205 protein-coding genes, 1 tRNA gene, 1 other RNA gene and 3 pseudogenes (1 of these 210 only partly in view) are annotated in these 229887 nt (G+C 53.8%); 93 read left to right on the forward strand and 117 right to left on the reverse strand.

The genetic code is table 11. The annotated features are described in order from the left end of the window. Positions 1 to 118: 118 nt before the first annotated feature. The 3 genes from pnuC to ACG1VR_RS17550 all read right to left on the reverse strand — a co-directional run bounded on the left by pnuC (position 119) and on the right by ACG1VR_RS17550 (position 2735). Positions 119 to 868 carry a nicotinamide riboside transporter PnuC gene (gene pnuC, locus ACG1VR_RS17540; protein WP_395489423.1) on the reverse strand — a complete coding sequence of 250 codons (750 nt, stop codon included), beginning with the start codon at positions 866 to 868 and terminating at the stop codon, positions 119 to 121. Positions 869 to 877: 9 nt separating this feature from the next. Further along, positions 878 to 1531, reverse strand: a complete 654-nt coding sequence (locus tag ACG1VR_RS17545) for a cysteine hydrolase family protein (RefSeq protein ID WP_016535256.1) — start codon at positions 1529 to 1531, stop codon at positions 878 to 880. Positions 1532 to 1802: 271 nt separating this feature from the next. Then, on the reverse strand, positions 1803 to 2735 hold the full coding sequence (locus tag ACG1VR_RS17550) for a LysR family transcriptional regulator (protein ID WP_395489424.1): 933 nt from the start codon (positions 2733 to 2735) through the stop codon (positions 1803 to 1805). Between the two features lie 103 nt (positions 2736 to 2838). Between ACG1VR_RS17550 and ACG1VR_RS17555 the strand changes: the two genes are divergently transcribed. Continuing rightward, entirely contained in the window at positions 2839 to 4017 is a 1179-nt protein-coding gene (locus tag ACG1VR_RS17555; RefSeq protein WP_395489425.1) for an MFS transporter, read from the forward strand. Positions 4018 to 4066: 49 nt separating this feature from the next. Here ACG1VR_RS17555 and ACG1VR_RS17560 read toward each other — a convergent pair whose 3' ends face one another. Together ACG1VR_RS17560 and ACG1VR_RS17565 are read right to left on the reverse strand one after the other, a co-directional pair. After that, positions 4067 to 5353 (reverse strand): DUF445 domain-containing protein, encoded by a 1287-nt coding sequence (locus tag ACG1VR_RS17560; protein WP_172570316.1) that lies wholly within the window; start codon positions 5351 to 5353, stop codon positions 4067 to 4069. After that, on the reverse strand, positions 5353 to 6261 hold the full coding sequence (locus ACG1VR_RS17565) for a LysR substrate-binding domain-containing protein (protein WP_395489426.1): 909 nt from the start codon (positions 6259 to 6261) through the stop codon (positions 5353 to 5355). Before ACG1VR_RS17565 ends, ACG1VR_RS17560 begins: the two co-directional genes overlap by 1 nt. Positions 6262 to 6425: 164 nt before the next feature. Between ACG1VR_RS17565 and ACG1VR_RS17570 the strand changes: the two genes are divergently transcribed. Beyond that, positions 6426 to 7199, forward strand: coding sequence for an SDR family NAD(P)-dependent oxidoreductase (locus ACG1VR_RS17570; RefSeq protein WP_395489427.1), 774 nt, complete (start codon positions 6426 to 6428; stop codon positions 7197 to 7199). 63 nt (positions 7200 to 7262) lie between these two features. Here ACG1VR_RS17570 and ACG1VR_RS17575 read toward each other — a convergent pair whose 3' ends face one another. Further along, complete coding sequence (locus ACG1VR_RS17575) at positions 7263 to 7613, reverse strand: hypothetical protein (protein WP_016535249.1); 351 nt, start codon at positions 7611 to 7613, stop codon at positions 7263 to 7265. A 212-nt stretch (positions 7614 to 7825) separates the two neighbouring features. Between ACG1VR_RS17575 and uspG the strand changes: the two genes are divergently transcribed. Beyond that, on the forward strand, positions 7826 to 8257 hold the full coding sequence (gene uspG, locus ACG1VR_RS17580) for a universal stress protein UspG (protein WP_016535247.1): 432 nt from the start codon (positions 7826 to 7828) through the stop codon (positions 8255 to 8257). 38 nt (positions 8258 to 8295) lie between these two features. On the opposite strand, the gene ACG1VR_RS17585 is transcribed toward uspG, so the two are convergent. Together ACG1VR_RS17585 and ACG1VR_RS17590 are read right to left on the reverse strand one after the other, a co-directional pair. Continuing rightward, positions 8296 to 9681, reverse strand: coding sequence for an amidohydrolase family protein (locus ACG1VR_RS17585; protein WP_395489428.1), 1386 nt, complete (start codon positions 9679 to 9681; stop codon positions 8296 to 8298). Between the two features lie 50 nt (positions 9682 to 9731). Further along, entirely contained in the window at positions 9732 to 10337 is a 606-nt protein-coding gene (locus tag ACG1VR_RS17590) for an ankyrin repeat domain-containing protein (RefSeq protein WP_395489429.1), read from the reverse strand. Between the two features lie 178 nt (positions 10338 to 10515). Here ACG1VR_RS17590 and ACG1VR_RS17595 point away from each other — a divergent pair, with 178 nt between their 5' ends. The 6 genes from ACG1VR_RS17595 (at position 10516) to fdnI (ending at position 17606) form a co-directional block, all read left to right on the forward strand. Continuing rightward, positions 10516 to 11445, forward strand: a complete 930-nt coding sequence (locus tag ACG1VR_RS17595; protein ID WP_395489430.1) for a LysR substrate-binding domain-containing protein — start codon at positions 10516 to 10518, stop codon at positions 11443 to 11445. A gap of 259 nt (positions 11446 to 11704) precedes the next feature. Continuing rightward, positions 11705 to 12424, forward strand: coding sequence for a dienelactone hydrolase family protein (locus ACG1VR_RS17600; RefSeq protein ID WP_395489431.1), 720 nt, complete (start codon positions 11705 to 11707; stop codon positions 12422 to 12424). Positions 12425 to 12545: 121 nt separating this feature from the next. Beyond that, entirely contained in the window at positions 12546 to 12797 is a 252-nt protein-coding gene (locus tag ACG1VR_RS17605) for a DUF1158 family protein (RefSeq protein ID WP_172568171.1), read from the forward strand. Positions 12798 to 13022: 225 nt separating this feature from the next. After that, positions 13023 to 16070 carry a formate dehydrogenase-N subunit alpha gene (fdnG, locus tag ACG1VR_RS17610; protein ID WP_395489432.1) on the forward strand — a complete coding sequence of 1016 codons (3048 nt, stop codon included), beginning with the start codon at positions 13023 to 13025 and terminating at the stop codon, positions 16068 to 16070. Positions 16071 to 16081: 11 nt separating this feature from the next. After that, entirely contained in the window at positions 16082 to 16966 is an 885-nt protein-coding gene (gene fdxH, locus ACG1VR_RS17615) for a formate dehydrogenase subunit beta (protein WP_172568173.1), read from the forward strand. Beyond that, the gene (fdnI, locus tag ACG1VR_RS17620) at positions 16953 to 17606 is read left to right on the forward strand and encodes a formate dehydrogenase-N subunit gamma (protein WP_039899124.1); all 654 of its coding nucleotides are present in this window, start codon (positions 16953 to 16955) and stop codon (positions 17604 to 17606) included. The genes fdxH and fdnI overlap by 14 nt, the downstream gene beginning before the upstream one ends. Before the next feature lie 79 nt (positions 17607 to 17685). Here the strand turns inward: fdnI and ACG1VR_RS17625 are convergent, their stop codons facing one another. Then, on the reverse strand, positions 17686 to 18828 hold the full coding sequence (locus ACG1VR_RS17625) for an IS481 family transposase (RefSeq protein WP_395488908.1): 1143 nt from the start codon (positions 18826 to 18828) through the stop codon (positions 17686 to 17688). Between the two features lie 275 nt (positions 18829 to 19103). Between ACG1VR_RS17625 and ACG1VR_RS17630 the strand changes: the two genes are divergently transcribed. From ACG1VR_RS17630 to lldD, 10 genes are all read left to right on the forward strand, one after another. Next, positions 19104 to 19367, forward strand: a complete 264-nt coding sequence (locus ACG1VR_RS17630) for a DUF1471 domain-containing protein (protein ID WP_016535236.1) — start codon at positions 19104 to 19106, stop codon at positions 19365 to 19367. 27 nt (positions 19368 to 19394) lie between these two features. Then, entirely contained in the window at positions 19395 to 20162 is a 768-nt protein-coding gene (locus ACG1VR_RS17635) for an alpha/beta fold hydrolase (protein ID WP_395489433.1), read from the forward strand. 97 nt (positions 20163 to 20259) lie between these two features. Next, positions 20260 to 20526: a DUF2282 domain-containing protein gene (locus tag ACG1VR_RS17640; RefSeq protein ID WP_216377241.1), complete on the forward strand. Its 267-nt coding sequence runs from the start codon at positions 20260 to 20262 to the stop codon at positions 20524 to 20526. An 18-nt stretch (positions 20527 to 20544) separates the two neighbouring features. Beyond that, complete coding sequence (locus ACG1VR_RS17645) at positions 20545 to 21381, forward strand: DUF692 domain-containing protein (RefSeq protein ID WP_395489434.1); 837 nt, start codon at positions 20545 to 20547, stop codon at positions 21379 to 21381. Then, the gene (locus ACG1VR_RS17650; protein WP_395489435.1) at positions 21378 to 22130 is read left to right on the forward strand and encodes a DNA-binding domain-containing protein; all 753 of its coding nucleotides are present in this window, start codon (positions 21378 to 21380) and stop codon (positions 22128 to 22130) included. Before ACG1VR_RS17645 ends, ACG1VR_RS17650 begins: the two co-directional genes overlap by 4 nt. Before the next feature lie 14 nt (positions 22131 to 22144). Next, the gene (locus tag ACG1VR_RS17655) at positions 22145 to 22612 is read left to right on the forward strand and encodes a DoxX family protein (protein WP_395489436.1); all 468 of its coding nucleotides are present in this window, start codon (positions 22145 to 22147) and stop codon (positions 22610 to 22612) included. Between the two features lie 138 nt (positions 22613 to 22750). After that, a complete protein-coding gene (locus ACG1VR_RS17660) occupies positions 22751 to 23146 on the forward strand; it encodes a cupin domain-containing protein (RefSeq protein ID WP_039897974.1) in 396 nt (131 codons plus the stop codon). A gap of 250 nt (positions 23147 to 23396) precedes the next feature. Continuing rightward, on the forward strand, positions 23397 to 25052 hold the full coding sequence (gene lldP, locus ACG1VR_RS17665; RefSeq protein WP_172568180.1) for an L-lactate permease: 1656 nt from the start codon (positions 23397 to 23399) through the stop codon (positions 25050 to 25052). Further along, positions 25049 to 25837 (forward strand): transcriptional regulator LldR, encoded by a 789-nt coding sequence (gene lldR, locus ACG1VR_RS17670; protein ID WP_016535228.1) that lies wholly within the window; start codon positions 25049 to 25051, stop codon positions 25835 to 25837. Before lldP ends, lldR begins: the two co-directional genes overlap by 4 nt. After that, positions 25834 to 26976 (forward strand): FMN-dependent L-lactate dehydrogenase LldD, encoded by a 1143-nt coding sequence (gene lldD / locus ACG1VR_RS17675; protein ID WP_395489438.1) that lies wholly within the window; start codon positions 25834 to 25836, stop codon positions 26974 to 26976. The genes lldR and lldD overlap by 4 nt, the downstream gene beginning before the upstream one ends. 88 nt (positions 26977 to 27064) lie before the next feature. Here the strand turns inward: lldD and ilvN are convergent, their stop codons facing one another. From ilvN to cstA, 5 genes are all read right to left on the reverse strand, one after another. Next, positions 27065 to 27346, reverse strand: a complete 282-nt coding sequence (gene ilvN / locus ACG1VR_RS17680; RefSeq protein WP_016535226.1) for an acetolactate synthase small subunit — start codon at positions 27344 to 27346, stop codon at positions 27065 to 27067. 3 nt (positions 27347 to 27349) lie between these two features. Further along, complete coding sequence (ilvB, locus tag ACG1VR_RS17685) at positions 27350 to 29038, reverse strand: acetolactate synthase large subunit (RefSeq protein ID WP_395489439.1); 1689 nt, start codon at positions 29036 to 29038, stop codon at positions 27350 to 27352. Between the two features lie 108 nt (positions 29039 to 29146). After that, entirely contained in the window at positions 29147 to 29245 is a 99-nt protein-coding gene (ivbL, locus tag ACG1VR_RS17690; RefSeq protein ID WP_071704074.1) for an ilvB operon leader peptide IvbL, read from the reverse strand. 163 nt (positions 29246 to 29408) lie between these two features. Then, positions 29409 to 29606 carry a YbdD/YjiX family protein gene (locus tag ACG1VR_RS17695; protein WP_172568183.1) on the reverse strand — a complete coding sequence of 66 codons (198 nt, stop codon included), beginning with the start codon at positions 29604 to 29606 and terminating at the stop codon, positions 29409 to 29411. Positions 29607 to 29693: 87 nt separating this feature from the next. Beyond that, positions 29694 to 31799: a pyruvate/proton symporter CstA gene (gene cstA / locus ACG1VR_RS17700; protein WP_395489440.1), complete on the reverse strand. Its 2106-nt coding sequence runs from the start codon at positions 31797 to 31799 to the stop codon at positions 29694 to 29696. 390 nt (positions 31800 to 32189) lie between these two features. Here cstA and ACG1VR_RS17705 point away from each other — a divergent pair, with 390 nt between their 5' ends. Together ACG1VR_RS17705 and gdhA are read left to right on the forward strand one after the other, a co-directional pair. Beyond that, a complete protein-coding gene (locus ACG1VR_RS17705) occupies positions 32190 to 34415 on the forward strand; it encodes a TonB-dependent siderophore receptor (protein ID WP_395489441.1) in 2226 nt (741 codons plus the stop codon). A 158-nt stretch (positions 34416 to 34573) separates the two neighbouring features. Beyond that, entirely contained in the window at positions 34574 to 35917 is a 1344-nt protein-coding gene (gene gdhA / locus ACG1VR_RS17710) for an NADP-specific glutamate dehydrogenase (protein WP_016535221.1), read from the forward strand. Positions 35918 to 35953: 36 nt separating this feature from the next. Here the strand turns inward: gdhA and ACG1VR_RS17715 are convergent, their stop codons facing one another. Continuing rightward, on the reverse strand, positions 35954 to 36772 hold the full coding sequence (locus tag ACG1VR_RS17715; protein WP_395489442.1) for a GNAT family N-acetyltransferase: 819 nt from the start codon (positions 36770 to 36772) through the stop codon (positions 35954 to 35956). 53 nt (positions 36773 to 36825) lie between these two features. Continuing rightward, positions 36826 to 37440, reverse strand: coding sequence for a YitT family protein (locus tag ACG1VR_RS17720; RefSeq protein ID WP_172570318.1), 615 nt, complete (start codon positions 37438 to 37440; stop codon positions 36826 to 36828). A 91-nt stretch (positions 37441 to 37531) separates the two neighbouring features. Here ACG1VR_RS17720 and ACG1VR_RS17725 point away from each other — a divergent pair, with 91 nt between their 5' ends. Continuing rightward, positions 37532 to 38959, forward strand: a complete 1428-nt coding sequence (locus tag ACG1VR_RS17725; protein WP_395489443.1) for a PLP-dependent aminotransferase family protein — start codon at positions 37532 to 37534, stop codon at positions 38957 to 38959. A 64-nt stretch (positions 38960 to 39023) separates the two neighbouring features. Here ACG1VR_RS17725 and ACG1VR_RS17730 read toward each other — a convergent pair whose 3' ends face one another. The 3 genes from ACG1VR_RS17730 to ACG1VR_RS17740 form a co-directional block, all read right to left on the reverse strand. Continuing rightward, the gene (locus ACG1VR_RS17730; RefSeq protein ID WP_016535217.1) at positions 39024 to 39248 is read right to left on the reverse strand and encodes a hypothetical protein; all 225 of its coding nucleotides are present in this window, start codon (positions 39246 to 39248) and stop codon (positions 39024 to 39026) included. Then, complete coding sequence (locus ACG1VR_RS17735; RefSeq protein ID WP_016535216.1) at positions 39245 to 39499, reverse strand: hypothetical protein; 255 nt, start codon at positions 39497 to 39499, stop codon at positions 39245 to 39247. Before ACG1VR_RS17735 ends, ACG1VR_RS17730 begins: the two co-directional genes overlap by 4 nt. Positions 39500 to 39629: 130 nt before the next feature. Next, positions 39630 to 40076 (reverse strand): Lrp/AsnC family transcriptional regulator, encoded by a 447-nt coding sequence (locus ACG1VR_RS17740; protein WP_016535214.1) that lies wholly within the window; start codon positions 40074 to 40076, stop codon positions 39630 to 39632. A 105-nt stretch (positions 40077 to 40181) separates the two neighbouring features. Here ACG1VR_RS17740 and ACG1VR_RS17745 point away from each other — a divergent pair, with 105 nt between their 5' ends. After that, the gene (locus tag ACG1VR_RS17745; RefSeq protein ID WP_395489444.1) at positions 40182 to 41069 is read left to right on the forward strand and encodes a DMT family transporter; all 888 of its coding nucleotides are present in this window, start codon (positions 40182 to 40184) and stop codon (positions 41067 to 41069) included. Positions 41070 to 41116: 47 nt separating this feature from the next. On the opposite strand, the gene ACG1VR_RS17750 is transcribed toward ACG1VR_RS17745, so the two are convergent. The 3 genes from ACG1VR_RS17750 to ffs all read right to left on the reverse strand — a co-directional run bounded on the left by ACG1VR_RS17750 (position 41117) and on the right by ffs (position 48303). Next, positions 41117 to 44548 (reverse strand): ADP-ribosyltransferase, encoded by a 3432-nt coding sequence (locus tag ACG1VR_RS17750; protein ID WP_395489445.1) that lies wholly within the window; start codon positions 44546 to 44548, stop codon positions 41117 to 41119. Positions 44549 to 44631: 83 nt separating this feature from the next. Beyond that, the gene (locus ACG1VR_RS17755) at positions 44632 to 47757 is read right to left on the reverse strand and encodes a hypothetical protein (RefSeq protein ID WP_395489446.1); all 3126 of its coding nucleotides are present in this window, start codon (positions 47755 to 47757) and stop codon (positions 44632 to 44634) included. Positions 47758 to 48206: 449 nt separating this feature from the next. Continuing rightward, positions 48207 to 48303: signal recognition particle sRNA small type (gene ffs, locus ACG1VR_RS17760), an RNA gene on the reverse strand. A 171-nt stretch (positions 48304 to 48474) separates the two neighbouring features. On the opposite strand from ffs, the gene ACG1VR_RS17765 reads away from it, so the two are divergent. Next, a complete protein-coding gene (locus tag ACG1VR_RS17765) occupies positions 48475 to 48789 on the forward strand; it encodes an MGMT family protein (RefSeq protein ID WP_016535210.1) in 315 nt (104 codons plus the stop codon). A 40-nt stretch (positions 48790 to 48829) separates the two neighbouring features. Here the strand turns inward: ACG1VR_RS17765 and ACG1VR_RS17770 are convergent, their stop codons facing one another. After that, the gene (locus ACG1VR_RS17770; RefSeq protein ID WP_395489447.1) at positions 48830 to 49396 is read right to left on the reverse strand and encodes a YbaY family lipoprotein; all 567 of its coding nucleotides are present in this window, start codon (positions 49394 to 49396) and stop codon (positions 48830 to 48832) included. A gap of 201 nt (positions 49397 to 49597) precedes the next feature. Here ACG1VR_RS17770 and tesB point away from each other — a divergent pair, with 201 nt between their 5' ends. Continuing rightward, a complete protein-coding gene (gene tesB, locus ACG1VR_RS17775) occupies positions 49598 to 50458 on the forward strand; it encodes an acyl-CoA thioesterase II (RefSeq protein WP_016535208.1) in 861 nt (286 codons plus the stop codon). A gap of 56 nt (positions 50459 to 50514) precedes the next feature. Here tesB and amtB read toward each other — a convergent pair whose 3' ends face one another. From amtB to ACG1VR_RS17800, 5 genes are all read right to left on the reverse strand, one after another. Then, positions 50515 to 51810 (reverse strand): ammonium transporter AmtB, encoded by a 1296-nt coding sequence (amtB, locus tag ACG1VR_RS17780; protein ID WP_039899120.1) that lies wholly within the window; start codon positions 51808 to 51810, stop codon positions 50515 to 50517. Positions 51811 to 51841: 31 nt separating this feature from the next. Further along, a complete protein-coding gene (gene glnK, locus ACG1VR_RS17785) occupies positions 51842 to 52180 on the reverse strand; it encodes a P-II family nitrogen regulator (RefSeq protein WP_002891893.1) in 339 nt (112 codons plus the stop codon). Positions 52181 to 52440: 260 nt separating this feature from the next. Then, on the reverse strand, positions 52441 to 54216 hold the full coding sequence (locus tag ACG1VR_RS17790; protein ID WP_016535205.1) for a SmdB family multidrug efflux ABC transporter permease/ATP-binding protein: 1776 nt from the start codon (positions 54214 to 54216) through the stop codon (positions 52441 to 52443). Further along, the gene (locus ACG1VR_RS17795) at positions 54206 to 55987 is read right to left on the reverse strand and encodes a SmdA family multidrug ABC transporter permease/ATP-binding protein (RefSeq protein WP_395489448.1); all 1782 of its coding nucleotides are present in this window, start codon (positions 55985 to 55987) and stop codon (positions 54206 to 54208) included. The genes ACG1VR_RS17790 and ACG1VR_RS17795 overlap by 11 nt, the downstream gene beginning before the upstream one ends. A gap of 78 nt (positions 55988 to 56065) precedes the next feature. After that, entirely contained in the window at positions 56066 to 56527 is a 462-nt protein-coding gene (locus ACG1VR_RS17800) for an Lrp/AsnC family transcriptional regulator (protein WP_016535203.1), read from the reverse strand. A 115-nt stretch (positions 56528 to 56642) separates the two neighbouring features. Between ACG1VR_RS17800 and ACG1VR_RS17805 the strand changes: the two genes are divergently transcribed. After that, positions 56643 to 57689, forward strand: coding sequence for a PLP-dependent cysteine synthase family protein (locus ACG1VR_RS17805; RefSeq protein WP_395489449.1), 1047 nt, complete (start codon positions 56643 to 56645; stop codon positions 57687 to 57689). A 163-nt stretch (positions 57690 to 57852) separates the two neighbouring features. Here the strand turns inward: ACG1VR_RS17805 and cof are convergent, their stop codons facing one another. Continuing rightward, complete coding sequence (cof, locus tag ACG1VR_RS17810) at positions 57853 to 58677, reverse strand: HMP-PP phosphatase (RefSeq protein WP_395489450.1); 825 nt, start codon at positions 58675 to 58677, stop codon at positions 57853 to 57855. Positions 58678 to 58771: 94 nt separating this feature from the next. Between cof and ACG1VR_RS17815 the strand changes: the two genes are divergently transcribed. Together ACG1VR_RS17815 and queC are read left to right on the forward strand one after the other, a co-directional pair. Next, positions 58772 to 60475 (forward strand): SgrR family transcriptional regulator, encoded by a 1704-nt coding sequence (locus ACG1VR_RS17815; RefSeq protein WP_395489451.1) that lies wholly within the window; start codon positions 58772 to 58774, stop codon positions 60473 to 60475. A 76-nt stretch (positions 60476 to 60551) separates the two neighbouring features. Next, the gene (gene queC, locus ACG1VR_RS17820; protein ID WP_016535199.1) at positions 60552 to 61247 is read left to right on the forward strand and encodes a 7-cyano-7-deazaguanine synthase QueC; all 696 of its coding nucleotides are present in this window, start codon (positions 60552 to 60554) and stop codon (positions 61245 to 61247) included. A gap of 36 nt (positions 61248 to 61283) precedes the next feature. Here the strand turns inward: queC and ACG1VR_RS17825 are convergent, their stop codons facing one another. The 9 genes from ACG1VR_RS17825 to bolA all read right to left on the reverse strand — a co-directional run bounded on the left by ACG1VR_RS17825 (position 61284) and on the right by bolA (position 71739). Then, complete coding sequence (locus tag ACG1VR_RS17825; protein WP_039897972.1) at positions 61284 to 61682, reverse strand: YbgC/FadM family acyl-CoA thioesterase; 399 nt, start codon at positions 61680 to 61682, stop codon at positions 61284 to 61286. A gap of 131 nt (positions 61683 to 61813) precedes the next feature. Further along, positions 61814 to 62173 (reverse strand): ComEA family DNA-binding protein, encoded by a 360-nt coding sequence (locus tag ACG1VR_RS17830; RefSeq protein WP_395489452.1) that lies wholly within the window; start codon positions 62171 to 62173, stop codon positions 61814 to 61816. A gap of 139 nt (positions 62174 to 62312) precedes the next feature. Beyond that, the gene (ppiD, locus tag ACG1VR_RS17835) at positions 62313 to 64187 is read right to left on the reverse strand and encodes a peptidylprolyl isomerase (protein WP_395489453.1); all 1875 of its coding nucleotides are present in this window, start codon (positions 64185 to 64187) and stop codon (positions 62313 to 62315) included. Positions 64188 to 64422: 235 nt separating this feature from the next. After that, positions 64423 to 64695 (reverse strand): nucleoid-associated protein HU-beta, encoded by a 273-nt coding sequence (gene hupB / locus ACG1VR_RS17840; protein WP_016535194.1) that lies wholly within the window; start codon positions 64693 to 64695, stop codon positions 64423 to 64425. 211 nt (positions 64696 to 64906) lie between these two features. Beyond that, complete coding sequence (gene lon / locus ACG1VR_RS17845; protein ID WP_039897971.1) at positions 64907 to 67261, reverse strand: endopeptidase La; 2355 nt, start codon at positions 67259 to 67261, stop codon at positions 64907 to 64909. Positions 67262 to 67437: 176 nt separating this feature from the next. Then, a complete protein-coding gene (gene clpX, locus ACG1VR_RS17850; protein WP_016535192.1) occupies positions 67438 to 68712 on the reverse strand; it encodes an ATP-dependent protease ATP-binding subunit ClpX in 1275 nt (424 codons plus the stop codon). Between the two features lie 138 nt (positions 68713 to 68850). Then, a complete protein-coding gene (clpP, locus tag ACG1VR_RS17855; protein ID WP_039897970.1) occupies positions 68851 to 69474 on the reverse strand; it encodes an ATP-dependent Clp endopeptidase proteolytic subunit ClpP in 624 nt (207 codons plus the stop codon). 297 nt (positions 69475 to 69771) lie between these two features. Next, positions 69772 to 71070, reverse strand: a complete 1299-nt coding sequence (gene tig, locus ACG1VR_RS17860; RefSeq protein WP_016535190.1) for a trigger factor — start codon at positions 71068 to 71070, stop codon at positions 69772 to 69774. A gap of 351 nt (positions 71071 to 71421) precedes the next feature. Then, on the reverse strand, positions 71422 to 71739 hold the full coding sequence (bolA, locus tag ACG1VR_RS17865; RefSeq protein ID WP_039897969.1) for a transcriptional regulator BolA: 318 nt from the start codon (positions 71737 to 71739) through the stop codon (positions 71422 to 71424). 304 nt (positions 71740 to 72043) lie between these two features. Here bolA and ACG1VR_RS17870 point away from each other — a divergent pair, with 304 nt between their 5' ends. Together ACG1VR_RS17870 and ampG are read left to right on the forward strand one after the other, a co-directional pair. Continuing rightward, positions 72044 to 72622 carry a lipoprotein gene (locus ACG1VR_RS17870; protein WP_016535187.1) on the forward strand — a complete coding sequence of 193 codons (579 nt, stop codon included), beginning with the start codon at positions 72044 to 72046 and terminating at the stop codon, positions 72620 to 72622. A 56-nt stretch (positions 72623 to 72678) separates the two neighbouring features. Continuing rightward, complete coding sequence (gene ampG / locus ACG1VR_RS17875) at positions 72679 to 74157, forward strand: muropeptide MFS transporter AmpG (protein WP_216377266.1); 1479 nt, start codon at positions 72679 to 72681, stop codon at positions 74155 to 74157. A 66-nt stretch (positions 74158 to 74223) separates the two neighbouring features. On the opposite strand, the gene ACG1VR_RS17880 is transcribed toward ampG, so the two are convergent. Further along, entirely contained in the window at positions 74224 to 77001 is a 2778-nt protein-coding gene (locus tag ACG1VR_RS17880) for a flavocytochrome c (RefSeq protein WP_395489454.1), read from the reverse strand. 649 nt (positions 77002 to 77650) lie between these two features. Here ACG1VR_RS17880 and ACG1VR_RS17885 point away from each other — a divergent pair. Beyond that, positions 77651 to 79162: an anion permease gene (locus ACG1VR_RS17885; RefSeq protein ID WP_039897968.1), complete on the forward strand. Its 1512-nt coding sequence runs from the start codon at positions 77651 to 77653 to the stop codon at positions 79160 to 79162. A 47-nt stretch (positions 79163 to 79209) separates the two neighbouring features. Here the strand turns inward: ACG1VR_RS17885 and ACG1VR_RS17890 are convergent, their stop codons facing one another. Together ACG1VR_RS17890 and ACG1VR_RS17895 are read right to left on the reverse strand one after the other, a co-directional pair. Then, positions 79210 to 80535: a molecular chaperone DnaJ gene (locus ACG1VR_RS17890; RefSeq protein WP_395489455.1), complete on the reverse strand. Its 1326-nt coding sequence runs from the start codon at positions 80533 to 80535 to the stop codon at positions 79210 to 79212. A 2-nt stretch (positions 80536 to 80537) separates the two neighbouring features. Then, complete coding sequence (locus ACG1VR_RS17895; RefSeq protein WP_395489456.1) at positions 80538 to 82238, reverse strand: Hsp70 family protein; 1701 nt, start codon at positions 82236 to 82238, stop codon at positions 80538 to 80540. Positions 82239 to 82777: 539 nt separating this feature from the next. Between ACG1VR_RS17895 and cyoA the strand changes: the two genes are divergently transcribed. From cyoA to ACG1VR_RS17925, 6 genes are all read left to right on the forward strand, one after another. Next, on the forward strand, positions 82778 to 83740 hold the full coding sequence (gene cyoA / locus ACG1VR_RS17900) for a cytochrome o ubiquinol oxidase subunit II (RefSeq protein ID WP_016535180.1): 963 nt from the start codon (positions 82778 to 82780) through the stop codon (positions 83738 to 83740). A gap of 19 nt (positions 83741 to 83759) precedes the next feature. After that, the gene (cyoB, locus tag ACG1VR_RS17905) at positions 83760 to 85751 is read left to right on the forward strand and encodes a cytochrome o ubiquinol oxidase subunit I (RefSeq protein ID WP_016535179.1); all 1992 of its coding nucleotides are present in this window, start codon (positions 83760 to 83762) and stop codon (positions 85749 to 85751) included. After that, positions 85741 to 86349, forward strand: coding sequence for a cytochrome o ubiquinol oxidase subunit III (locus ACG1VR_RS17910; protein WP_016535178.1), 609 nt, complete (start codon positions 85741 to 85743; stop codon positions 86347 to 86349). The genes cyoB and ACG1VR_RS17910 overlap by 11 nt, the downstream gene beginning before the upstream one ends. After that, positions 86349 to 86678: a cytochrome o ubiquinol oxidase subunit IV gene (locus ACG1VR_RS17915; RefSeq protein ID WP_016535177.1), complete on the forward strand. Its 330-nt coding sequence runs from the start codon at positions 86349 to 86351 to the stop codon at positions 86676 to 86678. Before ACG1VR_RS17910 ends, ACG1VR_RS17915 begins: the two co-directional genes overlap by 1 nt. Before the next feature lie 11 nt (positions 86679 to 86689). Continuing rightward, positions 86690 to 87577, forward strand: a complete 888-nt coding sequence (cyoE, locus tag ACG1VR_RS17920; protein ID WP_016535176.1) for a heme o synthase — start codon at positions 86690 to 86692, stop codon at positions 87575 to 87577. Between the two features lie 147 nt (positions 87578 to 87724). Further along, on the forward strand, positions 87725 to 89089 hold the full coding sequence (locus ACG1VR_RS17925; protein WP_172568203.1) for an MFS transporter: 1365 nt from the start codon (positions 87725 to 87727) through the stop codon (positions 89087 to 89089). Positions 89090 to 89105: 16 nt separating this feature from the next. Here the strand turns inward: ACG1VR_RS17925 and ACG1VR_RS17930 are convergent, their stop codons facing one another. Then, positions 89106 to 89597, reverse strand: coding sequence for a YajQ family cyclic di-GMP-binding protein (locus ACG1VR_RS17930; protein ID WP_016535174.1), 492 nt, complete (start codon positions 89595 to 89597; stop codon positions 89106 to 89108). Positions 89598 to 89737: 140 nt separating this feature from the next. On the opposite strand from ACG1VR_RS17930, the gene panE reads away from it, so the two are divergent. Continuing rightward, the gene (panE, locus tag ACG1VR_RS17935; protein WP_395489457.1) at positions 89738 to 90655 is read left to right on the forward strand and encodes a 2-dehydropantoate 2-reductase; all 918 of its coding nucleotides are present in this window, start codon (positions 89738 to 89740) and stop codon (positions 90653 to 90655) included. Beyond that, positions 90615 to 91211, forward strand: coding sequence for a protein deglycase YajL (gene yajL, locus ACG1VR_RS17940; RefSeq protein ID WP_016535172.1), 597 nt, complete (start codon positions 90615 to 90617; stop codon positions 91209 to 91211). The genes panE and yajL overlap by 41 nt, the downstream gene beginning before the upstream one ends. A 192-nt stretch (positions 91212 to 91403) precedes the next feature. On the opposite strand, the gene thiI is transcribed toward yajL, so the two are convergent. Next, on the reverse strand, positions 91404 to 92852 hold the full coding sequence (gene thiI, locus ACG1VR_RS17945) for a tRNA uracil 4-sulfurtransferase ThiI (protein ID WP_172568206.1): 1449 nt from the start codon (positions 92850 to 92852) through the stop codon (positions 91404 to 91406). A gap of 220 nt (positions 92853 to 93072) precedes the next feature. Here thiI and xseB point away from each other — a divergent pair, with 220 nt between their 5' ends. From xseB to ACG1VR_RS17965, 4 genes are read left to right on the forward strand one after another with little or no spacing between them, the layout of a single operon-like run. Continuing rightward, positions 93073 to 93315 (forward strand): exodeoxyribonuclease VII small subunit, encoded by a 243-nt coding sequence (gene xseB / locus ACG1VR_RS17950; protein WP_395489458.1) that lies wholly within the window; start codon positions 93073 to 93075, stop codon positions 93313 to 93315. A 1-nt stretch (position 93316) separates the two neighbouring features. Continuing rightward, on the forward strand, positions 93317 to 94216 hold the full coding sequence (gene ispA, locus ACG1VR_RS17955; RefSeq protein ID WP_172568208.1) for a (2E,6E)-farnesyl diphosphate synthase: 900 nt from the start codon (positions 93317 to 93319) through the stop codon (positions 94214 to 94216). 29 nt (positions 94217 to 94245) lie between these two features. After that, on the forward strand, positions 94246 to 96108 hold the full coding sequence (dxs, locus tag ACG1VR_RS17960; protein ID WP_395489459.1) for a 1-deoxy-D-xylulose-5-phosphate synthase: 1863 nt from the start codon (positions 94246 to 94248) through the stop codon (positions 96106 to 96108). Positions 96109 to 96162: 54 nt separating this feature from the next. Further along, positions 96163 to 97137: an aldo/keto reductase gene (locus ACG1VR_RS17965; RefSeq protein WP_172568210.1), complete on the forward strand. Its 975-nt coding sequence runs from the start codon at positions 96163 to 96165 to the stop codon at positions 97135 to 97137. A gap of 32 nt (positions 97138 to 97169) precedes the next feature. On the opposite strand, the gene thiL is transcribed toward ACG1VR_RS17965, so the two are convergent. From thiL to nrdR, 5 genes are all read right to left on the reverse strand, one after another. Then, positions 97170 to 98144, reverse strand: a complete 975-nt coding sequence (gene thiL / locus ACG1VR_RS17970) for a thiamine-phosphate kinase (RefSeq protein WP_395489460.1) — start codon at positions 98142 to 98144, stop codon at positions 97170 to 97172. A 63-nt stretch (positions 98145 to 98207) separates the two neighbouring features. Beyond that, positions 98208 to 98627 carry a transcription antitermination factor NusB gene (gene nusB, locus ACG1VR_RS17975; protein WP_016535165.1) on the reverse strand — a complete coding sequence of 140 codons (420 nt, stop codon included), beginning with the start codon at positions 98625 to 98627 and terminating at the stop codon, positions 98208 to 98210. 20 nt (positions 98628 to 98647) lie between these two features. Continuing rightward, positions 98648 to 99118, reverse strand: coding sequence for a 6,7-dimethyl-8-ribityllumazine synthase (gene ribE / locus ACG1VR_RS17980; RefSeq protein WP_016535164.1), 471 nt, complete (start codon positions 99116 to 99118; stop codon positions 98648 to 98650). A 76-nt stretch (positions 99119 to 99194) separates the two neighbouring features. Beyond that, a complete protein-coding gene (ribD, locus tag ACG1VR_RS17985) occupies positions 99195 to 100313 on the reverse strand; it encodes a bifunctional diaminohydroxyphosphoribosylaminopyrimidine deaminase/5-amino-6-(5-phosphoribosylamino)uracil reductase RibD (RefSeq protein WP_395489461.1) in 1119 nt (372 codons plus the stop codon). A 5-nt stretch (positions 100314 to 100318) separates the two neighbouring features. Beyond that, complete coding sequence (gene nrdR, locus ACG1VR_RS17990; RefSeq protein ID WP_016535162.1) at positions 100319 to 100768, reverse strand: transcriptional regulator NrdR; 450 nt, start codon at positions 100766 to 100768, stop codon at positions 100319 to 100321. 153 nt (positions 100769 to 100921) lie between these two features. On the opposite strand from nrdR, the gene ACG1VR_RS17995 reads away from it, so the two are divergent. Then, a complete protein-coding gene (locus ACG1VR_RS17995) occupies positions 100922 to 101482 on the forward strand; it encodes a DUF3251 domain-containing protein (protein WP_172568213.1) in 561 nt (186 codons plus the stop codon). Positions 101483 to 101844: 362 nt separating this feature from the next. Next, positions 101845 to 102723 carry a nucleoside-specific channel-forming protein Tsx gene (locus ACG1VR_RS18000; RefSeq protein ID WP_279048404.1) on the forward strand — a complete coding sequence of 293 codons (879 nt, stop codon included), beginning with the start codon at positions 101845 to 101847 and terminating at the stop codon, positions 102721 to 102723. A gap of 27 nt (positions 102724 to 102750) precedes the next feature. On the opposite strand, the gene ACG1VR_RS18005 is transcribed toward ACG1VR_RS18000, so the two are convergent. The 7 genes from ACG1VR_RS18005 to queA all read right to left on the reverse strand — a co-directional run bounded on the left by ACG1VR_RS18005 (position 102751) and on the right by queA (position 109621). Further along, on the reverse strand, positions 102751 to 103470 hold the full coding sequence (locus tag ACG1VR_RS18005) for a helix-turn-helix transcriptional regulator (RefSeq protein ID WP_395489462.1): 720 nt from the start codon (positions 103468 to 103470) through the stop codon (positions 102751 to 102753). Between the two features lie 60 nt (positions 103471 to 103530). Beyond that, complete coding sequence (locus ACG1VR_RS18010) at positions 103531 to 103896, reverse strand: VOC family protein (RefSeq protein ID WP_016535157.1); 366 nt, start codon at positions 103894 to 103896, stop codon at positions 103531 to 103533. Between the two features lie 132 nt (positions 103897 to 104028). After that, positions 104029 to 105000, reverse strand: a complete 972-nt coding sequence (gene secF, locus ACG1VR_RS18015; RefSeq protein ID WP_395489463.1) for a protein translocase subunit SecF — start codon at positions 104998 to 105000, stop codon at positions 104029 to 104031. A gap of 10 nt (positions 105001 to 105010) precedes the next feature. Beyond that, complete coding sequence (gene secD / locus ACG1VR_RS18020) at positions 105011 to 106858, reverse strand: protein translocase subunit SecD (protein ID WP_071704073.1); 1848 nt, start codon at positions 106856 to 106858, stop codon at positions 105011 to 105013. A 27-nt stretch (positions 106859 to 106885) separates the two neighbouring features. After that, complete coding sequence (yajC, locus tag ACG1VR_RS18025; RefSeq protein ID WP_008454538.1) at positions 106886 to 107218, reverse strand: preprotein translocase subunit YajC; 333 nt, start codon at positions 107216 to 107218, stop codon at positions 106886 to 106888. 21 nt (positions 107219 to 107239) lie between these two features. After that, positions 107240 to 108367, reverse strand: a complete 1128-nt coding sequence (gene tgt, locus ACG1VR_RS18030) for a tRNA guanosine(34) transglycosylase Tgt (RefSeq protein WP_016535154.1) — start codon at positions 108365 to 108367, stop codon at positions 107240 to 107242. A gap of 183 nt (positions 108368 to 108550) precedes the next feature. Beyond that, on the reverse strand, positions 108551 to 109621 hold the full coding sequence (gene queA / locus ACG1VR_RS18035) for a tRNA preQ1(34) S-adenosylmethionine ribosyltransferase-isomerase QueA (protein ID WP_039897966.1): 1071 nt from the start codon (positions 109619 to 109621) through the stop codon (positions 108551 to 108553). A 115-nt stretch (positions 109622 to 109736) separates the two neighbouring features. On the opposite strand from queA, the gene acpH reads away from it, so the two are divergent. Continuing rightward, positions 109737 to 110318, forward strand: coding sequence for an ACP phosphodiesterase (gene acpH, locus ACG1VR_RS18040; RefSeq protein WP_016535151.1), 582 nt, complete (start codon positions 109737 to 109739; stop codon positions 110316 to 110318). A 200-nt stretch (positions 110319 to 110518) separates the two neighbouring features. Continuing rightward, positions 110519 to 111121: a peroxiredoxin C gene (locus tag ACG1VR_RS18045; protein ID WP_016535150.1), complete on the forward strand. Its 603-nt coding sequence runs from the start codon at positions 110519 to 110521 to the stop codon at positions 111119 to 111121. A 57-nt stretch (positions 111122 to 111178) separates the two neighbouring features. Here ACG1VR_RS18045 and malZ read toward each other — a convergent pair whose 3' ends face one another. The 5 genes from malZ to phoB form a co-directional block, all read right to left on the reverse strand. Further along, positions 111179 to 112996, reverse strand: coding sequence for a maltodextrin glucosidase (gene malZ / locus ACG1VR_RS18050; protein ID WP_395489464.1), 1818 nt, complete (start codon positions 112994 to 112996; stop codon positions 111179 to 111181). A gap of 140 nt (positions 112997 to 113136) precedes the next feature. Further along, positions 113137 to 114510, reverse strand: a complete 1374-nt coding sequence (proY, locus tag ACG1VR_RS18055; RefSeq protein ID WP_216375531.1) for a proline-specific permease ProY — start codon at positions 114508 to 114510, stop codon at positions 113137 to 113139. 71 nt (positions 114511 to 114581) lie between these two features. Beyond that, positions 114582 to 115901, reverse strand: coding sequence for a branched-chain amino acid transporter carrier protein BrnQ (brnQ, locus tag ACG1VR_RS18060; RefSeq protein ID WP_395489465.1), 1320 nt, complete (start codon positions 115899 to 115901; stop codon positions 114582 to 114584). Between the two features lie 425 nt (positions 115902 to 116326). Beyond that, on the reverse strand, positions 116327 to 117634 hold the full coding sequence (gene phoR, locus ACG1VR_RS18065) for a phosphate regulon sensor histidine kinase PhoR (RefSeq protein ID WP_395489466.1): 1308 nt from the start codon (positions 117632 to 117634) through the stop codon (positions 116327 to 116329). Positions 117635 to 117656: 22 nt separating this feature from the next. Continuing rightward, complete coding sequence (gene phoB / locus ACG1VR_RS18070; RefSeq protein ID WP_008454506.1) at positions 117657 to 118346, reverse strand: phosphate response regulator transcription factor PhoB; 690 nt, start codon at positions 118344 to 118346, stop codon at positions 117657 to 117659. A 199-nt stretch (positions 118347 to 118545) separates the two neighbouring features. On the opposite strand from phoB, the gene sbcD reads away from it, so the two are divergent. Together sbcD and sbcC are read left to right on the forward strand one after the other, a co-directional pair. Further along, positions 118546 to 119763: an exonuclease subunit SbcD gene (gene sbcD, locus ACG1VR_RS18075; RefSeq protein ID WP_395489467.1), complete on the forward strand. Its 1218-nt coding sequence runs from the start codon at positions 118546 to 118548 to the stop codon at positions 119761 to 119763. Then, positions 119760 to 122915 carry an exonuclease subunit SbcC gene (sbcC, locus tag ACG1VR_RS18080; protein ID WP_395489468.1) on the forward strand — a complete coding sequence of 1052 codons (3156 nt, stop codon included), beginning with the start codon at positions 119760 to 119762 and terminating at the stop codon, positions 122913 to 122915. The genes sbcD and sbcC overlap by 4 nt, the downstream gene beginning before the upstream one ends. A gap of 62 nt (positions 122916 to 122977) precedes the next feature. Here sbcC and mak read toward each other — a convergent pair whose 3' ends face one another. Then, complete coding sequence (mak, locus tag ACG1VR_RS18085) at positions 122978 to 123889, reverse strand: fructokinase (RefSeq protein WP_016535142.1); 912 nt, start codon at positions 123887 to 123889, stop codon at positions 122978 to 122980. 125 nt (positions 123890 to 124014) lie between these two features. Between mak and rdgC the strand changes: the two genes are divergently transcribed. Further along, positions 124015 to 124926, forward strand: coding sequence for a recombination-associated protein RdgC (gene rdgC / locus ACG1VR_RS18090; protein ID WP_395489469.1), 912 nt, complete (start codon positions 124015 to 124017; stop codon positions 124924 to 124926). Between the two features lie 46 nt (positions 124927 to 124972). Here the strand turns inward: rdgC and ppnP are convergent, their stop codons facing one another. From ppnP to aroL, 3 genes are all read right to left on the reverse strand, one after another. Beyond that, the gene (gene ppnP / locus ACG1VR_RS18095) at positions 124973 to 125266 is read right to left on the reverse strand and encodes a pyrimidine/purine nucleoside phosphorylase (RefSeq protein ID WP_008454495.1); all 294 of its coding nucleotides are present in this window, start codon (positions 125264 to 125266) and stop codon (positions 124973 to 124975) included. A gap of 81 nt (positions 125267 to 125347) precedes the next feature. Beyond that, positions 125348 to 126025, reverse strand: a complete 678-nt coding sequence (locus tag ACG1VR_RS18100; protein WP_279048396.1) for an AroM family protein — start codon at positions 126023 to 126025, stop codon at positions 125348 to 125350. A gap of 291 nt (positions 126026 to 126316) precedes the next feature. Continuing rightward, the gene (gene aroL / locus ACG1VR_RS18105; RefSeq protein WP_395489470.1) at positions 126317 to 126841 is read right to left on the reverse strand and encodes a shikimate kinase AroL; all 525 of its coding nucleotides are present in this window, start codon (positions 126839 to 126841) and stop codon (positions 126317 to 126319) included. Positions 126842 to 127194: 353 nt separating this feature from the next. Between aroL and ACG1VR_RS18110 the strand changes: the two genes are divergently transcribed. Further along, positions 127195 to 127935, forward strand: coding sequence for a DUF2076 domain-containing protein (locus tag ACG1VR_RS18110; protein WP_016535138.1), 741 nt, complete (start codon positions 127195 to 127197; stop codon positions 127933 to 127935). Here ACG1VR_RS18110 and ACG1VR_RS18115 read toward each other — a convergent pair. Continuing rightward, positions 127932 to 128393, reverse strand: coding sequence for a YaiI/YqxD family protein (locus ACG1VR_RS18115; protein WP_395489471.1), 462 nt, complete (start codon positions 128391 to 128393; stop codon positions 127932 to 127934). The genes ACG1VR_RS18110 and ACG1VR_RS18115 overlap by 4 nt on opposite strands. Before the next feature lie 170 nt (positions 128394 to 128563). On the opposite strand from ACG1VR_RS18115, the gene proC reads away from it, so the two are divergent. Together proC and ACG1VR_RS18125 are read left to right on the forward strand one after the other, a co-directional pair. Continuing rightward, the gene (gene proC, locus ACG1VR_RS18120) at positions 128564 to 129373 is read left to right on the forward strand and encodes a pyrroline-5-carboxylate reductase (protein ID WP_016535136.1); all 810 of its coding nucleotides are present in this window, start codon (positions 128564 to 128566) and stop codon (positions 129371 to 129373) included. Between the two features lie 125 nt (positions 129374 to 129498). Beyond that, positions 129499 to 130641, forward strand: a complete 1143-nt coding sequence (locus ACG1VR_RS18125) for an IS481 family transposase (RefSeq protein ID WP_395488908.1) — start codon at positions 129499 to 129501, stop codon at positions 130639 to 130641. 242 nt (positions 130642 to 130883) lie between these two features. Here ACG1VR_RS18125 and ACG1VR_RS18130 read toward each other — a convergent pair whose 3' ends face one another. The 4 genes from ACG1VR_RS18130 to ACG1VR_RS18145 form a co-directional block, all read right to left on the reverse strand. After that, complete coding sequence (locus tag ACG1VR_RS18130; protein ID WP_279048392.1) at positions 130884 to 131195, reverse strand: PsiF family protein; 312 nt, start codon at positions 131193 to 131195, stop codon at positions 130884 to 130886. A 103-nt stretch (positions 131196 to 131298) separates the two neighbouring features. After that, the gene (phoA, locus tag ACG1VR_RS18135; protein WP_395489472.1) at positions 131299 to 132714 is read right to left on the reverse strand and encodes an alkaline phosphatase; all 1416 of its coding nucleotides are present in this window, start codon (positions 132712 to 132714) and stop codon (positions 131299 to 131301) included. Between the two features lie 94 nt (positions 132715 to 132808). Further along, positions 132809 to 133069 (reverse strand): anti-adapter protein IraP, encoded by a 261-nt coding sequence (gene iraP, locus ACG1VR_RS18140; protein WP_016535133.1) that lies wholly within the window; start codon positions 133067 to 133069, stop codon positions 132809 to 132811. A 273-nt stretch (positions 133070 to 133342) separates the two neighbouring features. After that, the gene (locus tag ACG1VR_RS18145) at positions 133343 to 134560 is read right to left on the reverse strand and encodes a multidrug efflux MFS transporter (RefSeq protein ID WP_016535131.1); all 1218 of its coding nucleotides are present in this window, start codon (positions 134558 to 134560) and stop codon (positions 133343 to 133345) included. A 220-nt stretch (positions 134561 to 134780) separates the two neighbouring features. Here ACG1VR_RS18145 and ddlA point away from each other — a divergent pair, with 220 nt between their 5' ends. Continuing rightward, the gene (gene ddlA, locus ACG1VR_RS18150) at positions 134781 to 135881 is read left to right on the forward strand and encodes a D-alanine--D-alanine ligase (RefSeq protein ID WP_395489473.1); all 1101 of its coding nucleotides are present in this window, start codon (positions 134781 to 134783) and stop codon (positions 135879 to 135881) included. Between the two features lie 3 nt (positions 135882 to 135884). Here the strand turns inward: ddlA and ACG1VR_RS18155 are convergent, their stop codons facing one another. Continuing rightward, on the reverse strand, positions 135885 to 136097 hold the full coding sequence (locus ACG1VR_RS18155; protein ID WP_016535129.1) for a DUF2754 family protein: 213 nt from the start codon (positions 136095 to 136097) through the stop codon (positions 135885 to 135887). A gap of 272 nt (positions 136098 to 136369) precedes the next feature. On the opposite strand from ACG1VR_RS18155, the gene ACG1VR_RS18160 reads away from it, so the two are divergent. After that, positions 136370 to 136708 carry a DUF2755 family protein gene (locus ACG1VR_RS18160; protein ID WP_172568228.1) on the forward strand — a complete coding sequence of 113 codons (339 nt, stop codon included), beginning with the start codon at positions 136370 to 136372 and terminating at the stop codon, positions 136706 to 136708. A 40-nt stretch (positions 136709 to 136748) separates the two neighbouring features. Here the strand turns inward: ACG1VR_RS18160 and ACG1VR_RS18165 are convergent, their stop codons facing one another. Both ACG1VR_RS18165 and ACG1VR_RS18170 read right to left on the reverse strand, forming a co-directional pair. Next, the gene (locus ACG1VR_RS18165; RefSeq protein WP_016535127.1) at positions 136749 to 137831 is read right to left on the reverse strand and encodes a DUF1615 domain-containing protein; all 1083 of its coding nucleotides are present in this window, start codon (positions 137829 to 137831) and stop codon (positions 136749 to 136751) included. Between the two features lie 40 nt (positions 137832 to 137871). Beyond that, complete coding sequence (locus ACG1VR_RS18170) at positions 137872 to 138756, reverse strand: LysR family transcriptional regulator (protein ID WP_395489474.1); 885 nt, start codon at positions 138754 to 138756, stop codon at positions 137872 to 137874. 103 nt (positions 138757 to 138859) lie between these two features. Here ACG1VR_RS18170 and ACG1VR_RS18175 point away from each other — a divergent pair, with 103 nt between their 5' ends. The 4 genes from ACG1VR_RS18175 (at position 138860) to ACG1VR_RS18190 (ending at position 142741) form a co-directional block, all read left to right on the forward strand. Further along, positions 138860 to 139444, forward strand: a complete 585-nt coding sequence (locus tag ACG1VR_RS18175) for a nuclear transport factor 2 family protein (RefSeq protein WP_395489475.1) — start codon at positions 138860 to 138862, stop codon at positions 139442 to 139444. Between the two features lie 86 nt (positions 139445 to 139530). Further along, entirely contained in the window at positions 139531 to 139986 is a 456-nt protein-coding gene (locus ACG1VR_RS18180; RefSeq protein ID WP_395489476.1) for a MarR family transcriptional regulator, read from the forward strand. 27 nt (positions 139987 to 140013) lie between these two features. Further along, positions 140014 to 141192: an efflux RND transporter periplasmic adaptor subunit gene (locus tag ACG1VR_RS18185; protein ID WP_395489477.1), complete on the forward strand. Its 1179-nt coding sequence runs from the start codon at positions 140014 to 140016 to the stop codon at positions 141190 to 141192. 10 nt (positions 141193 to 141202) lie between these two features. Continuing rightward, positions 141203 to 142741 (forward strand): DHA2 family efflux MFS transporter permease subunit, encoded by a 1539-nt coding sequence (locus ACG1VR_RS18190; protein ID WP_016535122.1) that lies wholly within the window; start codon positions 141203 to 141205, stop codon positions 142739 to 142741. A gap of 203 nt (positions 142742 to 142944) precedes the next feature. On the opposite strand, the gene sbmA is transcribed toward ACG1VR_RS18190, so the two are convergent. The 3 genes from sbmA to lpxP all read right to left on the reverse strand — a co-directional run bounded on the left by sbmA (position 142945) and on the right by lpxP (position 145776). Continuing rightward, the gene (sbmA, locus tag ACG1VR_RS18195; protein ID WP_395489478.1) at positions 142945 to 144162 is read right to left on the reverse strand and encodes a peptide antibiotic transporter SbmA; all 1218 of its coding nucleotides are present in this window, start codon (positions 144160 to 144162) and stop codon (positions 142945 to 142947) included. Positions 144163 to 144275: 113 nt separating this feature from the next. Next, the gene (locus ACG1VR_RS18200; RefSeq protein WP_395489479.1) at positions 144276 to 144797 is read right to left on the reverse strand and encodes an isochorismatase family protein; all 522 of its coding nucleotides are present in this window, start codon (positions 144795 to 144797) and stop codon (positions 144276 to 144278) included. A 52-nt stretch (positions 144798 to 144849) separates the two neighbouring features. Beyond that, positions 144850 to 145776 (reverse strand): kdo(2)-lipid IV(A) palmitoleoyltransferase, encoded by a 927-nt coding sequence (lpxP, locus tag ACG1VR_RS18205; protein WP_039899118.1) that lies wholly within the window; start codon positions 145774 to 145776, stop codon positions 144850 to 144852. Between the two features lie 427 nt (positions 145777 to 146203). On the opposite strand from lpxP, the gene ampH reads away from it, so the two are divergent. Continuing rightward, positions 146204 to 147334: a D-alanyl-D-alanine-carboxypeptidase/endopeptidase AmpH gene (gene ampH, locus ACG1VR_RS18210; protein ID WP_172570320.1), complete on the forward strand. Its 1131-nt coding sequence runs from the start codon at positions 146204 to 146206 to the stop codon at positions 147332 to 147334. 23 nt (positions 147335 to 147357) lie between these two features. On the opposite strand, the gene ACG1VR_RS18215 is transcribed toward ampH, so the two are convergent. The 4 genes from ACG1VR_RS18215 to pheP form a co-directional block, all read right to left on the reverse strand. Beyond that, the gene (locus tag ACG1VR_RS18215; RefSeq protein ID WP_395489480.1) at positions 147358 to 148380 is read right to left on the reverse strand and encodes a diguanylate cyclase domain-containing protein; all 1023 of its coding nucleotides are present in this window, start codon (positions 148378 to 148380) and stop codon (positions 147358 to 147360) included. Between the two features lie 131 nt (positions 148381 to 148511). After that, entirely contained in the window at positions 148512 to 149414 is a 903-nt protein-coding gene (locus ACG1VR_RS18220; protein WP_016535116.1) for an EamA family transporter, read from the reverse strand. Between the two features lie 103 nt (positions 149415 to 149517). Beyond that, positions 149518 to 151053: a methyl-accepting chemotaxis protein gene (locus ACG1VR_RS18225; RefSeq protein ID WP_395489481.1), complete on the reverse strand. Its 1536-nt coding sequence runs from the start codon at positions 151051 to 151053 to the stop codon at positions 149518 to 149520. Positions 151054 to 151375: 322 nt separating this feature from the next. Continuing rightward, complete coding sequence (pheP, locus tag ACG1VR_RS18230) at positions 151376 to 152770, reverse strand: phenylalanine transporter (RefSeq protein WP_016535114.1); 1395 nt, start codon at positions 152768 to 152770, stop codon at positions 151376 to 151378. Positions 152771 to 152982: 212 nt separating this feature from the next. Between pheP and ACG1VR_RS18235 the strand changes: the two genes are divergently transcribed. Genes ACG1VR_RS18235 through ACG1VR_RS18255 form a run of 5 tightly spaced genes read left to right on the forward strand, consistent with a single transcriptional unit; the run spans position 152983 to position 158590 of the window. Continuing rightward, positions 152983 to 154692 carry an ABC transporter substrate-binding protein gene (locus ACG1VR_RS18235; protein ID WP_395489482.1) on the forward strand — a complete coding sequence of 570 codons (1710 nt, stop codon included), beginning with the start codon at positions 152983 to 152985 and terminating at the stop codon, positions 154690 to 154692. 52 nt (positions 154693 to 154744) lie between these two features. Further along, entirely contained in the window at positions 154745 to 155704 is a 960-nt protein-coding gene (locus ACG1VR_RS18240) for an ABC transporter permease (protein ID WP_395489483.1), read from the forward strand. After that, positions 155704 to 156651: an oligopeptide ABC transporter permease gene (gene opp4C / locus ACG1VR_RS18245; protein WP_395489484.1), complete on the forward strand. Its 948-nt coding sequence runs from the start codon at positions 155704 to 155706 to the stop codon at positions 156649 to 156651. Before ACG1VR_RS18240 ends, opp4C begins: the two co-directional genes overlap by 1 nt. Then, positions 156648 to 157628, forward strand: a complete 981-nt coding sequence (locus ACG1VR_RS18250; protein ID WP_227319045.1) for an ABC transporter ATP-binding protein — start codon at positions 156648 to 156650, stop codon at positions 157626 to 157628. Before opp4C ends, ACG1VR_RS18250 begins: the two co-directional genes overlap by 4 nt. After that, positions 157625 to 158590 carry an ABC transporter ATP-binding protein gene (locus ACG1VR_RS18255; protein WP_395489485.1) on the forward strand — a complete coding sequence of 322 codons (966 nt, stop codon included), beginning with the start codon at positions 157625 to 157627 and terminating at the stop codon, positions 158588 to 158590. The genes ACG1VR_RS18250 and ACG1VR_RS18255 overlap by 4 nt, the downstream gene beginning before the upstream one ends. Before the next feature lie 42 nt (positions 158591 to 158632). On the opposite strand, the gene ACG1VR_RS18260 is transcribed toward ACG1VR_RS18255, so the two are convergent. The 7 genes from ACG1VR_RS18260 to ACG1VR_RS18290 form a co-directional block, all read right to left on the reverse strand. Further along, positions 158633 to 159076: a Shiga toxin A subunit gene (locus ACG1VR_RS18260; RefSeq protein WP_395489486.1), complete on the reverse strand. Its 444-nt coding sequence runs from the start codon at positions 159074 to 159076 to the stop codon at positions 158633 to 158635. Next, positions 159073 to 159441: a tlde1 domain-containing protein gene (locus ACG1VR_RS18265; protein WP_395489487.1), complete on the reverse strand. Its 369-nt coding sequence runs from the start codon at positions 159439 to 159441 to the stop codon at positions 159073 to 159075. Before ACG1VR_RS18265 ends, ACG1VR_RS18260 begins: the two co-directional genes overlap by 4 nt. Before the next feature lie 50 nt (positions 159442 to 159491). Beyond that, a complete protein-coding gene (locus ACG1VR_RS18270; RefSeq protein ID WP_395489488.1) occupies positions 159492 to 159971 on the reverse strand; it encodes an Hcp family type VI secretion system effector in 480 nt (159 codons plus the stop codon). A 146-nt stretch (positions 159972 to 160117) separates the two neighbouring features. Further along, positions 160118 to 161737 (reverse strand): cyclic peptide export ABC transporter, encoded by a 1620-nt coding sequence (locus tag ACG1VR_RS18275; protein WP_395489489.1) that lies wholly within the window; start codon positions 161735 to 161737, stop codon positions 160118 to 160120. Between the two features lie 33 nt (positions 161738 to 161770). Next, a complete protein-coding gene (gene fhuB / locus ACG1VR_RS18280; protein WP_395489490.1) occupies positions 161771 to 163768 on the reverse strand; it encodes a Fe(3+)-hydroxamate ABC transporter permease FhuB in 1998 nt (665 codons plus the stop codon). Continuing rightward, positions 163761 to 164621 carry an iron-siderophore ABC transporter substrate-binding protein gene (locus ACG1VR_RS18285; protein ID WP_395489491.1) on the reverse strand — a complete coding sequence of 287 codons (861 nt, stop codon included), beginning with the start codon at positions 164619 to 164621 and terminating at the stop codon, positions 163761 to 163763. The genes fhuB and ACG1VR_RS18285 overlap by 8 nt, the downstream gene beginning before the upstream one ends. Positions 164622 to 164625: 4 nt before the next feature. Further along, positions 164626 to 166728 carry a TonB-dependent siderophore receptor gene (locus ACG1VR_RS18290; RefSeq protein ID WP_395491122.1) on the reverse strand — a complete coding sequence of 701 codons (2103 nt, stop codon included), beginning with the start codon at positions 166726 to 166728 and terminating at the stop codon, positions 164626 to 164628. Between the two features lie 210 nt (positions 166729 to 166938). On the opposite strand from ACG1VR_RS18290, the gene ACG1VR_RS18295 reads away from it, so the two are divergent. The 3 genes from ACG1VR_RS18295 to dcuR all read left to right on the forward strand — a co-directional run bounded on the left by ACG1VR_RS18295 (position 166939) and on the right by dcuR (position 170106). Continuing rightward, positions 166939 to 167703, forward strand: coding sequence for an AraC family transcriptional regulator (locus ACG1VR_RS18295; RefSeq protein ID WP_395489492.1), 765 nt, complete (start codon positions 166939 to 166941; stop codon positions 167701 to 167703). Positions 167704 to 167767: 64 nt separating this feature from the next. Beyond that, positions 167768 to 169390, forward strand: coding sequence for a sensor histidine kinase (locus ACG1VR_RS18300; protein ID WP_016535103.1), 1623 nt, complete (start codon positions 167768 to 167770; stop codon positions 169388 to 169390). Next, positions 169387 to 170106 (forward strand): two-component system response regulator DcuR, encoded by a 720-nt coding sequence (gene dcuR, locus ACG1VR_RS18305; protein WP_016535102.1) that lies wholly within the window; start codon positions 169387 to 169389, stop codon positions 170104 to 170106. Before ACG1VR_RS18300 ends, dcuR begins: the two co-directional genes overlap by 4 nt. Here dcuR and ACG1VR_RS18310 read toward each other — a convergent pair. After that, positions 170087 to 171055 carry an FAD:protein FMN transferase gene (locus ACG1VR_RS18310; protein WP_395489493.1) on the reverse strand — a complete coding sequence of 323 codons (969 nt, stop codon included), beginning with the start codon at positions 171053 to 171055 and terminating at the stop codon, positions 170087 to 170089. The genes dcuR and ACG1VR_RS18310 overlap by 20 nt on opposite strands. 58 nt (positions 171056 to 171113) lie before the next feature. Next, positions 171114 to 173894: a flavocytochrome c gene (locus ACG1VR_RS18315; protein WP_016535100.1), complete on the reverse strand. Its 2781-nt coding sequence runs from the start codon at positions 173892 to 173894 to the stop codon at positions 171114 to 171116. A gap of 628 nt (positions 173895 to 174522) precedes the next feature. On the opposite strand from ACG1VR_RS18315, the gene ACG1VR_RS18320 reads away from it, so the two are divergent. The 6 genes from ACG1VR_RS18320 (at position 174523) to ACG1VR_RS18345 (ending at position 181065) form a co-directional block, all read left to right on the forward strand. Next, positions 174523 to 176034 carry a DASS family sodium-coupled anion symporter gene (locus tag ACG1VR_RS18320; protein ID WP_016535099.1) on the forward strand — a complete coding sequence of 504 codons (1512 nt, stop codon included), beginning with the start codon at positions 174523 to 174525 and terminating at the stop codon, positions 176032 to 176034. A gap of 55 nt (positions 176035 to 176089) precedes the next feature. After that, the gene (gene fumA, locus ACG1VR_RS18325; RefSeq protein ID WP_016535098.1) at positions 176090 to 177739 is read left to right on the forward strand and encodes a class I fumarate hydratase FumA; all 1650 of its coding nucleotides are present in this window, start codon (positions 176090 to 176092) and stop codon (positions 177737 to 177739) included. 110 nt (positions 177740 to 177849) lie between these two features. Beyond that, on the forward strand, positions 177850 to 179160 hold the full coding sequence (locus tag ACG1VR_RS18330) for a sensor histidine kinase (protein WP_395489494.1): 1311 nt from the start codon (positions 177850 to 177852) through the stop codon (positions 179158 to 179160). Continuing rightward, positions 179160 to 179777: a response regulator transcription factor gene (locus ACG1VR_RS18335; RefSeq protein WP_395489495.1), complete on the forward strand. Its 618-nt coding sequence runs from the start codon at positions 179160 to 179162 to the stop codon at positions 179775 to 179777. The genes ACG1VR_RS18330 and ACG1VR_RS18335 overlap by 1 nt, the downstream gene beginning before the upstream one ends. 92 nt (positions 179778 to 179869) lie before the next feature. Beyond that, on the forward strand, positions 179870 to 180361 hold the full coding sequence (locus ACG1VR_RS18340; protein WP_016535095.1) for a heme-binding protein: 492 nt from the start codon (positions 179870 to 179872) through the stop codon (positions 180359 to 180361). A gap of 20 nt (positions 180362 to 180381) precedes the next feature. Then, positions 180382 to 181065: an outer membrane protein gene (locus tag ACG1VR_RS18345; protein ID WP_172568254.1), complete on the forward strand. Its 684-nt coding sequence runs from the start codon at positions 180382 to 180384 to the stop codon at positions 181063 to 181065. Between the two features lie 43 nt (positions 181066 to 181108). Here ACG1VR_RS18345 and zinT read toward each other — a convergent pair whose 3' ends face one another. The 4 genes from zinT to ompC all read right to left on the reverse strand — a co-directional run bounded on the left by zinT (position 181109) and on the right by ompC (position 184334). Further along, a complete protein-coding gene (gene zinT / locus ACG1VR_RS18350; RefSeq protein ID WP_395489496.1) occupies positions 181109 to 181753 on the reverse strand; it encodes a metal-binding protein ZinT in 645 nt (214 codons plus the stop codon). 76 nt (positions 181754 to 181829) lie between these two features. Beyond that, complete coding sequence (locus ACG1VR_RS18355) at positions 181830 to 182354, reverse strand: phospholipase D family protein (RefSeq protein WP_395489497.1); 525 nt, start codon at positions 182352 to 182354, stop codon at positions 181830 to 181832. Between the two features lie 238 nt (positions 182355 to 182592). After that, entirely contained in the window at positions 182593 to 183105 is a 513-nt protein-coding gene (locus tag ACG1VR_RS18360) for a GNAT family N-acetyltransferase (protein WP_395489498.1), read from the reverse strand. Between the two features lie 134 nt (positions 183106 to 183239). After that, complete coding sequence (ompC, locus tag ACG1VR_RS18365; RefSeq protein ID WP_279048360.1) at positions 183240 to 184334, reverse strand: porin OmpC; 1095 nt, start codon at positions 184332 to 184334, stop codon at positions 183240 to 183242. Positions 184335 to 184983: 649 nt separating this feature from the next. On the opposite strand from ompC, the gene ACG1VR_RS18370 reads away from it, so the two are divergent. The 5 genes from ACG1VR_RS18370 to ACG1VR_RS18390 are packed head-to-tail and all read left to right on the forward strand — an operon-like array spanning position 184984 to position 189043. Beyond that, on the forward strand, positions 184984 to 186126 hold the full coding sequence (locus ACG1VR_RS18370; protein WP_395489499.1) for a D-alanyl-lipoteichoic acid biosynthesis protein DltD: 1143 nt from the start codon (positions 184984 to 184986) through the stop codon (positions 186124 to 186126). Then, a complete protein-coding gene (locus ACG1VR_RS18375) occupies positions 186123 to 186245 on the forward strand; it encodes a hypothetical protein (RefSeq protein WP_016535088.1) in 123 nt (40 codons plus the stop codon). The genes ACG1VR_RS18370 and ACG1VR_RS18375 overlap by 4 nt, the downstream gene beginning before the upstream one ends. A gap of 10 nt (positions 186246 to 186255) precedes the next feature. After that, positions 186256 to 187374, forward strand: coding sequence for an MBOAT family O-acyltransferase (locus tag ACG1VR_RS18380; protein ID WP_395491123.1), 1119 nt, complete (start codon positions 186256 to 186258; stop codon positions 187372 to 187374). Continuing rightward, the gene (locus tag ACG1VR_RS18385; protein WP_172568260.1) at positions 187371 to 188804 is read left to right on the forward strand and encodes an AMP-binding protein; all 1434 of its coding nucleotides are present in this window, start codon (positions 187371 to 187373) and stop codon (positions 188802 to 188804) included. Before ACG1VR_RS18380 ends, ACG1VR_RS18385 begins: the two co-directional genes overlap by 4 nt. A 17-nt stretch (positions 188805 to 188821) precedes the next feature. Beyond that, positions 188822 to 189043 (forward strand): acyl carrier protein, encoded by a 222-nt coding sequence (locus ACG1VR_RS18390; protein WP_039899116.1) that lies wholly within the window; start codon positions 188822 to 188824, stop codon positions 189041 to 189043. A gap of 94 nt (positions 189044 to 189137) precedes the next feature. Here ACG1VR_RS18390 and ACG1VR_RS18395 read toward each other — a convergent pair whose 3' ends face one another. From ACG1VR_RS18395 to ACG1VR_RS18405, 3 genes are all read right to left on the reverse strand, one after another. Next, positions 189138 to 191612, reverse strand: coding sequence for a fimbria/pilus outer membrane usher protein (locus ACG1VR_RS18395; RefSeq protein ID WP_395489500.1), 2475 nt, complete (start codon positions 191610 to 191612; stop codon positions 189138 to 189140). Positions 191613 to 191625: 13 nt separating this feature from the next. After that, positions 191626 to 192261: a fimbria/pilus periplasmic chaperone gene (locus ACG1VR_RS18400; protein WP_395489501.1), complete on the reverse strand. Its 636-nt coding sequence runs from the start codon at positions 192259 to 192261 to the stop codon at positions 191626 to 191628. Positions 192262 to 192496: 235 nt separating this feature from the next. Then, a complete protein-coding gene (locus ACG1VR_RS18405) occupies positions 192497 to 193018 on the reverse strand; it encodes a hypothetical protein (protein ID WP_395489503.1) in 522 nt (173 codons plus the stop codon). Positions 193019 to 193504: 486 nt separating this feature from the next. On the opposite strand from ACG1VR_RS18405, the gene ACG1VR_RS18410 reads away from it, so the two are divergent. Further along, positions 193505 to 193819, forward strand: a complete 315-nt coding sequence (locus ACG1VR_RS18410; protein ID WP_395489504.1) for a PTS sugar transporter subunit IIB — start codon at positions 193505 to 193507, stop codon at positions 193817 to 193819. A 1272-nt stretch (positions 193820 to 195091) separates the two neighbouring features. Here the strand turns inward: ACG1VR_RS18410 and ACG1VR_RS18415 are convergent. Further along, positions 195092 to 195604: a helix-turn-helix transcriptional regulator gene (locus ACG1VR_RS18415; protein ID WP_016535077.1), complete on the reverse strand. Its 513-nt coding sequence runs from the start codon at positions 195602 to 195604 to the stop codon at positions 195092 to 195094. Between the two features lie 247 nt (positions 195605 to 195851). Between ACG1VR_RS18415 and ACG1VR_RS18420 the strand changes: the two genes are divergently transcribed. From ACG1VR_RS18420 to ACG1VR_RS18440, 5 genes are all read left to right on the forward strand, one after another. After that, positions 195852 to 196592 (forward strand): fimbrial protein, encoded by a 741-nt coding sequence (locus ACG1VR_RS18420; protein ID WP_395489505.1) that lies wholly within the window; start codon positions 195852 to 195854, stop codon positions 196590 to 196592. A 39-nt stretch (positions 196593 to 196631) separates the two neighbouring features. After that, a complete protein-coding gene (locus tag ACG1VR_RS18425) occupies positions 196632 to 197153 on the forward strand; it encodes a CS1 type fimbrial major subunit (RefSeq protein ID WP_395489506.1) in 522 nt (173 codons plus the stop codon). 56 nt (positions 197154 to 197209) lie between these two features. After that, positions 197210 to 199915: a TcfC E-set like domain-containing protein gene (locus ACG1VR_RS18430; protein ID WP_395489507.1), complete on the forward strand. Its 2706-nt coding sequence runs from the start codon at positions 197210 to 197212 to the stop codon at positions 199913 to 199915. A 6-nt stretch (positions 199916 to 199921) separates the two neighbouring features. After that, entirely contained in the window at positions 199922 to 201187 is a 1266-nt protein-coding gene (locus ACG1VR_RS18435; RefSeq protein ID WP_395489508.1) for a CfaE/CblD family pilus tip adhesin, read from the forward strand. 105 nt (positions 201188 to 201292) lie between these two features. Next, the gene (locus tag ACG1VR_RS18440) at positions 201293 to 202711 is read left to right on the forward strand and encodes an NAD(P)/FAD-dependent oxidoreductase (RefSeq protein ID WP_395489509.1); all 1419 of its coding nucleotides are present in this window, start codon (positions 201293 to 201295) and stop codon (positions 202709 to 202711) included. 145 nt (positions 202712 to 202856) lie between these two features. Here ACG1VR_RS18440 and ACG1VR_RS18445 read toward each other — a convergent pair whose 3' ends face one another. The 3 genes from ACG1VR_RS18445 to ACG1VR_RS18455 form a co-directional block, all read right to left on the reverse strand. After that, entirely contained in the window at positions 202857 to 203348 is a 492-nt protein-coding gene (locus ACG1VR_RS18445) for a TIGR00645 family protein (RefSeq protein ID WP_038475281.1), read from the reverse strand. Between the two features lie 64 nt (positions 203349 to 203412). After that, entirely contained in the window at positions 203413 to 203838 is a 426-nt protein-coding gene (locus ACG1VR_RS18450; protein ID WP_016535070.1) for a phosphate-starvation-inducible protein PsiE, read from the reverse strand. Between the two features lie 669 nt (positions 203839 to 204507). Then, complete coding sequence (locus ACG1VR_RS18455) at positions 204508 to 204984, reverse strand: WbuC family cupin fold metalloprotein (RefSeq protein ID WP_395489510.1); 477 nt, start codon at positions 204982 to 204984, stop codon at positions 204508 to 204510. Positions 204985 to 205245: 261 nt separating this feature from the next. Here ACG1VR_RS18455 and ACG1VR_RS18460 point away from each other — a divergent pair, with 261 nt between their 5' ends. From ACG1VR_RS18460 to ACG1VR_RS18470, 3 genes and pseudogenes are all read left to right on the forward strand, one after another. Next, positions 205246 to 205668, forward strand: a complete 423-nt coding sequence (locus tag ACG1VR_RS18460) for a 3'-5' exonuclease (protein WP_395489511.1) — start codon at positions 205246 to 205248, stop codon at positions 205666 to 205668. Positions 205669 to 206073: 405 nt separating this feature from the next. Further along, positions 206074 to 206367, forward strand: a pseudogene (locus ACG1VR_RS18465) (transposase); the annotation flags it as partial. A gap of 235 nt (positions 206368 to 206602) precedes the next feature. Beyond that, the gene (locus ACG1VR_RS18470; protein WP_395491124.1) at positions 206603 to 206821 is read left to right on the forward strand and encodes a YgdI/YgdR family lipoprotein; all 219 of its coding nucleotides are present in this window, start codon (positions 206603 to 206605) and stop codon (positions 206819 to 206821) included. An 88-nt stretch (positions 206822 to 206909) separates the two neighbouring features. Here the strand turns inward: ACG1VR_RS18470 and ACG1VR_RS18475 are convergent, their stop codons facing one another. Both ACG1VR_RS18475 and ACG1VR_RS18480 read right to left on the reverse strand, forming a co-directional pair. Next, on the reverse strand, positions 206910 to 207170 hold the full coding sequence (locus tag ACG1VR_RS18475; protein WP_395489512.1) for a hypothetical protein: 261 nt from the start codon (positions 207168 to 207170) through the stop codon (positions 206910 to 206912). 191 nt (positions 207171 to 207361) lie between these two features. Continuing rightward, positions 207362 to 207730, reverse strand: coding sequence for a hypothetical protein (locus tag ACG1VR_RS18480; protein ID WP_395489513.1), 369 nt, complete (start codon positions 207728 to 207730; stop codon positions 207362 to 207364). A 149-nt stretch (positions 207731 to 207879) separates the two neighbouring features. On the opposite strand from ACG1VR_RS18480, the pseudogene ACG1VR_RS18485 reads away from it, so the two are divergent. Continuing rightward, a pseudogene (locus ACG1VR_RS18485) lies at positions 207880 to 208302 on the forward strand (lipid II flippase MurJ); the annotation flags it as partial. 207 nt (positions 208303 to 208509) lie between these two features. Here the strand turns inward: ACG1VR_RS18485 and ACG1VR_RS18490 are convergent. Both ACG1VR_RS18490 and ACG1VR_RS18495 read right to left on the reverse strand, forming a co-directional pair. After that, the gene (locus ACG1VR_RS18490; protein ID WP_395489514.1) at positions 208510 to 208749 is read right to left on the reverse strand and encodes a DUF333 domain-containing protein; all 240 of its coding nucleotides are present in this window, start codon (positions 208747 to 208749) and stop codon (positions 208510 to 208512) included. 253 nt (positions 208750 to 209002) lie between these two features. Further along, complete coding sequence (locus tag ACG1VR_RS18495) at positions 209003 to 216133, reverse strand: Ig-like domain-containing protein (RefSeq protein ID WP_395489515.1); 7131 nt, start codon at positions 216131 to 216133, stop codon at positions 209003 to 209005. Between the two features lie 1703 nt (positions 216134 to 217836). On the opposite strand from ACG1VR_RS18495, the gene ACG1VR_RS18500 reads away from it, so the two are divergent. Next, positions 217837 to 218622 (forward strand): transcriptional regulator, encoded by a 786-nt coding sequence (locus tag ACG1VR_RS18500; RefSeq protein WP_395489516.1) that lies wholly within the window; start codon positions 217837 to 217839, stop codon positions 218620 to 218622. A 9-nt stretch (positions 218623 to 218631) separates the two neighbouring features. Beyond that, complete coding sequence (locus ACG1VR_RS18505) at positions 218632 to 219108, forward strand: hypothetical protein (protein WP_395489517.1); 477 nt, start codon at positions 218632 to 218634, stop codon at positions 219106 to 219108. A 118-nt stretch (positions 219109 to 219226) separates the two neighbouring features. Here ACG1VR_RS18505 and ACG1VR_RS18510 read toward each other — a convergent pair whose 3' ends face one another. From ACG1VR_RS18510 to ACG1VR_RS18565, 12 genes are all read right to left on the reverse strand, one after another. Then, a complete protein-coding gene (locus ACG1VR_RS18510) occupies positions 219227 to 219490 on the reverse strand; it encodes a hypothetical protein (RefSeq protein ID WP_395489518.1) in 264 nt (87 codons plus the stop codon). A gap of 320 nt (positions 219491 to 219810) precedes the next feature. Then, entirely contained in the window at positions 219811 to 219939 is a 129-nt protein-coding gene (locus tag ACG1VR_RS18515) for an integrase core domain-containing protein (RefSeq protein ID WP_395489519.1), read from the reverse strand. Next, on the reverse strand, positions 219887 to 220279 hold the full coding sequence (locus tag ACG1VR_RS18520; RefSeq protein ID WP_395489520.1) for a DDE-type integrase/transposase/recombinase: 393 nt from the start codon (positions 220277 to 220279) through the stop codon (positions 219887 to 219889). The genes ACG1VR_RS18515 and ACG1VR_RS18520 overlap by 53 nt, the downstream gene beginning before the upstream one ends. A 391-nt stretch (positions 220280 to 220670) precedes the next feature. Then, positions 220671 to 221093 (reverse strand): hypothetical protein, encoded by a 423-nt coding sequence (locus ACG1VR_RS18525; RefSeq protein ID WP_395489521.1) that lies wholly within the window; start codon positions 221091 to 221093, stop codon positions 220671 to 220673. Positions 221094 to 221350: 257 nt separating this feature from the next. Beyond that, complete coding sequence (locus ACG1VR_RS18530) at positions 221351 to 222157, reverse strand: reverse transcriptase domain-containing protein (protein ID WP_395489522.1); 807 nt, start codon at positions 222155 to 222157, stop codon at positions 221351 to 221353. Positions 222158 to 222355: 198 nt separating this feature from the next. Next, the gene (locus ACG1VR_RS18535; RefSeq protein WP_395489523.1) at positions 222356 to 222901 is read right to left on the reverse strand and encodes a hypothetical protein; all 546 of its coding nucleotides are present in this window, start codon (positions 222899 to 222901) and stop codon (positions 222356 to 222358) included. A 39-nt stretch (positions 222902 to 222940) separates the two neighbouring features. Continuing rightward, on the reverse strand, positions 222941 to 223084 hold the full coding sequence (locus ACG1VR_RS18540) for a hypothetical protein (protein ID WP_395489524.1): 144 nt from the start codon (positions 223082 to 223084) through the stop codon (positions 222941 to 222943). Continuing rightward, entirely contained in the window at positions 223081 to 223458 is a 378-nt protein-coding gene (locus tag ACG1VR_RS18545) for a hypothetical protein (protein WP_395489525.1), read from the reverse strand. The genes ACG1VR_RS18540 and ACG1VR_RS18545 overlap by 4 nt, the downstream gene beginning before the upstream one ends. Positions 223459 to 223482: 24 nt before the next feature. Beyond that, positions 223483 to 225051: a fimbria/pilus outer membrane usher protein gene (locus tag ACG1VR_RS18550; RefSeq protein WP_395489526.1), complete on the reverse strand. Its 1569-nt coding sequence runs from the start codon at positions 225049 to 225051 to the stop codon at positions 223483 to 223485. Beyond that, entirely contained in the window at positions 225048 to 226190 is a 1143-nt protein-coding gene (locus ACG1VR_RS18555) for a fimbria/pilus outer membrane usher protein (protein WP_395489528.1), read from the reverse strand. Before ACG1VR_RS18555 ends, ACG1VR_RS18550 begins: the two co-directional genes overlap by 4 nt. A 37-nt stretch (positions 226191 to 226227) precedes the next feature. Beyond that, complete coding sequence (locus ACG1VR_RS18560) at positions 226228 to 226890, reverse strand: fimbria/pilus periplasmic chaperone (RefSeq protein WP_395489529.1); 663 nt, start codon at positions 226888 to 226890, stop codon at positions 226228 to 226230. Between the two features lie 102 nt (positions 226891 to 226992). Next, a complete protein-coding gene (locus ACG1VR_RS18565) occupies positions 226993 to 227556 on the reverse strand; it encodes a fimbrial protein (RefSeq protein ID WP_395489530.1) in 564 nt (187 codons plus the stop codon). A gap of 703 nt (positions 227557 to 228259) precedes the next feature. On the opposite strand from ACG1VR_RS18565, the gene ACG1VR_RS18570 reads away from it, so the two are divergent. Continuing rightward, a complete protein-coding gene (locus tag ACG1VR_RS18570; protein WP_395489531.1) occupies positions 228260 to 228853 on the forward strand; it encodes a LuxR C-terminal-related transcriptional regulator in 594 nt (197 codons plus the stop codon). A 182-nt stretch (positions 228854 to 229035) separates the two neighbouring features. Further along, positions 229036 to 229164, forward strand: a pseudogene (locus ACG1VR_RS18575) (hypothetical protein); the annotation flags it as partial. A gap of 33 nt (positions 229165 to 229197) precedes the next feature. On the opposite strand, the gene ACG1VR_RS18580 reads toward ACG1VR_RS18575, so the two are convergent. Continuing rightward, positions 229198 to 229272, reverse strand: a tRNA-Thr gene (locus tag ACG1VR_RS18580). 109 nt (positions 229273 to 229381) lie between these two features. Then, positions 229382 to 229887: the 3' portion of a glutamate-5-semialdehyde dehydrogenase gene (gene proA / locus ACG1VR_RS18585; protein ID WP_395489532.1), read on the reverse strand. Its footprint extends 748 nt past the window's final position; 506 of the gene's 1254 nt are visible here — the last part of the coding sequence; the start codon falls outside the window, past its right edge — the gene reads right to left on this strand; its stop codon occupies positions 229382 to 229384.

The raw sequence follows: 229887 nt of genomic DNA on the forward strand, positions 1-229887 counted from the left end.
CCTTAAGAGTAGTTGCCCTAACCTAAACCTCCCGTAAATTGCCGTCGATATGGTACCAACGCTTATCGTTTTAAAATCCGAACGCTGCAAGATGATGACGACTCTAAAGCGATCATCCTTACGGGGTTATGCTTATTTTCGCGCCCTGCTGCCCGCCCGCGTAGATTCGGTTTTCACGAGCAAGCTTGATCCAGTTCCACGTCCCGAAAGCGGCGATGAAGATAAGCAGCGTGTATTCCAGAGACATAAAGTAAACGCCCTGCTTCGCATACAGCCAGACCGAAAGTACGTCCAGCCCGCACCAGATTATCCAGTTCTCCACATACTTTTTGATCATCAACACCGTCGCCACAATCGACAAGATCATAATGGTGGAGTCCGCTATCGGGTAAGGATCGGGAATCGCTTCCGGGCGCTGTAACGTCACGCCGAAGAGCTGCAACACGCTAACCGCCACGTTGCTCAGCCAGATAAACACCGCATCAATATTCGCCGCCACCAGCGCGATGCACAGCACGCTGATGATCGAAACAACCAGGGTCTGTTTAACCGGCATCCACCTGACCACCATCGCAGGGCTGGCCGAATTGTCGCTTTGATACCACATGTACCAGCCGACAATATTGGCCACCAGGAAAAACACCTGTAGCAGCATGCTGGCATACAGCTGGATCTGGTAAAACACCAACGTGAACAGCAGCACGTTTAAAATGCCAAACAAATAATTGATGGTGATTTCGCGGCTGGCCAGCCAGATATTAATCAGCCCCAGAACGGTGCCGATAGCTTCAATCCACGAAAGATCGTAGCCGCCGGTGCCGAGGGGAATATGAACCATGATGTTGCGAATACTAAAAAGTTCGAGCATAGCGGCCTCTTATTTATTGTTATTTTGATTTAGCAGGGAAATAACCTGGCAGGTTGTGGCAACCCAGCCGTAGTTCTCTTCAATAACGCTCATGGACTCCACCATGCGTTTCTCGCTCATCGCCGCAATGGCATCGCTAACCGCGAGCGTGGCGTAGGCGTGGTTCCAGGCCTGGCGCACCGTATCTTCCACGCAGCACTCGGCCACCACGCCGGTAACGACCAGAGTATCGACTCCAAGCTGGGATAAATGCTCCCCTAGCGAAGTGCCATAAAAGCCGCCGTAGCCGTATTTAAAAATGGTGAATTCATTATTTTGGGGAGTTAGCTCATCAATAACCGCCGATCCATCGAGCTCGCCATCCACATCGCGGTAGCGGCGGGTAAAGCCGAGGCGGCAGGCCTGGGTGGTTTCATCAAGCAGGCTCATCCACGAGAATTTGCCTTCAAGGCGTCTTTTAGGATCGTTCTCCACCGCCAGCCACCTTAAAAAGACCACCGGCTGCCCTGTTTCGCGGAAATACTGCAATAGCGCTAAGTTGCGGCCAATAATATCCCTGCCGCCCGGCACCTCCAGCGGTGCTCCGTCCCGAATAAAGTCGTTCTGCATATCAACGATAATCAACGCTGGTTTTTTAATCGCGGGGAAATTATCTGTACTCATCTTCTTCTCCTGTTGCTTTAACAGGAGTTGAGCAAGCTTTGTGCCAGCTTCTGGCGGCTATTTTGGCGCATTAAGGCGGGGCTGTTTCTTTGCCTGGTTAAATTGGTCAGACGATATATTTCACTACTTAAGCGATCCTTTGCCTCTCGCCTGATTGCCCGCCAGGGGCCAGATTTGGCGTTTAGTGCCGGGGGAGGAAAACATCAGCTAAGGGCGTTAATGCACCAGAAAGCGCGGGTGCAAAGGCTGACTGCACCAGCGCGGCGCATAATTACTCTTCGCCGATGGAAAAGTTGCCTTTCAAATCACCGGCGTACTGGCGCAGAAATTCAATCAGCGCTTTCACCCGGGCCGGGAGGTAGTTTTGCCCGCTATACACAATCGAGAGCGCCAGCGGCGCGGCCTGATGCTCAAGCGCTACTTCGACCAGCTTTCCCTCCTGCAAATAGCGGGCGCAGGCCTGCTTCGCGAGGATGGCAAAACCCAGGCCAGCGACCGCTGCCTGAAAGGCCATTTCACCGCTGTTCACCCGGTAGTGCGCTTTAACGGCAACCTTCTTAAACCGCCCGCCGCTCATCATAAACTGCCACGCCTCGCCGTTGAGCGCGCTAACGGTAGTAATGCAGGGCAGCTGTTTTAGCTGCGCAATGCGCGTGGGGTGGCCAACTTTCTGCAACAGCTGCGGGGCGGCAACCACGCAGCAGGGGAACGTAAGCAAAGGAAGGGCAATGATGCTGCTGTCCGCCATCTTGCCGCGAGAGATAATCACTGCGAGGTCAATATCCTGCTTCAGCACTTCCTCACCGGCGAGGTTGGTGGTGCAGGAAATCTCCAGCAGCGGATGCAGAACGGCAAATTCGGCCATCGCTTTAGCAAATAGCGCCGGGCCAATCTCGTTGGGCACACACAGGCGAAGCTGCCCGGTGAGCTGATTTTGCTGGAGCGAAAGCGCCACTTCGGCGTCCGTCAGGGCATCCAGCATGGAGCCCATGCGGGTATAAAGCAGCTGCCCCGCCTCCGTCAATTTCAGGTGCCGGGTGGTGCGCTCGATCAATCTGAGGTTCAGCCGCTCCTCCAGTTGCTGCACCTGGCGGCTGACGTTCGAGGTCGGCATTCCCTGCGCTTTTGCGGCCCCGGAAAAGCTGCCGTGCTTTGCCACTTCAACAAAAACACGCAGGGCATTCAGGTCCATTTTCGGGCGCATTGATTATCCCATTATTGATAAAAATGATTGCTAATTTTAACGGCTAATCACCCTTTTCACCATATGACAAACTGTGTTCATCTCATTTTCACAGGCTCTGTATATGCTCCGCACTGACAATAAAAGACTCACGGTTATCGCCCTGACAATCGCTTTTCTGCAATTTACTAACGCGCTGGAATATATGGTTTTCAATCCCGTATTTACCTTTATGGCACCGGACTTTTCCGTGCCCGTCACCCGGTCCGGCTATATTACGGGGATCTACACCCTGGCGGCGGTCATTTCAGGGATTGGCGCTTTTTTATGGGTCGATAAGCTCAATAAAAAGCGCCTGCTTGTGAGCAATATGGCGCTGCTCGGGCTGCTGACGCTGGCTATCACCGCCACTTCCAGCTTTGGCATGCTGCTGGTGCTCCGCCTGCTGGCCGGTTTTATCGGGGGCACCACCATGGGCGTGGGCATTGGGCTAATGATTAACCTCACTCCACCGGCACAGCGCGCGAAGGTACTGGCGACGGTTCTCGCTTCTTTTTCAGCGGTGAGCATTGTCGGCATGCCCGCAGTGCTGTTTATTTGCAGCCATTTTCACTGGCATTTAGCGCTGGGCGTTATTGGCCTGCTGTGCTTTATTTCATCGGCGCTGATGATAGTTTTTGTGCCTAAGGAACCGCGCCTGGAAGGAACCGCAGGGCGTCTGAAAATCACCCCGGAGCTGCTGCTTTTTGCTTCCGCCACCGGGCTGGCGCAGTTCAGCCCAATGCTGATTATCCCGGTGCTGGTCCCACTATTAATCCAGAGAATGCAGGCCGCAGAGGGGAATTTAGCGTGGCTATTTTTGCTGGGCGGTATTGCCGGGCTTCTGGCAACAAAGCTTACCGGCAAGCTGGCCAATAAATATTCTGCTTTTTGCATCACGCTGCTTTCAGGCGCGTTTTACCTCGCGGCTTTTACTCTGCCGCTGTCCGGCTCTGCGGCGGGCTGGCTGTTTATGGTTATCTTTATCAGCACCTCTTATTGCCGCCTTGTAGCCAGTTCTGTTGTCTCTATCCGTTACCCTAAAGACGAGTGGCGAGCCGGGTTCAACTCGCTGCAAACCGCAATTATGCATTTGCTGACCGCTCTGGCATTTTTCATCCCGGCCATCATCTTTCCGGCTACGGAGATGACAACACGCTCGCTTAACCAGCTGCTGCTCCTGGCCGCAGCCAGCTCCGCCCTGCTGCCGCCGTTTATTTGGCTGCTGGAAAAAAGGCTGGCGAGAACTCAACTGGCGGATTAACAGCCCCAGGGCAAAGCTCAAAGCACGGAGCCGCAAACCGCTCCGTGCCTTAAAAATGAATGCCCCACCCCGCCATCAGGCCCGGCAGTTGAGAAAGCAGGTATAGCAGCAGCCCAACCGTGCCGCCCACCAGCGTGCCGTTGATGCGGATAAATTGCAGATCTTTGCCAATATTAAGCTCAATCTGGCGCGACATATCTTTTGCATCCCAGCTTTTTACCGTGTCGCTGATGTGGCGGGTAAGAAACGCGGAAAAGTCCGGCGCAACCTGCCTTGCAGCCTGCTCAAGGTGCTCGTTAAGCGAGGCGCGCAGGGAAGCATCCGCCATCAGCGTTTCACCCAGCCATTGCCCGGCTTCGGCAATACGTTTTTGCACTCTCGAGTCATCGCTGGCGATATCCGCCTTCAGCCAGCCGCGCAGGTCGTTCCACAGCTCGCCCAGGTAGAGATTAAATTTCTCGTCCCCTTTCAGATACTCTTTGATGCTTTCCGCTTTCGCCGCCATTTCAGGATCGTTTTTCAGATTTTCGATCAGGCGCTGAACGGCGCGGTCGAAAGCGCCGCGAATTTGATGCGCACGATCCTGGCTAACATCATCAAGCAAAGAATTTACCGCGTCCGTCACCAGCTCCGCGCTCTGCTCGCCCAGCCATTCGGTTGGCAGCACTTTAGCTTTGATCGGATGCTCGGTTTCCAGCCAGTGTACTATCTGGTGGGCGATAAACGCCCGGCTTGAAGGTTTGGCAAGCAGCGTCAGAAGTTGAGCAATAACCGAGTCCAGCAGCGCCTGGTGCCGATTATTTTTGGTCAGGCTCTCCAGCAGCAATGCGCTGGAGTAGCTCAGGTCGACTTTATCAATCGCCTTATGCACCGCCCTACGAATAAGCCCCTGAATGCGGGCATCATCGGTTAGCGACAGAAAGGCCTCCATCACCTTGAGCAAATGCTGCCCCACGCGCCGCGCGTTATCCGGCTGGCTGAACCAGGCGCCCATCATCTGGGCCGGTTCGTGACGGCGGATAAGGTTAATTAGCGACTGGGTATCAAGAAATTTCTCCTGAACAAAGACGCCGAGATTGTCGCCAATCCGGTCTTTATTACGCGGAATAATCGCCGTATGGCGGGAAATAAACGGGATCGGCACGCGGCGAAAAAGCGCCACCACGGCAAACCAGTCCGCCAGCGCGCCGACCATAGCGGCCTCAGAAATAGCCTTCAGGCCGCTAACCCAGAAACCGGGCGGCATAAACAGAGTTGCGATAAATACGGCGGCAGCAATCAGCAGTAATGAGAGAGCCAGCCGCTTCGCGCGCTTTAATTCAGTCAGTTTTTCCATCATTTAATCGTAGCGCCCACATCGGCCACCAGCCAGTCGTGGAACAGCGAGACCTCCTGGCGGCGGGTCGATCTTTCTGAACGGACTATAAAATAAGACCAGCGAAGCGGCCATTTATGCTGCGGGAACAGCTGGCGCAGCTGCCCATGCTCAATCAGCTGCTGCACCAGAGCTTTGCGTACAACCGCCACGCCGCGCCCGCTCAGCGCCGCCAGTATCACCGCAGACGTGGAGTTGATGTGTAGCCCATTTTGCTGCGATGCCGGTACGCCGATATTTGCCAGAATCCTCTCCCACGTGGGGAAATCCGCGCCGGGATGAGGCGTGTCATCAAAGATAAGCTTTTGCTTCGACAGACAGTCGGCCTCGGTAACGCCGCCCAGCAGCTGCGGGCTACATACGATAACCGCCTCCTCATCCATCAGCCATGTTGACTGCAATCCGGGCCAGTTTCCGGGGCCGCAGCGGATACCCACGTCGGCCTCACCGTGCAGCACGTCGGTCAGTTTTTCGGTGACGTTGAGGCGCAGATCGATGCTGTCGTGCTGCTCTGAAAAGCGGTTTAACCGCTCCATCAGCCAGTTCATCATCAGCACCTGCGAAGCCGTGATAACCACGACCGCTCTGGCCCTCGCGCCCCGCAGTTTGTTAAGGCCCTGCTCCAGGCTGTCCAGCCCGGCGGTGATGTCCTGCAACGCTTCTTTTGCTTCGGCTACCAGGCTAAGCCTTTCTTTGCCGCTGCGGGTGCGGTGCAGCAGCGGATGGCCTACCCATTCCTCCAGCGAACGAACCAGTTGCCCGACCGCCGCAGGCGTGACGCCCAGCTCCTCTGCCGCCCCGGTAAAGCTGCCGTGGCGCGCGGCTGCTTCAAACGCGTGCAGCCATTTAAGACAGTTTAGCGACCTCATCTTTTTTCTCTATTCGCTCACATTGCTTACAAGATAGTTTTTCTTTCTCGTTATACAAGTTCTTATGCTTCGCCACGCCGGGGGGAGGCTGGCATTCTGAGCCCATTCCGGAGCGCCAGAACGGGCTGCTCTCCTGTTATTCAGTAAAATAAAACGAGGTCACAATGTCCGCATCATTTGTTGGTAAAAAACTTTTAGTTGTTGGCGGCACCAGCGGCATGGGCCTGGAAAGCGCCCGTATGGTGCTGGAAAACGGCGGCAAAGTTGTGCTGGTAGGCAACCGGGCAGAGAAAGCCGAGCAGGCACGCCAGGCGCTCTCCGCTCTGGGCGAAGTGTCGGTCATCGTGGCCGACCTGATGAGCCGCGAAGGTATGCAGAGCGTGATAAGCGCGATTAACGCTGAGCATCGTGACATCAGCCTGCTGGTGAACGCCGCCGGGGTTTTCTTCCCAAAACCGTTTATCGAGCATGAAGAAGCCGACTACGACATGTATATGAACATTAACCGCGCAACATTCTTCATCACTCGCGAAGTGGTGAAAAACATGGTGGCCGCCGGGACTAAAGGTTCTATCGTGAATATCGGTTCCATGTGGGCGCAGCAGGCCATCGGCGCAACGCCTTCTTCCGCCTATTCAATGGCAAAAGCCGGTTTGCACGCTTTGACTAAGAATCTCGCCATTGAGCTTGGGCCGCAGGGCATCCGCGTCAATGCTGTTTCTCCGGCGGTGGTGCACACGCCGATTTATGAAGGTTTTATTCCTAAAGAAGATGTCACGGGCGTGATGGGCAGTTTTGACAGCTTCCACCCGATTGGCCGCGTAGGCACTCCGCGCGATGTGGCAGAAGTGGTGAGCTTCCTGCTGTCCGACAATACCAGCTGGGTTACCGGCGCGCTGTGGGACGTGGACGGCGGCGTAATGGCTGGGCGCAACTAAGCTGTCATGCCGATAAAACAGAAAAAGCGCCCCAGAGGCGCTTTTTTGCTATCAACCCGGCAATTACTGAGCGTAGGTTCGGCAATTATCCGCGTTGAGGATTAACCCCACGCGGCTGGCAGCAACCTGGTTTTCAGTGTGCGTACCGGCAAAGGCAAAGCCCTTTTTCACCAGATTAACGGTGTAATATTTGTTGTACATAAATGCCCAGACGATCATCGCGATCATCGAGCCAATCCCAAGAGTAATGAACCCCAGGATCAGCAACACAACAAATACGCCGATAAAGGTAATGAAGTCCTTACGGAACAGCGCAGGGAACGAGCCAAAAAACAGTGTAGTCCATGAAAAACCATAGAAGCCGGTTACCGTTTCACCGGTACGCGGGTTCTGCATCAGGATCTTTGTAGCCATCCAGAATCATCCTCGGTATTAATTTGATATTTTTATGTCCGGCCTTAAAAACAGCCGTAACCGGCGTATCATACAAACAATTGCCCCCATTTTGATAGCCGCTAATTTAAATAGGTTTATTAACACGCAGATCGCAAACCAGATGAAATCAAACTGATTTCTCAGGCCGTTAGTGCCAGGATTACTGAAACGTTACCAAAAGGAGATTAACGATGTATAAAACCATCTTAATGCCGGTGGATGTTTTTGAAATGGAACTCACCGATAAAGCCATTCGTCACGCTGAATACCTCGCGAAAGAGTCCTCCGGCACCATCCACCTGCTGTACGTTCTGCCCAAATCCCCGCTGTTTAATACCCACGGTTTTTCTTCTGATATCCGCAAGTTCGACGAATACCTGAAGAAAAATGCCGAAGAAAAAATGGAGGAATTGCGCGGGCATTTCTCGCTGCCCAAAGAACGCGTAATTGTCGATATTCGCTACGGCTCGGTGCGCGACGAAGTAAACGAACTGGCTCAGGAAATTCATGCCGACGTGATTATTGTTGGCTCAAGGAATCCTTCGGTTTCAACCCATCTGCTGGGGTCTAACGCCTCGAGTATTATTCGACACGCGCATTTCCCGGTCTTTGTTATCCGCTAACGGGAATAAATAGCCTGCTTGCGCAGGCTATTTTGTTTTTAGCTAACGTTTCCCCACACCAGGTTGCCCTGATGGAACGTCGCGGTACGCGGGGAGATACGCGCCACCGCCTCCGCCGAACAAGAAGCATCCACCAGCACAAAATTCGCCTCATCCTGCGGCTTCGGCCAAACCTGCTCGCCTTTATCGTTCAGCGGCAAAATATTGCCGGTGGCAATCGCAAGGGAACGCGACAGGCTAAGCTCGCTCGGGCGAACATAAAGCTGCGCATAGAGGTTGGCTTTTTCCAGCATGTCGCCCAGGCCATACGGCGACCAGTGATCGATAACGCTGTCGGTGCCGGTCATCACCATTACGCCTTTCTGCTGCAACTGCTTGAGCGGCATATGCAGAGTGCCCATCGGCACCGTTGAGGCGATGGAAATCTGCTGCGCCGCCATGCGCGTGGCAATCTCGTCCACCTGCTGCGGGGTGAGCGTTGCCAGCGCAAAGCCGTGGCTGATGGTCAGCCTGCCCTTAAGCTGAGGCGTTTTTTCAACCGTCTCAACCATATAATTCACCGCCGCCACGCCTGCCGGGCTGGTTTCGTGCAGGTGAATGTCCACCCCTTTGTTGTAGTCGAGCGCTATCTGGAACATGGTGTCGAGGGATTTTTCCATCGCCCCGTCCACGTTGGTCGGGTCCAGGCCGCCAACATAATGCGCCCCGGCCTGCATCGCTTCCCGCATCAGCGGCTCGGATTTAGACAGCAACAGGCCGTGCTGAGGAAAAGCCACGATTTCACAGCTCAGTCCGGCTTTCCTCTGCTCCAGCACCGCCATCAGGTTTTCGAGGTTTTTAAGGCCGGAAACCGGCTCAATATTGCAGTGGCTGCGCGCCACGGTAGAGCCTTTCGACTGGATCAGGTCGATAAGTTTCCCGGCACGTTCGCGGGTATACGGCTGGAGTTCGGGCAAAATTTTCCGCTCATAGGCAATCATGTCCATGATGGTGGTGCCTTCCGGGCGGTTATGTACCTGCCACGGGCCGCCGTAGAAGGTTTTATCGAGGTGGATATGCATATCGCGCATCGCCGGGAGCAGCAATTTACCGCCCGCGTCATAGGCGTGCAGCGCGCCGTCCGGGTGCGATTTGTTGGCGTGCAGGGCAGCAATTTTACCGTCTTTAATTTCTAGCGTAGTCAGCACCGTGCGGGTACTGACGGCCACGCCGTCCTGGTAGTTAAACCCGTTTTCAAGCAGCACGTTATCCAGATAATAGTGCTTTTCGCTAATGGCGCTCATGCGGTTGTCGTTCTCACAAAGGGTTGCAGGTGCTTTCGCGGCCCAGGCGGTGGTTCCCGTTGCGCCAAAAATGGCACAGGCTGCGGCAACTGTGCCCGTGCCGCTGAGGAAGTCGCGACGGCTTTTTTCAATTTCAGTCATTTTTATTTTTCTGCCTTGAAGAGTGAAGACCAGAGATAGAGGTAAAGCGATTAGGCCCCTGCGTTAATCAGCAGTTGTGCGATTTCGCGGAAGCCTTTTTCATTAGTCAACTCCAGCGGAGTTTTGCCGTATTTATCCGTCATATGCGGGTTAGCGCCGTGCTCCAGCAGAAGCTGCACAATCTCCTGCTGCTTCTCTGCGCCATCGTTTAAGACGATAGCTTCAAGCAGCGGCGTCCAGCCGAGGAAGTTGGTGTGGTTGACGTTAATTTCGGTGTGCGCCAGCAGTTCACGCACAATTTCAACGTGCCCTTTTTCGCTGGCAGGCGTGATGCCTACGCCGCCGAAACGAGTCAGACGCGTCAGGTCAGGCTTAGCGGGTAACACCAGGCGCAGCAACCTGAGATCGTTATTCAGGCAGCTCAGCAGGAACGGGTTAAAGCAGGTTTCATCCTGCATGTTGATGTCCGCTCCGGCGTCAATCAGCAGCGCCACGCAGTCATATTGTTGATTGAGGCTGGCTATTGTGACCGCCGTTCTGCCCTGGCGGTTGGTCACGTTTATCTCCACGCCCTGCCCGAGGCATTTTTTTAGCGTCGCGGTGTCGCCCCTTACGGCTGCCGTCAGAAACTCGGTAACCAGCTGTTTTTCAGACATTGTGTTCTCCTGTCGTGCGCTGTAATTCCTGATATTTGAGAATACCAACCGTCCCGGTTGAATAACATCCGCTTAAAAAAGATTCATCGCCGGAGGCGCTATTGTTGAATGAGTTTTAACAATCATCCTGTCGCTTGTGTCAAAATCCCGCTAACCACCGCCGTGAAGAGGGAACGACGTGAACTCAATCTTTACCGAAGAGAATTTGCAGGCATTTACCTGCGCCGCGCGCTACGGCAGCTTCAGCAGGGCGGCCGAAGAGCTGGGTCTCACCACTTCCGCTATCAGTTACACCATCAAGCGGATAGAAACCGCGCTCAACGTGACGCTGTTTATCCGCAACACCCGCAATATTGAGCTGACCGAATCCGGGCTTTATTTCTACCGTAAAGCCAGAGACCTGCTGAATGATTTTCAGGGTATTAAGCGGGGGATCGATACCATTTCGCAGGGGATTGAGGCTAAAGTCAGAATTTGTATTAACCATCTGCTGTACACCCCGCACCACACGGCGAGGCTGCTGCAAATCCTCAAACAGCGCTTCCCCGGCTGCCAGATTGCCATCACAACCGAGGTTTATAACGGCGTCTGGGATGCGATGATTAATAATCAGGTCAATATCGCCATCGGCGCACCGGATGCCCTGCTGGGCGGAGGCGGGATTGATTACACCGAAATCGGCGCCATCCGCTGGGAGTTCGCCGTTGCGCCCGCTCATCCGCTGGCAAACGCTCAGGAGCCCATCCCCGAAAGCCAGCTCAGGCTCTACCCCAATATCATGGTGGAAGACACCGCCTCGACGATTAATAAGAAAGTGGGCTGGCTGCTGCACGGCCAGGAAGTGATTGCCGTACCGGACTTCGCTACCAAATGCCAGTGCCAGATCCTCGGGGAAGGCATTGGCTTCCTGCCGGATTATATGGTGCGTGAGGCGCAAAACAGCGGGCTGCTGGTCACCCGGAAGGTACACAACCCTCGCCAGCACTCGCGTATGCTGCTTGCCACCCAGCACGCCGCAACGGGTCAGGTTACCCGCTGGATCAAACAGCAGTTCGCCGCAGGCGGAGTACTGGCCGAGCTTTACCGGGACCTGATACCCCAGGATTAACTTCGCCAGTACGTCCGGCAATTCACCTTTAAAAAGGCAGCCACGGCAATAAATAACGGGGTGATAAGCTCACCCCGCAAACCCTGCATTACAATTTCTGACAGAAAAAACCATCTGCTAACACATAAAGCTTTTTTAAATTTAATTAGATAGCAATTCATGCGCTTGAGTTTTTAATAAATTGCTAATTCCTTAGCGCTATGAAAATAATTAAGGTTCACCTGCAAGAGAACCATAATTTATTTAGGGGTTAATACCGATGTCGGAAATTATTTCAGCGCCATTTTTATATCAAGTCGATAATCAAACCTTTGAAGGATCTCTGGTGTATGCCGAAAAGGAGAGCGCGGAGCGCCCCGGCATTTTAATTGCGCCAAACTGGATGGGCGTGAGCGCCGCCGCCATCGAGCAGGCAAAATCCATTGCGGCTCAGGGATATGTGGTGCTGGTTGCCGACCTGTACGGCCAGGGCAAACGCCCGACCAACGCGGACGAAGCCGGTGCCCTGATGATGGAAGTGAAAGATACTCCGGCAGAAGTGGGCCGCATGCGCGCCGCGCTGGACTCTCTTGCCGCCCAGAAAACGGCACCTGTTGCCGCCGGTAAACTGGCGGTCGCGGGCTTCTGCTTTGGCGGCCATTGCGCGCTTGAGCTGGCAAGAAGCGGCGTAGATATCAAAGCTGCGGTCTCCTTCCACGGAACGCTGGATACCAAAAAAACCAGCGCTGCCGGAGATATCAAAGCCTCCGTACTGGTGCTGGACGGCGCGGAAGATCCGCTGGTACCGCGCGAGCAACTGAGCGCGTTCGCCACTGAAATGAACGCCGCCTCCGTAGACTGGCAGCTCGTCAGCTACGCCGGAGCGGTGCATTCCTTCACCGACCCGGGCGCGAATGTTGACGGCGTGGCCAAATATCACCCGGAAGTGACCAAACGCGCATTTACCCGTATGTACAGCCTGCTGAACGAAGTGTTTTAAGCGTTCTTTTCTCCGCTGGCCTTCCAACCGGGAGGCCGCTTTCTTCCTCCCCCTCACCCGGTTTGCACCCGCGCCCGCTTTCCCGGACAATAGCTTCTTTTAGCCTCAGGTTAACAACGTCATGAACCATCCACACCAAGCGCTGTTAAGCGCGGGCGGCATTCTGCTGCTGGCTTTCCTGTCCTGCCTGCTGCTTCCGGCCCCGGCGTTAACCCTGACGCTGGCGCAAAAGCTGATTGATACCTTCCATCTCGCCGACCTCAGCCAGCTGTACATAATCCTGTTCTGCGCATGGTTCCTTGCACTCGGCGTTATCGAGTATTACGTGCTGCGTTTTATCTGGCGGCGCTGGTTCTCTTTTACCCGCCTGTAATTTTCCGCGCTGGCCGATATCAAAAACGTGCCGCCTTATTTGCAGAGCGGCACTTTACCCCTCTCGCCAATAACCACACACCAAATGGCTATCTATTTAACACAATAGATAACACCTTGTGGGTAACCGCATACCCAATGTTTATCGAGTTGATTTCACGCAATATTTGAACGGCCATAGTTGTTATTTTCGCCGCACGAATAACGTCATACCGATGAGATTACGATGAACGTCAGCCGCAGAAAATTTTTTAAAATCTGCGCCGGCGGGATGGCTGGTACAACGGCGGCAGTTTTGGGCTTTGCGCCAAAAACCGCGCTGGCGGAGACGCGCAATTACAAATTGCTGCGTGCGAAAGAAACCCGTAATAGCTGTACTTACTGTTCCGTGGGCTGTGGATTATTGATGTATAGCCTCGGAGACGGCGCAAAAAACGCCAAATCCAGCATTTTCCATATTGAAGGCGACCCGGATCACCCGGTTAACCGCGGCGCGCTTTGCCCCAAAGGGGCTGGCCTGCTCGACTATATTCACAGCGACAGCCGCCTGCGCTACCCGGAGTACCGCGCGCCGGGTTCTGATAAATGGCAGCGCATCAGCTGGGATGAAGCGTTTTCACGCATCGCCCGCCTGATGAAAGATGACCGTGACGCTAACTTCGTCGAGAAAAATGAGCACGACGTCACCGTTAACCGCTGGCTTTCAACCGGCATGCTGTGCGCTTCGGCGGCCAGCAATGAAACCGGGATGCTCACGCAAAAATTTGCCCGCTCTTTGGGCATGCTGGCGGTAGATAACCAGGCGCGCGTCTGACACGGACCAACGGTAGCAAGTCTTGCTCCAACATTTGGTCGCGGTGCGATGACCAACCACTGGGTTGATATCAAAAACGCCAACGTGGTGATGGTGATGGGCGGCAACGCCGCTGAAGCCCACCCGGTCGGTTTCCGCTGGGCGATGGAAGCCAAAAACAACAACGACGCCACGCTGATTGTGGTCGATCCGCGCTTTACCCGCACCGCTTCGGTGGCGGATATCTATGCGCCGATCCGCTCCGGAACCGACATTACCTTCCTGTCGGGCGTTATCCTGTACCTGATTTCCAACGGTAAAATTAACGCCGAATACGTCAAACACTACACCAACGCGGCGCTGCTGGTACGCGACGACTTCAGCTTTGAAGACGGCCTGTTCAGCGGCTACGACGACGAAAAACGCCAGTACGATAAAACCAGCTGGAACTACCAGTTCGACGAAAATGGCTTCGCCAAACGCGACGACACGCTGAGCCACCCGCGCTGCGTGTGGAACTTGCTCAAACAGCACGTTGCCCGCTATACGCCGGACGTGGTTGAGAACATTTGCGGCACGCCTCAGGCGGATTTCCTCAAAGTTTGCGAAGTGCTGGCCTCAACCAGCGCGGCGGACCGCACCACCACGTTCCTCTACGCTCTGGGATGGACGCAGCATACCGTTGGCGCCCAGAACATCCGTACTATGGCGATGATCCAGCTGCTGCTCGGTAATATGGGCATGGCGGGCGGCGGCGTTAACGCCCTGCGCGGCCACTCCAACATTCAGGGTTTGACCGACCTCGGCCTGCTCTCCACCAGCCTGCCGGGCTACCTGACGCTGCCGTCTGAGAAGCACACCGACCTGCAAACGTACCTTGCGGCTAATACGCCAAAAGCCACGCTGCCGGGCCAGGTGAACTACTGGGGCAACTATCCGAAGTTCTTCGTCAGCCTGATGAAAGCGTTCTACGGCGATGATGCCCGCAAAGAGAATGGCTGGGGCTTCGACTGGCTGCCGAAGTGGGATCAGTCCTATGACGTGCTGAAATACTTCGACATGATGGACCGCAACCAGGTCACCGGCTATATCTGCCAGGGCTTTAACCCGGTGGCCTCGTTCCCGGACAAAAACAAAGTTGTTGCCAGCCTCAGCAAGCTGAAGTACCTGGTGATTATCGACCCGCTGGTCACGGAAACCTCCAATTTCTGGCAGAACCACGGCGAGATGAACGACGTTGACCCGGCCAGTATTCAGACCGAAGTGTTCCGCCTGCCGTCCACCTGCTTTGCGGAAGAAGATGGATCCATCGCCAACTCCGGCCGCTGGCTACAGTGGCACTGGAAGGGTGCGGACGCGCCGGGAGAAGCGCTGAACGACGGAGAGATCCTCGCCGGGCTTTACCACCAGCTGCGCCAGATGTACCGGGCCGAAGGCGGTAAAGGCATCGAGCCGCTGATGAAAATGGGCTGGAATTATCATCAGCCTGATAAGCCAGAATCGGAAGAGATTGCCAAAGAAAACAACGGCTACGCGCTGGAAGACCTGTTTGATGCCAGCGGGACTCTGTTGGCGAAAAAAGGCCAGCTGCTGGACTCCTTTGCGCTGCTGCGTGACGACGGCTCTACCGCTTCCGCTTGCTGGATTTACGCCGGGAGCTGGACCGCCAAAGGCAACCAGATGGCGAACCGCGATAATGCCGATCCTTCCGGGCTGGGGAACACCCTCGGCTGGGCGTGGGCGTGGCCAATGAACCGCCGCGTGCTGTACAACCGCGCCTCCGCCGACCCACAAGGCAAGCCGTGGGACGCGAAACGAATGCTGATCGAATGGAACGGTACGAAATGGGTCGGGAACGACATCCCGGACTTCAGCACTGCGGCACCGGGCAGCGGCGTTGGGCCGTTTATCATGCAGCAGGAAGGTCTGGGACGCCTGTTCGCCCTGGACAAACTCGCCGAAGGGCCGTTCCCGGAGCACTACGAGCCGTTTGAAACGCCGCTCGGCACCAACCCGCTGCACCCGAACGTAGTCTCTAACCCGGCGGCGCGTCTCTACGAAGCCGACGCCAAACGCATGGGCCGCAAGCAGCAGTTCCCTTACGTCGGCACCACTTATCGCCTGACCGAGCATTTCCACACCTGGACCAAGCACGCGCGGCTTAACGCCATCGCCCAGCCGGAACAATTTGTGGAAATCAGCGAGCGCCTGGCGAAGGCAAAAGGGATTGCTAACGGTGATTGGGTCAGGGTCAGCAGTAAACGCGGCTTTATTAAGGCCGTGGCGGTAGTGACCCCGCGCCTGCAAACCCTGCATGCAGGAGGCCAGGAGGTTGAAACCGTCGGCATCCCGCTGCACTGGGGCTTTGAGGGTGCGGCCCGCAAGGGTTATCTCGCGAACACCCTGACGCCGTCCATTGGCGACGCCAACTCGCAAACGCCGGAATACAAGGCGTTTCTGGTCAACATTGAGAAGGCGTAAGGGAGAGAACAATGTCCATGCAATCTCAGGATATTATTAAACGTTCGGCGACCAACGGTTTTACGCCGCCGCCGCGGGTACGTGACTTCAAGGAAGAAGTCACCAAACTCATCGATGTGTCGAGCTGCATTGGCTGTAAGGCGTGCCAGGTCGGCTGCTCGGAGTGGAACGACATCCGCGATGAGGTGGGGCACTGCGTTGGCGTGTACGACAACCCCGCAGATCTGAGCGCCAAATCCTGGACCGTGATGCGCTTTAGCGAAACCACGCAAAACGGCAAACTGGAATGGCTTATCCGCAAAGATGGCTGCATGCACTGTGAGGACCCGGGCTGCCTTAAGGCCTGCCCCTCCGCCGGGGCCATTATTCAGTACGCTAACGGCATTGTGGATTTTCAGTCGGAACACTGCATCGGCTGCGGCTACTGCATCGCCGGCTGCCCGTTCAACGTGCCTCGCCTGAATAAAGACGATAACCGCGTTTATAAATGCACCCTGTGCGTTGACCGGGTCAGCGTTGGCCAGGAGCCGGCCTGCGTGAAAACCTGCCCAACCGGGGCGATACATTTTGGCAGCCGCAAAGAGATGCTTGAAATGGCGGACCAGCGCGTCGAAAAGCTGAAAAAACGCGGCTTCGAACACGCGGGCGTTTATAACCCGCAGGGCGTGGGCGGCACGCACGTTATTTATGTGCTGCATCATGCCGACCAGCCGGAGCTGTACCACAACCTGCCGAAGGAGCCGAAAATCGACACCCCGGTCAACCTGTGGAAAGGCATACTCAAGCCGCTGTCGGCGATGGGATTCGTTGCCACATTTGCCGGGCTGATGTTCCACTATATCGGCGTTGGGCCGAACGAAGAGACGGACGAAGACGAGGAAGATAGCCATGAGTAAGATGATTGTCAGAACGAAATTCATCGACCGCGCCTGTCACTGGACGGTAGTGGTGTGCTTCTTTCTTGTGTCGCTTTCAGGCATTGCGCTGTTTTTCCCAACGCTGCAATGGCTGACGGAAACGTTCGGTACACCACAAATGGGGCGCATTCTGCACCCGTACTTTGGCGTGGCTATTTTCGTCGCGCTGATGTTTATGTTCGCCCGCTTTGTGCATCACAACATTCCCGACAAGCAGGACTTACCCTGGCTGAAAGGCATTGTTGAAGTGCTGAAAGGCAACGAGCATAAAGTGGCTGATGTCGGGAAATATAACGCCGGGCAAAAGATGATGTTCTGGACCATTATGAGCATGATTTTCGTGCTGTTGGTAACCGGAATTATTATCTGGCGGCCCTGGTTCGCCGATTATTTCCCTATCTGGATGATTCGCTACGGCCTGCTTATCCACGCCGCTTCCGCCATTATTTTGATCCACGCCATCCTTATCCATATGTACATGGCATTTTGGGTGAAAGGTTCGATTAAAGGCATGATTGCCGGGAAGGTTAGCCGCCGCTGGGCGCAGAAACACCACCCGCGCTGGTATCGCGCCATCCGCGCTGCAGAAGCCAAAAAAGAGAGCCAGGAAGGGCTTTAACCTTCTTAGGCCCGCCCTCTTCCCGCTGTACGTTCCGGGGACATAGTAGACAGATGTTCGGGGACATAGTGAACACCTTTTAACATCTTTTACCCATGATGATCGACCGGTTCTTCAGGTCGATCATTCCCACTTTCGTGCTGTACCACCACACCTCATAACAACCGTCCTCACCGCTTTCCTTCAGCCCCACTCGCTCTCCCCTGAACGCTTTGCCCGCTTTCAGGCTGATACCTCTGATGCTCAGGCTTCCACTGATATCCACTTTTCTTACCGCCACGCCGTCATCGTACTCCGGCCCGGGAGCATCGCTTCTGTACTGTCTGGCCGAAGGCTGATAGCGCGAACCCGGGACCGCCATATTCAGTCCCTCATGCGGGCGTTCAAAGTTATAGACCTCCCGCCAGTGGTCAAATACCCGCTGGAGCTGGTCGCTGTCCGTGAACCATTTCCCCTGCAGAACCTCCGCCTTCAGACTGCGGTGAAAACGCTCGAGCTTGCCCTGCGTCTGGGGATGATAAGGCCGCGAGTGCCCCACCCGGATACCCTGACGCATCAGCCACAGCTCCAGCGCGGTCCAGGTCCCGGTGGTGTCTCCCCAGGGCGCCCCGTTATCCATGGTCATCCTCTCCGGCAGGCCATAGCGCTCAAACACCTTTGTCAGATGTGACTGCACGGTCTCACGCCGCTCGTTGTCGCAGTGCGTCAGGCAGAGTGAAAACCGGGAGTGGTCGTCCAGCAGCGTGAGGGGATGGCTGCGCCCACCGGCGAAGGGAAAGTGTCCCTTAAAATCCATCTGCCAGAGGGCGTTCGGCCTGCCGTGTTCGAAGCGACCGGCAGAGGGGATACCCGGCGGTACACCGGGTAGCAGGCCGTGACGGTGCATCAGGTTGTGCACGGTACTGACGGCAGGAAGGTGGTGCCCCTGCGCTTCCAGCCAGGCCTTAATCTTGCGGGCTCCCCAGCGGGGATGGGCCAGGTGTGCCTGCTGTAACAGGTCAGCCACCTGAGCGGCGGTGGCGTTGGGAGAATGATGGGGAGCCCGTGAGCGGTCAGCGAGGCCGGGAAGTCCGGCCTCGAGAAAGCGGCAAAGCCACTTATATCCGGTGGCGGGCGCGATGCCGAAGTGGCGACAGAGCGCCCGGATGTTAGCCCCGTCCTGCGAGGCAAAGTGAACAAACTCGTGACGTAATGACATGGTATCTCTCGCATCCCAGGGCATAAGCGACTCCGGAAGAGGGTTCTTATGCCGTAGTTGTAAGTGTCTACCATGTCCCCGAACAAGTGTTCACCATGTCTCCGGTATGTACACCGCCCGGGGAGAGGGCATTCTCACCAACGAATTGTGTTGTTATATATCCACACCTCATTTAGCTAAACAACAAAACAAATCGCCCCGCGCCTGACACAGCCCGCATACAAAGAACGCGTTAAATAAGGCCATCCGCCAAACGTTACGGCGGCAACCCGTTTAACGAACTGATTCTTGCGAGGCTTATGATGAAACTTATCCGCAACCTGCTGCTCCCGCTGATTATCGCCGCTGCCGTTTCTCCGGCTTTTGCCGCCAAAGAAGTTAACCACGCTCAGGGGCTGGTCAAAATCGGCACCGTGTCTGAAAGCAGCGGCACCACCCTCTCCCTAAGCCAGCTTAACGCCAGCCTGGCCGCAAAAGCCGATAAAGCCGGTGCCAGCGCCTACCGCATCGTTTCCGCCGGGGGCAATAACAGCTATTTCGGCAGCGCGGATATTTACCGCTAACGCTTTCTTTTCTAAATGGAGAACAACATGAAACCATTGCGTAAGACGCTGCTGGCGCTGACAGCCGCTGGCCTGATGAGCGGGTTTGCCGCCCACGCTGAAACTCAGCACACCATTGTTTTGGTTCACGGGGCGTTCGCCGACGCCACCGGCAGCTGGGAGCAGGTGATCCCGGTGCTGCAAACGCGCCATTACGAAATTATCACCGCACAAATTCCTTTAACGTCTCTTGCGGATGACGTGGCGGCGACCAAACGAGCCATTGCCCGCGCCAAAGGCGACGTTATTCTGGTTGGCCATTCCTGGGGCGGAACGGTGATTACCCAGGCGGGCAACGATCCGAAAGTGAAAGGGCTGGTGTATATCAACGCCTTCGCACCCTCACCCGGCCAGTCTACCGCTGACTTAGCCAACAGCTTCCCTGCTCCGCCGGGTAGCGCAAAAATCATCAAAGGGGCAGATGGATTCCTGAGCCTCGATCCTAAGGCCGTCGCGACCGACTTCGCCCAGGACGCCACGCCTGAGGCGCAAAATATTATCGGCATCACCCAGATGCCCATTGCTGCCGCGAGCTTTACCGAGAAAGTGAGCAGCGCCGCCTGGCAGCAGAAGCCGAGCTGGTTCCTGGTCGGCAGCAATGACCGCATGATTAATCCGGACCTGGAACGCGCGATGGCGAAAAAGATTCACGCTCACATAACCGAATTGCCGGTTAGCCATGTGCCGATGCTGTATGACCCGAAAAACGTCGCGCGCACTATTTTCAAAGCCGTGAATATTACCTCAGGCAATTAACCCGGTTTTATTTAATAAGGAGGAAATAACGCCCTTAATTAATCCCTGATCATTTAATTACCCTCAGCTTATTCATTTTGATTATCTGGAGAAAGATATGAACCGTATCGCTATGTCTGCTATTGCCCTGTCTCTGGTTTCTTTCAGCGCCGCTTCTTTCGCCGCCGAATTAACCGGGCCTAATCTTGAGCGCTGTTTTGGTATTGCCAAAGCCGCAGATAACGACTGTAAAGCGGGCGCAGGAACCACCTGCGCGGGCACCTCAAAAGTCGATTACCAGAAAAACGCCTACAAGATGGTTCCGGCCGGGACCTGCACCTCCATTCAAACACCGGGCGGCCACGGCTCGCTGACCGAAGGCTAAATAACGGGGGCCACTCGCATGACAACAACGGAAAAACTCGGTGCCGGGCTGGGGTTAAAGCCCGGGCATTATGCGGAGGCTTACGCCAGCCCGCCGGACGTTTGGTATGAAGTCCATAGTGAAAATTACCTGATGCCGGGTGGCCCACGCAGAGAATGGCTGGAGGCGATTCGCCAGCAGCACGCGATTTCCCTGCACGGCGTTTCGCTCTCGCTGGCGGCAGACTCCGCGCCGGACGGCAAACTGCTAAAGCAGCTAAAGGCGCTTATTGACGATATAAAACCGGCTCTGGTTTCCGAGCACCTGACCTGGTCGCGGTGGGAAGGCGTTTATTACCCCGATCTATTACCGGTGCCGCGAACCACACAGGTAATGAACCGGCTTATCGACAACATTAACCGCACGCAGGATGCGCTGGGTCGCCAGATCTCGCTGGAAAATCCGACCCATTATTTGCAGATGCCCGGGCACGAGTGGGACGAAATTGAGTTTCTTAGCGAGGTCAGCAACCGGACGCAATGCGGCCTGCTGCTTGATCTCAATAACGTCTGGCTAAGCGCCCATAATCTGGGATTTGATGCCGAAGCCTGGCTGGCACGCTTCCCTGTTGAGCGGATTACCGAACTCCATCTGGCGGGGTTCAGCCGCGATGAAGGCGGCAGCGATTTGCTGATTGATAGCCATGACTCGCCGATATCTGCCGATGTCTGGCAGCTATATCAGCGCCTGATCCAGCGGGCTGGCGCAATACCTACGCTTATCGAGCGGGACGATAACCTGCCTGCATTTGCGGAGCTGATTGCAGAGCGGGAGCGAGCTCAGCAGATCCTCAATGCCGCCGGAGAGCAGCCATGAGTACAGCCCTGAATCGCTATCAGCGGGCCTTTATTGGCGCAATTTATGGCGAAGATTCGCCGGAACTGGCTCACCTGCTGAGCCAGCCGGGTTTTGCCGTCTACCGCAACGGCGTATTGAAAGCCTGCATTGATGCTCTGGAGGCTAATTTCCCCAGCGTTGCCAGCCTGACGGGCAGCGAGTTTTTTCGGGAAATGGCTCGCAGCTACGCGCTTGAACATCGCCCAACAGAAGGAGAATTGATTCGCTATGGCAAGACCTTTCCCGCCTTTGTCGAGACTTACCCGGCTACGGGCGAACTGCCCTATTTAAGAGCGGTGGCGCAGCTGGACTGGCTGTGGCTGGAGGTCTTTTGCGCCAAAGACTCGCCGCCGCTGGATACCAACGAGCTGGCACAGCTCTCGACCGATGCGCTGGCTATGCGGAAATTAAAACTGCGGGACGGCGTGCGCTGGCAATGGCACCCGACCTTACCGGCCTTCACCCTCTGGCAGTTCAATCGCTACGGGCTGGAAGCGCCAGAAAACATCGCCTGGTGCGCAGAGGGCGCTCTGCTGGTGCGGCAGCAACGGCAGATAGTTGCCGGACCTTTAAGCCGGGGCGGAGCCGTGTTTCTTTCCGCCTGCCACGGCGGCGCGAACCTTCAACAGGCAAGCGAGCGGGCATTGCTGGCAGAGCCCGAATTAGCTCTCGGCACTTTTTTCAGCCACCTGTTACACAGCGGCGTTTTTGCCGCCCCGGAACGTTAACCATTGAGGCCACTATGAAAACGACTGAATTTTCTTCCCCGGAGCACGGGTTACGCTCGCTGTGGAATAACGCCTGGCGCACTCTTGAGCGCTATGTGAGTGATAACCTGTTATTGCTGATTGCCCGCGTCGGCATCGCCGCCGTATTTTTCCTGTCTGGCCGTACCAAAGTGACCGGTTTTATGACTTTAAAACCGTCCACCTACGAGCTGTTTCGCACCGAATACGCGCTACCGCTGATTCCCTACGATATTGCCGCTCACCTGGCGACGCTGGCCGAACATGGCTTCCCCGTATTGCTGGTTCTTGGCCTGTTTTCACGCTTCGCCGCCGCAGGACTGCTGTTTATGACGCTGGTGATTGAAATCTTCGTCTACCCGGACGCATGGCCAACACACCTGATCTGGGGCGGGCTGCTGCTGCTCATCCTCTCCCGGGGCGCAGGCCGCTGGTCGCTCGACCGTTTATTTAAGCTGGTTTAAATCTCTCGCCGGGGCCTGGCTCTGACTGAGACTCATGAATCCCATTCATAGGTTCTTGCAGATTTCACCGGCTAGTGCCCTTTCTGGATCGGGTCTACTGTATTTCTACGCAAAGTGACGTTCCATCTGGAGAAGACGATGAAAATTACCCGCAGCGGCTCGCTGCCCTCGCAAAAAGGGCCTGAGAATTATTTTACCGGCACGGTTCGTATCGATGCTCCGTTCAGCGGCAGCGATAACGCCCGCGTGGGCGGCGCTACGGTAACTTTCGAACCCGGCGCACGTACCGCCTGGCATACCCATCCCCTCGGGCAGACGCTTATCATCACCCAGGGGCGGGGATGGTTACAGGAATGGGGCGGCGAAATTCAGGAGATGCATCAGGGCGATATTGTATGGATACCGGAAGGCGTTAAGCACTGGCACGGCGCTTCGCCGCAAACCGCGATGACCCATATCGCCATCGCCGAGTCGCTAAACGGCAGCCCGGTTGAGTGGCTGGAAAAGGTCAGCGACGAGCAGTACAAAAAATAACGACGGTTTTTCCCCTCCCCGCCAGCAACTTTAACATTCCGCCTCTTTTCCACCCGGAAAAGGGGCTTTTTTGGTCCTACCAATTCAGATAAAAACGTGCACTTTTCTACAAAACGCCGATAAACCCTCGCCAGACCGTTGCCAACGATTAACACAAAGTTAACCATTAGCCATCATTTGCTCTACATAACAAAATTGGTCCTACCAATCTAATAAGAAACGATACACGCATCACCCTGGAGAATCCTGCATGCAAGTCTGGCAACAACTCTACGATCCGCTCGGGAATATCTGGCTGTCCAGCCTGATTGCGGCTATCCCGATCCTGTTTTTCTTCTTCGCGCTGATTAAGCTGCGGATGAAGGGCTATAAAGCCGCCACGTTGACGGTCATTCTCGCCCTGTTGGTTGCCCTGTTTTTGTACCGCATGCCGGTGGACAGAGCGCTTGCCTCGGTTGTTTATGGTTTCTTTTATGGCCTGTGGCCAATAGCCTGGATAATTGTTGCCGCGGTCTTTGTGTATAAAATTTCGGTCAAAACCGGGCAGTTCGACATCATTCGCTCGTCTATCCTGTCGATTACGCCGGACCAGCGTCTGCAAATGTTGATTGTCGGTTTCTCGTTCGGCGCGTTTCTGGAAGGTGCCGCAGGGTTTGGGGCGCCGGTCGCCATTACCGCCGCGCTGCTGGTTGGCCTGGGATTCAAGCCGCTTTACGCCGCCGGGCTATGCCTGATAGTCAACACCGCGCCGGTCGCCTTCGGCGCAATGGGGATCCCGATTATTGTTGCCGGCCAGGTCACCGGGCTGGACAGCTTCGAAATCGGCCAGATGGTTGGACGCCAGCTGCCGTTCCTGACAATTATCGTGCTGTTCTGGATCATGGCGATTATGGATGGCTGGCGCGGCATCAAAGAGACGTGGCCTGCGGTGATGGTCGCCGGGGGTTCATTTGCTATCGCCCAGTATCTTAGCTCCAACTTCATCGGCCCTGAGCTACCGGATATTATCTCCTCTCTGGTGTCGCTGGTGTGCCTGACGGCCTTCCTGCGCGTATGGAAGCCGGTGCGTATTTTCCGCTTTGATAACATAGATGAAGCAGCTGGCGAGCAGGCTGTTGCGCCGCAGAAATACAGCGGGCGGCAGATTGTTCGGGCGTGGATGCCGTTCCTGTTTTTAACCGCCACCGTTACGCTGTGGAGCATACCGCCGTTTAAAGCGCTGTTTGCTAAAGGCGGAGCGCTGGCAGACTGGGTCTATAATTTCTCAGTGCCGTTCCTCGACAACCTGGTCGCCAAAATGCCACCGGTCGTTGCCGCAAGCGCGCCCTATGCGGCGGTCTACAAGTTCGACTGGTTCTCCGCGACCGGCACCGCCATCCTGGTGGCCGCGCTGATTTCGATTGTTTACCTGCGCATGAAGCCAAAAGCGGCGCTGGTAACCTTCGGAGAAACGCTGAAGGAGCTGGCGCTGCCGATTTACTCCATCGGCATGGTGCTGGCGTTTGCGTTTATTTCAAACTATTCCGGGCTGTCGGCGACGCTGGCTCTGGCGCTGGCCCATACCGGCCACGCCTTTACCTTCTTCTCGCCGTTCCTCGGTTGGCTGGGCGTGTTCCTGACCGGTTCAGACACATCCTCCAACGCGCTGTTTGCCGCATTACAGGCCACAACGGCGCAGCAGATTGGCGTTTCAGACCTGCTGCTGGTGGCGGCTAATACCACCGGCGGCGTGACCGGCAAAATGATTTCGCCGCAGTCTATCGCCATCGCCTGCGCCGCGGTGGGGCTGGTAGGTAAGGAGTCAGACCTGTTCCGCTTTACCGTGAAACACAGCCTGATATTCACCTGCATGGTGGGCGTAATTACCACGCTGCAGGCTTATGTTTTAACCTGGATGATCCCATGACCCAAGCTGTACCGCGCCTTGCCGACCAGATGGTTGAACGTGTTAAGGCGCTGATTAATGAACGTAAACTGGAGGCGGGCATGCGGTTGCCCGCCGAACGTCAGCTCGCCGCCGAGCTGGGCTGTTCGCGGTCTATTTTGCGCGAAGCCATTCAGAAGCTAATTGGTGAAGGCGTGCTGGCCAGCCGCCGGGGCGGCGGCACTTATCTTCGCTACCAAATAGAGCAGTGGTCGGAACAACGTATTGTTCAGCCGCTGAAAACGCTGGTTGAGGGCGATCCTAACTATCAGTTGGATATCCTCGAAGCGCGCCACACGATCGAGGGCAGCACGGCCTGGTATGCGGCAATGCGCGCCACGCCCGCCGATAAAGAAAAACTGATCGCCTGTTTTGACGCCACCCTCAAGTTTAAAGAAAGCGATGACCCGGATCTTGCGGCCCAGGCCGACGTGCGGTTTCACCTTGCGATTGCCGAAGCCTCGCACAATATCGTGCTGCTCCAGACCATGCGCGGATTCTTCGATCTGCTGCAATCCTCGGTGCTGCACAGCCGCCAGCGCATGTATACCGTTCCGGCTATTTTCGCCGGGCTTACCGAACAGCACGACGAGCTGTTGAAAGCCATACTCGCGGGCGATGCCGAGCGGGCAAGGCGTGCCGCCCAGTCGCACCTGGGGTTTGTCCACTCCACGATTAAAACCCTGCAAGAAGATGAAGCCCGTCAGGCACGTATTACCCGCCTCCCGGACGAAGCAAGTGATGAAAAAAGGGAACAGAAACGATGATTATTTCCGCAGCAACCGACTACCGTGCCGCCGCCGAGCGCATTCTACCGCCATTTTTATTCCACTATATCGACGGGGGAGCCTACGCGGAGCACACCCTGAAGCGTAACGTGGAAGATCTGGCGCAGGTGGCTCTCCGGCAGCGCGTGTTGAAAAATATGTCGGCGCTGAGTCTCGAAACCAAACTGTTTAACGAAACGCTGTCAATGCCGGTCGCCCTTGCGCCCGTTGGGCTGTGCGGTATGTATGCCCGTCGCGGTGAAGTGCAGGCGGCGAAGGCCGCAGCCGCCAAAGGCATTCCCTTCACGCTCTCGACGGTTTCGGTGTGCCCGATAGAAGAAGTGGCCCCGGCTATCAACCGCCCTATGTGGTTCCAGCTATATGTCCTGAAAGACAGAGGCTTTATGCGCAACGCGCTGGAGCGGGCAAAAGCCGCCGGTTGCTCAACGCTGGTGTTTACCGTGGATATGCCAACGCCTGGCGCCCGCTACCGAGATGCCCACTCGGGGATGAGCGGCCCGAACGCCGCGCTACGCCGCTATATGCAGGCGGTTACACATCCTCAGTGGTCGTGGGATGTAGGGCTGAACGGTCGCCCGCATGATTTGGGCAATATTTCCGCCTACCTGGGCAAACCGACCGGGCTGGAAGATTATATTGGCTGGCTGGCAAAAAACTTTGACCCGTCTATCTCCTGGAGCGACCTGGAGTGGATCCGTGAGTTCTGGGATGGCCCGATGGTAATTAAGGGGATCCTTGATGCCGAAGATGCGAAAGACGCGGTGCGTTTTGGCGCAGACGGGATAGTGGTGTCTAACCACGGTGGCCGTCAGCTGGATGGCGTGCTTTCTTCCGCTCGCGCCCTGCCCGCCATTGCCGATGCGGTGAAAGGCGACATCGCAATTCTGGCCGACAGCGGTATTCGCAACGGCCTCGACGTGGTACGCATGATTGCGCTGGGCGCGGATACCGTGCTGCTGGGCCGTGCCTTCCTCTACGCCCTGGCGACCCACGGCGAAGCCGGAGTCAGCAACCTGCTGGACCTGATAGAGAAAGAGATGCGGGTAGCGATGACGCTAACCGGTGCACGCTCCATCGCCGAAATCACCCCGGAACTGCTGGTTAGCCAGGGGCTATAGCGGAATGCCGTTCCTTCGGCATGGTTTCCACTCTGTACTGCAATCAATGAAGGGGCTTTCAAAAAATGGGTTGAAAGCCTCATTTCATTTACTGCACAAAGGCGGTTAGTCGGTTGAAAATGCCCGGATCGTCGGCGTGGCGGATGATTTGCACTACGTCTTCCAGCTTATCGACCTGGCTCACCATCTGCTCGAGGCGGCTGTCGTCCTCAACCTGTAGCCAGATGCGGCTCTGGTCGCCTTCCGGCAGCGGCAGGCAGAGGATGCCTTCTACGTTAAATGCGCGGCGGGCAAACAGGCCGCAGATATGAGACATCACGCCCGGATGGTTGCGTACCGTAAGTTCCAGAATAACGGTTGATTGCTGCATGGCTTACTCTCCAATCATCTGAGTGTTGGCGGCACCCGGCGGCACCATCGGGAATACTTTTTCGTCTGCGTCGATGCGCACATGAATCAGGCACGGACCAGGGCGAGAAATCGCTTCATGCAGCGCAGCCTGCGGATCTTCTGCCTGGTTTAAGTCGCAGGTGGCGAGACCAAAACCGCGCGCAATGGTCAGGAAGTCGGTCATGCCCGGGTAGGTCGCGGCAAAGATATTTTGCTGATAGAACAGGGTTTGCTGCTGATGAACCAGCCCCAGCGCCTGGTTGTTCATCAGGATGATTTTCACATCCAGATTGTTTTCCGCTGCGGTAGCCATTTCCTGAATATTCATCATCAGGCTGCCGTCGCCGGAGAAGCACAGCACTTTTCTCGTCGGCTCTGCCAGCGCCGCGCCAACCGCCGCCGGTAAGCCAAAGCCCATAGTGCCCAGCCCGCCGGAAGTCAGCCACTGGCGGGGGCGATTAAGCGGATAAGCCTGAGCCACCCACATCTGATGCTGACCCACGTCGGTCGTGATAATTGCTTCGTCATCCACGCAGGCCGCCGCTGCTTTAATAAGTCCGTAAGGCATCAGCGGGTTGTCCTCGCCCGGCATGGCAAACGGGAACTCGCGCTGCAAATTAGCGACCGTTTGCAGCCATTCGCCGCGCGGCAGCGCTTTGGTCTGCGGGGTCAGCTGGCGCAGCACTTCACCGACATCGCCGCGAATCGCTACGTGGGCCTGCTTAATTTTACCCAGCTCGGCGCGGTCGATATCCACATGGATGATTTTGGCGTTCGGACAGAATTCTTCAGTTTTGCCGATAGCGCGGTCATCAAAGCGTGCGCCGAGCACAATCAGCAGATCGGCTTCATGAAGAATGAAGTTGGTGCTGCGCGCGCCGTGCATGCCCAGCATGCCAAGAGAAAGAGGATGCCGCGCCGGAATAGTCCCCAGCGCCATCAGCGTCATGGTTGTTGGCAGCCCGGCACGTTCAGCCAGTTCGCGAGCCTGCTCCGCTGCGCCCGCGCTGATAATGCCGCCGCCAAGGTACAATACCGGGCGTTTAGCTTCGTTAATCATCGCCGCCGCGCGGGCAATATCCTGATGGTCGAAGGCCGGGGCGGCGGAAGGCGCGGCCACTTCCGGCAGTTCGGTGATATCAATTTCGGCAGTCTGAATATCTTTCGGAATGTCTATCCATACCGGGCCAGGGCGGCCGGACTGGGCGATGCGGAATGCGTCGGTAATCACCTGCGGCAGGTCGCTGATGCTGCGCACCAGGTAGTTATGCTTGGTGATGGGAATCGAAATGCCGTAGGTATCGACTTCCTGGAAGGCGTCCGCCCCGATCATCGAGGTAGGCACCTGCCCGGTAATACAAACCAGAGGGATGGAGTCGAGGCGGGCGTCGGCAATCGCGGTAACCAGGTTCGTCGCCCCCGGGCCGCTACAGGCGATGCAGACCGCAGGTTTACCGCTGGTACGCGCCATGCCCTGCGCCATAAACCCCGCGCCCTGCTCGTGGCGCGCCAGGACATGGCGAATGCGAGTGCTTTGGCTCAGCGCATTGTAGAGCGGCAATACCGTGCCGCCAGGAATACCGCTGACTGTGGTAATGCCATGATGTTCCAGCATTTTTACAATCAGCTCTGCGCCGGTGATGCGTTGTGAGGGTGTGTCCGAAATTGCCATGCTCCAGTCCTTCTTATTAGCCGGTTCGCTTCTGGGCAGGCACTTAAAACAAGAAACCCCGCCCGGTTTGCGCCGGCGGGGTTTGGAATCGATACGTTGATTCAGTCCCTACGGCGCATTGCCGACGACCACCACCACACGCACGACGACCACCGCGGCTGGTAGCGCGGTAATTAGTAGGGTCGAAGTTTGCAGGGAATGAGTCATGGGGTTCCTGAATTAGCGTTAAAAGTCGTCATTGATAAAATCACACTCGCCGGTTTCGCACAACAGGATTTTCGCCTGGTGTTAAAAAACACGCCGAATGTCACATTTGATTTACATGCTGACTGCAACATCCATAGAGTCAATCTAATGCATTTCACCTGTTTTAGCAGCAGCGAGCGCCGCCTTTACCGCCGTAGCGCGCGTCCTGGCGTTCGCGGAAAAACTCTTCATAAGTCATCGGCGTCTGTTCCGGGTGGGTCAAACGCATATGCTGCACGTAATTGTCGTAGTCCGGGACGCCGACCATCAGTTTTGCTGCCTGGCCGAGGTATTTTCCGGCTTTGGACAGAGTATCGAACATAATGCCTCCAGTGGGTTGCCCCTCACCCCGGCCCTCTCCCCAAAGGGGAGAGGGGGAAATGATGAGGTAAGAGGGTGAGGGTAAAAATCAGTGCACGCTTTTTGCCCTGGCCACAATCTCCTGATAATTCTCCGGCATTGGCTCATACGGCGTCTCGTTAGCCGTCGGCTTATCTGACTTCAGAGCTTTAAGCGCGGTTTTCAGCGAGAACCATGCCAGCACCACCACAACCACCATAAAGAAGATAGTCAGGCCTGCATCCAGCCGGTTGTTAAACACCAGTTGGCTAAGCTGCGACTGAGTGTACTGCGCCGGAATATTGCCGCTGTCGATCATCGCCTGGAACTTGTTGGCGATGGCGAGGAAGCCCACTTTTGCATCTGAGCTGAACGCTTTCTGCCAGCCTGCCGTCAGGGTGCAAATCAGCAGCCATGCGGTTGGCACCAGAGCCACCCACGCATAACGCTGCTTCTTCATCTTGAACAGCACCACGGCACACAGCATCAACGCCATGCCCGCCAGCATCTGGTTGGCGATGCCGAACAGCGGCCACAGCGTGTTAATGCCGCCCAATGGATCGACCACGCCCTGATGCAGGAAATAGCCCCAGGCCAGCACGCAAAGCGCGGTGGCGAGCAGGTTGGCCGGCAGCGAGTCGGTTTTCTTCAGCCCCGGAGATATTACGCCCAGCAAATCCTGCAACATGAAACGTGCGGCGCGCGTACCGGCATCCACCGCCGTCAGGATAAACAGCGCCTCAAACAGAATCGCAAAGTGATACCAGAACGAGACGTCCATCAGCCCGCCCAGCGCGCCGTGCAGAATATAGGCCATCCCGACGGCAAGCGTAGGTGCGCCACCGGCACGAGAGATGATGCTCTGCTCGCCCACTTCGTTGGCGATATTTGTTAGAGTGTCCGGCGTAATGTGGAAGCCCCAGCCGCTAACAACCTGCGCCGCAGAAGCCACTACGTCAGCCGTTCCCGCTGGAACAAGCACCGCCATCGGGCTGTTCATCGCAAAATAAACGCCGGGGTCAATCACGCAGGCAGCAACCAGCGCCATGATCGCCACAAAGGACTCCATCAGCATTCCGCCGTAGCCGATAAAGCAGGCCTGATTTTCGTTAGCCAGCATTTTCGGCGTAGTGCCGGAGGCAATCAGCGCGTGGAAGCCGGAAACCGCCCCGCAGGCGATGGTGATAAACAGGAACGGGAACAGGTCGCCGCTCCACACCGGGCCGGTGCCATCGATGAATTTTGTTAATGATGGCATTTGCAGCGTCGGGCGCATGATGAGGATGCCCACCGCCAGCCCGATAATGGTGCCAATTTTCAGGAAAGTGGACAGGTAATCACGCGGCGCAAGCAGCAGCCAGACCGGCAGCACGGCGGCCACAAAGCCGTAGCCCACCAGCATCCAGGTTAGCTGCACGCCGGTATAGTCGAAGTACGGTGCCCAAGTTTCGCTCTGCGCCACCCAGCCGCCGGAAATAATGGCAAAGACCAGCATCACCAGGCCGATAATCGACACTTCGCCGATGCGACCCGGCCGCAGGTAGCGGATATAAATGCCCATAAATATGGCCAGAGGAATGGTAAAGGCAACGGTGTAAGTCCCCCACGGGCTATGGGTTAGCGCCTTAACAACAATCATCGCCAGCACCGCAAGGATGATGACCATTATCATGAAGCAGGCGACCAGGGCGATAACCCCGGCGGTGTTGCCCATCTCTTCTTTTACCAGCTCACCCAGGGAGCGCCCGTCGCGACGGGTAGAGACGAACAGCACCATAAAGTCCTGTACCGCACCGGCCAGCACCACGCCCGCCAGCAGCCAGAGCATGCCGGGTAGATAGCCCATTTGCGCCGCAAGTACCGGCCCCACCAGCGGCCCCGCCCCGGCGATAGCCGCAAAGTGGTGCCCAAACAGCACTTTTTTATCCGTTGGAACGTAGTCGAGGCCGTCGTTATGGCGCACGGCCGGGGTCATGCGTGTGGCATCCACCGTTAATACGCGTTTAGCGATAAACAGGCCGTAATAGCGGTAGGCGATGAGATAAATACAAACAGAAGCAATCACTATCCACAGGGCGTTGATCTGCTCGCCGCGGTTGAGTGCGATGTAACCGAGGGCGAACGCGCCAATTAAGGCGAGCACGACCCAGACGAGGTGTTTCCCAAATCTATCCATAATTTTGTCCGTTTTCTAATTGGATATCGAGAGTTGTTACATTTTGTATCTAGCCTGGAATGTCTTTTCTCACAATCTGAACCCGCCAAAATGGCCGCCCTTTACGCGACTTTGTTAATAAGATCACTCTAATTTGTGTCATTCAGGTAATGGCCGAGGTCAATTCTGGAATATCAGGTTGATGAATAGTTAATGACCATTTTGATAACCCACGCTAATTAATAAGCCGCCTTAATTGATCCAAAGACGCGACTGAGAAATAAATTGATAATTATTTTCATTTGCAATAGCGTGTTGCCGCAGTTTCAACATCAGGCACTTCTGCCGCGTCCTTTCCTTATTTGGGAATGGAGCTAACCGGGACGCTGGCGGTGACACTCAGGACAGATAATGAATAATAAATTTTCTTACTCCCTCGCCACTCTGGTGAGTCTGGGCATTTATGGCATTGCCCTTCCCGCTTCGGCGCAGACCGCGCCGGTAGAGAATGAAGACACTCTGGTGGTGACCGCGGCGCAGCAAACGCTCCAGGCACCGGGCGTGTCGATTATCAGCGCCGATGAGCTAAAGAAGCGCCCACCCGCGCGCGACATCTCTGAAATTGTGCGCACCATGCCAGGGGTTAACCTTACCGGCAACTCCACCAGCGGCCAGCGCGGCAACGGCCGCCAGATAGATATCCGCGGCATGGGGCCGGAAAACACCCTCATCCTGATTGACGGTAAACCGGTGACCAGCCGTAACGCCGTGCGCCTTGGCTGGCGCGGCGAACGTGATACCCGCGGCGACGCCTCCTGGGTGCCGCCGGAAATGATCGACAGCATCGAAGTTATTCGCGGCCCGGCGGCGGCTCGCTACGGTAACGGCGCGGCAGGCGGCGTGGTAAACATCATTACCAAACGCAGCAGCAATGAATTCCACGGCAGCTGGAATACCTATTTCAACGTGCCTGAGCATAAAGATGAAGGCTCGACCAAACGCACTAACTTCAACCTCACCGGCCCGCTGGGCGGCGACGTAAGCTTCCGTCTTTACGGCAACCTGGACAAAACGCAGGCCGATGCCTGGGACATTAACCAGGGGCATCAGTCTCTGCGTACCGGCTCTTACGCCAGCACGCTGCCCGCCGGGCGTGAAGGCGTTATCCATAAAGATATCAACGGCCTGTTGCGCTGGGAATTTGCCCCAATGCAGGCGCTGGAGTTTGAAACCGGCTACAGTCGCCAGGGCAACCTCTACGCGGGCGATACCCAGAACACCAACAGCAATCAGCTGGTGAAGGACAATTACGGCAAAGAGACCAACCGTCTTTATCGCCAGAATTATTCCGTCACCTGGACGGGCGGCTGGGATAACGGCGTAACCACCAACTCTTATGTTCAGTACGAGCACACCCGCAACACGCGCGTGAACGAAGGGCTGGCCGGCGGCACCGAGGGCATTTTCTCCAACGGCCAGTTCTCTGATATCGATCTCAGCGACGTGCTGCTGTACAGCGAAGCCAGCGTGCCGTTCGAGCTGCTGGTGAACCAGAATCTGACCTTCGGCAGCGAGTGGAACCAACAGCGCATGAAGGACGGTTCGTCCAATACTCAGTCCCTGAGTGAAGGCGGCGCTATTCCGGGCGTCTCTTCCACCAACCGCAGCCCATACTCGAAAGCGCAAATCTTCTCGCTGTTTGCGGAAAACAACATGGAGCTGACCAGCAGCACCATGCTGACGCCGGGGCTGCGCTTCGACCATCACTCCATCGTAGGTGACAACTGGAGCCCGTCGCTCAACCTCTCCCAGGAGTTGACCGACGAACTGACGCTAAAGCTCGGCATCGCCCGCGCCTATAAAGCGCCGAGCCTGTACCAGACCAACCCTAACTATGTTCTCTACAGCCGCGGCCAGGGCTGTGCAGCCAGCGGCGGAGCCTGTTACCTGATGGGTAATGAGGATTTGAAAGCCGAGACCAGCATCAACAAAGAAATTGGCCTCGAATTCAAGCGCGACGGCTATCAGGCAGGGATAACCTGGTTCCGCAACGATTATCGCAACAAGATTGAGTCCGGTTATTCACCGATTGCTTCCAACAGCAAGAAGACCGATATCTACCAGTGGAACAACGTGCCGAAAGCCGTTGTTGAGGGGCTGGAAGGCACCGTCAACCTGCCGCTGACCGATACCGTAAGCTGGAACAATAACCTGACGTATATGCTGCAAAGCAAAAACAAAGAGACCGGCGACCGCCTGTCGATCATCCCGGAATATACGCTGAACTCTACGCTTAGCTGGCAGGTTCAACCGGACGTTTCGCTGCAAAGCACCCTGACGTGGTACGGCAAACAGCAGCCGAAAAAGTACAACTATAAGGGCACACCGGTGACGGGGAGTGATACCAACGAAGTGAGCCCTTACAGCATTATTGGTATGAGCGCGACATGGGATGCCACCAAAAACGTCAGCTTAACCGCCGGTGTCGACAACCTGCTCGACAAGCGCCACTGGCGCGCGGGTAATGCCCAGACGACCGGGAACGACACCACTAAATCTTATATGTATGGCGCAGGCGCCCAGACCTACAACGAGTCCGGCCGCACTTACTATATGAGCGTTAACACTCACTTCTAAACCCCAGGCGGGAGGCGCTTTACGTCTCCTGCCCCTCTCTTTTTTATCCCCGTAGATTAAAAAATCGCTTGATGCCCGTTCATAAGAAAATGTTATAGTCAAAAAATAACCAGACCCAAAACACACACAACACTACTCGCAACAAGGAGTTACCTCTGATGGCTCAAGCATTATCTCTCGAAGAGTTTTTATCCACAGTGCAATTGCGCGACCCGCATCAGGTTGAATTCGCTCAGGCGGTTCGCGAAGTGATGAGCACGCTGTGGCCGTTTCTTGAAAATAATCCTCAATATCGCCAGCAGGCGCTGCTTGAGCGTTTAGTCGAGCCGGAGCGCGTTATCCAGTTTCGCGTCGCCTGGGTGGATGATAAAAATCAGGTGCAGGTTAACCGTGCCTGGCGCGTGCAGTTCAACTCCGCTATCGGCCCGTTTAAGGGCGGCATGCGTTTCCACCCGTCGGTAAATCTGTCGATCCTCAAGTTCCTCGGCTTTGAGCAAACCTTCAAAAATGCGCTGACCACGCTGCCGATGGGCGGCGGTAAAGGCGGCAGCGACTTTAATCCGAAGGGCAAAAGCGAGGGTGAAATTATGCGTTTTTGCCAGGCGCTGATGGTTGAGCTGTACCGCCATCTTGGCCCGGATACTGACGTCCCGGCGGGCGATATCGGCGTTGGCGGCCGCGAAGTCGGCTATATGGCCGGGATGATGAAAAAGCTCTCCAACAACACCGCCTGCGTATTTACCGGCAAAGGGCTTTCTTTCGGCGGCAGCCTGATTCGCCCGGAAGCCACCGGCTACGGCCTGATTTACTTCACCGACGCTATGCTACAGCGCCACGGCCTTGGTTTTGAAGGTATGCGCGTGGCGGTATCCGGCTCCGGCAACGTGGCGCAGTACGCGATAGAAAAAGCGATGTCGCTTGGCGCGCGCGTGGTCACAGCCTCGGACTCCAACGGCACGGTAGTTGATGAAACCGGCTTTAACGCTGAAAAACTGGCTCGCCTGTGCGAAATCAAAGCCAGCCGTGATGGCCGCGTGGCGGATTACGCCCGCGAGTTTGGCCTGACTTACCTTGAAGGCCAGCAGCCGTGGAGCGTGCCTGTAGATATCGCTTTACCGTGCGCGACGCAAAACGAGCTGGACGTTGAAGCAGCACGAACCCTGATTGCTAACGGCGTAAAAGCCGTGGCAGAGGGCGCAAATATGCCAACCACCATTGAAGCCACTGACCTGTTTGTTGAGGCCGGCGTGCTGTTTGCTCCGGGTAAAGCAGCCAACGCCGGCGGCGTGGCAACGTCCGGGCTGGAGATGGCGCAAAACGCGGCTCGCCTGAGCTGGAAAGCCGAAAAGGTTGATATTCGCCTGCATCACATCATGCTGGATATTCACCAGGCCTGCGTGGAATACGGCGGAGAAGGGAAACAGACTCAGTACGTGCGCGGGGCAAACATTGCCGGGTTTGTGAAAGTGGCCGATGCCATGCTGGCCCAGGGCGTGCTGTAAGCATTACGGTGAGGGCTTTTGCCCTCACTCACCCCCCTACAGAACTAGCTTCATTTCATACTGCGTTAGCGAGTCCTGCCGGAAGCCGCTGCTTACAAACAGCGGCGCAACCTGCTCGGGTATAGCGCCTGCGGTTGCCAGCCCCGGGAATTGCTCCTGAAGCAGAACCAGCAGCTTTTTCGCATGCCCTTTGCGCCGGGCATGTGGCTCAACATACAGCCCTCTTAGCTTCGGCACTTCCCCCGGAATCACCAGCGCATAGGCCACGTCATTGAGCGTAAAAGCTTTACCCGGCAGCTTGAACAGGGTTTCAGGCGCGCTAAGCCACGGCAGCGGAGCCTCGTTAGCTACCATCATTTTATGGGCCATGTGCAAGGGGTCTATTTCCAGCAAATCTTCAGAGGTAGAAGGCCGGGCCGTTCCCTCACTCTGGAACCCCGCCAGCATTTGTTGGCGCACAAAGCCCATTCGCTCGTAGAGCGCCAGCCCGCTGTCGTTACCGACGATAACCTCCAGCAAGAACTGTTTATCGCCCCGCGCCCTTGCGGCATCTATCAACTGCTGAATAAAAATTTTGCCCAGCCCCTGCCCACGCAGTTCCGGGCGAATAGCGAAAGCCGCAAGGCGGCAGGTTTGCCCGCGCCGGGTGATCAGCGCGATGGCTTTTGGCTCTCCACGATAAAGCCAGACGGTGCTGTCGTTGGGGTTAAGATCCTCGGCAACAAAGCGCCAGCCAAAGGTTTCGCTATCCAGCCGAAACGGCACCACGTACTGCTCAAAGCAATGGTTCAGTATCTCGGTGAGCTGGTGACCATTCCAGTTAAGCGTCGGTTTGCTGATGATATCCTGCTGCATGCTACCTCCCGGTTAAAGCAATTCAGAAGATAATGTGTAGCACAGTTATCTGCTCATGAGGCTATTTCCGGTGCATTAGTCACCGGTTTACTCACGGGGTTAACGCGGAACCACGGCAGGCAAAGCTGGATAAGTGGCCCGATGGCTAAAGCGTATAAAACCGTGCCAACGCCAACGCTGCCGCCCATCAGCCAGCCGGATGCCAGCACGGTCACTTCTATTGCGGTGCGAATGCTGCGCACCGACCAGCCCGTCCGGGCATGAACGCCGGTCATCAGGCCATCTCGTGGGCCTGCACCAAAGCCTGCGCCAATATACATGCCGGTTGCCAGAGCGTTCAGCACCAGCGCACCCGCCAGCAGTAATGAACGAGCAACCAGCGATTCAAGCGGCGGCATCAGCGCCAGGGCAGCATCCGCCGCCAGGCCGAGAACAATAACGTTGCTGACCGTACCCAGCCCTGGCCGCTGCCGCAGCGGGATCCACAGCAGCAGGACCAAAGCGCCAACCACAATCATCACCAGCCCGAGGTTTAGCGAAAACAGCCGCGCCACGCCGAGGTGGAACACGTTCCACGGGTCGGTGCCTAAATTGGCACGCACAAACATCGCGGTTGAAACACCGTAAAAAACCAGCCCGGTATAGAGCTGTAGCAAGCGGCGAGCCATCATCAGAAACATCCTCTTCATTCAGTTATGGCTATACCTTCTCGCAAAATGGACTTAGCATTAAGGTCCAGTTATCAAAAAGTGGACTGCTATGACCCAGCGCCGAATCGGAACCTCGTCTTTAACACGCCTGTTAGGCCACTGGCACCAGCAGGCAGTACGCACCCCGGTCTACCGCCAACTGGCGGACGGGCTGCGGCTGCTGATTCTGGATGGCCGCCTGCCGCTGGACAGCCGCCTGCCGGGCGAAAGAGAGCTTTCTGCCGGACTGGGCGTTAGCCGTACGACCGTGGCTTCGGCCCTGGCCCGGCTGCGGGAGGAAGGTTACCTCCAGAGCCGCCAGGGTTCCGGTTCGGTGACGATGCTGCCGGAAGCTACCCCTGCCGTTTCCCCCCTGCCGGGCAATGCTCCGGTGCTTGATCTTTCCACCGCCGCGCTTAGCGCCGGGCCGGAAATCCACAAAGCGTACTCTTCCGCGCTGACCTCCCTCCCGGAACATTTAGCCTCTACCGGTTATGACAGCCAGGGGCTCCCGGAGCTTCGGGAAGCCATCGCCCGCCATTACCGGGCACGCGGTCTGCCAACCCAGGCCGAGCAGATTATGGTGGTGAACGGTGCGGTAAGCGCTCTGGGCCTGGTTCTGCGGCTACTTACCGGCCCCGGCGATCGGGTGGTGGTTGACCATCCAACCTATCCGATGGCGCTGGCGGCGATTCGCGGCGCATCCTGCCGCCCGGTGCCGGTCAGCCTGCCTGCAACCGGGTGGGACGTTGACGGCCTGGCGGCAACAATAGCCCAGACTTCGCCCCGCCTCGCCTATCTGATCCCAGATTTTCATAACCCCACCGGCCGCTGCATGGATGAAGCCACGCGCCAGAGAGTCAGTGATATTGCCGCCCGCAGCCACACGATGCTGGTGGTGGATGAAACCATGGCCGATCTCTGGTTTGATGCACCTCCGCCGCCCCCGCTGGCCGCTTTTGGGAACGAGGAGCACACGATTTCGCTGGGTTCCGCCGGGAAAAGCTTTTGGGGAGGTCTGCGGCTTGGCTGGATCAGAGCCTCCACCAAAACCATCGGCTCGCTCATTCAGGTCCGCAATACTTTTGACCTGGGTACGCCCCTGCTTGAGCAGCTGGCAGCGGTTCATCTGTTTAATGATTCAGAAAGTTTCTTGCCCCAGCGCAGGGAGCTTTTACGCCAGCGCTGCGAAGCAAGCTTTGCCGCCATGCGGGAGCTGTTTCCTGACTGGCAAACCAGCCAGCCTGAAGGCGGGCTTTCCTGGTGGGTTGAGCTGCCGAGAGCGCTGGCAACGGTTTTTGCCGCCGCAGCGGAAAGCCAGGGCATTCGCATTGGGGCCGGGCCGCGTTTTGGCGTGGACGGCGCTTTTGAACGCTATTTGCGCCTGCCGTTTAGCCTGGAGCCGGATGAAATGCGTATGGCGATGCAGCGATTACAACCCCTGTGGCAACATCTGGTCACAACGCGTGTTGATTCGTTCCGGGGAATAGTGCTGTAATGACAGCTGATTATTTCCCTCTGATATAAACGAGGGAAATAATATTCTGTGACAACATTAAATATTAATGTTGTGTCAGGCGGGGGATCGCAAAACCTTTAAGGGTAATAGTAAAATATTCGCCCTCTTTTTTTATACTGGCACCCGTATCACACCAGTCTGAAGCGATGCGGAAAAACTCATCGCTGCCGATATTCCACCCCAATTTTACCTTTTTCAGATAGCCTGAACGTAATAACTCGCAGGCCTGCTGGTAATCATGGGCGGTACTGTCCGTACCGGCATTCATTTTTTCTTCTTCAGGAGTTTACGCAATGCCTTGATCTCACGATCGTTTAGCGGCGTTACGCGGACTTCAGAGGTGTGCTGGCTGTCGACATCATCTTCATCAATCCCTACGTCACCGTCAAGTTCGTCGAAGGCTTTTGACAGCAGTTTCTCCGTTACGCTTGCCAGGGTCTCACTATTTTCTTCCGCATAGTGACGGATTTTTTCTTTTAACTCGCTGCTTATTTTTACGTTTAAAGTAGCCGTCGTCATTGCAAATCCTTAATGCTTAAACAGAGGTTGATATTTAATACTATAGAGAATAAATAAGATCCAGCTAGCGCGGTAAATTTAATATTTCTGTCATAATTCAATACCCATAAAATATATCCGGGTAAGAGCATCACAACGGCGGCAGCCTTCTCTTTACCGGGGAACTTTTCACTATCGAAGTGTTGCACTGGGCGAAATCAGCCAGCTCATCCAGGATTTCATCGAGTTGCTCAATCGAGCGGATCACCAGCCGGATAATAAAGCAGTCTTCACCGGTGATTTTGTCGCACTCGATGCATTGAGGTATCGCCTGAATCATCTTCTCGACTTTGTGCAACATGCCGGGCAGCGGCTTGAGTCGCACCAGTCCCTGAAGCGTGTAGCCGAGCGCCGCAAGGTTGGCGTTCATGGTATAGCCGTTAATCACGCCCCGCTCTTCCAGGCGCTTCACCCGCTCCGCGGTGCTGGGGGAAGAGAGCCCCACTTTGCCGCTGAGCACTTTCAATGAGATGCGGGAATCTGCAGCTAAAATAGTCAGAATATCTCTGTCGATATCATCGGGAAGGTAATCACTCATTTTTATCTCATTTTTAAAGGTAGATTGTTTCTATTGCCTAATTTTAGCACTTCATCAGGCCAGAGAGAGTGAGCAAAATAAAGCTCTTTATTCAGGAGAGCAAAAATGATCAGCGAAATAAAAACCGGCAGCCTGCAAATGATTGCCGCGATGCTCATCTCCGGCACCATCGGCGCTTTAGTGGTGCTTTCCGGGCAGCCTATCGCCAACGTGGTGTTCTGGCGCTGCGTATTTGCGGCCATAACGTTGTTTGTTCTGGGCGTTGTGGGTGGAAGCTGGCGTAGCCACCTTTCTCGTAGAGTCGTGATTATCGCCGCGCTTGGCGGCGTAGCTCTGGTCGTGAACTGGATGCTGCTTTTCGCCGCCTATTCCCGCACGTCTATTGGCCTCGCCACCGTCCTTTATAATACGCAGCCGCTGATGCTGGTGGGTATGGGCGTGTTTATTCTTAAAGAGAAAGTTAGCTACAGCAAGTGGTTCTGGCTGGGTATTTCATTTGCCGGCATGCTGCTGGTGCTCTCCAGCGGCCTGAGCCATAACGGCAGCACCGGCTGGTTATTGGGCGTGATTATGGCTCTGGGAGCCGCCTTTTTTTACGCTCTCACGGCCCTGATTACCCGTCAGCTAAAAGGCGTCCCGCCCCAGCAAATTGCGCTGGTTCAGGTAGCCGTGGGGATGCTTGCGCTGTTGCCCGTGGTCGATTTCCAGCAAAGTATGACATATGGCAGTTGGGGCATTGTGGTGATGCTGGGCGTTGTCCATACCGGCATTATGTATCAGCTTCTGTACGGAGCAATTCAAAAGCTGCCCACCTCAATCACCGCTTCGCTCTCTTTTATTTACCCCATTGTTGCAATCATCGTGGACAGATTTACCTTTAATCACAGCATGAGCCCGATTCAGTTTGTCGGCGGCGCAATGATCCTGCTGGCGGCTGCGGGAATTAATCTGGGATGGGGAGAAAAAGTGTGGAAAAAAGCGGCCTGTGAATAACACAGGCCATTTATAATTTAATAAAATGCCTCGCCAATTGTGTTCTATTACTCATCGATATAAATTATAGAGTCCTTTTCAGCCTGGCTTAATGAGGGTACGTCAACCTGACCTAATGAAGGCATATCAATCTCTTCCAGAAGAAGAGATTTATCATTAATATCTGTCACTCTGAAAAACCTGTTATTCTCAATCAACACTTCTTTTTCACTGAATTTCAAAGTATACCGGCCAATAGAATGCCCGCTATTCTTTAATTCAATTGAATACATAATAGGAACGCGATTTCCTCGACCTCTATTAATAAATTTTTCCGCCACAGGAAAATCCACTGATGTTGATAAAAATCCATGGCTAGAAACCAGGCTGTTTTTTTTCAATCGGTTAAAATTACGGGGATTTATGCTTCCACCGCGATAAACACGCCCCTCATAGGGCGGTATTTTTTTTAATGCTGATTTAATATCCCTTATCGCTTCAAATGCTAATTCCAGATAATCTTCAGCTCTACCTTTCCCCATCCCCATCTCCACCATGAGGCCATTAACAGCAGAATGACTGTATTCTCCATATGCACGTAGTGATAACATTTCCCTCTCGGTCAGTATTTCGGGAGCCCTATCTTTTACTTTCAAGCCATGACTTTTTTGTGCTTCCCACTTAACTGGCGCAGATTTTGAACCCTTTCCTCCCATACCCTCAGTTTGTATCTTCTTAATCCTTTCCGCCAGTGAAACAGGAACCGGCTCAAGCTTATTAGATTTGGTAATAAAGTATTTTCTACCAAACCTTTCACCGGTTTCCTCATCAAAACGCACATATATTTTCAGCCCAGACCTTTCACCAACAGGAACAACCGGAACCAAGATTTCTGTGCCGGGCAGTAAAGCCATGATAGTTTTTTCTGGCAAAGCTACAGCTTGTTTATAACCCGCTTCCAAAGCAGCAACTTTTACCACCGCGCCGGTTATTTTTTTATCACTTCGCATGAATTTTAAAATATTCTGAGTTAACGCCTTGCTGCCCCTTGCCGCCAGTTCAAATCCAGGATCAAGAGCACCGATCATGCTTTTCCCGAGTGCAGTGACTTCAGCTTTAGTCGGCAATCCTGCTGCTGCAAGATTTATCACTCTTCCTGTTTTAGCCCCCATTTTTGCAGCATTAAAACCTATGATACCCGCTTTAGCTGTTTTAACACCCAGACGTGTTGCTTGCCCAACAACTGGAATAAGTGAAACACCATCTATAATACATGCCGGAACAGCATCCTCAAGGTTATGATTAATACTACTTTCAACACAGGTATAAAAAGGAATAAAACCTTGTATATAAGACCATATTACCTGAGCATTAGACTTATCATTACCCAATTCATAAAGAGAATTGTAAACATTTAATCTATTTTTCTCACTCAATGTCTCAGCAATATCTTCAAAAGCATTTCCGCTTAATGATATTTCATTCTCCCCTTTCTTCGTCCAGACAAAATGCGCATAAACATGGCGATCTATAATTTTATAGTTATGATATTTTGCAATATTAAAATCAACTCTTATAAAGAGATCGTCGGGGTTATCTGCATTACCACGCCTCAAAGCATATATCCTTTCCTCTTCATTCAATTTAACTGAAATAAGTTCACATTTGATTTCCTGATAAGCATGAAATGATTTACTTTTAGGATCAAAACCTTTCAATTTTATCGGAAAGATGTTCGCTGCTGGTGAGGTAATAAAATCACTATCGCTTTTCGGCAATTTATTAAGCGCATTAATAAGAAGTAGCTTATCTAATTCCTTGAAGCTATTAGAAAAACTCTCAGTCTGTTTTTGATACTCTTCTGACAAACTGTCCGGTGCCGTCGGACAAGGCTTAGATGAACCATTCAGATAATCCTCTTTTAAAAAATAATCTTTATTTTCTCCACTAATTTCAATAGGTTGATGGTAAAAGAGTCCGGGAAAATATATTTTTTGGGTGACAGGGCATTCAGATATAATTTTTTCTGCCAGTCCCCCTTTACTCAGCCAGGAGTCTGCCGCCGCTAGTGTTTTTTCATATTGTTCTTTAACCGCCTGGCGATACTTAATATATTCATTTATGGAAATAAGAGCCAGCATCTCATTTCGGTATTTTGAACTAAACCAAATTGAGTTAACATAATACTGTACAGGGGTTTTAAATAAAGAAGCCTCGTTTATTGAAATACCTTCAGTGACGGCTACATCCCACATCGCCACTCCGACATTCATCGCTTCGTCAGGAGTATAATCCTTAACGGAATTTGCCTCCAGATAACGCATACCGGTATAAAGATTGGCAAAATCATTTCCCCTGATATCCAACTTTGTTACCGATTCGTCGCTGAACTTCAGGAACGGCATCTCTTCTTTCAGCAGGCAGGTCCACACCGTGCGCAACGCCGACAATTGCGCTTCGGGTATACCTTCAGTTCTAAAAACTTTGTCTATGGATAATAATCCCGGAAGGGTACTCACGGAACAATCGACTGAAAACTCCCCTTCGTATAATTTATCAAAAACATAATACTCGGGAAGCATTCCCAACATATTATAAAAAAACCATCGGCGAATCGCTAATTTAGCCTGTGCAATAGAGACCCCTTCCCCGCTCTCCCCCCCGTACCGCTCTGATTCGGCCAAAATATTTATAGCCAATTTTTCTATGACTTCAACATTGTCCGTTATGCCATTCTTCTCATCAAATAAATAGTCGGCTACTGCCAGCAACTGCTCTTCTTTGCTTTCCATTCTTTCAATTGCAGGAACAACTGACTTTGATTTATTAGAGACGACTAAATCTATACTTTCAGAAATATTCTCAGTTGTTATCACCGATTGAAAGTTAATTGTTGATGATAATCCTGCCTGATTCATAAAGTATGAGGGAATACTCTGTGCTGAATTATTATTCAGGTAATAAGAAAAAGGGATGCTATCATTGACGAAACTCCATTTATCATCTTCATTAACAGAGCCTTCCATTGGATATGGAAAATCATAAAAGTTATTTACTCCATGATCAAAGCTAAATTTATCGGCAAGTGCTTCAATATTATTATCCACGCCATCGCCTATCAAATTCTCACTGACAAGTTCTAAATTACAAATGACATTATCGTTATCAGAAATGATGATTTCATCATTACTACCAGCATCCAAAACACCGTTACTGACATAGCTTTGAACATCACGCTCCAGGCGGATGAATTGGCATACATTTCGATTATCAATTTTATTTTTAATAGCATATATTCTTTCAACATCATTTACCCAGACGGAAATGATATCAACATCATTCCTTTTCGTATAAATATGTTTACCTTTGCCAGACTCCGGGTTATCTATTTCGATATTAACATCAGCCCGATATATTTTAGCCTGCGGTGATGAGATAAATTCACGATCTTCAACAGGCAGACCACCAAACGCAGAAAAAATAAGATGTTTATCAATCACCTGGAATTTACGTATAACATTGAAAGTCGATGAAAAATCATCGCTTTCTGTTTTTTTACTCTGTACATCATCAAACCATAGTTTTAAAGAGGATAAATAATCATCGTATTTATTATATTCTCTTCTGTTTCCTTTATTGTAGCCCGGTAATTGACATACTCATTAATAGCCAGGAATTTATAAAATTTATTCCTATTGTTTAACTTAGGGTTTCCAGACTCAATAAATATTAGCGCAGGCATTTTAAATAGATTATTTCTACCCACTACCCAGCGTTCTTTATCAGCGACACCCCAAAGCATTTCGCCTACTTTCATTGCCTCATCGGCGGTGTAATCCTGAAGTGAATGACTCTCCAGGAATTGAGTTCCTGCATAGAGATTAGAGAATCGGAAATCCCAAAGATTTATATTTTTAACTGAGTTTTTATCTAATTTTAAAAGAGGTAATTTCTCCATCAGTAGAGCGTGCCACACGCTATGTACTGACGTTAATTGCTGCTCTGAGAAGCCATCTTTAATGAAGAAGTTAAATAGATGAAGCAAGTCTGAAATATCACCAACCGTGTACCCCTGCGGCCGCCTGCCTCTGCTCATTGTATCTAATATAAAATCGTCCGGTTGTGTTCCCATAAGTGTGTCAAAATACCACAGGCGGATGATTGATTTGGCTTGTACGACAGATATTTCTTCTAAATCCTTCCCCTTAAATAACTCTGAATTATCAAAAATTTCTCTTGCTAATAAAAGAATGCGTCCTTCATCTTTCGTGATACCATTTTCCCCATCAAATAAATAACCAGATATTGCAGTAATCTGTTGCTCTATATCCATGATTTTTTTATTTAGAAAACCATCAGAAACTAAATTCCTCAGTTCCTCTTTCGCTGAGCTGGAGAGAGCGGGATCCAATTTATCCAGTGTTAACTCAGGGGTAATGTCTACTATGCCAGAAGAGGCTATTATATTTGCCAGTTCAACTGTCATTGGCAGCCCTGCTCGAGTTCGGCAAGATGGTGCACGGTCGACAGATTTAGATTCAAGCCCAGCTTGTATATAATTATAGAAAGGGATTTTTTTCTTAACCACACTGGAGAATTCATCCCTCCTTACCGGAGACACAGCGGAAGGATCTAAATATATATGCATATTCATTTTGTGAGTCGCTGACAAGTGATTGATGAAAATATCACCCCCATTACTTCCATGCTCCCCTTGAACGATATCCTCTCTGGTATTTATAACGTAGCTGAAGGTATCATCACCGCAGGTAATTGTATTATTATCAGCGGAGAGAAAATCATCTATGTGATAATCCAGTATTCCGCTTTCAATATATCTCCTGATATCCCTATCCACACGAATAAAATGATAGCCTGGTTGGTCATTTTTTTTCTTTTCCAGAGCATATATTCTTTCTTCTTCACCCAGTCTGACAGATATCAGGTCAACATCATCTTCTCTCAGCGAAATATTATTAATATGGGTTCTGCCACTTACTGCCGCTCCGGACTCTTTCGCACGCATTATAATCGACATAGGATGAATGCTTATTTGAGAAGAGGAAATATATTCACGCTCTTTTTCTGGCAATTCACCAAATGCGGCAAGGATAAGAATTTCATCGAGTTTTTCAAACTTTTCGGTCACGCTGTGGGCAAGACTCCAGTACTCATCGGGTAAATCCTCAGGTAATTTTATATACGAATTATTTTTACTACTCAGAGACTCAAAACTATTATTCTGCATCGCATCATTTGCAACTAATAATTCTATAGAGGATGAATATTCATTATATTTTTTTTCGATATGTTTATTTATTTCATTAACAACATTCATGCCATGAATGTATTTTTCTAAAGCGTCAGGTTTCTTTCCATCTTTCTCAATATTCTCATCGGAAAAATATTTATTATCTGAAAGGAGGTAAGGTATTTTTAATAAATCTACTTGCTCATTTAAAGTGCTATTCCTGGATGCTATATAATTAATTACTTGCCCCATTTCCATCGCTTCTTCAGGTGAGTAGCTTTGAAAACCATCAAGAGCTTTAGTGCCTACATAAAGGTCAAAAAAATCATCTTCTCTGACTTTCAAACCCGCTACTGAGTAATCCAACACCCTTAATAAGGGTATCTCTTTGATCAAAAAAATACGCCAAAGATTATTGAGTGACTTCACCTGTGATTGAGTCAGGCTATCCAGCGTTAAGTATTTCGTTAAATGCAGAAAAGATGGGATCTGGCCAACCACATAATCGTGAGGTTGCACCTTATTGATTATGACATCCAGAACGCATTCTTCAGCTTGCGATCCCAGCGTATTATAGAAAAACCACTGGCGGACAATTAATTCTGCTTTCGCTAATGCATTCACTTGCCCTTTTACCCCGGCAAACAAACCAGAAGCACTCTGAATACTCCTGGCAAGTAAGATAAGTCTTTCTTTATTAATGCTATCTTTTCCATCTAATAAATATTCAGCGACGGTAACAAGCAATTCTTCTTTACTCATTTTACCATCATCCAGAATACCAGCAGGTAGTTCTGGGCTGGCTGTAGTTCCAGTGGCAGGATGCGGCAGGTGTCTTCTGATATGTCTTGGTTTGCTTTTTGTACTGCCGTCGGATTGTAGGGTCGTGAATACTCCAGCTGGTGTAGCCTCACTTCTGTTATACACATTCACCGGGTTAAGCGACGGTTCCGTGGAAGAGTTTTGCGCTGTATTTTCCGCCCGCTCGCCGGGACTACTTCTGCCTGCATAATATTTATATCCCGCTCCGCCCAGGGTGCCTATGCCGGTAAGAATACCGGCCCCAACCAGGAGACGTTGAAACATCCCTCCATTCCATGCTCGCGGTACAGGCTGCTCATCACGGGAACGGAGCAGTGATTCAGCTTGCGAACGCAAAGCCTCACCTCCGGTAATCACCTCTGCCAGCGGGATCCCCACGCCATCATCTTCCATTTCTACATTTGTCTGCCCGCTGCGCTGCACCAGCAAATTATTCAGCGTTCCGAAGGCTTTCCCGGTAAAACTTTTATTACCCGAACCAGAGGGCTTATCTTTACTGTTATTAACATTTTTTATTTTTGAGGTAAGCGGAGAGGTTTCCTTCTTGTCTGGAGAGGCATCATCATTGTTGTTATCTCTGATGTAAATTGGTAGGGATGGTATATGGCGAGAATTTTCCTGAACATTAGCGGGCATTATTTCACTCCTGTGATTTAATTCTGCATTTATTTATGCAGCCCTATCTAAATCATTTAATAGCAGGACTAATACAATAAAACGCTTATAGCATTACATTACGACGTGAGGTACAGACGATAAATATCCCGGACAGGAGCGTTACCCTTTTCTTATTTCATGGCATATAACCACAGGCTATTCTATATTTATTTGTTTACTAAAGAATATATCATGAGGACAGTAAGAATGCCGTGCAGAGCTTAAGTAGCCGAACCTGACATGCCGGAAGAGATAAAAACGATAGCAATACTTTATTACTCAACCCGTTAATACAACTCCCATTGGAAGATTGAGATTAGAGAGCAAGCGATCCAGGCGGAATAATGGCTAACCAGAGATAATCGTTGTTTGAGCAGGAGATGGACTTCGATGATGAGGATCTTGCCGTTGGCAGAATTGGGTGGGGGCCCTGCCAGCTACATCCCGGCACACGCGTCACCTGCTGCGGCTGCTTCCTTCCGGATCTGACCGAGTTCACAAGTTAGCGTTGCGGGAGAACCAACAGGGCCCCCATTGAGAGCGTTGTTATCCAACGCGCTGGCGCATTATCCACATTGGCCCCGGCAATTGCAAGCCAGCGCCGGTCAGGTGTTGGTTTATTGCGCATCCGCGGTTTAACTTGGTGCTTTCGTCGCCGCCGATTATCCTTATTAGCGATTTTGTCAGGAGCAAACGATGGATAATCACGATTCCTTCCCCCAGCGGGTTTACCAGATTGTCGCTGCCATTCCAGAAGGTTACGTCACGACCTATGGCGAAATTGCGTCGCTAGCCGGGTCACCGCGCGCGGCTCGTCAGGTGGGAGGTGTGTTGAAGCGCCTGCCGGAAGGCAGCCGTTTACCCTGGCACAGGGTGGTTAACCGCCAGGGCATAATTTCCCTGACCGGGCCAGACTTACAGCGTCAGCGCCAGGCGCTGCTCTCGGAAGGCGTGATGGTCTCTGGTGACGGGCATATTGATATGGTGCGTTACCGCTGGCGCTATGAGTAGCCGGGCGCAAAAAAAAACGCCTCCGAAGAGGCGTTCATGATTAGTAGCCGGTTGGCGCAGGTACCGCCGAAGAAGGGGTGACCTGAGTCGGGGAGGTGGACGGTACGCTTGTAGCCGCCCCACCGCCCTGCTGCAGCGGGATTTCGGTATTCTGTACCGGCACCAGCGTCAGGTCGGCCTTGGTCCCACCCTCGTTAATCACCGGCTGGAAGGTATCGGTGATAAACATCAGTTTGCCGTTAACGGTTATCGCCGCGCTCAGCAAGATACGGGCTTTAGGCTGAATATCGGCCGGGTTGAACGGGATCACGAAGCTGTATGGAGGCTGTTTACCTTCGGTACGGGTAACCTTCTGCGCAATGACTTTAGAAGGCGCATCGGCCAGAGAGGCGTCGGACACCGTTACCGTCAGCACGGCATCCGGCGGCAGAGCAACTTTCTGACGGATCCATGCCGTACCGGAAACATTAGGCATTGCGATGTTGGCCTGCTGTGAAGCGCTTGCTGAGGCACCCGGCGCTGGCGTAGGGACATCAGCGCTCTTTTGAGCACAGCCCGCAACAGCAACCGCAACGGCCAAACCACTTAACATATGCACAAGTTTCATTGATTTTTTCTCCTTATTATCAATGTAGCGCCGGGGAGTTAACCCCGTTGAAAAACACGCTTAACCCCCTAAGTGTGGCACAGATCACTGAATTCTGCGCAAAACCAGGAATCTTCCCAGTTCCGGCTCGCCTGATACAAGGTTTACGGGCATGTTATAATCATCACAATTTGCCACATCCCCCGTTATTGAGGACATTTTATGAGTCAGGCGCTCAGCAATTTATTGGCGTTACTTAACCTGGAAAAAATTGAAGAGGGATTGTTCCGCGGGCAAAGCGAGGATTTAGGGCTACGCCAGGTTTTTGGCGGCCAGGTGGTAGGCCAGGCGCTTTATGCCGCGAAAGAAACCGTGCCTGAAGATCGCCTGGTTCACTCGTTCCATAGCTACTTTTTGCGTCCGGGCGATAGCCAAAAACCTATCGTTTATGATGTAGAAACCCTGCGCGACGGCAACAGCTTCAGCGCGCGCCGCATTGCAGCAGTGCAAAACGGCAAGCCGATTTTCTATATGACGGCCTCTTTCCAGGCGCCGGAGTCCGGCTTTGAACATCAAAAGCCGATGCCGCCTGCACGCTCACCGGACGGCCTGCCGTCCGAAACGGAAATAGCCCGCTCGCTGGAGAAATTTCTGCCGCCCCACGCTAAAGATAAGTTCTTGTGCGAGAAACCGCTGGAAATTCGCCCGGTGGTGTTCCATAACCCGCTGAAAGGCCATGTAGACAAACCGACCCGCCAGGTCTGGATCCGCGCCAATGGCCAGATGCCGCAGGACCTGCGCGTTCATCAGTATTTACTGGGTTATGCCTCTGATTTTAACTTCCTGCCGGTCGCCCTACAGCCGCACGGCGTGGGCTTCCTGGAGCCGGGTATGCAGGTTGCCACTATCGATCATTCAATGTGGTTCCACCGTCCGTTCGACATGAACGAATGGTTGCTCTACAGCGTGGAAAGCACCTCTGCCTCCAGCGCTCGTGGCTTCGTACGCGGTGAGTTTTACACTCAGGATGGTGTACTGGTGGCTTCGACGGTTCAGGAAGGGGTAATGCGCAATCGCGGGTAGTTGACGGTTAAGCAAAAAACCTCGCCCGCAATCTCTGCGGGCGAGGGTATATCTGATTAGTTGTTGTAAGCGTTTTCGCCGTGGCTGTTCACATCCAGGCCTTCGCGCTCTTGCTCTTCCGGGACACGCAGGCCTACGGTCAGGTCGGCAATCTTGAAGGCAATGAAAGCGACTACGCCGGACCAAACGATGGTAATAGCAATGCTTTCCAGCTGAACCAGAAGCTGATGCCCCATGGTCACGCCTTCCGCATAACCCACGCCGCCCAGAGAAGTCGCCGCGAAGATGCCGGTCATGATGCAGCCGATGATGCCGCATACGCCATGCACGCCGAACACGTCACAAGGGTCATCAACGTTGAGCCATTTTTTCAGGATGGTTACGCCCCACAGACCCGCCAGGCCGGTGACCAGGCCAATCAGCAGCGCGCCGCCAACGCCGACATAACCACAGGCCGGAGTGATGCCTACCAGCCCCGCGATAGCGCCGGAACAAGCCCCCAGCAGAGAAGGTTTACCGCGCAGCGCCCACTCGCCGAATACCCAGGAGAGGATAGCTCCCGCCGTTGCAATCACGGTGTTAACGAATGCCAGAGCGGCGATTTCGTTAGCGGCGCTTGCAGAACCGGCGTTAAAGCCAAACCAGCCGAAGTAAAGGATCGCAGTGCCAATAAACACCATCGGCAGGTTGTGCGGTTTAAATGCCTCTTTGCCGAAGCCAACGCGTTTACCTACCAGGTAAGCCCCAACCAGACCGGCAACCGCGGCGTTAATGTGCACTACGGTGCCGCCGGCAAAGTCCAGCGCGCCGTGCGTTGCCAGGATACCGCCGCCCCAGACCATGTGCGCAATCGGCACGTAGGAGAGCGTCAGCCATACCGCAGCAAAGATAACCACCGCAGAGAAGCGGACGCGCTCGGACAGTGAGCCAACGACCAGCCCCACGGTGATACAGGCGAAGGAGCCCTGGAACGCGACGTGGATATACTGATAGAAGGTGCCCATTAAGGCTTTCAGCGGAATGTTTTTCAGCATCACCCAGTCAAAGTTGCCGAAGAAGTTATTCCCGGTGCCGAATGCCAGGCTATAGCCGTAAAGAACCCACAGCACGCATACCAGCGCGAAGGTCACGGAGATTTGCGTCAGCATCGACAGCACGTTCTTGGAACGGATCAGGCCGCCGTAAAACAGCGCCAGGCCCGGGATGGTCATAAACAGTACCAGCGCGGTGCTGATCATCATAAAAGCGTTATCGGCTTTGTCCGCAACGGCAGGCGCCGCATCCGCAGCCAGGGCGAGAGAAGGCAGAAGCGCCAGCCCGCCGAAACCAAGAAGTGAAGCTAATTTTTTCATTTTTCCCATCCCAATCAAGGCTTGCCAGCAGTTACAGAGCGGCTTCGTCGGCTTCGCCGGTGCGAATACGAATAACGCGTTGCAGTTCTGCAACGAAGATTTTGCCATCACCGATCTTGCCGGTGTAGGCGGCTTTGCTGATAACGTCGATGACTTCATCGAGCTGATCGTCAGCAATAGCGACATCAATTTTTACTTTAGGCAGGAAGTTGACGCTGTACTCGGCGCCGCGGTATAGCTCCGCATGACCTTTCTGGCGACCGAAGCCTTTAACCTCGGTAACGGTCAGCCCCTGAATGCCGATTGAAGAGAGCGCTTCACGCACGTCTTCAAGCTTGAACGGTTTGATTACCACGGTTACCAGCTTCATAAATTCTCTCCACTCAGAATTAGGTTGTTACCTGCACACAAAGAGCAAAGCAAAGCCCATGCCAGGAATAAAAATCGCGCTTTTTTCAGCAAATTTTCAGGTTTCTGGCGGTATTCAGAGGGGGTGGATTCAGGAAGGAAAAGAGACGAGAGAATCGCAAAAAGAAAAAACGCACCACTGCGGTGCAGGATGCGTTTTTCTTTTGCACCAACCCAGTGAGAGGCTGGTTTTAAACGAGCTTAATGCGTGATTGTGGTGCATCAGGCAGTCAGCGTTTCCTCCTGGGCTGCGGCGGCAAGTTCCTCCCCGGCCAGCTGCAACTGGTACATTTGCCAGTAGCGGCCCTGCTGCGCCAGCAGTTCACCGTGCGTTCCGCGCTCCACGGCCTGGCCGCGGTGCAGCACCAGAATGGTGTCAGCGTCGGTAATAGTCGACAGCCGGTGGGCGATAACGACAAGCGTTGTATGCTGGCGAACCGCAGCCAGCGCTCGCTGAATCGCCTGCTCTGTACCCGAGTCGATATTAGCCGTCGCTTCGTCAAGGATAAGGATCTGCGGCGCTTCCACCAGCACGCGGGCCAGCGCTAATAGCTGCTTCTGCCCGACGGACAGGTTGTTGCCCTGCTCGCCCAGACGGGTATGAATACCTTCCGGCAGCGCCCGTGCCAGCTCGGCAAGCTGCACGGTTTCCAGAGCCTGCCACACCGCTTCTTCGCTGATGTCACGGCCAAGCGTTACGTTGGCGAAGAACGAATCGGCCATCACCACGGGATCCTGCTGCACCATCGCGACGCCGCGGCGCAGCGCTTCGTGGCTCAAAGAGTCGAGCGGCCGCCCGTCGAGGCGAATTTCGCCTTTAGTCAGCGGGTAGTAGCCCATAAGCAGGTTGGCGAGGGTGCTTTTCCCGCTGCCGGTATGCCCGACCAGCGCCACAAAGCTGCGGGAAGGCACATCGAGGCTAATATCCTGAAGCACCAACCGGTCTCCGCGATAGGCAAACGAGACATCATCCACTTCAATATGGCCGCTTGCCAGAGGGCGATTGTCGTTGCCGTAGTCCTGACGTTTGCCGTCCATCAGCTCGAACACCCGCTCGCCGGCCACTACCGCCTGCTGCAGAATAGACTGCTGGGTGGTGAGCTCGATAAGCGGCTCGTTCAGGCGGCCAAGATAGTTGATAAACGCGTACAGCACGCCGACTTCGATAGTGCCGACCGAAGTAAAACCAAACAGCATCAGCAGGCCGCAAAGGATAGCCGCCGAGAACAGGCTAAGCAGCGGCCTTAACAGCCAGCCGTCCAGCCTTAACGTCTGCATGCGCGCCAGATAATGCGAGCGGCTCGCCTGCCCCATCCGCTCGCCAAAACGAGCCTGCTGGCGGAACTGCTGGATAACGCTCATGCCGTTAATCACTTCGTTAAAGCCGTCGTTGATATCCGCCAGGTAGCCGCGCACGCGACGCACAATTGGCGTGCTGTAACGCTGGTAGATAAACATCACGATGATCACCGCCGGGAAGATAGTTATCGCCACCAGCGCCATACGCCAGTCGAGGCTGAACATCGCCACCAGCATTGCGCCAATCAGAGCCGCGCTGCGCAAGACCGTCGCGACCACGGTCACGTAGAGGTCACGAATGACTTCGGTGTCGTTGGTCACGCGGGAGATAAGCTGCCCGACGGGCTGGGTGTCAAACGCGCTCAGCGGCTGGCGCAGCGCGGCATCCATCACGTCAGTACGCAGTTTCTGCACCACGCCCACCGCCGCCCTGTTAAAGAGCAGCGCCTGAAGGTAGTGCAGCCCGGCTGCCGTAATTGAAAGCAGGATATAGGCCGTTGCCAGCCCAGCGGCAAGCCCGAGCGGCATCTGTTTCTTCGCCACCAGGTTATCAATAAAATAGCTGACCAGCACCGGGCCGCAGACTTCTGCCGCGGCCGCCACCCACAGCATCAGCATCGCCCCCGCTAAAGGTTTGCGCCACGGAGAACCATAAGCCAGCAGGCGTTTAATGGTAGGCCACTGCTGTTTACGCTTCATCAACGCTCTCCTTTGCTGTTTCCTGCTCCGGAGCTTCATCCAGCGCGGCCTCCAGTTGCTGATAGCGGTACATATCGCGATACCAGCCGGGTTGAGACGCCAGTTTTTCATGGCTGCCGCGCTGGGCGACATGCCCGTGCTGCATCACCAGAATTTCGCTGGCCTCGGTCAGGGCTGAAAGGCGGTGCGCGCTGATAATGACCGTGCGATGTTCGCCCCACTGGCGCAGGTTGTGAAGAATCTGGTGCTCGGTGCGCCCGTCCACTGCGGAAAGCGCATCGTCGAGGATCAGGATTTCCGCATCCAGCAGCAGCGCACGGGCAATAGAAATACGCTGTTTTTGGCCGCCGGAGAGCATTACGCCGCGCTCGCCCACTTCGGTTTCGTATCCCTGAGGCAGGCGCAGGATATCTTCATGCACGCTCGCAAGGCGGGCGACATGCTCAATTTCCTGCTGCGTAGCGCCGGGCTTGCCGAGCGCAATGTTGCTGGCAACGGTATCGGAGAACAGGAACGGCGTCTGGTTTACGATAGCCAGGCGGCTGCGCCAGCCGTCGATTTTCAGCGCGGTCAGCGGCATATCGTGGAAGCGAATATCGCCGTCCTCAACGTCAAAATGACGCTGGATCAGCGACAGAATAGTGCTTTTCCCGGAACCGGTAGGCCCGCACAGGCCAAGCATCTCACCCGGCTTAAGGGTAAAGCTCACGTTCTGCAACGTCGGCTGCGCGGTTTGCGGATAATGGAACTGGCGGATATTCGCCACCAGCTCGGCACGCCCTTCAGGCAGCGTTTTGTCTCCGTCCACCACGCCCGGCTCTTCTTCCAGCATCGCACGTATGCGGCTATAGGCGGCGCTGCCGCGTTCGACGATGTTAAACATCCATGCCAGAGCCAGCATCGGCCAAATCATCAGGCCGAGATACATTACAAAACTGGTGAGTTGCCCAAGGGTCAGGCTCCCTTCGATAACCATCCAGCTTCCGCCGCCAATCGCCAGCAGGTTGGCTGCGCCGATAGCGACATAAATCGTCGGATCAAAGCGCGCGTCAATTCGCGCCACACGCATGTTTTTCGCCCCTGCATCCTGCGCCTCGGCGGCAAACAGCGCCGACTGGCGATCCTCAAGACCAAACGCCTTGATCATGCGGATGCTGGTCATGCTTTCCTGAGTGCGATCGTTAAGCGCAGAGAAAGCGGCCTGAGCCACCTTGAACCTGTCGTGCAGGCGCGCGCCGTCACGTTTTATCACCACCGCCATAATTGGCATCGGCAGCAGCGCCAGCAGGGTCAGCTGCCAGCTGATTTGGGTCGACATAACAATCAGTACCGCCAGCCCCATCACCAGCGAGTCCACCAGCGTCAGCACCCCTTCCCCGGCGGCAAACACTACGCGATCCACATCGTTGGTGGCGCGCGCCATCAGGTCGCCGGTGCGGTGACGCAGGTAAAATTCAGGATGGTGGCGGCTAAGCTGACGGTAGTAGTTTTCCCGCAGCTCAACGGCCAGCTGGTAGGATGCCCCAAAAAGCAGCACGCGCCAGACGTAGCGCACGACATAAACCACCACGGCAATAGCCAGCATTACGCCTATCCACATCAGTACCTGCTGAGAAGAGAGGGTGTGCTGCGTCACGCCATCCACAATCACGCCCACCAGTTTTGGCGGCACAAGTTGCAGAATGGCGATAATAATGAGCAAGGCCACCGCACCGAGATAGCGTCGCCACTCGCGGGTGAAATACCAGCTTAATTGAGCAAATAATCGCACGAAGTTTACGTCCTGAAATGCAGTCTGCCGACCCAGAGTAAAAGAGTGAAAAGCTTTAGCGTTCCGCTAATGGCGAACTCATAAAGTTATGGGTAAAGCCGTGGTGTATTTTATCTGTTCCATGGCAAAACTCGAAGTGACATCGCTTAATCCCGGGATGCCGTTGACCAGGCGCTTATAAAAATCGTCATAGCGTTTCATATCCGCCACCTGAACCCGAATCAAATAGTCATATTCGCCTGCCATACGCCAGAAGCCGAGCACTTCGGGCATCGCCTCCACCACCGAGACAAACTTGCAGTACCAGTCGCTGCTGTGCTGCTGGGTTTTAATCAGCACAAAAGCGGTTAGCCCAAGCCCAAGTTTTTCCGGGTCAAGCAGCGCAACTTTGCCGCGAATATAGCCTTCATCTTCCAGCCGTTTTAGTCGCTTCCAGCACGGCGTGGTGGTCAGATTAACGGCATCTGCCAGCGCCTGCAAAGAAAGGGTGCAGTCCTGTTGCAGCATGGAGAGCAGTATACGGTCAATTTTATCTATCACAGCAACATCCGGGAGAAATATTTTCTCTAATGGAAGCGTTAAAAAGGCAAAATGGCAACTTTTTTATCCTCCATTTGCATTACGCTAAGCACAAATTGATAAACGAGTATTTGCCATGACTAACACCTGGGTTAACCACGCTATCAGCGAAATCAACGCCGACTATCAACGCTCTGCGGATACTCATCTTATTCGCCTGGCTTTGCCGGGGTTCCCCGGTATTCAGCTCTACCTGAAAGACGAAAGCACCCATCCAACCGGCAGTCTCAAACACCGCCTGGCACGCTCGCTGTTTCTGTACGGGCTGTGTAACGGTTGGATCAAAGAAGGCACCACCATTATAGAAGCCTCTTCCGGCTCCACGGCGGTGTCTGAAGCCTACTTTGCTCGTCTGATTGGTCTGCCTTTTATCGCGGTAATGCCCGCGAGCACGGCAAAACGCAAAATCGAGCAGATTGAATTTTATGGCGGCCGCTGCCACTTCGTGGAGAGCGCCTGTGAAATCTATGCGGCCTCGGAAATGCTTGCCCGCGAACTGAACGGCCACTATATGGACCAGTTCACCTACGCCGAGCGTGCAACCGACTGGCGCGGCAATAACAATATTGCCGACAGCATCTTCCGCCAGATGACCCACGAGCCGCATCCGGTCCCGGACTACATTGTCATGAGCGCCGGAACCGGCGGGACTTCCGCAACCATTGGGCGCTATCTGCGATTCCAGGGTCATGACACAAAGCTGGTCGTAGTCGATCCTCAGAATTCGGTGTTTCTTGACTACTGGCAGCAGCGCGACTGCGGCCTGAAAAGCGAAGTGGGCAGCAAAATTGAAGGTATTGGCCGCCCGCGCTGCGAGCCTTCGTTTATCCCGGATGTGATTGACGAGATGGTGCGCGTGCCGGATGCCGCAAGCGTTGCCACCATGCAATGGCTGGAGTCACAGCTGGGCCGCAAAGTTGGCGCTTCAACCGGCACCAATATGTGGGGCGTACTTCAGCTGGCGGCAAGAATGCGTGAAGAAGGCCGCAGCGGCTCAATTGTGACCCTGCTTTGCGACAGTGGAGAGCGCTATCTTGAGTCCTACTACAATGCGGAGTGGGTGAAGGCCAATATCGGGGATTTAACACCGTGGACGGCTGAGATTAGCCAGCTCATCAAATGAATACACTAAATAATTCGAGTTGCAGCCAGGCAGCAAGGGAGTAAATCCCCGGGAGCTTACTTGAGTAAGTGACTGGGGTGCGGGAGCGCAGCTAACGCCGCTGCGGCTTGAAGTATGACGGGTATAAAAAAACCGGGCTTACTATGCCCGGTGCCGTAATGTCTCAGAATTCGGGGGAATAAGTGAGATGTGGAGTGTCCAGCCAGTGCGTCAAATAGTGCGAGACCGCCTGGTTACGGCAATGGCCAATAACCGGCAGATGAGGTAAATCCTCTTTTAGCTGCGCCATGGCATTGCCCATTATCAGGCCGTGCCCTACCGCCGAGAGCATTTCGCGGTCGTTCATCGCGTCGCCAAATGCCATGCAATCTTTCATCGTTAGACCTAAGTGCGCGCTCAGAACGCCGAGCGCCGCGCCTTTATTACTGCCCACCGGCAGCACTTCCAGGCAGTCTACCGCAGAGAAGCAGAGGAATGCCTTGTCGCCTAAGGCTTCGTTTAGCTGAATACGCAGACGGCGCAAATCGTCATGGTCTCCGCAGAAGCAAATCTTGGTCACCTGGTGAGAAGGCAAGGTGCGCAGATCAACGATATGTGGCCGGAAGCCGCTGTAAACGTGAGCGTGCAGCAGTTCCGGTATTTCCTGCCCGGTCAGCCAGCCGGAATCATTAAAAGCGTGAATGCTCGCCTCGGTTTCCCAGTGCCCGTGTAGCACGATTTCTGCCGCCTCGGGAGAGAGATCGTTACGGTGCATCAGCTCGCCTTCCATGCTATGAATGCGCGTGCCGTTGCCGGTTATCAGGAAGGCATCAAGATCCAATGTCCCGAGAATGTGGCGCATCTCCAGCACATGGCGACCCGTCGCAAATGCCAGGGTCATCTCACGCTCTTCGCGCAGGCGTTTCAGCGTATTAAGGGTTGCTTCCCCAAGATGATGGTCGGGCAGCAGCAGCGTGCCGTCCATATCAAATGCAGCCAGACGAGCCATGGTTACTCCAAAGGTTTAGCGGGACCAAAAAAGTATCTCCTGGAATATACGGAACTAATAGTGAATACTTGGGGAAAAATGTTCCGGGTTTTATATGCGACTTCTGAATCGACTCAATCAGTTTCAGCGTTTATGGCAGCCCTCCGGCGGACAGCCGCAGCAGGTGACGGTCGCCGAGCTGGCCGGGCGCTGCTTTTGTAGCGAGCGCCACGTGCGCACGTTGCTCAACCAGCTACAGGATGCGGGCTGGCTTAGCTGGCACTCGCAGTCCGGGCGCGGCAAGCGCGGTGAGCTGACTTTCCTGGTTTCACCGCAGAGCGTCCGCTCCGGCATGATGGAGCAGGTGCTGGATAAAGGTCAGCATCAGAATGCCCTGGAACTGGCCCAGCTGGCACCTGAACAGCTGCGCCAGCTGCTACAGCCGTTTTTGGGCGGGCAGTGGCAAAACGATGTTCCCACCTTGCGCATCCCCTATTACCGCCCGCTTGAGCCGGTGCAGCCGGGATTCCTGCCGGGCCGCGCGGAACAGCATCTTGCCGGGCAGGTTTTTGCGGGCCTGACCCGATTTACCCGGGAAAGCGCACAGCCTCAGCCCGACCTCGCTCACCACTGGCAGGTGTCCGGCAACGGCCTGTGCTGGGACTTTTTTATTCGCTCGACGTTGCACTGGCATAACGGCGAGCCGGTAGAAACCTACCAGCTACAGCAGCGGCTTCTGATGCTGCTTGAGCAGCCTGCTTTGCGGCGGCTATTTATCAGCGTGAAGGGGATTGAATTGCCCCACGCGCAATGCCTGCGCTTTGTTCTTCACCGCCCGGATTACTGGCTGGCACACCGGCTTGCCAGCTATTGCAGCCGACTTGCCCACCCGCAGGATACGCAGCTTGGCTGCGGACCGTTCCGCATTGCCAGCTTTAAAGAAAGCCTGGTGCGGCTTGAAAGCTTTGAAAGCTACCACCTGCGCCACCCGTTGCTAAAAGCTATTGAATATTGGATAACCCCGCAGCTGTTTGAAACCACTCTCGGCACCAGCTGCCTTCACCCGGTGCAGATAGCGATTGGCCAGCAGGATGAGCTGGAAAACCTGCGCCCGGTCAGCAGCAGTATTAGCCTTGGGTTCTGCTATCTGGCGATTAAACCGGAGGGGCGGCTTAACGCCGGGCAGGCCAGAACTATCATGCAAATCGTGCGCGAGCCGGAAATGATAGCCACCCTGCCGCTCAACAGCGCCCTGATCACGCCAAACACAGAAATGATCCCCGGCTGGCAAATCCCCGACTGGGAGCAGCATCAGGCGGTTAAATTACCCGAGAAGCTCACGCTGGTTTACCATTTGCCGGTAGAACTTCACGCTATGGCACAGCAGCTTAAGCGCTACCTTGCGGAGCGCGGCTGCGAACTTACCGTCATTTTCCACGATGCAAAAACCTGGGCTGGCTGCCAGCATCTGGCCGAAGCGGATATGGTAATGGGCGACCGGCTGATTGGCGAAGCGCCGGAGTACACGCTGGAGCAGTGGCTGCGCAGCGACGTACTTTGGCCTAACCTGCTTAACGCCAGCCGCTACGCTCACCTCCAGGCGACGCTGGATGCGGTGCAGGTTTATATCCGCGAACCGGAGCGCTACGACGGCCTGAAAGAGGTCTTTCATGGCCTGATGCGCGACGCCATCGTGACGCCGCTGTTTAATTACCGCTACCAGATTAGCGCTCCGCCCGGCGTCAACGGCATTGAGCTAAACGCCTGGGGCTGGTTCGATTTTAGCGAAGCCTGGCTGCCGCCTCCGGGAATGGCATGAAGAAGCTGGTTCGCGCCGTACAGGGGCGTTACCATAGCGCCCTTCCGGATAACTCTTGTGAATGACAGGATAAATAATGAAACGTACAGTCGTGGTTTTCAGCGGCGGGCAGGACTCCACCACCTGCCTGATTCAGGCATTACAGCAATATGATGAAGTGCACTGCGTAACGTTTGATTATGGCCAGCGCCATCGCGCGGAGATAGACGTTGCCCAAAAACTGGCGCTAAAGCTGGGCGCCCGTGCCCACAAAGTGCTGGATGTCACCTTGCTGAATGAACTGGCGGTTAGCAGCCTGACCCGGGACAGCATTCCGGTGCCGGGCTACAACCCTCATGATGACGGTATTCCAAGCACCTTCGTGCCGGGGCGTAATATCCTGTTCCTGACGCTGGCGGCTATTTACGCGTATCAGGTTGAAGCCGAGTCCGTAATAACCGGCGTATGTGAAACCGATTTTTCCGGCTACCCGGACTGCCGAGACGAATTTGTTAAGGCGCTAAACCATGCGGTAAGCCTCGGCATGGCGCGGGACATTCGCTTTGAAACGCCGCTGATGTGGCTGGATAAAGCAGAAACCTGGGCGCTGGCGGACTACTGGCAGCACCTGGAAACCATTCGCCACGAAACGTTGACCTGCTACAACGGCATTCAGGGCGACGGCTGCGGCGAATGTGCGGCCTGTAACCTGCGCGCCAATGGCCTTAACCACTACCAGGCCAACAAGCCTGCGGTGATGGCGGCAATGAAGCAAAAAACCGGCCTGAAATAAGCGTAACGGGCGTGGTTAATGCCACGCCCTGCATGCCTAGCCCATTATCTGCTCAAGCTGCTCGCGTAGTTCCCCTTCAAGCGGTAGCGCCTTCTGCGTTTTTAAGTCGATGCAGACGAAAGTCAGCAGCGCGTCGGCAACGGCTTCACCTTCCGGCTCCAGCGTCACGACCTGGCTGAGCACGCCGCTTTTCCCGTTCAACTGTTGCAGCTTGCTGTCAATGCGCAGCAGGTCGCCCAACACCGCCGGGCGGCGGTAGCTGATATTGATATTCACCACGATAAAAGCGATGTTGCGCGCCGTCATCCACTGAAAGCCGGTGGTCTTTTCCAGCCACTCCCAGCGGGCCTCTTCCAGGAACTCAAGATAGCGGGCGTTGTTAACGTGTTGGTAGACATCCATATGATATCCACGAACTTTGATATGTGTTTGCATAGCGCGAAACCCTTGTACTTTCTTTGTTGTAATAAGGTGAGGTAAACGAGGCCATACCCGAAACAACTGGTATGACCTCTAACTCAGCGTAGCAAACTTTTCCCTTCAGGTGGAAGCGTGAGCACGTAAACTCAAAGTTTTATGCGACCCAGATTACGCTCTACCAGCGAAGCGCCAATTCCAGGCACTTCCTGAAGCTGATCCAGCGTTTTAAAAGGCCCGAACTCGGTGCGATAACTGACGATGGCCTGCGCCTTCTTAAGGCCGACCCCATTCATGCTGCTGGCAAGCTCCTCCGCCGAGGCACGGTTGATGCTGACCAGCGTCTCCGCCTGCGCGCCCGGTTTAGCCGCCGGAGCCGTTTTAGTGGATGATTGAGTAGATGAAGCCTGAGGTGAGTCCGCTTTTTCCGGCGCGGCCTGTACGGAAGTAAAACCCGCCAGTCCCGCGAGAGCGAGAGAAAAATAGAGCGCTTTGATTCCTGATGTCATGCTGTGTCCTCCATGTATGTTGACAGCGAGGCCACCCTACAAGAGCGAAGAAACAGCAACAAACGTCAATATTCAAAAATGGAAAAGGCCGCGAAAGCGGCCTTTGGGAATTACACTGCGTTGCAAAAATTTGCGAGCATTACTGCTGTTGGTCGATGATATCGCCCAGTTTGATCTTCGCTTCTTTACGCAGGTTGGACATCAAAGCTTCGAAGGCAATTTGTGCGTTGTTCTGGGTGATGCCCTGAACCATCGCTTTCTTCTGCTCTTCCGGCATTGAGCCCGCTTTCACTTCGTCCAGAGACAGCAGCACCACGTTGCCCTGCATATCGTTGGCTACGCCATAGCTCGGCTTGTCTTTAGCCGGCAGAGGCAGCGCAAACGCAGCCTGGCTGACAGGATCCTGACCGGTGCGGCTCAGGGTTTTAGCGTCGCCGAAGCTCAGGCCAGCGGCCTTCATTTCGTCAGCGCCTTTACCCTGTTTCAGAGCGGTGAGCAGTTTGTCGGCATCCAGCTTAGCCTGCTGCTCGGCTTTCTGCTGCTTAACCGCAGCGATAACCTGGTCACGAACTTCAGCCAGCGGTTTAACCGCCTCGGCTTTATGTTCGGTCACGCGCAACACGAAGGCGCGGTCGCCGTCCACGGTGATGATGTCAGAGTTGCTGCCTGGCGTGCCGTTTTCGCCTACCAGACCGCCGCTAAAGATAGCATCGGCAACCGGCTTGAAGTTCAGCTCGGCAGGCAGGTTATCGTGACCAAACCAGCCGGTTTCAACCGCCTTCACGCCCGCAACTTTCTCTGCACCTGCCAGAGATTCGTTTTCGTTGCTTGCCGCATCGCTTACCTTCTGCTGTAGCGCGTAATAAGCATCAACCGCTTTTTCCTGCTTCACTTTATCAACGATGCTGGCGCGCACTTCTGCCAGTGGTTTTTCAACCGCCGGCTGAATGTCGTCCAGGCGCACAATCAGGAAGCCAACGGAAGATTTAACCACGCCGGAAAGCTGGCCTTTGTCCTTCAGCCCGGCGTTTTTCAGTTCGTCCGGAGTGGTGGAAGCTTCCAGCCAGCCCATGTCGCCGCCGTTACGCGCGGAGATAATGTCGGCAGACTTCGCTTTAGCCAGTGCGGCAAAGTCACCGCCTTTGCTCAGCTCGTCGAGAATCGCTTTGGCTTCATCTTCGGTTTTGGTCTGGATAACGCTGTAGCGGTTACGCTGCGGCTGGGTGAATTCGTCTTTATGCTGGTCATAGTAAGACTGAATATCCGCATCGCTGGCATCTTCCTGCATAGAGGCAGCGTCCAGCTTGATGTAGCTGACCTTAAACTGCTCAGGCGTGATGTAGCGGTTTTTATTCTGCTCGTAGTTAGCGTTGATTTCCTGCTCGGAGGCTTCCTGCTTCGCAGCCAGGGCCTGAACGTTAATCGTTGCCTGACGAACCACGCGCTGCTGGGAAACCAGCGCCGCCAGCTCGTCGGTTTCGCCGGTGAGCATAAAGTCGGTTCCAACTACGGCTTTGATCAGCTGGTCGGTGGTGAGCTGGTTGCGCAGCGCCTGAGCGTACTGGTCAGCCGTCATCCCCATATTGCCGATTATCGCGTTATAGCGGGCGTTATCGAATTTACCGTTATTCTGGAAGGCAGGCTGGCTGAAGATAGCCATTTTGACCTGTTCGTCGCTGATAGCGAGGCCGAGATGTTTGGCGTACTGGTCAAGCAGAGATTCGTCAATCAGTTGGTTAAGCACCTGCTGGCGCATCTGCTTCATGTAGCCTTCGTTGGCCGCAAGCTCAGAGAACTGATCGCCCAGCTGCTGCTGCTGGCGGTTACGCTCGTTAGCAACGGCGTTCTCGAACTGGCCGCGACCGATCTCCTGGCCATTTACTTTTGCGGCATAATTATTGTTACCGCCAGTCAGGTAGCTACCCACGCCAGTCAGAACGAATGACAAGATAATCAAACCCAGAATGATCTTGAGCACGACGTGGTTAGCCGCCGCTCGTAAATTGTCCATCATGGTGTAACAACACTCCGCTGTAGTATGACTTGGTAAACCTGCGCAGGCGCTAAGCTGGCATCCTTAGAAACTCGAGCTGCCCACTGCTGCGCGCAAAGGCGTATTGTGACAAGAAACCCGCTGCAAATCATCAACAGCGAGTAAAATTCAGCTTCAGGCAATAAAAAAGGCACATCAAACGATGCGCCCCTGCGATACCTGACACCATATACCCCAGCCAATCGGGGCTAATAAATCAGTTAACAGCGTCTTTCAGCGCCTTACCAGCACGGAAGCCTGGTACTTTTGCTGCGGCGATGGTGATTTCTTTGCCGGTTTGAGGGTTACGGCCGGTACGGGCTGCACGCTCTTTAACCGCAAAAGTACCAAAACCTACCAGTGCTACGTCTTCTCCGGCCTGCAGAGATTCAGTAACAGAAGCAATAACAGCATCTAATGCACGTCCAGCCGCGGCTTTAGAAATATCAGCACCTGCGGCAATTTTGTCTATCAGTTGAGATTTATTCACTCTTCTCTTCCTCTCTTTATAATTTATATCGCACCTGATGTCCCTCAGAGTGCGACCGCGCAGCAGTTATAACAGGCTCGTCATGCCCTTACAACAGGAGTTGTGGGGGATAAGCTTAAGCCAGCAACTAAATTAGCGACACAAAAAAAAGCTGGCAAGTGACAATTCACCTACCAGCCCCTATTTTATTGACTGTATTTGCGTCAGGTCACTATTTTGCGGTTACAACCTGCATTCCGTAAGGCTCATTCTGCAATGCGAGGGTCAGAACCTCTTCGATACGCTTCACAGGATGAATCGTCAGATCGGCAATCACGTTATCCGGGATCTCTTCCAGATCGCGTTTATTGTCGTCCGGGATAAGCACGGTTTTGATGCCGCCGCGGTGAGCTGCCAGCAGTTTCTCTTTCAGGCCGCCAATCGGCAGAACCTGGCCACGGAGGGTAATTTCACCGGTCATCGCCACGTCGGCGCGAACCGGGTTACCCGTCAGGCAAGAAACCAGCGCGGTACACATTGCGATACCGGCACTTGGGCCATCCTTCGGCGTAGCGCCTTCCGGGACGTGAACGTGAATGTCGCGTTTCTCGTAGAAGTCGCCGTTGATACCCAGCTTCTCGGCACGAGCGCGCACCACGGTCAGCGCGGCCTGGATAGACTCCTGCATCACTTCACCCAGCGAGCCGGTGTAGGTCAGTTTACCTTTACCCGGTACGCAGGCGGTTTCAATGGTCAGCAGGTCGCCGCCCACTTCGGTCCATGCAAGGCCAGTCACCTGCCCTACGCGGTTTTCGCTGTCGGCGCGACCGTAATCAAAGCGCTGTACCCCGAGGAAGTCCTTCAGGTTGTCGCCGTTGATTTCGATGTGCTTGAGCGTTTTGTCCAGCAGCAGCTGTTTCACCGCTTTACGGCACAGTTTCGAGATTTCACGCTCGAGGCTACGCACGCCCGCTTCACGGGTGTAATAGCGAATGATGCCGCTAATCGCGCTATCATCCACCGTCAGCTCGCCTTTTTTCAGCGCATTACGCTCAATCTGCTTCGGCAGCAGGTGCTGTTTGGCAATGTTCAGTTTTTCATCTTCGGTATAACCGGACAGACGAATCACTTCCATACGGTCCAGCAGCGGTGCCGGGATGTTCATGGAGTTAGAGGTCGCCACAAACATCACGTCGCTGAGGTCGTAATCCACTTCCAGATAGTGGTCGTTAAACGCCACGTTCTGTTCTGGATCAAGCACCTCCAGCAAAGCAGATGCCGGGTCGCCGCGCATGTCAGACGACATTTTGTCGATTTCATCCAGCAGGAACAGCGGGTTTTTGACCCCGACTTTCGCCATCTTCTGAATCAGTTTACCCGGCATTGAGCCGATGTAAGTCCGGCGGTGACCGCGAATTTCCGCTTCGTCACGCACGCCGCCCAGCGCCATACGAATGTATTTGCGACCGGTCGCTTTTGCGATGGACTGACCCAGAGAGGTTTTACCCACCCCCGGCGGCCCTACCAGGCACAGAATTGGGCCTTTCAGTTTGTTAACGCGGCTTTGAACTGCAAGATACTCAAGGATGCGATCTTTAACGCGTTCGAGGCCGTAGTGGTCGGTATCAAGGATTTCCTGCGCCTGACGCAGATCTTTTTTGACCTTGCTGCGGGCGTTCCACGGAACCTGAACCATCCAGTCAATGTAGCCGCGCACCACGGTTGCTTCCGCGGACATCGGCGACATCATTTTCAGCTTTTGCAGCTCGGCTTCGGTTTTCTCGCGCGCTTCTTTCGGCATTTTCGCCGCATCAATTTTGCGTTTCAGCGCTTCGTTTTCGTCCGGCGCGTCGTCCATCTCGCCAAGTTCTTTCTGAATGGCTTTCATTTGCTCGTTCAGATAGTACTCGCGCTGGCTTTTTTCCATCTGCTTTTTGACGCGGTTGCGAATGCGTTTCTCAACCTGCAGCAGATCGATTTCCGACTCCATCATCGCCATCAGGTATTCAAGACGCTCGTTGATATCGGACATTTCCAGCACTGACTGCTTGTCCGAAAGTTTGAGCGGCATATGCGCGGCGATGGTGTCGGCCAGACGTGCAGGATCGTCAATGCTATTGAGCGACGTCAGCACTTCCGGCGGGATCTTTTTGTTCAGTTTGATATAGCCTTCAAACTGATTAATTGCGGTGCGTACCAGCACTTCCTGCTCGCGCTCTTCAATCGCCGGCGAGTTCAGGTACTCTGCCTGGGCAGAGAAGTGGTCGCCGTTGTCAGAAAGCGCGGTGATACGAGCACGCTGCAGGCCTTCGACCAGCACTTTTACCGTGCCGTCAGGCAGTTTCAGCATCTGCAAAATAGACGCGACGGTGCCTACCGTGAACAGGTCGTTAACACCCGGCTCATCCGTCGAAGCCTCTTTCTGCGCCACCAGCATGATTTTTTTATCATGGTCCATCGCAGCTTCCAGGCAGCGAATGGATTTTTCACGCCCGACAAACAGTGGGATAACCATGTGCGGATAAACCACCACATCGCGCAACGGCAATACGGGGATTTCAATGCGTTCAGAACGCTCAGGATTCATAGAGCTCTCTCTTAGTTTAATGTCCGCCAGGTGATTAGGTGAACGCTTCAGCTCCACCAATAAGTAAATCAGTATATGGGGATGTTTCCCGCACATTCAACGGCAGGAATGACGGAAAAATAAATGGGGGATAAAATCCCCCATTTTTTTATTAACTGACTGGTTATTCTGGCGAATTATTCACCGGATGCCTGCTGGGCTTCCGGCTTGCCGTAAATTAATAGCGGCTTGGACTGGCCGGCAATGACGGACTCGTCAATCACCACTTTTTCCACGTCATCCATGGACGGCAAGTCATACATGGTGTCCAGCAGCGCGCCTTCAACGATGGAACGCAGGCCGCGAGCGCCGGTTTTACGGATCATCGCTTTTTTGGCAATCGCGTCCAGCGCTTCGTCGCGGAACTCCAGCTCAACGCCTTCAAGATTGAACAATGCCTGATACTGTTTGGTCAGGGCATTTTTCGGCTCTTTCAGGATCTGGATCAGCGCGTCTTCGCTCAGCTCGCTCAGGGTTGCCACAACCGGCAGACGACCGATGAACTCAGGAATAAGACCGAATTTGATCAAATCTTCCGGCTCCACCTGGCCCAGCAGCTGGCCTTCGCTGGCTTTTTCGGACTTCGCTTTTACCGTTGCGCCAAAACCAATGCCGGAGCCGGTTTCAACGCGGTTAGCGATGACTTTATCAAGGCCTGCAAATGCGCCGCCGCAGATAAACAGGATCTTGGAGGTATCAACCTGCAGGAATTCCTGCTGCGGATGCTTACGCCCACCCTGAGGTGGAACGGCAGCCACGGTGCCTTCAATCAGCTTCAGCAGCGCCTGCTGTACGCCTTCACCGGACACGTCGCGGGTGATAGACGGGTTGTCAGATTTGCGGGAGATTTTGTCAATCTCATCGATATAAACGATGCCGCGCTGTGCTTTCTGCACATCGTAGTCGCATTTCTGCAGCAGTTTCTGAATGATGTTTTCAACGTCTTCACCCACGTAACCGGCTTCAGTCAGCGTGGTAGCATCGGCCATGGTAAAAGGTACATCCAGCAGGCGAGCCAGGGTTTCCGCCAGCAGCGTTTTGCCGCTACCGGTTGGGCCAATCAGCAGGATGTTACTTTTACCCAGCTCAACGCCGTTGGCGCTGTCGCTGTTGCGCAGACGCTTGTAGTGGTTGTAAACCGCAACGGCCAGCACTTTCTTGGCCTGCTCCTGCCCGATAACATAGTCATCAAGGTGGTTGCGGATTTCATGCGGAGTTGGCAGCGCACTGCGTTCGCGGTGCGGTGCAACTTCTTTAATCTCTTCGCGAATGATGTCGTTACATAAATCGACACACTCATCGCAGATATACACTGACGGCCCGGCAATCAGCTTACGCACTTCATGCTGGCTTTTGCCGCAAAAAGAGCAGTACAGCAGTTTGCCTGAACCGTCTTTGCGCTTATCTGTCATCAGTAAAACCTCTTCTCTGTTTCTTTATGCTACCACCGGCAGCACAAGTGCCATTCTACGGCGCAGCCGATATTGAAGCATCAGGTCGGGCCGCTACATTCACTATCACTATAGTATAACGGCCCGCAGCTTCGGGCATTAGTTACGGTGAGTCAGGATCGAATCGACTAAACCATACTCTACCGCCTCGCTGGCGGAGAGGAAACGATCGCGCTCGGTGTCTTTCTCGATTTGATCGAGTGATTTGCCGGTATGTTCAGCCATCAGCTCATTCATGCGCGCTTTCACTTTCAGGATTTCACGGGCGTGGATTTCGATATCCGTCGCCTGGCCCTGATAGCCGCCCAGCGGCTGGTGAATCATTACGCGGGAGTTAGGCAGGCAGAAACGCTTACCTTTAGCCCCGGCGGTCAGCAGGAACGCGCCCATTGAACAGGCCTGGCCCATACAAATGGTGCTCACATCCGGCTTGATAAATTTCATGGTGTCGTAAATCGACATCCCGGCGGTAATTACGCCACCCGGTGAGTTAATGTAGAGATAGATATCTTTCTCCGGGTTTTCTGCTTCCAGAAACAGCATCTGCGCCACAATCAGGTTAGCCATATGATCTTCTACCTGACCGGTCAGGAAGATGACGCGTTCCTTGAGCAGACGGGAGTAGATATCGTATGAACGTTCGCCGCGGGATGTTTGTTCAACAACCATCGGCACCAGGGCCATATGGGGTGCTAATTGATCTCGTTCGCCACTGTATGACATGTCCGTCTCCTGGAGTAATTTTGCCTACTGTACTGATTCTACTTGAGACGCAGGATATTGACTATGTTCCTTGCGCCGATTCTGGACGGAGTCAGTCAGGGATTGTTAATGGAACCTCACCCGAGTTATGGGGATGATTTGCCCTGTTTCAAGCATAACAACCTTTTCTTGATACGCTAACCCTGCAAAGGCGATTTATTGATGGCTTATCGTGTGCTTTAGCGATAAAAAAAAGCCCGCCACCTGAAGGTGACGGGCCTGATGCTTCAGTTTTTGGCTAACTTGCCAAAATCAGGCTTACGCCTGCTGGTTCATCAGCTCGCTGAAGCTGGTGGCTTTTTCAGACACTTTAGCTTTAGACAGAACCGCTTCAACAGCCTGCTCTTCCAGAGCCACGTTACGCATGTTGTCCATCAGCTCTTTGTTTTTGCTGTAGAACTCGATAACTTCAGTCGGATCTTCGTAGGCAGAAGCCATTTCTTCGATCAGACCTTTAACGCGGTCTTCGTCAGCTTTCAGCTCGTGGGTACGAATCACTTCGCCCAGCAGCAGACCAACCACTACGCGGCGTTTAGCCTGCTCTTCGAACAGCTCACGAGGCAGCTCCAGAGCCTGCTTCTCGTTACCGCCGAAGCGCTGTGCAGCCTGGCGACGCAGAACGTCGATTTCGCTGTCGATCAGCGCAGCTGGAACGTCGATGTTGTTGGCGTTAACCAGACCGTCGATTGCCTGAGACTTAATGCGGTTACGCACTGCGCCTTTCAGCTCGCGATCCATGTTTTTACGCACTTCGGTGCGCAGGCCAGCAACGGAGCCATCTTCAACGCCGAAACGTTTGATGAACTCTTCGGTGAATTCCGGCAGTTCGCGCTCTTCAACTTTCTTCAGAACGATATCGAACTTGGCTGCTTTACCTTTCAGGTTTTCAGCGTGGTAATCTTCCGGGAAGGTCACTTCGATAGTGAATTCTTCGCCAGCTTTGTGGCCAACGATACCGTCTTCAAAGCCCGGGATCATGCGGCCCTGGCCCATTGCCAGCACGAAGTCAGAGGCTTTGCCGCCTTCGAACACTTCGCCGTCAACGGAACCGGTGAAATCGATGGTTACGCGATCTTCTGCAGTCGCAGCCGCTTCGCTTTCTTTCCAGGTCGCCTGCTGCTTACGCAGGGTGTCCAGCATCGCATCAACGTCTTCGTCAGTCACGTCAACAACCGGTTTTTCAACTTCGATTGCTTCCAGACCCTGCAGCTCAACTTCCGGGTACACTTCGAACTCTACAGAGTAGGTGAAGTCTTCGCCCAGTTTGTATTCGCCCGGAACGTAGTTCGGTGCGCCAGCCGGGTTGATCTTCTCTTTGATGATCGCATCAATGAAGTTGCGGCTCATCAGCTCGCCCAGCACGTCCTGACGAACGGAAGCACCGTAGCGCTGCTCAACGACGGTCATCGGCACTTTGCCTTTACGGAAGCCGTCAATACGAACTTTTTTTGCCACGTTGACCAGCTCGCTTTTTACAGCGGTTTCGATGCTGTCTGCAGCGATAGTAATCGTGAGACGGCGGCCAAGGCCCTGAGTGGTTTCAACTGAAACTTGCATCTTGTTACCTCAAAAAATCACAGTGCTCGGTCAACTCCGGAAGCCCAGATGGCTTCACAGAACCAGGATGTTCTCTGAATCAGAAACACATTCCTTGTCGTCAGAATCATCCCGAAGACATTCCGAAAAATAAGACGCAGCATTATAGCGGCATCGCTGGGGTGAGTCGAGAACGGCAATAGCGCGCGGCTGCGGCCTTTTTCACACTTCTCTGTCATTTATTCTTTTTTGCCTGCCCCTGCCGGGGTGCCGGACAAAACAAAACGGCCCGCAGGCCGTTTTTTTAAAACGCAGTATACATACCGCAACATAACGGAAAAGTTCCCTTAGTTGCAAACGCTTAGCGGTAAATCAGGCGATGCTGCCTGCTCCGCGACAGTTCGGCGAGGCAAACACCGTATCCTGCAGCCCCTCCCACTCTTTAATGGTGTAGGTATGCAGCGCAAGGGCGTGCACCGGGCCTGCCAGCTCTTCGCTTAATGTGCCATAAATCATACGATGCCGGTTTAAAAAGCGCTCGCCAACAAAGCGATCGCTAACCAGAACCACTTTAAAATGGCTTTCGGAGCCCGCCGGAACGTTGTGACGATAGCTTTCATCCACGACTTCCAGGTACGCGGGGGTAAATGCGGCTTTTAACTTCTCTTCTATCTGCTCGCGTATCAGCATGAACTTTCTCCTCAACAACGTAGAGATGCCACTCATCCCTTTAAATGTTAGCCGCTTTTAGCCAGCTTTTAATCCAAACACAACAAAAATTTAGCTTTCGCGAGCCTTTGCGGGTCAGACCTCTGAAGAGTCATGCATTTAAGGCACTAAAAGCGCCTGATGTTGTCAGAAGGAGTTGCTGCGGTTCAGAAATAATGCAACGCGATGAAATTCCGTGCGTTAAGCACTTCCCCTGAACGGCCGCAGTGTTATGATGGCGTGATTTTTTATCAGCCTGCCCTTTGAGTACATTGAGAAAGCGAACATGTTAAAAAAATTACTTTTCCCGCTGGTTGCCATGTTTATGCTGGCCAGCTGTGCTACACCGCCAACCACCATTGAAGTTTCGCCAAAAATTACGCTGCCGCAGCAGGATCCAAGCCTGATGGGCGTAACGCTGAGCATCAACGGTGCCGACCAGCGTACCGACCAGGCGCTGGCAAAAGTCACTCGTGACAACCAGTTGGTCACCTTGACTCCATCCCGCGACCTGCGCTTCCTGCTGCAAGAAGTGCTGGAAAAACAGATGACCGCGCGCGGGTATATGATTGGGCCAAGCAGCCCGGTTGACCTGCAGATCATCGTTAACCAGCTGTATGCGGACGTTTCCCAGGGCAACGTGCGCTACAACATCGCCACTAAAGCGGACATTTCAATCATTGCTACCGCTAAAAACGGCAACAAGATGACCAAAAACTACCGCTCCAACTACAACGTTGAGGGTGCGTTCCAGGCCACCAATAAAAATATCGCCGATGCGGTTAACTCCGTGCTGACCGATACCATTGCTGATATGGCTCAGGACACCAGCGTTCACGACTTTATCAAACAGAACGCTCGTTAATTTTTGCCCCGTTGGCCCGCTCGCGCGGGCCAACAACAGAGTTTGTACAATCCCCCATGTCCAATCATTATCTGCGCATCTTTCAGCAGCCGAAATCAGCTATTTTACTGATCCTTGGCTTCGCGTCCGGCCTCCCCCTGGCGCTGACCTCCGGTACGTTACAAGCCTGGATGACGGTCGAAAACATCGACCTGAAAACCATCGGTTTTTTCTCGCTCGTCGGCCAGGCCTACGTCTTTAAATTTCTTTGGTCGCCGGTCATGGACCGCTATACGCCCCCGCTGCTCGGGCGGCGTCGCGGCTGGCTGTTAATTACGCAAATTCTGTTGTTGGTGGCGATAGCCGCCATGGGCTTCCTTGAACCCGCTTCTCAGCTACGCTGGATGGCCGCGCTGGCGGTGATAATCGCCTTCTGCTCCGCTTCACAGGATATTGTATTTGATGCCTGGAAAACCGACGTGCTCTCCGCCGAGGAGCGCGGCACCGGGGCGGCGATAAGCGTTCTCGGCTACCGCCTTGCGATGCTGGTTTCCGGCGGCCTTGCGCTGTGGATTGCGGACCGCTATTTAGGCTGGCAGGCAACCTACTGGCTGATGGCAGCCCTGCTGGTCCCTTGCATTATCGCGACCTTTTTAGCACCTGAACCCACGGACGCCATTCCGGTGCCAAAAAGCCTGGAACGCGCCGTGGTTGAGCCGCTGCGGGACTTCTTTGGCCGCAATAACGCCTGGCTGATTTTGCTGTTAATTGTGCTTTATAAGCTGGGCGACGCCTTTGCCATGAGCCTCACCACCACTTTCCTTATCCGTGGCGTAGGGTTTGATGCGGGCGAAGTGGGCATGGTGAATAAAACCCTCGGCCTGTGCGCCACTATCGTCGGCGCGCTGCTCGGCGGAATGCTGATGCAAAAGTTGACCCTGTTCCGTGCATTGCTGATTTTCGGCATATTGCAGGGCGTGTCCAATGCCGGTTACTGGCTGCTGTCGGTTACCGATAAAGATATCATTACCATGGCGAGCGCGGTGTTCCTCGAGAACCTGTGCGGCGGTATGGGGACAGCCGCTTTCGTCGCGCTGCTGATGACCCTGTGCAATAAGTCCTTTTCCGCCACCCAGTTTGCCCTGCTGTCCGCCCTGTCCGCCGTGGGCCGCGTATATGTCGGGCCGATAGCGGGATGGTTTGTTGAGGCGCACGGCTGGCCGACTTTCTATCTGTTCTCTGTGGTCGCCGCGGTGCCGGGCATTCTTTTGCTGCTGGTGTGCAAACGCACGCTGGAATTTACTCAGCAAACCGAACGCTTTATGCCACGCAGCGAATTCGCGTCGTCCTACCGCCTCGCCCTGCGCGCGCTGAGCTTCGGCTGCCTGCTGCTGGCGGCCTGGCTGCTGGTGGTCATCAGTAATGCCCTCGGGTTCACCGAGTGGGAATTTGGCCTGCAACTGCTGGAATGGGGTGCTCTGTTCGCCATCGGTGGGATTTTATTTGGCGGGGTGCTGGACTTCCTGGCATTGCGCAAAACCGCCTTGCTCGGATAAAAAAAGGGCGGTCGCCCGCCCCTTCGAAGAGAACCGGAAATAGCGATATTTCCGGTTTTTTTTGCCTTAAGTCAGGGCGTGCGCTGCCGCGTTCTGCCCGGCAAGCGTACCGAAGATAATGATATCCGCCACGGCATTACCGCCGATACGGTTGGCACCGTGAATGCCGCCGACGACTTCGCCCGCCGCCCAGACGCCCTTAATGACCTGATGCTGATCATTCACGACTTCGGTTTCGGTGTTAATGGTTACGCCGCCCATGGTGTGGTGCACCCCTGGCGCGATACGGATAGCGTAGAACGGACCATGTTCCAGCGGGAAACGCAGCCCGGTGGTACGGCCAAAATCTTCGTCCTTGTTCTGCTTCACGAAGCCGTTGTAGCGCTCAAGCGTCTGCTGCAGCGCTTCAGGCTCCATATTCAGCTTCAGCGCCAGCTCGCCCGCGGTGGCCGCTCTAATCACAAAGCCACGGGCGATATATTCATCGGCCGCTTTATTGTTCTGGCGAACCTGCTCATCAAACAAGATCCATGCGCTTTTCTCCGGCAGGGCAATAATCTGCGCGGAAACATTGTCGCGGGTTTCCAGTTCGTTATAGAAGCGCTGGCCTTCCTGATTAATCAAAATTGCGCCGCCGCCGCGAATCGACTCAGAGATAAGATACGAAGTCGTCTGCTCTACCGTCGGGTGGATCTGGATTTGGTCCATATCTACCGTTCCGGCGCCAATTTTTTCCAGCAGCGCGATGCCGCTGCCGGTCGCGCCTTTATGGTTGGTGGTCACAAAGCCTTTCAGCTCCGGGCGATAGTGCACAACCATTTTACGGTTGGCGCTGAAGCCGCCGGTCGCCACCACCACGCTCTTCGCCAGCAGGATATGGTGCTCATTATATTCGTTCGCGATCTTCACGCCGGTTACCACACCGTTTTCGTGCAGGATCTCTTCCACGGTGGTATCCAGCAAGACGTCGATACTGCGCTGGTTAACGTTATTCACCAGGCCGCTTATCAGGAAGCCGCCAACCGCAGAGCGGTCTTCAGGGCGGTGGGTACGGTCAATGCTCATCCCGCCGGTGATGGTGATATCGTTGAGCACGATATCCAGGCTCGCCAGCCACTCCACAGCGCCCGGCGCGCGCTCGACAAACTCTTTGAGCAGCTCGGTGTTGTTGCGGAATTTGCCGCCTTTCAGGGTTTCCTGGTAGAACAGCTCTTTGCTGTCCTTAATTCCTTTCAGCGCCTGGAAGCGTGTTTCAGCCGCGTTCATCCCCACGGAAGCTTTAATGGTGTTCCCGCCGATGGTTGGCATTTTCTCGATAATCACCACGCGAGCGCCCGCATCGGAGGCACGAATAGCCGCCGCCAGGCCAGCACCGCCGCTGCCGATAACCGCAACATCGTAGCTCTGGGGTGCGTTCGGGTTGCCGCCTTCTTCAATAACGTGTTCTTTGCTGGAAGCGGTAAGCGCGCGGGAAACGGCCTTTTTCAGCGCCTCACTCTGGGTCGTTGCTCCGGTCACCGCATCAACGTATGGGCTGTTGGCCACCAGCATGCGCGAGCGCAGAACCTCAAAGCTGGAGGTAAAATCGACGTCCACAGAATCATCCTGAACCAGGGTGATATCGGTGATACGGTCGGTATCCAGCGTAACGCTGATTTTGAGCTTGAGCGCTTCGGCTTCCACCTTCTCCTGGAAGACGCCCGCTTTGTATTTGCGCCCCGGAGAGCTGACGTCGCGGATCATCGCATCCACCAGCGAGAAGCGCCAAAGCGGCTCAGGGATCAGCAGTTCTTCGCGTTTGGTGTTGTCGATAAACAGGTCGAGCGCTTCATTTTTCAGGATGCGGTCGGCCCAGTCAGGGTAGGCAATACACGCTTTACCCACGGCAATCAGATCGTAACCCAGGCCCAGCGCCTCTTCCGCCTCTTTGCGATTAACCACTCCACCCACGCCGATAACCGGCACTTTCGCCAGCGTTTCGGAACGCATGGCATGGTATTTGTCGATCAACATCGTCGGATCTTTAGTATCAACAATCGACGCACGCTTGAAGTAGCCCACGGAGAAGTGCAGATAATCGACGCCCCGCTCCGCCAGTTTTTCCAGCAGGTACATGGTGTCGTCGAAACGGATCCCGGGGACCTCAATCTCTTCAGGAGAGAAGCGGTAGCCGATAATAAAGGAGGCGTCGGCGAAGCGGCTTGCCATCTTATGGGTGATTTCCAGCACTTCCATCGGGAAACGTGCGCGATTTTCGCGGCTTCCGCCCCACTTGTCGTCACGCTGGTTAGAGTTTGGCGAGTAGAACTGCTGAATCAGGTAGGTGTTCGCCCCGTGAATTTCAACGCCGTCGAACCCGGCTTTAATCGCACGGTTTACCGCATCACCAAATTTGGTGATCATCACGTCCACTTCTTCGGCGGTTAAAGCCTGAGGCGTAGTCGCGCCTTCACGCGGTGCGGCAATCGCACTCGGCGCAACCGGCGTTTTGCCGCCAATCAGCTCCGGCTCCACCATCCTGCCGCCGTGGTAAATCTGCAAAATTGCTTTAGAACCCTGAGATTTAATCGCGCTGGCAATTCTTGCCAGGCCCGGGATTTTGTTGTCGCTGTCGATGGCTAAAGCGCCGGGGAACGCGGGCCCTTTCGGATCGATAAAACAGCACTCGACGATGACGGTGCCGATAGTCCCGGCGCGGGCGCGATAATATTCGACGAGATCGCTCGGTACGCTACCGTCGTAAAAACCCGTACAGGTGGTCATTGGCGCCATAATCAGGCGGTTTTTCAGCACCGCGCCATTAGGCAGGGTAAGTGGCTTCAGGAGTGGAGTCTGGGAGTTCATTATTTATCATTCCAGCAAGTGAGGTCGACATTGTCCGGCACTCAATGAGTAGCCCCGGCAGGCAACACAATTATCAGGGAGTAAAAAAACAGATTGATCTATTGAACGGAAATCGGCTATTTCGCGGAATATATTTTTCGAATGTTAGTCAACGGTTTTAAAAAAGCAAATGCAAATAATAACCATGAGTAATAAAAGGTTTTATTCAAAACCTATTCCACCGAAGCCGACAAGAAACTAAACGCAGCGGCAAACCGGGAATCGCTCAAGATTCGATCTTTAACCACTGAGATACTATGGATATAACAAAACTGATTTTTTTATTTAAATAAAATCATTGGTTTTTTGCTAAACAAAATCCAGAATTAAATACCAACAGCTAACGAGCATAATGCAAAGAAAGGGATAATTACTAATTGTTTCAGCATCATGACAGATACAAGAAGCAATCATTAATGGCACATTAAATATGTGGGTAAATGGAGGCGAGCACCTGGTGCGGTAAGCGGTCAGATTTGCATCAGTTAAAAAAACTATCATGAATGCATCAAAATCTGCCTATAAGAGATTAGGCAGAAATAAAATTCAGGAAACAGGTTACGCAGGGAATATTAATCGAATTCATCATGATAACTTTAAGGCACAAGCTATGACTAACACTTCAACAATAAGCGCAGCGGCAAAAGCTCCGCCTCCGAAAGCGGAGAATAAAAAGCGCTTTATACTGCTATTTTTACCGATCCTGATAAGCATAGTTATATTACTTCTGCCGGTTCCGGCGGGGTTAGAACCCTATGCGTGGCACTTCTTCGCCGTCTTCGTCGGCGTGATTGTCGGGTTGATCTTTGAACCTCTGCCGGGGGCCGTTATTGGCTTAACCGGCGTCGTGGTGATAGCTCTGTTCAGCCAGTGGCTGCTGTTTAGCCCTGCGGAAATGGCTGACCCTAAGTTCAAACTGGCCGGCCAGTCCTTCCAGTGGGCCGTTAGCGGCTTCAGCAATTCAACCGTCTGGCTTATTTTCGGCGCCTTTATGTTTGCCGCAGGCTACGATAAAACCCAGTTCGGCCGCCGTCTGGCGCTGATCCTGGTGAAGTATCTGGGCCGACGCAGCCTGACGCTGGGCTATGCGATTACCTTCGCAGACCTGCTGCTGGCGCCGTTTACCCCGTCCAATACCGCGCGCAGCGGAGGCACAATCTACCCGATTATTGCCAACCTGCCGCCGCTGTACGGCTCTTTGCCTAACGATCCAAGCTCAAGAAAGATTGGCTCCTACCTGATGTGGGTCGCTATCAGCGCGGCCTGTATCACCAGCTCGATGTTCCTCTCCGCCCTGGCCCCTAACCTGCTGGCACTGGCATTGGTAAAAAGCATTATCGGGTTCGAGATCTCCTGGGGCATGTGGTTCCTTGCTTTCCTGCCGCTGGGCGTGCTGCTTATCCTCACCATGCCGCTGCTGGCATACTGGTTCTATCCGCCGGAAGTGAAGGTGAATGACGAAGTGCCAAAATGGGCCGCCGCGGAGCTGGAAAAACTGGGCAAACTGTCGCGCAACGAAATCCTGCTGCTGCTGTTTGTGTGTAGCGCATTGCTGATGTGGATTTTTGCAGCCGCGTGGATTGAACCGGCGATGGCCGCTCTGCTGGTCATCATTCTGATGCTGTGGACCGGGGTCCTGAACTGGAACGACATTGTCAGCAATAAACCGGCCTGGAATACCTTCGCCTGGTTTGCCACCCTAGTGGCGCTGGCGGATGGCCTGGCGCGCGTGGGCTTTATCGCCTGGCTGGGTAAAGAAGGCGCGGCTCTGCTGCACGGCTTCGACCCGCAGGTTTCAGCGGTTATGCTGCTGGTTGCCTTCTATCTGCTGCACTACCTGTTCGCCAGCACCACCGCGCACACCACCGCGCTGCTGCCTGCGACGCTGACCATTGCCGCGTCGATTCCGGGCATCAACATGCCGGTATTCTGCCTGATGATGGTGACCTCGCTCGGGGTGATGGGGATTATTACCCCGTACGGCACTGGCCCAAGCCCGATTTACTACGGCAGCGGCTACTTGCCGACCAAAGACTACTGGCGGATGGGCACCATCTTCGGCGCCATCTTCCTCTGCTCGCTGATGCTTATCAGCTATCCGTGGATGGTATTGATGTTCTGATGCCCGCTTTATGAAGCAAAAAGCCCCCGATAGAATCGGGGGCTTTTTTATTTCACGAAGTAGACCGCAGGGATACCGATGCCATAGAGCATCGCCAATAGCAGGAAACCCAGTAAATTCGCCAGCATGGGAAGCTGCCGGATAAACAATATCGGGAACATAATGACGGTGACAACGATGCTTATGGGCAGCATTCGCCACTCTCTGCGTTTCAACCAAAGGATCCAGCAGACGGGTACCGCGATAAAAAACATCATCACAAAGGCTCTTCCGGTCTCGGCCTCAGCCTCTTTGCCTGGCCAATAGGTTACGCCGTGCCACGCGCGATAAAGTGCGACAACAAGAAGGCCCAGCGAAACAAGCCAGACAGCAGAATGTTGTATTCTGTAAGCTTTCCCACCCGGTTCGCAGCGACGTTCGAGTTCGGGATAAACCCAAATATATGCGGCCACAATCGCCAGCATAATTATCGATTGCACGGCCTGGTGTGATGACTGGTAGCCTGCGACATAAGCCGTGTAACCCCAGAAAAGCACCGCAATTAACGCTCCCCGACTCAGCGCCAGGCCCGGCTTATAAATCGCCTCCAGCAGCACCGGGTTAAGCCTCTCCTGTAATAAAGGAAACTGCTGCCGCAGCTCGCTGACCTGATTTCTTAACTGCTGAACAAAGTCCGGCATTAGCCGCGCCCACCAGGGGAGAGGCGCGCCCTTTTGCGTTAACAAACGCCACTTCAGGCGATTGAGCCAACCTTCGCTGTATTGCCGCTCCAGTATTAACCAGTAGTTTTCTCGCTCGGTATTGGCTATCTGTACCTCAAGAGCATGCAGAGTCCAGTCGGGCAGGTGCGATGAGCGATAGCTATCAAGCTGCCAGTCCATCATCGCCGAGATGTTATTCAGCAAACTACGATAAAGCCAGGGCTGCTCGCTCAGCGCTTCGGCGAGCATCAGGCTGAACGCCTGCCGGGCTTCCAGCGCGTCGGGAATATCCTGATCGAGATAGTGGTTTAGCTCACCAAAGCCGGTTATTTCATCCCGGACTAACTGCGAGGCGAGCGCCTGCGCCTTGTCCCAAAGTTCGTTCCTGCTCCAGGCCTCTTCCGGCGGTTCGGCCTGCTCATCAATCTGCTGATAAACGTCATCCGGCGCAGCAGGAAGCTCATCGAGCAGAATACTCTCCCCGGCATCTATCCAGACCGGCTCCGGCGAACTCGCATAGCGTTTGGCACTATCAAACGCTTCGCGCAACGCCTGGAACCCCTGCGGATCTTTGTCCGGCCGCCGCTGCTTCAGCTCGCGCGCATAGGCACGGCGAATTTCACTTTCATCCGTTGTGGGCGCAATACCCAGCACATCCCATATTGTCGCCATGTTTACAGTCCGTCGTTAAGCTGGTCCAGCACCCGGCGCAGTTCGTCCCGCGCGGCGGCGATAAGGCGTAAATCCTGGCGCTCCAGAGCCTGCTCAAACTGCGTGGCGTAGTGGTCGATAATTTGCCGCCTGTCGCCCAGCGTCTGTTCATAGCGTTTTGCCGCCTCGGCGGCCAGCTGGCGGTTTTCAGGAATATCCCGGGGATGCTGTTTAAGAGCATCCAGCTGCTTTAAGCGCAGGGCTATTTCTTCCGGGCTCAATGTCCCCGGAGCCTTTTCTATAATCATTGTCGAAGCGGTTTGCTCCCCGCTGACTTTGCATTCCACTTCCAGAATGCCGTCGAGGGTATAGGTGAAACGCACATCCACGCTAACTTCTCCCGCTTTGCGGGCAGGAACTTTGACAGACATGCTGTCGAGCAGCAGGTTGTCGCTGACCTTGCGCGACTCGCCCTGATAAACCTCGATATCAATCTGCCGCTGGTTATCGTTCACCGTGCTGAAGCTCTGCATCACGCTGACGGGCACAAAAGCGTTGCGCTCAATCAGCGGTGAGAAAAACCCCTCTTCTATTCTGTCGCCGTGACGGCGGGCAACTTCGATTCCCAGCGAATAAGGCATAACGTCGGTGAGCACGACGTCGTCCAGCGCTCTGTCTTCCGCGATTAATCCGGCCTGAACGCCAGCGCCCAGCGCCACCACTTCATCGGGATTCAGTTCGTTACGCGGGAAGCGGCCAAACATGCGGGTAACCAGTTGGCGTACCAGCGGCATACGCGTTGCGCCGCCGACCAGAATGACGCTATCGAGCTGGCTGGCGTCGAACTGCGCATCCTGTAGCGCCTGAACCACCGGTTTCTTTAATCGGGATAGCAGCCCGCTACAGCACTCCTGGAAAGTGGCTTCGTTTAGCTCCCAGCGATATTCCTCGCCGCCATAAGTCAGGCTTGCGCTGGCCAAATCCTGGCCGCTGAGCTGTTGTTTCAGAGACTCGGCCTGGCGCGTCAGGCTCGCCGCCAGCTCCGGGTTATCCAGCGTCAGCTGAGGGTAACGGCTAAGCATCCACTGGCGCAGAGCTTCGGTAAAATCATCCCCGCCCAGCCAGGCGTCCCCGCTGCTGGCGCGAACTTCAATCACGCCTTCGAACATATCGACAATGGAGACATCAAAAGTACCGCCGCCCAGGTCAAAGACCAGGAACTTTTGCTCGCGGCTGTCGGCAAGCCCGTAGGCCAGCGCCGCCGCAGTGGGTTCATTTAACAAACGCTCAACTTCCAGCCCGGCCATCAGCCCGGCGGCTTTAACCGCTTTACGCTGGGCGTCGTTAAAATAAGCCGGAACGGTTATCGCCGCCCGCGTAATAACGCAACCCAGAGCAACTTCTGCATCGGTTTTTAATTTCCGCAGCACTAACGCGGAGAGCTCTTCGGCGCGGAATGACTTGTCCCCGAGGGTGAATATTTTTTCGGTGCCCATATAGCGCTTAAAGCTGGCAACCGTAAGATGAGGGTGGCTAACCAGGCGGGCTTTTGCCGCTTCGCCGATGAGCAGTTGGCCTTCGTCGTCCAGACCAACAACGGAAGGCGTCAGTCGCCCCTCTCCGGCGGCGGCTATCAAGCGCGCTGCATCTTCACTAAACCAGGAAACGGCACTATTAGAGGTGCCGAGATCGATGCCAATAATGGGTGAGTTATTTCCTGTCATTACCTTATCCCTGTAGTGATTGTGTCTATAAATTAACCGCGTGCCCTTCTTGTAGTCCCGCTGCGGCTCAACGATAAAAATAATTAATACCGGTGAGTGACTTTTTTGTCTAATAATAGCGCAGCGTTTAACTGTTACAGGCGTGGACTATTTATCGTAATTAAATACAGTTTTCTTTAATTACTTTGTTCCACACAGATTAAAAGATTATCCTTAACGATTCAGCCCGGTGCGAAATTAATATTTGTTGAAAATATGTGACAAATGCTGCCGCATTGTTAATCAAATGTATTTTAAATTGATTGGTTATACCAATTTTCCCGGTCTATTTCCCCTGAGATAGGTTTTCGTTATATCCTTCAGCTACCGCGCACCAACGCTAGATTTTACAGTTTGTTGCATTCTGTGTGACATCGGCGGCAGAACCCAGTAACACCCTACTGACACTGAGCCATTCATGTTTACAGTAATGTAACCTTCCCGTAAAATGCCGGCACACTTTAAACGACAATAGAGCTCCCTGGAATTGAGGTCGTTAAATGAGACTCAGGAAATACAATAAAAGTTTGGGATGGCTGTCATTAATCGCAGGCACATTTTTACTCAGTGGCTGTGATTCTGCACTCCTTGATCCCAAAGGACAGATCGGACTGGAACAACGTTCATTGATTCTGACGGCCATCGGCCTGATGTTGATTGTCGTTATCCCTGCAATTGCAATGGCTATCGGTTTTGCCTGGAAGTATCGGGCTTCAAACAAAGACGCCAAATACAGCCCAAACTGGTCGCACTCGAACAAAGTTGAAGCTGTGGTCTGGACGATTCCTATCCTTATCGTTATCTTCCTCGCGGTACTGACCTGGAAAACCACTCACGCTCTCGAACCTAGCCGCCCGCTGGAGCACGAAGCGAAGCCGGTGACCATCGAAGTTATCGCTATGGACTGGAAATGGTTCTTCATCTATCCGGAGCAGGGTATCGCTACGGTGAATGAAATCGCCTTCCCGGCCAACACCCCAGTGGAATTCAAAATCACCTCTAACTCGGTGATGAACTCCTTCTTTATTCCGCGCCTGGGTAGCCAAATCTACGCAATGGCAGGCATGCAGACCAAACTGCACCTGATTGCCGACGAAGCGGGCACCTACGACGGTATTTCGTCAAACTACAGCGGTAAAGGCTTCTCCGGGATGAAATTCAAGGCTATCGCCACCCCGGATATGGACACCTTTAACCAATGGGTTGCTAAAGCGAAACAGTCTCCGGAAGTCATGAACGATATGGCGACCTACGAGAAACTGGCCGCACCAAGCGAATACAACAAAGTCGAATACTTCTCCAGTGTTAAACCTGATTTGTTTAAAGACGTTATTAACAAATTTATGGGACACGGGAGCATGCACATGGCCAAGCCGGAAGGTGAACAAGCTTCCCATGACGATATGAAAGGCATGGAAGGTATGGAAGGCATGGACATGAGTCACGCGGAAACCTCTCACTAAGGGGCCGAGGAATAATACGATGTTCGGAAAACTTACACTGGATGCAATCCCGTATCATGAGCCAATTGTCATGGTTACGGTTGCGGCAATCATCGTCGGGGGACTGGCGCTGCTTGCGGCTATCACTTACTTCGGTAAGTGGGAATATTTATGGAAAGAGTGGCTAACCTCGGTTGACCACAAACGCCTTGGCGTAATGTACGTTATCGTCGCTATCGTCATGCTGCTGCGCGGCTTTGCCGATGCGGTCATGATGCGTAGCCAGCAGGTGCTGGCCTCCGCCGGCGAAGCAGGGTTCCTGCCGCCTCACCACTACGACCAGATCTTTACCGCCCACGGCGTTATTATGATCTTCTTCGTGGCGATGCCTTTTGTTATCGGCCTGATGAACCTGGTTGTGCCGTTGCAGATTGGCGCGCGTGACGTTGCCTTCCCATTCCTGAACAACCTGAGCTTCTGGTTCACCGTTGTCGGCGTGGTGCTGGTTAACCTGTCACTGGGCGTTGGCGAATTCGCACAGACCGGCTGGGTTGCTTATCCTCCGCTATCGGGCATTGAGTACAGTCCTGGCGTCGGGGTTGATTACTGGATCTGGAGTCTCCAGCTGTCCGGTATCGGTACGACGCTGACGGGTATTAACTTCTTCGTTACTATCCTGAATATGCGTACCCCTGGCATGACTATGTTCAAAATGCCGGTGTTCACCTGGGCTTCGCTGTGTACTAACGTACTGATTATCGCCGCGTTCCCAATCTTCACCGTGACCGTCGCACTGCTGACCCTTGACCGCTACCTTGGCACCCATTTCTTTACCAATGATATGGGTGGCAACATGATGATGTACATCAACCTCATCTGGGCATGGGGCCACCCGGAAGTTTATATCCTGGTGCTGCCGGTGTTTGGCGTGTTCTCTGAAGTGGTTGCTACCTTCTCTAAAAAGCGTCTGTTCGGTTACACCTCTCTGGTGTGGGCGACCATCGCGATTACCGTTCTGTCGTTCATCGTTTGGCTGCACCACTTCTTCACCATGGGCAGCGGTGCGAACGTAAACGCCTTCTTCGGTATTGCCACCATGATTATCGCCATCCCGACCGGGGTGAAGATCTTCAACTGGCTGTTCACCATGTATCAGGGCCGCATCGTCTTTAACTCCGCGATGCTGTGGACCATTGGCTTCATCGTCACCTTCTCTATCGGTGGCATGACCGGTGTTCTGCTGGCGGTGCCGGGCGCGGACTTCGTGCTCCACAACAGCCTGTTCCTGATTGCACACTTCCACAACGTTATCATCGGCGGCGTGGTATTCGGTTGCTTCGCAGGTCTGACCTACTGGTGGCCAAAAGCCTTCGGCTTTACGCTGAACGAAACCTGGGGCAAACGCGCCTTCTGGTTCTGGATCATCGGCTTCTTCGTTGCGTTTATGCCGCTGTACGTTCTGGGCTTCATGGGCATGACCCGTCGTCTGAGCCAGCAGATCGATCCACAGTTCCACACCCTGCTGGTTGTTGCAGCCTGCGGTGCGGCGCTTATCGCTCTGGGCATTCTGTGCCAGCTGATTCAGTTCTACGTTTCCATCCGTGACCGTGAGCAGAACCGCGACCTGACCGGTGACCCGTGGGGTGGCCGTACGCTGGAGTGGGCAACCTCTTCTCCGCCTCCGTTCTATAACTTCGCCCACCTGCCGCACGTTCACGAACGTGATGCATTCTGGGAGATGAAAGAGAAAGGCGAAGCGTACAAGCAGCCTGCGCACTATGAAGAGATTCATATGCCGCGCAACAGCGCAGCCGGTATCATTATTGCAGCATTCAGCACCGTGTTTGGTTTTGCCATGATCTGGCATATCTGGTGGCTGGCGATTGTTGGCTTTGCCGGCATCATCATCACCTGGATTGCGAAAAGCTTCGACGAAGATGTGGATTACTATGTTCCGGTTGCTGAAGTCGAAAAACTGGAAAATCAGCATTTCGAAGAACTCAAAAAAGCAGGGCTGAAAAATGGCAACTGAGACTGTAAATAACGCCCACGCCGCGGAGCACGGGCACCACGATGCGGGAACCAATAAGGTCTTTGGTTTCTGGATCTACCTGATGAGCGACTGCATTCTGTTCTGTTGCTTGTTTGCAACCTATGCCGTTCTGGTGAACGGCACGGCTGGCGGCCCGTCAGGTAAAGATATCTTCGAACTGCCGTTCGTTATGGTTGAAACCGCCCTGCTGCTGGTCAGCTCCATCACCTACGGCATGGCAATCATCGCCATGAACAAGGGTAACAAAAGCCAGGTTATCTCCTGGCTTGCGCTGACCTTCCTGTGCGGTGCGGGCTTCGTCGGGATGGAAATCTATGAATTCCATCACCTGATTGCAGAAGGCTTCGGCCCGGATCGTAGCGGCTTCCTGTCAGCGTTCTTCGCGCTGGTCGGCACCCACGGTCTGCACGTAACCTCTGGTCTGGTGTGGATGGCATTCATGATGATTCATGTGTCCCGTCGCGGCCTGACCAATACCAACCGTGCGCGTCTGATGTGCCTGAGCCTGTTCTGGCACTTCCTTGACGTGGTATGGATCTGCGTATTCTCTGTAGTGTATCTGATGGGGGCGATGTAATGAGTCATTCAACTGAACACAGCGGCGCCCACCACGGTAGCGTGAAGACTTACATGACAGGATTTATCCTGTCTATCATCCTGACGGCGATCCCGTTCTGGATTGTAATGGAAGGAACCGCTTCTCACGGCACTATGCTTGGCGTGGTCCTGGTGACCGCAGTAGTACAGATTCTGGTGCATCTCGTATGCTTCCTGCATCTGAACACCTCTTCGAGTGAACGCTGGAATCTGGTAGCCTTCGCCTTTACGGTGCTGATTATCGCCATTCTGGTGATTGGCTCGATCTGGATTATGTGGAACCTCAACCTGAACATGATGGTTCACTAAGAGCGGCGTGTATGATTAAGCAATACCTGCAAGTAACGAAACCAGGAATTATTTTCGGCAATTTAATTTCTGTCATTGGGGGATTTTTACTGGCCTCGAAGGGCAGCATTAATTACCCCCTGTTTCTCTACACCCTGGTTGGCGTGTCGCTGGTAGTCGCATCGGGTTGTGTTTATAACAACTTTATCGACCGTGACATCGACCAGAAGATGGAGAGGACGAAGAATCGGGTGCTGGTTAAAGGCCTGATTTCACCGAAAATTTCGCTGGTGTATGCCACCTTGTTGGGTATTGCTGGCTTCATGCTGCTGTGGTTTGGTGCTAATCCACTGGCAATGTGGCTGGCCGTGATGGGCTTTGTGGTTTATGTCGGGGTTTATAGCCTCTACATGAAACGCCACTCGGTCTACGGCACCCTGATTGGCAGCCTGTCCGGCGCGGCTCCTCCGGTTATCGGCTACTGCGCCGTGACCAACGAGTTCGATACCGGGGCCGCTATTCTGCTGGCTATCTTTAGCCTGTGGCAGATGCCGCATTCGTACGCGATTGCCATCTTCCGCTTTAAAGATTACCAGGCAGCTAACATTCCGGTGCTGCCGGTGGTAAAAGGCATTTCGGTCGCCAAAAACCACATTACGCTGTATATCATCGCTTTTGCCGTTGCCACGCTGATGCTTTCTCTGGGTGGCTACGCCGGGTACAAATATCTGGTCGTTGCCGCCGCGGTAAGCGTGTGGTGGCTGGGCATGGCGCTGCGGGGCTATAAAGTGGAAGACGATAAAGTATGGGCGCGCAAGCTGTTCATCTTCTCCATCGTCGCCATCACCTCGCTAAGCGTAATGATGTCGGTCGATTTCATGGTGCCAGACTCACATAATCTGCTGACTTACGTCTGGTAAGTCACGAACAGTATAAAAGGGCACCTCGGTGCCCTTTTTTATCAGTATCATCAAAGCATCAGCGCTGTAATATCTGTTAAATAACTATCCATTTACCCTCCCCTTCCCTCGCACTACACTAAGGCCGACTTTTTATCTGAGGTGGTAATGAACGATTACAAAATGACGCCCGTCGAGCTACGAGCGACGTGGGGTTTAGGAACCGTCTTTTCGCTGCGCATGCTGGGCATGTTTATGGTGCTGCCGGTTCTTACCACCTGGGGTATGGCTTTACAGGGCGCAAGCGAAGCGCTTATCGGCCTGGCGATTGGTATCTACGGCCTGGCTCAGGCGCTGTTTCAAATTCCATTCGGCCTGCTCTCTGACCGCATTGGCCGCAAACCGCTGATAGTCGGCGGCCTGGCTATCTTTGTTATCGGCAGCATTATTGCCGCCCTCACCGACTCTATCTGGGGCGTTATTCTTGGCCGTGCCTTACAAGGTTCAGGCGCAATTGCCGCCGCGGTGATGGCGCTGCTATCAGACCTGACCCGCGAGCAGAACCGCACTAAGGCCATGGCGTTTATTGGCGTCAGCTTCGGCGTGACCTTCGCCATCGCGATGGTGCTGGGGCCAATCATCACCCAGGCGCTCGGCCTGCAGGCGCTGTTCTGGATGATTGCGGTGCTGGCAAGCTGCGGTATTTTAATCACCCTCTGGGTGGTGCCAAACTCCAAAACTCACGTTCTGAACCGTGAGTCCGGCATGGTTAAGGGCTGTTTTCGCAAGGTCATTGCAGAGCCAAAACTGCTGAAGTTAAACTTCGGCATCATGTGCCTGCACATCATGCTGATGTCCACCTTCGTGGCCCTGCCGGGGCAGCTGGAGCAGGCTGGCTTCCCCGCCGCTCAGCACTGGAAAATTTACCTTTTCACTATGCTTATCTCTTTTGTCTCGGTGGTGCCATTCATCATCTACGCCGAAGTTAAGCGCCGCATGAAGCACGTCTTTGTCGGCTGCGTGGCGGTACTGCTGATTGCCGAAATTGTGCTGTGGGGCGCAGGCCCGCATTTCTGGGATTTGGTCATCGGCGTGCAGCTGTTCTTCCTGGCCTTTAACCTGATGGAAGCGATTTTGCCTTCGCTTATCAGCAAAGAGTCTCCCGCTGGCTATAAAGGCACGGCGATGGGTATTTACTCCACCAGCCAGTTTCTGGGCGTAGCTATCGGCGGGTCGCTCGGCGGCTGGCTGAACGGGCTATTTGATTCTCAAACCGTGTTTCTGGCCGGCGCGCTGCTGGCAGCGGTTTGGCTGCTGGTAAGCTGGACGATGCAGGAACCGCCTTACGTCAGCAGCCTGCGAATTGAATTACCGGAGAGCAGCGTCGATGACGCGGGAATGCTGGCGAGACTGCTGGCGCAGCCGGGCGTGAGCGAGGCGAATATTATTCCTGAAGAGCGCAGCGCCTACGTGAAAATCGACAGTAAGCTGACCAACAGATATGAGATTGAGCAGTTGGTAAAAGGGGCGTAACCGCCCCTTCAGACCGTCAGTCGCGGAAGTTCTTGAACTGGAACGGCTGCCCCAGATTACCGCCACGGATAAGCGCCATGACCGCCTGTAAATCATCACGGGCTTTACCGGTCACGCGAATTTCTTCGCCCTGGATCTGCGTTTGAACCTTAAGCTTGCTGTCTTTAATCAGCTTAACGATTTTTTTAGCAATGCTGGCTTCAATACCCTGCTTCAGTTTAGCCTCCACGCTCCAGGTTTTACCGCTGTGCACGAACTCTTCCGGCACATCGATAGAGCTCCCTTCGATGCCGCGTTTCAGCAGCTTGGCACGCAGGATGTCCAGCAGTTGGTTAACCTGAAAGTCAGACTCGCTGGCGACTTTGATAGTCTGATTTTTTTCATTCAGCTCAAACGTCGCAGGCACGTTACGGAAGTCAAAACGGGTCGCCAGCTCGCGCTCGGCGTTTTCTACCGCGTTGTTCACTTCCTGCATGTCGATTTCAGAAACGATATCAAAAGATGGCATGTGTTTTCTCCCTCTCTGGTTTGCGTTGCATAATACCCGCTGAGCGGAGCAAAACAACCTGTTAAGCAGCCAGAAAGCCGATAACGCTATAATAGAGAGTAAGTTTAACACCCGTGCGGTATTCGGGTGGGGAGGCAATAATGAAAATCACCGTGCTGGGTTGCGGTGCGCTGGGCCAGCTATGGCTGACGGCACTACATAAGCAAGGTCATGAACTTCAGGGCTGGCTGCGCGTACCGCAGCCGTATTGCCACGTAAATCTGCTTGATAACACCGACGGCCGCGTATTCAACAAGTCGTTTATTGCTAACGATCCTGAGTTTCTCGCCGCCAGCGACCTGCTGCTGGTGACGCTCAAGGCATGGCAGGTATCCGACGCAGTGCGCACCCTGGCCGCTCAGCTTCCCGCCAGTTGCCCCATTTTGCTGCTGCATAACGGCATGGGCGCGCTGGACGAACTGCGGTCCCTTTCTCAGCCTCTGCTGCTGGGGCTGACTACTCAGGCGGCAAAACGAGACGGCAGCGTGATTGTTCACGTCGCTTCGGGTATTACCCATATTGGCCCCGGGAATGCAAAAGCAAGCGAATACAGCTATCTTGCGGATGCGCTGCACGCCGCGCTGCCCGACGTAGCCTGGCACGACAACATCAGCCCGGCGAGCTGGAACAAACTGGCGGTCAACTGCGTGATTAACCCGCTAACGGCAATCTATGACTGCAGCAACGGCGAGTTGACGGAGCATAAGGAAGAGGTTGCCAGCATTTGTTATGAAGTCGCGCAGGTGATGGAGCGTGAAGGTCACCATACCTCGCAGCAGAGCCTGCTGGACTATGTGGAGCAGGTGATTTGCAGCACGGCTGAAAACACCTCGTCAATGCTTCAGGACATCCGCCTCGAACGCCACACGGAAATTGATTATATCACCGGCTACCTGCTGCGCCGGGCGCGGGCACATGGAATACCTGTCCCGGTCAACGCCCGCCTCTATGAGCTGGTTAAACGTAAGGAGAATGAGTATGAGCGCACAAGCGCTGGTCTGCCTGGCACCTGGAACTGAAGAGACCGAAGCGGTCACCACCATTGACCTGCTGGTGCGCGGCGGGATTAAAGTCACAACCGCAAGCGTTGCCGGCGACGGTGATTTAACAATTGTCTGCTCTCGTGGCGTTAAATTGCTGGCTGATGTGCCGCTGGTGGAGGTGGCCGATGACCATTTCGACATTATCGTGCTGCCCGGCGGCCTGAAAGGGGCCGAGTGCTTCCGCGACAGCCCGCTGCTGGTCGAAACCGTGCGTCAATTCCATCTTTCAGGGCGAATCGTTGCGGCAATTTGCGCCGCCGCTGGCACGGTTCTGGTGCCGCACGAACTGTTCCCGATAGGTAATATGACCGGTTTCCCCGGGCTGAAAGAGACGATTCCTGAAGGGCAATGGCAGGATAAAAGAGTGGTGTGGGACCCGAGAGTTAATCTGTTAACCAGCCAGGGGCCGGGCACGGCGATTGATTTTGCTCTGAAGATTATCGACCTGCTGGTGAGCCGTGAGAAGGCGCACGAGGTTTCGCAGCAGCTGGTGCTGGCGGCGGGAATTTACAGCTTCCGGGATTATCAGTAGCCTCTCCCCTCACCCTAACCCTCTCCCCAAAGGGGCGAGGGAATCAGAGCGGTGTTAACCCTCACCCAAAGGGGCGAGAGAACCAGAGCGGTGCTAACCCGGTTCTCAGGGAGAGGACACTAACAAGAATCCTCCCTCTCCCTTCCAGGGAGAGGGCCGGGGTGAGGGTCAGCCCTTTTGAGAGCTCATCCCTTACGGGCGGTACACCTTAATATTCTTAAAGCCCTGCTCGCTAAGGTACAGCGCCTGCAGGCGGCTCATCACTCCGCGCTCACACCAAAGCAAATAGGTTTTACTCTGATCGAGATCGCCAAATTTAGTGCTTAGCTTATAGAACGGCAGCGTGGCCACTTCTACGCCCTCCAGCACAAACGGCTTTTCATCCACTTCGTCGTTAGAGCGAATATCCAGCAACACTTCGTTCGGGCCGAAAGCGTTAACCGTTTCAACTTCCACCACTTCCTGCTGAGTCTGAGTAGCAATTTCGCGGATGTCGATATTGGTCGCTTCTTCAATCACCTTATCCAGGATCGAGAAGTCAAAATTCAGCTCCTCGGCCTCGATCTTCGCCTTAACCGCTTTCACCGTTGGGCTTTTCGAGATAACGCCGCAGTATTCCGGCATGGTGCGGGCAAAATCAGCGGTGCCGATTTCACGAGCCAGATCGATAATGTGCTCTTTATCGTGGGAGATAAGCGGGCGCAGGATCAGGGTGTCGGAGACGTTGTCGATCAGGCGCAGGTTGGTCAGCGTCTGGCTGGATACCTGCCCCAGCGCTTCGCCGGTCACCAGAGCCTGTACGCCGTAGCGCTCGGCAACCCGGGAAGCGGCGCGCACAAACATACGTTTCAGCACTACGCCCATCTGGCCATCTTCGATTTTCTCGAGAATTTCGCCCACGACCGGCTCGAAGTTAATCGCGACAAAACGCACGCGGTGAGAGCTGCCGAAACGGTTCCACAGGTAATGAGCAACCTGCTTAACGCCGATTTCATGAGCCGCGCCGCCGAGGTTAAAGAAGCAATAGTGTACGCGGCAGCCGCGACGCATCAGCATGTAGCTGGAAACGCCGGAGTCGAACCCGCCGGAAATCAGCGACAGTACGTCTTCCTGAGTACCGATAGGGAACCCGCCGATACCTTCATAGCGGCCTTTCACCAGCAGCAGGCGATCGTTTTCAATTTCGAGGTTAACGGTCACATCCGGGTCGTTCAGCTTCACGCGAGCGGACTCGATGTGCTGATTCAGGCCGCCGCCGACATAGCGTTCCACTTCAATCGAGCTGAATTCGTGCTTGCCGCGGCGCTTAACGCGCACGCAGAAACTTTTACCTTCCAGCTTGTCGCGATAAAGCTCCAGAGCCTGCTCAAAGATGTTGTGCATATCGGTATACGGCACATCTTCCACCTCAAGAATATGGTGGATGCCCGGAATACGGGTCAGCGCTTCGCGAATAGCGATACGCTGGTTTTCATCTTTGGCGCGAACTTCGATATTGTCCCAGTGGCGGACGACCGCCAGGCTCTCATCGTAGTGTTTTAAAACGTTACGAATGTTCCCTGTAAGCATCTTAATAAAGCGTATGCGCACAGATTGGCTTTTGATGGTGATTTCCGGGAACAATTTAATGATAAACTTCATGGCGGTAAGGGTTCGTTAGTCAGCCGGACATGCTATGCAGAATGCGGGCTTAAAGGAGAAGAACTGCAGCGGCATCAGGCCACCTGCATCCGAGGCGCGCAAGTATATCATTTTCCCGCTAAGACTGTGCACCCTAACCGAGTTACATAAGCTTGCTTGATAATCATATCGACTCCGTTACCATGTCGGCGTCGAATTAAAATAGAGTCAGACATTCACTATGCCGAAAAAAACTGAATCCCCGGCCAGCTTCGAAACCGCCCTGGTCGAACTGGAGCAAATAGTTACTCGTCTGGAAAGCGGCAATCTTGCGCTTGAAGAGGCGCTCAACGAGTTTGAACGCGGCGTACAGCTGGCCCGCCAGGGGCAAGTGAAACTTCAGCAGGCAGAACAGCGCGTGCAAATTCTGCTGAGCGACAGCGAAGAAGCGCCTCTGACTCCTTTCACACCGGACGCCGAGTAACATGGACTTTAATCAACAGCTGCAGGCCCATGTGCTGCGGGTCAATGATGCGCTTTCTCGCTTCCTTGCACCGCTGCCGTTTCAGAACAGTCCACTGGTTCAGGCGATGCACTATGGCTCACTATTGGGCGGTAAGCGCCTGCGCCCGTTCCTGGTGTACGCCACCGGTGAAATGTTCGGCATAGCCGATGAAGCGCTGGACGCTCCGGCTGCCGCCGTAGAATGTATTCACGCTTACTCTCTGATTCACGACGACTTACCGGCAATGGACGATGACGATTTGCGCCGGGGTCAACCAACCTGCCACATCAAATTTGGCGAAGAGAACGCAATTCTGGCCGGAGACGCCCTGCAAACGCTGGCTTTCTCTATACTAAGTGATGCGCCCATGCCGGGCGTAGAAATTGCCTCCCGCTTAGCGATGGTTTCTGAGCTGGCAAGCGCCAGCGGCGTTGCCGGGATGTGCGGCGGTCAGGCGCTGGATTTAGCGGCCGAAGGCAAGCAGGTTAGTCTCGAAGAGCTGGAACGCATTCACCGCCATAAAACCGGAGCGCTGATTCGCGCGGCGGTTCGTCTTGGCGCGCTGAGCGCCGGAGAAAAGGGCCGTAAAGCGCTGCCGATTCTGGATCGCTACGCGGCAAGCATCGGCCTCGCCTTCCAGGTGCAGGACGATATTCTCGACGTCATCGGCGATACCGCAACCCTGGGCAAACGCCAGGGCGCGGACCAGCAGCTTGGGAAAAGTACCTATCCGGCGCTGTTGGGTCTTGAACAGGCCCAGGCGAAGGCGCAAGATCTCTATCAGGAAGCGCTGCTGGCCCTGGCAGAGCTTTCCACCCTGTCGTTGGATACAACGGCTCTGGAAGCGTTAGCAAACTACATTATCCACCGTGATAAATAACGTATAACAACGATGAGTTTAGATTTCTGATGAGTTTTGATATCGCCAAATACCCGACTCTGGCTCTGGTTGACGCCAGCCCGGATCTGCGAGTGCTGCCTAAAGAGAGCCTGCCCAAGCTTTGCGATGAGCTGCGTCGCTACCTGCTCGACAGCGTAAGCCGCTCCAGCGGGCATTTTGCCTCCGGGCTTGGTACGGTCGAACTGACCGTGGCGCTGCACTACGTCTATAACACGCCGTTCGATCAACTCATCTGGGACGTGGGCCATCAGGCCTATCCGCATAAAATTCTGACCGGCCGCCGCGACAAAATTGGCACCATTCGCCAGAAAGGCGGCCTGCATCCGTTCCCGTGGCGCGCGGAAAGCGAGTACGACGTGCTTAGCGTCGGCCACTCTTCGACCTCCATCAGCGCGGGCATTGGGGTTGCCGTAGCCGCCGGGAAAGAGGGCAAAGACCGTAAAACCGTCTGCGTCATCGGCGACGGCGCGATAACCGCAGGCATGGCATTTGAGGCAATGAACCACGCCGGGGATATTCGCCCGGACATGCTGGTTATCCTCAACGATAACGAAATGTCTATCTCCGAGAACGTGGGCGCGCTGAACAATCATCTGGCTCAGCTGCTTTCCGGCAAGCTCTACTCCACCCTGCGCGAAGGCGGTAAAAAAGTCTTCTCCGGCGTGCCGCCGATTAAAGAGCTGCTCAAGCGTACCGAAGAGCATATCAAAGGCATGGTGGTGCCGGGCACGCTGTTTGAAGAGTTAGGTTTTAACTACATCGGGCCGATTGATGGCCACGACGTTGTTGGGCTGGTGAATACGCTGAAGAACATGCGCAGCCTGAAAGGCCCGCAGTTCCTGCACATCATGACCAAAAAAGGGCGTGGTTATGCGCCAGCCGAGAAAGACCCGATAAGCTTCCATGCGGTGCCTAAGTTTGACCCGCAAAGCGGCACGCTGCCAAAAAGCACCGGCGGCCTGCCGAGTTATTCGAAGATTTTCGGCAACTGGTTATGTGAAACCGCCGCCCATGACGACAAGCTGATGGCGATTACGCCAGCAATGCGTGAAGGCTCGGGCATGGTGGAATTTTCCCGCCAGTATCCGGAGCAATATTTTGACGTGGCGATTGCCGAGCAGCATGCGGTTACCTTCGCGGCTGGCCTGGCTATCGGCGGCTACAAGCCGGTGGTGGCGATTTATTCCACCTTCCTGCAGCGTGCTTACGATCAGGTTATCCACGATGTGGCTATCCAGAAGCTGCCGGTGATGTTCGCCATCGACCGCGCGGGCATTGTGGGTGCCGACGGGCAAACTCACCAGGGTGCGTTCGACATCTCCTTCCTGCGCTGTATTCCGGAGATGGTTATTATGACGCCGAGCGACGAGAACGAATGCCGCCAGATGCTGCATACCGGCTATCACTACAATGAAGGCCCGAGCGCGGTACGTTATCCGCGTGGTAGCGGCACCGGAGCCACTCTGGAGCCGCTTGAAATGCTGCCAATCGGCAAAGGCGTAGTGAAGCGCAAAGGCGAAAAGCTGGCCGTGCTGAACTTCGGTACTTTGCTGCCGGAAGCCGCAGCGGCAGCCGAAGCGCTGAACGCAACGCTTGTCGATATGCGCTTTGTGAAACCGCTGGATGAGGCGCTGATCCTTGAGCTTGCGGCCAGCCACGACTCGCTGGTCACTCTTGAAGAGAACGCGATTATCGGCGGGGCGGGCAGCGGCGTGAACGAAGTGCTGATGGCGCATCGTAAACCTGTCCCGGTGCTGAATCTTGGCCTGCCTGACTTCTTTATTCCTCAGGGAACTCAGGAAGAAGCGCGGGCGGAAATCGGCCTCGATGCCGCCGGCATAGAAGCCAGGATCCGCGGCTGGCTTAGCTAACCCCCTCCTCCACTCCTGCTATGCTTAAAGCATCTCAATAGCAGGAGTGGAACCATGCAATACAGCACATTAGGAAAAACAGACCTCCGGGTTTCCCGCCTTTGCCTCGGCTGTATGACTTTTGGCGAGCCTGACCGCGGCGGCCACGCCTGGACACTACCCGAAGAGAGCAGCCGGGAACTTATTCTCCATGCCCTCGATAAAGGGATTAACTTCTTCGATACCTCCAACAACTACTCGGACGGCAGCAGCGAAGAGATCCTTGGCCGTGCGCTGCGTGACTTTGCCCGCCGCGAAGACGTTGTTGTCGCCACCAAAGTTTATCACCAGGTTGGCGACCTGCCTCAGGGCTTATCCCGCCCACAAATTTTGCGTGCTATCGACGACAGCCTGAAACGGCTGGGAACGGACTATGTGGATTTGCTGCAAATTCACCGCTGGGACTACAACACGCCGATTGAGGAGACGCTGGAAGCGCTTAACGACGTGGTAAAAGCCGGTAAAGCACGCTATATCGGCGCATCCTCAATGCACAGCGAGCAGTTCGCTCAGGCGCTGGCTTTGCAGGCTCGGGAAGGCTGGGCGCGCTTTGTCTCCATGCAGGATCACTACAATCTTATTTATCGCGAGGAGGAGCTGGACATGCTGCCTCTTTGCTACCAAGAAAACATCGCGGTTATCCCGTGGAGCCCTCTGGCGCGCGGCAAGCTCACTCGCCCCTGGGGCGATACCACGGCAAGGTCGGTTTCTGATGAAGTGGGTAAATCGCTCTACCAGACCAACAACGAGAACGACGCGATTGTCGCCGAACGGCTGGCAAATGTAGCCGCCGATAAAGGAGCCTCCCGGGCGCAGGTCGCGCTGGCGTGGCTGCTCAGCAAGCCGGGTATTGCCGCGCCGATTGTCGGCCCTTCACGGCAGGAACAGCTGGATGATTTACTGGGCGCGGTGGATTTAACGCTGAAGCCGGAGGAAATTGCGGAGCTGGAGACGCCTTATCAGCGCCACCCGGTGGCGGGTTTTAAATAACCCCCTCTCCCTTTCGGGGAGAGGGTCAAAGGCTAGCAAGAAAAGTGATCGTAACCTTTAAAGTCCAGCGTCACAGGCTTACCGTCACGCGTGAACTGTAGCCCTTCGGAAGCAGAAACAATCTGGCCGATGCAGGTATAAGGCACGCCCAGGTTGCCAATCGCCACTTCCAGCGCGCCGCGGTTCAGTTCCGGTACGGTGAAGCACAGCTCGTAGTCTTCTCCACCCGCCATCGCCCACTTCAACGCCTGCTCCGGCTCAACGTGCATACGCATCGCTTCGGAATAAGGCAGCTGATCGAGATCGATTCGCGCGCCGCAGTCGCTGGCTTTGAGAATATGGCCGAGATCGGAAATCAGGCCGTCGGACAGATCGATGGCGCTGTTAGCTAAATCGCGCAGCGCCTGGCCGTGCAGCACGCGAGGCGTTGGCCGCAGGTGGCGCTTGCGTAAATATTCAGCATGCTGAAGGTCGGCAACCTGGAGCCTGTTTTGCACAATGGCAAGCCCGGCGGCACTGTCTCCCGGCGTACCGGTAACGTAGATCCAATCCCCGCCTTTTGCGCCGCTGCGCTTAAGCGCGCGCCCGGCAGGGATCATGCCGTGAATACCCAGCGTCATAGAGAGCGGGCCACGGGTTGTATCGCCGCCGATCAGCTGCATATCGTAATAATCCAGCTGTTCAAACAGGCTGTCGCTGAAGGCGGCAAGCCACTCTTCATCGACTTCAGGAAGCGTTAAGGCCAGCGTCAGCCAGGCCGGATCTGCGCCCATTGCGGCCAGATCGCTTAAATTAACTGCCAGAGCTTTGTAACCCAGATCGCGCGGATCGATATCCGGCAGGAAGTGGTTCCCGCAGACCAGCGTATCGGTGCTGATGGCCAGCAGCTGTTTTTCGGGGACCGACAGCAGCGCACAATCGTCGCCAATACCGGTTTCCACATCACGACGGGAGCTTGTTACGCGATCGAAGTAACGGGCAATCAGGGAAAACTCACCGCATGCCATGCGTAATACCTCAAGAATGTCAGTTGCAGAAAGAAGCAGGCCGGGTAGAACCCGGCCAGGAGATTACTTTTTGTGGGGACGAATGGCTGGAGCGGCTTTATCGAGAACGCCGTTAACGAACTTGTGGCTGTCTTCGGCACCGAAGGTTTTTGCCAGTTCAATCGCTTCGTTGATAGCCACTTTATATGGCACATCGTCACGTTTCGACAGTTCAAACAGCGCAATGCGCAGTACCGCTTTTTCCACCTGGCCCAGCTCTTCGAGCAGACGAGACAGGTAAGGCTTCATCAGCCCATCCAGATACGCGCTGTTAGTTGCCACCCCGCTCAGCAACTCGCGGAAATAGTTAACGTCAACGTCTTTGACGTCCTGTTCCGCCAGGAACTGATATTCAACATCAGAGATGTCGTTTTTGGACAACTGCCAGGAGTAGAGCGCCTGGACGGCACACTCACGGGCGCGGCGACGAGCAGCAGGTTTCACGGATTTCCCCTTACAAAAAATCAGGCCTTAATGGCTTTCAATACATTAATCATTTCAAGCGCGGTCAGTGCAGCTTCGGCACCTTTGTTACCGGCTTTAGTACCAGCGCGTTCGATGGCTTGTTCAATGCTTTCAGTGGTCAGCACGCCAAAGGCAACAGGAATACCGCTGTCATGGGCAACGCTTAACAGACCGTTGCTGGCACCGCCGGCAACGTATTCGAAGTGCGCAGTGCCGCCACGAATCACGGTGCCGAGCGCGATAACCGCGTCGTACTTACCGGTTTTCGCCAGCGCGCCTGCGGCCAGCGGCAGCTCGTAAGCGCCCGGTACCCAAACCACGGTGATGTTTTCGTCTTTCACCTGGCCGATACGTTTCAGGGCGTCAATAGCACCTTCCAGCAGGCTGTCGTTGATGAAGTTGTTAAAACGCGCGATGGTGATGGCGACGCGAGCGTCTGGAGTAGCAACAGCTGCTTCAATAATGTTCATAATCTTCCTTTACGGGTTCTGTTTAGCCCCGCAGGGGGGCGGATTTTATCATAATCTTTTCGTGACTGCTTACGTTTTACTGACGCCCATAAACCGGCGTCAGGTGCAGGCACAAATCGGGGCCGACCTGGCGGACTTCGCTGAAGCTGAATTCCGGCACATCGGCAAGTTTTTCGAGCCCCGGCAGCGCGCATAAACCGCGGGCATCGTTGCCCAACAGCTTAGGCGCCAGATAGACGATAAGCTCGTCCACCAGCCCCGCCTGCAGCAGCGCGCCGCCGAGGGTGGCACCGGCTTCAACCCAGACTGAATTCACCTGGCGTTTGCCAAGCTGCATCATCAATACCACCAGGTCGAGATGGCCGTTATGCTCCGGCACCAACAGTTGTTCCACGCCTTCAGGCCAGCTTTCTTCACCCGCACGGGTGCGGGCAAGCCAGGTTTCACCCGGCTGGTTGATCAGAGCATGACCGGGCGTAACGCGATTCTGGCTGTCCACTACGATGCGAATCGGCTGGCGCAGATTTTGCTGCTGGTAGAGCGACTGGCTTGCGCTATCCAGCTCGTCCCAGCGTACAGTCAATGAGGGGTTGTCCGCCAGTACGGTAGCGCTACTTGAAAGGATAGCGGCACTTTGTGCGCGCTGGCGCTGAACGTCGCGGCGCGCCTGGGGAGAGGTTATCCATTTGCTCTCCCCGCTTGCCATCGCGGTGCGGCCATCCAGCGAAGCGCCGAGCTTAAGCTGAATAAATGGAAAACCGGTGCGCATACGCTTGAGGAAACCGCGATTCAGCGCTTCGGCCTCGTTCATCATTAAGCCGTGGCTGACCTCGATGCCCTGCTGTTGCAGGCGGTAAAGCCCGCGCCCGGCAACCTGCGGATTAGGATCCTGCATGGCGGCAACTACCCGCGCCACGCCAGCGGCAATAAGCGCATCACAGCACGGCGGCGTGCGCCCGTGGTGGCTACAAGGTTCGAGGGTTACATAGGCCGTTGCCCCGCGAGCCAGCTCGCCCGCCATGCGCAGGGCATGAACTTCGGCATGCGGCTCACCGGCGCGAAAATGGAAACCTTCACCAACAATTTTACCGTCTTTAACAATCACGCAGCCGACGTTTGGGTTCGGCGCGGTAGTAAAACGTCCGCGCTTAGCCAGCTCAAGCGCGCGAGCCATAAACTGTTCATCAAGGGACATCGGTTTTAATCCTGTAAACGGGCGATTTCTTCACCAAACTCTTTAATGTCTTCAAAACTGCGGTAGACCGAGGCGAAGCGAATATAGGCGACTTTATCCAGCTTCTTTAGCTGCTCCATCACCAGGTTGCCAATCAGTTTACTCGGCACTTCTCGTTCGCCCGTTGCTCGAAGGTGCGACTTAATGTGGCTGATAGCCATTTCTACGTCGTCGGAGTTAACCGGGCGCTTCTCGAGCGCTTTCAGGATGCCGCTGCGGAGTTTGTCTTCGTTAAACGGCTCACGCACCTCATTGCTCTTCACCACTCTGGGCATCACCAGCTCGGCCACTTCAAAAGTGGTGAAACGTTCGTGACAAACCAGGCACTGGCGCCGACGGCGTACGGATGAACCTTCACCCACCAGGCGAGAGTCAATTACTTTGGTGTCCACGGCGAAACAGAATGGGCAATGCATGGCGTTTCCTGCTGGGATTATAAAGATGAACAATAGTTTACCGCGAAGTCGCGGGAGTACAAAGACACCGCCGCCCCGGCATCGAGAAATAGCGCTTTCCAGTTTGCCTGAACTACGCTTAAATCAGAGAACGGCAATGAGGAAAAAACAATCATGACAAAGACTTACCTAAGAATTATCCTGGTGTCCAGCCTGATGAGCCTGACCGCCTGCGCCCAGCAAACCGAAGTGCGCCAGATGCGCAGCCAAATCGGCTCGCTAAACCAGGAAATGACGAAGCTCAGCCAGCAAACGGTTAAGCTGACTCAGCAAAATGCCCTGAACGCCAAATCAACGACCGGCGTCTACCTGCTGCCGGGTTCGAACACGGCGGCACGCCTGAACAGCCAGCTCGGCAGCCTTAAAATGTCGCTGACTAACGTGGCGGCGGAGGCAAACGGCACCCGCGCCACGCTGCTGATTAAGAGCGAGTCTAACAGCCCGCTTCCGGCCTTCAGCGGCAAGGTTGAGTGGGGCCAGATCCAGGGCACCACGGACAGCTTCCAGGAAGTTAACGTTCAGACGCAGCAAATCGAAGCCCCGGCCAGCATCCTGGCGCCAAGCGACGTCTCCATTCCGCTGCGTTTATCCGGCATTACCCCGGAACAGCTGGGCTTTGTGCGCGTTCACGACATACAGCCAGCTTCGGCCTCACCGGTTAGCCCAGCGCAGTAATCTTCGTCTCCCCTGCCCGGCGGGGGAGTTCGTCACACTCTTTCACACCGCCCGCACAAAATGCGAAGCAAAATCCCTGTTTCTCGCCCGCCAACAGCGTGACACCCGTCACATTTATCTGTAACAACCTGACGCTTGTTTGCGTAATTTGACGAAGCAGGTACAATCACGCCGTTTTTATTGTGCGCAAACGTGAACGCAATCGATTACGCATATGAGAAGAATGTGAAATAGCACATATTTTTGTGAGCAGGGATTTCTATAATAGTCGCGCTGCTAAGGTCCTCCCCCTGGAACCCGCGGCCATGGATGACATCTCACATCCGCTTCGCACCAAAATTACGTAAACAGTGGCTAAAAATATGAAAAAAATTATTCTGGCAGCCGGCACCGTTCTGGCGCTTTCCAGCTCTTTCTCTGCCAGCGCAGAAGAAGCAAAAAACAGCGAATACCTCTCCGACTGGTGGCACCAGAGCGTTAACGTAGTCGGCAGCTATCACACCCGCTTCGGGCCGCAGCTGCGCAACGATACCTACCTGGAATACGAAGCTTTCGCCAAAAAAGACTGGTTCGATTTCTACGGCTATATGGATGCACCGGTCTTCTTCGGCGGTAACACCCAGGCGCAGGGTATCTGGAACCATGGTTCTCCACTGTTTATGGAAATCGAACCTCGCTTCTCCATCGACAAGCTGACCGGCGCAGACCTGAGCTTTGGCCCGTTCAAAGAGTGGTATGTTGCTAACAACTACATCTACGACATGGGTCGTAACGCTACCGGCCGCCAGAGCACCTGGTACATGGGTCTGGGTACCGACATCGACACCGGCCTGCCGATGAGCCTGTCCATGAACGTGTACGCCAAATACCAGTGGCAGAACTACAAGGCTAACAACGAAAACGAGTGGGACGGCTACCGCTTCAAGGTGAAATACTTCGTGCCAATTACTTCCCTGTGGGGCGGTAACCTGAGCTACATCGGCTTCACCAACTTCGACTGGGGTTCAGACCTGGGCGATACCAGCGGATACGGCACTAACGGCCTGAAACAGCGTAGCAACAACTCTATCGCTTCCAGCCATATCCTTTCCCTGAACTACGCTCACCTGCACTACTCCATCGTCGCCCGTTACTTCCATAACGGCGGCCAGTGGAACGACGGCACTCAGTTGAACTGGATGGACGGCACCGTTCACGCGACCGGCTGGGGTGGCTACTTCGTCGTAGGCTACAACTTCTAAGCACTTCGCATGAAGACAAAAAGCCGGTCAACAGACCGGCTTTTCTTTTGATAAAACAGGCATCCCTTTACGCTTTTGAAGCGAAATAAAGTCCTGTAATGAGCGATCGTGACGCGCCTGATAGCGGCGTTCGGTCACACGCATGTCACGGCAGCGATCCAGCCTGAAACTGCGATAATCGTCGCGCTCCTCGCACCAGGCCACCACAATCCAAATCTCTCCCCAGAACGATAATCCCAGCGGATGAATATCGCGCTCTGAAAGCTCCCCCTTCTCATTCTCATAACTGAGGTGAACCACCTTCAGCTCGCCAATTGCGGTATGGAGAAGATCAAACCAGATCTTTACCTGAGGAAATTTATTAAAATCAGGAGAGATAATGCGGCTTTGCTCCGCCACTCGACGTTTTTCCGGGGTCAGTATCGCCATCAGCTTTTCATGGACGGACTCAGCCGACTTCGCCAGCGCCTCACCGCTCCAGGTTTGTACCATTCTTAGCGCCGCAACCGCCGCCTCAACCTCAGCGGAAGTAAGCATTAACGGCGGCAGGTCATAACCGGCCAGCAGGCGGTAGCCGCACCCGGCCTCACCTTCGACAGGCACACCCGACAAAGAAAGATCTCTGATATCGCGGTATATCGTGCGCTCAGAAACCTCCAGCCGCTCGGCCAGCTGAGCTGCCGTAGTTAAGCGCCTGCCGCGAAGAATTTGTACGATTTGAAATAGCCGGTCGGCTCTTCGGCTCATAATAAACAGGCCTGCAGTGAAGCCCGCCGGAATGGCAGGCTCTTATTTCAGTATCCGGGCTTATGCTGGCTGATGCAAACCGACGCAGTTGCCTTCGCTATCAATAATTAACGCAATGGTACCGATGTTGTCGGGTAAGACTTCCGGGCCAAAAACCGTTTTCCCTCCGGCCTCCCCAATTCTCAGCAGCGTCTTTTCAATATTAGCCGTGTACAAGTAGACCACAGCGCCAGTGCGGGATGGCGTAAACATCTCGCCTTTAACCAAAGCGCCGCCGGTAGCGGGCTTATCATGAGGGAAAATCGCCATATCGATACCGGCAACGTGCTCCCGTCGAAAATCAATCTCCAGCGCGTGATGATAAAAAATGATCGCACGCTCAAGATTGTCTACCGGGATTTCGAACCAGTTAATTACGGTGTTCATTGTCTGCTCTCCTGGGTTGTCAGTAGCAGCAACTCTACTCACCCCCTCCTGACAGCATACTGTCAGCAAGAAAACACCGGACGAAAAAAAACCGCAGCCCGAAGGCTGCGGTTTTATCAGGCTATAGCAGGATTAAGGCAGAATAGACGGCTGATCCGCCCCTTCTTTCTCAACCTTCTGCTGCAACATGTGCTCGCGCTTCATCCCCAATTTCAACGCCAGCGCGGACGCCACGTAGATGGAGGAAGCCGTACCCACGGTCACACCGATAAGCATGGTCAGCGAGAAGCCTTTCAGCAGCGCGCCACCGAACAGATACAGCATCAGGATAACCACTAACGTGGTGCCCGATGTAATCAAAGTACGGTGCAGCGTCTGGGTCAGGGAGACGTTAAAGATTTCGTAAGGCGTACCGCGACGGATCTTGCGGAAGTTTTCACGAATACGGTCCGAAACCACGATGCTGTCGTTCAACGAGTAGCCGATAACCGACATCAGAGACGCGACGATAGTCAGGTCAATCTCGATGTGGAACAGCGACAGCACGCCCATGGTGATAATCACGTCGTGAGCCAGCGAGATAACAACCCCGGCCGCCAGGCGCCACTCAAAGCGGAAGCCGACGTAAACCAGGATTGAAATCAGCGCAACCAGCAGCGCCATAGCGCCGTTTTGAGCAAGATCGGCACCTACGCTAGGGCCGACGAACTCAATACGCTTCACTGCCGCATTCTGGTTGGTCGCTTCGTTGATCACGCTAACAACCTTGCTGCCCAGAACCTGGCCGCCGGTTTCGCCTTTAGCAGGCGGCATGCGCACCATGATGTCGCGGCGGCTGCCGAAGTTCTGCACCAGCGGCTCTTCAAAGCCTGCCTTCTGCAAAGAAGCACGCATAGCATCAAGATCGGCCGGTTTTTCCAGCGCGATTTCGATTACCGTACCGCCAGTAAAGTCCAGACCCCAGTTGAAGCCCTTCACGCCAATAATGATGACGGAAAGGATCAGCAGGATGCCGGAAATGCTGAAGGCCCAGTAATCCCAGCGCATAAAGTCATGGACTTTACGGCCGTAGTTCAATTGTTCAACAGTATATTCCTGTGCCACAACGCACTCCTCAGATAGACAGCTTGTTGATGCGTTTGCCGCCGTACAACAGGTTCACGATGGCACGAGTACCGACGATTGCGGTAAACATCGAGGTTGCAACACCGATACCGGTAGTGATTGCAAACCCTTTGATAGCCCCGGTGCCCACGGCATACAGGATGATAACTTTGATAAGCGTGGTGATGTTGGCGTCAAAGATGGAGCTGAACGCGCCTCTGTAACCTTCATCAATCGCCTGCTGTATCGTACGTCCGTTGCTGATCTCTTCTTTGATACGCTCGTTTATCAGTACGTTCGCATCCACCGCAACCGCAAGGGTTAATACGATACCCGCGATACCCGGCATGGTCAGCGTCGCACCCGGCAGCAGGGACATAATCCCCACAATCAGCACCAGGTTTGCCAGCAGAGCAGAGGTCGCAATCAGGCCAAACTTCTTATAGAAGAACAGCATGAAGATGATAGAGACCACCAGGCCTGCCAGACACGCTTCCAGACCCTGCTTGATGTTTTCCAGACCCAGGGTTGGGCCGATGGTACGTTCTTCAACAATCTGAATTGGCGCAATCAGCGCACCGGCGCGCAGCAGCAGAGAGAGCTGGCGAGCTTCGTTCGGGTTGCTGATACCGGTGATGCGGAAGCTGTTACCGAGGCGAGACTGAATGTTCGCAACGTTGATAACTTCTTCTTCTTTCACCAGTAAGGAACGGCCGTTGGCGTCTTTCTTACCGCTGTCTTTGTACTCCACAAACAGGGTCGCCATCGGCTTACCGATGTTGTCCTTGGTGAAGTTAGACATGATGTTACCGCCAGCGCTGTCCAGGGAGATATTAACCTGAGGCTGGTTGTATTCATCCATGCTCGAAGTGGAGTCGGTGATATGGTCACCGGTCAGAATCACGCGTTTGTACAGCACAACCGGCTGCCCTTCACGAGTCTGCTTCACTTCTGAGTCACCCGGCACGCGGCCTGCGGCGGCAGCGGAGGCATCAACGTTGGTATTCACCAGACGGAATTCCAGAGTTGCGGTAGCACCGAGGATCTCTTTAGCGCGCGCGGTGTCCTGGATACCCGGCAGTTCAACCACGATACGGTCTGCACCCTGGCGCTGTACCAGCGGCTCGGCAACGCCCAGTTGGTTTACACGGTTACGCAGAATGTTGATGTTCTGCTGTACCGCATATTCACGGGCTTCGCTCAGGCGCGCATCGCTCATCACTACGCGCAGCGTGTTGCTGCCCTGGTTAGAGAACACCAGATCGCGATGACGGGAAGAAAGGTAAGTGCTGGCATCGTCGCGAGACTTCGCGTCGCGGAAGACAATATCTACACCATAGTTATCGGCTTTACGCACGTTGGTGTAGGCAATGCCTTTCTCGCGCAGATCGCTACGCAGGCCATCAATGTTTTGTTCCTGGAGTTTGCCCAGCGCCGTGTCCATATCCACTTCCATCAGGAAGTGAACGCCACCGCGCAGGTCAAGACCGAGTTTCATCGGGTTTGCGCTAATAGCGGACATCCAGCGAGGAGTGGCAGGAGCAAGGTTAAGCGCCACGACGTAATTGTCGCCCAGCACGCTCATCAGCGCTTCACGCGCGCGCAGCTGGGTATCGGTAGAATCGAAGCGAGCGAGAATAGCGCCCTCTTCCAGCGCCACAGATTTAGCGGTAATTTTTTCTTGTTTTAAGGTGTTTTCGACCTGGATCAGCGTTTGTTCACTGGCGGCGACACCGCGCACGCCAGTTAATTGAACGGCCGGATCCTCACCATACAGGTTGGGAAGCGCATACAGCAGACCAATCGCAAGCACGACGATAAGCATGATGTACTTCCACAAAGGATAACGGTTTAACACGTTTAGTTCCCTTAGGGAAAACGAAAATTACAGCGCCTTCATGGTGCCTTTCGGCAGAACGGCAGCTACGAAATCACGCTTAATAACCACTTCGGTGGTGTCGTTCAGCGCGATAGCAATGTAGCCAGTTTCAGCTACTTTGGTTACGCGGCCAACCAGACCACCGTTGGTCAGCACTTCATCCCCTTTGGAGATGGAGTCCATCAGTTTTTTATGCTCTTTGGTACGCTTTTGCTGCGGACGCAGGATCATAAAATAGAAAATCAGGCCGAAGACCACCAACATTGGAATCAAAGTCCATTGACTCTGTCCTGGAGCAGCACCCGCAGAAGCGACAGCATCAGAAATGAAAAAGCTCATTAAAATTCCCTCATTATTAAATTAATCAACGTTCAAAGGTGGAACTGGCTTACCTGTCCGCTCGTAAAAATCAGTCACGAAGTGCTCTAATTTACCCTCTTCAATGGCCTTGCGTAAACCAGCCATTAAACGCTGGTAATAGCGCAGGTTATGAATAGTATTCAGACGAGCGCCCAGTATTTCGTTGCAACGGTCAAGATGATGCAAGTAGGCACGTGAATAATTGCGACACGTATAGCAATCACACTCTGCATCAAGCGGTGCGGTGTCAGCCTTATACTTAGCGTTACGGATTTTCACCACGCCATCCGTCACAAACAGATGACCGTTACGCGCGTTACGAGTAGGCATGACGCAGTCGAACATATCAACGCCGCGACGTACCCCTTCAACCAGGTCTTCCGGTTTACCTACGCCCATCAGGTAACGTGGTTTGTCGGCAGGGATTTGCGGGCAAACATGCTCCAGAATGCGGTGCATATCTTCCTTCGGTTCCCCTACCGCCAGGCCGCCGACAGCGTAGCCATCAAAGCCTATCTCTACCAGACCTTTTACCGAGATATCTCGTAAATCTTCGTAAACGCTACCCTGGATAATTCCGAACAGCGCATTTTTATTCCCCAGAGAATCAAAGCGATCGCGGCTACGCTGCGCCCAGCGCAGGGACATTTCCATCGAACGTTTGGCATAATCCCAGTCCGCCGGGTATGGCGTACACTCATCGAAGATCATCACGATATCGGAGCCGAGATCGTACTGAATCTCCATGGATTTTTCAGGATCGAGGAAGATAGGATCGCCGTTGATCGGGTTGCGGAAGTGCACGCCCGCTTCGGTAATCTTGCGGATGTCGCCGAGGCTGAACACCTGGAAACCGCCGGAGTCCGTTAAGATTGGGCCTTTCCACTGCATAAAATCATGCAGGTCGCCGTGCAGTTTCATGATTTCCTGGCCAGGACGCAGCCATAAGTGGAAGGTGTTGCCGAGAATAATCTGCGCGCCGGTGTCTTTCACTTCTTCCGGCGTCATCCCTTTTACGGTGCCGTAAGTGCCCACGGGCATAAAGGCCGGGGTTTCAACGGTACCGCGCTCAAAAACGAGGCGGCCACGGCGGGCGCGGCCGTCGGTGGTATCTAATTCAAATTTCACATTTCCTCCAGCACCAGAGAAACAGTCTGGTGAGTAAATTAACGCCGTGGGCGGTGCTCACGGCGGAATATTTGGGGGATGGTTTGACCCTCCCCCCAGCCCTCTCCCTGGAAAGGAGAGGGAGAAAAATAAGACCTGTGTAGTCCCCTCTCCCCCTGGGGAGAGGGCCAGAGTGAGGGGAAATTACTCCCCAGGACGCTCGTTAATCGCCTGCGGATTGCAGGTAATAAACATAGCGTCGCCATAGCTAAAGAAGCGATATTCCGCTTTTACCGCCTCATGGTAGGCGTGCAGGGTATTTTTGTAGCCCGCAAAAGCGGACACCAGCATGATAAGCGTCGACTCAGGCAGGTGGAAGTTGGTCACCAGCGCGTCGATAACGTTATATTTATAGCCCGGATAGATGAAGATCTGCGTATCGCCAAAGAACGGCTCAATCAGGCCGTTAGTCGCGGCCTGTGCGGCGCTTTCAAGCGAGCGTACCGAAGTCGTGCCGACGGCAATTACGCGGTTACCGCGCGCTTTACAGGCCAGCACGGCATCAACGACATCCTGCGGCACTTCGGCATATTCGGAGTGCATGATGTGATCTTCGATGCTGTCCACGCGTACTGGCTGGAAGGTCCCGGCCCCAACGTGCAGCGTCACAAAGGCCATATCTATGCCTTTATTACGCAATTTCTCCAGCAGCGGCTCGTCAAAATGCAGCCCGGCGGTTGGGGCGGCTACCGCGCCCGGCTTCTGGCTGTAAACCGTTTGATAAAGTTCACGGTCTGATTCTTCGTCCGGACGGTCGATATACGGCGGCAGCGGCATATGGCCGATGCTGTTAAGAATATCCAGCACGCTGCGTTCGTCGTTAAACTCGACTTCAAACAGCGCGTCATGGCGCGCCGTCATGGTGGCGTGTACGCTTTCATCATCGCCCAGCAGCAGCTCGGCGCCCGGCTTAGGCGCTTTTGAAGCGCGAATATGCGCGAGGATACGTTTATCATCCAGCATGCGCTCAACCAGCACTTCAATCTTGCCGCCGCTGGCTTTACGACCAAACAGGCGGGCAGGAATAACCCGGGTGTTATTGAACACCAGCAGGTCGCCGGGGTTGAGCTTATCGAGCAGATCGGTGAAAGTGCCATGCGCGAGCGCGCCCGTCGGCCCATCCAGAGACAGCAAACGGCAGCTGCTACGCTCGGCTTGTGGATAGTGAGCAATCAGGGATTCAGGCAGTTCAAAGGAGAAATCGGCAACGCGCATGGTAAAAAACTCAGACTTAAAAACAGGCGGCTTAGTCTAGTGGCAGGGCGCGTTCCCTGCAACACGTTTACCCTGACAATGGCCGTTTTAAGCCCATATATGGAATAATCACGCTATGAATTTTCTCGCCCACCTGCATCTTGCTCATCTGGCCCGAAGTTCGCTGCTGGGAAATTTGCTGGCGGATTTTGTGCGCGGTAACCCGGACGACAGCTTTTCGCCCGAGATAGTTGCCGGCATCTATATGCACCGCCGGGTTGACGCCCTGACGGATGGTTTGCCGGAGGTTGCGGTCGCCCGCGCCTGGTTTAGCGCCGAAACACGCCGCGTTTCGCCGATCTCGCTCGATGTCATGTGGGATCATTTTCTCTCCCGCCACTGGGCGACCGTCTGCCCGGATATTGGCCTTGAGGACTTTGTCGCCTACGCTCGCGGGCAAATCGAGCCACATATTTCCGACACGCCGCCGCGTTTTATTAACCTGAACAATTATTTATGGCGTGAACGCTGGCTGGAGCGCTATCAGGATATGGAATTTATTGCCGACGTGCTTAACGGCATGGCGAGCCGTAGACCAAAACTCGATGCTTTGCGAGCCTCATGGCAGGATCTTGATAAGCACTATGACGCCCTCGAGCAGCTGTTCTGGCAGTTCTACCCGCGCATGATAACGATGGCGCAACAAAAAAGTTTGTGATCGTTCGCGGTTCGCGTTACAACATCTTGCCCTTTTATAAAAAAGGGCTATCCTGGTTACCGGCATCGTTCTGATTGCGTTTTTGATAGCCGAAACCTATCTGATTGATTGGCAAGATGCCATTGAGCTACATGGAACGGAGCACCTATACTCCCCCCGTTGCGTTAACCCTCACTTTAACAAAATTAACAGGAGTACATATGGTCCTGGTTACTCGTCCGGCCCCTGACTTTACCGCTGCTGCCGTACTGGGCAATGGCGAAATCGTTGAAAACTTCAACTTCAAAAAACACACCAACGGTAAAGCCACCGTTGTCTTCTTCTGGCCGATGGACTTCACCTTCGTTTGCCCGTCTGAACTGATTGCGTTCGACAAGCGTTACGAAGAATTCCAGAAACGTGGCGTAGAAGTCGTTGGTGTATCTTTTGACTCCGAATTCGTTCACAACGCATGGCGTAAAACCCCTGTGGATAAAGGCGGCATCGGCGAAGTTAAATACGCGATGGTTGCTGACATCAAACGTGAAATCCAGAAAGCATACGGCATCGAGCATCCGGAAGCTGGCGTTGCGTTGCGCGGCTCCTTCCTGATCGACAAAGCCGGTATCGTTCGCCACCAGGTGGTTAACGATCTGCCGCTGGGTCGTAACATCGATGAAATGCTGCGTATGGTTGACGCGCTGCAATTCCACGAAGAGCACGGCGAAGTGTGCCCGGCTCAGTGGGAAAAAGGGAAAGAAGGCATGAACGCGTCTCCGGACGGCGTTGCCAAGTACCTGAGCGAGAACGTTGCTAAGCTGTAATCGCTAAGCACGTTTGAAGAAAAGGCCGCGAATGCGGCCTTTTGTGTTTTTGTCTGCCTACAGGCTCCGCCACACGGAGGCAGAAACCGCCGGCAGCATCAGCTCGCGGTTATCCAGAAGACCCTCGCCTTCCAGGTGCGTCCACGCCCTGCCGCTGAGCAGCGCATCCCACGGCAGCGTCACGGTAATCGCCTCGCCGCGGTTAATCGCTACCAGCACGCGTTCGTTCTGATAGACGCGCGCAAACACCACCACATCGCCTTCGGCATAGACAACCCGGCATCCGCCCTGGCGTAACGCCCGGCTCTGCTTGCGTAATTTTCCCAGCCGCTGATAAAGCGCCAGCAGACTCAAATCCTGCTCCCGCTGGTTCCACGGGAACGGCTTGCGGCAAAACGGATCGTTGTTTCCGTCGAGCCCAACCTCGTCGCCGTAATAAACGCAGGGCACGCCGGGCCAGGCATAAAGCCAGATAACGGCCAGCGGCAGCCGGGCAACGTCTTTCCCGAGGATGGATTTAAAGCGCGCCGTATCATGGCTGTCGAGCTGATTAAACATCCGCAGCTGCTGCTGATGAGAAAGCGCGGAGCGGTACTCTTCCATCCACGCCATGCAGGTTTGCGCATCGATATGCTGCGGGTCGTAAGAGATATCGGTATTGGCAAGGAAGCCCCACAGCGGGAAGGTAAAGCCGCGGTAGTTCATCGCCGCATCTTCGGCGTCCGCCTGGAGCCACTGGCGCGCATCACCGAAGTGCTCCCCAAGGACATAGGCATCCGGGCGGGTTTCTTTTGCGGCCCGGGTAATGCCGCTGACGTGCAGCAGGTTGTTCTTTGCGCCGCCCGCTTCGCCCAGCATATGCACCACGTCCAGACGCCAGCCGTCAATGCCCCACGGCTCTCGTAGCCAGTGGCGCACAATACTTTGCTCGCCACGGTAAATTTCATCCACCAGCGTAGCCGAGCGGAAATCAAGCTTCGGCAGGCTCGAATATCCCAGCCAGTCCAGCGCCTTGCCTTCCTGCGAGAAACTGTACCAGTCTCGCCACGGCGAGCCGGGATTATGGCAGGCTCCGTTATCACTCTGCTGATGCCTGTCGAACCAGGCATGCGTATCCCCGCTGTGGTTAAACACCCCGTCCAGCACCAGTTTCACGCCAAGCTTGCGGGTGCTCTCACGCAGGCGCAGAAACGCGCTGTTGCCGCCAAACTGCTCGTCAACCTGCCGGTAATCCTGGGTATCGTACTTGTGCACGCTTGGCGCGGTAAAAATCGGGTTCAGGTAGAGCGCGGTTACGCCGAGCTTTTTCAGGTACGGCAGGTTTTCGCTGATGCCGTCCAGGTCGCCGCCGTAAAACGTTGAGCCACCGGCATCGGCGGTGAGCGCTTCATTCCACTCGCGCCTGACGATTTCATGCCCTGCGGCATGATGAAAATAGACGTTGTCCTGCTCCGGACCGCGTTTTTTACCGCGGGCAAAACGGTCGGTGAAAATCTGGTAAAACACCTGATCCTGCACCCAGGCCGGGCCGTCGTCCGGGGAATCAATGGCAAACTGCTCCAGCCTTGCGGGCGGCGTAGAACGAAAACCCTGCGGCGTGTACCAGCGCTGCCTGTCCTGCCACAGCAGCTTGAAACTGTAGCGGCGGCGCGGCTGCCCCTCAGCGGTATCAATGGCGCCCTTCCACGCCACCACACCCTCCTGCGGGGCCGACTTTTGCCGCACCATCACCACGGAGATCTCTTCGTTATCCTTTTCACCACGCAGCACGACCTTTTCCGGCAGCTCATCGCCCGCCAGCCAAAGCGTAATCGTCAGTTTTTGCTCGCCCTTTTGAACAAAAGGCGCCACCGGAAGGTGCCAGGCATTCAACATAGTAACTTTCCCGTCGCTTAAAAATGACGCCACCTTGCCACAGCATAAGGCGTTATCACTCATCATTCTGGTTTAATTTGGGGGAGGATCACAGGGGCGGAGAGGCTAACAAAAACCCCGCCAGCGGCGGGGTTCAGGGTTTATTTTGCTTCGGCTGCCGCAGGCTGACGGCGGCGTTTAAAGAACCAGCCAATCAGCAGCAGCACAATCCAGCCGCAGCCAACATACAGCGAAATACGGGTGTCGGGGTGGTAACCAATCAGCGCGATGATAAACACCAGGAATACCAGACCTACGATAGTCGTCGCCACGCCGCCCGGGATCGGGAATTTAAGCGCTTTTGCCTCTTCCGGTGGCAAACGGCGGCGGAAGGCAATCTGCGACAGCAGGATCATTATCCACACCCATACGGTGGCAAAGGTTGCCAGCGATGCAATCACCAGGAAGACGTTTTCCGGCATGATGTAGTTCAGGTAAACCGCCAGCAGCATGGCAAAGCCCATCACCACAACCGTCACCCACGGAATACCGTTACGTGAGGTTTTAGCGAATACCTTCGGCGCGCTGCCCTGCTCCGCCATGCCGTGCAGCATGCGCCCAACGCCGAACACATCGCTGTTGATAGCGGAAAGAGAAGCGGTGATGACCACGAAGTTAAGAATACCGGCCGCAGCGGTAATGCCCATGTGCTGGAACGTCATGACAAACGGGCTGCCTTCGGTGCCAACCTGGTTCCACGGGTATATAGACATGATGACAAACAGCGTGCCAACGTAGAACACCAGAATACGCAGCGGGACAGAGTTAATCGCGCGCGGAATGGATTTCTCAGGGTCCTTCGCTTCGCCCGCGGTGATGCCGATGATTTCAATACCGCCGTAGGCGAACATCACCATTTGCAGCGACATTATCATGCCTAACCAGCCGTTACTGAAGAAGCCGCCGTTGCTCCACAGATTATGAATACCGGTCGCCTGGCCGCCGTTACCGATGCCCCAGAAGATAATGCCGATACCGGCGAGGATCATAATGATGATGGTCGCCACTTTGAAAAACGAGAACCAGAATTCCAGCTCGCCAAATACCTTTACGCTCATCAGGTTGATGGCGCTGATGATAAGCACCACGCTCAGCACCCAGACCCAGTGCGGCACCGCCGGGAACCAGATACCCATATAGATCCCGAAGGCGGTCACGTCGGCGATGGCGACAATCAATATTTCAAAGCAGTAAGTCCAGCCGGTGATATAGCCTGCCAGCGGCCCCAGGTAATCCTGAGCATAACGGGAAAACGAGCTGGCAGAGGGGTTATGAACCGACATTTCGCCCAGCGCGCGCATGATGATATAGGCCGCAACGCCGCCGATAATATACGCCAGCAGTACGCTTGGCCCCGCCATCTTAATAGCGTCTGCCGAGCCGTAAAACAGCCCTGTTCCAATCGCCGAACCCAGCGCCATAAATCGGATGTGCCGGGTGCTCAAACCGCGCTTGAGCTTATTGGTGTTTTCCATGAATCCTGTACCACTCTTCACAATAAAAAAACCACGGAGGGCGACTCCGTGGTTAGTTAACAATCAAACTCTTAGTGCGCGGTGGAAGTCACCTGACGCCCCGCAGCCCGGTCCCAGACGGCGGCGATAACCGCCATCGCGACGGTTGGCAGCAGCCACGCAAGGCCCTGGTCCGCCAGCGGCAGTTTCGCCGCCCATGCAGGCAGTACATCGCTGATTGCCGAAGCTTTAATGCCGTCGATAATACCAAACAGCAGGCTTATCAGCATTGCCGGTGCGATAACGCGGGTGGAATTGTGCCACCACGGACGGGTAAAGCTTAAGACCACCAGGGCGATACAAGGCGGGTAGATAGCCGTCAGCACCGGAATAGAGATCTGAATCAGATGGCTCAGGCCGAGGTTAGATACAATCATCGAGAACAGGCCGAGGATAAACACCAGCGAGCGGTAAGAGAGCGGTAAATACTGGCTAAAGAACTCCGCGCAGGCGCAGGTCAGGCCAACCGCCGTAACCAGGCAGGCGAGGAAAATCAGCGCAGCAAGGAAGAAGCTGCCTGCTCCGCCAAAGGTATGGGAAACGTAGGCGTGCAGAATAGCCGCGCCGTTGGCGTTTTGCTCAACCAGATTGGCGCTATCAGACCCGAGGTGGAACAGCGCCAGATAGATAATCGTCAGGCCAACACCGGCAATCAGGCCAGCCCAAATGGTGTAGCGGGTCAGCAGGCGGGATTCGGTCACACCGCGAGAACGTGCCGCATTGACGATAACGATCCCGAATACCAGCGAGGCCAGAGTGTCCATCGTCAGGTAGCCGTTCACAAAGCCGTTAGAGAATGCCGCGTTTTGATAGGCTTCGGTCGCAGAACTCAGGCCACCGGCAGGCCACAGAACGGCACCGGCGGAGAGGATCAGCAGCGCCAGGATTTTCACCGGCGCAAGGAAATGGCCAACGGTATCCAGCAGCTTGCCGGGATAAAGCGAAATACCAATCACCAGCGCGAAATACACCAGGCTGTAGATAAACAGCGGCATATCGCCCATACCGGTCAGCGGCGCAATGCCGATTTCAAACGACACGGTGGTGGTGCGCGGCGTGGCAAACAGCGGGCCAACAGCCAGGTAACAAACGGTCGCCAGCAAAATACCGGCCCGGCGGCCAATCGGCGAGCTGAGGCTATCAATACCGCCGCCGACACGGGCAATGGCCACGATGGTCAGCACCGGTAAGCCTACCGCGGTGACCAGGAAGCCAAGTGCAGACGTCCAGACGTGTTCACCGGCCTGTAAGCCAACCATTGGGGGGAAAATGATGTTGCCCGCGCCCACAAACAGCGCAAAGGTCATAAAGCCCAGAGCGATGATGTCACGCGATTTTAAATGATAGGTCATAAAATAATGCAGCCTGTGGATGTGTGGTGTTGAAAACGTTCAAATTTTTTAACCGCACGCGGTTCCAAATAACGTTCGGCAAAAAAGCGGTTATTACCGGTAACGACAGCGGAATATGCTTCTCCGGATCGGTGGCGAAGAATAGTTAGTCGAATTACCACTCAATTTCAGTCGGTCTGGTAACAACAGGGGGGCAATTAAAACGCTTATAGCGTTTGAAGACAAGAAGGGATCGGGAAACCAGAAAGATATCCTTTAAAAATCCCGGCAGGCAGTGAATAAATTCAATTATACGAATTTATTGTGGCTTATCATTCGGACAAAAAATCAACAATTCGCCTTTAACGCTTAACGAGTGGAGAAAAAACCAACAAAAAAGGCCAGTAAACTGGCCTGTGGAAACAGAGCTTGACGGTTGCGGTGAATTAATGTGCAACTGCCGCAGGATCCTGGGCGATTAACCGCTCCGGCAACACAAACGAAAATGTCGATCCCTGCCCCGGTTTACTTTCAATCTCCAGACGCGCGTCGTGGTGGCTAAGGGCGTGCTTCACAATCGCCAGCCCAAGCCCGCTGCCGCCCGTCTGCCGGGAACGGGCTTTATCCACCCGATAAAAACGTTCGGTAAGGCGAGGAAGGTGCTCCGCTGAAATCCCCGGCCCGGTATCCTTAACGCTAAACGCCACGCCGTGCGGCTGACGCCGCCAGGTCACGGTAATGTGCGTCCCCTCCGGAGTATGGTTCACGGCGTTATACACCAGGTTGGAAATGGCGCTGCGCAACTGCTCTTCATTGCCGTAAACCTGTAGCCCAGGCTCAACGTTAAAAGTGAGCGTTTGCTTCTGCTGGCTCAGGGTCTGCGCCTCGCGTTCAACAACGCGCAGCATCAGCGGAACGTCGATTTTTTCATTCATCGACAGCGCCGGTGCCGCTTCAATTCTCGACAAGGTCAGCAGTTGTCGAACCAGCCCTTCCATGCGCGACGTTTGCTCTCGCATCGTATGTAATGCTTTATCCCTCAGCGGGCCTTCCAGCGCCTGATCCTGCATCATCTCCAGATAACCCTGTAACACGGTTAGCGGGGTGCGCAGCTCATGGCTGACGTTGGCGAAGAAGTTACGCCTGGCGCCTTCAAGCTGATGCATTTGCGTCACATCACGCGCCACCATCAGCCACTGCCCGTCGGCATACGGCATCAGGCGGAACTCAAGGTGGCGGCCATTATTCATCACCAGCGTCAGCGGGCGATTAAACTGCTGATTCGCCACATACTGTGTGAATTCGGGATAACGCAGAAGGTTAAGGATGTTTTGGCCGTTATCGTCCGGCCAGCGCAGCCCAAGCAGCTGCTGGGCCAGGCCATTACACCAAAAAATAGAGCCCTCTTCCGTGGTCAGCACCACCGCATCGGGCAACGATTCGGCCCCGCTACGGAAGCGCTTGATCAGATTACCCAGCTCTTTACGGCGCTTTTTGTTACGCAGCTGCATTTGATGCAGCCCGTAAAGCAGAGGCTCCCAGCTTCCCCGGCCCGGAGGCGGAGTCATGCTGCGGTCAACCCACAGCCACCAGGACAGACGAAGGAGATTCCAGAAATGCCAGCTCAGCAGGGAGGTTACTGCCGCCAGTAAAAACCACGGCAGATGGCCAAAGATCAATCCAAGAATAGCCGCCGGTAAACAACAGAGCATCAGCTCCAGTACCAGCCTTTTCCATGACAGCCGTTCCAGCACGCGTCACGCTCCTGTAAGCATTTTAAAAGCGGGTTGAAAAACGATAACCCGTGCCGCGAACCGTTTGCACCATTTTGTCATGACCACTTGTTTCCAGCGCTTTACGCAGGCGGCGAATATGCACGTCTACGGTGCGATCTTCAACGTAAACGTTGGTTCCCCACACGTTATTAAGCAGCTGTTCACGGCTGTAAACGCGCTCCGGGTGGGTCATAAAGAAGTGTAACAGCTTAAACTCGGTTGGCCCCATATCCAGCGGGTCTTCACCGGTCATTACCCGATGCGAGGACGGGTCAAGGCTCAGCCCCTGCATCTCAATCACCTCTTCCACCGCCATCGGCGAAATACGGCGCATTACCGCTTTAATACGCGCCACCAGTTCCTTTGGCGAGAACGGTTTGGTGATGTAATCGTCGGCCCCGACTTCAAGCCCGCGAACGCGATCTTCTTCTTCTCCGCGCGCGGTTAGCATCATCACCGGGATTTCGCGGGTCAGCGCTTCACGCTTAAGGTGCTTAATAAACTGGATACCCGAACCGCCCGGCAGCATCCAGTCCAGCAGGATCAGGTCGGGGAAAGGTTCAATCAGCAGGTTAACCGCGCTGTCATAATCTTCCGCCTCTACCGACTGGAAGCCATTTTGCTCGAGCACAAAGCTCACCATTTCACGAATCGGAGCTTCATCTTCTACGACTAAAATGCGTCTCGCCATGATTTACCCTGTTGAAAAGAGACCATCTCTTATTAATTGTGCGCCAGTATGCGTCAGATTTGTGACAGATTTATGAAAAAGATGACCGTCCGATATTTCACCTTTTTGAATTATGACAGCCGCTGAGTTTCGCGCACGGTTACGCTGGCGGCTCAATAGCTTATAATCGGAAACTCGCCTCTTTGCCATGGGACAGGTTATGCGCATTCTCCACACATCAGACTGGCACCTCGGCCAAAATTTCTATACCAAAAGCCGGGCTTCTGAACACCAGGCCTTTCTTGACTGGCTGCTTAACGCGGCGGCCGAACATCAGGTGGATGCCATAATTGTAGCGGGTGACATTTTTGATACCGGCTCGCCGCCGAGCTACGCCCGTGAAATCTATAACCGTTTTGTGGTGCAGTTGCAGGCCAGCGGCTGCCAGCTTGTTGTGCTGGCGGGCAACCACGACTCCGTCGCCACGCTTAACGAGTCGCGCGAGCTGCTCGCCTGCCTGAATACTCGCGTTATCGCCAGCGCCCGGCATCGCCAGGAAGAGCAGGCGCTGGTGCTGAATAACAAAGACGGCACGCCCGGCGCTATTTTGTGCCCAATCCCGTTTCTGCGCCCGCGCGATATTCAAAGCAGCCAGGCCGGGCTTTCCGGCCATGAGAAGCAGCGCTCATTAATGGAAGCAATTAGCGAGCACTACCAGCAGTGCTACGACGCCGCCGTCGCATTACGCGGCGACCGTCCGCTGCCGATTATTGCCACCGGGCATCTCACCACGGTTGGCGTAACCAAATCCGATGCGGTGAGAGACATTTACATCGGCACCCTGGACGCCTTCCCGGCGCAGCACTTTCCTCCGGCTGACTATATCGCGCTGGGCCACATCCACCGGGCGCAGAAGATTGGCGGCAGCGAACATATCCGCTACAGCGGCTCCCCGATTGCACTCAGCTTCGACGAAACGGGCAAAGCTAAAAGCGTATTTCTGGTTGAATTCAGCGGCGGCCAGCTTGCGGGCGTCGAAGCCCTTGAAGTCCCGGTCAGCCAGCCGTTAGCGGTGATAAAAGGTTCGCTAAGGGAGATAGAACAGCAGCTTGAGCAGTGGCGTAATGCCCCTGCCGAGCCAAAAGTCTGGCTGGATATCGAAATCGCCACCGATGAATATCTTCACGATATGCAGCGTCAGGTTCAGGCTTTAACCGACACCCTGCCGGTAGAAGTTGTGCTGTTGCGCCGCAGCCGCGAACAGCGCGAGCGGGTCATCGCCAGCCAGCATAAAGAGACGCTAAGCGAGCTGACCGTTGAAGAGGTATTTGAGCGCCGCCTTAGCCAGGAAGAAACTACCGAAGAACGCGCCGCCAGGCTGAGAACGCTGTTTGCCCAAACGCTCTCGGACCTGCACCAGCAGGAGGAACAGGCATGAAAATTCTTAGCCTGCGTTTAAAAAATATTAACTCCCTCAAGGGCGAGTGGAAGATTGATTTCACTCGGGAACCCTTCGCCAGCAACGGACTATTTGCCATTACCGGCCCGACCGGAGCGGGCAAAACCACGCTGCTGGACGCCATCTGTCTTGCGCTCTACCACAAAACGCCGCGCCTGAGCAGCGTATCGCAGTCGCAGAACGACCTGATGACCAGAGACACCGCCGAGTGCCTGGCCGAGGTGGAGTTTGAGGTTAAGGGCGTTGGCTACCGCGCTTTCTGGAGCCAGAACCGCGCACGGAATGCGGCAAACGGCAACCTTCAGGCGCCGCGCGTGGAGCTGGCCCAAATCAGCGACGGCAAAATTCTTGCGGACAAAATCAAAGACAAGCTCGACCTTGTTGCCTCGCTAACCGGGCTGGATTACGACCGTTTTACCCGTTCGATGATGCTCTCTCAGGGGCAATTCGCGGCATTTTTAAATGCCGATGCCAACGACCGCGCCTCGCTGCTCGAAGAGCTGACCGGCACAGAAATCTACGGCACCGTCTCCGCTGCGGTATTTGAAAACCACAAGCAAATCAAAATTCGGCTGGAAAATTTGCTGGCTCAGGCGGCGGGCGTTGCCCTGCTCAGCGAAGAGCAGCAACAGCAGCTCACGGCAAGTTTGCAGGCGCTCACTCTTGAAGAACAAACGCTGGGCACCGAGCAGCAGTTGCGCCAGCAGCATCGGGACTGGCTGAGCCAGCTGGGCAAGCTGACTACCGATAAAGAACAAAAGCGGCTGGGGCTGAATACCGCTAATCAGGCTCTGCTGGATGCCGCCCCGCAGCTGGACAAATTGGCTCGTGCGCTGCCTGCCGAAAAGCTGCGCCCGCACTGGCAGCGTCTCCAGGAAAAGCAGCAGGCGCTGAAGCAAAATGCCGAAGCGGCGGAAAGTGTGAATGCACGCTTACGCCACGCCTCGGTGCATCGCCAGCAAACCCGGCTGCTGGCGGCCGTTCAGGCTGAAAAACTTCAGGCGGAGGCTCAGCAGGTTCAGAACTGGCTCTCTGCCCACGATAGCTATCGCCTCTGGAGCGCCGAACTTGCGGGCTGGCGCATGGCCTTTGGCCAGCTGCAGCGGGATGAAAAGCAACTTGGCGATCTGCAGCAGGCGCTGCGGAGTAGCCAGCAAAAATTACAGGCACTGCCGGAGATAAATCTGGCGTTAACGCCGGACGAAGTAAGCACTCATTTACAGCAGCTAATGGCCGCCAGGCCTGGTCGCCAACAGCTGGCAGCCCTGCAACCTCAGTTTGCCACTGTGGAAAAACGCAAATCAGGGCTGGTGCGGGATCTGGAGGAGCTGGATAAGCAAATTGCCGCTTGTGATGTCGAGCTTGGGCAAAAACGCCAGCAGTACAAAGATAAACGCCAGCATGAAGCCGATCTGGAAAAAGTCGTCGAGCAGGAAAAACGGATCCATAGCCTTGAGGCCGAACGTGCTCAGTTGCAAAAGGACGCCCCCTGCCCGCTGTGCGGTTCAACTCAGCACCCGGCCGTTGAGGCCTATAAGGCGCTGGAGCCGGGAGAAAACCAGCGGCGCCTGGCCGCCCTGAAGCTTGAAGTCGCCGCGCTCGCCGAGCAGGGTTTCGCCCTCAAGGGCCAACTTGAAACCCAGCGCCAGCAGCGCGAAAAACGAGTTCATGAAGGCGCGGCGCTACAGGAAGAGGCAGACTCACTCTCGGCCCGCTGGCAGCAGCAATGCGCCGGGCTGAGCATAGCCTTAACGCCACAAGACGATCTGAACCAGTGGCTGGAAGAGCAGGAGCTGCGTGAACAGCAGCTGCGCCAGCTCGCAGAGCGCCAGGCGCTCGAAGCGCAATACCAGCGAGACAGCGAACAGCTCCAAAAGATGAGCGCCGAGTTTAACGCCCGGAACGCTTCGCTTCAGGCGGCGCTGGAGCAGGTTGGCCTTGCGCGTCCGCAGCCGGGCGAAGAGCAAAGCTGGCTGGATGCCCGCCAGCAGGAGTCCCAACAGTGGCAACAGCAGCAGGATAAACTGCCGCAGCTCCGCCAGCAGCTTTCCACCCTTGAAATGCTGCTTTCAACCCTTCAGGACGATGGCTCGGCCCCCGCGATGCTTGCCGAGTCTGAGCACCAGGCCGCGCTGCAAAACTGGCAGACTCTGCACAATGAATGCAACCTGCTGGAAGGCCAGCGTCAGTCTCTGGCGCAGCAGCTACAGCAGAGCGAAGCCGCGGCCCGCGAGGCCCAGGAGCAGTTCAGCGCCGCGCTGGCAGCCAGCCAGTTCAGCGACGAAGAAGAGTTCCATTGCGCCCTGATGGAAGAAAACGTCCGGCTCGAGCTTGAGCAGCACAAACAGCAGCTGGAGCGTCAGCAGCAGCAGCAAACGACGCTGCTTGAGCAGGCCGAAACGGCGCTGGCCCAGCACCTGACGTCACGCCCGGAAACACTCGGCGAAGAAGCAGACATCAGCGTTCTTGAGGCTCAAATTGCAGATCTGGCCCACCGGCTGCGTGAAAACGCCTCTCAGCAGGGGCAAATAAAGCAGCAGCAAAGCCACGACAAAGAGAACCGCTCGCGCCAGCAGGCGCTGATGCAGGAGATCAAAGAGTGCGAGGCTCAGGCGGAGGACTGGGGCTATCTCAACGCCCTGGTCGGCTCCAGAGAAGGCGATAAATTCCGTAAATTTGCCCAGGGACTGACGCTGGATAACCTGGTCTGGCTGGCAAACAACCAGCTTAATCGCCTGCACGGCCGCTACCTGTTGCAGCGTAAAGACAGCGAAGCGCTGGAGCTACAGGTTATGGACACCTGGCAGGCCGACGCGGTGCGCGACACCCGCACGCTGTCCGGCGGCGAAAGCTTCCTGGTGAGCCTGGCGCTGGCGCTGGCGCTTTCCGACCTGGTAAGCCACAAAACCCGCATCGACTCGCTGTTCCTTGATGAAGGCTTTGGCACTCTGGACGCGCAGACGCTGGATACCGCGCTCGACGCGCTGGACACCCTGAACGCCAGCGGGAAAACCATCGGCGTAATCAGCCACGTTGAGGCGATGAAGGAACGTATTCCGGTGCAGATTAAAGTGAAGAAAATTAACGGGCTGGGCGTGAGCCGGCTGGATAAGGTTTTCGCGGTAGATTGACCTTTTACCCTGGGAATAACGAACATCTCCCCCTCACCCTCCTGGAGGATGAGGGGTGCGATTTACTTCTCTAACGGCCAAAGCCACGCCGCGCCCCGAACGCCGCTGGAATCACCGTGCACGGCTTTGCGAATCGGCGTTTCGCACTCGCCGCCAAATACCCAGGGCTTAATCAGCTGCGGCACGGTGCGATACAAACGCTCCACATTGCTCATCCCGCCGCCCAGCACAATCACATCCGGGTCGAGAATATTAACAATATGCGCCAGAGATTTAGCCAACCGCGTTTCATAGCGGCTCAGGGCCAGCTCGGCCAGCGGATCCTGCTGTTCAGCCAGGTTGATAATCTCATTGCCCTTCAGCGTTTTCCCGCTCAGGCGCTGGTAGTCCGTGCCAAACCCGGTGCCGGAGATAAAGGTTTCAATACAGCCCTGCTTGCCGCAATAGCACGGCACTTCAGCGCGAAAACGCAGCTCATCCTCATCCATCCATGGCAGAGGATTGTGGCCCCACTCTCCCGCCGTGCCGTTGCCGCCAATCAGGCTGTGGCCGTTGATGGCAATCCCTGCGCCACAGCCGGTGCCGATTATCACCGCAAACACAATCTGCGCCCCGGCGGCCGCGCCATCGATAGCTTCTGATACCGCAAGGCAGTTGGCGTCATTTGCCAGCCGGACTTCGCGCTTGAGCGCGCTGCTGAGATCTTTGTCGAACGGCTGGCCGTTAAGCCAGGTCGAGTTCGCGTTTTTCACTACCCGGGTATAAGGGGAGATTGACCCCGGAATACCCAGCCCAACCGTACCGGTCTCGCCCGTTGCTTCTTCCGCCAGCCGCACCAGCTCAACGATGTTTTTGAGGGTGGCCTGGTAGTCATTTTTAGGCGTTGGCAGCCGGTGGCGGTAGAGCTGCTTTCCGTCATCTGCCAGCGCGATTACTTCTGTTTTTGTACCACCGAGATCGATACCTATGCGCACATGAACTTCCTCATTTGGTGATAATTATCAATAGTATAGAATGGCATCTAAGCAAATGCGATGAAACGAGGCCGTCAATTCGTTATCATGCCCGCTGCGTTTAACTGACAATCTGGGACAGAATCATGCTGTGGTTTAAAAATTTAATGGTTTACCGTCTAAGCCGTGACATCACGCTGACGGCGGATGCAATGGAAAAACAGTTAGCCGCCTTCACCTTCACCCCTTGCGGCAGCCAGGACATGGCAAAAACCGGCTGGGTGTCGCCGATGGGCTCGAACAGCGATGCATTAACCCATGTTGCCAACGGCCAGATTGTGATTTGCGCCCGTAAAGAAGAAAAAATTCTGCCGGCTCCGGTTATCAAACAGGCTCTGGAAGCCAAAATCAATAAGCTCGAAGCGGAGCAGGCACGTAAGCTGAAAAAGACCGAGAAAGACTCCCTGAAAGACGAAGTGCTGCACTCCCTGCTGCCTCGCGCTTTCAGCCGCTTCAGCCAGACAATGATGTGGATAGACACGGTAAACGGCCTGATTATGGTCGACTGCGCCAGCGCGAAAAAAGCCGAAGATACTCTCGCCCTGCTGCGTAAAAGCCTGGGTTCGCTGCCGGTGGTTCCGCTGGCTCTGGAAAATCCAATCGAGCTGACGCTGACCGAATGGGTGCGTTCTGGGGATGTGCCGGCCGGTTTCGCGCTGATGGACGAAGCCGAGCTGAAAGCGATTCTCGAAGGCGGCGGCGTGATCCGCTGCAAGCAGCAGGAGCTGGTGTGTGACGAAATCGCCGCGCATATTGAAACCGGCAAAGTGGTCACCAAACTGGCGCTGGACTGGCATGAACGCATTCAGTTTGTGCTGGCAGACGACGGTTCGATTAAACGCCTGAAGTTTGCCGACACGCTGCGCGAGCAGAACGACGATATCGAGCGGGAAGATTTTGGCGGACGTTTTGACGCCGACTTTATTTTGATGACCGGCGAATTAGCCGCGCTTATCAACAACCTGGTAGAAGCGCTGGGCGGCGAAGCACAGCGTTAATGCTTTTCCCCTCTCTGGCGACGCGCAGAGAGGGGAAAAAACGCAATTATTTATCGGCCAGATAACGGCAAAGATAAGAGGTCGGCTCTGCAACCTGCAGGTGGAACTCGCTGTGTCCAGGCACGTTAAACACTTCACCCGCCGCGTAGGTTTTCCACTCTGTTTCTCCCGGCAGCAGGACGTGCAATGCCCCGCTAACCACGGTCATCTCTTCCGGCTGAGCGGTCCCGAAGGTGTACTCCCCCTCCGCCATCACGCCAACGCTGGCACGGCCGGTGCTGCTGCTGGTAAAACCAATGGATTTTACTTTACCGGAGAAGTATTCATTACTCTGAAGCATGGACTGGCCCTTTATCGATATAGTGAAAAATCCACTATAGAGGTGAACTCTCGGGCCTGTCACGTAAATTGTTAAATCCTCTCAGGTAAGCAGTTCTGCCGCCAGCCTGGCCACCAGCACGTTGGACAATAACACCGGGACATCGAGCTGCTTTTGCAGTAAATCGCGGTGTTTTTGGTGGAACCCGAGGCAGTCCAGCACCAGAACATTCGCCCCTTCCGCCATCAGTTTGCGCCCCGCCTCCAGCAGCTCTTCGTCGCCGCCGTGGATTGGGTTAGCCAGGGCGTAGTGCGGCGGGTTGCTTAGCTTGCGCCACTTCTGCTCCTGAAACTTAATCAACTCGGGCATCGGCAAAATAATCCCCACCTGGTGGCCATCAACAATCGAGGCGACCAGCGGCGGGATTATCCTGTCCGGCTCCAGCAAAATGGCGTTACGAGCGCTTAATCCGAGTAGAGGCATGGTGCTCATTAACAGAATGACTTCGTAGCCCTGGTTATCCAGCTGCTCGATGATGCCCTGCATGGCGATGGAGATTTTGTCGCGGCCGACGTGGGTAAGAGTGTTATCCGCCAGTAGCGTCAGCAGAGACGCTTCTCCCGGCGCGGGTGAATAAAGCCGCTGAACCTCTTCGCGAGACAACTCGCCCAGCAGGCTAACGTGGGTAATTTGTTGCTCAGAAATATGTTCGGTCAGGAAGGGAAGGACTTCACTTACGGACACGCTGCCGATAGTGAGAATGGCTACAGTTGGTCTCATGCTTCGCTCCGCAATTACTCAGAATCTGCCCTCTCCATTGCGCCGATACACATCCTTAATGAGACAACTCGCCGGGGTCGTGGTTTTTTGCTCGTCATCGCGCAGCATACCGCCAGAACCCTTAACAAATCATCAACCACTTGGTAACATTTTTAACTGAATATATTTTAAAGAAATTAAACAGATAAAAGCTCTGTCTATCGAAAAGCGAAGCGCATTTCAGCAGGGACAAGAGCAAGATAACCCCACTTACTGTCGGTCTTTTGGGTGGGGATTTGCATTAAGTATAGGCTAACTGGCGCGAGCCATTTGCAGCGCGTTGAGGATAGCTTCGACTACCGCGTCCGGCGTGCGGGTAGCATCGACAATATGGTGTGCAACCTCGCGATAGAGCCCTTCCCGGGCGGCCAGGACGTCAACAATTTCATCGGTCACGCCTTTACCGGTAAGCGTCGGGCGCTGCCCTTCTTCCGGCGATGCGTTCAGGCGCGAGGCCAGGATTTGCGCCGGGGCATGCAGCCAGATGGCAATGCCGTTTTCCTGCATAAACTGGCGATTATTTTCGGCCAGCACCATGCCGCCGCCGGTTGCCACCACGGTTGCAGGAGCCGTTACCTGCTGTAACGCTTCGGACTCGCGGGCGCGAAAGCCCGGCCAGCCCTCTTCGGCGACTATCTCAGCCACGCTTTTTCCGGTGCTGGTCAGCAGGAAGCTGTCGGTATCCACAAATTCATAACCCAGCGTCCTCGCCAGTGCCTGACCGACGGTCGTCTTACCACAGCCGCGAGCGCCGACTAAGAATAGGGGTTGAGTCATCAGAGATAATCCTCGGAAGCGCTGACCTGAGGGCCAGACGGGACAAAAGCAGGAACGGATAGCGATGATATCATCAAACTAGTACGAGAAAATAGTGTAAACATTTAATTACAATCAGCAAAGAGCTTCAGCAAAAAACCAGCTATAACGGCCTGAATCAAACTTCAACAAGTGTAAACTAAAGCCGCCACCCGCCAACAGCGCCACAATACTTTAAACGCCAGGCCAATGACAACCCTTAATCTGAGATTCGGTAACACATTTATGGTTAGCTTTACGATTAAGGCGTTTAAGCGACGCCCGATTTGAGCAACACTGAATCCCGGGTCTTCATTATGACAGAGGTATGAGCCATGCAATCTGAAGAGCAGCGTCTTATCGACGGGCTTTTTGACCGCCTGAAACAGGCCGAAAGCCAAAGTTCCACTCGCGATGCGGCCGCAGAACAGCGGATTGCGCAGCACCTCAGCCAGCAGCCTGGGGCCGCGTACTATATGGCGCAGACGATCCTTATCCAGGAAGCGGCAATGAAGCAGCTGAACGGTAAAATTCAGGCGCTGGAAGCCCAGGTAGCCGAGCTCGAGCAAAAGTCTCGCCAGCAGCAAAGCAGCGGTGGTTTCCTGGCCGGGCTGTTCGGCGGCGGCAACAGCAACAGCTCACGCGGGTCCGATCCTATTCCCGGCAGCCAGAATTATGCTTCTTCGGCCCCGCAGGGTAATGCCGGATATGGCGCAAACGCGGCACCAGCAGGTTACGGCGCGCCTCAGGCCGCACCGGCCAGCGCACCACGTGCGGGCGGCGGCTTCCTGTCCGGTGCGTTACAAACGGCAGCAGGCGTTGCGGGCGGCGTAGTGGTGGCAGAAATGCTGACCAGCATGTTCCACCGCAGCCAGCCGGAAGAGATAGTCAACATCATCAACGAACCGGCTCCGTCTTTCGACAATAGCTCGTTTGATTCCGTCAACGACTACAGCCAGGTCAATGACAGGCAGTTCCTGAGCCAGCCTCAGGATAACGCGAACGACTACGCTGATTTCGGTAACGATGATTTTGGCGGTGACGATTACGGCGACGACGACGACAGCTTTATTTAAGACTTCTGCGCCCGCGCGACCCTCAGCAGCCATTTTTCAAGCTCGTTGGCAAACTGCTGGCGGTCGCGCTGGTTCAGGCTATCCGGGCCGCCGGTTTGCACGCCGCTGGCGCGCAGCGTATCCATAAAATCACGCATCGTCAGGCGCTCACGAATAGTCGCGGGTGTATAAAGCTCGCCGCGCGGGTTCAGCGCAATCGCCCCTTTCTCCAGCACGTCGGCCGCCAGCGGAATATCCGCGGTGATAACCAGGTCGTTTTCCTCACAGCGGCGAACAATTTCGTTGTCCGCAACGTCAAAGCCCGAGGCCACCTGCAGGCTGCGAATAAAGCGCGACGGCGGCGTTTTTAATCCCTGATTGGCAACCAGCGTCACCATCACCTGAGCGCGATCGGCGGCGCGAAAAAGGACTTCTTTGATTACCTTCGGACACGCATCGGCATCCACCCAAATTTGCATTGTTGCTCCTGACTGTCGCGGGAATGGGGGCAATTTTGCCGTGCTTTTGCAGAATGGCAAAGTTTATCTGCGCCTGCGGAGCCGTTTAAGCGCAAACATAGCCTAAGTGCCGGAAAGCGCGTTAAGCTATAAGCATAAGATAACGAAACAAATAACCATGGAGTAACGCTATGGATAAGAAAATTGGTTTTATTGGCTGCGGCAATATGGGGAAGGCTATCCTCGGCGGCTTGATTTCCAGCGGCCTGGTTCCGGCCGGTAATATCTGGATTTACACCCCTTCTCCGGACAAGGTTCAGGCGCTGTGCGAAGAGTACGGAATTAATGCCGCCGAAAGCGCTCAGGAAGTTGCCCAGATAGCGGATATCGTCTTTGGCGCGGTGAAGCCAAACATCATGCTGAAAGTGCTGAGCGAAGTGAATTCCAGCCTGAATAAAGACACGGTGATTATCTCTATTGCCGCGGGCATCACCCTAGATACGCTGGCTAAAGTGCTCGGCCACGATCGCAAGATAATCCGCGCCATGCCAAATACGCCGGCGCTGGTTAACGCGGGCATGACTTCCGTAACGCCAAACGCGCTGGTCACGCCTGAAGATATTGCCGATGCGGTAAGCATTTTCCGCAGCTTCGGCCAGGCGGAAGTGGTCAGCGAAGCGATGATCCACCCGGTGGTCGGCGTGAGCGGCTCTGCTCCGGCGTATGTATTTATGTTTATCGAAGCGATGGCAGATGCGGCGGTACTTGGCGGTATGCCGCGCAAGCAGGCCTACCAGTTTGCTGCCCAGGCGGTAATGGGCTCCGCGAAGATGGTGCTGGAAACCGGCAAGCATCCGGGTGAGCTGAAGGATATGGTGTGCTCGCCGGGCGGCACCACGATTGAAGCGGTGAAAGTGCTGGAAGAGAAAGGCTTCCGCGCCGCCGTGATGGAAGCAATGGTGAAATGCATGGCGAAGTCGGAATTGCTCGGGAAGTCCTGATTTTGGAAACACCCCCTCACCCTGACCCTCTCCCCATGTACATACCGGAGACATGGTGAACACTTGTTCGGGGACATGGTAGACACTTACAACTACGGCATAAGAACCCTCTTCCGGAGTCGCTTATGCCCTGGGATGCGAGAGATACCATGTCATTACGTCACGAGTTTGTTCACTTTGCCTCGCAGGACGGGGCTAACATCCGGGCGCTCTGTCGCCACTTCGGCATCGCGCCCGCCACCGGATATAAGTGGCTTTGCCGCTTTCTCGAGGCCGGACTTCCCGGCCTCGCTGACCGCTCACGGGCTCCCCATCATTCTCCCAACGCCACCGCCGCTCAGGTGGCTGACCTGTTACAGCAGGCACACCTGGCCCATCCCCGCTGGGGAGCCCGCAAGATTAAGGCCTGGCTGGAAGCGCAGGGGCACCACCTTCCTGCCGTCAGTACCGTGCACAACCTGATGCACCGTCACGGCCTGCTACCCGGTGTACCGCCGGGTATCCCCTCTGCCGGTCGCTTCGAACACGGCAGGCCGAACGCCCTCTGGCAGATGGATTTTAAGGGACACTTTCCCTTCGCCGGTGGGCGCAGCCATCCCCTCACGCTGCTGGACGACCACTCCCGGTTTTCACTCTGCCTGACGCACTGCGACAACGAGCGGCGTGAGACCGTGCAGTCACATCTGACAAAGGTGTTTGAGCGCTATGGCCTGCCGGAGAGGATGACCATGGATAACGGGGCGCCCTGGGGAGACACCACCGGGACCTGGACCGCGCTGGAGCTGTGGCTGATGCGTCAGGGTATCCGGGTGGGGCACTCGCGGCCTTATCATCCCCAGACGCAGGGCAAGCTCGAGCGTTTTCACCGCAGTCTGAAGGCGGAGGTTCTGCAGGGGAAATGGTTCACGGACAGCGACCAGCTCCAGCGGGTATTTGACCACTGGCGGGAGGTCTATAACTTTGAACGCCCGCATGAGGGACTGAATATGGCGGTCCCGGGTTCGCGCTATCAGCCTTCGGCCAGACAGTACAGAAGCGATGCTCCCGGGCCGGAGTACGATGACGGCGTGGCGGTAAGAAAAGTGGATATCAGTGGAAGCCTGAGCATCAGAGGTATCAGCCTGAAAGCGGGCAAAGCGTTCAGGGGAGAGCGAGTGGGGCTGAAGGAAAGCGGTGAGGACGGTTGTTATGAGGTGTGGTGGTACAGCACGAAAGTGGGAATGATCGACCTGAAGAACCGGTCGATCATCATGGGTAAAAGATGTTAAAAGGTGTTCACTATGTCCCCGAACATCTGTCTACTATGTCCCCGGAACGTACACCCCACAGGGGAGAGGGGATTGGATCGAGTAACAACCCTCTCCCCATAAGGGAGAAGAGATTAGATCGAGTAACAACCCTCTCCCCATAAGGGAGAGGAGATTAGATCGAGTAACAACCCTCTCCCCATCCCTCTTTTCTCCCTCTCCCTCACAGGGAGAGGGCCGGGGTGAGGGTTCTTTAAAACGACTTATTTTTTCTTCAGACAGGTGCTCATAAAGGTTTTTCTGGCGTCGCCCTTCAGCGATTGCTTCGCGGCATCGGCATTACAATCCTTCATTTTTTGCTGCTGTGGCGTCAGCGTTTTGCCCGCCGCAGCCGGCTGTTCGCCCTTCAGACAGCTACTCATATAGCTCTTACGTTGGTCCCCTTTCAGGGACTGCGTTGCCGCCTGTTGATTACAGCTGGTCATTCGCTGCTGCTGAGGCGTCATGGTTTTCTCCGCCGCCGTTGCTGACCCAACCAGCCCTACCAGTAACACCGCTAATAATGAATATTTCATAGCTTATTCCTTTTTTATTGTGACGCTTCAAGCCTGGCTCTAAGGCAAAAAAAATGCGACTCCTGCGCCGCATTTTTTCTTATTTTTTAGCCCACTCCCCACTTTACTCCAGCGCCATCGCCGCCTTCATGGTGTAGAACAGGTCGGTCTGGTCGGTGAGCCCCACAACGTTTGCCGCATGCGGGCCATAGGCCGCCACGCGCAGCTGGGTGCCGGTATGCTCCTGAGATTCGCCTTCGGAGTTGCCGTAGCTAATCACCATAACAGAGCCGTCTTTGGTATTCAGAGCCTGCGTCAGCCCCGGTGCTTTGGTGTCCGGTGCCACAATCTGGCTGGAATGCGCGTGGTCGGCGGTAACAACCACCAGGGTGTTGCCGTCTTTACGGGCAAACTCCAGCGCTTTCTGCACCGCCTCATCGAGATCGACCGTCTCGCCAATCTGGCCGCAAGGGTTAGCCGCGTGATCCTGCTTATCTATCGATGCGCCCTCAACTTGCAGGAAGAAGCCCTTCTCGTTGCCTTTCAGCAGATCGATAGCTTTTTCGGTCATTTGCGCCAGGGTTGGCACGCTGGCATCGCGTTTCGGGTTTGCGGTACAGGTTACCGCCGGTTGGTCAATATTGCCGTGATAGCTGGCCTTCGGCCCTTCCCAGCGTACAGGCATATTGCCGTCCGCAAACATGCCGATCAGGGGTTTGCTCTGGTTTGCCTCGGTTACGGCCGCCAGGCCCGAAGCATTATCGACCCAATGGTAACCACGAATATCGGCCTGTTCGCGCAGCGTTTTACCGCTCCATTCGCCCGCCTTCGCTACTTCGCTGAAGGTCTTAGCTCCGCCGCCGAGCGTGACGTCGGCGCGGGCGTTAAGCAATTGTTCGCTTATCGAGCCTTTGCCGCCGTTTTCCAGCGCATTAGTCGCGCATTTCTCGCTGGTCGCGCTCGGGCCGTAGCATTTACGCCCGGTAACGTGCGACACAAGCGCTGCAGGGGTGGCGTCCTGAATTTCTGCGGTAGACACGTTACCGGTGGCTTTACCGGCGGCTTTAGCCAGTTCAAGAATGGTGACGTGATCTTTGCCGTTTACGTCCACGCCCAGCGCGCCGTTATAGGTTTTCACGCCGGTGGTCCACGCGGTAGCGGAGGCGGCAGAGTCGGTCACGTAATCCGGTTTTTTCGTTTTCTTGTCTAAAGAATAATGGGTGTATTGCCCGGTAAGCGGCAGGGCATCAATTCCGCGGAAGAAGCCGCCCGCGCCTTCGGCATAGTTTCTGGCAGCGGTAATTTCGGAGTCGCCCATTCCGTCGCCGATCAGCAGAATAACGTTCTTCGCCGTTTTATTGTTTAACGAGGCGCGAATAGCTTCCGTTTGATCGCCAGTAATACGGCGTGCGCCGCCCGGCTGGGTTAAATCTCCCTGCGCGGCACGATTATCCAGAGGGGCTAAATTTTCTTGTGAGTGCGAAGGGTTGCTGGCAAGCAGCAAAGGCAGCAAGCTGGCGATAATTACGCTCTGTTTCACTTTATTTTCTCCATGTAGTAACTACTGAATACAAAATAAAAACAGAGCGAGTATAAAAATAGCTTATGACATTAATATGACAGAGAAATTTGATTCAACTACGTGGGTGAATAAGCAGTTTTTTTAAATATTGACGAAGTAATTCGGTATCCTGAAATGGCACTACGGTCTTTGGGGATGCATCATCTAACGCCCCTTCAATACTGTCGACCAGCTGCTGGCGCTCCCCCTGCTCGAGCCGCCTCAGCAGCGCCGTAACGACTATTTCCAGCGCCTCTACCTGAGCCACCAGTTCTTTTGATTCCTCTTCCTTCTCAGCGAGTTTAACCAATAACTCTGCAATAAGATTTTTCATTTTCTCAGTCCCTGCGGGGTTAAGACATGACGTTAACACTCAGATCCACCTGAGAGCAATATGCCGCGTTAAATATGTGCGTAATAGCAAATAAAGGCGATATTAAAACGATTCAGTCTGCTAATAATCGCGGATGCATTTTTTTTGCGTAACAAAAAAAGAATAATGGAATATTATTCGCTAAAAAACCTGCCATCCGGCGAACAATAATAAGTGGGAATTATTCTCCATGTTCCACTCATTAATATTGCCGCCGGGCAAAAAAAATCCGTTTTAAATTTGTCGCTCCAGCTCTTTTTGACGGAGTTTTTTTCGTTTCAAAGCCACCGCCAGCTGCCAGATGTTGATTAAAACAACCAGCGCGGTTGCGGCAAAAACGTAACGAAAACCGGCCATTGCCGAGACTCCGGCCCCCATTAAAGGCCCCGCCACGTTGCCCAGATACATAAACGACTGGTTATAACCGAAGATGCGCCCGGTTACCTGGTCGCTGCAATATTTCAGCAGCAGAGTTTGCACCGCCGGGAGCATCGCGCCGTCGGCAAAGCCCAGCAGAAAACGCAATATTCCCAACTGGAACGGCGAGGTCACAAAGGACATTGCCAGGAATAACACCACGGCGCACGCGAGGGTCGCCATCAAAATACGCTCGGTGCCGATTCTGTCGCCCAGTTTGCCGAGTCTTGGGGCGGCAAACAGCGCAGAAATCCCAGGCAGGGCGGCAATAAAGCCGCTCATAAAGGCGATATTGGTGCTGTCTGGTGAAAGTTGCTTAATAAACAGGGCAAGGATCGGGCCTATCGAGCCGTTGCACAGCTGAATAACCAGGGTCGTCAAAAACAGGCTAAAAATCAGCCACGGATAAGGCAGCGTGGCGAACACCTCTTTGCCGCTCAGGCGATCGGCTTTGCTAATCTTCGGGCGCGGCCCCTCTTTTATGAGTAACAGAGTGACCAGGAAACTCACCATCAGCAGCCCGGCGGTGGCAAAAAATACCGGCCTCAAGCCCAGATGGTCCGCCATAAACCCCCCGAGCAGCGGGCCGACTATCACGCCGCTAATCTGCCCGGTAGATAAAGTGCTTATGGCCCAGCCGCTGCGCTCGCGCGGCACCTGAGAAGCCACCAGCGCCATGGCATTAGGAATATAGCCGGAGGTCAGCCCCATCACCGCGCGCAGCAGGAAAAGCTGCCAGACGTTGGTGGCAAAAGCCTGAAGCAGGATAGCAACCGCCATGCCGAAGGAGGCGCGCAGCAGCATCAGCTTTCGCCCTTTGCGGTCGGCAAGGCTGCCCCACATCGGAGAAACAATGGCGGAAACCAGAAACGTCACGCTAAAGGTCAGCCCCGACCACATGGACAGCGCCTCATGGGAGCTAACGCCGAGCTGCTCCACGTAGAGCGGCAGAAAGGGCAAAATCTGGCTAATCGCAAGGCCGGTAAAGAAACAGCCGAACCAGACCGAAATGAGGTTAACCTTCCAGGATTCCATAGCGCGTTTTTTCAAAGGGGATGCAACCAGAATAGAACGATTTGAATAAAGCTTATCACACTAACGAATATCGCCGTCAGCACCCTGGAATCGCCATTACGATATAGAAATGATTGCTTACCAACTCACATATCCCCCGCGGATGCAGGAACCACATGAATCCCCGTTATGAGCATGGTATGTTGTCCGCCTTCGTAAAGTTTATGGGTGGATTAAAGGCATGGCAAAACTGCGGGTTGGTATCGTGTTTGGGGGAAAATCAGCAGAACACGAGGTGTCGCTGCAGTCGGCAAAAAACATCGTCGACGCCATTGATAAGTCGAAATTTGACGTGGTGTTGTTGGGCATTGATAAGCAGGGGCAATGGCATATCAACGACGCGTCCAGCTATCTGCTGAACGCCAATAACCCGGCGCTTATCGCCCTGAATCGCTCCGAGAAAAATGTCGCGCTGGTTCCCGGCCAGACCGAACACCAGCTGATTGAAACCAGCAGCGCAGAGCAGCTTTCCCAGATTGACGTTATTTTCCCGATAGTGCACGGCACGCTGGGCGAAGACGGTTCTTTGCAGGGCATGCTGCGCGTGGCAAATCTGCCGTTTGTCGGCTCCGGCGTGCTCGGCTCGGCGGTCAGCATGGACAAAGACGTAGCCAAGCGCCTGCTGCGCGACGCCGGTCTGAACGTAGCGCCGTTTATCACCCTTACCCGCGCTAACCGCGGCAAAATCAGCTTCGCAGAAGTTGAAAAGCAGCTCGGCTTACCGCTGTTTGTCAAACCGGCAAACCAGGGTTCTTCCGTCGGCGTCAGCAAGGCCAGCAATGAAGAGCAATATCATGCTGCGGTGGCGTTAGCCTTCGAGTTTGACCATAAAGTGGTGGTTGAAACCGGGATTAAGGGGCGTGAAATCGAGTGCGCGGTGCTGGGTAATGATTACCCGCAGGCCAGCACCTGCGGCGAGATCGTAGTCAACAGCGAGTTCTACTCCTACGATACCAAATACATCGACGAGCAGGCTGCCCAGGTCGTGGTTCCGGCGGCGCTTGAAGCCGAAGTGAACGACAAGATCCGCAAAATTGCCGTTCGCGCTTACCAGGCGCTCGAGTGCAGCGGTATGGCGCGCGTTGACGTGTTCCTGACCGAAGATAACGAAGTTATCATCAACGAGATCAACACGCTGCCGGGCTTTACCAACATCAGCATGTATCCAAAACTCTGGCAGGCCAGCGGGCTTGGCTACCAGGAGCTGATCACCCGCCTGATCGAACTGGCTCTTGAACGCCACCAGCAGGATTGCGCTCTGAAAAGCTCAATCACCTCGTAGTGTTTAGGGTTCCGCCGTTTCCGACTCTTCGCGGGGGCGGCGGATAATAAATCCCGCAAGCCAGAAGCAAATTACCCACGTTACCAGCCCCACCGCATAGTTTTGCCAGCCTTTCGTTTCCAGCCCCAGCAGGCCAAGCACGCCGTTCAGAATAAAGATAAGGCCAATCGCCACCGCGTAATAGTGCCAGTCGCGACGCATTTTCAGGGTCAACATGTCAGCCTCATATCATCAGAGATAAACCAGACGGCATTGTCGCATATCGACGGCCGGGAAACTGCCTGTTGCCGGGCGCATAATTAGCACAATGTTAATGAAATTTCATTTAAGTTACAAAAATGTGAAGTTGAGCAAAAAATGCAAATCCAGGAGGATTCTGCCCGCAAAATTACCAGCAATCTGATATTGACAACTCCCCTGACCTGCCAAAATTTGCGCTACGGGCAGTCACGCGCCTGATTAGCATGGCGATTTTACGGGAGGTCATGATGGCTGATATCACATTGTCGAAAGCCGTTGTTCCGGTACCCCGGATGATAACGACAACCAAAACAGAAACATCCGCGTTGGGCAACGTTGCCTATACGTTGTTTGTGCTGTTTTGCTTCTGGGTGGCAACCCAGATACTGAACCTGATAGTCCAGGCACCCGGCGTGCTTGAATACCTCGCGCAAAGCAACGACGCAGCCCGCCCGCGCATCGAAATGGGGCTGGCGGTAAGCACCCTATTTGGCCTGATCCCATTCCTGCTGGGCGCGTTAACGCTTGGCGTTATTGCCCTTGTGCTGCGCCTGCGCCAGCGTCGCCATCCCCTCTGGTTTTATTAAATCCTGAGGCGGAAGCGCTGCCCGCTCCCACCTGAGAGGACTAACGCTGCATACAGCTCGCTCGCCGGTCATCCACCCGCTTAGCAAACCAGGCGGTAGTTAAATTGCGGGTGATTTTCGGACTTTCGAGCGTGATACCCGGCAGCACTTCTCGCGCTAGCGGCTGGCCCGCTTTCTTCTCCGCTATGGCAAATACCTGCTTATACAGGCTGGTTTTTTCAAAGCCGATGCTGTCCCCTTTTTGCAGCGCGCGGCGGATTTCGCTATTGCTCATATCCAGCTGTTTCGCCAGTTTGCGTACCGCAAGCTCGGTACTGCTCGCCTGGTCGCTGGTGTAGAGAATAAGGTCGCCGTCCAGCGCCAGCTTTGTGCCGGTGGCGCGGCTAACGGCGCTCTGGAAGGCGGCGTTGCGGCTTGCGTACCAGCCCGCGTTATAATCCGCGAAACGATAAATCGGCTTCGTGTAATTGGCCGGATAATTCAGCAGATGGTAAGTGCCAAACCACAGCCCGCCGCGGCGGGTGAAGACTTCCTGGCGCACCGAGCCTTCCATTTTCCACGGGTAGCCGTCGGTGTGCTTCTCGGCAAAGGCGACGCTAACCTGCATCGTGCCGCCGGTTCGCACCGGATTAAAGCTGCCAAACAGCTTCTGGCCCATCGGCACCATGGTAAGGAAGTCGTCAAAAATAGCGCTCAGCTGGCCTTCGGTTTTTACCTTGTCCAGACGCTCGCTGTAGCTTTTACCGTTGGGAGAATTAATACGCAACGCGGTATGAACCAGCAGCGGCGGGATATGCATTTTCTCCGCCCTGCGGTCTATCTCTTTCCACGCAATTTTATTCAGCCCCGGCACGGCCGGGTCGGCCTGCAGGTTGGACTCCTGCAAAGCAATAGCCAGCACAGAGCAGACATTCTCCTCCGTCGGTTCAATGTTCTGGCTCTTAAGCGTGGTCAGCAGATCTTTAGCCAGCTCGTCTCTGTCTTTAACGCCCTGCGGAATTTTCCGCAGCGTAACGGTTTCGATATCAACCGGTTTTGCCGCTGCCGTTGTCGTTGATGCGGGTGAACTGCTTTTTGTTGTACAGCCGCTAAGTACCAACAGAGCGCCCAGAGAGAGCGCCATCAATCCATGCTGCCTGTTCAAATTGCCATCCTCATAGCGTTTAGTCGTGATTATTATTCTGGGCGAGACGAGTCCAGGCGAGCACGGCTCCCTGGGTTTCATCCCGGCGGCTTAACAATAGCAACTCTGCCATAAGCCGCCGATCGGAAATTGGCTGATAAACCAGGTGCGGAATAGCAATGTGGGTAAAAGAGTGAGGCAGCAGCGCGATGCCAAACCCGGAGGCAACCATAGCCAGAACGCCAAGCGTGCTTTGGGCCTGATACAGCGGCTGCGGCAGTTCTGCGCGCCACTTTTCACGAACCTGCTCCAGGGCCTCGTCCCCTTCGCCCGCGGCGAACTGGATATGCGGAACCTGCGCCAGCATCTCAAGCGTAATCTGTTTTTCGCCCGCCAGCGGGCTATCTTCCGCCAGGGCGACCATCATCGGCCATTCTGCAATCTTCACCGCTTTAATATCTTCGCCCAGTTTGCCCATTAATGGCGTATAGGCCACGTCGATAGCCCGCTGGCTAAGCGCCTCACCGAGCGCCAGGGGCGACATTTCATGAAGCTGAAGCTCAACCTCCGGCCACCGGTGGCGAAAAGCCCGGACATCGTTCATCAGCCGCCCGGAAACCACAGCATTGCCCGCAAAGCCGACTCTGACCAGCCCGGTTTCGCCACGTAACGCCCGCTGAACTATATTTTTACCGTGTTCGGCCTGCTCTAACGTACGCCTTGCCTCCGGTAACAGTAATTGCCCGGCTTCCGTTAGCTCGACTTTACGGCTGGTGCGCGTAAACAGCGGCCCGCCAACCTCTTCTTCCAGGGCGCGGATCTGCATACTCAGCGCGGGCTGAACGATGTGCAGCAGGGCTGCCGCCTGCCCGAAATGCCCGGTTTCGGCTAGTGTGACAAAGTAGCGAAGATGTCTTAATTCCATAGCGCCAAACCATCAATTTTAATGATTGAATCATCATATCAATATATTTCATTTATCGATAACGCGGAGCAACAATGGCTCCTCACCTATACAGGAGCCTTTTATGAACAGTGACTATTTGCAGGATCGCCTTGCTATCAACGATTTGATGAACGGCTGGATGTACCGCGACCTTTCGCAGTGGGACAAGCTGGCCGAGCTTTTTCACCCGGAGGGCACCATCGAAGTGACCTGGTTTGAAGGCCTCGCCAGCGAATTTATCAAAGGATCGATGCGCATGGGCAAGTCCGACATCAGCACTAAACATCTGATTGGCACCCCGGTTGTCACCTTTAACAACGCCCGAAATAAAGCTATTTCAGAAACCAACGCCATGATTATTGGCCAGAACCACAAGCTGGAATTTGGCGCCACCTGCCATAACCGATTTTACGACATGCTGGAAAAACGCGACGGTGCCTGGCGGATCCTGCGCCGCCAGGTGGTTTACGACTTTGGCTCGTTCGACTTCCCGTTTGGCCCGGTGGACATTGATAAACCAGCCGCTAAACGTTACCCGGCGGCCTACGCTCCGCTCGCTTATCTGCTGGAAAAATCAGGTTTTCCGGTACAACGTGTGTTTGCCTCCCAGGGGTCAGAGCTGGAAATTGCCATGAAAAACACCGCCCGGGCCTGGCTGGCAAACTGACAAAAAGTGCGCTTATCCTGACATAACGTTGACAATTTAATGCCTGGTCAGTAATTTCATTTGTAATTACTGACCAGGCAAATATCATGAGTAATACTGCGGGTACTCCCTCTTCTAAACTCCATCTTGGCCTGCTGATCCACCTGTCTAACCAGTTTAAAGATCAGCTTATCAGCCAATATTTTTCCCCTATGGGGATAACCAGCGCGCAATTTAAGGTTTTGATTAGTATCTACAAAGGCTTTAACAGCCCGGTGGAAGTCAGCAAAAATTTGGTGATGGATACCGGCGCGATGAGCCGCATGCTTGAACGAATGGTGAAGCGAGATCTGATCGTGCGAAACATTAATCCCGAAGATAAACGCCAGGTGATCCTCGAGCTGACCGACAAAGGGCAGCAGATTTGCGATCGCTTCCAGAACGAAGCGCTGGACTCCATCATCGGCGCCCTGACGACCCGGCTAACGCCCGAAGAGTCCCAACAGTTGACCGAGCTTCTGATCAAAATGCTGCCGGACGACATTATCGCGCCCCACCTTTAAGCTTTCCTGACTAAGGCCATAACAAAAATGCAAACCTCTTCCGAGCAGGCAGAACGCGCACCAAGCAAGCGTAAGCGCAACTTCGCTATTTTGCTGATTATCCTGCTGCTGATAGCCGCCGGATGTCTGGCGTGGTACATGCTGTACGCGCGCTACTACGAAACCACCGATGACGCCTACGTCAACGGCAACCAGGTCACTCTGACCCCGCAAATCGGCGGCACCGTCACCCAGGTGAGCGTCGACGAGGGCGATTACGTCGAAAAAGGCCAGCCGCTGGTGCTGCTTGACCCAAGCGATACCAATATTGCGCTACAGCAGGCCGAAGCCAATCTCGCCAATACCGTGCGCCAGGTGCGCGGCCTGTACAGCACCGCCGATAACTATCGCGCCCAGGTTGCGGCCAAACAGGTCGCCCTGCAAACCGCGCAGAGCGACTATGCTCGCCGCCAGAAAATCTTTGCTACCGGGGCTATTGCGGCCGAAGACCTGTCTCACTACCGCGATGCTGTAACCAGCGCCCAGAGCGATTTACTCGCCGCACAGCAGGCATTACGCACCAACCTCGCGATGGTTGATGACACAGTGATTGATAGCCACCCGGAAATTAAAAGTGCGGTAGCGACCCTGCGCCAGCGCTTCCTCGACAATGCACGCAGCACCATCGTCGCGCCGGTTAGCGGCTTTGTAGCAAAGCGCGCCGTGCAGCTCGGGATGCGGGTTGATTCAGGCACCACGCTGCTGGCTATCGTCCCGCTGGACCAGGTGTGGGTGGACGCTAACTTCAAAGAGAGCCAGATGCAGACCATGCGTCTCGGCCAGAAAGTGACGCTGACCGCCGACCTTTACGGCGATGATGTTGAGTACCAGGGCACCATAGAAAGCCTCGGCATCGGCACCGGGAGCGCCTTCTCCCTGCTGCCTGCCCAGAACGCCAGCGGTAACTGGATCAAGATTGTTCAGCGCCTGCCGGTACGCATCACGCTCGACCCGCACGACATGCAGAAACATCCGCTGCGCGTAGGGCTTTCTATGTTTGCTCGGGTAGATATTCGCAATGCAGACGGCCACCTGTTGCCGCAAAAAACCGTCGCCACGCCGCGCTTTACTACCGACGTTTATCAAAATGCGCTGGACCAGGCCGACCAGATGGTTGCGAAGATCCTCCATGACAACAGCCAGCCGGTAGCGTCCGGCAGCCGCTAAGAGAGACGTTATGCAAGATAAGGCGGCGTTTACGCCCCCCAGCCTGCTGCTGGCCACCATCGCGCTGTCGCTGGCGACTTTTATGCAGGTGCTGGACTCAACGATTGCCAACGTGGCGCTGCCGACGATTGCCGGTAACCTCGGCGTCAGCGCCGACCAGGGCACCTGGGTTATCACCTCGTTTGCGGTGTGTAACGCTATCGCCCTGCCGCTGACCGGCTGGTTTACCCGCCGGTTCGGGCAGCTCAAACTGTTTGTTGGCTCGGTGGCGATGTTTACCCTTACCTCGTTCCTGTGCGGTTTTGCCCACAGCATGACCGAGCTGATTATCTTCCGTGCGTTACAGGGTTTTTTCGCCGGGCCAATGTTCCCGATGTGCCAGACGCTGCTGCTGATTATCTTCCCGTCGAGCAAGCGAAGTATGGCGCTGGCGCTGCTGTCGATGGTGACGGTAGTCGCGCCTATCGTCGGGCCAATAACCGGCGGCTGGATAACCGATAACTACTCATGGCCGTGGATTTTCTATATCAACGTGCCGATCGGTATTTTTGCCGCACTGGTGGTTTGGGGCCAGCTGCGTGAACGCGAAGAGACCACGACTATCGCCCCGATAGATTACATCGGTATCGCCCTGCTGGTGCTCGGCGTGGGGCTGCTACAGGTGGTGCTGGATAAGGGCAACGATCTCGACTGGTTCTCCTCGCCGGAGATAATCATCATGTCGGCGATTTCGGCGATTGCGCTGGTCTCGTTTGTGATTTGGGAGCTGGGCGAGCGCCATCCGATTGTTAACCTGCGGCTGTTTGCCGACCGCAACTTTGCGATTGGCACCCTGTCGCTGACGCTCGGCTACGCGGCATTCTTTGCCATTAATATTATTCTGCCGCAGTGGCTGCAAACCCAGATGGGCTATACCGCAATCTGGGCCGGGCTTGCCGCCGCGCCGATGGGCGTTCTGCCGCTGTTGCTGACGCCGATTGTCGGGCGTTACGCCAACCGGGTTGATATGCGCATGTTGGCTACGCTGTCGTTCCTGACGATGGGCGCTTCATGCCTGCTGCGCGCGCAGTTTAATACCAATGTCGACTTCCGAACTATTGCCGAAATACAGCTGTTTATGGGTATCGGCGTGGCGTTCTTCTTTATGCCGATAACCACTATCGTGCTGTCGAATCTGCACGGCGTTGAGGTAGCGGAAGGCTCCGGCCTGGCAACCTTCTTCCGCGTGCTGGGCGGCTCTTTTGCCTCCTCCCTGACAACGTGGATCTGGTCGCGCCGCGAGGTTTATCACCACGCGAACCTGACTGAGAGCGTGTCGGCATACAACCCGTCGGCTATGGATTACCTGCATAAGATGGGCGGAGCAACGCAGCAGCACCTCGCCGTGGTGGATAAAACTATCGAGCAGCAGGCCTATATGATGTCGACCATCGACTACTTCTGGCTGTTGGGATGGGGGTTTATGGCGCTGATTGTGGTAATTTGGTTTGCCCGTCCGCCGTTTATTCGGGCGGGTGCGCCGGGCGCTCCACCAGCCGCCGGGCATTAGCAAAAAGGGATGGCATCACGCCATCCCTATGCGGTTGCTGACGAAGAGGGAAAAAGCGTGGTTTTTCCCTCTTCGTGGTTATCAGCCGAAAATCAATGAATTGATTTTCCTAATTTTTTAACAAGCTGTCTGGTATTTCTTCTATCCCCAGAGTTTGTCACCCGCCTGAAAGGGATGGCATCGCGCCATCCCTTTTCTATTAGCTAGACGGCTTCTTCGGTGCCGGGCACCGGCACATCCTGCAATGTGCGCTCAAAGCTGCGCAGACGTTTGTAGATAGACATCAGCTCAACCAGCGTGGTCCAGGAGCTTATCAGATACTGGAACGAACCTCGAACCTGGCCGAAGGCGTTGGTTATCTGCTGCATCAGGCCAAGCGTAATCGCCCCGGCGGCAATCGACGGGAACAGCAAAAACAGGCCAAACACGTTATCCACCTGCAGGTAGAGAATGCGCACGATGTTAAAGTAGGTGTAGTGGAAATAGAGTCGGAAATAGTTATGGCGCACATCGCCAAACAGCGCCGCAACCGTTGGCGGCGTAGCGCGGGACGCATCATCTTCGCCATAGACCAGCTCTTTACGGTAGGCCGCTTCCACCTTCTGATTATTGAACTGTAACCCCGGCAGCTTTATCCCCACCGCCGCCAGCAGACCGGTCCCCATCAGCGACCAGACAATAGCCGCAATCACCAGGCCATAAGGCACGGCACCGATAACCGGCAGCTCTTTAACATGCGGGGAAAGCGCCACCAGAATCGGCAGAAAGGCTATCAGGGTCATCACCGATTGCAGCAGGCTCACGCCCATGTCCTCAAGGGTGGAAGCAAAGCGCATGGTGTCTTCCTGAACACGCTGGGCCGCCCCTTCAATGTGGCGCAGCTTCTGCCAGTTTTCCATGTAGTAGTCATTCATCGCGGTACGCCAGCGGAACACATAGTGGCTGATAAAGAAGCTGTTCAGCACGCCGACCGTGACATAGATAAGCGCGATACCCAGAAACACGCCCGTCTCACTGTAGAATTTTTGCAGCGGAACTTTATTCGGCGAGGCCAGCGCGGTCTGAATAAGGTCAAAGAACGGCGCGTACCAGGCGTTAATTGCCACTCCCAGCTCAACCATAAACCAGGTCACGAAGACGATTAGCGCGGAGCCGAGAATAGACCAGCGCTGCCACGGATGCGGGCTTATCAGCGACCAGACGCCGGCAAAAGCTCCCACACAGACGGCATAAAAAGCATAAAAAACAAATGCTTTTAGCGTCCAGAAACGGGCTGCGCTGATGGGTATCTGTTGGCTGGCACCGACGAGGTTTTCCAGCCACAGGCCGCCGCCGAACTGCCAGAAAATAACTGCGAGTAGTCCCCATATTGCCGCCGAAAGGAAAAACAGCTTCGGCGACGGGAAGAAAGATTTAAACATGACAACGCTCCTGATACGGCTTTTTGTTGTTATATCTGCTGGTTATAGCTAACGCGCTACGATAAAGCTTGCAGAATGTTGTATCAAGGAGTGAGAGCGGCTTACAGAATTTATCACCAGCCGTCGATTATCTCCGCCGTCTCTTTCACCAGCAGAGTATTTCCCGGAATCGAAAGGTTGGCCCACACTTCATTGTGGTGGCGAATCAGCGTCTCAGCGCTAACGGAGGCGCGGTCTGCCGTGGTGTGTGCATCTCCGGCTACCGTAATTGCATAGCCCCGGCTGACGCCGTTTTTAATCGTGGTATCCACGCAGTAATCCGTCGCGCAGCCGCAGACCACCAGCTCATTAATATCCTGTTGCTCTAAAAGCCCGGCAAGCCCGGTGCGGTAGAAGGCATCGCAGGCGGTTTTGGTCACGTAATGCGCCCCTGCGGGACGATGTAATTCAGGAAGGATGTCGTAGGCTTCGCTGCCCACCTCCAGCCCGGCTTCGGTATGCTGGATAAAAATGACCTGCTCTGCGGCGTCGATAAGTTGGTTAATTTTGGCAACGGTACGCTCACGCTCCCGGCGCGGGAATTCAAATACGCCGTTTTGCATATCAATAACCATGACAACACGTGATGCAGGCATGCTAACTCTCCTTCAGATAAGAAGAAAAAAGCGTAGCACACCTGCCAGAAGATTAAATCGTGTAGAGACCGGCGTGGCCGAAAGGACGGGTCTTAAAGCGGCGATGCAGCCACAGATACTGCTCCGGGGCGCGCATAATTTCGTGCTCAATTTTGCGGTTCATATAAGCAGCAGCCGCCTGCTCATCTTCCGCCGGGTAGTCACAAAACTCAGGCTCAATCACCAGCTGGTAGCCGGTCCCGCTGGCTTTACGAATCAGCACCGTGGTCAAAATAGCCGGTTTCGCCAGGCGGGCAATGGTGAAAGTCCCGTTGGTGGTGGCGGCCTGCTGAACGGCAAAGAATGGCGCAAAAGAGCTGCCTTTCGGGCCGTAATCCTGGTCTGGAGCAAACCACACCGCTTCGCCGGACTTGAGCGCTTTCACCATGCCTTTGAGATTGCGGCGATCCAGCATGGCTTTATTCGAGCGTGAGCGCCCGCGGGTCTGCACGTACTCCATCGCTTTGTTATTGTGCGGGCGGTACATCGCCATCATCGGGCGGCAAAGCCCCATCACGCGCCCTCCCAGCTCCAGCGACATAAAATGCACGCCGATAACCATCACGCCTTTGCCTTTTTCGCAGGCGGCGGTGATATGTTCGAGACCGCGCACTTCAAACCATTTACGCACTCTGGCGTCTGACCAGAACCAGGCCATGCCGGTTTCAATCAGCCCCATCCCCAGAGAGCCGAAGTTTTTGCGCACGATAATTTCGACCTGCGCTTCGCTGTAATGCGGGAAACAGAGCTTAAGATTCTGGCGCGCGATGGTGACGCGGCGCTTGAGGAAACGCATAGAGAAACGGCCGATTAAATCGCCCATTTTCATCAGTAGCGGATAGGGAAGCTGAACCCACAGCCACAGAATGCCAAGACCAAACCAGGTCAGCCAGTAGCGAGGGTGCAGTAAGCACTTGTAAAATAAAGGTTTGTTTTTCATATTTACTTCTTTATGCGGAGGGATCGTGTATCGCATAAAGAACTCAATCAGTAGCGGTACGCCTGAGGCCATAACTAAGATGCTGCGGACGGAAAATAGTTGCAGCGCAGCAGCAAATAACTCGGCGGATAATACGCACTTTTTGCCACGACAGCGTAGCAAAATTGTCATTTTCAGAGCATTCGTTACCCCTGATGAGTTATACGCCCTTGACTGGTTAATAAAAACACAAAAAGTGTGTCATTAAGCGTCACCTGATAAACTTTTGTGCAGCCTGCTGGTGATGTAACGCACGGTTACGCTTTTCATTAGCGAATCCCCTAATTGACGCTTTGCATAAGCGCGCAGACTAGTATAAATACCTGCTATACCGCTTTATTTTTTGAACTGGATTTCTGCGTTGAAAACTCGTCTCCCTCGTCTTCTTATGCTGGCTGCCGCTCTGCTGCCAACGCTTAGTTTTGCGCAGCCTTCGCCTGCTCCGGAATTTGCCGCCGATGTTGTCGATCGCTATGCCAATCATATCTATTACGGCAGCGGCGCCACCGGCATGGCAATCGTGGTGATTGACGGCAACCAGCGCGTCTTCCGCAGCTTCGGAGACACTCGCCCCGGCAACAACGTGCGCCCGCAGCTTGATTCGGTTATCCGCATCGCCTCGCTGACCAAACTGATGACCAGCGAAATGCTGGTGAAAATGCTCGACCAGGGCAAAGTGCAGCTAAACGATCCGCTAAGCAAATATGCCCCGCCGGGAGCACGCGTACCAACGTTTAACGGCCAGCCTATTACGCTCGTCAACCTGGCAACCCATACCAGCTCGCTGCCGCGCGAACAGCCCGGCGGTGCCGCACACCGCACCGTGTTTACCTGGCCTACCCGCGATCAGCGCTGGAACTGGCTGTCCCAGGCCACGCTTAAAGCCGCGCCCGGCACGGTTGCCGCTTACTCAAACCTGGCGTTCGACCTGTTGGCGGATGCGCTTTCGCGAGCCACGGGCAAACCTTACGCAGACCTGTTTGACGAGCAAATCGCCCGCCCGCTGGGCATGAAAGACACCACCTTTACCCCCTCACCCGATCAGTGCAAGCGCCTGATGATCGCCGAAAAGGGCGCCAGCCCTTGCGATAATACGCTGGCGGCAGTCGGCAGCGGCGGCGTTTACTCTACGCCGGGCGACATGATGCGCTGGATGCAGCAGTTTCTCTCTTCCGACTTCCATCGCCGCAATAATCAGGCGGACAGAATGCAGACCCTGATTTATCAGCGCAGCCAGCTGCATAAAGTGATTGGTATGGACGTGCCGGGCAAAGCCGACGCGCTGGGCATGGGCTGGGTGTGGATGTCGCCTAAAGACGGCAGGCCGGGCATTATTCAGAAAACCGGCGGCGGCGGCGGATTCATTACCTATATGGCGATGGTGCCGCAAAACAACGTTGGCGTCTTTGTGGTGGTTACGCGCTCGCCGCTGACCCGTTTTGTCAATATGAGCGACGGCGTGAATGATTTAGTGACCGAGCTGAGCGGCAATACGCCTCAGGTTACTCCCGCCTCGTAAACTCCCACGCGCGGCGTTGAGGTTTAGCTCACCGCCGCGCCGTTTTTACGGCGTTTCTTGTCGATATACATCAGAGTATCCGCTTCACGCAATGCGCCGTCCGGCGTGATTATCGCCGGGTTAATGGCGATAGCGCCAATACTCGGCCCGGCGTAGTCGATAACGCAAGATTTAAGCTGGTATTCTCCGCTAAGCAATTCGGCCAGCCTCAGACGGAAAGCCGCCGCCGCACGCTGGGCTTCATCGTATTCCGCAGGCCCCGCGCCCGCCACGATAAACTCATCGCCGCCAACGCGCCCCAGCACTTCATCAGCGCGCACGCCCTCTTTCAGCCGGTTGCCGATGGCGCAGAGAAAATCATCCCCGGTTTCATGGCCGTGCATATCGTTGATTTGTTTAAAACCGTCGAGGTCGGCAAAAGCCACCAGCACGTAGCGAGAATCATCTTTAGCGCGGGAAAACAGGCGAGGAAGTTGGTCAAAAACCGCGCGGCGGTTAGGCAGCCCGGTAAGCTCGTCGGTATAGCTGGCGGTGGTCAGAGCGGCATTGGCTAACTGAAGTTTTTTCATCAGTTGCTCATTCTGGATCTGCTGAGCAATAAGCTGGGAAAACAGCTGCAATACCTGCTCGCTGTGATCGGTAAGAATGCGCTTTTCGGAACTTGCCGCACACAGCGTCCCATAGAGAGAGCCATCGGCCAGGGTCACCGGCGTGCTGACATAAGTCACGATGCCTAACGCTTTCGCCGCCTCGGAATCCCCCCAGACGCTGGCTACGTCGCAGGTATAGCGCCGCCCTTCATCCAGCGCGCGTTTGCAAAGCGTGTCTTCCCACGGCACGGCCAGCCCTTCAGGGATGTTCATCGTTTTAGTATTGCGGGAAAAGACGATGTGCTGCTGGCTGCCTTCGGGGTCGATGCGGGTGAGATAGGTGGACTCCATATTGGTCACCAGCTCGAGCATTTCCAGCAGCTGTCTGACCAGGCCTTCCAGTGTGTAGTCGGCTTCTAAAGCGGTTGAAATACGCTCAATTAGATTATCAATCATCACACTGAAATACCTTATATCGGGGGGTGCTTTGCGCAGGAAGCGCACTTTTTACCATACCAGGACGGCAACTTCTGCCCCCCAAAATATGATATTTCTGGACAGAATTAAACCTTGCAAAAGGTGAACAATTAGCTGGAATGCAGCTTTCCGCGTGAATCCAACGAGATAAGAATTACCGAAGAAATAATCAGCAACGATCCCATCCAGTCCGGCAGGGTAAAGCTGATGCCAAGCAGCAGTACAGACAGCAGCGCGCTGCTCAGAGGCTCGGCGCAGCTAAGAATGCTGGCCTTTGGCCCGCCGATCATTTGCGCCCCGGTGAGGTAAAGGCTGAAGGTTATCGCCGTACCGACCACCACCAGGTAGAAGAAGGCCAGCAGCGTACCGCCGGTAGCGGTAAAGCTGCCAATCTGGCTGGCATAAAACGGCAGCAGCATCGCGCCGCCGAGCAGCATGCTCCAGCCCACTACGGGCAACGTGCCGTAACGCGCGATAAGCTTCGAGGGATAAGTAGTATAAAACGCGGCGGCAAATGCCGAGGCAATGCCCCAGAACAAAGCGCTGCCGGAAATGGTCAACGACGCCGGGTTACCGTGCGTTACCAGCATAAAAGTGCCGAGCAGCGAGGTGCCGATAGCGGCAAACACCAGCTTCCCGGAACGTTTTTTACGCACCAGCGCAAACCAGGCCACGATAATCGTCGGCGAAAGGAATTGCAGCACCGTTGCGGTCGCAGCGTTGGACTGCTCGATGGTCAGCAGGAAGGTCAACTGCACAGTCAGCGCACCGCAAAGGGTGAAGATAAGCAGGGAGATGAAGTCTTCGCGCTGCTTAAATACCGCAAAAATTTTGTCACCGTGCATAAACGACAGCATCAGCAGGATCAGCCCGGAGAACAGCAGCCGCAGCATGGTCAGCGACTCAGAGGAGATATGGCTCTGTTCCATAATGTACTGGGCGCACACGCCAGAACTGCCCCACAGCACCGCCGCAAACAATACAAACAGCATCCCTTTCCGACTAACGCTCATTACCCTGCCCTTTTGCCCGCTTCATTTCAGGGCAGCATGATAGCGTAAATGGCAAAGGATTGGATGCCGGACATCACCACCTGCGAGGTCCGGCATAGCAGGATTAACTACCGTAAACGTTGATAGCGCTGGTTAAACGCCGAGTGCGTTGGTTAAGATTTTCCACCACCGCCCCCGCCTGAACCACCATGTCGGCATTGTTCTGGGTCATGGTGCTGATGCGTTCCACCGAGCGATTAATTAGCCCGAGCGCGCTGGTTTGCTCCCGGGTTGCGTCGCCGATTTCCCTTATCAGGCCCGCCATTCGGACGATTTCTTCCGCCATCTCGCTGATGTGCCTTTCGGCATTTTTCACCACGCCCACGCCTGAACTGACGCTAATAGCGTTGCGGTCGATAAGCGTTTTGATCTCTTTTGCCGCAGAGGCTGAATGCTGCGCCAGGTTGCGCACTTCGGCGGCAACCACCGCAAAACCGCGCCCGGATACGCCCGCCCGCGCCGCCTCTACCGCCGCGTTAAGCGCCAGAATATTGGTTTGAAAGGCGATTCTGTCGATAACGCTGATTATCTCGACAATATGCTCGCTGGCCTCGGCCATCGACTCCATCATCGTCAGCGTGTGCTTCATCATTTGCTCGCCTTCCAGCGCGCTCTTGCTGGCCTGGTCAGCCATCTGCGACGTTTGCGCCGCCGAGTCCGCCGTTTGCTCCACCGCGCCGGAGATTTCTTCGATGGCCGCCGCCGTTTGCTGGAGATGGGCATAGGTTTCGTCGGTTCGCTCGCTCATCGCCCGGCTGCTGGTTGCCAGATTCTGGCTTATCTCCCCGATGCCGCCGACCTGAGCGCCAACATCATCGACCAGCGAACGCAGGTTCAGCCCCGACTGATTCACCAGGCGCATCATCAGGCCTATCTCATCCACCCGGTTGAACTGGATAAGCCCGGTTTTTTGCCCCGAAACCACCTTCTGCATCTGCCGGACGATAGTTTTTACCGGCCTGATGACCTGCTGCTGTAAAAAGGCGGCCAACGCGGCAAACAAAACCGCAGCCAACAGCGCCTGCGCAACATGATTCAAATGCATCAGCGGCATCGCAGCGGCAAGCAGCCCCGCCAGCACCAGCGCCCCACCAACTCTTTTAGACAGAGAAAGATGCTGAAACAGCGACAGCACGCTCTTCCAGCCGCGACGGAGGACCAGCCCTTTGTAAAACCGCAGGTGCCCGGCGCGTTTTTCCCTTACCGCCCGATAAAGCGCTTCGCTTGCCGCCACCTCTTCCCGGCCCGGCACCGTGCGCACCGAAATATAGCCGGTAAGCTTATCGTCGTGGTAAACCGGGGTCACGTTGGCGCGAACCCAGTAATGGTCACCATTATGACGGCGATTTTTTACCATTCCCGTCCAGCTGTCTCCCTGCTGGAGCGTAGCCCACATATCGCCAAAGGCTTCCGGCGGCATGTCCGGGTGGCGAATAATATTGTGCGCTTCGCCGATTAACTGCTGTTCGCCAAATCCGCAGGCCTTAATAAATGCGGAATTGGCATAAGTAATATGGCTGTGAATATCGGTCGTCGACATCAAAGCCTCTCCTTCCCTGAGAAGATGCTCCTGCTGCGTAACAGGGTTGTTGAGTCTCATATAAATCCCGAGCTGTAAAATAAAGAAAGAGTGCCAGCCAGCGTGGCAAAAGGTATGCGATGTTGTTATTAGATGGCGCAAGGCCTGCAGTGTGCGGCGATATATTCTGCTCAATCACCGAAATAGGAAAGGACTATTTTATAAACCCATAAATAGCGACAAACTTGTCATTTATTAATCGGTTATTTGTAAATACGCTGTAGTTTATTTTGTTATGACAAAAAGAATATATTTCCTAAAGCCAAATTAAATATGCTTTTAAATTACATTTTAATCACGCCACCGGTATTCAGAAAAATACCGGTGGCGTAATAAGCGGCAGTTAAGCTACCTTGCGGCGCAGCAGCTTAAAGGCAGCAAACAGGAACACAATCCACACCGGCAGCAGCAGCGCAGAAACGCGCATCTCGTCGATGGTGCACATCAGGCCCAGGATCATCATCATAAAGGCGATGCACAGATAGTTACCGAACGGATACAGCAGCGCCTTAAAGCGTGTCTCGCGCCCTTTACGGCGCATCGCGCAGCGGAACTTCAGGTGCGCCAGCGAGATCATTATCCAGTTCAGCAGCAGCGTCGCTACCACCAGCGCCATCAGCACGCTGAAGGCATCGTGCGGCAGCAAATAGTTAAGCAGCACCACCAGAGAGGTTATTCCGCCGGACAGCAGCAGCGAATTCACCGGCACCCCGCCACGGCTAACCTTCGCCAGGAACTGCGGCGCATTGCGCTGGATAGACAGGCCAAACAGCATGCGGCTGTTGGAATAAACCCCGCTGTTATAAACCGACAGCGAAGCCACCAGAATGACGAAGTTAAGCGCCGAGGCCACAACATTGCTGTTCAGCTCGTGGAAGATCATCACAAACGGGCTGCTGTTGGACTTAATTTCCAGCCACGGGTAGAGCGACAGCAGCACCACCAGCGAACCGATATAGAACAGCAGAATGCGATAAACCACCTGGTTAACCGCCTTCGGAATCGTGGTTTGCGGCGAGCTGGCTTCTGCGGCGGTAATGCCGATAAGCTCCAGACCGCCGAAGGAGAACATAATCACCGCCAGCGACAAAATCAGCCCGTGCCAGCCGGTAGCCAGGAACCCACCGTGCTGCCAAAGGTTCTCGATGCTGGCTCGTTCGCCGCCGTGGCCGGATACCAGCAGCCAGATGCCAAAGCCAATCATGCCGACAATCGCCAGCACCTTAATTAAGGCAAACCAGAACTCCATCTCGCCGTACAGGCGAACGTTCACCAGGTTCGCGGCGTTAATCACCACAAAGAACAGCGCAACCCATGTCCAGGTCGGCACGTCCGGGAACCAGTACTGCATATAGATGCCGCCGGCGGTCAGCTCCGCCATACCCACCAGCACAAACATCACCCAGTAGTTCCAGCCGGACAGGAACCCGGCGAACGGGCCCCAGTATTTATAGGCAAAATGGGAAAATGAACCGGATACCGGCTCTTCAACCACCATCTCACCCAGCTGGCGCATAATCAGGAAAGCAATAATTCCCGCGACGCCGTAGCCCAGAAGAACGGCGGGGCCTGCCATTTGAATCGCCGGGCCAATGCCAAGAAACAGCCCGGTGCCGATGGCGCCGCCCAGCGCAATCAGCTGAATATGGCGGTTCTGTAAACCCCGCTTTAATTGCTGGCCATCCTCCGGCCCTGCGTCCTGGCTCTGTGCCTCAGACGCGATTGACGTGTTTTTCACGTCCTACTCCTGTGTCTTTTATCAAAGGGGCACCTTTTAACACTTGAAGCTGGCAGTGGCAAGAAAGGGCATCGCAACTTGCGCCGCGGCGTAAAGCAGGAGACAAGGAACCAAAAGCTATAAGCCATAGCATTTCGTTGTTAGACAGGCAGGATCCCGGCTTTTATCTTTCGTCATGATTTGTAAATTATCCAGCGAAAAATATTGAGGGAATGCCTTTGGCCAGGTTACTAAACGTATTAAAAACAAAACCCACGCGCTTTACCCTTGCTTTACAGGCTGCATTGATAAGCAGCGTGGTGGCTTTCTCCGGCGCGGCATTTGCCGATGAAACCTTAAAAGAAGGTATCACGCCCGCGACCGACGCAAGCCAGGTTCCAAACGCCGCAAAACTGCGTAAAGACACCGTGGTGGCCGGGATTTCCGAGCCGCAGGGCATCTTTAACCCCTACTTCTTTGTTAACGGCTGGGACGAAAACGTCACCAACGTTATTTTCTCGCGCCTGATCGACTGGGACAGCCACGGCAACCTGGTTCCGGGGCTGGCAAAAAGCTGGACGGTCAGCCCGGACGGCAAAGTTTATACCATCAAACTGCGCCCGGACCTGACCTTTAGCGACGGTTCCCCGCTGACCGCAGAAGACGTCGCCTTCACCCTGACCGTGCTGTACGACCCGAAATATGATGGCGATACCGACATTACGCTGGCCAATATTGCGGGTGGCACGGAATACAAAGCCGGTAAAGCCGACAGCGTAAGCGGCCTGAAGGTCATAGACCCGTTAACGCTCGAGGTCACCACAACTCAGCCTGGCGCAACCACGCTCGGCAAGATTGGCGGCCCGGTGCTGTCGAAAGCGTATTACGGCAAAGGCTACCAGCGCGGCAATCTCGATTACCTGCGCACCCTGCACGGCCAACCGCTGGGCAACGGCCCTTACGTGTACGAAAAATACATTCCAGGCCAGGAAATTCGTTTCCACGCCAATACTCATTTCTACCGCGGCACGCCGCCAACCCCGCGCTTTATTTATCGCGTGAGCAACCCGTCTACCAACTTCCAGCTGTTCCAGACCGGCGAAACGGATTACGACGCCTTTACTTCGCGCCCGGACGATATCGAACAGCTGAAACTGCTCGGCTTCGCCAATATCAACCTTTACGGCTCCAGCGACTACAGCAAGGTTGAATTCAACGTGCGCCGCCCGGCCCTTCAGGACGTAAAAGTGCGCCAGGCGCTGATCTACGGCCTGGATCGCCAGAAGCTTATCGACGTGGTGTACCAGGGCTATGGCACGGTTGCCAACGAGCCTATCTCGCCTATCTCCTGGGCCTATAACCCGGAAGGCGTGAATCCGTATAAATACGATCCGGCTCAGGCCAAAAAACTGCTGGATGAAGCAGGCTGGAAGCCAGGCCCGGACGGCATCCGCGTGAAGGACGGCAAGCGTCTTGAGCTGTCGCTGTTGGTCAGCAAAAAAGTGCTGAACGATGCGCTGATCCCTATCGCCAAAGAAAACTGGCAGCAGATTGGCGTGCTGCTCAAGCCGCAGGTGGTGGACTTCAACGCCCTGATGGCGCAGCGCAAAGCGGGCAACTACGACCTGGCTTCGTTCAGCACCAGCACGCTTAACGATCCGCACGACGGCGTGTGGGATTACTACAGCACCGAAGCCAAAGTCTCGGGCTACAACAACCCGCAGGTGGACAAGCTCATCAACGAAGGCAACGCCACCCTTGACGAAGAGAAGCGCAAAGTTATCTATCACCAGCTGTATAAAGTGCTGGCAGAAGATCCGCCGGCGATCCTGCTCGGCAACCGCAAAATTCTCTCCGCCAGCAGCGCCCGCGTGACCGGCTTTAAGCCTGATATTTACAACGGCCTGACCGGCAGCCTGCCGGATGTGAAAATCGTTAAGTAACGTAGTAACCCTTGCCGCCGCCTGTTATCCGGGCGGCGGCAGCGAGAACGTAATGAAAAATTTTATCCTGCGCCGCCTGCTGCAAACCCTGCCGATGCTGTTGCTCGCCTCGTTTCTTATCTTCATGCTATTTGCCAAAACGCCCGGCGATTTTATTGACGGCAATATTACCCTTACCGCCGCGCGCGCCGCCGAGCTGAAGGCGATTTATGGCCTCGACCAGCCGCTGTTTAGCCGCTATCTCAACTGGCTCGGCCAGCTGCTGAAAGGCGACCTGGGCTTTTCGCTGCAATACCAAATTCCGGTGAGCCAGCTGCTGAACCAGTACATCTGGAACTCTTTCCTGCTGGCCTTCATCGCGCTGGTATTTTACTGGGGCATCGGCCTCACCGTCGGGATTATCTCGGCAATGAAGCCCAACTCACTGTTTGACCACCTGGTCAGCGTGGTGGTGTTTGCCGCTATGTCCTTCCCGACCTTTTTCCTCTGCCTGCTGCTGATCAAGTGGTTTGCGGTGGATCTTCACTGGCTGCCGGTTGGCGGCATGACCAATACCGGCAGCGACGACAGCGGCTGGGCCTACGTCTTACAGGTCGCCGCCCACCTGGTGCTTCCGGTGCTGGCGCTGGTGATGCTACAGGCCGGAAGCCTGACGCGCTATTTCCGCGCCAGCATGCTGGACGTAGTGAAAATGGACTTTATTCGCACCGCGCGCGCCAAAGGACTGCGCGAGCGCACCGTTATCCTCAAGCACGCTATGCGTAATGCGCTGCTGCCGATAATCACCCTGCTGGGCTTTGAGCTACCGGGGCTTTTTTCCGGGGCAATCATTACCGAGAAGGTCTTTAACTGGCCGGGCGCAGGCCACATTCATATCGACTCGCTGGCCGCACGCGACTACCCGGTGCTGATGGGCTTCACCCTGTTTCTGGCGGTGCTGACCATTCTCGGCAACCTGATTGCCGACATACTTTATGCGTGGGCCGACCCGCGCATCCGCGTGAGGGCGTAATGTTAAGTTCACTGTTTTCAACCAACCGCAGCCTGCGCAAAGCAGAACTCCCGGCGCTGGCTCAGGTTACGCCGTCGCCGTGGCGCCAGGCCTGGCGGACGTTAAAGCGCAACCGTCTGGCGATGTTTTGCCTTGGCCTGTTGATTGTGATGGCGGTGTGGTGCGCCCTCGGGCCAATCTGGTCGCCGTGGAAGGACGATGCTACCGATGCCCTGATGATCAACAAAGCGCCGGGCGCGGTGCACTGGCTCGGCACCGACTTTCTCGGCCGGGATGTCTACACCCGCCTGCTGCTGGCCGGGCGTATTTCGCTGATCATCGGCCTGCTGACCATGCTGCTGTCCGTCACCCTCGGCTATCTGCTGGGCGCGGTCTCCGGCTATGCCGGCGGCTGGACCGATAAGATAATCATGCGCCTTGCCGACCTGGTCATGACCATCCCCAGCCTGCCGCTGCTGATTGTGGCCGGGGCGATGCTTTCCGAACTCGACTTCTCCCCTGACTCACGCATTTATATGGTGGTTATCATGCTCAGCCTGCTGGAATGGCCGAAGCTGGCTCGCCTGGTGCGCGGGCAGATCCTCTCGCTGCGCGAGCGCGATTTTATGCTGGCAACCCGAGTGCTGGGGCTTTCCGCTCGCCGCCGCCTCTTTGGTCACCTGCTGCCTAATACCATTCCGATTCTGGTGGTGATGGCGACCATGGCGGTGGCTAACGCCATTTTGATGGAGTCGGCGCTAAGTTATCTGGGCCTTGGGGTCGTCCCGCCGACGCCTTCCTGGGGCAACATGATGGACACGGCCAACAGCCTGATCGATTTCCAGCGTCGCCCATGGCTATGGATGCCGCCGGGTATCGCTATTTTTATTACCGTGATTGCGATTAACGTGCTGGGCGACGGCCTGCGCGACGCGCTGGATCCGAAAATGAAGCGAGGTGCGAAATGAGCGAAGCGCTGATCCAGTTTAACCAGCTATCTCTTTCATTTGCCTCCGAACAAGGACGGGTACGCGCGGTACAGGATGTCTCATTTACCGTTCACGCCGGGCAAACCGTCGGCGTGGTGGGCGAGTCCGGCTGCGGCAAAAGCGTGACCGCTATGTCGCTGATGGGGCTGCTCCCGCCCCAGGCGGCGCGCATCGACGGGGGAGAGATCCTGTTTCAGGGGAAAAATCTGCTGGGGCTTAAAGCTTCGCAAATGGCCGACCTGCGCGGCAACGAACTGGCGATGATTTTCCAGGAGCCAATGACCGCCCTGAACCCGGTGCTAACCATCGGCGAACAGCTTTGCGAACCGCTGATCCGCCACCGGGGCGAAACGCCAAAAACGGCCTGGCAGCAGGCCACGCAGATGATTACTGACGTAGGGCTGGCGCGAGCCGAAAGCCTGATGACCAGCTACCCGCACCAGCTTTCCGGCGGCATGCTGCAACGCATAATGATCGCGATGGCGCTCAGCTGTAAGCCAAAGCTGCTGATCGCCGATGAGCCAACGACGGCGCTGGACGTAACGGTTCAGGCGCAGATCCTGCGGCTGCTGCGCGATCGGGCGCGGCAGCACCATATGGCGCTGATGCTGATCACCCACGATCTCGGCGTCATCGCGCAGATGGCGGAGCACGTTGTGGTGATGTACGCCGGGCGCATCGTCGAGCAGGGGCCAACCGCCGAAGTGCTGCGCAACCCGATGCACCCTTATACCAAAGGGCTGATCGCCTCCCGCCCGATCCCCGGCGAGCGTCGCCGCAGGCTTTATTCGATCCCCGGCCAGGTTCCCGATCTGGCAGAGCTTCCGCCTTATTGCGCGTTTACCGATCGCTGCGAGCGTGCCACCGAGCGCTGCCGCCAGGGCGTTCCGGCGCTTATCGGCCAGCACAGGCAGGCCGCCTGTTTTTACAGTGAATTAGCGGAGTCCGCATCTTGAACAGTCAGTATCTTATTGAAGTGGAAGGACTCAAGAAGCACTTTGAGCTACGCGATGGCCTGTTCGGTCAGCAAACCGGCGAACTGCGTGCGGTGGACGGCGTAAGCTTTAACATCCGGCCTGGCACCATCTTTGGCCTGGTTGGCGAGTCCGGCAGCGGAAAAACCACTGTCGGGCGCACCCTGCTCGGCCTGTACGATAAAACCGACGGCAGCGTGAAATATCGCGGCAAAGAGCTGAGTGAACTGAGCGCCAAAGAAGCCCGCGCCCTTCGTCCCAAAATCCAGCTGGTTTTCCAGGATCCGTATAGCTCGCTGAACCCGCGCATCCGCGTAGGGGACGCTATTGGCGAAGCTATGCTGGAGCACAAGCTTTGCGCCCGCGCCGAACTGCGGGACAAGGTTCTGGAAGTGATGAAAATTTGCGGGCTGGCGCCGCAGCACTACAACCGCTTTCCGCATGAGTTTTCCGGCGGCCAGCGCCAGCGGATCGGCATCGCCCGCGCCCTGATACTTAACCCCGATTTTATTATTGCGGATGAGCCTATCTCGGCGCTGGACGTGTCGATTCAGGCGCAAATAATCAACCTGTTCTCCGACCTGCGTGACGAACGCGGCGTCACCTTCCTGTTTATTTCTCATGATCTTGGCGTAGTAGAACACCTGTGCGATGACGTGGCGGTGATGTACCTCGGCCAACTGGTAGAAACCGCCAGCCGCGACGCGCTGTTCAGCCAGCCGCTGCATCCGTACACCCAGGCATTGCTGGCCGCCGTGCCAACCCTCGACCCGGACAGCGAGCCGGTTGAAGCGATAAGCGGCGAAATCCCCGACCCGTCACGCCCGCCTCCGGGCTGCCGTTTCTCCTCCCGCTGCCCGAGGGTGACCGAGCGCTGCCGCCAGGAAGCCCCTGCCCTGCGTGAAGTCGGTGACGCCCACCGCGTGGCCTGCCATTTGGTTTAAGGGAGTTAATGCAGCCTGGGATCCAGGCTGCATTGCGAACCATTAAAATTCACGCTTAACAATAATATATCCATTAAATCTAACGGAACATTCATTATCATTGACCAGAGCTGAGGCAAGGAAGATATCGTGCTGGCTGCTTTTGTTTTCGAAAGTAAATTTAATGATTAAATTACGGGCGTTATTCTCTGAGAAAATGTCCAGATAGTCTTTTAGCGACAGCCATTTATTATTAGCCAACTGCTTATCTGTAACAGCAAATTGCTCAGCAAGCCGATATGTAACCGGTTCATTCACTATAAGCTCTGTTTTAGTTTTATCGTGGAGAATCGTTCCGATATCTATTTTCATATCCTTATCCATAGCATCCAGCATGCTTATACCTATAGCTGACTGCGCAACAACACAGGGATTATCTTTCACTTCGGCAACTGCGCTACCGGCAATAACGGCGGCGAAGGCGATAAAGATCAATATAGACTTCATCTCACCAGCACCTCTTTATCACCACTTTCCCATATTGTTCGCCTGTAGGCTGGAGCGGCCACAATACAGCCATTTGAAGCCTCTCCTGGGTGCGCAATGCTGTCGCCATGAATTAAAAACCCGCCACGACCGCACATATTATTTGTGGCATAAGGATGAAGCCGGAGGGTAAATCTTCCGGCGATTTCATGAGTAAAAGGAGCACCGATTATCCGATATTTACCTCTGGGTAAAGGCCCCTTATTTACCACACATTCATACTGACTATCATTTTTGTATCCGGAGGCACCTGCATATAAGGCATAGAACATAAAAACGCCATTTCTGTAAAAGCTTTTTTTCTTTACATCATATAGCCAGGTCATTTTTCAGCTCCTTGAAAAGAAAACCAGTTACATGCTAATTCATTTATAATCTAGGACTTCTCTTTCCATGTATCACTATGCTGAATATTACCATCACAATACTTCCACGTGATTTTCTCATAACGTAGACTCACAGACTCCAGATGATTCATATTTTCAACAGATTTAATGTTATGCATAATGGGGTTCACACCAACAATCCTTACATTTTCCAATAGCATATTGAAGTATTCTTCTTCCTGCCCGGCATAGTTAATTTTGTACCATTTAATTTCAGCTGATTGTAATGTCTGCCCGCTGGATACCGCTTTGTAAAGGTAAGGGCTGGATGAATCAAATTCCTTTTCAATCTCAAGGACGCTATGAACTCGGGTTCCCGTAAGTTTACCTGTTTGATTATCCGTAGGGATATTCAGACCATGAGAAAAGCTAACAACTTCAACGCTGCCTTCCCGATTCTGCACATCTACAGAACCTTTAATATCTGATCCGCCATCATCTTTAAGCCATAAGTACGCTGGAATTGCCATATTGAAATGTCCTTTTCAATAAAGATAGAAAATAAACTGCCGGTGAACATTAGTCTTTCCTGAAATTTGTCACTACCCGGCAGGATCACATTTATGGCCTAAAGTCCGAGCGGCCATTAATACAGCCGCCTGACCTGTAACATCACCTATTCAGCCGGTGAATTTAATCCGCTGTCTGCCATCACTTTCCCGGTCTCCAGCTTAATTAATCGGTCGGCCAGCGGGAAATAGCGATCGTCGTGGGTGATGGCTAATACGGTTTTTCCTTCCGCCTTCAGCATGGGCAGCAGTACTTTATAGAACACTTCTTTAAAACCGGGGTCCTGATCCGCCGCCCACTCGTCGAACAGATAAAAAGGCCGGTTTTCCAGCCACGCCTGCAATAACGCCAGCCGTTTACGCTGCCCCTGCGACAGCGCGGTGGTGGAGAAACGGCCGTCGCGGAAGGTCACTTTATGCTCGAGCCTGAGCAGGTGCAGCAGCTTTTCAACCTGTTCCGCCGTGCGTTCGTGAACATTGTCCACATCGTCAAAGAGAAAGAAGTCGTTAAACACTACGGCAAAATGCTGGCGATAGATCTCCCGCATTTCCGGCGTCACCGGCTGGCCGTTAAGTCTTAATTCGCCGCTGTCCGGCGGATAAAGCCCCACCAGCAGGTTAGCCAGCGTAGTCTTCCCGCTGCCGTTGCCGCCGACCAAAAACACCAGTTCACCGCGAGTAAAGCGAAGGCTGAGCGGGCCAAGAGTAAAACGCTCGCCCTCTTCGCCCTGATATTCGTAACGAATATCGGCCAGCTCAAGGCTGCCGAAATCCGGCGTGTTGATCAGCGGCAGCAGCTTTTCCTGCGGCAGATCGGCTTTTAGCCGGGCGATGCGCTGGAGCGCGATTCGGGCGCTGGCCAACGTCGGCAGCGCCGAAAGCACGCCTTCAACCGGCACAATCATATACAGGAATATCATGGCGTAGCCGGTCATTACCGCCGAACTCAACGCCAGATATTCCCGCAGCAGGTACAGCACCACGCCGATAAAGGCGAAGAACAGCACGCTGCCCCAGCTTTTTGCCAGGCCATAAAATACATAGCCGCGCGTGCGTTCGATGCGCACCGCTTCGATATTTTCGCTCAGCGGTCCTTCAACAAAATGACGCCTGCGCGGCGGGTTAAGGCGAAACTCGCGCCCGCCGTCGAACAGCTTTTTACACTGGGCGATAAGCGTGTCTTCCCGCTGGCGCGAACTGCGTAGCAGCCCCAAAGCCTTGCCGTGAGCAGCACGATAGCCCGCCGCGCCCAGCCCGAGCACCAGCAGCGCAAGGAGTAAAACCTGCCACGACAGCGTGCCGAGGTAGATCAGGCAGCCGACGATCGCCGCCCCGTAGATCAACAGCCCCGGCAGGCTGACGAAAAACACCACCAGAGTATCGAGATCCTGGGTGAGGATCGAAATCGCCTTCGACATGCCGGTTTTTTCGAGCTGCGACCACGCCGTTTCGCTGACGTGATCGACTACGTCTTTGCGCAGGGTCGCCTTCACTTTTTGCCCCAGCCACATAAAGAGCGTTTCCGCCAGCACCCGGGTTGCCAGCATCAGCGCCGCCAGCAGCACAAATTTCAGCGCTTCGCTTGCCAGCCCGTCCGGCGGCAACGTCAGACTGTGGTTGATGACCGCCAGCAGCGAAGCGTTGCTTAACCCGCTGACTACGCTTGCCAGCGCGGCCAGCACCAGCCATCCGCCCACGAGACGGAGCAGCATGATTAACAGAGACATTGTTCATTCCTTTTCGACATTACTCTTCCGGCGCTATTGTTGGTGTGTATGCGCCCGGCTACGAATAAGCGTCCATACCAGCAGCGGTACGCCAACCAGAGACGCCACCAGCCCAACGGGCAGTTGACGCGGATAAAGAAAGTTGCGGCCCATCCAGTCCGCCAGCACCATAATCAGCGCCGAAATAAGCGCCGCGGTGAACAGCTGGGCCATTGGACGTTTTGCTCCGGCTTTACGCGCCAGATGCGGCCCGAGCAGCCCCACGAAGGAAACCGGCCCCACCACCAGCGTGGCAAGACCGGTCATCAGCGCCGCCAGAATCAGCACGTTGACCCGCGCCCTGCCGACGTTAACGCCGAGCGAGCAGCTTATCGGGCCAAGGGGCAACAGCAGCAGCCAGCGTTTACAGAGCGGAGAAATAGCGAGCAGCAGCAGCATGGCGAAGAACACGCCGATGGCGATGCCGTTATTGACGTAGTAAGTGCTGCCGGTCATCAGCTGGAGCAGCATCGCGCTGGCCTGCTGGTTGTTGAGCATCACGATGCTTGCCACCGCCTGGAACAGCGCGTTCAGTGCCAGGCCGTTAAGCAGCACGCGCTGCGGATTGAACGCTCCCCGTCGGCTGCTCCACAGCGTAATCAGCAGGCTTAGCAGCGCCCCGGCTGCGCTGCTTAAAATCATCAGCCCGGTGTCGCCGCCGGGGAAAAGCAGCAGGAACGCAGTGACGCCCATTGCCGCCCCACCGCCGATGCCAAGGATCTCCGGGCTGGCAAGCGGGTTGCCGCTCACGCGCTGCATCAATACTCCGGCAGCGGCCAGCAGTGCCCCGGCGCTTAACGCCGCCAGCAGGCGCGGCAGGCGCATAGGTAATATCGCGTGCTGCTCCATAAGCGTCGTCCAGTGCCAGCCATGCAGCCCCTGACCGAGAAATAGCGACAGCACCACGGCAACCGCCAGTAGCCCAAACGCCATCCCGGCCGGGAAACGCACGCCGCCCGGCTCACCCTCATAAGCCGAAGGTGCGGCTTCCGGCATCTGATGCCGCGCTTTTGAAGCCAGCAGAATAAGCAGCGGGCCGCCGGTTAACGCCGTCAGCATGCCCACCGGCAGAAGCTGCCCGTCCAGCAGCGTGATGCGGCTAACGCTAAGGTCGGTAAACCACAGCAGACCGGCCCCAATCAGCAGCGACTGGCACAGCATCTGCCGCGTGGTTCGCGCCCCGCCAAGGCGCGCCAGATGAGGGGCAGCCAGCCCGACAAAACCGATGACGCCAACGCTGTTGATGATCAAGGCGCTCATCACTAAAGCCAGCGCCATCGCCGCCGAGCGGATCAGCAGCGGAGACGCGCCCAGGCTGCTGACCATCGCTTCCGGCAGCCTGAGCAGCGCCAGCGGCCTCAACAGCAGCAGCAGGGCAAGCGCACAAAGCGCCAGCCAGGGCGCAATCGCCGCCACGCCGCTCCAGTCCGGCTGCGCCAGCGAGCCGCCGCCCCACATCAGCACCGACAGCAGGAAACGATCGTTGATAACCGCCATGACCATGGTGAGCGACCCGCACCACAGGTTGATCAGCATCCCGGCCTGAATAGTCACCAGCGGCGACAGGCGCTGCCGCCAGGCGAGCAGCAGAACCAGTAGCAGAGCGGCAACTTCCCCGGCGATTATCACCCCGGTACGCGCCGTGAGCAGGCTGGCAGGGAACCACATAGAGGCCACGCCAAGCGCGAGGGTTGCGCCGGAAGTCATTCCCAGCGTGATAGGCTCCGCCAGCGGGTTACGCAGCGCCCGCTGCATCAGCCAGCCGCACAGCGCCAGCGCCGCTCCGCCGAGCCACGCCATAACCTGACGCGGGAACCACATCGAATGCAGGATAACCGCCCGGGCATCCACCATTTTTGAGCTGAACAACAGGCCCAGGCCATGCTGAAGCCCGCCGAACTGCGCCACGTTTTGCAGCGCCAGAGCAAGACTTGCCGCCCATAGCCCGGCGATCAGCAGCCAGGAGGTTATCACTCGTCCGGACTCAGCCATGCTGCCACCCCGTAACAGTCTGGCTCAGCGCTTCGGCAAGGCGAGTCGCCGTGATAAGCGCGCCGCCCGAACTGAATTTTTGCTCCAGGAGAGCAACCTGCGGCTGGGCGGTCAGCGGCAGACGCTGCCAGAGCAATGAATGCTGCCAGCTGCGGATAAACGGCTGCTGCCCGTCATCGGCCAGTAAAATCAGCCCGGCGTTTTCGGTACCGATGCGCGTCAGCTCGACCAGCGCCTCTCCCTGAGCATTGGTGCCTCCGCGCCAGGCATTGGCGATACCGCAGCTCGCCAGCACGTCTCCCGGCAGGCTTCCCTTGCCGTAAAGTTTTATATGTAGCGCGTCCACCGGCGTAGCCAGAAACAGCGGCCGCGTGTAGCCCGCCGCCGCTTCCCTCGCCTGCCGGGTAGCCTGTTCAAAAAGAGCCAGTACGGCCTGGGCCTGGGTTTCCCGGTGCAGAACCGTAGCCAGCCGGGCCAGCGAGTTTTTCCAGGCCGCCAGCGTGCCGGTGGGCAGCGTTAACGTAGGGGCGATTTGTTCGAGCTGGGGCTGCAACAACCCGTGGCCTGGCGTTATCACAATCAGGTCGGGTTTCAGGGCATACAGCGTTTCGAGATTCGGCTGGAACAGCAGGCCGATGTCCACCACGCTGGAGGGCAGCTCCGGCGTGCCAATAAGTTTGCGATACCAGTCCGGGGCGGAGACAGCCTGCGGAGTGACGCCGAGCGCCAGGATAAGCTCCGTCAGCCCCCAGTCCAGCATCGCAATCCGCCGCGGCACGCCGGGAACGGCACCAGCCGCCCCGATAAAGGGGGCGGCCAGCGCGAGAGTCAGTAAACGTCTGCGGGAAAGCATTCGTTTACCACTGGTAGCTCAGGGTCGCCACATACTGGCGTTTCACCGCGTATTCGCAGCCGTTGTTCTGGCAGGCGGCAAGGTAGGTTTTGTTAGTCAGGTTGGCGGCGTTAAGCGCGATTTGCCACTGCCTGTACTGCCATGCAGCTCGTGCGTCATAAACGGTTGCCCCCGGGACCTGGAGCGAGTTATCGCTGCTCGCATAGCTCGGGCCAACGTAGCGCACGCCGCCGCCCAGCGAGAAACCATCCAGCGGGCCGCTGAAGGCATACTGGCTCCAGAGCTTCGCGGTATTGCGGGAAATACCCATTGGATGCTTGCCTTCGGTGCCGTCGTTGGCCTTGAGCACTTCAGGATCGGTCAGGGCATAAGAGCCGAGGATCTGCCACGCTGGCGTCACGTTGATCTTGCCTTCCAGCTCGATACCGCGGGAGCGGATCTCGCCGGTCTGCACGCTGTAGTTAACATGATTAGGATCGGCCGTTGCCACATTGGTCTGGCGAAGATCGAACAACGCCAGCGTAAACAGCGCGTCCATGCCAACCGGATCGTATTTCAGGCCCACTTCGGTCTGCTTGCCTTTGGTCGGCTTAAAGCCGTTGCCGTAAAAGTCAGTTCCGGCGCTCGGTACGAATGACGTCGAGTAGCTGATGTAAGGCGCAATGCCGTTATCAAAGTGGTAGAGCAGCCCCGCCCGGCCCGTCGTCGCATAATCGCTGCGGCTCTGGTGGCTGTCGGCCAGCAGATCGGTCGCTTTAGTTTTAGCGTGATCGTAGCGCCCGGCAAGGCTCATCACCCAGTTATCCAGCGCCATCTGATCCTGCAAATAGAGACCCGTTTGATCCATCGTCGAGTGGCTGCTGCTGGTGAACGCCGGGACTTCAACCGGGGTGCTGTAATCCGGGTTGAGGTAGTTAAGCGGTGAAGCGTCGCCGTAACCCGCCCGGCTGCGCACCGAAGAATGCATCACGTCCACGCCCACCAGCGCGGTGTGCGAAACCGGGCCGGTATCAAAGCGGAACTCGCCCTGGTTATCCGCCGTGAAGTTGCTCGTGGTCTCGGTGAGATTCATGGAATAGCGATCCACCAGCGGCCGGGTCGCATAAGTCCCAAACGGGTAAACCATGCGGTAGTCCGCGCTGCTGCTGATGTAGCGCACGTTCTGGCGCAGGGTCACGTTATCGTTCAGCTCGGTGCGAAACTGGTAGCCGATGCTGCCCTGCTGGCGGCTGTAGGTATCAAAACCGGGCTGGCCGCCGTAGAAGTTGCTGCCGATCTTGCCGTTCGGGTTGTTCACCAGCGTTCCGTTCATCGGCATCATGTTGTAGAAGCCAGAGTCCGGATCTTTACGCAGTTGGGCCAGCAGCGTCAGCGTGGTGCGGTCGTTTGGCTGCCAGGTGAGAGACGGCGCAATGTCGTAGTGCTGGTAACGGGTATGGTCAACCTGGGTTTTGGTGTCAAAGAAGGTGCCCGCCACGCGCCCCAGCCACGCTTTGCTGTCTGTCAGCGGGCCGGTCACGTCAAAGCCGGTGCCAAACTGGTTGTTATTCCCGGCGCTGACGTAAACCTGGCCGCCGGGCTGTGCCTGCGGGGTTTTGCTTACCAGATTCACTACGCCGCCGGGGTTGGCCTGGCCGTACAGCACCGAGGCAGGCCCTTTCACCACTTCAATGCGGGAAAGTAAGAACGGGTCCCAGGCCGGGCGGCTCCACCAGGCTTCGCGCGGCAGGCGCAGGCCATCGAGGTATTCGTCGGCCTCAAAGCCACGCACCGTGATGGTATCAAAGCGGGTATCCGGCCCGGCGCTTTCTGAAGAGACTCCGGCAACATAGCGCAGGGTTTCCGGCACGTTCTTCGCGGCCATCGCGGCAATTTGTGCCTGGGTGACAACCGAAATGCTCTGCGGCGTGCGGCTAATCAGCGAGCTGGATTTAGTGCCCGCTTCTGCCTCATGCGCCACAATGCTGGTTTCATCTTCCTGCCCGGAGGAGAAAGGCGCGGCCGCCGTTACCACCATCGTGCTTTCAGGAGCAGCCGATTTATCTGCCGCCTGCGCGAAACCTCCGCATGCCGCGAAGACTGCACAACTTAACGCCTTCAAAGGCATGTTCCCGTTTAACCATCCGCCCTGTTTCATATCGACCGTATCATGTTATAAGAAGAGGATCGAAATGATAATTATTCACTTTTAAAAGAGAAGAGCACGGGTGGCAGAATAGCGCAAGCCGGTGAGGATATATCGCAAAGCAGACAGAGATTGTCTTAACGCGCTACTGCGCCATGAAATGGCGAGAATCGGACGAATGGCAGGCAACAGATGATAAAGCAATTCACACAGCAGAGTCCGCAGGAAGCGTTTCTGGAAGTACGAGAGCTGCATTATAGCGCAGGGAGCAGGGAACCGTTTCATGCGCATGAACAAGGCCAGCTGATTTACCCGGTGAGCGGCGTCGCGAAGATCCGCAGCGAGCAAAACGTCTGGGTTGTGGCCCCCGGCCACGCGCTTTGGCTTCCTGGCCGCCTGCCTCACGGGCTGGAAGCGATTGGAAAAGTGCTCACCCACAACCTGTATATGACGCCCGCCGCCTCTGCCGCCTTTGGCCTCCATTGCCGCAGCCTGGCGGTTACGCCCCTGTTCCAGTCGTTGACCGCTGCCGGTTTAGAAAAACCCGCCGATGCCCAGCGCGCCCGCCTGCTGCACGACCTGCTGCATAACGAACTGCTGCGACTTCAGGATATCGCCCTGTGCCACATCACCCTGCCCCACGACAGGCGCATTCGCCAGCTGTGTGACGCCTTGTGCAGCGACCTCTCTCAACGCGAAACCCTCGCCTGGTGGGGCAGGCAGGTCGGCGCCAGCGAACGCACCCTCGCCCGACTGTTCCGGGAAGAAACCCAGCTCAGCTTTACCGAGTGGCGCCAGCAGATGCATCTGGTAGAGGCGGTTTGCCATCTGGCTCGCGGCACGACTATCAGCAACCTCTCCAGCACGCTCGGCTATGCCAGCAGCAGCGCGTTTATCGCTATGTTCAGGAAAAGGCTGGGGGTTTCCCCCCAGAGGTATATTGGCCGCTATCTCTGAGATGACTTTTACAATCCGGTTCCATCGGCGATAATCAGCGTTTGCGCCTTCTACCGGAATAACCATGAGCGACACGCAACCTGCCCAGGCGACGGCCAAACGTCCGATGAAACTCAGCACTTCGGTCACGCTGATGCTGTGTGCCGTTATCGGCTCGGTGCTTTTGGTGGTCTACGCGCTGTATTTCATTCAGGTCAGCAATGCCACGCGCAGCGGCCTGAAAGATACCGCGCTGGCGGTGGCCAGAACCCTGGCCGACGATCCAACGATTAAGCTCGGGCTGACTCTGCCCCACGACAGAGACATTATTCCGCCGGTGGCCTCCCGCGTGCAGGATCGAAACGATCTGCTGTTCGTGGTCGTCACCGACATGAACGGCATCCGCTATTCGCACCCCAAGCCGGGCAATATCGGCTCGCATTTTATCGGCGACGATATTTTCCCGGCGCTGGAAGGCAAAGAAAACGTCTCGATAAACCACGGCGTGCTGGCGGAGGCGCTGCGCGTCTTTACCCCGGTTTATAACGAGCAGCACAAGCAGATTGGCGTGGTCGCCATCGGTATTTCGCTAAGCAAAGTGGACCAGCAGATAGCCAAAAGCCGCTGGAGCGTACTGTGGACGGTGCTGTTCAGCGCCCTGGTCGGTTCGCTCGGTACCTGGGTGCTGGTGCGCGTATTGAAGCGCATTCTGTTTGGCTTTGAACCTTATGAAATCTCCGCCCTGTTCGAGCAGCGCCAGGCGATGCTGCAATCGGTCAAAGAGGGAATTATCGCCGTCGATCGTGAAGGCCGCGTCACTTTAATCAACCACGCGGCGCGCAAAATGCTGCTGTCGCCGGACGATTTCCGCCTCGGTAAAACCGTGCCGCCGGGGCCGCTGGTCTCCACACTGTGCGAAGTGTTACGCAGCGGTATGCCTATTCAGGACAGAGAAATTATCAGCTACGGGCGTCTGGTCTTGTGTAATGCGGTGCCGATTCGTATAAATAACCAGGTGATAGGCGCGATAAGCACCTTCCGCGATAAAACAGAAATCAATTTGTTGACTCAGCGTGTAGACGGCATGGTGAATTATGTCGACGCTCTACGCGAGCGTTCTCATGAGTTTATGAATAAGCTGCACGTTATTCTTGGCCTGCTACAGCTTAAGCATTACGACAAGCTTGAAGAGTACATTCTGCAAACCGCCAGTAATTACCAGACGGAAATCGGCACGCTGCAAAGCAAAATTAAGTCGCCGGTTATCGCCGGGTTCCTGATTGGCAAAATTAATCGCGCGCGCGAAGCGGGGCATCATCTGGCGCTGGCCGATGAATGCCAGCTGCCGGACAACCCGAACGAGCTTCAGGTGATGGCGCTGATTACCGCATTAGGCAACCTGATTGAGAACGCACTGGATGCGATGGCCGGGCAGCCGGACGGGGAAGTGGGCGTATTGCTACACTACCAGAACGGCGTGCTGAGCGTTGAAGTCAGCGACGACGGCCCCGGCATTGAGCCGGAGAAAATTCAGGCTATTTTTGACAAAGGCTTCTCCACCAAAGGCGAGCAGCGCGGCGTTGGGCTGTTCCTGGCCAAACAGCAGCTTGAACGGCTTGGCGGCAGCATTCAGGTGGAGTCTGAGCCGGGCGTCTTTACCCAGTTCTTTGTGCAGTTACCCTGGGATAGTGAAAGGAACAATTCGTGATCAATGTATTAATAGTCGATGATGATGCCATGGTTGCGGAATTAAACCGCGCCTACGTCAGCCAAATCCCGGGCTTTAGCTGCTGCGGCTCCGCTTCCACGCTGAAACAGGCGCGGGAGATGGTAAATAACCCGGAGTTAAAAATAGATTTGATCCTGCTGGACGTTTACATGCAGCAGGATAACGGTCTCGATCTGCTGCCTACCCTGCGCGAAGCGGGGAAAAGCATCGACGTTATCGTTATTTCATCGGCGGCGGACGCGGCGACAATTCAAAAGTCGATGCATTACGGCGTGGTGGACTATCTGATTAAGCCGTTCCAGTTCCCGCGTTTCGAAGAGGCTCTGACCAACTGGCGCGAAAAGAAAAACCTGATGGGCACCCACAAGTATTACGAACAGGCGGATGTCGACCGCCTGCTGCACGGCGGTTCGCCGGTGGTGGCGGACTCAAAGCGCCTGCCGAAGGGGTTAACGCCGCAGACACTGCGTACCATTTGCCAGTGGATAGACACGCATCCGACGGAAGAGTTTTCCACCGATGAGCTGGCGGCGGCGGTCAATATCTCCCGCGTATCCTGCCGTAAATACCTGATTTGGCTGGCACAGATTAATATTCTGTTCACCAGCATTCATTACGGCATGACCGGCCGCCCGGTTTACCGCTATCGCCTTCAGGCGGAACAGCTCGGCCTGCTCAAGCAATACTGTCAGTAAGCAGCCGGTAGTCGCTTTCCAGCGGCGTAAAGCGGAATAAATTGGCCGAAGAGAGAATAATCTCGCGCCGTTTAGTTACAAAAATCGCCTCGATATCGGGGCGGTTCTTCAACATGTTAATGCCCTTCTCCACGCCCATGCCGAAAATCAGCGTCGTCCAGATATCGCCGTCGATAGAGTCCGCCGAAACAATGGTGACGCTCTCGAGTTCGTTCTCCAGCGGGTAGCCGGTGCGCGGGTCAAGAATATGGTGATAACGTTTGCCGTCCAGCTCGAAGTAGCGCTCATACACGCCGGAAGTCACTACCGACTTATTGGCAACTTCAATCACGCCCAGCATCTCATCCGCCCCGCTAAACGGTTTTTTCAGGCCAATTGACCAGCTGCCCTGCGGTGAGCCAAGAGTCTGAACATTGCCGCCGAGGTTAATCAGCCCCTGCTCCACGCCCTGCTTGTTTAGAAAATCGCGTACGCGGTCGGCAATGTAGCCTTTGGCTATTGCCCCGAGGTCAATTTCCATTCCCGGTTGGGTAAGAAAAACGCTGGCTGCGGCTTCGTCCAGCAGCACCTGATGAGGGTCAGTAAGCGGCAGCAGAGCGGCTATCTCCTGCTGCGGCGGCACGCTGTCGCCCTTAAAGCCAATCTTCCAGCGCTTAACCAGCGGGCCGATGGCGAGGTTAAAAGCGCTGCCGGGGAACAGGCTGGCGGCCTTTGCGCATTTGATAAGCTCGAACACCGGGCGGCTGACGACAACAGGATGCTGACCGGCGGCGTGATTAATGCTCATCACCTGCGATTGGGCGCGGTTAACGGTGAGTAGATCTTCGTATTGTTTGATCAGGCGGAACACCTGGGAGGCGAGCGTTTCGTTGTTCTCGAACAGCTTGAGGAGGATGGGCGAACCCATTAATACCGCGGAATATCCGTAAACGCCTTCGGTTTGTGACATAGCGGCTCCTTGTTGCTTGAAAGGATTGCGCCCCGGCGTTAACCGGGGCGCTTCGGGCTTAACGTTTTGCCCAGCTTGCCGCCTGATGGCCCGCCAGGGTGCCAAAGATAATGATGTCTGCCACCGCGTTACCGCCGATGCGGTTGCCGCCGTGGATGCCGCCAACAACCTCACCCGCCGCGTAAGCGCCCGGGATAACCTGTTGCTGTTTGTTCAGCACTTCGGTTTCAGTGTTGATGGTCACGCCGCCCATGGTGTGGTGCACCCCCGGCGCGATGCGGATGGCGTAGAACGGGCCATCTTTAATCGGATTACGCAGCGCGGTTTTACGGCCAAAGTCTTCGTCGTACTGATTTTCCACGAAGCCGTTGTAACGCTCAAGCGTTGCCAGGAAAGTGTGGTAATCCATACCCAGTTTCTCCGCCAGCTCGCGCGGCCCTTCGGCGCTAACCACAAAGCCTTTGGCGATGTATTCGTCAGCCGCTTTGTTTTTGGTGCGCACGTTTTCATCGAACACGATGTAAGCGTATTTCTCCGGCAGGGCGATAATCTGCGCCGATACTTTATCGCGAGTTTCCATTTCGTTGAAGAAGCGGCTGCCTTTCTGGTTCACCAGGATAGCGCCGCCGCCGCGAATCGACTCGGAAATCAGGTAGGAGGTAGTTTGCTCAACCGTTGGGTGGATCTGAATTTCACCCATATCCACGGTGCCCGCGCCCAGTTTTTCCAGCAGGGCAATACCGCCGCCGGTCGCGCCTTTGTGGTTGGTGGTGACGAAGCCGTCCAGGTCAGGGCGGTATTTCACCACCATCTGGCTGTTGGCGCTGAATCCGCCGGTGGCAACGATAACGCTCTTCGCATGAATGGTCAGGGCTTCGTTTTCGTCAGTCAGCAGCTCCACGCCGCTTACCGCGCCCTGCTCAAACAGGATTTCGGTTACCGCGGTGTCCATCAGCACGTCGATACCGCGTTTGTTGATGTTGCGCAGCAGGCCGCTAATCAGGTAGCCGCCAACCGCCGATCCGTCACGCGGGCGGTGGGTACGGTCGATGCTCATCCCGCCGGTGGTGGTGATGTCGTTCAGCATGATCCCGCGATCCGCCAGCCACTCAATCGCCTGCGGAGCCGTCTCCACAAAGCGGTGCAGCAGCTCAGGATTATTTTTGCCGTAACCGCCTTTGAGGGTTTCGGCATAGAACAGCTCTTTGCTGTCGTTAATGCCTTTTACGCGCTGGAAGCGGGTTTCGGCCGCATTCATCCCGGCGGAGGCCTTCACGGTATTGCCGCCGATGGAAGGCATTTTCTCAACGATCAGCACGCTTGCGCCTTCGTCGTGAGCCTGAATCGCCGCTGCCAGGCCCGCGCCGCCGCTGCCGACAACCACAACATCGTAGTTTTGTGGGGCGCTAACGCCGCCGCTCTCTTCAAACGCCCGCTGCTTGCTGGATTTCACCATCGCTTTGGAGACGGCTTTTTTCACCGCTTCGCTCTGGGAAGTTGCGCCGGAAATGGCGTCCACAAACGGCGAGTTGGCGGTCAGAATACGGGTACGAATTTCTTCAAAATTGGTCGTGAATTCAACGTCGTCCTGCGGGCCTTCGGCCAGCGCGATGTCCGCGATGCCTTCGTTATCGAGGCTAACGTTAATCACTAACTGGTTTACGTCATCGCTGACGGTTTCTTCGAATACGCCCGGTTTGAATTTGGATGCGCCGCCCATGCTCATGTCGCGGATCATCGCTTCTACCAGCGAGAAGCGCCACAGCGGTTCAGGAATGGTCAGCTCTTCGCGTTTGGTGCTATCGATAAACAGATCCAGCACTTCGCCGTTGGCGATGCGGTCTGTCCAGTCCGGGTAAGCGATGCAGGCGCGGCCTACCGCCACCAGGTCATAGCCGTTTTCCAGCGCGGTTTCTACGTCAGAAGCATTGACGATGCCGCCCACGCCCATCACCGGGATTTGCGCCAGTTCGGCGGAACGCATCTGGCAGTATTTGTTAATCAGCGGCGTCGGGTCGGTGGTGTCGTTGATTGACGGACGCAGCGAGTAGCCCAGCGAGAAGTGCAGGTAATCAAGGCCGCGAGCCGCCAGTTTCTCCAGCAGATACATGGTGTCGTCGAAGCGGATGCCGGGAACTTCAAGCTCTTCAGGAGAGAAGCGGTAGCCGATGATAAATGAATCGTCGGCAAACTGGCGCACCATCTGGTGGGTAATATCCAGCACCGCCAGCGGGAATTTAGCGCGGTTATCGCGGCTGCCGCCCCATTCGTCGTCACGCTGGTTGGAGTTAGGAGAGTAGAACTGCTGAATAAGGTAGGTGTTGGCTCCGTGGATTTCCACGCCGTCGAACCCGGCCTGAATAGCGCGACGAACGGCATCACCGAATTTACCAACCATGCCTTCTACTTCTTCGGTGGTCAAAGCGTTCGGGGTTGCAGCCCCATCGCGAGGAGCGGCCAGGGCGCTCGGCGCAACCGGAGTACGGCCACCGATAAGTTTCGGGTCGACCATGCGGCCGCCGTGGTAAATCTGCAAAATAGCTCTGGAGCCTTCGGCTTTGATCGCCGCGGCAATTTTTGCCAACCCGGCAATTTTCTCGTCGTTATCAATACCGATAGCGCCCGGGAAAGCGAGGCCAAGATCGTCGATAAAGCAGCATTCCACCACGATAGTGCCGATGCTGCCGGCGCGAACGCGGTAGTACTCCACCAGCTCTTCGGTCACCGTGCCGTCAAAATACCCGGTGCAGGTGGTCATCGGCGCCATCAGCAGGCGGTTTTTTAACGCCGTACCGTTGGGTAAGGTAAAGGTGCTGAGCATGTTTTTGTCGGTGTTCATAATGCGACTCCAAACTTTAAAATTTAAACTTGAGAATTGGGTGCTGGCGTTATTTTTGGTTGTGGTTATTTGCCATTATGCATAGCAACAATATAAGACTATTTTTAGTTACCAAACTATTTACGTTAGTTTAAAAACTATTAAATCACCTCAATAACAGAATTACCCACAACGTGTTATTAATTAAAATCCAAAAAATCACATCTTATTAAAAGGCGATAACAATTTAATTACTTCACCATCAACACCAGGAAACACAACCCAGGCCTTGCGGGGAGCGGAATCGAGTCAGCTAAAAGTGATAAAAATCGACTTAAAGGCGCATTTTTAATGATCAAAGTGATAACTTTTCACCGGAAATAACCCTACTCCCGGGTTAACTATTATTTATTTTAAAAATAGATAACAGAATCTCATTTCTTGATCCGGATCAATTGCCATATACCCCGAAAGCGCAATATATAAATATCACCAGTATTTAATTCATCGCAGAAAAAATGCGCTGAATAGCTATTTCTGAAGCAGCTTAAATTCATCTTTTATTAATAAAGAAAGTTAAATAACTAAAGAAAGTGAATTAGCCGGAAATAGAAAACCCGAATCCTTAACTACTTATAACGGTGTCATTATGAGTGTAATAACCACCAATCTACCGCCGCTCAAAGCGAGCACTAAGAAAGCGGGCAACAACAACCGCTGGCTGATGATGGCGCTGCCCATCATCGTTGCGCTGTTGCTGCTGCTGGTCCCGGTTCCTGACGGCCTGCCGCCTTACGCCTGGCACTTCTTTGCCATCTTCGTCGGCGTGATTGTCGGGCTTATCTTCGAACCTCTGCCCGGCGCCGTTATCGGCCTGACCGGGATAGTGGTCATCGCCCTTGGCAGCCAGTGGCTGCTGTTCAGCCCGGAGCAAATGGCCGACCCGAAATTTAAGCTGGCCGGTGCCTCCTTTAAATGGGCGGTAAGCGGCTTCGGCAACTCCACCGTCTGGCTTATCTTCGGCGCATTTATGTTTGCCGCCGGTTACGATAAAACTCAATTCGGCCGCCGCCTGGCGCTGATTCTGGTGAAATATCTTGGCCGCCGCAGCCTGACGCTGGGCTACGCCATTGCCTTCGCTGACCTGCTGCTGGCACCGTTTACCCCGTCCAACACCGCACGCAGCGGAGGCACAATCTATCCGATTATTGCCAACCTGCCGCCGCTGTACGGCTCTAAACCTAACGACCCGAGCGCACGTAAAATTGGTTCTTACCTGATGTGGGTGGCGATTACCGCAGCCTGTATCACCAGCTCAATGTTCCTTTCCGCTCTGGCACCTAACCTGCTGGCGCTGGCGCTGGTGAAAAGCATCGTCGGGATTAACATCTCCTGGGGCATGTGGTTCCTCGCCTTCCTGCCGCTTGGCCTGCTGCTGCTGCTGACCATGCCGCTGCTGGCCTACTGGCTCTACCCGCCGGAAGTGAAAGTGAACGACGAAGTGCCAAAATGGGCGAGCCGCGAGCTGGAAAAACTGGGCAAGCTGTCCCGCAATGAGATCCTGCTGCTGGTGTTCGTCTGCTTCGCGCTGATGATGTGGATCTTCGCCGCCAGCTGGATTGAACCAGCCCTGGCCGCCCTGCTGGTCATCGTCCTGATGCTGTGGACCGGCGTGCTGAACTGGAACGACATCACCAACAATAAAGCGGCGTGGAACACCTTTGTCTGGTTCGCCACCCTCGTCGCCCTGGCAGACGGCCTCTCTTCTACCGGCTTCATCACCTGGCTGGGTAAAGAAGGCGGCGCGCTGATGAGCGGCATCGCCCCGGGCACCGCAACCATCGTGCTGCTGCTGGCGTTCTACCTGCTGCACTACCTGTTTGCCAGCACCACCGCACACACTACCGCGCTGCTGCCGGCCATGCTGACCATCGCTTCTACTATCCCCGGCATGAATATGGAAGTGTTCTGCCTGCTGATGGTGACCTCGCTGGGCATCATGGGCATCATCACCCCGTACGGCACAGGCCCAAGCCCGATTTACTACGGTAGCGGCTACCTGCCAACCAAAGATTACTGGCGCCTTGGCACCATCTTTGGCGGCCTGTTCCTCGCCGCACTGCTGCTGATTGGTTATCCGTGGATGGCGATGCTGTTCTGATTTAAAGCCGCTGGGGGGCAACTTCCGGCGGCTTATTTTTATGGAGTAATGAGCTATGTCGAACAAACCTTTTGTTTACCAGAACCCTTTCCCTCTGGCGCACGATGAAACCGAATATTATCTGTTAACCCGTGAACACGTTTCGGTTAGCGAATTCGAAGGCCAGCCGGTGCTGAAAGTAGAACCTCAGGCCCTGACTCTGCTGGCACAGCAGGCCTTCCACGACGCGGCGTTTATGCTGCGCCCTGCCCACCAGCAGCAGGTTGCCGATATTCTTCATGACCCGGAAGCCAGCGAAAACGACAAATACGTGGCGCTGCAATTCCTGCGGAATTCTGAGATTGCCGCCAAAGGCATCTTGCCGACCTGCCAGGATACCGGCACCGCGATTATCATGGGTAAAAAAGGCCAGCGCGTCTGGACCGGCGGCGGCGATGAAGCCGCGCTGTCTCAGGGCGTGTACAACACCTATATCGAAGATAACCTGCGCTATTCCCAGAATGCCGCGCTGGATATGTACAAAGAGGTGAACACCGGCACCAACCTGCCTGCTCAGATTGACCTCTACAGCGTGGACGGCGACGAATATAAATTCCTGTGCGTTGCCAAAGGTGGCGGCTCGGCCAACAAAACCTATCTCTATCAGGAAACCAAAGCGCTTATCACCCCGGCGAAGCTGAAAGCTTACCTGGTTGAGAAAATGCGTACGCTCGGCACCGCGGCCTGCCCGCCATACCACGTTGCGTTCGTTATCGGCGGAACTTCGGCTGAGTCCACGCTGAAAACGGTGAAACTGGCTTCCACCCACTATTACGACGGGCTGCCAACCGAAGGCAACGAGCACGGCCAGGCCTTCCGCGACGTGAAGCTGGAGCAGGAACTGCTGGAAGAGGCGCAGAAGCTCGGCCTCGGCGCGCAGTTTGGCGGGAAATACTTCGCCCACGACATCCGCGTTGTGCGCCTGCCGCGCCACGGCGCATCCTGCCCGATTGGCATGGGTGTTTCCTGCTCCGCAGACCGCAACATCAAAGCGAAAATCAACAAAGACGGGATCTGGATTGAAAAACTGGAGAGCAATCCTGGGAAGTACATCCCGGAAGCGCTGCGCCAGGCCGGTGAAGGCGAAGCCGTGAAGGTGAACCTGAACCAGCCGATGAAAGAGATCCTCGCCCAGCTTTCAGCTTACCCTGTTTCTACCCGCCTCTCCCTGAGCGGCACCATTATCGTAGCGCGCGACATCGCCCACGCTAAGCTGAAAGAACGCCTGGACAACGGCGAAGCGCTGCCGCAGTACGTGAAAGATCACCCGATCTACTACGCAGGCCCGGCCAAAACGCCAGAAGGTTACGCCTCAGGCTCTTTAGGCCCAACTACCGCAGGCCGTATGGACTCTTATGTCGATCAGCTTCAGGCCAACGGCGGCAGCATGATAATGCTGGCGAAAGGCAACCGCAGCCAGCAGGTGACCGACGCCTGCCACAAACACGGCGGCTTCTACCTCGGCAGCATCGGCGGCCCGGCGGCGGTTCTGGCTCAGCAGAGCATTAAGAGCCTGGAACTGGTGGAATACCCGGAGCTGGGTATGGAAGCCATCTGGAAAATTGAAGTGGAAGACTTCCCGGCGTTCATCCTGGTGGATGACAAAGGCAACGACTTCTTCCAGCAGATCCAGAACAAACAGTGCGCGGGCTGTAACAAGCACTGATTTAGCAGAACTTGTCATCAAGGCGGGCGCTACGGCGCTCGCTTTTTTTTGCCCGCAAGTTACTCCATACTGAATCCACATTTTCACCACGGCGCAAAAAGGGATTTAGCATGTTGAGGTTGTTTAGCTGGCTGCTGCTAACGCTGCTCAGCTGCGCGGGGCTTAGCGCCTGGTTTTTACAGCAGCAGTACGAGGAGAAGTCCGCCGACTTCCGCATTCTCTACCGTGAGGTCACGGTGAAGCTGTCCCAGCACGACGCCATTATTCCGCTGCTGCCGGTCAGCCAGGATGCCAGCGAGGTGCAAAAGATCCTGCCGCAAATCGTCATGTGGCGGCGGCATAACAACCTCGAACCGCGCCTGCCTATCGTGCCCGAAGGCGACGGCCGCTACTGGCTTAACCGCCCGAATCTGTCCCTGTTAATCGACCTGAAAACCCTGCTCGATACCCTCGGAGAGAAAAAGACGTTTCGCTATCTCGATATCAGCTGGAACGCCACCCTGCTCTACCAGCAGGGTGACTCTGGCGCGTCTTACTACTGGCGCTGGGATAAAACCGTCGCCAGCCCTACCCAGCCGCTTTTGCTCTCCGTCGGCGATAATCCTGAATGGGCTAAGCTGCCGTGGTGGCTGATTATCTCCCCGGCCTTGTTCTGGGCGCTTGCACTCTACCTGCTGGCGCAGTATCAGGTGAATAAGCGCCGCCGCGATATTGCAGATTTGCGCGCCCGCTACGCAGAACTTACCCGGCTCAATACCATGGGCGAGCTGGCGGCGGGCATGGTGCATGAGCTGAACCAGCCGCTGACGGCAGTAATGAGCTATAACCAGGCGGCGGCGAGGCTGATAAAACAGAATAATCCGACCCAGGTTCCCGACCTGCTGGAGGCCTCGGTGCTCCAGATAAAACGTATTGATGCCCTGCTCAGCCAGTTCCGGCAAAAATTAACCAGCGAGCGGGCCGAATTTCAGCCTGTCGATCTCCAGCGGCTCTGGCTGCGGGTGTGCAAGCTGCTGGATAACGAGTTGCGAACGGGGAAAATCCGAGCAACCGGCCACTTTGCCGACCCGCTGCCGCCGCTGTTTGCTCCGCCGTTATGGATTGAGCAGATCCTGCATAACATCGTCAGCAACGCTATCCAGGCGCAAACCGGCGGCTCGGGCTGGGTTCATCTCAAGATCGAGGCTGAAAACAACGGCATTGTGTTAACCCTGAGCGACGGCGGGCCGGGGTTATCCCCCGAGGCGCTGGAGCACGTTTTCATTCCGTTCTTCACCAGCCGGGCCGGGGGCATTGGCCTGGGTATGGCGCTTACCGACACCCTGGTTCAGCGCCTGAACGGCACTATCGAAGCCAGCAATATTCCGGGACAGGGCGCCTGCTTCAGGCTCTGGTTTCCGCTCAACGGCGAGGAGAAATAATGGAACAGTGCATCTGGCTTATTGATGACGATGCGGCGATCCGCGACTCGCTGAAGCTGCTGCTTTCAACGGTGGGCTGGGAGACTCACGCCTTCGACAGCGCCCTGGCTTTTCAGCAGCAGGCGGGCGACCTCGCCCTGCTCGACGGCTGTATGCTGCTCGACATCCGTATGCCGGGTAAAACAGGGCTGACTCTGCTGGACGAATGGACGCAGGAAGGGCTGGCGCTGCCGGTGATTATCATGACCGGGCACGGCAACATCGATCTGTGCCGCCGCGCCTTTAAAAATGGTGCCTTTGAGTTTCTGACCAAGCCGATTGATGCCGACCTGCTGTTTGAAGTGGTCGGAGCCGCCATGGAGCAGCAAAAAACGCGGCTTGAGGAAAAGCAGAAATGGCAACCTCTCCAGGAAAAGCTCGCGACTCTGACCGCGCGCGAAAAGGAGATGCTGGAGCTGTTGATCCTGGGTTATTCCAGCAAGGAAATTGCCCAACAGTGCTCGCTTTCTCCGCGCACGGTGGAGGCGCACCGCGCCAATATTTTCACCAAGCTTGAAGTTAACTCCCTGCCGAAACTGCTCAAAATCTACGGTGAAGTCGTCAAAGAGACTAAGTAAAACTACCAGGAAAGTTAGGTGTTCGCGCCAATTTCCCGCCAGCGCCGCGTTTCATAGTATTGACCCATAGCAAACCAATATGGAGCAACATCATGAAACGTCTTCTGTTAAGCGCCCTGCTGATGGGCAGCGTAATCTCTAGCGCCAGCGCGGCAACCGGCGTACTGAGCCAGAAAAACCTCTCCCTTGAGCTTGCCGACAAGCTGGCGCAAAGCGCACTCCAGGTTTGCGCCAAAGATAACTATAACGTGGCGGTAACCGTGGTTGACCGTTCCGGCACGCCGCTGGTGATGAAGCGCATGGATAATGCCGGGCCGCATACCGTCGAAGCCAGCCGCATGAAAGCCTGGACCTCATTGACCACCAAAAACCCAACCGACAACGTGATGAAAGGCTCTCAGTCCAACGCGGGCGCGGCCAATATGCGCGATATCCCTGGCTTCCTGCTGCTGGCGGGCGGCGTGCCGGTAAAAGCCGGTGAGCAGGTGATTGGCGCTATCGGCATCGGCGGCGCACCGGGCGGGCATCTCGACCAGGCCTGCGCTATTGAGGCGCTGAAAACGATTGAGAACGAGCTGAAATAACACGATATCGGGCGGAAAATATGAAAATTAAAACAGGCTTATGGGCGCTTCCGTTAATGCTGTGTGCCGGGCAGGCTCTGGCCGCAAACGGCGATGAAGGCTATTACGGTTCGGCTAAATACCTGCAAAGCGAGCAGCGCGCCAGCGACCAGGACACCAGCAGCCGTCCCGGCGTTGGGCAGTTTGTTGACGGTAAAGAAAAAGACAGACTCGGCGGCGCGTCGCTGGCTGCCGGTTACCAGTACGGCAACGGCTGGCGTACCGAGGGGGAATATACCTTCCGCCAGAAAACCGAATTTACCAGCGGCTCCACCGCCTTCCCGACCAGCTACAACCATCTGAAGCTGAAAACAGAACGGCTGATGCTGAACGTCTATCGCGACTATGAACTGGGCTACGGTGTTTCACTGTTCGGCACCGCGGGTCTCGGGGTTGCGAAGGTAAAAGCGGGCGGCTGGCAGGGTAATACTTCCCGGGAATACGCCTCCAGCACGCAAAACAACCTGGCCTGGTCGCTTGGCGCAGGCGTCAGCTATTCGCCGCTGGAGCGCCTGAGCTTTGACATTGGCTATCGCTACGTGGATATGGGCAAAATCGAGAGCGGCTACAATACCTTCGGCAACGTACGCGGCCTGAAGGACGAGCAAATGAAGGCTCGCCTTGCCACCAGCGAATTTACCCTGGGCACTCGCTACCTGTTCTGATGGTTAAACAGCGGGCGGCGAATGTGCCGCCCGTTTTCCTTCTCTAGTGGTGCAGCATCTCGTCAACTACCTGCGCTTTGGTCATATTGTACGGGTAATATGTCGGCCAGTTATCCATCTCTTTGAGCAATGCGTCCTGGGATTCACTGCCAGTGAAGATGTGGAAATGCTGAGACTGACGCGGGGCAATAATATGGTCGCTAAATTGCACAAACTTTGGCGCTTTTGACTGGCTGTCTTTGCACTCAAACAGGTAGCGCACGCCCTTCTTTCCTGAGCTATAAGTCAGAATTTTGTAGCCCGCGTAATCGTAATGGCAGCTGGCGGTTTCTTTTCCTACGTGGAATTCGATGACGTTATTCTCGATGCCAATCGTTTCGACATCTGTCGCATAACCCTTTTTATAATACGCCCGATATTCTTCCAGGCTCTTGCCGCTCTTTTTGGCTTTTTTCTCCAGTACCGGGTCTAAATCGCCGCTCAGCAAATAAGGATTTACCGACTGCCAGATACCTTCCCAGTCGGCCAGGGAGCGGTCTTTCACATTGCTATCGTCAAAAATACCTTCGCTGGCCTTCTGTTCGACCTCGGTTAACGGTTTGCCGTGATGATGGCCGTGAGCCAGCGCCTGCGTTCCCGACAGCAGAACGCCCATTCCCAGAATAAAAGCAGATTTCTTCATTATCATAACGCTCTCCTTTGCGATCCAATCGCGAAAGAGAAACGTTATAACATAACAACCAAGGAGATCAACCCGCGCCAGGCTATACCGAAGTTTCTCCGGTAAACGGCACGCCCAGCTCCCAGCGGCTTTGCCAGTGCGCAACGTACTGGCTGGCAACATCCGGCATGTCTCGCAGCACCACCACGTTTTCGCTGTTTTCCGTTTCAGCAGAAGGCGCATAGTTAAACGAGCCGGTTTCAACGGTTTGCTCATCGACGATGATCGTTTTGTCATGCTGGATATGATAGTGCCCGTCAATACGCAGCTGAACGCCATTGGCAGCGACAAAGCTCATCGCCTTCAGGCTGGCCTTGTTCTGGTTACGTTTTTTATCCACCACCACCCTCACCTCTACGCCCCGCTTATGAGCCTCCACCAGCGCCTGAGCGATGTCGGGAGCCTGGAAGGAGTAGCCAATCATGCGGATAGATTGATGCGCCTGGGCGATAACCTGCAATACCAGCGCCCGCGCCGCCCCTTCCGGCGAAAAACCGACCTGAACATGTGGCGCGGCAAAAGCCGCTGCGGGCAGGCTAAGCGCGGCTGCCAGGGTAACATTTTTCAACCAGGAAATTATCACTTTGAGGTTAGGCCACTTGTCTTTATCAGCGGCTAGTTTACGCCGCAGAAATAGAGGCCGGAAAGAAGACCTTTGTATCAGAGGGGAGTTAAGAAATAACAAGATATGTCGATATTGCCGTTCGCCGGGCGTAACTCCGGCGGCAATCCCGCCGCTTAATAAAACGGAGGGAGCCTGAAAATGCTATCAGCACAGCAGGCTATACCAAAGTCTCTTGCCGGGTTTATAGCGGTTTACCAAGAATATACAGCGTGCTGGTTTGCGTCGCGCTGGTAAAGGTCTCACTTGTTAAGTGGTTCATGCCCTGGGACAGGTAAAAATTCCGTGCGCCCTCATTGCCCTCAAGCACTTCCAGCCAGAAGTAGTTCTGATTCCTTTCTTTCGCCAGTTCAACCGCTCTGTCAAAAAGTGCTTTCCCATAGCCCTTGCCGGTCTCACCGGGAGCAAAGTAGAGCTTGTTAAGCAAGGCGCCAGAAAACGGCCGCCCCGGAACCGAGCGATCCCAGCTTATTTTGGCAAAACCAATTGCACCTTTGTTTTCAGCAATAAACCAGCCAACGTCAGGGTCGGACAGGCTTTTCGCCAGCGTAGGCAGCGAATATTCACCGTCAATAAAGGCCTGAAGCTCATCTTCAGATTGCCAGAATTTTTGGAAATGATAGCGGTAGCTCGTCGCACCAAGGGTAGAGATAAGAGGGGCATCTTCGGGAACGGCTTTGCGGATTATCAGGGGCATTTTTCTTCCTCGCTTTTAGGATTCACCATAAAGCCAGCAGAAAAAGTATTCAACTTGTCCGTCGCGGAAACATCTTGTCAGGAGCACGGCTTATTACGACCCGTAAAACAAACCGGGCCGTATTTATCACAAAATCAGAACTGATAGACCATGCCGACGGCAAAAACATTGTCGGTGTTGATTTGTGCAGCGCGGGTAAATTCGCTGTCGTCCAGCAGATTGATTTTATAATCCGTGTAGGTCGACATATTTTTGTTGAAGTAGTAGTTAGCGCCAATAGAAATATACTCAACAAGATCCTGATTGCCTCCGACGGTATTCAGATCTTTGCCTTTTGATTTCAGATAAGCCAGGGACGGACGCAGGCCCGACTCAAACTGATATTGCGCAACGACTTCGAAGTTTTGCGTTTTATTGGCGATGTTGCTGTTGCCGCCGTAGGTGGTCATGTTATGGGTTTCTGAAAACGTCGCCGCAAGATAGAGCGAGTTAACGTCATACTTCAGGCCCGCCGCCCAGACTTCTGCCTTATTACCTGCGGCATTGTCACCCGATGCAAGCCGCCCCTGTGCAACCTGAGCGTCAGTCCTGTCCGATGCGGCATAAGTCACGCCTATGCCAAAGCCCTGGGACTCATAGCTGGTAGACATGCCCCAGCCGTCGCCGTGCTGTTTGCCCAGCCCGCGCGTGGCGTCATCTTCTTTGCCCTGGTACTGAAGGGCGACATTCAGTCCCTCAACCAGGCCGAAGAAGTCGCTATTACGCCAGGTGGCAACGCCGTTGGTACGCCCGGTGAGGAAGACATCCGTTTGGGTCCATGTGTCGCCGCCAAATTCCGGCAGCATATCCGTCCATGAGCCAATGTCGTAAGCCACGCCAAAGTTACGCCCGTAATCAAAGCTGCCAAAGTTGGCAAATTTTAGCCCGGCAAAAGCCAGGCGCGTTGCATTGCCCTTCGCACCGTCGGATTCGGCATTATTACCGCTGAAGTTATATTCCCACTGGCCGTACCCGGTGAGCTGATGGGTGATGCGGGTTTCGCCTTTAAACCCTAAGCGTGCATAGGTTTTATCCCCATTAGCACCGTTTGAGTCACTGAAATAATGGAGGGCGGTAACCTTTCCATAGAGATCCAGCTTGTTACCCTCTTTATTATAAACGCCGGCGGCGTTAACCGCCCCTGCCGCTAATAACGTTGAGACGGCCACCACGATTAATTTTAATTTCATCTTTTCGTCCCTAATAGTTGAAAAATGCTTCACCCCTGTGAAGCCAGGACATTATTCAATGGCGAAATGAACGTTACAAATAAAAGTTCCACAATACCTTCCTATTTTTTATTCTCGTGAGCATCATCGCTATTGTTAAATGATAAATATCAATTCATAACTCACTCAATATACAAAACATCAAACAAACACAAAATCATCCTTATAAAATAAGATTAAAAAACGCCACACCGCCAAATCACAACACAAAAAACCATTTGATTAGAACGAGTTATGTTAACAACAAGGGTGGGCGCGTTTAAAAACAATCACCACGAAAATATAAAGCAGCTAAAACATTTATGTAAAAGATAGGACAGCGAGTGGTTAAACAACTTATTCCCTTCTCCGGAGTTGCCGACGATAGGCCCGGTACAAATTACCTGGCGAGCAATTAATTAGGCCGCTAACCGCCGTAAAAAATAGCGGCCAGGCACAAACAACCGCCGGGATTCCGGAGTGTCGGAGCTTGTACATACCGTTACACAGCAACGCTCATCATCGCCAGATTCCTGGTATATAGTGTCAAAATTCACGGGGCTGGATTTCCCGTGAGGTTAAAAACTAACAAATTTTAAACAAATGGTTGTCATATAGCGTTACTCTTATAATGAAAATTAAAAATACTCTCTGCCTACATATCTCGATGGCCCTGCTTGCTGTCTTGTTCCTTTGCGTTCACCCGCTGGTGACGAGCTTCGATCCGCCTTTGACATTCCAGCCGCTGATCAAAACAATGGAAGGCACGCCAAAAGAACAGCGCGAAAAAATAGCCACAATATCCCATGCGTTACAGGGAAATGCGATTTTCTTCCTCGGTGCTTCGGAAGTCTCTACCTCCGAAGATGAGCACTACGCGGTATATAATTACTTTAACAATCAGTTACACCGCCCGGTGGTCGCCTACGGCGATAGTTATGTTGATAACATTACTCAGTTTTTACTGCTCTCCCGTTTCAAAAATGACATCAACGCTAACAGTAAAATTGTTCTGCTCTATGCCCCGGATAGTTTTTATTTTGACAGCATTCCTCCGGCAATTTTTGCCGACCATTTCCCGGCCGCAATTTTTAATCCACTGATGAAAAATGAGCAAACACGCCCTTACCTGACTCATTATTTGCAGCATATTGATAAAGAAGATATTAGCCATTTAACCTTTGGCGAAATGAAAGTTTACGGTTGGCACCCGAAGGTTATCTGGCAGGAAGTGAATTATCAGTTTGCTAACTTCTGCACCATGGTAAAAAACGACTGGCTGGCAATGCTGCATATTACCCCGCAGCCAAAACACCGTACCTGGCCGCAGCAGATGAGCGCCAACGTTGTGCAACCTGACTGGGACCAACAGCTGGCCCAGGCGCGCGTTCTGAACCAGTCCCGCCAGGAAAGCGCGGCGACATTGTGGATGGATAAGTCCGTTTTCGAAGATAACAAAACGCCGGAAGACTGGTACCCAACCCCGCCGGTTAGCCGCCAGATGCAGGCTTTCCAGGCAACAATTGCGCTCCTGAAACAGCGCCACGCGCAGTTTGTGGTGATTATCGACCCGCTCAATCCGTGGGCGCTTAAGAACACGGAGAAATTCCGACCCGTTGACCGCCAGGTTACGGCAACGCTTGAGCAAAACCAGGTTCGTTACTTCGACATGTACGCGCAGCCCTACCAAAACGGCTGGAACTGGGATCGCCTTCACCCCACAGAACTGGCGTGGGTCGCCATGGACCGATTTATTGCCGGGAGTTTTAAATGATGAAAACCGCAGCCCGCCTTTTTTTCCTTTATCTCTTTTTAGCGATAACCGTTGTTGCGTGGTCATCCGTTGACGACAGCATGAATTTAAAAGTGCATTTTGAATATCAAAAATTCTGAAGGATGAATGATGTACAGCTCAGGAACATTTTTTTTCTTTCTGTTTTCATCGGCGCTGCTGTTTGCGCTGGTTAACCGGGTATTGAATAACCGGCTGACTTATTTATCCGCTTTTTCGGTGCTGGCGGCATTAGGCTGGGGCTATATCTTCCAGGGCGATTATATTGTTCCGATCGCGGTGTTCCTGGCTTTTTATATTCTTGTCACATTAAAAGAGAAAGGCTGGTTAAAAACATGGCAGGCGGTGAGCCTGACCCTGCTACCGCTGTTTTTGGTGAAACTACACCTTAATAACCACCTGGGCATGATTGGCCTCTCCTTTATGACCTTCCGCGCGATTGACGTACTGCTTTACCGCAGTAAAAAAGACGGGCGAAATTTCCTGCATTATTTTTGCTATCTGTTTATGCCGTTTATTATCCTCGCTGGCCCAATGTACCGCTGGCGCAGCTGGGTTAACGACATTAACAAACCGGTTTTCCGCCTCAGCCGCGAACAGTTTTTACTGGCGCTGGAGCAAATCGTGACCGGCATTATCCAAAAATTTTTGTTTGCCATGCTGATAGATAACCTGGTGATTGAATCCTGGAGCCACCGCCCGTTTACGCTCAGCGTCGGCGTTGTGATGTCGCTGGCCTACAGCGCCTATCTTTACTTCGATTTTGCCGGTTACAGCAATATGGCTATCGGCGCTGGCCGCCTGTTTGGTCTGAACATTCCGGCCAACTTTAATATGCCGATTCTGGCTAAAAACCCGCAGGACTTCTGGCGACGCTTTCACATCAGCCTGTCTGAATGGCTGCGCGACGTGGTCTTTATGCCGATTTACATGAATCTGATGAAGCTCGATTTCTTCCGTCAAAACAAAACCCTGGCACAGAACGTTGGCATTTTCTGCACGCTCTTTTGCATGGGGGCATGGAACGGGCTTGAAAGGCACTATGTCATCAGCGGCGCGCTGTTCGGCGCCATTTCCGTTGCCCATAACATGCTGCTGTGGTCAGCCAAACGCAGCCCTGCTTTGAGCAACGGGTTACGCCATCCGGTTATCGCGTTTTTTGGACGAATTCTGACGCTGGCAAGCGCAGCGGCCTCCCTCTACATCTTTAGCGGAATGTCACCTCTATGAAACTTCATCCCGAGCTTCAGGAACTGCAGGATTTTCTGCGTGCGGCATTACTCGACCCCGCACGCCCCCAGCAGCTGGCCATCAGCGGCAGCGATTACGCCCTGACCTGGCAGCAGCTCTCCGTCGCCGTTGCGGACTGGGCGCAGCGCTACGAACTGAGCCAGCAGCCCGCCGGAACGCCGGTGGTTTTGTACGGGCACCAGCAGGCCGAGTTTGCCGTGGCTATTTATAGCTGCCTGCTGCACAACATTCCGTATATTCCGGTGGACTGCATTTACCCTCAGGAGAGGCTGAAAGAGATCTGCCAGCTTGCCAGCGCTCCCTGCTATTACGACGTAGCGACAAAGCAGTTCGTGGCAACCGGCGAAACGGGCAAAGCGCTGGCCGAGCAGAACCTGGCCTATATCATGTTTACTTCAGGAAGTACCGGGAAACCGAAAGGCGTGCAGATTGGGCGCGAGAGCCTGTGGCACTTCATGAAGTGGGTACGCCAGGATTTTGCGCTGCCGGACGTGCCGGTGCTGATGAACCACGCGGTGTTCAGCTTCGACCTTTCCCTGATCCCGCTGCTGGCAAACCTCGCTACCGGCGGGCACATCGTGCTGAATGCGAAAGAAGACATCGCGGCCGAAAACTGGCTTGAGCGCCTGAAAACCAACGGCGTTTCGGCCTGGGTTTCAACGCCCTCTTTTGCCTACCAGAAGCTGCTTTCCCCGCAGTTCAACAGCGACTATTTGCCCGACCTGAGCGTGTTTGTATTCATCGGCGAAGTGCTGAATAAGGCGCTGGTCAAGCAGCTGCGCCGACGCTTCCCGCAGGCCAAAATTCTTAACTCCTACGGGCCAACGGAGGCGACCATCGCCACCACGGTTATCGAAATCACCGATGAGATCCTGCTCAGCGAAAACGACCTGCTGCCGGTTGGCACCATGATGCCGGACTCCAGAATGGAGATTACCGCCGAAGGTGAACTGATTATCTGGGGTAAAAACGTGATGCGCGGCTACCTTGGGCTGCCGCAGGAAAACGCAGAGAAATTACTGCACCGCGAAAGCGAGCAATTCCGGGGCTACCGGACCGGCGATCTCGGCTACGAGGACGGACTGCTTTATTGCCAGGGCCGCAACGACAGCCAAATCAAATTGAACGGCTACCGGATTGAAATCAACGAGATTGAGAACCGCCTGCTGGCGATGTCCGGCATTAGCGAAGCCGTGGTGCTGCCGCTGATGAAGTCCGGCGGCGGCGTGCTGCGTATTGCGGCTTTCTGCGTAACCGGCCTCGCGCCGGAAGCCATCAAAACTTCGCTCTCGAAGGTGATCCCGCCTTATATGGTGCCTTCGCAAATCATTATTAAAGACGCTTTGCCGCTTAACCCTAACGGCAAAATCGACCGCAAGCTGCTGGATACCCAGGCTCGCACGAATTAATGACTCAGGAAAAAAAGATGGAACAAGACATTCTCGCCCTGTTTGAAAAGGTGTTATCCCGCAAAGTCGGCTTTAACGATGAACTGATTGAGTCCGATATTCTCGACTCTATTCTGGCGGTGGATTTAGTGCTGGAAGTGCAGGATCTGTACGGCTGTATGATACCGCCGACGGAAGTCGCCACCGTGCTGAAAACCCCGGAGAGCCTTGCTCGTTATATTGAAGAAAACCGCAGTTAAGCCTTAGCTGCGCCTGATTTGAAGACCCCGGCGGTTTAGACTTCCGGGGTCTTTTTATTTCAAGGGGAGGCAGAAGCTAATTTACTTACATGGCTCACAAGCACTTCGCCCATGCACTAAAAATTCCAGCAGGGCCGGAAACTTTCGGCAAACGATATGCTGCCCGACAGGACTGCCGCGCTGAGAGACCCCAGCGGATTTGCAAATATCCTTTCCCGGAAAGCCCGGACAAATAGACCTTTCCGTTTTCACCCACGATGCCGTTACTGGCATTATTTTGTGCTTCCGGCGTAACAACGGAGCCGAAGGGGATGGCTTGCCCGCTGCTATCCGTCAGACCCAATAGCGCCTTTTTGCCGATATGAGTCGCAAATACGGCAGGAATAATCGCGCCGTTGGTCGGCACCACGGGAATATCCGTCCGGGTTATCTCCGCCTCATGCGGCAGGCGAGCGGGATCGAGGCTGATAACGTTTCGCTGGTAAGGTTGCAGCCCGCTCAGGACGGTATAACCCCGCCCATCGGTTTTCACCCCTGGCCACCCTCCAACCGGGATCTCTGCTGCTCCCGGTGCGCCAACTAATGCTGCCGTGCCGTTTAGCGGCTGCCCCAGCGCCCATCCCCCGGAAGTCAGCACGCCGCTCCCGCTCAGGCTGGCTCCAAGACCTGTAACCTGTGGGCTACGGCTATAATTTGCCGTCATGATCCCCTGAGAACCACGCCATCCCAGAGAGGTTGTGGAGTGAGATTGCGACCGGGTGCCCGCGTTGCCGGGCAAAAAACGCTGCATCACATTCCAGCTTAAGCGATGCCCCATCCCCTGGCCGCTCAGTCCCGTCATCCAGGTTTCTTTGCCGGCGGTGGACGACAACATCTGCCCGCTAGCCATTGTTTCAGCCCCGGACATATTCCCCAGTGGGACACTGAACATAATACTGAGAAGCCGATCCACTTTTCCCTGCCAGCGCGAGCGCGTCCAGTCCAGAGACAGAGAGAGATCTTTGATACGCGTGTTGTAGCGTATGCTTTCGGAGCGATCGTTTTCTTCACTCTGCCGGTATCGGGTTCGGCGGGTGCTCAGGCTGAGGTAGCCCAGCGCGCCCAGAGATTGATTAAAACTCAGTTGCGCCCGGGAAATCATCCCACCCCGGGGAACCGATCTGCGCTCAAGGGCATCCGACAACGTGCGGTAACCGGCCGCAGGAGACCAGGCCCAGGTTAATGCCAGCGATGAATGGGTAGCATCCACCGATTTGCTGTAGCGCACCCGCCACTGCTTACCCTGTGAGGCATTTTTAGAACGAACGCGATCGTGCGTGGTATCCAGAGAAAAGCTACCGGCGCTGCCCAGCGAGACGCCAACCCCAAGCGACAGGGCATGAAAGCACTCAGCGCCCTGTAATCCGCCATAAATCGTCGCCCCCAGCGGCAAGCCATATATTGCCGATGCCTGTGCAATGCCTGTCCGCCCGCTGACACGACCGGCAGGATTATATTGCCCCGCCATCAGGTTATATTTCAGGTAACCGGAATGCACGGCGATGGAAGGTGTTTGCCAGGACACGATGAAATGCTGAGCTAAGCCGCTGCTCTCCTCAACGGTGACGTCCAAATCACCGCCGCCGGACAACGGCCTTAAGTTGCCCAGCCTGAAGGGGCCGGGCGCGACGGTGGCATCATAGAGGGTGTACCCCTGCTGACGAACGACCACTCGCGCCAGCGAACGGGCAACGCCGCTGACTACCGGAGAAAAACGGCGCTCGCTGAAAGGCATCATCTCGTCGTCGGTCCCGAGCATAACGCCCCTGAAGGGAACGCTGTCGAACACCTCATACGGGGTAAAACGTGCGCCAAGCGTCAGGCGGCTCTTCATCCCGTACAGACCCCGTTCGGCAAAGGTATACGCCGTTTCCCAGCGGCCGCCCTGGCCGGCATTTTTCTGCCAACTGGTAGAATGCCGCAGCCGCCACGGGCCTATATTCAGCCCCGGCTCCAGCAGGATGAACGGGGAGTCCATTCGCTGGCGGCGCGAACCACGGTATGACGTATGCGACATGCTGGCCTGGTAATTCAGCAGGAGGGCATCGATCCCGTCATTCCATTGCTCCTGCGGTGCCAGCTCGCCCGACACCTGACGCATAACGGCCTGAGGAACAGTCAGCAGGAGTTGCTGGCTGGAAAAACTGAACACTGCCTCCACGCCGGGAACGGCATTCAGGTGGCTGCACTGGCTGGTATCAGAAGATGACGGCGCCAGCCGGGGATAATCTTCAACCCGAATGCCGTACTGGTTAAGCAGCCCAATGCTCAGGCAGGGAGCGAGACCGGCATTTTCAGGCTCCCCAGGCATTTTCCTGAACAGAATATTGCGGGTATCCACAACTTCTCCGTTCAGGAGCACATCAACGCGGTAGCTTCCCGGTAACTGGCCCCCCTGATTAAACACGGCCAGGCTGGCATCACTCAGCCCCAGCTGGCTGGCATCAAACTCCCAGCGCTGGGCGTCACAGTAAAAAGGGGACAACATCAGGGTGAGGGCAAAATAGCGCACAGGTATCAGAGGCATCATAGCGGACGCTCAATCAGCCCTGAGGCCGGGCGGCTAGCTCCGGCAATGACTGGTAAGCGCGACTCCTCCCCCCTTCATCCGTTATCACCACCCATTTGATCGGGCCTTTGGCTTCCTGGCTAACGGGAAAGGTTCGCGAGGAGTAAGGGGGAATATATGTCACCTCCGGCACGGCCAGCCCGCCAATGCTCACCGATGCTAAATGAACATAAAGAGGAGACGAGTTCTGCGCCACGAGCGTCTTCCCATCTTTGTACCAGGCCAGGTTCCCGGCGGCTTCCCGGGTGGTTGTGCTTAACGTAGGGGGGCGAACCAGCAGTTTAATGCACTGGCGGGCGCTGACTTCCAGGTTCATGATGACCGCAGAAGAGGGAGCACGCGCTCTCTCATCTTGCGCCCAGACATCGGTGTTTTTAGGCGGAATGCCCGCTACGCAAAGCCAGCTCAGGGTCTCGCGATCCTGCGCAAACTCGCCTGCTTTTATCACTCTGAAACGACTTTGCTGATGGCCTTCTAAACGCGACACCGGCGGAGTCACGATAAATGGAGCAGGCGTTTTTTTATCTTCCTGCCAGGCTTTTCCCTGAATAAGAACCGGGTAATCCTGGGGATTATTTACGGCGAGAGCGATGTCGTTTATGCCTGGCAAATAGATAAGCCTTGAGGCACCCAGTTTTATTTTAAACAAGCGTGTATGAGCAACCACTTCATCAGCCGCAGCATTTGCTGATAATATCAATAATGCGCCACCGATAATAAGAGAAAACATCCCCACAGAATACGAATTTCGCATAACAACGCGCTCATTAAAGTGAGATATAAGTGGGCGATGCGATTATAAAAAACACGCCCGGTTAAAAAAGGGGGCCATGCCCCCAAATTATTTACTCACTAAATGTATAAGCTATCGTTTTAACTGTATAAGTATCAGCCACGACTTTCTGTGGACCATTTAACTTCACGTTATAGCTTTGCACCGGGCCGCTAGCCGCAAATGAAACATAATTAAGACCATGCTCGCCGGACTGCACAATACTCCGGGGAGAAACGGGTTCAACTTTTACCGAGATGACGTTATCAGCATTATTTATACCGTGGAAATTCCCGACGCCAAACTCTTTTGAGGTATGCCCTTCCGGAATATCATCCGTATCGGCAATGAGGGTGGTATAAAGCCCTTCCTGTAACCCCGTGATGCTGCCGGTTGCAATTAATGAGTCATCACCAAAACTCCCGCTGACCAGGCCACCGACCATCGTTAGTGAGTTCCCGATATCCACCGTTTCGGCAAAGGGAATATTTGCACTGGAACTTACTTTTTCTGACGTGAGCGTTTCGGCGAAACTACAGGATGCAAATGCCAGAGGCAAAACAAACGCCCCCAGCATCAGTTTTTTATGGTTCATGTATTACCTTCCTTAGTGACTACACAACTTTAAATGATATAAAGGCGCTACAAAATGAGACAGTAAAAATAATGAATCAATTTACTTTATATCTTCCGGACAAGCGGCGAGTATAAAAACACGTAAAAACTCTATCTATCAAAAAACGCCATTATTAAATCGATAATCACCTGAACAGACCAGTATAAAAAACAAACAACCCCTGGTGGTTATTTTACTCAACACTAAAACTTTGCCTTTTGATGTATTTCTTACACACCTTTATATTACCCGGAGATAATTGTGCTTAGCCTCCATGCCACCACATACCAGATTTTCACTTTTGATTGCCAGGAGGCCACAAGATAAGAACAGCGCGGCAGCCCCGGTGGGCCAGGCTGAGTGAGCGCCTTATCGGATAAATTTGTCGTGTAACTATGAGCCCACACACATTTTATGGTTACCGCCAGGAATAGTGTATGCCTCAGTTATCAAGAGGACATACCCATGAAAAAGTTACTCATATGTTGCTTGTTCGGGAACACGGCCAATTCTCTGGCGAAGAAAATGCAGAAAGTAGCGGATGCAGAAGGTTATAAACTGATGGTCAGCGCCGTGGGGCTGGATAACTTTGCCAGCGTCCAGCCTGCATTTGATGGATTTCTGGTTGCACCACACATTCAATACAAGCTCGATGAAATCAGGGCTACCGTCGGGGGACAACGCCCCATCGCCGTTATAGAAGGCCTGCCCTATGCGTCACTGGATGGCGATAACGTACTCCGTTTTGCTCTTGCCACTCTCCCGGACATGGCCAGTTAGGTTAAGGCCCAACTCAGGGATGAGTTAATTTCATACCAGGCCAACGCGTGCTTTTATTCCTCATCTTTTGATATCGCCCCCTGTTCTTCGGCTGCCTGTTTATACGCATTATTCCTGCCTGAAGCGAAGCTTACGCTGAATCAAGTTTTCCAGCGGGCCGGGACCCGCTCCGGCCTGAGCCTCACCAGCGCTATGCAGCAAAGGAGTAAATGAAAAGGAGCCGCCACTGGCGCAACGGCTCACAGAAAACCAGGGGAAACCCACCCTCTTTATTTCTACTTCAGAGGCAGCTTCAAGCAGAGGCAGAAAGGCCCGCCAAAAACATTTCAGTTTTTATTTATTGTATTTAAAGGGAGAGGCTCATTTGTCGGAATGAATACAGATCCTTTTATGGCGCATAATTAATCACTTATATGAAATTAAAAACCATTTTTTTCATAGTGAAAAAAATGTAGTTTTGTAATTTTTTTGTAGAGAAATGTAACGTCTTTTTCTTTTGTTACATTGCATATTCATTGTTTAGTATCCATTTAAAAAGCATGGTTATACTGAGCGCAATTTAAATCACAAACCAGGGATTTACTTTAATTAATCTACTGCATTATTCATTGAGGATTAGCATCGCTCAGGGGGATTACCACTCAAAAAATCATATTATCGGCTAAGGAGAAACCGTTAACCGCCGTATTTCTCGAGTGAAGAAAACACTTAACCTTAGCTTATGTTTTATTTCTATTTTTTTGACCGTCAATCTCATTAGTTTCAGAGAGGTGCCCGGCCTGGTTCTTCAGCATGGTTAGCAGCCGATAGTTAAGTGATAACAATAACTTTCCGTTCTGCGAGGCCATCAAATTTCATAATTAAACATTATATTTAAAATTAAAAAAATCATATTGATGATGCAATAAGAACGCATGCCATCGGATAGACTGTGAAATACTTACAATAACAATCATAAAAATAAAAAAACCATAAAATGAAAAATAAAAAAACCGCGTACTCATGCCACGCTCGTCAAAAGACATTATCGACACATATCAAAAGAAACATAAATAACCATAAGAAAACCAGTCAACAAAGCACATAGAAAGAGCATAAAAAACCAACAGCAAACACAAAAAAACACAATTAAACACATCATTAAATATATAAAAAAACAAATTAAAGAAACACCCTTCCACTCCGTAAAGAAGAAAGGTGTTTTTATGTAAAAACAATCAAAAATTGATGAAATAATTAAATGCGATCATATTTTCAGCGTGATAAAAAATATCACCAAAAGAAAATTTCCCTTACATTTCTTATACTTAGCTTTTTTGCAACGTTCTTCCTTAAACTATACACCGTTTTTTTTGAAACGCCTAAATGACAAGCTTCCTTCTCTAAAGGAATATTAAATATTAAATTTTGCAATGCTTGATATTCTTTCGCAGTCAATGCTTTTTCACTTTCTGCTGAGGATTTCCTGGCTCTTTTCCCAGTAAAACCACCGGAGCATTTATTCGTTAACTTGATATCACTCAAGCTAACAACACAGATATTACGCCGTAAGCCTGAAAAGTAGTTTGCAAGCGGTAAAAGATTAGGATGTGAAATTATTATGGTTCTTTCATTTAAATTACAATCAACCCAATCACTCATGATCACCTCTTTCACAGACCATGTTGAAAGATTTAAAAAAACGATATTTTCACTATTGTAGTCACACTCTTTAAACAATCTTAAAACGTACTGCAACCCTATATTGAAATATGCATCTTTATTCGGGAGAACTGTCAACTTCATATTAGATAATCCTTATCGTTAACAAACTATTCTTATAATTTATAAGACTCATAACTGAAAATGTATATCGATCATAACCCCCTTGATTGATAGGTTTTGCCTATTTAGGAATATGTAACCGATCGGTTTTAACGATCAAAATACTTGATCGCTGTCAATTTGTCCTCTAGAATCTGCTCTGTTTCTCAACAAAATCCATATCTACTCATCATGGAAAGAGATAATTTTCATCAGGGATAAAATACTTATGAAGAGCATTTTTATTTGTTCCGCACCTATTATTCTCCTGGCACTCCTGTCCATGAACAGCAAGGCCAATGCCGCCATGTATGTCTACCCTATGGAGGCCTCCGTTGGAATGAATGGAGCATCAAAAATAAGAGTAATATCTCAGGATAATGATGTTCAGTTTATTAGGGTAAGCCTCAAGCAAGTGCTTAACCCAGGAACAAAGGAAGAGAGTGAGAAAGCAACATTGGCCGACAACCCGGCAGGACTCATTATTACGCCACGAAAAATAGCTCTGTCTTCAGCCAGCGAGAGAGTTGTGAGGCTTGTTTCAGTAGAACCGCCACAAAAAGAAACTACATGGCGTGCTTATTTTGAAAGTGTAAATGAAAACAATTTTCTTGATGAAGGCTTCAAAAGTAAAAAAGACAACAAAACTGCCAACGTCGGCGTAAATATTGTCTGGGGAGCATTGATACATGTTGCACCTAAAAAGGTAATTGCGAGTCTAAAAATCAATCGTGAAAACGGAAAGGTTTTTAATGATGGGACTATCAGGATGCCTGTCAAAGAGATCGGAGAGTGTCATCCGGATGGCCAGTGCTTATGGAAAAAAACAATAGCCACGGTCTATCCGGATACCGAGATCGATATTCCACAAATGACCTTCTCACACTCAAAAACATACCGAATTAAATATATAAACTGGATTACAAAAAAAATGGAAGAAGCTCCATTGTCTGCATCGCAGACGAATTAACCCTTCCCGAAAATGGGAAAACAACAAAAGGAATGTTAAATGAAAAACAAACTTAACCTGCTCTGCTTAGGCGGTATTCTGGCAACCACTTTTTGCGCTAATGCTGTACAAAGAGATATTACAGTAACAGCAGATATTGACCCGACGGTTGACGTTACCAATGCCGATGGCTCTCCTCTCCCTTCTTCCGTAGCGATGCAATACCTACCGGGGAAAGGACTTGCGGCACATAAAGAAAATATTAAGTTCTGGTCGAATAAAGAAGATAAAGCACTCAGCGTCAGCCTGGCTAATACCCCGACCCTGACAGATGCCAATGGCAGCAATGCTATTCCATTAAGCGTGTCTGTTAACGGTACAAAATTGTCTACCACCCCTATCACTCTGGAATATGCCACTGCCTTCCCGAGCGGTATTGCTAACGGTTCTTCAACCATGCCTCTGGTGATTGCTCAGGACAATCCAGGACCAGTAGCGGCTGCGGGCTCTTACACTGGGATCGTAAGCATGGTGGTAACGCAGGCCACTGCGCCAGCAGAAAAGCCAGGTGGCAATAAGTAATTAGTCAACTCAAATGACAGGGTGCCAACCCTGTCATTTCTGATGGGAGTTCATGGATGAACATGCGGTTCTTGCCTGTTTTCTTCTTAATTTTCGCTTATTCAGCATCATGCTCGCTTCATGCATCCGTGCGCATCCCGCAGGGTTTTGAGGAACTGGCCAGGGGTCAAACGGTTCTCACCGATGTTTATCTTTATGGTCAGTCTCTGGGGGTTTTCCAGACTCATGTGGATCTCGAAAGCGTCCAGTTTCTACAACCCGACGCGGTCGTTTCTGCCATCAATAAAATATATCCGGATAATCCTGACCTCAATGCAATGTTACATAATGAACTAAAGAAACCTTTTAACCGTAACAGCAAGCTTTCATGCAGCAGCAGCGGCGGCACGCCCGGGTGCGATTTTCTCAAAACGGATACTGCCGATATTATCTATGACGAAAATAATGCCAGGACTATCCTGTTTATAAGTAACCACTATCTTCCGGAAAAAAAGCAGAAGAATATTTATTACGTCTCCAGCGTAGAAAGTCGCAATGCTTTTATTCACCAGCAAAATATTAATTTTGTGACAGACAGGCACTATCAGTCAGCTTCAGTGCAGGGCAATGGTTCTCTGGGTATTACGGAAAATGGTTACCTGAATGTTGACTGGAACTGGCAGGGACAACGTTCCGGCAAGGAAAGCACCCATGACACCGCCATCAATAATGCCTACTTCAGGCAAGATTTTTTAAAGCGGTTTTATGTGCAGGCCGGCGTTATGGATTCGCGGGATGTTTTCAGTAATAGCGGCGGGAATATTAACCTTAGCCAGTTACCGCTGGGGAAAATGCGTGGCATAAGAGCCGGTTCCACCCTCGCCTGGGTCAATATGGATAATGTCTCCGGCGGTACACCGGTCAATATTTTTCTGTCCAGAGAGGCAAGAGTTGATGCTTACAGAGATCGTCAGCTACTCGCTTCATTCTATTTAAAGCCCGGGCCGCAGGAACTCGACACCCGTTCATTCCCGATGGGCAGTTACACATTAACCCTCCGGGTATATGAGGATAACCAACTGGTAAGGACCGAGACGGTGCCTTATACCGGCCTGGGCGGGTTTTCATCCAGCACTCCGCAGTGGTTTGTCCAGGCGGGCTCGCCGGATACGGATGACACACCTGAAAACGACAGCGACAAGCAGGTTATTCAGGCCGGGCTCAAATTACCGATGAATAGCAATACTGCCCTGACGGCCGGTACGGCACTGTTTAATAGCGCCAGCTACTGGGAGGGCGCTATTGACTGGTCACATGGTTTTGACTCGGGCTGGCTGGACGGTCTCTTGACGTCAAGAGCGAGCTATCTGCACGGGAGCGAAGGATCAAGAGGCAATATTCAGCAACTCAATTACAACGATGGGTTTTCCCTGAGTTTTTATCGTAGTGCGATGACGGCAGCTCAATGTAACGCCCAGGGCCTGCACCGGTACAGTTTTAACGGCTGCTATAAAAGTACAAATGTGATGCTTTCAGTCCCGCTTGAAAAATGGTACGGCACGCTGGGTTATTCGCTTAACAGTAATCAGGGCCGCTATGTCTACCGCAGGGATTTGGTCGATTATGATCCCCATAACCCGGCGGGTGTTCCATGGGAAAAGATTTATCAGACTCATTCCCGCAGCAGGACCTGGCAAGCGGGTGTCACACGTACTTTTAACATCCGTGATATCAACCTCACCTCCAGCCTGAATGCTTTTATAAGAAATGAAAGCGCGTTTAACGCTCAGGACAAAGGCATCTTCGTCACATTATCTTTCTCCGGCAGCCGGAATGACGTGGGCGGAAGGCGCCGTTCATTCTCTGGGGGAGCTAGCTGGCAGGCCAGTAAACAAGGTAATACCCAACTCGGGTATAACGCAGCCTATAGCCAATATGGCGATGAGAGCGGTGAAAATGAGACGGGTATATCACTCAATGGCGTGAACACCGATAACGTTACGTCTTCAGTTTATGGGCGTATGGGAGGCCAGTACGGCACGGGCTCACTGACCCTAAGTGATGCATGGGATCGCACGACAAGCGGGCATATCCTCAATAGCAGCGGCAATTACAGCTCATCACTGATCCTCGATCGGAAAGGGTTTGTTGTCGGCCGCTGGAGCGGTGGAGCCCCATCTTCGGCAATAACCGTCAATGTGGAACAAGACAGCGAGCCAGAAAAGTCACGCGTGAATGTGTCAGTAGATAACAGCGGCAGAAGTGACGTCCAGAGCAACAGCCGGGCGCTCTTTACCGTTCCCGGTTATAGGGAAAGCACGATTGATGTCACTGAGTCACAGGCCTCCTCCGCAGGCATAAGCAGCGAGATAAGCAAAGGAACGGGTGCAAGAAAAGTCTTTATGACACCGGGAAAAACATTTAACAGAGAAGTGAAAGTCGATGCCCGTTATACATGGCTTGGCAGATTAATGGATAACGACAGGCGGCCGCTGGAAGGGGCCATTCCATTAAATGTTATGTCATGGACACCTTTAGGAAGGGGCAACTTTACGCTTGAGACAGCAAACAATATTAAGACCCTTTACGTAATGAAAGACAACGCTTACTGGCAATGCAGAATGAACGTTAGCGTGATGCGGGATGTTATTCGCTATGTGGGGACAACATCATGCCAACGCACAGAGCTGGCAAGTTTACCTGCAGCCGAACAAAAACAGGCTGAGTTAATGACCGCGGGAATGACGCAGCAGACCAAATCCACGGCTATGAACAAGGAGTAATGCTTAATGTGCCTTATTTTAGAGCCCCTCAAAAAGCAAACACCTGAAATGCTCTCGAACTCTTTTATCAAGTTCATACTCTTGATGACTACAACGATATTTTATGGTCTGTACACGCCCGCGCTGCGGGCCGATGAAGTAGCGCCCTCCTCTCATGACTTTAATGTCGAAGTCACAATGGATAAAGCATCAATACCTAGCTCAGTAATTATCTTTGATAATATTTTTGGTGGTATGTCCTCCTCAAGCGGAAGCGGCAACAGCGGTGACGTTAATAAAAACAGAAATAATACTTTAACTTGTTATACGCGTACCGATCCTTCAAACGGAGCATGCCCAACAAATCCATATTGGGGTAATGGATTAAGTGGCGGTGGCGCTATTTTTGATGGAAAATTAGTATTGCGTTTCAGTCATGAAAAGACCGGCAAGACTGTAGATTTAACGCTCAATGGCGTAAAGCAAGTCCTCTCTACACTTAAATTAAGCCTCTGGAATGCTGCATCTTATCCTTCCGGCAAGCCTATTACATTCTCACTAAAGATAGATCGCTCGGAGCTTTTAAAGCTAACTACGGGGACATGGAATGCACATTTGATAATGTATCCGACTAAATGGGTTAGAGATTGTCCAGGTCCGGGGAAAAATCAGGCAAGTCAGGGATGTAGCGGCAGCAGACTTGGCACATGGAATTCAACTATATCGCTAACAATAACCGACTATGGCACACAGCAAATTTATTTCCCTGAATATGGCGCATCAACACCCTTAGTTGATCTTGGGCTAAGAATAAAAAAATTTGGCGACCGCACGGCCATGGCTGATGCACACAGGACAATAGATATGTGTTTATACGATGGGAGCAACTCAAGTTCAAACCAGATCAGTCTGTTATTCACGGATGAGGGGAAACAGGCACCGGGAAGAAAAACCGGAGAGTTTTCCATATACGCGCCGGGTGCATCAACGGACGCTGACAAACGGCTTGATTACAATCTTTCTGTTATCAATCCCCTTACAGGTGGGGCACAAACAGTTAAAAATGGCGAGCCTATTATCTGGACCGGCGTGAGTGCAGATGAAGGGAAAGTTAAAACTAAACTGGTTAATCTGCCTGGCGTAAATGGCCTGGTTCAATGCGTGCCGGCGCCATTAACCTTCCGAGTCCCGGAGTTCAAAATATCATCAAAGAGCCAGGGGCGTTACTCCGGAACGCTTAAGGTAGTTTATACCCCCACCACTCAATCGTGGCGAGATGACGTTAAAAAATAAACTGTTCGTCTATTTATATAATTGCATTTATATGCGAGCGGCTTTTATTTATTAATAACCAAATCAACTTATTAAACTCTAAAGCAACCTTGCTAAGGCGGATGTATGAATATAAGCAGGAGAAAGTTAATATTAGGCGGGGCGGCTATATGCGCTGCAGGTGCGGTAGCCGGAGTTCTTCCCCCAATGCTCAAACAAGAGGGAAGACTGGTCGCAGGCAAACCAAGATATGGTTTTGTTTCGGGCACGGAAGGTAATATTCCAAAGTCGGCAGATGTCGTCGTCATTGGCGCGGGTATACTCGGTATTATGACAGCGATAAATCTGACGAAAAAAGGATTATCCGTTGTTATTCTGGAGAAAGGGAATATTGCAGGCGAGCAATCATCTCGTTTTTATGGCCAGCTTATTACCTATAAAATGGAAGGCCAGACATTCATGCTCCATCATCTGGGGAAACAGCATTGGCGTGAGATGAATGCCATGATCGGGGCAGATACCAGCTACCGAACCCAGGGGCGAGTTGAAGTCCCCTTTGACGACGACGACTTAGATAATGTGACGAAGTGGATTGCCCGGAAGAAGGAGGAAGTCGGTGGAGCAAACCCTCTTCAAACCAGAATTATCGAGGGTAATGAGTTAAAACAGCGTCTGGCAGGGGCTGTTTCATCCTGGAAGGTGGCAGGTTTTGAAGAGGATTCCGGCAGCCTCGATCCTGAAATTGCGACCTTTAAGATTGCCGAGTATGCCAAAAGACTTGGGATCAAAATATATACGCAGTGTGCCGCGCGGGGAATTGAAACCCAGAGCGGCGCTGTTTCCGATGTGGTCACCGAAAGAGGCTCGATAAAGACAGCTCGTGTTGTACTCTGCGGCGGAGCATGGTCACGTTTATTTATGCAAAACCTCGGAGTGGACCTGGAAACGCTGCCGGCATATCAGTCTCAACAATTGATTTCAGGCACCGTTGGGCTGCCTGGCGGGAATGTTGCCTTACCGGGTAATCTGTTTTTCCGCGAGCAGGCTGATGGGACCTATGCTACCTCGCCTCGCATCGAGGTCATCCCTATCGTCGAAGACTCATTTAAATATGGCTATAAATATCTTCCTCTGCTGGCTCAGCCCGATGCCGCAGTCCATCTGTCAATTAACGAGCAATTGCTCAATTCATTTAAGCAAAAAAAGAACTGGAAGCTGGATGAAGTATCGCCCTTTGAGAGCAACAGAGATATGGTTGCCTTGCCGGATGTCAAAGATTTAGATAGATCACTTGCCCGACTAAGGGAAGAGTTTCCTGCTTTTAACCATTCGACAGTGATTGACCGATGGAGTGGCGCTATGGCCGTCGCGCCGGATGAATCACCTATTATTTCTGCCGTTCAAGAATGCCCGGGACTGGTGGTTAACACGGCCACAAGCTGGGGGATGACTGAAAGCCCTGTTTCCGCCTCTATTGCCGCAGATATTCTCCTGGGAGAGACGCCTGTACTGGATCCTAAAGCATTTAGCCTTTACCGATTTTAATCGGGACCGGAGAACAGTGGGGAATAAAATCTGTGCCGGATTATACTCTCCGGCCACAGGCTATTTTTCATACATTCCATGATGATGGATAGCATTACTGGCAGTTTTAACTGCCAGCCTCCTGAGCTGATGCCATGATTTAAAATCACACCTTACGCGTTATTTTATCCAGAATACCCATGGCAAAGGCTGAAAGGACAAATGTCATATGCATAATGACATACCACATTATCTTCCCATCATTAAAGTTACCGGCATCCATAAAGACCCGTAACAGATGGATTGATGAAATCGCGACAATAGAAGCAGCAACCTTATTTTTCAGCGAGGTAGAGTCAACCTTCCCTAACCAATTCAGCTTTTCACTGAGGTGTTTAACGTTAAGGCGAGAGACAAAGTTCTCATAGCCGGAGAGCATGACCATAACCAATAACCCCCCCACCAGGGCCATATCCACAAGCGACAGCAGCAGCAGGATAAGATCCGACTCCGCAATCAGCAGGATATCTGGTAATACATGCACTATTTCCTGAAAAAACTTAATCGTTAATGCCACAAGCGCCAATGACAGCCCAAAATATACCGGGGCTAATAACCAGCGCGATGCACAAAGCAGATTCTCAATCAAACGCTCCATATAATGACTCACTCCCTTATAAAGATGAATAAACAACACCAGTTTTAACGCGAAAAAGAGTTATTTATGGCTCTATCTTCTTACTTTTAGTGAACAGTAAAATGGTAGACAAAATGAAAATTGACGCACAATACAGGATTGTGTCCTGAGCGCTGGAATGATCCACAATCAATAACCGTATTATTGCCGTGATGGCTATATAGATAAAATACCTTAATGGGAAATGGCATCCCGATTTAAAGTAAACCACTATCAGCGCAACGAATTCAAAGAATAGAAAATACGTCACCAGAGCCTCAATCAAATCATATGAGGATTTCTCTGAGGTATTGTTATAGAGCATCGCTGCCATGTAACTCCCTTCCCGCAGAAGGAAGATTGTTAAGATCAGGCCGACAAAACAGAGGCTTATGTTAAGCATGCCACGAATAAGCGCGGTGAAGACATCTGTCCATTTTATTTTTAGTGATAAAAACATACCAAACCACATATATTAAAAAAAGGCATCTCCAAAGAAGAGATGCCGAAAGCGGATGTATAAAGCATCAAAAAAATCCCCAGGAGAGACATTTGACCAAATACTTAAACGCGAAAAAATGCTTCCGCGCTTTAAGTACGATGAGTATATGCCGCCTCATTAAATAAAGGATAAACAAAGTCGAGGCACTGGATTTTGGCGTCATCAAATTACAATCATAGACAAATAACTTACAATTATTGAAAATCGAAAATATAAATTACTTTCGAATTTAAAACTCAATGAATAGTTATTTAATTATAGTGTATAAAAAAACGGAATGAGTCCTGATTGCCCTATCATCAGCCTTATTTCAAGCTCCCTTATGCGGCAAACGCAACACCCCACCAGCGTGCCCTTCAGCAGTCACCCGGCAATATTCTGTACCGCTGCTATTGTCAGATTCTCGGGTTATCCGTTGCGGACAAGATGCTGGCCAGAATACCGGCTCCGGCGTGCGAACATCTCAGCTTTTTACACTGAAGCATAGCTGCTCGATTAACTGACCAGCCCCCGAAGATGATCCGGACATAATCAGGCCAAGTTCAGTTGAAAACACGACATAAGGACGGGAAAAAGCCGTTGTATACGGCTTTAGTTTATTTCTCTGGCCGGGAAAGAATATGGGAGGGTGCGGTAATATTACAGGGAAAAACCGCCATCTCCCACTTGCGCCACGGCATACCATTTCATCAGCTCATCCGTGCCCGGCTCGTTTTCGGCGGGTGCCCATGGGGCCATATCTTGCTCAGCTACAGGCTGATACGCCCCATGTTTTACCTCAAAAATAACCCCACCTTTATCCAGCGACAACACCGCATGCCAGGTCCCGGCCTCCGTCTCCAGCACTTTGCAGTCTTCACCTAACACAACGCGGTGGGTCACGTTGCCATTGTCATCAAAATTCAATACCAAAAAGCGCCCGCTAAGGGATGTCAGCAGCTCAAACGTGTGCGGGTGACGGTGAGGGCGAACATAGGTACCCGGTTCCATAGCAATCGCCAGGCGCTGAACAGGATCGCTCAATTCAGGATGGAGATTACGATTGGCACGTAAGCGAGGGGAGTTTGCGGCTTGCTCGCTTTGTTTTTGTAGATCGCTGAACGTAATTTGTTTCATATTAACCTTTGTGAATGTAGGTCGCTCACGGCAGCCAGGAACCCGGATGTCGCAAGGTTTTATGCTATCTCAACAGACGATTAGACACGGTTTTAGCAGACCAAATCTCTGCCCGGATTATAGACGCTGCGGCTGATGTCCCATAGCTCCAGAACGAGTCTATTTACAACGCCACCGGCGTTCCGGCCGAGACTTGCTTCAGAATGGTTATGCGCTGGCTGTCAGTAAAAGGCTTTTTCATGGGGTGTCCTTATGTGGCTTATGAAGACATTACTAGCATCGCGGTGTATTAATCAACGGGGAGCAGGTCAGTCCCATGATCGTCTTAAACAGGTTGTGCGCGTTGTTGAAGCGCGTATCAAAGATTTACTGAAAATCGAATCTGATTTACCCCTCGCATTAAAACGATTTAGTGATGATCAAGCTGTACGCATTTTAACCATTCACAAAAGCAAAGGATTAGAGTTTGATTCGGTTGTAATCATGGCTATAGAAAATGAGATTTTTTTTGGTGATGAAGAAGAGAATCGCTGTGCGTTTTTTGTCGGTGTTTCGCGAGCAAAGAGACGCCTTATTTTAACGCATACTAACAAGCGTGATGAACCTGCTAATGCCAGACATTGGAAAGTTTTTCGGACTGCTCGAGTAGAGTATTTTAATTATGTTCTTCCGTTTGTGAAGTAACGGCCAGTCCCAAAATCACTTATAATTCCACTTTTATTTTCACATCATTTTGGGCTAAACAGCATTAATTTTTACAATTGGTTAATTAAACATCGATCAATAATAGATATAGAGTGCCATTTGCAACGTCCGCTCCTGGCATGAAGCGGACGTTCGTGTACAAGGAGCGCAACAATTCGCTGTAGAGAAGCGAAATCTACGGTCAATACATCCGACCTGGCGATCGACCCTCAGGCTAAGCCCTGTATTCCTCGACAAGAAAAAAACCGTTGAAAAAGCGCTTTTGGTCATTCGGGAGGCCGCACAGCATGATGCAGAACTTGTCGCATTCCCTGAAACCTAGATTCCATGCCCCCCTCTGGATGGAATGACCCAGCGGTCAAGTTTGTATGAAAATGCCGTTAATTTATTTCTCTGGCGCTGGCTGAATGGGCAGAGATACACGCAGTAAAATTGGAGTTCATCCAGCCGGGTAAACAAACGCAGAACGCTTTCATTGAGCGTTTTAACAGGACATATCTTACAGAAATACTCGGTATTTATCTGTTCAGAACGCTGAATGAAGTACGGAAAATTCCGGAGAAATGGTTATCAGAATATAGCTGTAAACGCCCGCATGAATCACTGAACAAGATGTCACCGGAGGAATATCGACTGCGCCATTATTTTGCCGGGATTTCAAAAAATGCCTGGAACTAAAACGGATCTATCTACAGAATGGATTGCGAGCCGGGCTAGATAAATGCAAGCCCATTGTCACTTAATGTGAGCCGGTGGCATTTTTAATTTGCAGTTAATGTGAGCCGAATTTTTTGCTGATTGCGAGTCGCAGGGATTTCGTTTGCGAGCCGCTACAGATAGTAGACTTTACTAATGAAACTCCTTAAAATAACAGTTCGTTATTTTAAGAATCACTTAATCAAACGGGAAGTGGATTGTGGAGAAATATTTATTTTTGGCTGTTTTTGCAGTGGCAACCGTTTTGACTGGATGCTCCAGCAACTATGTTCTGCAGACTAAATCAGGTGAAATGATTGTCACTAAAGGCAAACCGGAAACGGATAAATCTACGGGACTGGTGAGCTATAAGGATGCGGGTGGTTTCAAACATGAAATAAACCGCGATCAGATCACCAATATTGTTGAAAAATAAAAGATGCATTATTTAATTCGCACATGAACATGTGCGAATTTTTTATAAAAACCTCAACCGTTATTTAATGCTGGACTTCAATCTGTGTTCAGCCTTTGCGATACATACAGTCCTTCATCAAAATATCTCGCTGACTCTCGTTTTCATCACTCGTTGAGTAGCTCGTATCCGTAGTTTTATGTTTTTCATCTTTAGATGTGTATTTACCAGTGATTTTATTGTCAGGTGGCAAATCTCTGAGTGCCTGTGCTTTACATTCAGTTTCAGTAATCTCTTCCTGCTGCTTGTCGGTGCCGGGCTTGACCCACTGATACTCAACACAACCCGTCAAGCTTATCAGGATTAACATCCTGAAAAAATTTTTTTCATAATTTCCAGTAAAAAATTAAATGAGTTAACAGTAAATTTAGTGTTATCGAATTTCTTTAAATAAAATATCAAAACTCTAAGGTGAATTTTGGATATAGGAAATGATTTTACGTCAAGACTACTTTTTAATCAGAAAAAATTTCTGGGTAAAAAACATTCTGGTTTTAGTGTTTAACGAAGCTCTCTTTCGCATTGTGCAATCATCGACACGATTGCATTGTGTACATCCGGGGCGTGAGGAGCATAGAAGAAATCAACACTGCTCTGGTTTTCTCCTGAAGGAGAAATATCTACATATGCCACATTATCGTAGTGTTCATCCTGCAAATTGAAACGGGATGTGTTGCCAGGCAAAGGATCATCTTTAATCAGTAATAGCTCCTGTTTAAGGGCTGCTGAATAGAGGCAGTTTGCTACAGCATTGGTATGGCTTTTAAAATAAATGGTTTTTAACTCCGGATGTATTCCTACTCGTCCCAAATCTATACAACCAGAAAGAAGAAAAATCATTAACGGCATTAATAATACTTTTAATCGCATATTTTATAGCTCACGGCAATAAACCCATAACCTAATCATAGCGCACTTAATATCAATAATACTTCAACAGAAAAATGCACACACTGTCCCCAATTTAACTTTCTGTAACATGTATCACTATCAATTTATTTAAATCGCTGTACACTAATTATTCACGACATGACATCAAAACGCCGGTAAAAATTGACATTGTTACGTTGATTATGACTCAACTTATGAACCTTGCGTTAATTGGTCCACTAAAGCATGCAGGTCTGTCATTGTTGATTAATCTGGCGGCTTGCCTCAATGCCGGGTTGTGATACTGGTAGCTACGTAAGCAGAAGATTTTCACTCCGCAATCAGGTTGGTCAAGTTTCCTTATTCGTCTGATGATCGGTTTGTTAATAATGTCTACAGCGTTGCTTGGTATGAAGTATGTCATGCCGGAGTGGTCCGAGAGTACCATGCCATACCGTTTAATGCGTCTAATAGCTGTTGTGTTCAGCGGTGCTTTAACTTTCTTTGCCACACTGGCGGTACTTGGTTTCAAAGTTGAAGATTTTACCCGACCTGTTAAAGGTATAGCCTGATAAGGTATGACCAACCCGCAGTTCATATCTTATTTTCAAAGACCATGAACTACAGGGGCTGCAGGAACCATCCGGCAATTACCATAAACTGATCAGACAGAAATATAACTTGTCATTTTTATAATGCTTTTCAAACGATAATGATATCCTGTATATATCCCGACGGGATATATACAGGTCGTTGAAATAACATTGATGCTCACATAATTAACCTTTTTCATGATCCCTGTGATATAAAGCCCATTCTTCAATAAGCTCTCCTGAAGGAAGTGTACAATACCCTACGTTCCCCTTACTACCTTTAACAATACTTAGCTTACCGCCTTTATTATGACAATATACAGATGCAGGATTTGCCATATTTACAGGCACATTTGTTAACACCTCATGCTCTGAGGTACATGCTGATAGTAAAAGCGTAGCTATAACTAATAACGAAAATTTCATAACGCTCTCTTAAATAAAGATAAAAACCATTCTGCCAAGTATGGTTGACAATAATATCATCCCCCTCCCTCCTCCACCAGAATTAAATATATATTTGAATGTGGTGTTTTTTAGTGAGATACCTTCAATCAGAGCATCTCCCATTTTACGCAGGCTGGGTGACTCCCACAAAAATAAAGTAAAAGCTCCGCCGAATTATGACGGAACTTTACTTACCCACCCATTCTTAACAAAAAATAGATATCTAAAATCCTTATTCAACAATCTGCATATCTACCCCCTTCTGGGAATCGTCAGCATTATCACCGTTCCAGTCTAAGTCAGGAGATTTTAAATGGAATGATTTTCCGCCATAGGATATCTTCGCTGAGACCCAGGCTTTACCATAACTAGAATTACGCCAGCAATCCTTAACCAGTAACCCTATTGATGTTGATGTACTCATTGTATCTTTGTATCCAAACCCACCACCACGAGCAACTTCCCCCATTAGTCTAATAAACGAAGTTTCTCCTCCTCGATAAGAACCATTCATGTAAGCTACACCTTCGACATTAAATATTGACGGCCTTGCCGTTTCCTTAGGCCAAATGTTGACATTCCAGAACACATATGCGTCTCTCTGATTCACTCCTGAGCTACTACGACAAGTATTTTCTGAGTCAAAGTTATCATTTTCCCCAGGGATGACTATTTGGTGTGACAAACCTGCCATTTTTGTTTCAAGAACTTTACTGATATCAATCAGTGATGTCCTGACATCTTTACTTAATGCTTCTGCTGAAGCTATATCATTATAACCAAATGCATTAATAGTGATTTTCAGGGTGTGACCTACCCATTCAGCTTTTGGATCTATCGATATAGTTTTGTGAGTAATATCAGTTGTATATACCTCATTAAATATGACGTTGTCACCATTCTTAAGTGTAACAACAACCTTCTTCGGCAATCTGTATATATCGCTAGGATTACTCACACCCCACGAGATATCAAGAGAATCTTTTTTGTTGAATGGCTGCCAAGTATTTTCATCCATAGAATAGCTTTGTAGTAACGATTTCCCCTCTACTTTTTCAAATGACAACTCAGGTCGACCGTAGACTGCTAGTTCATAATAACCAGATGCAGCTTCATAACGCTCATCTCCCTCTACATTTATACTTATTTTGGTCAATCCAGCATTTGCGCTGGATGCTTTGGAACCATCCTCATTCAGAGATACAACTTGGGTATCCGAAGATGACCACTTAGCAGACACGTCTGACGGTAACCCGTTTTTTGTGGACTGGAGATACTGTTCTGGGGTTTGATCCAGCTCTACAGTATTGACATTAATTCTCGACTTTTCGAAAGAGAGATCCAGTTTAGCTTTCGAAATAACCAGAACATATTCAACTGAAGAACTACGGTATCTTTCATTTTCGGACGCTAATGCAGTGAACTTAACCGTCCCTGACTTCAGAATTGTTACACTTGAACCATCTTTGCTAATAGTGGCTATACTAGAATCAGATGATGAAAAACTGACCTGAACATCCGAAATTTTAACCTCTTTAGTACCTGTGTCTAACTCAGGCAAACTGTATCCGTTACCATAAGAAATATTATGCGAACCATCTCCAAACTGTAGGTTAATATTTGCCTTGTCAATTAATAGAGTATACGAGGCCATAGCAGAGTTATATTGTTCATTTCCCGGCGTAAAAACAGATATGTTTACCGTACCTGACCTCAATAAAGTTACGGTTCCTTTTTTGTCAACAGTAGCAACACTTTTATCTGAACTCGACCATATCTGGTCTACGCCATCTGGCATGCCCTTTACAGCTTGTGAAGCCGTAAAATTACTGCTCCAGGTTACAGGTTGTTCGGCATTGGCAAATCGTAAATCTGGTGTAATGGCTCCGACAGTGACTGTAACAGAGTCCCCCACCTTTTTACCGTCCACATGTGCACTGAGTGTGACCTGCCCTTTGGTTGTTGCAACCCCTGTTGCCACATAGCGCCCATTCTGCTGGTCCTGGACTGCACTGAGCTTAAATCCATCCAGCGAATCAGCGCCTTCGATTATGACCGTTTTCCCCATGACCGGGTTACCGTAGGTATCTTCCAGACTGGCTGTGAACGTTACCGTATCCTTACCGTCAGAGCCGATACTGGTTTTGTCTGCACCAAAAGTCGCGTTTTTTATCTCTCCAGCCACCACGGTGACATTGTCTGCCTGGATATGGTTATCTGCATCAAGATACGCTGTCATCTGAAGCAGTCCTGCGGTATGGCTTTTCACCTCGGTGGTCGCGATACCCTTTTCATTGGTGCGCGACGTTGGCGCATAGCTTTCCGCCAGTCCACTAAGCTGCCAGGAAACCACCACATTATTCAGCGGGTTCCCTTTAGTATCTGTGACCGTGGCACTGTAGGTCACCCCTTTTGTATCTCCGGCTGTCAGGCTGGTTTTGTCCGAGGTAACCGCCGACAGTTTCCAGCTGTCAGTATCGCCTTTCACCGTCAGTATCCGGCTCTTGTTCAGTGCCTTGTCACCCACGTTAACAGTGAGAGTGGCACTGCCTGCCTTGTCGCTGCTAACCTTCATTTTATAGTGGCCAGGCACATCGCGGTTTTCCTGGCTTTCGCCAATGGTCACAGCGCTGTTATCACTGTGACCACTGACACTCTTCCCTGTAAGCAGGTTGCCATTACTGTCCCGTAATGTCAGTGTCAGTGCGGCGGTTTCTTTTCCGGCCACAATCACTGAAGGTGCAAGTATCAGTTCTGAGCGGTTTTCATCCACATCACTGGAACTGAATATCACGTCAGGCGCAGGCGTGGTGCCTGACGGGAGAATGACCTCCACTTTGGCTGTCCCTGCAAGCTTCCGACTCAGCGTGACACGTGCAGTGCCGGAATCATCCGTGCGGGTCATCTGTTCGCTGAGCGTACTGCCCTCATTTGCGCTCCAGGTAACAGGAATCCCGGCTCCCAGAGCATTTTCGTTAACATCGGTCAGCACGGCAGCATATGTGACAACGTCGCCCACGGTGGCAGAAGCTGGTGTCACGCTGATGCTACCTTTGACTTTGGCAGTATCATTGTCAGCTTTGAGCGTTAGTGAGGCGGTATGATTGATGCGGATATTGCTGACATCAGCACTTACCTGGGATGTCCCTGCTTTTTTACCCGATACACTTGCCGCGTAGATGCCTGGTGACACCTCACTGAAAGCGGATATAGTCATATTCAGGTCAGGAGTGAAACCGGCAGTTATCTTATCTTTCAGACCCGGGAGCAGATTGCCTTCGGCATCGCGGGCTGTGACACTGAGAGTAGCACTTTCTTTTGCTGCAATGATGCTGGATGGAGAGACAGTGAGTGAGGATTTATCCGCACTGATATCGCCAGCGGTGAAGGTGACAGCTTTATTGGCCTTAATCGGCGAGCCACCACCCAGCATGGCTGAAACCCAGGCGCTGCCGGCTGCACGACTACTCAACGTAATTTCAGCTACACCGTTCTCATCCGTTGAGCTCAGACTTGAAGAAAGAGTACCCAGTGTGGTACTCCAGCCCACAGCAACCCCTTTAAGTTTTGTATTGCCATTTTCATCCTTGACCTGCGCCCGAATCGTCACAGTTTCCTGACCGTCAGCCCTGGCCGTATCAGGGCCGGATACAGATACGCTGTCAATCTGCGCAGAGTACTGGCTTGCCAGCAATGCCAGTGGCGCCTGAAGGTTAACCGTTCCGCTTTTCGCCTTCAAAGTCCATGCGCCCTCTGCGGTTCCGGTGACCGCAGCCTGATAAACCCCCTCTCCCTTTTCCACTGGCGCAAAGTGAATACCCGACTTTGTATCTGCGCTCCAGTCGATGGTCTTCCCTGGTGCAGGGTTATTCCATTTATCGCGAAGGATAAGAGATGCCTGTGCTTCGGATACGCCGTCAGCCGTAATGGACTGAGGTGACACCGAAAGTTGGCTGTGTTCACTCGCTGGCTCTCCCGGACCAAAAGTTACCTGAACCGAACCTTTTTTGCTGTTGTAAAGTACGGCAGTGACCGTGGTGAGGACCGCTTCTGTCCCGGTAAGCTGTACCGTGGCCTTGCCTTCTGCATTCGTCTGACTGACGGTGTCACTCAGCTGGTTGTGGCTGGTTTGCCACGCCACACTGGTGCCTGAGACCGGGTTATGATTCCCGTCAACCACAGTGGCCGTAAGAGTAACGGGCTGCGCCTGACCCGCAGTTGCTGTGGTGGTACTCGCTGTTACACTCACATTCGCAGTCTGTTCATCAGATACGGCTGTGAGGGCAAGTGACTTCGTATCCCCCTTACCAAGCGATGCGGATACGGTCACTTCTCCTGCCTGACTCGTTGTCAGTGAGGCGGAGGCCACGCCATTTGCATTCGTTACGGGGTGGGAAGGTGTTATTCCGGCGTTATTGCTGTTAGTGAGCGCCACTTCCACACCAGAAAGCGGGTTACCATTGGTGTCAGTAATGCTGACTGTCAGTTCTGCTGAATCTTTACCATTGGCCGTCAGCGTCTGTTTGTTAGTGTTGAATGCCTTGATGACCGGGTTCTGCTTGTCAGCCACGAAGGTAAACGGAGAAGCTGTCTTTGACGATGCATTCGTGGACGCCGTGACCACCACGTCACTGTACGCGCGCGTACTGGTAACCCGCACTTCGGCAATCCCTCCTTCTGACGTAATGGTTTGCGCATCATTAAAGACGACAATGCTGCTGTCCTTACTGGATTTCCAGTCAACAGGAATACCGGAAAGTGGGTTTCCATTCTGGTCCTTAATGAGTGCTCTGAATGTCACAGCAGTTACACCGTCAGCAACACCGGACGCATCAGCTGTATCAACAGAGGTTACAATGGCCGTCGCATTATTGCCGGTAAAGGTAGTCTCCTTTGAGGCTGACTGGCTGTTCACGCTGGCAGCCACGTGCGCAATACCTGCAACAGTACTGGTCATCGCGGTGGTGACCATACCCCGGTTATCCGTTTTGGCTTTATCCTCAGCGAGCACTGCGCCATTATCTGCACTGAATGTCACCAGGACGTCCGGTACGGTATTGCCCTTTGCATCAGTCACCCGGGCTGAGACGGTTTTTTCTGTCTTTCCGTCAGCCAGGGAGACCTCGGGAAGAATGCTAAAATCCTTTTGCTCAATCCGCGCCGTGTTCCGGTCAGGACGGAAAGAGAGCTTCAGCGTCTTACTTGCCTTATTGTTGATACTGGCTGTGACGGTTGTTTCGCCTGCAAGCGATGAAGTAACGGGAACAATGACCGTACCATCTGCTTCTGTGATGGCTGACTCTGCAACGCTGGCGCTGTTATCTGCCTGAAGGCTGACTGACTGACCGGGGACAGGATTACTCTGCGCATCGACAACGGTCACGCGAAATCTGTTTTGTGACTTACCATCAGCAAGGGCTTTGTCTTCAACAATATCCAGAACGCTTACCATTGCCGTGGCATTGTCTGCGGTCAGCTTAACATCTGCAGACGCGAATTTCGTATTACGGGCCGATGGTGTAACCGTGAATCCTTCAGGCATCGTCCCGGAGGTGACTGTCATCACATATTCACCGGCCGCACGTCGGGTAAACGATGACAAGGTGGCGCTGCTGCTCCCGCGAAGCCTCGAAGTTTTCTCAACACTGATTTCATTTTCAGCAATATCGACCGGCTGCCCTTCTTTATCGTTCACCTTCAGAACGAATTCCTGCTGTGAAACGCCGTCAGCTGGCAGAGTGGAGGCCGGAGGTGAGAGCGTACTGGTCGTTTTATCAATAGCAGCCTGAGTAACGGTGACCTGGGTTTCTGACTGGCCGGAAATGTTCCCTTTTTTATCAACTGCGACGCCACTGATAGTGTAATTGTTGACACCTTCCACACCTGAGCGATATGCCGGTATCACCACTGTCCAGTCCACCCCGTTCTGCATGATTTTTCCTCCTGCAGCGATGAGTGATGAAGCCGACCAGTCAATGCGCTCCAGCCCGTACTTGCTGTTGACGGATACCCCCAGAGATTTCTGCTCACCGGCATAGCCCGTCACCAGGTCTGCTGTCTTAAGGCGGATAACTTCTTTTTTGCGGTACTCCAGCACGATGTTGTTGTTGCGCTCCACCAGGTCATACCGGCTGCCGGCAAGGCTGCGCATGGCAGCCACCGCGTCAGGATTAATCTGGTGCTGCCATGGCATTCCCAGCTGGTAGTTCATATCGACGCTGAAACGGGTATCGCTTTTGCCTGACTGCCCCTGCCGCTGCTCTGCACTGAACGTAAGCAGCGGCACCGGCGTGTAATTCACGCCTGCCGTGACGGCGTGCGGATTTCGCTGACGGTTGTCCCTGCCAAACAGGGCCACCTCATCACCGTAGTACTGCTCATAAGTCAGCTTACCGCCCAGCTGCGGCAGGGACGGCAGCCAGTACTGCGCCCGGACATCCCATCCGTTAGCCGGGCGGGCCTCGTAGTCCTCAAGGTCAGGCGCGTTTTTCCAGCCCGTCAGGCGGTGGTAGCTGTTGACACCCAGCTTCAGGAAGTCACGCCAGTACTCTCCGCCCAGTCCCAGCCGGGCATGCCCCCGGGACAGGTCGTAGTCAAGGAAGGTGTTAGCGCCCAGCATCCAGTCACTGGCGAACCAGCGGTACCCTAACCCCAGATTAGACTGGGTGCGGTCATCGGTCCGGTGAATACTGCCCTGGGTGAAGACAAGACTGTCCTTTTGTTCGTACAAAGGGACAAGCAGGTCGAGCTGAGAGTTTTTAAGGGAGAAGTTTTTATCCGCATCCAGCTGTACGCGGGCGGTGCCGAAACGGCTCAGCCACTGCTGGATTTCGGCGCCCGCCGCACCGCCCGCCATACCCCGGGCCATGGACGCAGCCGCGTCACTTTTTGCGCTACCGGAGAGAAAACTACCGACTTGTGAGGTGTAGCCTGCGACTTTGTTCGCCTGCATGTCTTCACTATTATGACCTGATACGGATGCGGCCGGGACATCGTCCCAGCGCACTTCCGGGAGTGGGGCCACAGGAACATCCAGCTCGTCACCTGCCTGCAGGTGGTCAAAGCCACGCGCGAATGTACGGAACTGATTAAGCTCGCGTAGCTGCACCGGGCTGAGGTGGTAATTTTGAGCAACCGATAATACCGTTTCACCGGGTGCTAAGGTATGTACCTCTGTGCGCAGTGTGGACAGCGGCACTGCTTGCTGTAGAAAATGGGACTTGCTTGCGCCTGCCATAACTGGAGTGAAGGCTACTGCCGCCGGAAAAGCAGCCTGGAGGGCGATGCTGAACCAGGCAATACAGCGGATGCCCGGAGATAAACTGTCATCAGCAGTTTGTCGTCTAGCGTTAAGGTTATTCATAGATATTAACCATTACTAATTATTGAAATGGATTCCCTGTACACTAATCAGTTAATTAAGATGAGGTAACTGAAGCACAGAAAAAATACGTGATCTTTCGTTTGGATACAGTTGCCGTAAAATCAGACGGGCTTTATTAAGAGGTGATGATCGAGAAGTCCGTGAGGATACCATCCCTTCCGGTAACGTCCTGAGGCACTAAGATAATATATAGGTTCCATTTTAATTTTTCGTTTTTTCCTTTCACATATATCCATGCGTCTTTCTTTGTAGATAAGCAAATTCAAGTAAAAGACAAAAGGTGAGATGTTGTCCAGATGAAAGGACAAATATGATGCATGTCTCAGTCCTATTTTTAAAGCTAGTCTAGATCTAAACGCATAAATCTGTTTGACCGAACGCTTCAGATTAATTGAAATTTCCTCGAGGGACATTCCGGCCACAAGGCAGCGTAACAATTTTAAGTCAAACATCGCGAAGTCATTAATTCCAACTGATAACTTTCTTTTTTCTTTTTGTTTCATGTTGTGGGCCACTACACGCTGAAAAAAATGAGAATCATGCCTGTCTATCTCCTGATGGAACCCAATGTCATCAAGGAGAAATCGGCATGAGGAACGATGTGTTAACCACAGCACGTTTGTCTGAGGATTGCATGACAGTATTTTGTTGAAGTTTTTCCAGATCTTTGAAAAGAAAATTCTGGTGTCAACAAACAGAATCAGTATATTAACAGGCTCGATTAATGCATCACCACCCGACAGATAATAATGCTCGCATTTGTAAGAGCCTAAAGAATGTTTAACACCCAGGTACAGATACAAGTCATTTGTGAGCACAGCGTAATGCATTCTAGTGGGTCTCTGTTAAATGAGTTACGGTTTGGATATGGTTCTGCCGGCTATAGCAGGCACATTGAAAATAAAACAGCTTACGTTATTAACCCCTATCTTTTTCTCTAAAAGGTTTGCCCTGATACTGAAGTGCGTCAATAGCTGAGTTCAACCTTTTTACAGAATAAAATAAACTTGTTAACTCTACCGCTACACAGGTGCTATGAAAAAGAAATGGATGTAATGAACTCTATTTCATCCCTAAGTTTAATCAATGGCTGAAAATAGGATAAGGTTCCCTCATCTTTGTATCCATTTACATGCGTCTGAAGACACTCATTGAGGCACGCCAGAAGATAACGATAAGAGCAAACGTCAAGATCGTCATCAACAAGTACAGCCAGGAACCTGCACATTTCTGCACACTCAATAAACCCATAAAAAGAGAGGCACTCATTTATATCGCGCTTGGTTAGATGTTGACGCACAGCAGAAAAAGAATTTATTTTTGTTGATTTTTCAGATGCAGAAATATTCATATTTATCGAACCTCTTTAGCCATCATATTTAACTTTAACTTATTACCATTGCTTAGCGGAGTAGAATATTACTAAAACCATCCGTCATTTCGTGAAAGTAATATTCCTAAAAATGCTGCCTTGGGGCAACTCATCAAAATCTGAAGAAGATGTGAATGCAACAACACCCCATCACTGCAACTCTCATAAGACTTTGTTTATCAACAAGTTGACCACTATTCACACTATTGATAAGTGTTGAGATAGAATATTGATTATTTGAAAAAATCAGACTTACATGATATGTTTTTCATTACTTCTATCATGATCTTCGTGTGGCCAATAAGAATATATGACAAAGTTCATCCTTGAGAATAAAGTAGTGTACGATTCCGTAAATCACTCTTTGTTTTACATTGATCAGCTTGATACGCAAACGTCCCTGGCGATCCCCGCGAGTCTATGTTTGCTCGCAATGCTAAACAAAAAGAACGAAACGGTTTCGCTTGATGAACTCCAGTTCTATGCCTGGGAATCGAGGGGAATGAGTGTTTCACCCAATACAATCTATCAGAATATATCGATACTTCGAAAATCACTAATTAAATTTGGACTGGCATGTGATTTTATAAAAACAGTTCCCAAGCGTGGTTTTGTTGTTCTGGGCGATCAATTTTCAGAAATGGAAAACAACGAAAAGAAAGCGAGTATACCTGAAGCTACAGACACTCAACCTGGAATAGAGAAACAAACAATAAGAGATGATTCAGAAAAGAAAACTCAAACCTCTCCTAATGTTTTATTTTTTTTAAGTATTATAAGTGTATCTTTTATTCTGTTTTATGCTTCTTATCAGTTTACTCTTAGAAATGAAATAGAAAACTCCCCTTACATCTATCCTGAACTTACTCAATTAAACATATCTGGGAAATGCCATCTTTTCAGGAATAAGTCACTTGCTAGCGATCTGGATTTTATTAAATTCATATCGTCACAGGCTATTGATTGCAGCCAAAATAACTGGGTGTACATTATTAATTACCCTCCAGCTCCCCAGACCTTTGTTTTAAAATGCTCTGCGGATGTTTTTTTTAAAAATACACGTGATTTTTTTTGCAAGTCTGAATACTATTACTGAGGGGCCTAAATGAACAGGAAATATATATTTGGTGTTGTTATTGTTTTTTCCGTACTATCTGTAATAGTTGGTTTTTTTTACGGTGAGCACGTAAAAACAAAGGACGGACTTTTCTGTACAACAGATATAAGCATCCACTCCGGTAATAATACATTAAGCATGACCCTTAATTATCATATGCAAAGTGGTGTTGGTTATATGACGCTTGAAGGCGTTTTGTATAATTATAAACATAAGATATCTAATGTCAGTCTATTAAAACACTTTCGTTACAGTGAAAGTGATGGTGAGTTTCTATTAACTCAGATACCTGACGGAGTTCTGGAAGTCAGTGAGGCCGATAAATCTATTTTAGAAGAGTATATTCCGGATTTTTATCTTACTAATAAAATTCCTACGCATCATATCAGGATCAAACAGCTCAGAAAAGGTCTATGGATTTTTACTACAGAACCCGTGCCTTATTTTGTATGTGCAGAATATTGAACAGTAAGCTGATAAGATAACATCAGTATTCACCGTGACCTTCAGCTCTGGTGAGATCGCATTAAAATGCTTCAATAAAAGTAATCTTCCATCGCCTGCCATTACCGACAGTAGGGTTTTACACCTGTAGCAAGATATAAAAACTAGAGGCCCTGTTCATCAGGGCATCAGATGAAAGCGCTATTTGCTCAGGTAAGTCAGTGCGGGGTGGATCGCCGCAGCTAAGGAGGGTAATGCACCGGCCAACGGTCACCACATTCGCGACGTCCTCCAGCAGGGTAGAAATTGTATTGCCAATACTGACTACCCTCCCCTTACTGATTTCTTCCAGGTACACAGCATCGATCACCGCCAGCCCCAACGTGGACTGGACGGCATCCATAACCAGCTCGATCCCGGAAATAGGGGGTTGAGGTCCAACCGTACGAAAACGTACGGTAAGCGAAAAGTAAACGACTGAAAAATCGATTAGTAGTCAACGCTGTCCGTTAAATGCCATTTTTTGATTATAATGACACCATTTTAAGGGCGTTTTTCTATGTCCATTATATTTGTATATATCAGATATTTACCTCACTAACGTACGTTTTCGTTCCATTGGACTTCAGACCCCGTCACTGAATGGCTTTGGGCGGGTATGGCTTTGCAGGAAATGGGGGCAAGGCAGAACTGACCCTGACCCCGAATATGCTCCAGTCATAATCAGGAATAACCGACAGACTTCTCGGCAAATTCAGATGGCGTCATCCAGCCCAGCGCAGAATGGGGACGTCTCTGGTTATAGTGTATGCGCCAGGCCTCGATTTTGCACCGTGCATCCTCCAGGGACATGAACCATGTTATCGTTCAGACATTCCTGCCGCAGCCTGCCATTAAACGACTCCACAGTGGCATTGTCCGTCGGTGTTCCCGGGCGTGAGAAGTCTATACGGATCCCTCGTTCATATACCCATTTGTCCAGCATTTTCCCTGCAAATTCAGAGCCATTATCGGTTTTCAGTAATTGTGGTAAGGACCGTCTGAGCGCAATGGAGTTCAGCATCTCTGCGACCTCCGTTGAGCGCAGATTCTGGCCCACGCAGATCCCCAGACATTCGCGGGCGTAGAGATCAATGACCGTCAGCAGACGTAACCGACGCCCGTCAAATAAGGCGTCAGAGACAAAGTCCATTCCCCAGATATGATTCGGATACAACCCCTGAGGCTGGGGCTGCCGACGCTGTGCCGATTTATTTCGACGTGGGCGTTTAAGACGCAGGGGCAGGCCCCGATAAGGAGCCTGTAAAGGCGTTTGCGATTATCCCACGATCCCTTCTCAGATCAGGAAGTGAACTCTGCTATAGCAATGTGGGATCCGTGTTTCGGTGAACTCCCTGATTCGCAGGCGGAGTGCACTGTCGTCTGCGGTAACAGAGTGGTAGGTGAAATGCGGCGGATGAACTGGATAGCAAAACAGGCATGCTACTCACTGGCCGTAACTCCGCAGTACACATCTCACATGGGCACCCGACCGCACTGGGCCCCGCCCAAGGGCCACACCTACCAGCAGCGCGCCAAGGAGGTTACTTGTACGTGTAGGTCACGTCTATTGGCACGGTGAACGACCCCGGGGACAGCCCCTCGACGCGCACTAACGTCCCCTTGTTCTCTTCGAGTTTTAGATCTACATCGACACTTACCCCTGTCGTCGACCTCCCCACCAGGTGGTACACCCCGCCACAAGTGCCGCCCCATGGGATAATCGATGGATATTTCACTTCACCTACGTTGAGTTCTGTCGTGATCAGAGTTGGGAAGGTTGCGAATTTACACGTACCGTCCTTCCCTGTGTCTACGAAGAACCCAACTCCGTCCCCGGATTCTGCCGACCACCAGTCTATGTCGACATCGGTGATCACGATCCACACATACCGAAATGGATTGGGCGGCATAGGTACGTCAATCCGTTTGAACGATTTGTCCCACGCGGCCGTAGTGTGTTTCACGTTAGCATGCCTGATGATCGTCCCCCGAAACGGCCCGCCTCGGTCGGTGTCAGACCCGCGGATGTCATACCTTGCGGTAACGTCTGGGCACCCTTTAGGGCTGTTCGGCATGCGAAGCGCCCCCGTGAGCGTATCGTTCTGTATCCACCCGTCGTTGGGGTAGTACACCCAGACCCAGTGAGCAGAGCAAGGGTTTGTCATACATGCCCATATTAACACTGTTATCAATCGGTTACGCATTGTCCTTCCTTATTTTTTCAGGAGGCCAGTTTTACCAGCTGGTCTCCCCATGCCTTCCATCGCGATTCGTAAGCCTGCACGCGGGCCTGCGCCTCTGATTCAGAAGCACCTCCGGCCCGCGCCCGCTCATAAAGCCGCAGGCGCCGTTCGCGATGGTTCCTTATTGCCCAGGGCGAGAGGGCGGGGCCCCCGGCGCCGAACCATATACCCAGCCAGTCAAAGCCCTTTTCCACTCTTCCGGTCTGCGTTTTATCCGGATGACGCTCAAAACCGCCCGTTTCAAAATCCGCAGACAGGCGGGCAATCCCCCTGCGTAACTGCCAGCGGGTGCGGGTAAGCAAAAGAAAGTCACCCATGTATCTGACATAGCAGTAATCCTCTCCAGGTAAATACGCCCAGTGGCTGTCAATGTGGCGCAGCAGGCTGCCGCCAATAAGCGGGCTCAGGGAACATCCTCGCGGGATGCCCTTTGCCGGGGTGTGAATTTCGCCGCCCCGTTCCACGCTGTAGTACGCATACTGTCTGACCAGCGCCTGCAGAACCGGGTCCGTCACCCACCGCTCTACCTGGGCCACGACCTGCGGCTTGAGGATATGAGCGTAATACCCCCGGATATCCGTCCGGTGAACAAAGCAGTAGTGCTGTGTTTCAAGCGCCTCAGACACTCGCGCGACACTTTTCACCACGCCTCCACCGGTAAGATGCATGCAGGCTTCATGCTGAGGCAGGAGGTGCTGAATACACAGCGCCACCCATTTCAGCACCAGAGCATCAGAGGCCGACCATACCGCCCGGGCGTCCTGCCCCCTCCCGGTAATCAGCATTGGGGAGAGGCGATAGCGGCCTGTCGTTACGCACCGAAAGAGCGCCTCGCCCTCTGCTGACCATCGCCACCGCAGGTGCCAGACGTCCGAGTCCGGAGGATGTCTTTTTCGTGTATCACACAGCCACGCATATGCCTTTTCCCACGGCGTTCGCAACAAACTTTCCGTTGAGCAATCCTGTATTCGGACAGCCATGCATTACATCGGCGCAATCGTGGCGGTTACACTGGCGCTGTGTTCGCCGGCGACCGGGGCTTTACTGCCGCGTCCCGGCATAACTGTCAAATTAGGGCTGCTGCTCGTCGCCCCCGCAATACTGCCGCCCTGCAGACCAGACAGGCTTATCAGCTTATCGTCGCGATACAGACAGAACGCCATGGCACCGGACTCTGCGTCCGCGCAGCCGGAACGGGTGACCTGCTCTGCCTTAAACGTCAACCTGTACTTTTCCGTTCCAAGGCAGGTGGGGGAGATATAAAATCTACGGGCATAGCGAGATACCCCCGTTTCACTGCCCTCGCCGTCAATGGCCATTCTTTTAATTTCGCCAAGATTAACGAGCGGCGGTACCATCAGAGAGCAACTTGCCTTTATCCGCCCCTGAATTTTCGTCGTGGCCGTAGTGTCCGCCTTCAGTGGCGGCGACAGCGTAATGACAGCCGCCAGCAGGAATCTGCCCCGGACACTACCGGGCAGTCTTAGGGTAGGCATTTTCATCGTATTTACCTTGTTATTATCCGTCATGCTGTCCAGCAGGCGGGGTGGTCACCGTCTCCGGAAAGGTCACATCAGCGCTATCTTCACCGACAGCGTGGCGGTGTAGTCTGTCCCCTTCGGATTATCTCCATATGCCGCTTTAACCGTCAGCCGGGTGTCACCGCTGGACAGATACGTCAGGGTCGGAGACCGCCCTCCGTAGAAGCTCATTTTGTCCCCCCCTGATACAGACAGAGGCCCACCGCCCCCTTGGGGCTGGGCGCAATGCAGCCATTCGCATCACCGTCTGCCGTAAAGGTATATTTGAATTTAGAGCTTCCCGAACAGCTGCCAGTGACCGTGATATCCGTGCTGATGCCGGGAATAAGGCTGCCCACATTCCCTTTGTTATCCATCTCCGGGCCATAGATAATATCCGGCATCACCACCACTGACGGCATACTGACGCTGCATACAGCCCGTACGGTGGCCTCAATTTTGACCGTCTGAACATTAACATCCGCTGCTGACGGAAGTGCGACGGACAGCAGGCTTAACGCGGCTATCCGGGTAAAGCCTCTGAGACCTGCGTTATATCCACTCATGATGTTCAGCTCCGTTCAGTCTCTTCATTTACAGTTCTCCGCGACCTGTATCAGGTGCTCTTTTTGCGCCGGCAGCCGGTAGCGCACCGTGCACTGCTGGTCCGCACCCGCGCCCCATTTCGCCTTCAGGGTGCCCTGCGGCGACAGCCCCGACAGGAAGACCTGGCCCTCGTCCCCGACGATGCTCCCGTTATCGCCCGACGTGACCGTCGTCCCGAACGGCAGCGGCTTCCCGTTGTGCGTCAGCGTTATCAGCGCCCGCAGCCCTGTTCTCGCTTTAAATTCAGCCCGGACGATGGCCCCGCGCGTCGGCACCACCCGGCTCACCGCGTTATCAATTTCTGTCCGGTCGTCCAGCTTCGTGGTGTCCAGCGCGACCCGGTTTTCACGGTACACCGTGGCGTACGGCATCACCGTGTAGCCCCGCCAGTCCGTCTGCACCCCGCCGGCGTTGCCCACCGGCACATTCGCCGCACCGGGGGCAGCCACCAGAACGCTGGTATCCCCCAGCGGCTGGCCCAGCGTCAGCCCGTTCCGGTGCAACAGCATTCCGCCCGACACGCCGTAGCTGGTCTGGGTGTAGCTGCCGCTGTGGCTGTAGCCCAGGTTGCCGTTGCCGTACCCGCCCTGGTAATAGAGGCTCGCGCTGCTGCTGTTCCCCCCCTCCCGGGAGTACCCCTGGCTGACGTTCCAGCTCAGGTTGCCGCGCTCCAGCGCCGAGCCGCTGAGGCCCAGCTGCTGCGTGACATTGCCGCGCCCGTCGCGCCCGCCGTTCAGGGTGGCGTAGACCGGCGAGCTGCCCGACGGCAGCCAGCGCTCCAGCGGCACCGACAGCGTCAGGTACAGCGAGCGGTCCGTCTGTGACAGCCCGGTATTGCGCGTCTGGTTAAAGGAGACGCTGTAATTCACCGTCCCCACCATCCCGCTGAAACCTGCCTGCAGCGACTCGCTGCTCCCGCGGCGGTTCCAGTAGGTCTGCCGGCTGCCGGTCAGGTAGAGGGCGCCGATATCCCCCAGCCGCTGGGAGATATTGACCTGTATGCGCTGCCGCTTATTGTCATAGAGGTTGAAATAGTCCGTCACCGGGCGGCGCGCCGGCCGGCCGTCCGCATCCACCTCCTTCGGGTCGTACAGCCAGCCCGACATGCCTTTCAGCGCCGTCTCGTCCAGGGTGTGGAAGCCCTGCGTCGAGTAGCGGTAGCCCGCCAGCTGGAACGTCGTCCCCAGGTCGTTCAGCGACCGGCCATAGAGGAATCGTACGGACTGCCCCTGATGGCGGCTGCCGTCGGCCAGCTCGCTGTCGGCGTGGGTGGCGTCGGCAGAGATAGCCCCCCAGCGCCCCATATTCAGGCCGGCGCCCAGCGTTCCCGCCCGGTAGCGCTCCGCCAGCTGCAGCCCGCCGTAAGCGGTGATGTTGTACGGCAGCCCCCACACCAGGGTCGGCTGCACGAAGGCCGGTTTTTCATAGCGGTCGCTGTTGCTGCGCAGCCGTCCCGCGGTCACCGAGTAGGTCACGCGCCCCTCACGCAGGAGGAGAGGCACCGAGGAATACGGCACGGTGAACGTTTTTCGGGTGCCGTCCGCCTCTGTCACGGTGACCTCAAGGTCCCCCCCCCGGCGTACATCGGGTACATATCGTCGATAACAAATGGCCCCGGGGCCACGTTCATCCGGTACATCTCGTACCCGTTCTGCCGGACCGTCACCCGGGCGTTGCCGACGGCGGTGCCGCGGATAACCGGGGCATAGCCGCGCTGGCTGTCCGGGTACATACTGTCGTCGGTCATCAGCCGCACGCCGCGAAAACCTACCGAATCAAAAATATCGCCATCGGTGGTGGCGTCCCCGAGCGTCAGGCGGCTGCGCCAGGGAATAATGGCCCGCTCCGCCCAGGCGCACCCGTGTTGCCAGCGACTCTCGCTGGAGTAACGGCTGCTGTAACTGCTCCAGGTCATATCATCCCGAAAACGCCAGGCGCCAAGGTTCAGGCCGCCGCTCAGGCGCAGGTAGTTGCTGCGGCTGTTGCCGTATCGCCCGCGGTTGTCGCTGCCGCTCAGGTTGTAGTTGAGCAGGGCCGCATTGATGCCCTCGTCCCACTGCTCCGGCGGTATCCATCCCCGGGGTCTGGCCAGCAACGCGGCCTGAGGGATGCTCAGCTCCAGGCGCATGCGCTGGAAGTCGAAGCGGGTCGTGGCCTGCGGCACCAGGGTTGCCACGTTCAGGCACTGCTGGTCCGACAGGCCGCTCGCCTCTGGCTGGCCGGTCAGGGGAGTCAGTATCTCCGGCCGCAGCCCCACCTCCTTCAACTCGTCAGAGCCCAGGCAGGTCATCAACCCGGTGTTATCGGTAATGCCCGGGGGAATATCCTTCTCCGGCAGCGGCACGAAGGTGAGCGTCCGGGTGGCCACCACCGTGTCATTCACCACAATGTCAACCTGGTAGCGGCCCGGCATCTGCCCGCCCCGCTGGAACTGCGACAGGTCTGCCACCGTCTTCGCGTCCCCCAGTAATCCGGGCGGGAACCAGAGCTCATCGGCCATCGCAGGTCCACCAGTCAGCGCCAGCGTGACCGCCAGCGCCAGGGGGGCGACGCCCCGCTGATGTTCAGGCGTCCTGCGGCTTCTCTTTCTTTTGTCGCTATTTTTTTCATCCGTAAGGTCAGGCACGATGATGGCCGACGGCTCTCCCGCCCCGTCTCCCGACCTTTTTTTTCTGTTCCGCTTTCTGTCCATAATGCTGAACCTCCCTTACCTCCCGCGAGCAACTCACTTACTGCATGACGCCTTTCTGTGGGGTACTGATGCCGCCGTAGTCGTTGATGGTGCTGAAGGTGATGTCGCTTCCCGCCCCCGGCGGCAGGACGATGGAAGAGTCACTCAGAGGAGAAACCATGGTGTCCGCCAGCGGCGTTCTGCCGGCTTTTATGTCGGTCAGGGTCAGGTAGTACGGCGTCGGATTATGGACAGTGACCTTCTGCCCGTTTATCCGAAAACGCAGTTCGGCGGGCGCGGCCTCAGGCCGGGGCTTAAGCCCTTCAGGTCTAACAAACAGTTTGACGCGGGTGACCACGGCGAGAATGAGGGCGCTTTTTCCTTCAAGCGCTTTTTTATCCACCGAAGGAATGGCCTTCGCATTGAAGTAATAGAGGCTCTCCCGGTCACGGGGTAATTCTCCCCCCGTACGCACCAGGCGCAGCATATTCTCGTTGCCGGGCCCGCCGGTATACAGCGGCGGTGTGACCACAAAGTCCTTAGTTTTCTGGCCGTCTGCACCCTCAACCCAGGACTGCACCAGGAAGGTGGTTTTGTCGTCGGTGTTGCGGACAGAGACCGGCTGCTGCCGGCTGTCCAGCGGATAGATAATGCGGGTGCCGCCCAGCACTATGCCGCCGGCCTGGACGCCAAGGGGCAGCACGCTGAAAAAAGAGAGCAAAAGGACACCTGCTTTTCTCTGGAAAAAGCGCGTAAGAGTCATATTGATAACCATGATATTGCGGAGATACCTGCTCCGGACCAGGGTCCGGAGCAGGGCCTGTCAGGAATAGGTGATGCTGAACTCAGCGCTGGCGTTCGCTGCGCCAGGTTTAACGTCTGTGGACGTCGAAATGTACTGCGCCTGGAATCGCATTTTGGTGTTGCCCGGCGTCAGATTCGTGGCTTCAGAAACCCCTGAACCGTCGACGGGCACGGCTTTCCCATCGCTCAGGATACGGATCCCGACGCCGCTGGCAGCAGAGCTCCCGCGGTCGTTGTCGAGAGCAAGAATGGTATTTTTGCCCGGTACACTCACGCCACTGAAGTTAACGCTGGCCTTCTTATAAGTTTCTACCGAGCAGTCCGTGAGTTTGATGTCAAAGTCACGTGCCGGGGTGACGTCTCCTACTGCCTTATTTAAATCGGCCACGCGGAATTGCTGGAGGTCAACAACTTGTCCGCCCGTCGGCTGCTCAAGCGCACAGGCGGCATTGACCAGGCTGCCGACAAATTTGATGGTTCCTCCATTCACCGTTACGGATTCAGGCGGTTCTACGGGGTTAGCAAATACCGAAGATGTGCAAAGCAACGTCGTTAACGCGAGAGCTAAATTTTTACGTTTCATGAACTATCCTTTTCGATTAAATAATACGCATCTTCTCAGGAGTTTTCGGACACTCCTGAGCAATACATTGATAGCAAAGAAAAAAATGGCATTTCGATGGATATAAAATGATGACTCACATTAAAGTTCGCAGGCTTATTATGCCTGCTGAAAAATAATTTCATCCATCTGCAATCATGCTGCTTTCACGTAAATCCTCGATCAGAAACCCTAAATAAATATTAAACCACGGAATGAATATGGGAATTCCAAATAAAATAATGGCATTTATTCTGCTCAGGTATACCAATGCAATCAATAATAAGATCGATATCCTGAGCAAGATCGACAAAACAGGATAATAATCCAATATTTCTTGTTATGTCAGGACTTATGATCAAATAAGGTGATCTTTTCAGTGAAATGATCTAAATTCAGCTCATCAACACCTGGTGTCATTAATAAGGCTAAATATGTAGCTACCTGAAAGTGAATATAAGTAACGGTCCCGCTTTAAATTAACGGCGTTAATACACACAGCTTTATACAAGCTGGGGCCTCCCCTGCCTGTCGAAAGAAAGTCGGGCTCTTTCCTGGCGGTAAATATTTTTTCATTTAAAAGATAAAAGGAATTTATTTATAAGAATTCACGGCGAATAACATTTCATTTACAAAATAAATGTATTAATAACCTACTAATTAACCAAATCCATTGAGACGACTAATGATTCTGATTGCTGAGGACTGCAGTTTTACAGCGCTGGGAATGAGGGTATATCTGAAAGAAAAGTTCTCGTATCCACAAAAAGTGTCAATAGTGGATATGCTGCAGGAGGTTGTCACAACGCTGAGTAAATATCCGGTGCGCTACGTTTTTCTGGGAGCAGACCGGATGTGTAACGAATGGGGACAGGCAGAGCTTCGGCGACTCGTACAGCGCTATCGAAACACGCTGTTCTACATCCTGACCGAAGTGAGGTGCACGCCGATAAACAGGCTCTTAGTGATGGCTGATAACCTGATTATCATTAATCGCCGTGACATACGCCCGGTACTGGACAGAATGAAAGCAGAACATCTGTACCTGTCTGATAACAAAAGTCAGCTACACCGCAGCGATACGTTCTATGTCAGCCGTAAAGAAACGAGGATCCTTAACCTTTTCTTCAGAGGAATAAGCCATCGCGTAATATGCAACAAACTGTCTATCGAAAATAAAACTTTATACTCACATTTACGGAACGTGATGCGCAGGACGCATTTAGTCAGCATGCAACAGCTTTACCAAATCTATAAAATTAAAAAAATCATTCCTTAACACCAACACCTGGAAAGTCTGGGGGATGTTTTTGATACAGATACGTTCTGCTTTCGCCTGTCTTACGGCAGCCCCGCCGGTGTAAGTGCCAGTCCGGGCGGGCTGACGGCCCTATTCTACAGGTGGCCAATTTTACTGTGCTACTACAAACACAGCCTGGCGAGCTGCGTTAAGGAGGACTGGAAATGGGAGGATGGGAAAGCATAGAAATGATTCAGCGTTATGCCCATCTGGCACCTAACCACCTTACACAGCATGCCATGCAAATTGACGCATTTCTGGCAGGAAATGGCACAAGGTGGCCTTTCTGATTTGGTGAATATCGCGTGAAGCCGCGTGGTTAATGGTGCGATAATAGGAGTCGAACCTACGACCTTCGCATTACGAATGCGCTGCTCTACCAACTGAGCTATATCGGCACGGAGAAAGGTGTCGTGCGGGTAACGGTGTAAAAGGGTAAGAAAGATCGGGTGATGCGTCAACCACTTGTCAAACTGCATGCTGGTTTTTGCATCACCCGTGGGCTATTTACGCACGAATGGTATCGTCGCCAAAGCCGATCCACTTGTAGGTGGTTAAGGCTTCAAGCCCCATCGGGCCGCGAGCGTGCAGCTTCTGGGTGCTCACGGCTACTTCTGCGCCAAGGCCAAACTGGCCGCCGTCGGTGAAGCGGGTTGAGGCGTTGACGTACACGGCAGAGGAGTCCACTTCGTTAATAAAGCGGTTCGCATTGCGCAGCGTGCGGGTGAGGATGGCGTCGGAGTGCTGGGTGCCGTGCTCGCGAATATGTGCGATGGCGTCGTCCAGGTCGGCAACCACTTTCACGTTAAGGTGCAGCGAGAGCCACTCGTCATTGTAATCCGCCTCTTTCACCGCTTCTACTACCGCCGGGCCGTTTTTCAGGATCGGCAGAGATTTTTCGTCAGCGTGTAGCGTTACGCCGGAGTCAGCCATCTGCTTGCTAAGCGCAGGCAGGAAGCTCTCCGCAATCGCCTGGTGCACCAGCAGCGTTTCCACCGTATTACAGGTGCTCG

The organism is Cedecea davisae, from assembly GCF_044095835.1.
Lineage (GTDB): Bacteria > Pseudomonadota > Gammaproteobacteria > Enterobacterales > Enterobacteriaceae > Cedecea > Cedecea davisae.

What these genes read in the sequence shown, in the direction of transcription:
- sbcD (WP_395489467.1), top strand. Translation starts at nt 118,546, where the DNA reads ATGCGCATTCTCCACACATCAGACTGGCACCTCGGCCAAAATTTCTAT.
- ACG1VR_RS18435 (WP_395489508.1), top strand. Translation starts at nt 199,922, where the DNA reads ATGTGCCTTATTTTAGAGCCCCTCAAAAAGCAAACACCTGAAATGCTC.
- ACG1VR_RS18520 (WP_395489520.1), bottom strand. Translation starts at nt 220,279, where the DNA reads ATGGACTTTGTCTCTGACGCCTTATTTGACGGGCGTCGGTTACGTCTG.
- ACG1VR_RS17880 (WP_395489454.1), bottom strand. Translation starts at nt 77,001, where the DNA reads ATGAACTCCCAGACTCCACTCCTGAAGCCACTTACCCTGCCTAATGGC.
- yajL (WP_016535172.1), top strand. Translation starts at nt 90,615, where the DNA reads ATGAGCGCACAAGCGCTGGTCTGCCTGGCACCTGGAACTGAAGAGACC.
- ACG1VR_RS18215 (WP_395489480.1), bottom strand. Translation starts at nt 148,380, where the DNA reads ATGATTGATAATCTAATTGAGCGTATTTCAACCGCTTTAGAAGCCGAC.
- ACG1VR_RS18510 (WP_395489518.1), bottom strand. Translation starts at nt 219,490, where the DNA reads ATGGATGCCGTCCAGTCCACGTTGGGGCTGGCGGTGATCGATGCTGTG.
- ACG1VR_RS18495 (WP_395489515.1), bottom strand. Translation starts at nt 216,133, where the DNA reads ATGAATAACCTTAACGCTAGACGACAAACTGCTGATGACAGTTTATCT.
- ivbL (WP_071704074.1), bottom strand. Translation starts at nt 29,245, where the DNA reads ATGACTCATTCCCTGCAAACTTCGACCCTACTAATTACCGCGCTACCA.
- malZ (WP_395489464.1), bottom strand. Translation starts at nt 112,996, where the DNA reads ATGTTGAATGCCTGGCACCTTCCGGTGGCGCCTTTTGTTCAAAAGGGC.
- ACG1VR_RS18540 (WP_395489524.1), bottom strand. Translation starts at nt 223,084, where the DNA reads ATGAGCTTCTACGGAGGGCGGTCTCCGACCCTGACGTATCTGTCCAGC.
- ACG1VR_RS17825 (WP_039897972.1), bottom strand. Translation starts at nt 61,682, where the DNA reads ATGCAAACACATATCAAAGTTCGTGGATATCATATGGATGTCTACCAA.
- ACG1VR_RS17640 (WP_216377241.1), top strand. Translation starts at nt 20,260, where the DNA reads ATGAACCGTATCGCTATGTCTGCTATTGCCCTGTCTCTGGTTTCTTTC.
- ACG1VR_RS17655 (WP_395489436.1), top strand. Translation starts at nt 22,145, where the DNA reads ATGAAAACGACTGAATTTTCTTCCCCGGAGCACGGGTTACGCTCGCTG.
- ACG1VR_RS18260 (WP_395489486.1), bottom strand. Translation starts at nt 159,076, where the DNA reads ATGAAGTCTATATTGATCTTTATCGCCTTCGCCGCCGTTATTGCCGGT.
- amtB (WP_039899120.1), bottom strand. Translation starts at nt 51,810, where the DNA reads ATGAAAAAATTAGCTTCACTTCTTGGTTTCGGCGGGCTGGCGCTTCTG.
- ACG1VR_RS17695 (WP_172568183.1), bottom strand. Translation starts at nt 29,606, where the DNA reads ATGTTCGATACTCTGTCCAAAGCCGGAAAATACCTCGGCCAGGCAGCA.
- ACG1VR_RS18170 (WP_395489474.1), bottom strand. Translation starts at nt 138,756, where the DNA reads ATGGAATTAAGACATCTTCGCTACTTTGTCACACTAGCCGAAACCGGG.
- ACG1VR_RS18420 (WP_395489505.1), top strand. Translation starts at nt 195,852, where the DNA reads ATGAAGAGCATTTTTATTTGTTCCGCACCTATTATTCTCCTGGCACTC.
- ACG1VR_RS18045 (WP_016535150.1), top strand. Translation starts at nt 110,519, where the DNA reads ATGGTCCTGGTTACTCGTCCGGCCCCTGACTTTACCGCTGCTGCCGTA.
- lldR (WP_016535228.1), top strand. Translation starts at nt 25,049, where the DNA reads ATGACCCAAGCTGTACCGCGCCTTGCCGACCAGATGGTTGAACGTGTT.
- ACG1VR_RS17585 (WP_395489428.1), bottom strand. Translation starts at nt 9,681, where the DNA reads ATGACTGAAATTGAAAAAAGCCGTCGCGACTTCCTCAGCGGCACGGGC.
- ACG1VR_RS18360 (WP_395489498.1), bottom strand. Translation starts at nt 183,105, where the DNA reads ATGCCCCTGATAATCCGCAAAGCCGTTCCCGAAGATGCCCCTCTTATC.
- ACG1VR_RS17645 (WP_395489434.1), top strand. Translation starts at nt 20,545, where the DNA reads ATGACAACAACGGAAAAACTCGGTGCCGGGCTGGGGTTAAAGCCCGGG.
- ACG1VR_RS18235 (WP_395489482.1), top strand. Translation starts at nt 152,983, where the DNA reads ATGCCTTTGGCCAGGTTACTAAACGTATTAAAAACAAAACCCACGCGC.
- ispA (WP_172568208.1), top strand. Translation starts at nt 93,317, where the DNA reads ATGGACTTTAATCAACAGCTGCAGGCCCATGTGCTGCGGGTCAATGAT.
- ACG1VR_RS18515 (WP_395489519.1), bottom strand. Translation starts at nt 219,939, where the DNA reads ATGTCCCTGGAGGATGCACGGTGCAAAATCGAGGCCTGGCGCATACAC.
- aroL (WP_395489470.1), bottom strand. Translation starts at nt 126,841, where the DNA reads ATGACTCAACCCCTATTCTTAGTCGGCGCTCGCGGCTGTGGTAAGACG.
- clpP (WP_039897970.1), bottom strand. Translation starts at nt 69,474, where the DNA reads ATGTCATACAGTGGCGAACGAGATCAATTAGCACCCCATATGGCCCTG.
- cyoE (WP_016535176.1), top strand. Translation starts at nt 86,690, where the DNA reads ATGATTAAGCAATACCTGCAAGTAACGAAACCAGGAATTATTTTCGGC.
- gdhA (WP_016535221.1), top strand. Translation starts at nt 34,574, where the DNA reads ATGGCTCAAGCATTATCTCTCGAAGAGTTTTTATCCACAGTGCAATTG.
- bolA (WP_039897969.1), bottom strand. Translation starts at nt 71,739, where the DNA reads ATGCTGATACGCGAGCAGATAGAAGAGAAGTTAAAAGCCGCATTTACC.
- ACG1VR_RS18145 (WP_016535131.1), bottom strand. Translation starts at nt 134,560, where the DNA reads ATGGAATCCTGGAAGGTTAACCTCATTTCGGTCTGGTTCGGCTGTTTC.
- ACG1VR_RS18450 (WP_016535070.1), bottom strand. Translation starts at nt 203,838, where the DNA reads ATGTGGTTTGGTATGTTTTTATCACTAAAAATAAAATGGACAGATGTC.
- sbcC (WP_395489468.1), top strand. Translation starts at nt 119,760, where the DNA reads ATGAAAATTCTTAGCCTGCGTTTAAAAAATATTAACTCCCTCAAGGGC.
- ACG1VR_RS18455 (WP_395489510.1), bottom strand. Translation starts at nt 204,984, where the DNA reads ATGAAACAAATTACGTTCAGCGATCTACAAAAACAAAGCGAGCAAGCC.
- ppnP (WP_008454495.1), bottom strand. Translation starts at nt 125,266, where the DNA reads ATGCTTCAGAGTAATGAATACTTCTCCGGTAAAGTAAAATCCATTGGT.
- ACG1VR_RS17555 (WP_395489425.1), top strand. Translation starts at nt 2,839, where the DNA reads ATGCTCCGCACTGACAATAAAAGACTCACGGTTATCGCCCTGACAATC.
- ACG1VR_RS18265 (WP_395489487.1), bottom strand. Translation starts at nt 159,441, where the DNA reads ATGACCTGGCTATATGATGTAAAGAAAAAAAGCTTTTACAGAAATGGC.
- ACG1VR_RS17915 (WP_016535177.1), top strand. Translation starts at nt 86,349, where the DNA reads ATGAGTCATTCAACTGAACACAGCGGCGCCCACCACGGTAGCGTGAAG.
- ACG1VR_RS18275 (WP_395489489.1), bottom strand. Translation starts at nt 161,737, where the DNA reads ATGTCTCTGTTAATCATGCTGCTCCGTCTCGTGGGCGGATGGCTGGTG.
- ACG1VR_RS18330 (WP_395489494.1), top strand. Translation starts at nt 177,850, where the DNA reads ATGTTGAGGTTGTTTAGCTGGCTGCTGCTAACGCTGCTCAGCTGCGCG.
- dxs (WP_395489459.1), top strand. Translation starts at nt 94,246, where the DNA reads ATGAGTTTTGATATCGCCAAATACCCGACTCTGGCTCTGGTTGACGCC.
- ACG1VR_RS18475 (WP_395489512.1), bottom strand. Translation starts at nt 207,170, where the DNA reads ATGTTAATCCTGATAAGCTTGACGGGTTGTGTTGAGTATCAGTGGGTC.
- thiL (WP_395489460.1), bottom strand. Translation starts at nt 98,144, where the DNA reads ATGGCATGCGGTGAGTTTTCCCTGATTGCCCGTTACTTCGATCGCGTA.
- ilvN (WP_016535226.1), bottom strand. Translation starts at nt 27,346, where the DNA reads ATGCAGCAATCAACCGTTATTCTGGAACTTACGGTACGCAACCATCCG.
- ACG1VR_RS18410 (WP_395489504.1), top strand. Translation starts at nt 193,505, where the DNA reads ATGAAAAAGTTACTCATATGTTGCTTGTTCGGGAACACGGCCAATTCT.
- ACG1VR_RS17755 (WP_395489446.1), bottom strand. Translation starts at nt 47,757, where the DNA reads ATGCCCGCTAATGTTCAGGAAAATTCTCGCCATATACCATCCCTACCA.
- ribE (WP_016535164.1), bottom strand. Translation starts at nt 99,118, where the DNA reads ATGAACATTATTGAAGCAGCTGTTGCTACTCCAGACGCTCGCGTCGCC.
- ACG1VR_RS17605 (WP_172568171.1), top strand. Translation starts at nt 12,546, where the DNA reads ATGAACCATCCACACCAAGCGCTGTTAAGCGCGGGCGGCATTCTGCTG.
- ACG1VR_RS18200 (WP_395489479.1), bottom strand. Translation starts at nt 144,797, where the DNA reads ATGCCTGCATCACGTGTTGTCATGGTTATTGATATGCAAAACGGCGTA.
- ACG1VR_RS17790 (WP_016535205.1), bottom strand. Translation starts at nt 54,216, where the DNA reads ATGAAGCGTAAACAGCAGTGGCCTACCATTAAACGCCTGCTGGCTTAT.
- ampG (WP_216377266.1), top strand. Translation starts at nt 72,679, where the DNA reads ATGTCCAATCATTATCTGCGCATCTTTCAGCAGCCGAAATCAGCTATT.
- acpH (WP_016535151.1), top strand. Translation starts at nt 109,737, where the DNA reads ATGAATTTTCTCGCCCACCTGCATCTTGCTCATCTGGCCCGAAGTTCG.
- ACG1VR_RS17925 (WP_172568203.1), top strand. Translation starts at nt 87,725, where the DNA reads ATGAACGATTACAAAATGACGCCCGTCGAGCTACGAGCGACGTGGGGT.
- ACG1VR_RS18570 (WP_395489531.1), top strand. Translation starts at nt 228,260, where the DNA reads ATGATTCTGATTGCTGAGGACTGCAGTTTTACAGCGCTGGGAATGAGG.
- ACG1VR_RS18395 (WP_395489500.1), bottom strand. Translation starts at nt 191,612, where the DNA reads ATGATGCCTCTGATACCTGTGCGCTATTTTGCCCTCACCCTGATGTTG.
- sbmA (WP_395489478.1), bottom strand. Translation starts at nt 144,162, where the DNA reads ATGTTTAAATCTTTCTTCCCGTCGCCGAAGCTGTTTTTCCTTTCGGCG.
- ACG1VR_RS17805 (WP_395489449.1), top strand. Translation starts at nt 56,643, where the DNA reads ATGACTAACACCTGGGTTAACCACGCTATCAGCGAAATCAACGCCGAC.
- ACG1VR_RS18405 (WP_395489503.1), bottom strand. Translation starts at nt 193,018, where the DNA reads ATGAACCATAAAAAACTGATGCTGGGGGCGTTTGTTTTGCCTCTGGCA.
- ACG1VR_RS18130 (WP_279048392.1), bottom strand. Translation starts at nt 131,195, where the DNA reads ATGAAATATTCATTATTAGCGGTGTTACTGGTAGGGCTGGTTGGGTCA.
- ACG1VR_RS18565 (WP_395489530.1), bottom strand. Translation starts at nt 227,556, where the DNA reads ATGAAACGTAAAAATTTAGCTCTCGCGTTAACGACGTTGCTTTGCACA.
- ACG1VR_RS18385 (WP_172568260.1), top strand. Translation starts at nt 187,371, where the DNA reads ATGAAACTTCATCCCGAGCTTCAGGAACTGCAGGATTTTCTGCGTGCG.
- rdgC (WP_395489469.1), top strand. Translation starts at nt 124,015, where the DNA reads ATGCTGTGGTTTAAAAATTTAATGGTTTACCGTCTAAGCCGTGACATC.
- ACG1VR_RS17575 (WP_016535249.1), bottom strand. Translation starts at nt 7,613, where the DNA reads ATGGCTACAAAGATCCTGATGCAGAACCCGCGTACCGGTGAAACGGTA.
- cyoA (WP_016535180.1), top strand. Translation starts at nt 82,778, where the DNA reads ATGAGACTCAGGAAATACAATAAAAGTTTGGGATGGCTGTCATTAATC.
- ppiD (WP_395489453.1), bottom strand. Translation starts at nt 64,187, where the DNA reads ATGATGGACAATTTACGAGCGGCGGCTAACCACGTCGTGCTCAAGATC.
- tig (WP_016535190.1), bottom strand. Translation starts at nt 71,070, where the DNA reads ATGCAAGTTTCAGTTGAAACCACTCAGGGCCTTGGCCGCCGTCTCACG.
- ACG1VR_RS18290 (WP_395491122.1), bottom strand. Translation starts at nt 166,728, where the DNA reads ATGCCTTTGAAGGCGTTAAGTTGTGCAGTCTTCGCGGCATGCGGAGGT.
- ACG1VR_RS17715 (WP_395489442.1), bottom strand. Translation starts at nt 36,772, where the DNA reads ATGCAGCAGGATATCATCAGCAAACCGACGCTTAACTGGAATGGTCAC.
- ACG1VR_RS18340 (WP_016535095.1), top strand. Translation starts at nt 179,870, where the DNA reads ATGAAACGTCTTCTGTTAAGCGCCCTGCTGATGGGCAGCGTAATCTCT.
- ACG1VR_RS18335 (WP_395489495.1), top strand. Translation starts at nt 179,160, where the DNA reads ATGGAACAGTGCATCTGGCTTATTGATGACGATGCGGCGATCCGCGAC.
- ACG1VR_RS18380 (WP_395491123.1), top strand. Translation starts at nt 186,256, where the DNA reads ATGTACAGCTCAGGAACATTTTTTTTCTTTCTGTTTTCATCGGCGCTG.
- ACG1VR_RS18315 (WP_016535100.1), bottom strand. Translation starts at nt 173,894, where the DNA reads ATGAACACCGACAAAAACATGCTCAGCACCTTTACCTTACCCAACGGT.
- tesB (WP_016535208.1), top strand. Translation starts at nt 49,598, where the DNA reads ATGAGTCAGGCGCTCAGCAATTTATTGGCGTTACTTAACCTGGAAAAA.
- ACG1VR_RS18505 (WP_395489517.1), top strand. Translation starts at nt 218,632, where the DNA reads ATGAACAGGAAATATATATTTGGTGTTGTTATTGTTTTTTCCGTACTA.
- ACG1VR_RS18390 (WP_039899116.1), top strand. Translation starts at nt 188,822, where the DNA reads ATGGAACAAGACATTCTCGCCCTGTTTGAAAAGGTGTTATCCCGCAAA.
- ACG1VR_RS18490 (WP_395489514.1), bottom strand. Translation starts at nt 208,749, where the DNA reads ATGAAATTTTCGTTATTAGTTATAGCTACGCTTTTACTATCAGCATGT.
- ACG1VR_RS17745 (WP_395489444.1), top strand. Translation starts at nt 40,182, where the DNA reads ATGATCAGCGAAATAAAAACCGGCAGCCTGCAAATGATTGCCGCGATG.
- proC (WP_016535136.1), top strand. Translation starts at nt 128,564, where the DNA reads ATGGATAAGAAAATTGGTTTTATTGGCTGCGGCAATATGGGGAAGGCT.
- ACG1VR_RS17870 (WP_016535187.1), top strand. Translation starts at nt 72,044, where the DNA reads ATGTTAAAAAAATTACTTTTCCCGCTGGTTGCCATGTTTATGCTGGCC.
- ACG1VR_RS17650 (WP_395489435.1), top strand. Translation starts at nt 21,378, where the DNA reads ATGAGTACAGCCCTGAATCGCTATCAGCGGGCCTTTATTGGCGCAATT.
- ACG1VR_RS17770 (WP_395489447.1), bottom strand. Translation starts at nt 49,396, where the DNA reads ATGAAACTTGTGCATATGTTAAGTGGTTTGGCCGTTGCGGTTGCTGTT.
- ACG1VR_RS17995 (WP_172568213.1), top strand. Translation starts at nt 100,922, where the DNA reads ATGACAAAGACTTACCTAAGAATTATCCTGGTGTCCAGCCTGATGAGC.
- ACG1VR_RS17705 (WP_395489441.1), top strand. Translation starts at nt 32,190, where the DNA reads ATGAATAATAAATTTTCTTACTCCCTCGCCACTCTGGTGAGTCTGGGC.
- ACG1VR_RS18545 (WP_395489525.1), bottom strand. Translation starts at nt 223,458, where the DNA reads ATGAGTGGATATAACGCAGGTCTCAGAGGCTTTACCCGGATAGCCGCG.
- cof (WP_395489450.1), bottom strand. Translation starts at nt 58,677, where the DNA reads ATGGCTCGTCTGGCTGCATTTGATATGGACGGCACGCTGCTGCTGCCC.
- ACG1VR_RS18225 (WP_395489481.1), bottom strand. Translation starts at nt 151,053, where the DNA reads ATGAGACTCAACAACCCTGTTACGCAGCAGGAGCATCTTCTCAGGGAA.
- proY (WP_216375531.1), bottom strand. Translation starts at nt 114,510, where the DNA reads ATGGAAAACACCAATAAGCTCAAGCGCGGTTTGAGCACCCGGCACATC.
- lldP (WP_172568180.1), top strand. Translation starts at nt 23,397, where the DNA reads ATGCAAGTCTGGCAACAACTCTACGATCCGCTCGGGAATATCTGGCTG.
- ACG1VR_RS17830 (WP_395489452.1), bottom strand. Translation starts at nt 62,173, where the DNA reads ATGACATCAGGAATCAAAGCGCTCTATTTTTCTCTCGCTCTCGCGGGA.
- ACG1VR_RS17545 (WP_016535256.1), bottom strand. Translation starts at nt 1,531, where the DNA reads ATGAGTACAGATAATTTCCCCGCGATTAAAAAACCAGCGTTGATTATC.
- ribD (WP_395489461.1), bottom strand. Translation starts at nt 100,313, where the DNA reads ATGTCCCTTGATGAACAGTTTATGGCTCGCGCGCTTGAGCTGGCTAAG.
- clpX (WP_016535192.1), bottom strand. Translation starts at nt 68,712, where the DNA reads ATGACAGATAAGCGCAAAGACGGTTCAGGCAAACTGCTGTACTGCTCT.
- brnQ (WP_395489465.1), bottom strand. Translation starts at nt 115,901, where the DNA reads ATGACCTATCATTTAAAATCGCGTGACATCATCGCTCTGGGCTTTATG.
- iraP (WP_016535133.1), bottom strand. Translation starts at nt 133,069, where the DNA reads ATGAAAAATCTTATTGCAGAGTTATTGGTTAAACTCGCTGAGAAGGAA.
- ACG1VR_RS18295 (WP_395489492.1), top strand. Translation starts at nt 166,939, where the DNA reads ATGATAAAGCAATTCACACAGCAGAGTCCGCAGGAAGCGTTTCTGGAA.
- ACG1VR_RS17740 (WP_016535214.1), bottom strand. Translation starts at nt 40,076, where the DNA reads ATGAGTGATTACCTTCCCGATGATATCGACAGAGATATTCTGACTATT.
- ACG1VR_RS18425 (WP_395489506.1), top strand. Translation starts at nt 196,632, where the DNA reads ATGAAAAACAAACTTAACCTGCTCTGCTTAGGCGGTATTCTGGCAACC.
- ACG1VR_RS17965 (WP_172568210.1), top strand. Translation starts at nt 96,163, where the DNA reads ATGCAATACAGCACATTAGGAAAAACAGACCTCCGGGTTTCCCGCCTT.
- xseB (WP_395489458.1), top strand. Translation starts at nt 93,073, where the DNA reads ATGCCGAAAAAAACTGAATCCCCGGCCAGCTTCGAAACCGCCCTGGTC.
- ACG1VR_RS18190 (WP_016535122.1), top strand. Translation starts at nt 141,203, where the DNA reads ATGCAAGATAAGGCGGCGTTTACGCCCCCCAGCCTGCTGCTGGCCACC.
- ACG1VR_RS18370 (WP_395489499.1), top strand. Translation starts at nt 184,984, where the DNA reads ATGAAAATTAAAAATACTCTCTGCCTACATATCTCGATGGCCCTGCTT.
- ACG1VR_RS18240 (WP_395489483.1), top strand. Translation starts at nt 154,745, where the DNA reads ATGAAAAATTTTATCCTGCGCCGCCTGCTGCAAACCCTGCCGATGCTG.
- ACG1VR_RS18530 (WP_395489522.1), bottom strand. Translation starts at nt 222,157, where the DNA reads ATGCTGATTACCGGGAGGGGGCAGGACGCCCGGGCGGTATGGTCGGCC.
- glnK (WP_002891893.1), bottom strand. Translation starts at nt 52,180, where the DNA reads ATGAAGCTGGTAACCGTGGTAATCAAACCGTTCAAGCTTGAAGACGTG.
- ACG1VR_RS18110 (WP_016535138.1), top strand. Translation starts at nt 127,195, where the DNA reads ATGCAATCTGAAGAGCAGCGTCTTATCGACGGGCTTTTTGACCGCCTG.
- ACG1VR_RS18480 (WP_395489513.1), bottom strand. Translation starts at nt 207,730, where the DNA reads ATGCGATTAAAAGTATTATTAATGCCGTTAATGATTTTTCTTCTTTCT.
- ACG1VR_RS17590 (WP_395489429.1), bottom strand. Translation starts at nt 10,337, where the DNA reads ATGTCTGAAAAACAGCTGGTTACCGAGTTTCTGACGGCAGCCGTAAGG.
- queC (WP_016535199.1), top strand. Translation starts at nt 60,552, where the DNA reads ATGAAACGTACAGTCGTGGTTTTCAGCGGCGGGCAGGACTCCACCACC.
- ACG1VR_RS18155 (WP_016535129.1), bottom strand. Translation starts at nt 136,097, where the DNA reads ATGTTGACCCTGAAAATGCGTCGCGACTGGCACTATTACGCGGTGGCG.
- ACG1VR_RS17720 (WP_172570318.1), bottom strand. Translation starts at nt 37,440, where the DNA reads ATGGCTCGCCGCTTGCTACAGCTCTATACCGGGCTGGTTTTTTACGGT.
- fhuB (WP_395489490.1), bottom strand. Translation starts at nt 163,768, where the DNA reads ATGGCTGAGTCCGGACGAGTGATAACCTCCTGGCTGCTGATCGCCGGG.
- queA (WP_039897966.1), bottom strand. Translation starts at nt 109,621, where the DNA reads ATGCGCGTTGCCGATTTCTCCTTTGAACTGCCTGAATCCCTGATTGCT.
- ACG1VR_RS18535 (WP_395489523.1), bottom strand. Translation starts at nt 222,901, where the DNA reads ATGACGGATAATAACAAGGTAAATACGATGAAAATGCCTACCCTAAGA.
- ilvB (WP_395489439.1), bottom strand. Translation starts at nt 29,038, where the DNA reads ATGGCAATTTCGGACACACCCTCACAACGCATCACCGGCGCAGAGCTG.
- ACG1VR_RS17600 (WP_395489431.1), top strand. Translation starts at nt 11,705, where the DNA reads ATGTCGGAAATTATTTCAGCGCCATTTTTATATCAAGTCGATAATCAA.
- ACG1VR_RS18160 (WP_172568228.1), top strand. Translation starts at nt 136,370, where the DNA reads ATGGCTGATATCACATTGTCGAAAGCCGTTGTTCCGGTACCCCGGATG.
- ACG1VR_RS18100 (WP_279048396.1), bottom strand. Translation starts at nt 126,025, where the DNA reads ATGAGACCAACTGTAGCCATTCTCACTATCGGCAGCGTGTCCGTAAGT.
- ACG1VR_RS17565 (WP_395489426.1), bottom strand. Translation starts at nt 6,261, where the DNA reads ATGAGGTCGCTAAACTGTCTTAAATGGCTGCACGCGTTTGAAGCAGCC.
- ACG1VR_RS18320 (WP_016535099.1), top strand. Translation starts at nt 174,523, where the DNA reads ATGAGTGTAATAACCACCAATCTACCGCCGCTCAAAGCGAGCACTAAG.
- ACG1VR_RS17890 (WP_395489455.1), bottom strand. Translation starts at nt 80,535, where the DNA reads ATGGCGACAATATGGGATGTGCTGGGTATTGCGCCCACAACGGATGAA.
- ACG1VR_RS18165 (WP_016535127.1), bottom strand. Translation starts at nt 137,831, where the DNA reads ATGGCGCTCTCTCTGGGCGCTCTGTTGGTACTTAGCGGCTGTACAACA.
- cyoB (WP_016535179.1), top strand. Translation starts at nt 83,760, where the DNA reads ATGTTCGGAAAACTTACACTGGATGCAATCCCGTATCATGAGCCAATT.
- ACG1VR_RS18430 (WP_395489507.1), top strand. Translation starts at nt 197,210, where the DNA reads ATGAACATGCGGTTCTTGCCTGTTTTCTTCTTAATTTTCGCTTATTCA.
- cstA (WP_395489440.1), bottom strand. Translation starts at nt 31,799, where the DNA reads ATGGATAGATTTGGGAAACACCTCGTCTGGGTCGTGCTCGCCTTAATT.
- ACG1VR_RS18310 (WP_395489493.1), bottom strand. Translation starts at nt 171,055, where the DNA reads ATGTCACAAACCGAAGGCGTTTACGGATATTCCGCGGTATTAATGGGT.
- phoB (WP_008454506.1), bottom strand. Translation starts at nt 118,346, where the DNA reads ATGGCGAGACGCATTTTAGTCGTAGAAGATGAAGCTCCGATTCGTGAA.
- ACG1VR_RS18220 (WP_016535116.1), bottom strand. Translation starts at nt 149,414, where the DNA reads ATGAGCGTTAGTCGGAAAGGGATGCTGTTTGTATTGTTTGCGGCGGTG.
- ACG1VR_RS18500 (WP_395489516.1), top strand. Translation starts at nt 217,837, where the DNA reads ATGACAAAGTTCATCCTTGAGAATAAAGTAGTGTACGATTCCGTAAAT.
- ACG1VR_RS18010 (WP_016535157.1), bottom strand. Translation starts at nt 103,896, where the DNA reads ATGAACACCGTAATTAACTGGTTCGAAATCCCGGTAGACAATCTTGAG.
- ACG1VR_RS17635 (WP_395489433.1), top strand. Translation starts at nt 19,395, where the DNA reads ATGAAACCATTGCGTAAGACGCTGCTGGCGCTGACAGCCGCTGGCCTG.
- nrdR (WP_016535162.1), bottom strand. Translation starts at nt 100,768, where the DNA reads ATGCATTGCCCATTCTGTTTCGCCGTGGACACCAAAGTAATTGACTCT.
- ACG1VR_RS17885 (WP_039897968.1), top strand. Translation starts at nt 77,651, where the DNA reads ATGACTAACACTTCAACAATAAGCGCAGCGGCAAAAGCTCCGCCTCCG.
- ACG1VR_RS18375 (WP_016535088.1), top strand. Translation starts at nt 186,123, where the DNA reads ATGATGAAAACCGCAGCCCGCCTTTTTTTCCTTTATCTCTTTTTAGCG.
- ACG1VR_RS18115 (WP_395489471.1), bottom strand. Translation starts at nt 128,393, where the DNA reads ATGCAAATTTGGGTGGATGCCGATGCGTGTCCGAAGGTAATCAAAGAA.
- lon (WP_039897971.1), bottom strand. Translation starts at nt 67,261, where the DNA reads ATGAATCCTGAGCGTTCTGAACGCATTGAAATCCCCGTATTGCCGTTG.
- yajC (WP_008454538.1), bottom strand. Translation starts at nt 107,218, where the DNA reads ATGAGCTTTTTCATTTCTGATGCTGTCGCTTCTGCGGGTGCTGCTCCA.
- ACG1VR_RS17725 (WP_395489443.1), top strand. Translation starts at nt 37,532, where the DNA reads ATGACCCAGCGCCGAATCGGAACCTCGTCTTTAACACGCCTGTTAGGC.
- opp4C (WP_395489484.1), top strand. Translation starts at nt 155,704, where the DNA reads ATGTTAAGTTCACTGTTTTCAACCAACCGCAGCCTGCGCAAAGCAGAA.
- ACG1VR_RS18125 (WP_395488908.1), top strand. Translation starts at nt 129,499, where the DNA reads ATGCCCTGGGATGCGAGAGATACCATGTCATTACGTCACGAGTTTGTT.
- ddlA (WP_395489473.1), top strand. Translation starts at nt 134,781, where the DNA reads ATGGCAAAACTGCGGGTTGGTATCGTGTTTGGGGGAAAATCAGCAGAA.
- ACG1VR_RS18300 (WP_016535103.1), top strand. Translation starts at nt 167,768, where the DNA reads ATGAGCGACACGCAACCTGCCCAGGCGACGGCCAAACGTCCGATGAAA.
- ACG1VR_RS18005 (WP_395489462.1), bottom strand. Translation starts at nt 103,470, where the DNA reads ATGAGCCGAAGAGCCGACCGGCTATTTCAAATCGTACAAATTCTTCGC.
- pnuC (WP_395489423.1), bottom strand. Translation starts at nt 868, where the DNA reads ATGCTCGAACTTTTTAGTATTCGCAACATCATGGTTCATATTCCCCTC.
- ACG1VR_RS18415 (WP_016535077.1), bottom strand. Translation starts at nt 195,604, where the DNA reads ATGAAGTTGACAGTTCTCCCGAATAAAGATGCATATTTCAATATAGGG.
- ACG1VR_RS18000 (WP_279048404.1), top strand. Translation starts at nt 101,845, where the DNA reads ATGAAAAAAATTATTCTGGCAGCCGGCACCGTTCTGGCGCTTTCCAGC.
- ACG1VR_RS18445 (WP_038475281.1), bottom strand. Translation starts at nt 203,348, where the DNA reads ATGGAGCGTTTGATTGAGAATCTGCTTTGTGCATCGCGCTGGTTATTA.
- ACG1VR_RS18345 (WP_172568254.1), top strand. Translation starts at nt 180,382, where the DNA reads ATGAAAATTAAAACAGGCTTATGGGCGCTTCCGTTAATGCTGTGTGCC.
- ACG1VR_RS18285 (WP_395489491.1), bottom strand. Translation starts at nt 164,621, where the DNA reads ATGCTTTCCCGCAGACGTTTACTGACTCTCGCGCTGGCCGCCCCCTTT.
- ACG1VR_RS17660 (WP_039897974.1), top strand. Translation starts at nt 22,751, where the DNA reads ATGAAAATTACCCGCAGCGGCTCGCTGCCCTCGCAAAAAGGGCCTGAG.
- ACG1VR_RS18250 (WP_227319045.1), top strand. Translation starts at nt 156,648, where the DNA reads ATGAGCGAAGCGCTGATCCAGTTTAACCAGCTATCTCTTTCATTTGCC.
- ACG1VR_RS17815 (WP_395489451.1), top strand. Translation starts at nt 58,772, where the DNA reads ATGCGACTTCTGAATCGACTCAATCAGTTTCAGCGTTTATGGCAGCCC.
- ACG1VR_RS17625 (WP_395488908.1), bottom strand. Translation starts at nt 18,828, where the DNA reads ATGCCCTGGGATGCGAGAGATACCATGTCATTACGTCACGAGTTTGTT.
- uspG (WP_016535247.1), top strand. Translation starts at nt 7,826, where the DNA reads ATGTATAAAACCATCTTAATGCCGGTGGATGTTTTTGAAATGGAACTC.
- lldD (WP_395489438.1), top strand. Translation starts at nt 25,834, where the DNA reads ATGATTATTTCCGCAGCAACCGACTACCGTGCCGCCGCCGAGCGCATT.
- ACG1VR_RS18555 (WP_395489528.1), bottom strand. Translation starts at nt 226,190, where the DNA reads ATGGACAGAAAGCGGAACAGAAAAAAAAGGTCGGGAGACGGGGCGGGA.
- ACG1VR_RS18270 (WP_395489488.1), bottom strand. Translation starts at nt 159,971, where the DNA reads ATGGCAATTCCAGCGTACTTATGGCTTAAAGATGATGGCGGATCAGAT.
- ACG1VR_RS17730 (WP_016535217.1), bottom strand. Translation starts at nt 39,248, where the DNA reads ATGAATGCCGGTACGGACAGTACCGCCCATGATTACCAGCAGGCCTGC.
- ACG1VR_RS17570 (WP_395489427.1), top strand. Translation starts at nt 6,426, where the DNA reads ATGTCCGCATCATTTGTTGGTAAAAAACTTTTAGTTGTTGGCGGCACC.
- ACG1VR_RS18180 (WP_395489476.1), top strand. Translation starts at nt 139,531, where the DNA reads ATGAGTAATACTGCGGGTACTCCCTCTTCTAAACTCCATCTTGGCCTG.
- ACG1VR_RS17910 (WP_016535178.1), top strand. Translation starts at nt 85,741, where the DNA reads ATGGCAACTGAGACTGTAAATAACGCCCACGCCGCGGAGCACGGGCAC.
- ACG1VR_RS17630 (WP_016535236.1), top strand. Translation starts at nt 19,104, where the DNA reads ATGATGAAACTTATCCGCAACCTGCTGCTCCCGCTGATTATCGCCGCT.
- ampH (WP_172570320.1), top strand. Translation starts at nt 146,204, where the DNA reads ATGCTGGCTGCCGCTCTGCTGCCAACGCTTAGTTTTGCGCAGCCTTCG.
- lpxP (WP_039899118.1), bottom strand. Translation starts at nt 145,776, where the DNA reads ATGAAAAACAAACCTTTATTTTACAAGTGCTTACTGCACCCTCGCTAC.
- fdxH (WP_172568173.1), top strand. Translation starts at nt 16,082, where the DNA reads ATGTCCATGCAATCTCAGGATATTATTAAACGTTCGGCGACCAACGGT.
- fumA (WP_016535098.1), top strand. Translation starts at nt 176,090, where the DNA reads ATGTCGAACAAACCTTTTGTTTACCAGAACCCTTTCCCTCTGGCGCAC.
- ACG1VR_RS18440 (WP_395489509.1), top strand. Translation starts at nt 201,293, where the DNA reads ATGAATATAAGCAGGAGAAAGTTAATATTAGGCGGGGCGGCTATATGC.
- ACG1VR_RS17895 (WP_395489456.1), bottom strand. Translation starts at nt 82,238, where the DNA reads ATGACAGGAAATAACTCACCCATTATTGGCATCGATCTCGGCACCTCT.
- panE (WP_395489457.1), top strand. Translation starts at nt 89,738, where the DNA reads ATGAAAATCACCGTGCTGGGTTGCGGTGCGCTGGGCCAGCTATGGCTG.
- thiI (WP_172568206.1), bottom strand. Translation starts at nt 92,852, where the DNA reads ATGAAGTTTATCATTAAATTGTTCCCGGAAATCACCATCAAAAGCCAA.
- ACG1VR_RS18460 (WP_395489511.1), top strand. Translation starts at nt 205,246, where the DNA reads ATGAAGACATTACTAGCATCGCGGTGTATTAATCAACGGGGAGCAGGT.
- ACG1VR_RS17560 (WP_172570316.1), bottom strand. Translation starts at nt 5,353, where the DNA reads ATGGAAAAACTGACTGAATTAAAGCGCGCGAAGCGGCTGGCTCTCTCA.
- ompC (WP_279048360.1), bottom strand. Translation starts at nt 184,334, where the DNA reads ATGAAATTAAAATTAATCGTGGTGGCCGTCTCAACGTTATTAGCGGCA.
- ACG1VR_RS18175 (WP_395489475.1), top strand. Translation starts at nt 138,860, where the DNA reads ATGAACAGTGACTATTTGCAGGATCGCCTTGCTATCAACGATTTGATG.
- zinT (WP_395489496.1), bottom strand. Translation starts at nt 181,753, where the DNA reads ATGATAATGAAGAAATCTGCTTTTATTCTGGGAATGGGCGTTCTGCTG.
- ACG1VR_RS17930 (WP_016535174.1), bottom strand. Translation starts at nt 89,597, where the DNA reads ATGCCATCTTTTGATATCGTTTCTGAAATCGACATGCAGGAAGTGAAC.
- ACG1VR_RS17735 (WP_016535216.1), bottom strand. Translation starts at nt 39,499, where the DNA reads ATGACGACGGCTACTTTAAACGTAAAAATAAGCAGCGAGTTAAAAGAA.
- ACG1VR_RS17550 (WP_395489424.1), bottom strand. Translation starts at nt 2,735, where the DNA reads ATGCGCCCGAAAATGGACCTGAATGCCCTGCGTGTTTTTGTTGAAGTG.
- ACG1VR_RS17765 (WP_016535210.1), top strand. Translation starts at nt 48,475, where the DNA reads ATGGATAATCACGATTCCTTCCCCCAGCGGGTTTACCAGATTGTCGCT.
- ACG1VR_RS18185 (WP_395489477.1), top strand. Translation starts at nt 140,014, where the DNA reads ATGCAAACCTCTTCCGAGCAGGCAGAACGCGCACCAAGCAAGCGTAAG.